Source organism: Cellulosimicrobium cellulans, from assembly GCF_007679345.1.
In the GTDB taxonomy this organism is placed as follows: Bacteria; Actinomycetota; Actinomycetes; order Actinomycetales; family Cellulomonadaceae; genus Cellulomonas; species Cellulomonas cellulans_A.
In genome coordinates this window covers 1-225,519 of the sequence record NZ_VEGH01000001.1, presented here as the reverse complement: position 1 = coordinate 225,519, position 225,519 = coordinate 1, and the positions used below count along the sequence as shown (strand labels likewise).

At 75.7% G+C, this 225,519-nt stretch carries 213 protein-coding genes, 5 tRNA genes and 3 pseudogenes (1 of these 221 only partly in view); 116 read left to right on the top strand and 105 right to left on the bottom strand.

Annotated elements, in window-relative coordinates; genetic code table 11:
* Positions 1 to 1,279, top strand: the 3' portion of a protein-coding gene (purL, locus tag FS882_RS01080; RefSeq protein ID WP_158369935.1) for a phosphoribosylformylglycinamidine synthase subunit PurL. Its footprint begins 1,133 nt before the window's first position; only the last 1,279 of its 2,412 coding nucleotides appear in the window; the start codon falls outside the window, past its left edge; the stop codon is at positions 1,277 to 1,279.
* 144 nt (positions 1,280 to 1,423) lie between these two features.
* Positions 1,424 to 2,524 carry a ribosome small subunit-dependent GTPase A gene (gene rsgA, locus FS882_RS01075; RefSeq protein ID WP_158369933.1) on the top strand — a complete coding sequence of 367 codons (1,101 nt, stop codon included), beginning with the start codon at positions 1,424 to 1,426 and terminating at the stop codon, positions 2,522 to 2,524.
* A gap of 8 nt (positions 2,525 to 2,532) precedes the next feature.
* Here rsgA and FS882_RS20760 read toward each other — a convergent pair whose 3' ends face one another.
* Complete coding sequence (locus FS882_RS20760) at positions 2,533 to 2,703, bottom strand: hypothetical protein (protein WP_187365061.1); 171 nt, start codon at positions 2,701 to 2,703, stop codon at positions 2,533 to 2,535.
* 83 nt (positions 2,704 to 2,786) lie between these two features.
* Between FS882_RS20760 and FS882_RS01070 the strand changes: the two genes are divergently transcribed.
* Positions 2,787 to 3,167: a sterol carrier family protein gene (locus FS882_RS01070; protein ID WP_158369931.1), complete on the top strand. Its 381-nt coding sequence runs from the start codon at positions 2,787 to 2,789 to the stop codon at positions 3,165 to 3,167.
* 86 nt (positions 3,168 to 3,253) lie between these two features.
* Here the strand turns inward: FS882_RS01070 and FS882_RS01065 are convergent, their stop codons facing one another.
* A complete protein-coding gene (locus FS882_RS01065; RefSeq protein ID WP_158369929.1) occupies positions 3,254 to 3,913 on the bottom strand; it encodes an IMPACT family protein in 660 nt (219 codons plus the stop codon).
* A 45-nt stretch (positions 3,914 to 3,958) separates the two neighbouring features.
* Between FS882_RS01065 and FS882_RS01060 the strand changes: the two genes are divergently transcribed.
* The 3 genes from FS882_RS01060 (at position 3,959) to purM (ending at position 7,189) form a co-directional block, all read left to right on the top strand.
* Complete coding sequence (locus tag FS882_RS01060; protein WP_262347978.1) at positions 3,959 to 4,420, top strand: histidine kinase; 462 nt, start codon at positions 3,959 to 3,961, stop codon at positions 4,418 to 4,420.
* Between the two features lie 106 nt (positions 4,421 to 4,526).
* Positions 4,527 to 6,077, top strand: a complete 1,551-nt coding sequence (purF, locus tag FS882_RS01055; protein WP_158369927.1) for an amidophosphoribosyltransferase — start codon at positions 4,527 to 4,529, stop codon at positions 6,075 to 6,077.
* Complete coding sequence (gene purM, locus FS882_RS01050) at positions 6,074 to 7,189, top strand: phosphoribosylformylglycinamidine cyclo-ligase (protein ID WP_158369925.1); 1,116 nt, start codon at positions 6,074 to 6,076, stop codon at positions 7,187 to 7,189. Before purF ends, purM begins: the two co-directional genes overlap by 4 nt.
* Positions 7,190 to 7,485: 296 nt before the next feature.
* Here the strand turns inward: purM and FS882_RS01045 are convergent, their stop codons facing one another.
* Positions 7,486 to 7,677 (bottom strand): DUF3073 domain-containing protein, encoded by a 192-nt coding sequence (locus tag FS882_RS01045; protein WP_147794565.1) that lies wholly within the window; start codon positions 7,675 to 7,677, stop codon positions 7,486 to 7,488.
* A 747-nt stretch (positions 7,678 to 8,424) separates the two neighbouring features.
* On the opposite strand from FS882_RS01045, the gene FS882_RS01040 reads away from it, so the two are divergent.
* Positions 8,425 to 8,634 (top strand): BldC family transcriptional regulator, encoded by a 210-nt coding sequence (locus FS882_RS01040; RefSeq protein ID WP_139405057.1) that lies wholly within the window; start codon positions 8,425 to 8,427, stop codon positions 8,632 to 8,634.
* Between the two features lie 249 nt (positions 8,635 to 8,883).
* On the top strand, positions 8,884 to 9,453 hold the full coding sequence (locus FS882_RS01035; RefSeq protein WP_158369923.1) for a methylated-DNA--[protein]-cysteine S-methyltransferase: 570 nt from the start codon (positions 8,884 to 8,886) through the stop codon (positions 9,451 to 9,453).
* Positions 9,454 to 9,464: 11 nt separating this feature from the next.
* Here the strand turns inward: FS882_RS01035 and FS882_RS01030 are convergent, their stop codons facing one another.
* The 3 genes from FS882_RS01030 to FS882_RS01020 form a co-directional block, all read right to left on the bottom strand.
* A complete protein-coding gene (locus FS882_RS01030; RefSeq protein ID WP_158369921.1) occupies positions 9,465 to 9,743 on the bottom strand; it encodes a DUF3618 domain-containing protein in 279 nt (92 codons plus the stop codon).
* Entirely contained in the window at positions 9,740 to 10,168 is a 429-nt protein-coding gene (locus tag FS882_RS01025; protein WP_158369919.1) for a phage holin family protein, read from the bottom strand. Before FS882_RS01025 ends, FS882_RS01030 begins: the two co-directional genes overlap by 4 nt.
* A gap of 101 nt (positions 10,169 to 10,269) precedes the next feature.
* Positions 10,270 to 10,698, bottom strand: coding sequence for a phage holin family protein (locus tag FS882_RS01020; protein ID WP_222848085.1), 429 nt, complete (start codon positions 10,696 to 10,698; stop codon positions 10,270 to 10,272).
* A gap of 147 nt (positions 10,699 to 10,845) precedes the next feature.
* Here FS882_RS01020 and FS882_RS01015 point away from each other — a divergent pair, with 147 nt between their 5' ends.
* From FS882_RS01015 to FS882_RS01000, 4 genes are all read left to right on the top strand, one after another.
* Positions 10,846 to 11,490 (top strand): response regulator transcription factor, encoded by a 645-nt coding sequence (locus FS882_RS01015; RefSeq protein WP_187365060.1) that lies wholly within the window; start codon positions 10,846 to 10,848, stop codon positions 11,488 to 11,490.
* The gene (locus tag FS882_RS01010; protein ID WP_158369917.1) at positions 11,477 to 11,992 is read left to right on the top strand and encodes a fluoride efflux transporter FluC; all 516 of its coding nucleotides are present in this window, start codon (positions 11,477 to 11,479) and stop codon (positions 11,990 to 11,992) included. Before FS882_RS01015 ends, FS882_RS01010 begins: the two co-directional genes overlap by 14 nt.
* On the top strand, positions 11,989 to 12,366 hold the full coding sequence (gene crcB / locus FS882_RS01005) for a fluoride efflux transporter CrcB (RefSeq protein ID WP_262347976.1): 378 nt from the start codon (positions 11,989 to 11,991) through the stop codon (positions 12,364 to 12,366). The genes FS882_RS01010 and crcB overlap by 4 nt, the downstream gene beginning before the upstream one ends.
* A gap of 109 nt (positions 12,367 to 12,475) precedes the next feature.
* Entirely contained in the window at positions 12,476 to 14,725 is a 2,250-nt protein-coding gene (locus FS882_RS01000; RefSeq protein WP_158369915.1) for a SpoIIE family protein phosphatase, read from the top strand.
* 102 nt (positions 14,726 to 14,827) lie between these two features.
* Here FS882_RS01000 and FS882_RS00995 read toward each other — a convergent pair whose 3' ends face one another.
* The 3 genes from FS882_RS00995 to FS882_RS00985 form a co-directional block, all read right to left on the bottom strand.
* A complete protein-coding gene (locus FS882_RS00995) occupies positions 14,828 to 15,448 on the bottom strand; it encodes an FMN reductase (RefSeq protein ID WP_158369913.1) in 621 nt (206 codons plus the stop codon).
* A 119-nt stretch (positions 15,449 to 15,567) separates the two neighbouring features.
* The gene (locus tag FS882_RS00990; protein ID WP_158369911.1) at positions 15,568 to 16,767 is read right to left on the bottom strand and encodes an LLM class flavin-dependent oxidoreductase; all 1,200 of its coding nucleotides are present in this window, start codon (positions 16,765 to 16,767) and stop codon (positions 15,568 to 15,570) included.
* A 120-nt stretch (positions 16,768 to 16,887) separates the two neighbouring features.
* Entirely contained in the window at positions 16,888 to 18,225 is a 1,338-nt protein-coding gene (locus FS882_RS00985; protein ID WP_158369909.1) for an APC family permease, read from the bottom strand.
* A gap of 158 nt (positions 18,226 to 18,383) precedes the next feature.
* On the opposite strand from FS882_RS00985, the gene FS882_RS21730 reads away from it, so the two are divergent.
* From FS882_RS21730 to FS882_RS21785, 3 genes and pseudogenes are all read left to right on the top strand, one after another.
* On the top strand, positions 18,384 to 18,965 hold the full coding sequence (locus FS882_RS21730; protein ID WP_222848084.1) for an ArsR/SmtB family transcription factor: 582 nt from the start codon (positions 18,384 to 18,386) through the stop codon (positions 18,963 to 18,965).
* Positions 18,899 to 20,122, top strand: a pseudogene (locus FS882_RS21790) (GAF domain-containing protein); the annotation flags it as partial. The gene FS882_RS21730 and the pseudogene FS882_RS21790, both read left to right, overlap by 67 nt.
* Positions 20,117 to 20,629: a methyl-accepting chemotaxis protein gene (locus FS882_RS21785; protein ID WP_262348011.1), complete on the top strand. Its 513-nt coding sequence runs from the start codon at positions 20,117 to 20,119 to the stop codon at positions 20,627 to 20,629. The pseudogene FS882_RS21790 and the gene FS882_RS21785, both read left to right, overlap by 6 nt.
* Before the next feature lie 184 nt (positions 20,630 to 20,813).
* Here the strand turns inward: FS882_RS21785 and FS882_RS00970 are convergent, their stop codons facing one another.
* A complete protein-coding gene (locus tag FS882_RS00970) occupies positions 20,814 to 21,425 on the bottom strand; it encodes a D-alanyl-D-alanine carboxypeptidase family protein (RefSeq protein ID WP_158369905.1) in 612 nt (203 codons plus the stop codon).
* Positions 21,426 to 21,597: 172 nt separating this feature from the next.
* Between FS882_RS00970 and FS882_RS20755 the strand changes: the two genes are divergently transcribed.
* Positions 21,598 to 21,762 carry a hypothetical protein gene (locus FS882_RS20755; protein WP_187365059.1) on the top strand — a complete coding sequence of 55 codons (165 nt, stop codon included), beginning with the start codon at positions 21,598 to 21,600 and terminating at the stop codon, positions 21,760 to 21,762.
* A 19-nt stretch (positions 21,763 to 21,781) separates the two neighbouring features.
* On the opposite strand, the gene FS882_RS00965 is transcribed toward FS882_RS20755, so the two are convergent.
* From FS882_RS00965 to FS882_RS00955, 4 genes and pseudogenes are all read right to left on the bottom strand, one after another.
* Entirely contained in the window at positions 21,782 to 22,300 is a 519-nt protein-coding gene (locus FS882_RS00965; RefSeq protein WP_158369903.1) for a hypothetical protein, read from the bottom strand.
* A 118-nt stretch (positions 22,301 to 22,418) separates the two neighbouring features.
* Positions 22,419 to 23,150, bottom strand: coding sequence for a PASTA domain-containing protein (locus tag FS882_RS21780; protein ID WP_410053255.1), 732 nt, complete (start codon positions 23,148 to 23,150; stop codon positions 22,419 to 22,421).
* A gap of 181 nt (positions 23,151 to 23,331) precedes the next feature.
* Positions 23,332 to 24,777 (bottom strand): annotated as a pseudogene (locus FS882_RS21775) (transglycosylase domain-containing protein); the annotation flags it as partial.
* 147 nt (positions 24,778 to 24,924) lie between these two features.
* Positions 24,925 to 25,587, bottom strand: coding sequence for a hypothetical protein (locus FS882_RS00955; RefSeq protein WP_158370407.1), 663 nt, complete (start codon positions 25,585 to 25,587; stop codon positions 24,925 to 24,927).
* 242 nt (positions 25,588 to 25,829) lie between these two features.
* Between FS882_RS00955 and FS882_RS00950 the strand changes: the two genes are divergently transcribed.
* Entirely contained in the window at positions 25,830 to 26,135 is a 306-nt protein-coding gene (locus tag FS882_RS00950; RefSeq protein WP_158369899.1) for a DUF2087 domain-containing protein, read from the top strand.
* A 12-nt stretch (positions 26,136 to 26,147) separates the two neighbouring features.
* On the opposite strand, the gene FS882_RS00945 is transcribed toward FS882_RS00950, so the two are convergent.
* Together FS882_RS00945 and FS882_RS00940 are read right to left on the bottom strand one after the other, a co-directional pair.
* Entirely contained in the window at positions 26,148 to 26,486 is a 339-nt protein-coding gene (locus tag FS882_RS00945) for an STAS domain-containing protein (protein ID WP_158369897.1), read from the bottom strand.
* 123 nt (positions 26,487 to 26,609) lie between these two features.
* Positions 26,610 to 26,924, bottom strand: a complete 315-nt coding sequence (locus FS882_RS00940; RefSeq protein ID WP_187365057.1) for a hypothetical protein — start codon at positions 26,922 to 26,924, stop codon at positions 26,610 to 26,612.
* Positions 26,925 to 27,062: 138 nt separating this feature from the next.
* Here FS882_RS00940 and FS882_RS00935 point away from each other — a divergent pair, with 138 nt between their 5' ends.
* Together FS882_RS00935 and FS882_RS00930 are read left to right on the top strand one after the other, a co-directional pair.
* Positions 27,063 to 28,103 carry a response regulator gene (locus FS882_RS00935; protein ID WP_158369893.1) on the top strand — a complete coding sequence of 347 codons (1,041 nt, stop codon included), beginning with the start codon at positions 27,063 to 27,065 and terminating at the stop codon, positions 28,101 to 28,103.
* Positions 28,100 to 29,785, top strand: coding sequence for a sensor histidine kinase (locus tag FS882_RS00930; RefSeq protein ID WP_158369891.1), 1,686 nt, complete (start codon positions 28,100 to 28,102; stop codon positions 29,783 to 29,785). Before FS882_RS00935 ends, FS882_RS00930 begins: the two co-directional genes overlap by 4 nt.
* Before the next feature lie 63 nt (positions 29,786 to 29,848).
* Here the strand turns inward: FS882_RS00930 and FS882_RS00925 are convergent.
* From FS882_RS00925 to FS882_RS00915, 3 genes are all read right to left on the bottom strand, one after another.
* Positions 29,849 to 29,921 (bottom strand) — tRNA-Phe (locus FS882_RS00925).
* 41 nt (positions 29,922 to 29,962) lie between these two features.
* A tRNA-Asp gene (locus tag FS882_RS00920) sits at positions 29,963 to 30,036 on the bottom strand.
* A gap of 38 nt (positions 30,037 to 30,074) precedes the next feature.
* Positions 30,075 to 30,147: transfer RNA gene (locus tag FS882_RS00915), tRNA-Glu, on the bottom strand.
* Between the two features lie 96 nt (positions 30,148 to 30,243).
* On the opposite strand from FS882_RS00915, the gene FS882_RS00910 reads away from it, so the two are divergent.
* From FS882_RS00910 to FS882_RS00900, 3 genes are all read left to right on the top strand, one after another.
* Positions 30,244 to 30,588 carry a metallopeptidase family protein gene (locus FS882_RS00910; RefSeq protein WP_158370405.1) on the top strand — a complete coding sequence of 115 codons (345 nt, stop codon included), beginning with the start codon at positions 30,244 to 30,246 and terminating at the stop codon, positions 30,586 to 30,588.
* 196 nt (positions 30,589 to 30,784) lie between these two features.
* Positions 30,785 to 32,695, top strand: a complete 1,911-nt coding sequence (locus tag FS882_RS00905) for a DUF4914 family protein (protein ID WP_158369889.1) — start codon at positions 30,785 to 30,787, stop codon at positions 32,693 to 32,695.
* A 32-nt stretch (positions 32,696 to 32,727) separates the two neighbouring features.
* The gene (locus tag FS882_RS00900; protein ID WP_158369887.1) at positions 32,728 to 33,669 is read left to right on the top strand and encodes an LLM class flavin-dependent oxidoreductase; all 942 of its coding nucleotides are present in this window, start codon (positions 32,728 to 32,730) and stop codon (positions 33,667 to 33,669) included.
* Between the two features lie 7 nt (positions 33,670 to 33,676).
* On the opposite strand, the gene galE is transcribed toward FS882_RS00900, so the two are convergent.
* Positions 33,677 to 34,639 (bottom strand): UDP-glucose 4-epimerase GalE, encoded by a 963-nt coding sequence (galE, locus tag FS882_RS00895; protein WP_158369885.1) that lies wholly within the window; start codon positions 34,637 to 34,639, stop codon positions 33,677 to 33,679.
* A gap of 164 nt (positions 34,640 to 34,803) precedes the next feature.
* Here galE and FS882_RS00890 point away from each other — a divergent pair, with 164 nt between their 5' ends.
* From FS882_RS00890 to FS882_RS00845, 10 genes are all read left to right on the top strand, one after another.
* Positions 34,804 to 35,385 (top strand): TasA family protein, encoded by a 582-nt coding sequence (locus FS882_RS00890; RefSeq protein WP_187365056.1) that lies wholly within the window; start codon positions 34,804 to 34,806, stop codon positions 35,383 to 35,385.
* Positions 35,382 to 35,975 (top strand): hypothetical protein, encoded by a 594-nt coding sequence (locus tag FS882_RS00885; protein ID WP_158369882.1) that lies wholly within the window; start codon positions 35,382 to 35,384, stop codon positions 35,973 to 35,975. The genes FS882_RS00890 and FS882_RS00885 overlap by 4 nt, the downstream gene beginning before the upstream one ends.
* Positions 35,960 to 37,219, top strand: coding sequence for an RCC1 domain-containing protein (locus tag FS882_RS00880; RefSeq protein WP_158369880.1), 1,260 nt, complete (start codon positions 35,960 to 35,962; stop codon positions 37,217 to 37,219). Before FS882_RS00885 ends, FS882_RS00880 begins: the two co-directional genes overlap by 16 nt.
* Positions 37,216 to 37,824, top strand: coding sequence for a signal peptidase I (locus FS882_RS00875; protein WP_187365055.1), 609 nt, complete (start codon positions 37,216 to 37,218; stop codon positions 37,822 to 37,824). The genes FS882_RS00880 and FS882_RS00875 overlap by 4 nt, the downstream gene beginning before the upstream one ends.
* Before the next feature lie 135 nt (positions 37,825 to 37,959).
* A complete protein-coding gene (locus FS882_RS00870; RefSeq protein WP_158369876.1) occupies positions 37,960 to 39,117 on the top strand; it encodes a polyprenyl synthetase family protein in 1,158 nt (385 codons plus the stop codon).
* Complete coding sequence (locus FS882_RS00865; protein ID WP_158369874.1) at positions 39,114 to 40,073, top strand: phytoene/squalene synthase family protein; 960 nt, start codon at positions 39,114 to 39,116, stop codon at positions 40,071 to 40,073. Before FS882_RS00870 ends, FS882_RS00865 begins: the two co-directional genes overlap by 4 nt.
* Entirely contained in the window at positions 40,070 to 41,854 is a 1,785-nt protein-coding gene (gene crtI / locus FS882_RS00860; protein WP_158369872.1) for a phytoene desaturase family protein, read from the top strand. Before FS882_RS00865 ends, crtI begins: the two co-directional genes overlap by 4 nt.
* Positions 41,851 to 42,207, top strand: coding sequence for a lycopene cyclase domain-containing protein (locus FS882_RS00855; protein ID WP_316043607.1), 357 nt, complete (start codon positions 41,851 to 41,853; stop codon positions 42,205 to 42,207). The genes crtI and FS882_RS00855 overlap by 4 nt, the downstream gene beginning before the upstream one ends.
* A complete protein-coding gene (locus tag FS882_RS00850) occupies positions 42,204 to 42,542 on the top strand; it encodes a lycopene cyclase domain-containing protein (protein WP_158369866.1) in 339 nt (112 codons plus the stop codon). The genes FS882_RS00855 and FS882_RS00850 overlap by 4 nt, the downstream gene beginning before the upstream one ends.
* A complete protein-coding gene (locus FS882_RS00845; RefSeq protein ID WP_158369864.1) occupies positions 42,539 to 43,411 on the top strand; it encodes a prenyltransferase in 873 nt (290 codons plus the stop codon). The genes FS882_RS00850 and FS882_RS00845 overlap by 4 nt, the downstream gene beginning before the upstream one ends.
* A 6-nt stretch (positions 43,412 to 43,417) precedes the next feature.
* On the opposite strand, the gene surE is transcribed toward FS882_RS00845, so the two are convergent.
* A complete protein-coding gene (gene surE / locus FS882_RS00840; RefSeq protein ID WP_158369862.1) occupies positions 43,418 to 44,200 on the bottom strand; it encodes a 5'/3'-nucleotidase SurE in 783 nt (260 codons plus the stop codon).
* Positions 44,201 to 44,270: 70 nt separating this feature from the next.
* Complete coding sequence (locus FS882_RS00835; protein WP_262347974.1) at positions 44,271 to 45,284, bottom strand: PfkB family carbohydrate kinase; 1,014 nt, start codon at positions 45,282 to 45,284, stop codon at positions 44,271 to 44,273.
* Between the two features lie 179 nt (positions 45,285 to 45,463).
* Between FS882_RS00835 and FS882_RS00830 the strand changes: the two genes are divergently transcribed.
* Both FS882_RS00830 and FS882_RS00825 read left to right on the top strand, forming a co-directional pair.
* Entirely contained in the window at positions 45,464 to 47,341 is a 1,878-nt protein-coding gene (locus tag FS882_RS00830) for a mechanosensitive ion channel domain-containing protein (RefSeq protein WP_262347973.1), read from the top strand.
* A 314-nt stretch (positions 47,342 to 47,655) separates the two neighbouring features.
* Entirely contained in the window at positions 47,656 to 47,940 is a 285-nt protein-coding gene (locus FS882_RS00825; RefSeq protein WP_158369858.1) for an adhesin, read from the top strand.
* Between the two features lie 171 nt (positions 47,941 to 48,111).
* On the opposite strand, the gene FS882_RS00820 is transcribed toward FS882_RS00825, so the two are convergent.
* The 3 genes from FS882_RS00820 to FS882_RS00810 all read right to left on the bottom strand — a co-directional run bounded on the left by FS882_RS00820 (position 48,112) and on the right by FS882_RS00810 (position 49,314).
* A complete protein-coding gene (locus FS882_RS00820; RefSeq protein ID WP_158369856.1) occupies positions 48,112 to 48,381 on the bottom strand; it encodes a GlsB/YeaQ/YmgE family stress response membrane protein in 270 nt (89 codons plus the stop codon).
* A 120-nt stretch (positions 48,382 to 48,501) separates the two neighbouring features.
* Positions 48,502 to 48,819, bottom strand: coding sequence for a hypothetical protein (locus tag FS882_RS21280; protein WP_222848083.1), 318 nt, complete (start codon positions 48,817 to 48,819; stop codon positions 48,502 to 48,504).
* 147 nt (positions 48,820 to 48,966) lie between these two features.
* A complete protein-coding gene (locus tag FS882_RS00810; protein WP_158369854.1) occupies positions 48,967 to 49,314 on the bottom strand; it encodes a VOC family protein in 348 nt (115 codons plus the stop codon).
* A gap of 184 nt (positions 49,315 to 49,498) precedes the next feature.
* Here FS882_RS00810 and FS882_RS00805 point away from each other — a divergent pair, with 184 nt between their 5' ends.
* A complete protein-coding gene (locus FS882_RS00805; protein ID WP_158369852.1) occupies positions 49,499 to 50,119 on the top strand; it encodes a TetR/AcrR family transcriptional regulator in 621 nt (206 codons plus the stop codon).
* Positions 50,120 to 50,150: 31 nt separating this feature from the next.
* Here FS882_RS00805 and FS882_RS00800 read toward each other — a convergent pair whose 3' ends face one another.
* The 4 genes from FS882_RS00800 to FS882_RS00785 form a co-directional block, all read right to left on the bottom strand.
* The gene (locus tag FS882_RS00800; protein WP_158369850.1) at positions 50,151 to 50,615 is read right to left on the bottom strand and encodes an SRPBCC domain-containing protein; all 465 of its coding nucleotides are present in this window, start codon (positions 50,613 to 50,615) and stop codon (positions 50,151 to 50,153) included.
* Positions 50,612 to 50,980 (bottom strand): ArsR/SmtB family transcription factor, encoded by a 369-nt coding sequence (locus tag FS882_RS00795; RefSeq protein ID WP_158369848.1) that lies wholly within the window; start codon positions 50,978 to 50,980, stop codon positions 50,612 to 50,614. The genes FS882_RS00800 and FS882_RS00795 overlap by 4 nt, the downstream gene beginning before the upstream one ends.
* A gap of 69 nt (positions 50,981 to 51,049) precedes the next feature.
* Positions 51,050 to 51,685, bottom strand: a complete 636-nt coding sequence (locus FS882_RS00790) for a hypothetical protein (protein WP_158369846.1) — start codon at positions 51,683 to 51,685, stop codon at positions 51,050 to 51,052.
* 41 nt (positions 51,686 to 51,726) lie between these two features.
* Positions 51,727 to 52,182 (bottom strand): DUF4383 domain-containing protein, encoded by a 456-nt coding sequence (locus tag FS882_RS00785; protein WP_158369844.1) that lies wholly within the window; start codon positions 52,180 to 52,182, stop codon positions 51,727 to 51,729.
* 213 nt (positions 52,183 to 52,395) lie between these two features.
* Here FS882_RS00785 and FS882_RS00780 point away from each other — a divergent pair, with 213 nt between their 5' ends.
* The 3 genes from FS882_RS00780 to FS882_RS00770 all read left to right on the top strand — a co-directional run bounded on the left by FS882_RS00780 (position 52,396) and on the right by FS882_RS00770 (position 54,071).
* Positions 52,396 to 52,995 (top strand): DUF2231 domain-containing protein, encoded by a 600-nt coding sequence (locus FS882_RS00780; RefSeq protein ID WP_158369842.1) that lies wholly within the window; start codon positions 52,396 to 52,398, stop codon positions 52,993 to 52,995.
* Positions 52,992 to 53,567 carry a hypothetical protein gene (locus tag FS882_RS00775; RefSeq protein WP_158369841.1) on the top strand — a complete coding sequence of 192 codons (576 nt, stop codon included), beginning with the start codon at positions 52,992 to 52,994 and terminating at the stop codon, positions 53,565 to 53,567. The genes FS882_RS00780 and FS882_RS00775 overlap by 4 nt, the downstream gene beginning before the upstream one ends.
* 150 nt (positions 53,568 to 53,717) lie before the next feature.
* Positions 53,718 to 54,071: a DsrE family protein gene (locus FS882_RS00770; protein WP_187365054.1), complete on the top strand. Its 354-nt coding sequence runs from the start codon at positions 53,718 to 53,720 to the stop codon at positions 54,069 to 54,071.
* A gap of 67 nt (positions 54,072 to 54,138) precedes the next feature.
* Here the strand turns inward: FS882_RS00770 and FS882_RS00765 are convergent, their stop codons facing one another.
* Positions 54,139 to 54,774 carry a hypothetical protein gene (locus FS882_RS00765; RefSeq protein ID WP_158369837.1) on the bottom strand — a complete coding sequence of 212 codons (636 nt, stop codon included), beginning with the start codon at positions 54,772 to 54,774 and terminating at the stop codon, positions 54,139 to 54,141.
* A gap of 138 nt (positions 54,775 to 54,912) precedes the next feature.
* On the opposite strand from FS882_RS00765, the gene FS882_RS00760 reads away from it, so the two are divergent.
* The gene (locus FS882_RS00760) at positions 54,913 to 55,497 is read left to right on the top strand and encodes a GNAT family N-acetyltransferase (RefSeq protein WP_262347972.1); all 585 of its coding nucleotides are present in this window, start codon (positions 54,913 to 54,915) and stop codon (positions 55,495 to 55,497) included.
* A gap of 37 nt (positions 55,498 to 55,534) precedes the next feature.
* On the opposite strand, the gene FS882_RS00755 is transcribed toward FS882_RS00760, so the two are convergent.
* From FS882_RS00755 to FS882_RS00740, 4 genes are all read right to left on the bottom strand, one after another.
* The gene (locus tag FS882_RS00755) at positions 55,535 to 56,851 is read right to left on the bottom strand and encodes a glycoside hydrolase family 3 N-terminal domain-containing protein (protein WP_158369835.1); all 1,317 of its coding nucleotides are present in this window, start codon (positions 56,849 to 56,851) and stop codon (positions 55,535 to 55,537) included.
* A gap of 26 nt (positions 56,852 to 56,877) precedes the next feature.
* Positions 56,878 to 56,950, bottom strand: a tRNA-Lys gene (locus FS882_RS00750).
* A 76-nt stretch (positions 56,951 to 57,026) separates the two neighbouring features.
* Positions 57,027 to 57,809, bottom strand: a complete 783-nt coding sequence (locus tag FS882_RS00745) for a CPBP family intramembrane glutamic endopeptidase (protein ID WP_158369833.1) — start codon at positions 57,807 to 57,809, stop codon at positions 57,027 to 57,029.
* A gap of 149 nt (positions 57,810 to 57,958) precedes the next feature.
* The gene (locus FS882_RS00740; RefSeq protein ID WP_158369831.1) at positions 57,959 to 58,618 is read right to left on the bottom strand and encodes a response regulator; all 660 of its coding nucleotides are present in this window, start codon (positions 58,616 to 58,618) and stop codon (positions 57,959 to 57,961) included.
* 168 nt (positions 58,619 to 58,786) lie between these two features.
* Between FS882_RS00740 and FS882_RS00735 the strand changes: the two genes are divergently transcribed.
* The 3 genes from FS882_RS00735 to FS882_RS00725 are packed head-to-tail and all read left to right on the top strand — an operon-like array spanning position 58,787 to position 59,942.
* Positions 58,787 to 58,984, top strand: a complete 198-nt coding sequence (locus FS882_RS00735) for a hypothetical protein (RefSeq protein WP_158369829.1) — start codon at positions 58,787 to 58,789, stop codon at positions 58,982 to 58,984.
* A 26-nt stretch (positions 58,985 to 59,010) separates the two neighbouring features.
* A complete protein-coding gene (locus FS882_RS00730) occupies positions 59,011 to 59,751 on the top strand; it encodes a hypothetical protein (protein ID WP_158369827.1) in 741 nt (246 codons plus the stop codon).
* Positions 59,748 to 59,942, top strand: coding sequence for a hypothetical protein (locus FS882_RS00725; RefSeq protein ID WP_158369825.1), 195 nt, complete (start codon positions 59,748 to 59,750; stop codon positions 59,940 to 59,942). The genes FS882_RS00730 and FS882_RS00725 overlap by 4 nt, the downstream gene beginning before the upstream one ends.
* Before the next feature lie 23 nt (positions 59,943 to 59,965).
* Here FS882_RS00725 and FS882_RS00720 read toward each other — a convergent pair whose 3' ends face one another.
* A complete protein-coding gene (locus FS882_RS00720; RefSeq protein ID WP_158369823.1) occupies positions 59,966 to 61,165 on the bottom strand; it encodes a sensor histidine kinase in 1,200 nt (399 codons plus the stop codon).
* A gap of 81 nt (positions 61,166 to 61,246) precedes the next feature.
* Here FS882_RS00720 and FS882_RS00715 point away from each other — a divergent pair, with 81 nt between their 5' ends.
* On the top strand, positions 61,247 to 61,621 hold the full coding sequence (locus tag FS882_RS00715; protein ID WP_158369821.1) for an ArsR/SmtB family transcription factor: 375 nt from the start codon (positions 61,247 to 61,249) through the stop codon (positions 61,619 to 61,621).
* Complete coding sequence (locus tag FS882_RS00710; protein WP_158369819.1) at positions 61,618 to 62,553, top strand: cation diffusion facilitator family transporter; 936 nt, start codon at positions 61,618 to 61,620, stop codon at positions 62,551 to 62,553. The genes FS882_RS00715 and FS882_RS00710 overlap by 4 nt, the downstream gene beginning before the upstream one ends.
* A 46-nt stretch (positions 62,554 to 62,599) precedes the next feature.
* On the opposite strand, the gene FS882_RS00705 is transcribed toward FS882_RS00710, so the two are convergent.
* The gene (locus FS882_RS00705; protein ID WP_158369817.1) at positions 62,600 to 62,851 is read right to left on the bottom strand and encodes a hypothetical protein; all 252 of its coding nucleotides are present in this window, start codon (positions 62,849 to 62,851) and stop codon (positions 62,600 to 62,602) included.
* A 297-nt stretch (positions 62,852 to 63,148) separates the two neighbouring features.
* On the opposite strand from FS882_RS00705, the gene FS882_RS00700 reads away from it, so the two are divergent.
* Genes FS882_RS00700 through FS882_RS00685 form a run of 4 tightly spaced genes read left to right on the top strand, consistent with a single transcriptional unit; the run spans position 63,149 to position 68,842 of the window.
* Positions 63,149 to 64,645 carry a cytochrome ubiquinol oxidase subunit I gene (locus FS882_RS00700; RefSeq protein ID WP_262347971.1) on the top strand — a complete coding sequence of 499 codons (1,497 nt, stop codon included), beginning with the start codon at positions 63,149 to 63,151 and terminating at the stop codon, positions 64,643 to 64,645.
* Complete coding sequence (locus tag FS882_RS00695) at positions 64,642 to 65,652, top strand: cytochrome d ubiquinol oxidase subunit II (RefSeq protein ID WP_158369815.1); 1,011 nt, start codon at positions 64,642 to 64,644, stop codon at positions 65,650 to 65,652. The genes FS882_RS00700 and FS882_RS00695 overlap by 4 nt, the downstream gene beginning before the upstream one ends.
* Positions 65,649 to 67,505, top strand: coding sequence for a glycoside hydrolase family 15 protein (locus FS882_RS00690; protein ID WP_158369813.1), 1,857 nt, complete (start codon positions 65,649 to 65,651; stop codon positions 67,503 to 67,505). Before FS882_RS00695 ends, FS882_RS00690 begins: the two co-directional genes overlap by 4 nt.
* A complete protein-coding gene (locus FS882_RS00685) occupies positions 67,502 to 68,842 on the top strand; it encodes an NAD(P)/FAD-dependent oxidoreductase (RefSeq protein WP_222848082.1) in 1,341 nt (446 codons plus the stop codon). The genes FS882_RS00690 and FS882_RS00685 overlap by 4 nt, the downstream gene beginning before the upstream one ends.
* An 18-nt stretch (positions 68,843 to 68,860) precedes the next feature.
* Here FS882_RS00685 and zwf read toward each other — a convergent pair whose 3' ends face one another.
* Positions 68,861 to 70,267: a glucose-6-phosphate dehydrogenase gene (gene zwf / locus FS882_RS00680; protein ID WP_158369811.1), complete on the bottom strand. Its 1,407-nt coding sequence runs from the start codon at positions 70,265 to 70,267 to the stop codon at positions 68,861 to 68,863.
* 139 nt (positions 70,268 to 70,406) lie between these two features.
* Between zwf and FS882_RS00675 the strand changes: the two genes are divergently transcribed.
* Entirely contained in the window at positions 70,407 to 70,979 is a 573-nt protein-coding gene (locus tag FS882_RS00675; RefSeq protein ID WP_158369809.1) for a hypothetical protein, read from the top strand.
* Between the two features lie 3 nt (positions 70,980 to 70,982).
* Here FS882_RS00675 and nrdG read toward each other — a convergent pair whose 3' ends face one another.
* The 4 genes from nrdG to FS882_RS00655 form a co-directional block, all read right to left on the bottom strand.
* Positions 70,983 to 71,600: an anaerobic ribonucleoside-triphosphate reductase activating protein gene (nrdG, locus tag FS882_RS00670; protein ID WP_158369807.1), complete on the bottom strand. Its 618-nt coding sequence runs from the start codon at positions 71,598 to 71,600 to the stop codon at positions 70,983 to 70,985.
* 1 nt (position 71,601) lies between these two features.
* Positions 71,602 to 73,875, bottom strand: coding sequence for an anaerobic ribonucleoside-triphosphate reductase (gene nrdD, locus FS882_RS00665; protein ID WP_262347970.1), 2,274 nt, complete (start codon positions 73,873 to 73,875; stop codon positions 71,602 to 71,604).
* Between the two features lie 177 nt (positions 73,876 to 74,052).
* Positions 74,053 to 74,547: a GNAT family N-acetyltransferase gene (locus FS882_RS00660; RefSeq protein ID WP_158369805.1), complete on the bottom strand. Its 495-nt coding sequence runs from the start codon at positions 74,545 to 74,547 to the stop codon at positions 74,053 to 74,055.
* Between the two features lie 198 nt (positions 74,548 to 74,745).
* A complete protein-coding gene (locus tag FS882_RS00655; RefSeq protein WP_158369803.1) occupies positions 74,746 to 75,357 on the bottom strand; it encodes a MarR family winged helix-turn-helix transcriptional regulator in 612 nt (203 codons plus the stop codon).
* Between the two features lie 108 nt (positions 75,358 to 75,465).
* Here FS882_RS00655 and FS882_RS00650 point away from each other — a divergent pair, with 108 nt between their 5' ends.
* Positions 75,466 to 76,098, top strand: a complete 633-nt coding sequence (locus tag FS882_RS00650; RefSeq protein WP_158369801.1) for an FMN-dependent NADH-azoreductase — start codon at positions 75,466 to 75,468, stop codon at positions 76,096 to 76,098.
* A 287-nt stretch (positions 76,099 to 76,385) separates the two neighbouring features.
* Here the strand turns inward: FS882_RS00650 and FS882_RS00645 are convergent, their stop codons facing one another.
* Positions 76,386 to 77,609 (bottom strand): saccharopine dehydrogenase family protein, encoded by a 1,224-nt coding sequence (locus tag FS882_RS00645; RefSeq protein WP_158369799.1) that lies wholly within the window; start codon positions 77,607 to 77,609, stop codon positions 76,386 to 76,388.
* 82 nt (positions 77,610 to 77,691) lie between these two features.
* Here FS882_RS00645 and FS882_RS00640 point away from each other — a divergent pair, with 82 nt between their 5' ends.
* Entirely contained in the window at positions 77,692 to 78,021 is a 330-nt protein-coding gene (locus tag FS882_RS00640) for an ArsR/SmtB family transcription factor (RefSeq protein ID WP_147794496.1), read from the top strand.
* Entirely contained in the window at positions 78,018 to 78,695 is a 678-nt protein-coding gene (locus tag FS882_RS00635; protein ID WP_158369797.1) for a cation transporter, read from the top strand. Before FS882_RS00640 ends, FS882_RS00635 begins: the two co-directional genes overlap by 4 nt.
* 55 nt (positions 78,696 to 78,750) lie before the next feature.
* Here the strand turns inward: FS882_RS00635 and FS882_RS00630 are convergent, their stop codons facing one another.
* The 8 genes and pseudogenes from FS882_RS00630 to FS882_RS00595 form a co-directional block, all read right to left on the bottom strand.
* The gene (locus tag FS882_RS00630; protein ID WP_158369795.1) at positions 78,751 to 79,335 is read right to left on the bottom strand and encodes a hypothetical protein; all 585 of its coding nucleotides are present in this window, start codon (positions 79,333 to 79,335) and stop codon (positions 78,751 to 78,753) included.
* Between the two features lie 324 nt (positions 79,336 to 79,659).
* Positions 79,660 to 80,721: an alpha/beta hydrolase gene (locus FS882_RS00625; RefSeq protein WP_158369793.1), complete on the bottom strand. Its 1,062-nt coding sequence runs from the start codon at positions 80,719 to 80,721 to the stop codon at positions 79,660 to 79,662.
* 196 nt (positions 80,722 to 80,917) lie between these two features.
* A pseudogene (locus FS882_RS21480) lies at positions 80,918 to 81,049 on the bottom strand (DivIVA domain-containing protein); the annotation flags it as partial.
* Between the two features lie 246 nt (positions 81,050 to 81,295).
* The gene (locus FS882_RS00615; protein ID WP_158369791.1) at positions 81,296 to 82,897 is read right to left on the bottom strand and encodes a flotillin family protein; all 1,602 of its coding nucleotides are present in this window, start codon (positions 82,895 to 82,897) and stop codon (positions 81,296 to 81,298) included.
* 191 nt (positions 82,898 to 83,088) lie between these two features.
* The gene (locus FS882_RS00610) at positions 83,089 to 83,484 is read right to left on the bottom strand and encodes a DUF779 domain-containing protein (RefSeq protein ID WP_158369789.1); all 396 of its coding nucleotides are present in this window, start codon (positions 83,482 to 83,484) and stop codon (positions 83,089 to 83,091) included.
* Positions 83,485 to 83,537: 53 nt separating this feature from the next.
* Positions 83,538 to 85,061, bottom strand: coding sequence for an aldehyde dehydrogenase (gene adh, locus FS882_RS00605; RefSeq protein WP_158369787.1), 1,524 nt, complete (start codon positions 85,059 to 85,061; stop codon positions 83,538 to 83,540).
* A 149-nt stretch (positions 85,062 to 85,210) separates the two neighbouring features.
* Entirely contained in the window at positions 85,211 to 86,653 is a 1,443-nt protein-coding gene (locus FS882_RS00600; protein ID WP_262347969.1) for a transcriptional regulator, read from the bottom strand.
* Positions 86,650 to 87,042, bottom strand: coding sequence for a hypothetical protein (locus tag FS882_RS00595; RefSeq protein WP_158369785.1), 393 nt, complete (start codon positions 87,040 to 87,042; stop codon positions 86,650 to 86,652). Before FS882_RS00595 ends, FS882_RS00600 begins: the two co-directional genes overlap by 4 nt.
* 541 nt (positions 87,043 to 87,583) lie before the next feature.
* Between FS882_RS00595 and FS882_RS00590 the strand changes: the two genes are divergently transcribed.
* Both FS882_RS00590 and FS882_RS00585 read left to right on the top strand, forming a co-directional pair.
* On the top strand, positions 87,584 to 88,729 hold the full coding sequence (locus FS882_RS00590; RefSeq protein ID WP_187365053.1) for a GNAT family N-acetyltransferase: 1,146 nt from the start codon (positions 87,584 to 87,586) through the stop codon (positions 88,727 to 88,729).
* Between the two features lie 55 nt (positions 88,730 to 88,784).
* Positions 88,785 to 89,213, top strand: coding sequence for a hypothetical protein (locus FS882_RS00585; RefSeq protein WP_158369780.1), 429 nt, complete (start codon positions 88,785 to 88,787; stop codon positions 89,211 to 89,213).
* 5 nt (positions 89,214 to 89,218) lie between these two features.
* Here the strand turns inward: FS882_RS00585 and FS882_RS00580 are convergent, their stop codons facing one another.
* Entirely contained in the window at positions 89,219 to 90,349 is a 1,131-nt protein-coding gene (locus tag FS882_RS00580) for a helix-turn-helix transcriptional regulator (RefSeq protein ID WP_158369778.1), read from the bottom strand.
* A gap of 139 nt (positions 90,350 to 90,488) precedes the next feature.
* Here FS882_RS00580 and FS882_RS00575 point away from each other — a divergent pair, with 139 nt between their 5' ends.
* On the top strand, positions 90,489 to 91,883 hold the full coding sequence (locus tag FS882_RS00575) for an FAD-binding oxidoreductase (RefSeq protein WP_222848081.1): 1,395 nt from the start codon (positions 90,489 to 90,491) through the stop codon (positions 91,881 to 91,883).
* A 70-nt stretch (positions 91,884 to 91,953) separates the two neighbouring features.
* On the opposite strand, the gene FS882_RS00570 is transcribed toward FS882_RS00575, so the two are convergent.
* On the bottom strand, positions 91,954 to 92,388 hold the full coding sequence (locus tag FS882_RS00570) for a DoxX family protein (protein WP_158369776.1): 435 nt from the start codon (positions 92,386 to 92,388) through the stop codon (positions 91,954 to 91,956).
* A 53-nt stretch (positions 92,389 to 92,441) separates the two neighbouring features.
* On the opposite strand from FS882_RS00570, the gene FS882_RS00565 reads away from it, so the two are divergent.
* Complete coding sequence (locus tag FS882_RS00565; protein ID WP_158369774.1) at positions 92,442 to 92,711, top strand: acylphosphatase; 270 nt, start codon at positions 92,442 to 92,444, stop codon at positions 92,709 to 92,711.
* A gap of 145 nt (positions 92,712 to 92,856) precedes the next feature.
* On the opposite strand, the gene FS882_RS00560 is transcribed toward FS882_RS00565, so the two are convergent.
* On the bottom strand, positions 92,857 to 93,888 hold the full coding sequence (locus tag FS882_RS00560; RefSeq protein WP_158369772.1) for an NAD(P)-dependent alcohol dehydrogenase: 1,032 nt from the start codon (positions 93,886 to 93,888) through the stop codon (positions 92,857 to 92,859).
* 143 nt (positions 93,889 to 94,031) lie between these two features.
* Here FS882_RS00560 and FS882_RS00555 point away from each other — a divergent pair, with 143 nt between their 5' ends.
* From FS882_RS00555 to FS882_RS00540, 4 genes are all read left to right on the top strand, one after another.
* On the top strand, positions 94,032 to 94,766 hold the full coding sequence (locus FS882_RS00555) for an alpha/beta fold hydrolase (RefSeq protein WP_158369770.1): 735 nt from the start codon (positions 94,032 to 94,034) through the stop codon (positions 94,764 to 94,766).
* A 66-nt stretch (positions 94,767 to 94,832) separates the two neighbouring features.
* Positions 94,833 to 96,263 carry an ATP-binding protein gene (locus FS882_RS00550; protein ID WP_158369768.1) on the top strand — a complete coding sequence of 477 codons (1,431 nt, stop codon included), beginning with the start codon at positions 94,833 to 94,835 and terminating at the stop codon, positions 96,261 to 96,263.
* Between the two features lie 186 nt (positions 96,264 to 96,449).
* A complete protein-coding gene (locus FS882_RS00545; RefSeq protein ID WP_222848080.1) occupies positions 96,450 to 97,163 on the top strand; it encodes a LytR/AlgR family response regulator transcription factor in 714 nt (237 codons plus the stop codon).
* 2 nt (positions 97,164 to 97,165) lie between these two features.
* Positions 97,166 to 98,509, top strand: a complete 1,344-nt coding sequence (locus tag FS882_RS00540; protein ID WP_158369764.1) for an ATP-binding protein — start codon at positions 97,166 to 97,168, stop codon at positions 98,507 to 98,509.
* Positions 98,510 to 98,530: 21 nt separating this feature from the next.
* Here FS882_RS00540 and glf read toward each other — a convergent pair whose 3' ends face one another.
* Positions 98,531 to 99,715 carry a UDP-galactopyranose mutase gene (gene glf, locus FS882_RS00535; RefSeq protein ID WP_158369761.1) on the bottom strand — a complete coding sequence of 395 codons (1,185 nt, stop codon included), beginning with the start codon at positions 99,713 to 99,715 and terminating at the stop codon, positions 98,531 to 98,533.
* A gap of 488 nt (positions 99,716 to 100,203) precedes the next feature.
* On the opposite strand from glf, the gene FS882_RS00530 reads away from it, so the two are divergent.
* The 6 genes from FS882_RS00530 (at position 100,204) to FS882_RS00505 (ending at position 110,491) form a co-directional block, all read left to right on the top strand.
* Positions 100,204 to 102,600, top strand: coding sequence for a glycoside hydrolase family 3 protein (locus FS882_RS00530; RefSeq protein WP_158369759.1), 2,397 nt, complete (start codon positions 100,204 to 100,206; stop codon positions 102,598 to 102,600).
* Between the two features lie 105 nt (positions 102,601 to 102,705).
* Positions 102,706 to 103,131 carry a hypothetical protein gene (locus FS882_RS00525; RefSeq protein WP_158369758.1) on the top strand — a complete coding sequence of 142 codons (426 nt, stop codon included), beginning with the start codon at positions 102,706 to 102,708 and terminating at the stop codon, positions 103,129 to 103,131.
* 206 nt (positions 103,132 to 103,337) lie between these two features.
* Positions 103,338 to 106,289, top strand: a complete 2,952-nt coding sequence (locus FS882_RS00520; protein ID WP_158370379.1) for a glycoside hydrolase family 3 protein — start codon at positions 103,338 to 103,340, stop codon at positions 106,287 to 106,289.
* A gap of 113 nt (positions 106,290 to 106,402) precedes the next feature.
* Complete coding sequence (locus FS882_RS00515; RefSeq protein ID WP_158369756.1) at positions 106,403 to 108,805, top strand: glycoside hydrolase family 3 C-terminal domain-containing protein; 2,403 nt, start codon at positions 106,403 to 106,405, stop codon at positions 108,803 to 108,805.
* 25 nt (positions 108,806 to 108,830) lie between these two features.
* Positions 108,831 to 109,469 (top strand): hypothetical protein, encoded by a 639-nt coding sequence (locus FS882_RS00510; RefSeq protein WP_158369754.1) that lies wholly within the window; start codon positions 108,831 to 108,833, stop codon positions 109,467 to 109,469.
* Positions 109,466 to 110,491 (top strand): glycosyltransferase family 2 protein, encoded by a 1,026-nt coding sequence (locus tag FS882_RS00505; protein WP_158369752.1) that lies wholly within the window; start codon positions 109,466 to 109,468, stop codon positions 110,489 to 110,491. The genes FS882_RS00510 and FS882_RS00505 overlap by 4 nt, the downstream gene beginning before the upstream one ends.
* Before the next feature lie 7 nt (positions 110,492 to 110,498).
* On the opposite strand, the gene FS882_RS00500 is transcribed toward FS882_RS00505, so the two are convergent.
* Both FS882_RS00500 and FS882_RS00495 read right to left on the bottom strand, forming a co-directional pair.
* Positions 110,499 to 111,239, bottom strand: a complete 741-nt coding sequence (locus FS882_RS00500) for a phosphoribosyltransferase (RefSeq protein WP_158369750.1) — start codon at positions 111,237 to 111,239, stop codon at positions 110,499 to 110,501.
* 163 nt (positions 111,240 to 111,402) lie between these two features.
* The gene (locus FS882_RS00495) at positions 111,403 to 112,179 is read right to left on the bottom strand and encodes an SDR family NAD(P)-dependent oxidoreductase (RefSeq protein ID WP_158369748.1); all 777 of its coding nucleotides are present in this window, start codon (positions 112,177 to 112,179) and stop codon (positions 111,403 to 111,405) included.
* A 156-nt stretch (positions 112,180 to 112,335) separates the two neighbouring features.
* On the opposite strand from FS882_RS00495, the gene FS882_RS00490 reads away from it, so the two are divergent.
* Positions 112,336 to 113,442, top strand: a complete 1,107-nt coding sequence (locus FS882_RS00490) for a GntR family transcriptional regulator (protein ID WP_187365052.1) — start codon at positions 112,336 to 112,338, stop codon at positions 113,440 to 113,442.
* A gap of 23 nt (positions 113,443 to 113,465) precedes the next feature.
* On the opposite strand, the gene FS882_RS00485 is transcribed toward FS882_RS00490, so the two are convergent.
* From FS882_RS00485 to FS882_RS00465, 5 genes are all read right to left on the bottom strand, one after another.
* On the bottom strand, positions 113,466 to 114,563 hold the full coding sequence (locus tag FS882_RS00485; RefSeq protein WP_158369744.1) for a glycoside hydrolase family 76 protein: 1,098 nt from the start codon (positions 114,561 to 114,563) through the stop codon (positions 113,466 to 113,468).
* Between the two features lie 94 nt (positions 114,564 to 114,657).
* Entirely contained in the window at positions 114,658 to 115,914 is a 1,257-nt protein-coding gene (locus FS882_RS00480; RefSeq protein WP_158369742.1) for an ABC transporter substrate-binding protein, read from the bottom strand.
* A 61-nt stretch (positions 115,915 to 115,975) separates the two neighbouring features.
* Positions 115,976 to 116,911 (bottom strand): carbohydrate ABC transporter permease, encoded by a 936-nt coding sequence (locus FS882_RS00475; protein ID WP_158369740.1) that lies wholly within the window; start codon positions 116,909 to 116,911, stop codon positions 115,976 to 115,978.
* On the bottom strand, positions 116,908 to 117,900 hold the full coding sequence (locus tag FS882_RS00470; protein WP_262347967.1) for a carbohydrate ABC transporter permease: 993 nt from the start codon (positions 117,898 to 117,900) through the stop codon (positions 116,908 to 116,910). The genes FS882_RS00475 and FS882_RS00470 overlap by 4 nt, the downstream gene beginning before the upstream one ends.
* Positions 117,897 to 119,219, bottom strand: a complete 1,323-nt coding sequence (locus FS882_RS00465; protein WP_262347966.1) for a glycoside hydrolase family 125 protein — start codon at positions 119,217 to 119,219, stop codon at positions 117,897 to 117,899. The genes FS882_RS00470 and FS882_RS00465 overlap by 4 nt, the downstream gene beginning before the upstream one ends.
* A 220-nt stretch (positions 119,220 to 119,439) precedes the next feature.
* On the opposite strand from FS882_RS00465, the gene FS882_RS00460 reads away from it, so the two are divergent.
* Complete coding sequence (locus FS882_RS00460) at positions 119,440 to 121,251, top strand: glycoside hydrolase family 76 protein (protein WP_158369733.1); 1,812 nt, start codon at positions 119,440 to 119,442, stop codon at positions 121,249 to 121,251.
* A gap of 141 nt (positions 121,252 to 121,392) precedes the next feature.
* Here the strand turns inward: FS882_RS00460 and FS882_RS00455 are convergent, their stop codons facing one another.
* From FS882_RS00455 to FS882_RS00440, 4 genes are all read right to left on the bottom strand, one after another.
* A complete protein-coding gene (locus FS882_RS00455) occupies positions 121,393 to 121,758 on the bottom strand; it encodes a hypothetical protein (RefSeq protein WP_158369731.1) in 366 nt (121 codons plus the stop codon).
* Positions 121,739 to 122,473, bottom strand: a complete 735-nt coding sequence (locus FS882_RS00450; protein ID WP_262347965.1) for a signal peptidase I — start codon at positions 122,471 to 122,473, stop codon at positions 121,739 to 121,741. The genes FS882_RS00455 and FS882_RS00450 overlap by 20 nt, the downstream gene beginning before the upstream one ends.
* 25 nt (positions 122,474 to 122,498) lie before the next feature.
* Positions 122,499 to 123,140, bottom strand: a complete 642-nt coding sequence (locus FS882_RS00445) for a hypothetical protein (protein WP_158369729.1) — start codon at positions 123,138 to 123,140, stop codon at positions 122,499 to 122,501.
* Positions 123,141 to 123,223: 83 nt separating this feature from the next.
* On the bottom strand, positions 123,224 to 125,128 hold the full coding sequence (locus FS882_RS00440) for a putative bifunctional diguanylate cyclase/phosphodiesterase (protein WP_158369727.1): 1,905 nt from the start codon (positions 125,126 to 125,128) through the stop codon (positions 123,224 to 123,226).
* A gap of 335 nt (positions 125,129 to 125,463) precedes the next feature.
* Between FS882_RS00440 and FS882_RS00435 the strand changes: the two genes are divergently transcribed.
* The 4 genes from FS882_RS00435 to FS882_RS00420 all read left to right on the top strand — a co-directional run bounded on the left by FS882_RS00435 (position 125,464) and on the right by FS882_RS00420 (position 129,553).
* Complete coding sequence (locus tag FS882_RS00435) at positions 125,464 to 126,144, top strand: PilZ domain-containing protein (RefSeq protein ID WP_158369725.1); 681 nt, start codon at positions 125,464 to 125,466, stop codon at positions 126,142 to 126,144.
* A 78-nt stretch (positions 126,145 to 126,222) separates the two neighbouring features.
* Positions 126,223 to 127,935, top strand: coding sequence for a DEAD/DEAH box helicase (locus tag FS882_RS00430; protein WP_158369723.1), 1,713 nt, complete (start codon positions 126,223 to 126,225; stop codon positions 127,933 to 127,935).
* A gap of 243 nt (positions 127,936 to 128,178) precedes the next feature.
* Complete coding sequence (msrB, locus tag FS882_RS00425) at positions 128,179 to 128,586, top strand: peptide-methionine (R)-S-oxide reductase MsrB (RefSeq protein WP_158369721.1); 408 nt, start codon at positions 128,179 to 128,181, stop codon at positions 128,584 to 128,586.
* Positions 128,587 to 128,617: 31 nt separating this feature from the next.
* A complete protein-coding gene (locus FS882_RS00420) occupies positions 128,618 to 129,553 on the top strand; it encodes an NERD domain-containing protein (protein WP_262347964.1) in 936 nt (311 codons plus the stop codon).
* A gap of 28 nt (positions 129,554 to 129,581) precedes the next feature.
* Here the strand turns inward: FS882_RS00420 and FS882_RS00415 are convergent, their stop codons facing one another.
* The 6 genes from FS882_RS00415 to FS882_RS00390 all read right to left on the bottom strand — a co-directional run bounded on the left by FS882_RS00415 (position 129,582) and on the right by FS882_RS00390 (position 136,516).
* Complete coding sequence (locus FS882_RS00415; protein WP_158369717.1) at positions 129,582 to 130,049, bottom strand: MarR family winged helix-turn-helix transcriptional regulator; 468 nt, start codon at positions 130,047 to 130,049, stop codon at positions 129,582 to 129,584.
* A 128-nt stretch (positions 130,050 to 130,177) separates the two neighbouring features.
* Positions 130,178 to 131,854, bottom strand: a complete 1,677-nt coding sequence (locus FS882_RS00410) for an MFS transporter (protein WP_158369715.1) — start codon at positions 131,852 to 131,854, stop codon at positions 130,178 to 130,180.
* Between the two features lie 135 nt (positions 131,855 to 131,989).
* Positions 131,990 to 132,511 (bottom strand): MarR family winged helix-turn-helix transcriptional regulator, encoded by a 522-nt coding sequence (locus tag FS882_RS00405; protein WP_158369713.1) that lies wholly within the window; start codon positions 132,509 to 132,511, stop codon positions 131,990 to 131,992.
* 176 nt (positions 132,512 to 132,687) lie between these two features.
* On the bottom strand, positions 132,688 to 134,523 hold the full coding sequence (locus tag FS882_RS00400) for a gamma-glutamyltransferase family protein (protein WP_222848096.1): 1,836 nt from the start codon (positions 134,521 to 134,523) through the stop codon (positions 132,688 to 132,690).
* A 134-nt stretch (positions 134,524 to 134,657) separates the two neighbouring features.
* Complete coding sequence (locus FS882_RS00395; RefSeq protein WP_158369709.1) at positions 134,658 to 135,521, bottom strand: ABC transporter permease; 864 nt, start codon at positions 135,519 to 135,521, stop codon at positions 134,658 to 134,660.
* Positions 135,518 to 136,516 (bottom strand): ATP-binding cassette domain-containing protein, encoded by a 999-nt coding sequence (locus FS882_RS00390; protein WP_158369707.1) that lies wholly within the window; start codon positions 136,514 to 136,516, stop codon positions 135,518 to 135,520. The genes FS882_RS00395 and FS882_RS00390 overlap by 4 nt, the downstream gene beginning before the upstream one ends.
* 169 nt (positions 136,517 to 136,685) lie before the next feature.
* Here FS882_RS00390 and FS882_RS00385 point away from each other — a divergent pair, with 169 nt between their 5' ends.
* On the top strand, positions 136,686 to 137,360 hold the full coding sequence (locus FS882_RS00385) for a PadR family transcriptional regulator (protein WP_158369705.1): 675 nt from the start codon (positions 136,686 to 136,688) through the stop codon (positions 137,358 to 137,360).
* Positions 137,361 to 137,459: 99 nt separating this feature from the next.
* Complete coding sequence (locus FS882_RS00380) at positions 137,460 to 138,299, top strand: LLM class flavin-dependent oxidoreductase (protein ID WP_158369703.1); 840 nt, start codon at positions 137,460 to 137,462, stop codon at positions 138,297 to 138,299.
* A 93-nt stretch (positions 138,300 to 138,392) separates the two neighbouring features.
* On the opposite strand, the gene FS882_RS00375 is transcribed toward FS882_RS00380, so the two are convergent.
* The 3 genes from FS882_RS00375 to FS882_RS00365 form a co-directional block, all read right to left on the bottom strand.
* Positions 138,393 to 138,971 carry a YdeI/OmpD-associated family protein gene (locus FS882_RS00375; protein WP_158369701.1) on the bottom strand — a complete coding sequence of 193 codons (579 nt, stop codon included), beginning with the start codon at positions 138,969 to 138,971 and terminating at the stop codon, positions 138,393 to 138,395.
* Between the two features lie 32 nt (positions 138,972 to 139,003).
* Complete coding sequence (locus tag FS882_RS00370) at positions 139,004 to 140,527, bottom strand: APC family permease (RefSeq protein WP_262347963.1); 1,524 nt, start codon at positions 140,525 to 140,527, stop codon at positions 139,004 to 139,006.
* A gap of 102 nt (positions 140,528 to 140,629) precedes the next feature.
* Positions 140,630 to 141,094: a tRNA (cytidine(34)-2'-O)-methyltransferase gene (locus FS882_RS00365; protein WP_158369699.1), complete on the bottom strand. Its 465-nt coding sequence runs from the start codon at positions 141,092 to 141,094 to the stop codon at positions 140,630 to 140,632.
* A gap of 125 nt (positions 141,095 to 141,219) precedes the next feature.
* On the opposite strand from FS882_RS00365, the gene mgrA reads away from it, so the two are divergent.
* Entirely contained in the window at positions 141,220 to 142,260 is a 1,041-nt protein-coding gene (mgrA, locus tag FS882_RS00360) for an L-glyceraldehyde 3-phosphate reductase (RefSeq protein WP_158369697.1), read from the top strand.
* Positions 142,257 to 143,123 carry an alpha/beta fold hydrolase gene (locus FS882_RS00355; RefSeq protein WP_158369695.1) on the top strand — a complete coding sequence of 289 codons (867 nt, stop codon included), beginning with the start codon at positions 142,257 to 142,259 and terminating at the stop codon, positions 143,121 to 143,123. The genes mgrA and FS882_RS00355 overlap by 4 nt, the downstream gene beginning before the upstream one ends.
* 214 nt (positions 143,124 to 143,337) lie before the next feature.
* On the opposite strand, the gene FS882_RS00350 is transcribed toward FS882_RS00355, so the two are convergent.
* A complete protein-coding gene (locus tag FS882_RS00350; protein ID WP_158369693.1) occupies positions 143,338 to 144,294 on the bottom strand; it encodes an AEC family transporter in 957 nt (318 codons plus the stop codon).
* Positions 144,294 to 146,474, bottom strand: coding sequence for a DNA helicase RecQ (gene recQ / locus FS882_RS00345; RefSeq protein WP_222848078.1), 2,181 nt, complete (start codon positions 146,472 to 146,474; stop codon positions 144,294 to 144,296). The genes FS882_RS00350 and recQ overlap by 1 nt, the downstream gene beginning before the upstream one ends.
* 690 nt (positions 146,475 to 147,164) lie before the next feature.
* Here recQ and mgtE point away from each other — a divergent pair.
* The 4 genes from mgtE (at position 147,165) to FS882_RS00325 (ending at position 151,477) form a co-directional block, all read left to right on the top strand.
* Positions 147,165 to 148,568, top strand: a complete 1,404-nt coding sequence (mgtE, locus tag FS882_RS00340; protein ID WP_158369691.1) for a magnesium transporter — start codon at positions 147,165 to 147,167, stop codon at positions 148,566 to 148,568.
* A gap of 42 nt (positions 148,569 to 148,610) precedes the next feature.
* Positions 148,611 to 149,429, top strand: coding sequence for an IclR family transcriptional regulator (locus FS882_RS00335; protein WP_158369689.1), 819 nt, complete (start codon positions 148,611 to 148,613; stop codon positions 149,427 to 149,429).
* A 254-nt stretch (positions 149,430 to 149,683) separates the two neighbouring features.
* Positions 149,684 to 150,322 carry a bifunctional 4-hydroxy-2-oxoglutarate aldolase/2-dehydro-3-deoxy-phosphogluconate aldolase gene (gene eda / locus FS882_RS00330; protein WP_158369686.1) on the top strand — a complete coding sequence of 213 codons (639 nt, stop codon included), beginning with the start codon at positions 149,684 to 149,686 and terminating at the stop codon, positions 150,320 to 150,322.
* A 54-nt stretch (positions 150,323 to 150,376) separates the two neighbouring features.
* On the top strand, positions 150,377 to 151,477 hold the full coding sequence (locus FS882_RS00325; RefSeq protein ID WP_158369684.1) for a sugar kinase: 1,101 nt from the start codon (positions 150,377 to 150,379) through the stop codon (positions 151,475 to 151,477).
* A 136-nt stretch (positions 151,478 to 151,613) separates the two neighbouring features.
* On the opposite strand, the gene glpK is transcribed toward FS882_RS00325, so the two are convergent.
* The 3 genes from glpK to FS882_RS00310 form a co-directional block, all read right to left on the bottom strand.
* Complete coding sequence (gene glpK, locus FS882_RS00320; protein ID WP_158369682.1) at positions 151,614 to 153,134, bottom strand: glycerol kinase GlpK; 1,521 nt, start codon at positions 153,132 to 153,134, stop codon at positions 151,614 to 151,616.
* 184 nt (positions 153,135 to 153,318) lie between these two features.
* Positions 153,319 to 154,056 (bottom strand): MIP/aquaporin family protein, encoded by a 738-nt coding sequence (locus FS882_RS00315; RefSeq protein WP_158370371.1) that lies wholly within the window; start codon positions 154,054 to 154,056, stop codon positions 153,319 to 153,321.
* 109 nt (positions 154,057 to 154,165) lie between these two features.
* On the bottom strand, positions 154,166 to 155,983 hold the full coding sequence (locus FS882_RS00310) for a glycerol-3-phosphate dehydrogenase/oxidase (RefSeq protein ID WP_158369680.1): 1,818 nt from the start codon (positions 155,981 to 155,983) through the stop codon (positions 154,166 to 154,168).
* Positions 155,984 to 156,174: 191 nt separating this feature from the next.
* Here FS882_RS00310 and FS882_RS00305 point away from each other — a divergent pair, with 191 nt between their 5' ends.
* The 3 genes from FS882_RS00305 to FS882_RS00295 all read left to right on the top strand — a co-directional run bounded on the left by FS882_RS00305 (position 156,175) and on the right by FS882_RS00295 (position 158,472).
* On the top strand, positions 156,175 to 157,164 hold the full coding sequence (locus tag FS882_RS00305) for a sugar-binding transcriptional regulator (protein WP_158369678.1): 990 nt from the start codon (positions 156,175 to 156,177) through the stop codon (positions 157,162 to 157,164).
* Positions 157,165 to 157,189: 25 nt separating this feature from the next.
* The gene (locus FS882_RS00300; protein WP_158369676.1) at positions 157,190 to 157,861 is read left to right on the top strand and encodes a TetR/AcrR family transcriptional regulator; all 672 of its coding nucleotides are present in this window, start codon (positions 157,190 to 157,192) and stop codon (positions 157,859 to 157,861) included.
* 68 nt (positions 157,862 to 157,929) lie between these two features.
* Positions 157,930 to 158,472 (top strand): amino-acid N-acetyltransferase, encoded by a 543-nt coding sequence (locus tag FS882_RS00295; RefSeq protein ID WP_158369674.1) that lies wholly within the window; start codon positions 157,930 to 157,932, stop codon positions 158,470 to 158,472.
* Here FS882_RS00295 and FS882_RS00290 read toward each other — a convergent pair.
* Positions 158,469 to 159,407 (bottom strand): A/G-specific adenine glycosylase, encoded by a 939-nt coding sequence (locus FS882_RS00290; protein WP_410053253.1) that lies wholly within the window; start codon positions 159,405 to 159,407, stop codon positions 158,469 to 158,471. The two genes, FS882_RS00295 and FS882_RS00290, sit on opposite strands and share 4 nt — an antisense overlap.
* Before the next feature lie 134 nt (positions 159,408 to 159,541).
* On the opposite strand from FS882_RS00290, the gene FS882_RS00285 reads away from it, so the two are divergent.
* Positions 159,542 to 160,132 (top strand): hypothetical protein, encoded by a 591-nt coding sequence (locus FS882_RS00285; RefSeq protein WP_158369670.1) that lies wholly within the window; start codon positions 159,542 to 159,544, stop codon positions 160,130 to 160,132.
* A 21-nt stretch (positions 160,133 to 160,153) separates the two neighbouring features.
* Here the strand turns inward: FS882_RS00285 and disA are convergent, their stop codons facing one another.
* Positions 160,154 to 161,230, bottom strand: coding sequence for a DNA integrity scanning diadenylate cyclase DisA (gene disA / locus FS882_RS00280; protein WP_158369668.1), 1,077 nt, complete (start codon positions 161,228 to 161,230; stop codon positions 160,154 to 160,156).
* Between the two features lie 118 nt (positions 161,231 to 161,348).
* On the opposite strand from disA, the gene radA reads away from it, so the two are divergent.
* From radA to FS882_RS00250, 6 genes are all read left to right on the top strand, one after another.
* A complete protein-coding gene (radA, locus tag FS882_RS00275) occupies positions 161,349 to 162,764 on the top strand; it encodes a DNA repair protein RadA (protein ID WP_262347961.1) in 1,416 nt (471 codons plus the stop codon).
* Positions 162,765 to 162,867: 103 nt separating this feature from the next.
* Complete coding sequence (locus FS882_RS00270) at positions 162,868 to 163,527, top strand: TetR/AcrR family transcriptional regulator (protein WP_187365051.1); 660 nt, start codon at positions 162,868 to 162,870, stop codon at positions 163,525 to 163,527.
* Positions 163,524 to 164,441 carry an ABC transporter ATP-binding protein gene (locus FS882_RS00265; protein ID WP_158369662.1) on the top strand — a complete coding sequence of 306 codons (918 nt, stop codon included), beginning with the start codon at positions 163,524 to 163,526 and terminating at the stop codon, positions 164,439 to 164,441. The genes FS882_RS00270 and FS882_RS00265 overlap by 4 nt, the downstream gene beginning before the upstream one ends.
* The gene (locus tag FS882_RS00260; RefSeq protein ID WP_262347960.1) at positions 164,438 to 166,087 is read left to right on the top strand and encodes an ABC transporter permease; all 1,650 of its coding nucleotides are present in this window, start codon (positions 164,438 to 164,440) and stop codon (positions 166,085 to 166,087) included. Before FS882_RS00265 ends, FS882_RS00260 begins: the two co-directional genes overlap by 4 nt.
* A 113-nt stretch (positions 166,088 to 166,200) precedes the next feature.
* Entirely contained in the window at positions 166,201 to 167,391 is a 1,191-nt protein-coding gene (locus FS882_RS00255) for a hypothetical protein (protein ID WP_158369660.1), read from the top strand.
* Between the two features lie 287 nt (positions 167,392 to 167,678).
* Positions 167,679 to 168,614: an aldo/keto reductase gene (locus FS882_RS00250; protein WP_158369658.1), complete on the top strand. Its 936-nt coding sequence runs from the start codon at positions 167,679 to 167,681 to the stop codon at positions 168,612 to 168,614.
* Between the two features lie 25 nt (positions 168,615 to 168,639).
* Here the strand turns inward: FS882_RS00250 and FS882_RS00245 are convergent, their stop codons facing one another.
* From FS882_RS00245 to FS882_RS21475, 8 genes are all read right to left on the bottom strand, one after another.
* Positions 168,640 to 170,265 carry a sensor histidine kinase gene (locus FS882_RS00245; RefSeq protein WP_262347959.1) on the bottom strand — a complete coding sequence of 542 codons (1,626 nt, stop codon included), beginning with the start codon at positions 170,263 to 170,265 and terminating at the stop codon, positions 168,640 to 168,642.
* A complete protein-coding gene (locus FS882_RS00240; RefSeq protein WP_158369656.1) occupies positions 170,262 to 170,996 on the bottom strand; it encodes a response regulator transcription factor in 735 nt (244 codons plus the stop codon). Before FS882_RS00240 ends, FS882_RS00245 begins: the two co-directional genes overlap by 4 nt.
* Before the next feature lie 89 nt (positions 170,997 to 171,085).
* The gene (locus tag FS882_RS00235) at positions 171,086 to 171,463 is read right to left on the bottom strand and encodes a VOC family protein (protein ID WP_158369654.1); all 378 of its coding nucleotides are present in this window, start codon (positions 171,461 to 171,463) and stop codon (positions 171,086 to 171,088) included.
* Positions 171,464 to 171,599: 136 nt separating this feature from the next.
* Positions 171,600 to 172,361 carry a hypothetical protein gene (locus FS882_RS00230; protein ID WP_158369652.1) on the bottom strand — a complete coding sequence of 254 codons (762 nt, stop codon included), beginning with the start codon at positions 172,359 to 172,361 and terminating at the stop codon, positions 171,600 to 171,602.
* A complete protein-coding gene (locus FS882_RS00225; protein WP_187365050.1) occupies positions 172,346 to 173,041 on the bottom strand; it encodes an ATP-binding cassette domain-containing protein in 696 nt (231 codons plus the stop codon). The genes FS882_RS00230 and FS882_RS00225 overlap by 16 nt, the downstream gene beginning before the upstream one ends.
* Before the next feature lie 23 nt (positions 173,042 to 173,064).
* A complete protein-coding gene (locus FS882_RS00220) occupies positions 173,065 to 173,826 on the bottom strand; it encodes a hypothetical protein (RefSeq protein ID WP_158369649.1) in 762 nt (253 codons plus the stop codon).
* Complete coding sequence (locus tag FS882_RS00215; RefSeq protein WP_158369647.1) at positions 173,823 to 174,794, bottom strand: radical SAM protein; 972 nt, start codon at positions 174,792 to 174,794, stop codon at positions 173,823 to 173,825. Before FS882_RS00215 ends, FS882_RS00220 begins: the two co-directional genes overlap by 4 nt.
* Before the next feature lie 56 nt (positions 174,795 to 174,850).
* Positions 174,851 to 174,973 carry a hypothetical protein gene (locus FS882_RS21475; protein ID WP_262347958.1) on the bottom strand — a complete coding sequence of 41 codons (123 nt, stop codon included), beginning with the start codon at positions 174,971 to 174,973 and terminating at the stop codon, positions 174,851 to 174,853.
* Between the two features lie 233 nt (positions 174,974 to 175,206).
* Between FS882_RS21475 and FS882_RS00210 the strand changes: the two genes are divergently transcribed.
* Positions 175,207 to 176,226, top strand: coding sequence for a phosphatase PAP2 family protein (locus FS882_RS00210; protein ID WP_158369645.1), 1,020 nt, complete (start codon positions 175,207 to 175,209; stop codon positions 176,224 to 176,226).
* 83 nt (positions 176,227 to 176,309) lie between these two features.
* A complete protein-coding gene (topA, locus tag FS882_RS00205) occupies positions 176,310 to 179,099 on the top strand; it encodes a type I DNA topoisomerase (RefSeq protein ID WP_158369643.1) in 2,790 nt (929 codons plus the stop codon).
* Between the two features lie 6 nt (positions 179,100 to 179,105).
* On the opposite strand, the gene FS882_RS00200 is transcribed toward topA, so the two are convergent.
* Together FS882_RS00200 and FS882_RS00195 are read right to left on the bottom strand one after the other, a co-directional pair.
* Positions 179,106 to 180,458, bottom strand: coding sequence for an alpha-amylase family protein (locus FS882_RS00200; RefSeq protein ID WP_158369641.1), 1,353 nt, complete (start codon positions 180,456 to 180,458; stop codon positions 179,106 to 179,108).
* A gap of 70 nt (positions 180,459 to 180,528) precedes the next feature.
* A complete protein-coding gene (locus FS882_RS00195; RefSeq protein WP_158369639.1) occupies positions 180,529 to 181,335 on the bottom strand; it encodes a response regulator in 807 nt (268 codons plus the stop codon).
* 225 nt (positions 181,336 to 181,560) lie between these two features.
* On the opposite strand from FS882_RS00195, the gene FS882_RS00190 reads away from it, so the two are divergent.
* The 6 genes from FS882_RS00190 (at position 181,561) to frdD (ending at position 187,891) form a co-directional block, all read left to right on the top strand.
* Positions 181,561 to 183,063 carry an anion permease gene (locus FS882_RS00190; protein ID WP_158369637.1) on the top strand — a complete coding sequence of 501 codons (1,503 nt, stop codon included), beginning with the start codon at positions 181,561 to 181,563 and terminating at the stop codon, positions 183,061 to 183,063.
* A gap of 62 nt (positions 183,064 to 183,125) precedes the next feature.
* Positions 183,126 to 184,544 (top strand): class II fumarate hydratase, encoded by a 1,419-nt coding sequence (locus tag FS882_RS00185; protein WP_158369635.1) that lies wholly within the window; start codon positions 183,126 to 183,128, stop codon positions 184,542 to 184,544.
* Positions 184,544 to 186,373 carry a fumarate reductase (quinol) flavoprotein subunit gene (frdA, locus tag FS882_RS00180; protein ID WP_158369633.1) on the top strand — a complete coding sequence of 610 codons (1,830 nt, stop codon included), beginning with the start codon at positions 184,544 to 184,546 and terminating at the stop codon, positions 186,371 to 186,373. The genes FS882_RS00185 and frdA overlap by 1 nt, the downstream gene beginning before the upstream one ends.
* Positions 186,370 to 187,131, top strand: a complete 762-nt coding sequence (locus FS882_RS00175; RefSeq protein WP_410053252.1) for a succinate dehydrogenase/fumarate reductase iron-sulfur subunit — start codon at positions 186,370 to 186,372, stop codon at positions 187,129 to 187,131. Before frdA ends, FS882_RS00175 begins: the two co-directional genes overlap by 4 nt.
* A complete protein-coding gene (locus FS882_RS00170) occupies positions 187,128 to 187,532 on the top strand; it encodes a hypothetical protein (protein WP_187365049.1) in 405 nt (134 codons plus the stop codon). The genes FS882_RS00175 and FS882_RS00170 overlap by 4 nt, the downstream gene beginning before the upstream one ends.
* Positions 187,532 to 187,891 (top strand): fumarate reductase subunit FrdD, encoded by a 360-nt coding sequence (gene frdD / locus FS882_RS00165; protein ID WP_158369629.1) that lies wholly within the window; start codon positions 187,532 to 187,534, stop codon positions 187,889 to 187,891. Before FS882_RS00170 ends, frdD begins: the two co-directional genes overlap by 1 nt.
* A gap of 66 nt (positions 187,892 to 187,957) precedes the next feature.
* Here frdD and FS882_RS00160 read toward each other — a convergent pair whose 3' ends face one another.
* On the bottom strand, positions 187,958 to 189,115 hold the full coding sequence (locus FS882_RS00160) for a glycerol dehydrogenase (protein ID WP_262347957.1): 1,158 nt from the start codon (positions 189,113 to 189,115) through the stop codon (positions 187,958 to 187,960).
* 144 nt (positions 189,116 to 189,259) lie between these two features.
* On the opposite strand from FS882_RS00160, the gene FS882_RS00155 reads away from it, so the two are divergent.
* The 6 genes from FS882_RS00155 to FS882_RS00130 all read left to right on the top strand — a co-directional run bounded on the left by FS882_RS00155 (position 189,260) and on the right by FS882_RS00130 (position 194,582).
* Positions 189,260 to 190,264, top strand: a complete 1,005-nt coding sequence (locus FS882_RS00155) for a Gfo/Idh/MocA family protein (RefSeq protein WP_158369627.1) — start codon at positions 189,260 to 189,262, stop codon at positions 190,262 to 190,264.
* Between the two features lie 68 nt (positions 190,265 to 190,332).
* Positions 190,333 to 191,034, top strand: a complete 702-nt coding sequence (gene tmk, locus FS882_RS00150) for a dTMP kinase (protein ID WP_262347956.1) — start codon at positions 190,333 to 190,335, stop codon at positions 191,032 to 191,034.
* On the top strand, positions 191,031 to 192,167 hold the full coding sequence (locus FS882_RS00145; protein WP_158369625.1) for a DNA polymerase III subunit delta': 1,137 nt from the start codon (positions 191,031 to 191,033) through the stop codon (positions 192,165 to 192,167). Before tmk ends, FS882_RS00145 begins: the two co-directional genes overlap by 4 nt.
* A 79-nt stretch (positions 192,168 to 192,246) precedes the next feature.
* Positions 192,247 to 193,767, top strand: coding sequence for an alpha/beta hydrolase (locus FS882_RS00140; RefSeq protein ID WP_262347955.1), 1,521 nt, complete (start codon positions 192,247 to 192,249; stop codon positions 193,765 to 193,767).
* Positions 193,768 to 193,848: 81 nt separating this feature from the next.
* Positions 193,849 to 193,921, top strand: a tRNA-Thr gene (locus FS882_RS00135).
* Positions 193,922 to 194,378: 457 nt separating this feature from the next.
* Positions 194,379 to 194,582, top strand: coding sequence for a cold-shock protein (locus FS882_RS00130; RefSeq protein WP_154729687.1), 204 nt, complete (start codon positions 194,379 to 194,381; stop codon positions 194,580 to 194,582).
* A gap of 55 nt (positions 194,583 to 194,637) precedes the next feature.
* Here the strand turns inward: FS882_RS00130 and FS882_RS00125 are convergent, their stop codons facing one another.
* The gene (locus FS882_RS00125) at positions 194,638 to 195,729 is read right to left on the bottom strand and encodes a fatty acid desaturase family protein (protein ID WP_262347954.1); all 1,092 of its coding nucleotides are present in this window, start codon (positions 195,727 to 195,729) and stop codon (positions 194,638 to 194,640) included.
* Between the two features lie 166 nt (positions 195,730 to 195,895).
* Between FS882_RS00125 and FS882_RS00120 the strand changes: the two genes are divergently transcribed.
* Positions 195,896 to 196,285 (top strand): VOC family protein, encoded by a 390-nt coding sequence (locus FS882_RS00120; protein ID WP_158369619.1) that lies wholly within the window; start codon positions 195,896 to 195,898, stop codon positions 196,283 to 196,285.
* Positions 196,286 to 196,380: 95 nt separating this feature from the next.
* Positions 196,381 to 196,680: a hypothetical protein gene (locus tag FS882_RS00115; RefSeq protein WP_158369617.1), complete on the top strand. Its 300-nt coding sequence runs from the start codon at positions 196,381 to 196,383 to the stop codon at positions 196,678 to 196,680.
* A 195-nt stretch (positions 196,681 to 196,875) separates the two neighbouring features.
* Here the strand turns inward: FS882_RS00115 and FS882_RS00110 are convergent, their stop codons facing one another.
* The 3 genes from FS882_RS00110 to FS882_RS00100 are packed head-to-tail and all read right to left on the bottom strand — an operon-like array spanning position 196,876 to position 201,619.
* Positions 196,876 to 197,868 carry an NAD-dependent epimerase/dehydratase family protein gene (locus tag FS882_RS00110; protein ID WP_158369615.1) on the bottom strand — a complete coding sequence of 331 codons (993 nt, stop codon included), beginning with the start codon at positions 197,866 to 197,868 and terminating at the stop codon, positions 196,876 to 196,878.
* The gene (locus FS882_RS00105; protein ID WP_158369613.1) at positions 197,865 to 200,600 is read right to left on the bottom strand and encodes an alpha/beta fold hydrolase; all 2,736 of its coding nucleotides are present in this window, start codon (positions 200,598 to 200,600) and stop codon (positions 197,865 to 197,867) included. The genes FS882_RS00110 and FS882_RS00105 overlap by 4 nt, the downstream gene beginning before the upstream one ends.
* The gene (locus FS882_RS00100; RefSeq protein WP_262347953.1) at positions 200,597 to 201,619 is read right to left on the bottom strand and encodes a 3-oxoacyl-ACP synthase III; all 1,023 of its coding nucleotides are present in this window, start codon (positions 201,617 to 201,619) and stop codon (positions 200,597 to 200,599) included. The genes FS882_RS00105 and FS882_RS00100 overlap by 4 nt, the downstream gene beginning before the upstream one ends.
* Before the next feature lie 274 nt (positions 201,620 to 201,893).
* On the opposite strand from FS882_RS00100, the gene FS882_RS00095 reads away from it, so the two are divergent.
* Positions 201,894 to 202,727, top strand: a complete 834-nt coding sequence (locus tag FS882_RS00095) for a sulfurtransferase (protein ID WP_158369609.1) — start codon at positions 201,894 to 201,896, stop codon at positions 202,725 to 202,727.
* A 10-nt stretch (positions 202,728 to 202,737) separates the two neighbouring features.
* Here FS882_RS00095 and FS882_RS00090 read toward each other — a convergent pair whose 3' ends face one another.
* The 4 genes from FS882_RS00090 to tkt all read right to left on the bottom strand — a co-directional run bounded on the left by FS882_RS00090 (position 202,738) and on the right by tkt (position 207,524).
* A complete protein-coding gene (locus tag FS882_RS00090) occupies positions 202,738 to 203,454 on the bottom strand; it encodes a DUF5701 family protein (RefSeq protein ID WP_262347952.1) in 717 nt (238 codons plus the stop codon).
* Between the two features lie 82 nt (positions 203,455 to 203,536).
* The gene (gene ligD, locus FS882_RS00085) at positions 203,537 to 204,649 is read right to left on the bottom strand and encodes a non-homologous end-joining DNA ligase (protein WP_158369607.1); all 1,113 of its coding nucleotides are present in this window, start codon (positions 204,647 to 204,649) and stop codon (positions 203,537 to 203,539) included.
* Positions 204,650 to 204,709: 60 nt separating this feature from the next.
* Positions 204,710 to 205,144, bottom strand: coding sequence for a class Ib ribonucleoside-diphosphate reductase assembly flavoprotein NrdI (nrdI, locus tag FS882_RS00080; protein WP_158370357.1), 435 nt, complete (start codon positions 205,142 to 205,144; stop codon positions 204,710 to 204,712).
* A 214-nt stretch (positions 205,145 to 205,358) separates the two neighbouring features.
* Positions 205,359 to 207,524: a transketolase gene (gene tkt, locus FS882_RS00075; protein WP_158369605.1), complete on the bottom strand. Its 2,166-nt coding sequence runs from the start codon at positions 207,522 to 207,524 to the stop codon at positions 205,359 to 205,361.
* 211 nt (positions 207,525 to 207,735) lie between these two features.
* Between tkt and FS882_RS00070 the strand changes: the two genes are divergently transcribed.
* On the top strand, positions 207,736 to 210,411 hold the full coding sequence (locus tag FS882_RS00070; protein WP_262347951.1) for a phosphoenolpyruvate carboxylase: 2,676 nt from the start codon (positions 207,736 to 207,738) through the stop codon (positions 210,409 to 210,411).
* A gap of 72 nt (positions 210,412 to 210,483) precedes the next feature.
* Here the strand turns inward: FS882_RS00070 and FS882_RS00065 are convergent, their stop codons facing one another.
* The 4 genes from FS882_RS00065 to FS882_RS00050 form a co-directional block, all read right to left on the bottom strand.
* A complete protein-coding gene (locus FS882_RS00065) occupies positions 210,484 to 211,692 on the bottom strand; it encodes a cobalamin-independent methionine synthase II family protein (RefSeq protein ID WP_158369603.1) in 1,209 nt (402 codons plus the stop codon).
* 125 nt (positions 211,693 to 211,817) lie between these two features.
* Positions 211,818 to 213,506: a long-chain-fatty-acid--CoA ligase gene (locus FS882_RS00060; protein WP_158369601.1), complete on the bottom strand. Its 1,689-nt coding sequence runs from the start codon at positions 213,504 to 213,506 to the stop codon at positions 211,818 to 211,820.
* 114 nt (positions 213,507 to 213,620) lie between these two features.
* Positions 213,621 to 214,307 (bottom strand): alpha/beta fold hydrolase, encoded by a 687-nt coding sequence (locus tag FS882_RS00055; RefSeq protein WP_187365048.1) that lies wholly within the window; start codon positions 214,305 to 214,307, stop codon positions 213,621 to 213,623.
* A 168-nt stretch (positions 214,308 to 214,475) separates the two neighbouring features.
* Positions 214,476 to 217,433: a helix-turn-helix transcriptional regulator gene (locus tag FS882_RS00050; protein WP_158369599.1), complete on the bottom strand. Its 2,958-nt coding sequence runs from the start codon at positions 217,431 to 217,433 to the stop codon at positions 214,476 to 214,478.
* A gap of 478 nt (positions 217,434 to 217,911) precedes the next feature.
* Between FS882_RS00050 and FS882_RS00045 the strand changes: the two genes are divergently transcribed.
* Both FS882_RS00045 and FS882_RS20750 read left to right on the top strand, forming a co-directional pair.
* On the top strand, positions 217,912 to 218,613 hold the full coding sequence (locus tag FS882_RS00045; RefSeq protein WP_158369597.1) for an HAD family hydrolase: 702 nt from the start codon (positions 217,912 to 217,914) through the stop codon (positions 218,611 to 218,613).
* Positions 218,614 to 218,790: 177 nt separating this feature from the next.
* Positions 218,791 to 219,222 carry a PspC domain-containing protein gene (locus FS882_RS20750; protein ID WP_187365047.1) on the top strand — a complete coding sequence of 144 codons (432 nt, stop codon included), beginning with the start codon at positions 218,791 to 218,793 and terminating at the stop codon, positions 219,220 to 219,222.
* 3 nt (positions 219,223 to 219,225) lie between these two features.
* Here the strand turns inward: FS882_RS20750 and FS882_RS00035 are convergent, their stop codons facing one another.
* Complete coding sequence (locus FS882_RS00035; protein WP_158369595.1) at positions 219,226 to 220,050, bottom strand: amino acid deaminase; 825 nt, start codon at positions 220,048 to 220,050, stop codon at positions 219,226 to 219,228.
* 199 nt (positions 220,051 to 220,249) lie between these two features.
* On the opposite strand from FS882_RS00035, the gene FS882_RS00030 reads away from it, so the two are divergent.
* From FS882_RS00030 to FS882_RS00005, 6 genes are all read left to right on the top strand, one after another.
* Complete coding sequence (locus FS882_RS00030) at positions 220,250 to 221,056, top strand: HAD family hydrolase (RefSeq protein ID WP_187365046.1); 807 nt, start codon at positions 220,250 to 220,252, stop codon at positions 221,054 to 221,056.
* A gap of 2 nt (positions 221,057 to 221,058) precedes the next feature.
* On the top strand, positions 221,059 to 222,033 hold the full coding sequence (phnD, locus tag FS882_RS00025; protein WP_410053251.1) for a phosphate/phosphite/phosphonate ABC transporter substrate-binding protein: 975 nt from the start codon (positions 221,059 to 221,061) through the stop codon (positions 222,031 to 222,033).
* 83 nt (positions 222,034 to 222,116) lie between these two features.
* Positions 222,117 to 222,872, top strand: a complete 756-nt coding sequence (gene phnC / locus FS882_RS00020) for a phosphonate ABC transporter ATP-binding protein (protein WP_158370351.1) — start codon at positions 222,117 to 222,119, stop codon at positions 222,870 to 222,872.
* Positions 222,869 to 223,711: a phosphonate ABC transporter, permease protein PhnE gene (gene phnE / locus FS882_RS00015; RefSeq protein ID WP_187365045.1), complete on the top strand. Its 843-nt coding sequence runs from the start codon at positions 222,869 to 222,871 to the stop codon at positions 223,709 to 223,711. Before phnC ends, phnE (FS882_RS00015) begins: the two co-directional genes overlap by 4 nt.
* A complete protein-coding gene (gene phnE, locus FS882_RS00010; RefSeq protein WP_410053250.1) occupies positions 223,708 to 224,574 on the top strand; it encodes a phosphonate ABC transporter, permease protein PhnE in 867 nt (288 codons plus the stop codon). The genes phnE (FS882_RS00015) and phnE (FS882_RS00010) overlap by 4 nt, the downstream gene beginning before the upstream one ends.
* The gene (locus tag FS882_RS00005; protein ID WP_187365044.1) at positions 224,558 to 225,415 is read left to right on the top strand and encodes a MurR/RpiR family transcriptional regulator; all 858 of its coding nucleotides are present in this window, start codon (positions 224,558 to 224,560) and stop codon (positions 225,413 to 225,415) included. The genes phnE (FS882_RS00010) and FS882_RS00005 overlap by 17 nt, the downstream gene beginning before the upstream one ends.
* Positions 225,416 to 225,519: the final 104 nt, after the last annotated feature.

The window sequence follows — 225,519 nt, the reverse complement described above, 5'->3', positions numbered from 1 at the left end:
CCGCCTGACGATCGACCACCACGGGCAGCGGATCGTGGACGTCGACCCGAAGACCGTCGCGCACGAGGGGCCCGTCTACGACCGCCCGTACTCCCGCCCGGAGTGGCAGGACGGCCTGGTCGCCGACTCGGTGAGCACCCCCGAGGGCGCGCAGCGGTACGCCCGGCCGGCGTCGCCCGAGGAGCTCCGCGCCACCGTGCTCGAGCTGCTCGCGTCGCCGAACCTCGCGTCGAAGTCCTGGGTCACCGACCAGTACGACCGGTTCGTGCAGGGCAACACCGCGCTGGCCCAGCCCGACGACGCCGGCGTGGTCCGCGTCGACGAGTCGACCGGCCTGGGCGTCGCCCTCGCCACCGACGCGAACGGCCGGTACGCCAAGCTCGACCCGTACGCCGGCGCGCAGCTCGCGCTCGCCGAGGCGTACCGGAACGTCGCCGCCTCGGGTGCGAAGCCGCTCGCCGTCACCGACTGCCTGAACTTCGGCAGCCCCGAGGACCCGGCGTCGATGTGGCAGCTCGTGCAGGCGATCGAGGGCCTGGCCGACGCCTGCGCCGTGCTCGGCGTTCCGGTCACCGGCGGCAACGTCTCCCTCTACAACGGGACCGGCGAGCCGGGGAAGATCGACTCCGCCATCCACCCGACGCCGGTCGTCGGCGTGCTCGGCGTGATCGACGACGTCGCGGAGGCCACCCCGTCGGGCTGGACCACCCCGGGGCAGTCGGTCTACCTGCTGGGCACGACGCGGCCCGAGCTCGACGGCTCCGCGTGGGCCGACGTCGCGCACGCGCACCTCGGCGGCACCCCGCCGCAGGTGGACCTCGAGGCCGAGCGCCGGCTCGCGACCGTGCTGGTCCGGGCGTCGCGGGACGACCTGGTCGACGCGGCGCACGACCTGTCCGAGGGCGGGCTGGCCCAGGCGCTGGTCGAGTCCTCGCTGCGGTACGGCGTGGGTGTGCAGGTCGACCTGGCGGCGCTGTGCGAGCGCGACGGCGTGACCCCGTTCGAGGCGCTGTTCTCGGAGTCGGCGGCCCGGGCCGTCGTCGCGGTGCCGCGGTCCGAGGCCGTGCGGTTCGAGGACCTGTGCACGGCGCAGGGCGTCCCCGCGCTCGCCATCGGTGCCACCGCGGAGACGTGCAGCCCCGGCGCGGGCGCCCCGACGCAGGACGCGCCGGAGCAGCACGTGCACGCGCCGGCCGTCGAGGTCACGGGCCTGTTCACGCTGCCGCTGGCCGAGGCCCGCGCGGCGCACGAGGCGACGCTCCCGCGCCACTTCGGCTGACGCCGGACCGCGGGTCGTCCCGGTCGCCGGCGGCAGCACCCCCCGGCGACCGGGCCGCGTCACCCCTCCCGGCGCCCCTGCCCTCCGCGGCACGGGCGGCCGGGGGAGCGGTGCGAACGGGCGCGAAAAAGTACCGTCGTCGGCATGTCCTCCTCCGGCTCCGTCTTCCCGGGCGCCGCGGGGCGCGTGGTGCGCGTCGACCGCGGGGCCGTGCTCGTGCTGCCCCCGGGCGGCGGTGCGCCGGGCGACCACGCCCCGGGCGACCACGCCCCGGCGGGTGCCGCCGAGGAGGCCGTGCGCGTGCCGCTGCCCGGCGAGGGGCTGGTGCCGCTGCTCGACGCCGACGGCGTCCCCGGGGACGCGGTGCCGCCGGCGGTGGGCGACCACGCCGTGCTGGGTGCCGGCCCGGACGGGGCCCCGCTGCTCGTCGCCCTCCGACCGCGCCGCACCGCCGTGGTGCGGGACGGCGCCGACCGCACGTCCCGCGCCCAGGTGCTCGCGGCGAACGTCGACGTCGTGCTGGTCGTCGAGCACCTGGACCCCGACCCGAGCCCCGGGCGCGTCGAGCGGCTGCTGACCCTGGCCTGGCGGTCGGGGGCGACGCCGGTCGTCGTGCTGACCAAGGCGGACCTGGTGCCGGACCCCGACGGCATGGCCGACGAGGTGCGGGCGCTCGCGATCGGCGCCGAGGTGCACGCGGTCAGCGTCGCGGCCGGCACCGGGCTGGAGCCGGTGCGGGCCCTGCTCGGGCCCGGGCGGACGCTGGTGGTCGTCGGGCCGTCGGGCGCGGGGAAGTCGACGCTCGTGAACGCGCTGGCCGGCGCCGACGTGATGGCGACCGGCGACCGCCGGGCCGACGGGCGCGGACGGCACACCACCGTGCACCGGGAGCTCGTCCCGCTCGCCGGGGGCGCGTGCCTGATCGACACCCCGGGTCTGCGCGGCGTCGGTCTGGTCGCGGACCCGGCGGCGCTGGACGCGACGTTCGCCGACGTGGCCGACCTCGCCGCCGGCTGCCGGTTCGCCGACTGCGCGCACCGCACCGAGCCGGGCTGCGCGGTGCTCGCGGCCGTCGAGGACGGCACGCTGCCCGCGCGGCGGCTCGACTCGTGGCGTCGGCTGGCGCGCGAGGCGGCGTACCAGGAGCGTCGGGCGGACGCCGCGCTCGCCGCGGCGGAGCGGAACCGGGTCCGGCGCGCGACGGCGGCGTACCACCGGTTCCAGCAGGGCCGCCCGGCCCGCTGACGCCGGGCTCAGCCGGCGCGGACCGCCAGCGCGACCACGGTGCCGGTGGCGGCGAGCCCCGCGACCGTCGCCGCGAGTGCGCCCCGCAGCGCGGCCCGCGTGGCCCGCGGGCGCGGCTCGGTCGCGGGCTGGGCCGTGCCGGCCTCGGTCGTGATGGGCTCGGCGGGGGTGCGGCTCATGGGCGTCGATCCTGCCCCGGGCCGGACGCCCGGGGCCGCGGTCGCGACGGGTGCGCGTCGCCGCGACCGGGGATGATGGGGCCATGCCTCCCCGTCGCCGCACCGACCCCGCGGTCGGCCGGGCCGCCGTCGCCGCCTGGCGCGCCGACCCGACCGACCTGACCGCCCGCCGCACCGCCGTCCGGTTCACGCTCGAGGAGCTCGCCGACGTCGCTCCCGGGCACACCGTCGAGGTCCGCGTCCCGCCGGACGGCGCCGTCCAGGCGGTCGAGGGTCCCCGGCACACCCGCGGCACCCCGCCGAACGTCGTGGAGACGGACCCGCAGACCTGGCTCGCCCTGGCCACCGGCGCGGAGTCGTGGCACGAGGCGCTGGCCGCGGGCCGGGTGCACGCCTCGGGCGAGCGCGCCGACCTGGCGGACTGGCTCCCCCTCCAGGCCACCCGCCCCCGCCCCAGCCCGTAGCCCCGCCGAGGTCGAGGGTTTCCCTACGAGGTCGAGCGGTTGCGGCGGCGCTGAGCCCGCAAAGCCTCGACCTCGCCGAGGGAGGGCTAGCGGGAGAGGATGACCGTGGGGCCGCGGGCGGCGCGGAGGGTGCCTGCGGTGGCCGCCGCCAGGGCCGCGTCGAAGGCGTCCAGGGCGGCCGGCGGGATCAGCAGGGTGAAGCGGGCCTCCGCGGCGTAGGCGACGTCGTCCAGGGAGGCCTCATGCGCGTCCGCCCAGTCGCGCAGGACGCCGTGCAGCCGGCCGGCGTCGGCGTGCGGGGCGTCGACCGTCACCCGCACCGCGGCGCTGCGCCGGACCAGGCGCGCGCGGTCCAGCGCCTCGGAGGTGGCCGTCGAGTACGCCCGCACCAGGCCGCCCGCGCCGAGCAGGACGCCGCCGAAGTACCGGGTCACGACGGCGACCAGGTCGGTGAGCTCCCGGCGCCGCAGCACCTCCAGCATCGGCACGCCGGCGGTGCCGGAGGGCTCGCCGTCGTCGGTCGACCGCTGCTGCTCGGCGAGCGGCCCGACGGAGAGGGCCACGCAGTGGTGCCGGGCGTCCCAGTACCGCTTCCGCACCGCCGCGACGACGGCGTCCGCCTCCGCGACCGAGGACACCGGCTGCACCAGGGCGAGGAACCGGGACTTCTTGATCACCAGCTCGTGCTCGACCGGCGCGGCGATCGTGGACGGGTACCGCGGCGCGGGGTCGGCGGCGGTCTGCATCGACCCGAGCCTAGGGCGTCGGCGGGGACGACCTAGGATCTGCGGGTGGCCGACACGACCGAACCCGGGCGACCCGACGACGAGCGGGGCACCGCCCCCACCGACCCCGCGCCCGCGCCGGCCGACGCGGCAGGGACGGCCCCCGCGCCCCGTCCGGCGGACGCGGCGCCCGGTGAGGCCGCCCCCGACCCCGCGGCCCCCACGGTGCCCGAGGTGCCGGACGAGGCCACGCTCGCCCGCGTCGCCGAGCCGGCCCGCGTCCGCCGCGCCCCGAAGATCGGCGCGTTCATCACCGCGGGGGTGCTGCTCGGAGCGCTGGTCGGCCTGGTCGCGGCGCTGCTCGCGGGGTCGTCGAGCGGTCTGGCGGGGTCGGACCCGCAGGCGTTCATCGGCGTGCTCGGCGGCCAGGGCGGCGCGCGTGCGGCGTCCGCGCTGATCGGCGCGATCATCGGGGCGTTCGTGGGGGCGCTGGCGGCGCTCGTGGCGGACCGGCGCAGCCGCCGCTGACCCGCCGCCGGCCCCCGCGCGCCGGCACGGCCCGGCCCTCGCCCGTCCGGGACCGAGGTCCCGGACGCCGGACGGTGGTGCGCGTGGCATGTGTCACCATGGAGTCGTGGCCCCCCGCGGAGACGGCAAGCTGAACCACGACCTCCTGCCGAACGAGAAGGGACCCCAGGACGCGTGCGGCGTGTTCGGGGTCTGGGCTCCCGGCGAGGAGGTCGCGAAGCTCACCTACTTCGGGCTGTACGCGCTGCAGCACCGCGGCCAGGAGTCGGCGGGCATCGCGACGTCGAACGGCGAGCAGCTGCTCGTCTACAAGGACATGGGCCTCGTGTCCCAGGTCTTCGACGAGACGGCGCTGAACGCCCTGCACGGCCACATCGCCGTCGGGCACGCGCGGTACTCGACGACCGGCGGCAGCACGTGGGAGAACGCGCAGCCGACGCTCGGCGCGACGGCCGGCGGCACCGTGGCCCTCGCGCACAACGGCAACCTCACGAACACGGCCGAGCTGGTCGACCTGGTCGCCGAGCGGTACGGGGCCCAGCGGCGCGGGGAGCTCGCGCGCGGCAACACGACCGACACCGCGCTGGTGACGGCGCTGTTCGCGGGGGACCAGGACCACACGCTCGAGGCCACGGCGCTGGAGGTCCTGCCGCGGCTGCGCGGCGCGTTCAGCCTGGTCTGGATGGACGAGCACACCCTGTACGCCGCCCGCGACCCGCAGGGCGTCCGCCCGCTGGTGCTCGGCCGGCTGGAGCGCGGCTGGGTGGTCGCCTCGGAGACGCCGGCGCTCGACATCGTGGGCGCGTCGTTCGTCCGGGAGATCGAGCCGGGTGAGCTCGTCGCGATCGACGCCGACGGCCTGCGGACCCAGCGGTTCACCGAGCCGCAGCAGCGCGCCGGCTGCGTGTTCGAGTACGTGTACCTGGCCCGCCCGGACACGACGATCGCCGGCCGCTCCGTGCACGCCGCGCGCGTCGAGATGGGCCGCCGCCTGGCGAAGGAGCACCCGGTCGAGGCCGACCTGGTCATCCCGGTGCCCGAGTCCGGCACGCCCGCGGCGGTCGGCTACGCGCAGGCGTCCGGCATCCCGTTCGGGCAGGGCCTCACCAAGAACGCCTACGTCGGTCGGACGTTCATCCAGCCGTCGCAGACGCTGCGCCAGCTCGGCATCCGGCTCAAGCTCAACCCGCTGCGGGAGGTCATCCGCGGCAAGCGGCTGGTCGTCGTCGACGACTCGATCGTGCGCGGCAACACCCAGCGCGCGCTGATCCGGATGCTGCGCGAGGCGGGCGCGGCCGAGGTGCACGTGCGGATCAGCAGCCCGCCGGTGAAGTGGCCGTGCTTCTACGGCATCGACTTCGCGTCCCGGGCGGAGCTGATCGCCAACGGCCTCGCGGTCGAGGAGATCGGGTCCTCCCTGGGCGCCGACTCGCTCGGCTACATCTCCATGGACGGGATGATCGCCGCCACCGAGCAGCCCGCGGCGCAGCTGTGCACCGCGTGCTTCACCGGGAAGTACCCCATCGAGCTGCCGTCGCAGGACCGGCTCGGCAAGCACCTGCTGGAGCAGAACGAGCTGCCGCTCGGCGCTCCGGAGGACGGACTCGCCACCCTGGTCCCGGGGACCGGTGGCTCGAACGCGCTGGAGCACCCGTGACCGAGGGCATCACCTACGCCGCCGCCGGCGTCGACACCGAGGCGGGCGACAAGGCCGTCGAGCTGATGAAGGACGCCGTGCGCGCGACGCACGGGCCGCAGGTGCTGGGCGGCGTCGGCGGGTTCGCCGGGCTGTTCGACGCCTCGGCCCTGGTCGGCTACCGCCGGCCGCTGCTCGCCACCTCGACCGACGGCGTCGGCACGAAGGTCGCGATCGCGCAGGCCCTGGACGTGCACGACACCATCGGGTCCGACCTGGTCGGCATGGTCGTGGACGACATCGTCGTGGTGGGCGCCAAGCCGCTGTTCATGACCGACTACATCGCGTGCGGCCGGGTCGTCCCGGAGCGCATCGCCGACGTGGTCCGGGGGATCGCGGCGGCCTGCTCGGTCGCCGGCACCGCGCTGGTCGGCGGCGAGACCGCCGAGCACCCCGGGCTGCTGGGCCCCGACGAGTACGACGTGGCCGGCGCCGCGACCGGCGTGGTCGAGGCGGACGCCCTCCTCGGCCCGGAGCGGGTCCGGGCCGGCGACGTGCTGGTGGCCCTCGGGTCGAGCGGCCTGCACTCGAACGGCTACTCGTTGGTGCGCCGGGTCGTCGCGCACGCCGGCTGGTCGCTCGACCGGCACGTGCCGGAGCTCGGGCGCACGCTCGGCGAGGAGCTGCTGGAGCCGACCCGGGTGTACGCGTCCGACTGCCTCGCGCTGGTCGAGCGCGCGGACGGCGCGGTGCACGCGTTCAGCCACGTCACCGGCGGCGGCCTCGCCGCCAACGTCGCGCGCGTGCTGCCCGCCGGCCTGGTCGCGGACGTGCCGCGCGGGTCCTGGACGCTGCCGCCGGTGTTCTCGCTGGTGCAGGCCGCGGGTGCGGTGCCCTGGACCGACCTGGAGCGGACGCTCAACCTGGGCGTCGGCATGGTCGCCATCGTCGACGCCGCAGGAGCGGACGCGGTCGAGCGGCACGCGGCGGAGCTCGGGCTGACCGCCTGGCGGCTCGGCGAGGTGCGGGACCTGACCGCGGCGGACGCCGAGGGCGGGCCGGACCTGGTCGCGGGCACCAAGGGCGTGCAGGGCGGCGCGGTGCGGCTCAGCGGGGTGTACCGCACGGCCTGAGCGCCCGGGTGGCACGGTCACCTGCCGCGCGTCGGGCGGGCCCGCCCGCGTGGCGCGGTGCACGAGCCGGGCGCGCCAGCGTCTCCGCACGCAGCGCGTGCACCCGGACGTGGCGACGTGCGCGCGCAGCGGGCGCACCACGACGCCGCGTCCGCAACCCCCCCGGGCAGCGCACGAGCCGGGCCCGCCCTGCGACCGTCGCTGACGGTGCGAGGAGGCCCGGCTCGTCGTGCGGGTGGCCGCTGGGTGTCAGCGGCGGGGCCGGTGCCGCGCGAGGCGGCTGCCGACCCGGGTATTCAGCGCTCGTCCGCCCATCGAGGGGGGTAGTCGTCACCCTCGTCGTCGGAGTCCTGTCGGCTGTCGGTGACGAGGTCGTTCCGGTGGCCGGTGAGCTCCTGCTCCAGCGCCCGGTAGTTGGTGTCGGGACTGAAGTACTTCAGCTCCCGCGCCACCTTCGTCTGCTTAGCCTTCTGACGGCCGCGCCCCATGGCATCGACCCCCTCTAACGTGGAAGCGGGGCGGCTCCGTGCTCACACGTGCGGCCCCGGGATGCTGAATAGTCTGTTCGTGACGCAACGGTACATGGTCCCCCGGCATTCCGACCACTCGCCCGGGAGGTCGTGCGCGCCCCGGGCCGCTCGGGAGGGCGCCCGCGGCCGACGCGCACCGGTGCGCACCCGCGCGCCCCGGCGGGTCCGACGTGCTCCGACGGCGCAGTCCCGCGAACGCGGCTGCGTGGGACCCAGGTCCGGGGTGAGGGAGACGCGTCGGATGTGATCTTCGCCACTGGCGAACGCAGTTGCCGGTCGGGACGATGGGTGGTGCGGGTGGTGGGCACGCTCGATCGCCGGTGCCGCGAACTGGGACGAACGTCCCGGTCGCAGCGCTTCGCGGGGAGCGCGCCGGCCGTCACCCACCCGGACGAGTGGCGCGTGCACGCTCGGGGACCGCCCGTTCGGCGCACGGCGTCGACGCGCAGTCATGTCGGGTTCGACCTAGATTGTCCCCATAGTTACCGCTTGTCCCGGAATGGGACGTTGGTACTAGTTGTCGGAAGGTCGCACGTGACACCGTGGTCACGGTGGGGGCGCAAGGGGGGTCGAGCGCGATGACGTCACCGATGCCGATGCAGCCCGGCCGCGGCCGGGCAGCGGTACCGATGACCACGTTTCTGTCTGTCATGACGGCGGGTCACCCGACCGGTCGTCGCCACGAGGGCACCCCGGAGGTCTGACGTGTCTGCCCCCCACACCGAGAACGAGATCCTGCTGACCCCGTCCGAGGTCGCGAGCCTGTTCCGGGTCGACCCGAAGACGGTCACCCGCTGGGCGAAGTCCGGCAAGCTGTCGTCGATCCGCACGCTCGGCGGTCACCGCCGCTACCGCGAGACCGAGGTCCGCGAGCTGCTCGGCGGCATCCCCGGCCAGCGCGGCGACGACGTCTGAGGCCACCGAGGCGGCCCGGCCGGGCCGCCGCCCACCCGGCGGCCCCGGCGACCGCCCGCGCCCCCGGCTGCCCGTGCGCGCCCGCTGACGGCGGCTCGGGGCGCCCGCGTCCGCCGACCGCGTGCCCGGGCCGTCCGCGTCCGCCGACGGCGGCCTGCCGACGCCCGCCCGACGCGGGCGCCGCGCGTGCGCGTCGCCGTGTCCGATCACCGCCGGTGGCCTCGACGCCGGCGGGCGCAGGATGGTGCCATGACCGACACCGCGACCGCCGCGTCCCCCCTGCTCGACCCCGCCGCGCCCCTGCTCGCGGCGGTCCTGCCGTCCCCGGCCGGTGACCTGGCCGTGCTGCTCACCGAGGACGGCGTCGTCCGCGCGGCCGGCTTCGGCCCGGTGGCGGCGATGGCGGCCCGCCTCCCGCTCGACCTCGCGGCGCGCGGCCACGAGCGCGTGGACCCCGCGGGCCTGGCGGCGCGCGGCGCCGGCCCCGCGCTCGTCGCCGACGCGGCCGCCCGCTACCTCGCCGGCGAGGTGGGTGCGCTGGACACGGTGCCGGTGGCGCAGCCGGGCGGTCCGTTCCAGCAGCGCGCGTGGGCGGCGATGCGTGCGATCGCCCCGGGCTCGACGGCGACGTACGCCGAGCTGGCGGCGGCGGCAGGGAGCCCGACGGCGGTGCGCGCCGCGGGGTCCGCGTGCGCGCGGAACCTGGTGGCGCCGTTCGTCCCCTGCCACCGGGTGCTGCGCAGCGGCGGCACGCTCGGCGGCTACTACTACGGGCTCGACGCCAAGCGGGTGCTCCTCGCGCACGAGGCGGGGGGCTGAGCCCCGCCCCGTCAGCGGCGGACGGCGAGCACCACCACGAGGGCCAGCGCCCCGACGGCCCCGGCCAGGATCCCGCGCGCCCGGTTCCGGTTGGCGGGGTCGGCGGCGGGGTCGCTGCCGACCGCGTCGCGCCAGAGCTTCTCCGCGGCCGACCGCGCGTCGGCGACCTGCCGCTTGGGGCTCAGCCGCTCCGCGAGCGCGTCCGCGGTCCCCGCGAGCTCGGCGCGGGTGAGCGCGACCTCGGTCTCGAGCGCGGTGATGGTCGGCTTCGGCGTGGGGGAGTCGCTCATCGGCTCAGGCCCTCCTTGACGGACTTCTGGACGGTCTCGGCGTCCTGCTTCAGGCCGGCGACGGCCTTCTCGGGCGTCGGCGGGGTGCCCTTCTGCAGGCTCTTCACGCCGACCAGCGCGAGGACCCCCGTGATGATCGCGAGCACGACCAGCACGATGAGCGCCGCGAGCCAGGGTGCCAGGCCCTCGCTGATCGCGAGGATCACGGTGGTGATCAGCACGGCGAAGGTGAAGAAACCGAAGAACGCGGCGCCGGCGAGCAGCCCGATCCCGATCCCCGCGGCCTTGGCCTTCTCGGCGAGCTCGGCCTTGGCCAGGTCGATCTCCGCGCGCACCAGCCGGGCGGCCTGCTCGCTGAGCCGGCTGATGAGCTGGCCGATCGACTGCTGGTCCGGGCCGGACCCGCTGCCCGATGTCGTCGTCATCCGGTGCTCCTTCGTGGACGGGAGGCGTTCCGCCCCAGTCTGGCCCGTCCGCGTGATCTGCGCAGGTGGGACGGGGGGATCCGCGCGGTGGGTGGTGCGGGTCAGTCGGTCCAGGGGTGGACGAGGTCGGCGTCGCGCGCCGGTCCGGGCGGCGGGGGCGTGGCCCGCACCCGCTCCGGCAGCCGGTGCCGGCCCCAGGCGGCCAGGCCCGCGGCCGCGCCGATGAGCACCACGCCGACGAGGACGGCCGCCAGCCACAGGTCGACGACCTCCGCCAGCCCGACCACCGCCGCCGTGACGAGCAGCGCGAGGCCGAAGACGGTCAGCAGCAGCGCGGACGCGAACGCGAGCGCGCTCGGCCGGACCTCGACCGCGCGGGCGCGCACCGAGCGGGTGACCGCGTCGATCTCCGCCTGCACCGAGCGGCGCACGCGGTCCTCGACCTGCTCGATCCGCTCCCGGGTGCGCTCGGCGAGCGGCTCCGCCAGCCGGCCGAACAGGCCCCGCCGCGGCTCCTCGGCGTCGGTCACGGTGCCCTCCTCCTCACGGCGTCGGACGGCGCGCCGCGTCGTCGCGGCGGTCCGGTCCCACCTGGTTCGCCCGGTGGGACCACCCTAGCCACCGGCACGGGTCCCCGGCGCGCGTGCGCGGCGTGCCGCCGGGCGTACCGTGCCCCCGTGGTCGGGCGCATCGTGCGGGTGGCCCTCGTCGTCGACGAGGCGCTGTCGCGCGCCGCCCTGGCCCAGGGGCTCGAGACCGACCCGCGGGTGGCGGTCCTGCACCGGCTGGCGGGCCGCCGGGAGGCCCTCGACCGGGTGGACCCGCGCACGGTCGACGTGCTCGTGGTGGAGGAGGCCCTGGCGGACGGGACCGGCGTCGAGCTCGGGCTGCGGCTCCAGGAGCGCGACCCGGACCTGGCGGTGCTGCTGCTCTCGGGGCGGGACGCGTCCGACGTGGTGCTGGCGCTGCGCGGCCGGACCCCGCGGCCGTGGAGCCACGTGTCCCGGCGGGCGTGCCCGGACCCGGGCGCGCTGGCCCGTGCCGTCGTCGCGACCGCGGACGGTCAGGCGGTCCTGGGGCCGGGAGCGGGGGCGACCCCGGTGGCCGGGCTGACCGCGGCGCAGGGCGCGGTGCTCGCGCTGGTGGCCCAGGGCCTGTCCAACCGGGCGGCCGCGCGGGCGCTCGGGCTGTCGCCCCGGTCGGTGGAGAACCACCTGGCCGTGGTCTACCGCGCGCTCGGCGCGGCGGGCCCGGACGTGAGCCCGCGGGTGCTGGCGGCGCTGGCCTACCGCACGGGCACGGCACCCGGTGCGGCAGGATGAGCGGCGGCCCGCACCCCCACCTGCCCCGGAGGCCCGCACGAGCACTCCGCCCGCACCCCTGCCCGCCCCGCGCCCGGCGCACCACCGCGCGGGGCTCGCGCTGCTCGTCGCGGCGGGCGGCGCCGTCGGCTCGCTCGGCCGCTACGGCCTGGCCCGGGCGCTGCCGCCGCAGGACGGCTGGCCGGTCGGGACGCTGACCGCCAACCTGACCGGGGCGTTCCTGCTGGGCGTCCTGCTGGAGGTCCTGGGTCGCCGCGGCGCGGAGACGCCCGGTGTGCAGCGGGGGCGGCTGGCCCTCGGCACGGGGGTGCTCGGCGGGTACACGACGTTCAGCTCGCTGGCGCTGGAGGTCGAGCGGCTGCTCGCCTCGGGGGCGGTCGGGACCGCGCTGGCCTACGCGGCGGTGTCGCTGGTGGCGGGGACGCTGTGCGCGGCGGCCGGCGTCGCGGCGGTGTCTGCCGCCGCGGGCCGCCGCTCCCGCGGGGCCGGGGGTGCGAGGTGACGGACGCGCTGCTGGTCGCGGTGATGGGCGGGCTCGGCGCCGCGACCCGGTTCTGGGTCGACGGCACGATCCGGGCGCGGGGACGGACGGTCCTGCCGGTCGCGACCATCGCGATCAACGTCACCGGATCGCTGCTGATCGGGCTGGTGGCCGGCGCGCACCTGTACCTCGGTCTGGCACCGACCTGGCAGCTGCTGCTCGCGACGGGGTTCTGCGGCGGCTACACCACCTTCTCCGCCGCGGCCGTCGAGACCGTCCGGCTGGCGCAGGCCGGCGAGCGGGGCCGGGCGCTCGTGAACCTGCTGGGCACGATGGTGCTGACGGTGGCCGCCACGGCCGCCGGGCTCGGCCTCACCGCCCTGTGGGCCGGTTGACCCACTTGCCACGGGTCGTCCCGGTTTGCGAGGGTCGCCGGGGACCGCGTCGCCGCGCGTGGGCCGCTCGGCCCTTCCGGTCGGGTCCTCCGACCGGAAGGACACGGCGTTGAGCGAGACCCTCCTGCCGCCCGGTGCGCCGATCGACCTGGACAACTGCGCCCGGGAGCCGATCCACATCCCGGGCTCGGTGCAGCCGCGCGGGGTCCTCCTGGTGGTCCAGGACGACGGCGGCGTCGTCCTGCAGGCCTCCACCAACGTCCAGACGGTGCTGGGCCGGCCGGTCGAGGCGGTGCTGGGCGCGCCGCTCGGCGACGTGCTCGGCGTCCCCGCCGCGCGCGTGGTGCTGGAGCAGCTCGCCGCCGTGCCGGACCACCGCACCCGCAACCCAGGGCTGGTGGAGGTCGCGACCGCCGACGGCACGGTGCAGCTCGACGTCGTCGTGCACCGCCCGCCGCCCGCGACCCTCGCGGACCCGGGCCCGGTGTTCGTCGTCGAGCTCGAGCCCGCCGACGGGCCGCGCCCCCTCACCTACGGCAGCACCTACGAGAGCGTCCGCGACGCGATCGCCGACCTCAACCGCGCGGGCGAGCTCACCGAGCTGTACGACATCGCCGCCCGGCACGCGCGCCGGCTGCTCGGGTTCGACCGCGTGATGATCTACCGGTTCGACGCCGAGTACAACGGCGAGGTCGTCGCGGAGGCGAAGCGGGCCGACCTGGAGCCGTTCCTCGGGCTGCACTACCCGGCGTCCGACATCCCGGCCCAGGCGCGGGCGATGTACGAGAAGAGCTGGATCCGGCTCATCTCCGACGTCGACTACACCCCGGTCCCGGTCGTCCCCGCCGCGGACCCGCTGTCCGGCCGGCCGCTCGACCTCACCTACGCGACGTTGCGCTCCGTCTCGCCGATCCACTGCGAGTACCTGCGCAACATGGGCGTCCGGGCGTCGATGTCCATCTCGCTGCTCCGGGACGGCAAGCTCTGGGGCATGGTGGCGTGCCACCACTACAGCGGCCCGCACGCGCCGTCCTACGGCGTCCGTGCCGCGGCCGAGTTCCTCGGGGTCGCACTGTCCGCCCGGCTGGTCGCGCAGGTCGAGGAGGACGCGCTCGCGGAGACCCGGCGGGCGTCCGGCGTGCTCGCCCGACTGGTCGGCGCGAGCCGCGACGAGGACGTGCGGCTGGCGCAGGCGCTCACCCGCACCGGCGACCTGCTGGCGCTCGTGCCTGCCGACGGCGTCGTGGTGAGCGTCGGGCCCGACGTGCTGACGCTCGGCGAGGTCCCGGGCGACGCGGCGTGCGCGCAGGTCGCGGCGTGGGCGTCGTCGCTCGGCGAGGTGCTGGCGACCGACCGGCTGGCCGACGAGCCGGGGGCGCCCGACGTCCCGGGCGTCGCCGGCGCGGTCGCCCTGGCGCTGCCCGACGGCGGCACCGTGGTCTGGCTGCGCGGCGAGGTGGTGCGCACCGTCGACTGGGGCGGCGACCCGCACCACAAGATGATCGCGGTCCCGGAGGGCGACGGGGTGCGGCTCGGCCCCCGCCAGTCCTTCGACCTCTGGCGGGAGCAGGTCCGCGGCCGCTCGCTGCCGTGGGACGACCGGCACGTGCAGAACGCCGTCGACCTGCGCGCCCACCTGGTGGAGGCGCTGTTCCACCGGGGCCGGGCGGAGGTGAACGCCGCGCGCGCGATCCAGCGCACGCTGCTGCCCACGTCGCTGCCGCTCGTGCCGGGCTGGTCGGTCGACGCCCGTTACGAGCCCGCCGGCACCGGGCAGGTCGGCGGCGACTGGTACGACGTGCTGCGGCTCGCGGACGGCCGGCTGGCGCTGACCATCGGCGACGTCACGGGCCACGGGCTCGCGACGGCCGCGGCGATGGGCCAGCTGCGCAACGCCACCCGCGCGTACCTGCTGGACGCGGCCCCGCCGGCGGTCGTGCTGTCCCGGGTCGCGGCCCTGGCGCGGTGGACCCTGCCGGGCCAGATGGCGACGATGGCGGTCGCCGTGCTCGACCCCGCGTCCGGCGCGGTCGAGTACGCGGGCGCCGGGCACCTGCCGCCGCTCGTGGTGCGCGCGGACGGGACCGCGGCGTGGGAGCCGGTGCTGGGTTCGCCGCTGATCGGGCTGCTGACGGGGGAGCCCGCCTCCGGGCGGACGACCCTGCACCCCGGCGACGCGCTCCTGCTGGTCACGGACGGCGTCGTCGAGCGGCGGCGGGAGTCGCTGCGCGTCGCGCTGGACCGGACGCTGGCGGCGGTCGGCCGCCCGGTGCCGGGGGAGCTGGACGCGCTCGTGGCGCGCCTGCGGGACCCGGCCTCGGACGACGACGCCACCGTGGTGCTGCTCGCCCGGGACTGACGCGCGCGACGCCGAGCGCGGGCGTTCGCGCCCAGCGCGGTCGCTCCCGCTGCCGCGCTGGGCTGGATCTGCCGCGCTCGGGCGTGGAGCGGCCCGCGGCCGTCAGCCGCCCAGCAGGTCCGCGAAGGACGGCGCGTCGGCGAACGGGTCCTGCGGGCCGCGCGGGCCGCGGGCGGCGACCGTGGTCGCGAGCTCGGCGCCGGCCCGGCGGATGCGGGCGGGCAGCGGGCTCGGCTCGTCGGCGGTGGTGCCGGCGGCCCAGTCGTCGGTCGCGGCGAACACCGACGTCGTGGAGACGTCGGCCCGCAGGTAGGTGAACAGCGGCCGCATCGAGTACTCGATGGCCAGCGAGTGCCGGGCGGTGCCGCCCGTCGCGCCGAGCAGGACGGGCATCCCGGTCAGCGAGTCCTTGTCCAGGATGTCGACGAACGACTTGAACAGACCCGAGTAGGTCGTGGTGAACAGCGGGGTCACGGCGATCAGCGCGTCCGCGCCGGTCACGGCCTCGATCACCTCGGCCAGCGCCGGGCTCGGCACGCCGGTGAGCATCGCGTTGACGATGTCGTGCGCGTGGTCGCGCAGCTCGACGACCCGGACCTCGGGGCGCTGCCCGCGGTCGGCGAGCTCGGTGGCGGTCGCCTCGGCGAGCCGGTCGGCGAGCAGGCGGGTGGAGGACGGCTGGCCGAGGCCGGCCGACAGGGCGACGATGTGGCGCTCGGTCATGGGAGGTGCTCCTCGTGCTGGGGTGGTGCGGGTGGTACCGGGGGTCGGGTGGAAGGTCTGGCCGGACCCGCCGACGGCGTGTCCGGCAGAACCTTCCACCCGAGGTGGTTGTTCCGGGCTCAGAGGCCGAACGCGGCGCCCTGGCGCCCCGCGACCGCGTCGGCGGCCGCGGCGTCGTCCTCGGCCGTCTTCCCGGTCCAGTGGTCGGCGGCGGCGACGGTCTGCTCGTGCACCTGGCCGGCGGCGCGGGCCTTCGCGACGCGCTCGGCGTGCGTCGGCGGGCCGGACGGGACGTCGGCGGGCCGGTCGGACTCCATCTCCTTGCGGAGCACCGGGACGACCTCGCCGCCCAGGATGTCGAGCTGCTCGAGGACCGTCTTGAGCGGCAGCCCCGCGTGGTCGATGAGGAACAGCTGGCGCTGGTAGTGCCCGACGTCGTGCCGCATGGCGGCGTACCGGTCGATGACCTGCTGCGGCGAGCCGACGGTCAGCGGCGTCTGCGCGGAGAAGTCCTCCAGCGACGGGCCGTGGCCGTAGACCGGCGCGTTGTCGAAGTACGGCCGGAACTCGGTCACGGCGTCCTGCGAGTTCTTCCGCATGAACACCTGGCCGCCGAGGCCGACGATCGCCTGGTCCGCGCGGCCGTGGCCGTAGTGCTCGAACCGCTGGCGGTAGAACTGCACCATCTGCTTGGTGTGGCTCATCGGCCAGAAGATGTTGTTGTGGAAGAAGCCGTCGCCGTAGTACGCGGCCTGCTCGGCGATCTCGGGGCTGCGGATCGAGCCGTGCCACACGAACGGCGGGACGCCGTCCAGCGGCCGCGGGGTCGACGTGAAGCCCTGCAGCGGGGTGCGGAACTTGCCCTCCCAGTCGACGACCTCCTCGGTCCAGAGGCGGCGCAGCAGGGCGTAGTTCTCGATCGCCAGCGGGATGCCCTGGCGGATGTCCTGGCCGAACCAGGGGTAGACCGGGCCGGTGTTGCCGCGGCCCATCATGAGGTCCATCCGGCCGTCGGAGATGACCTGGAGCATCGCGTACTCCTCGGCCAGCCGGACCGGGTCGTTGGTCGTGATCAGCGTGGTGGCCGTCGACAGCACGATGTCCTTGGTGCGGCCGGCGAGGTAGCCGAGCATCGTCGTGGGGGACGACGCGACGAACGGCGGGTTGTGGTGCTCGCCGGTCGCGAAGACGTCGAGGCCGACGTCCTCGGCGTGCTGGGCGATCGTCAGGATCGACCGGACGCGCTCGGTGTCGTCGGGCGCGCGGCCCGTGTGGGGGTCAGGTGTGATGTCGCTGACCGTGAAGACTCCGAACTGCATCTCGCGCTCCTCAAGTCGATGCGTTTGCATGTACTTGCGCCCCAACGAGGGCGTGCGCCGATCTATTCCGCGCCGCCGGGACCATCGTCCCAAGCTCGGCGGCGCGGTGCGTCCGTGGGGTCAGCGGGCCGGCCGGGCCGCCTCGTCCTGCGGCCGCCGGCTGGACCGGCGCGTCAGCAGGTGCAGCACCAGGCCGACCGCGAGCAGCACCCCGGCGAGCGCCCAGTGCCGCGCCTCCTGCTGGGTCAGCAGGACCAGGCAGGTGACCACCGCCAGCACCGGCAGGGCGGTCCACGCCCGGAAGTGCGGGTGGTCGACGCGGTCGCGCCGCAGCACGAGCACGGCGACGTTGGTGCTGAGGAAGACGAACAGCAGCAGCAGGACCACGGTCGACGCCAGGTCCACGAGCTCGCCGGTCGCGGCCAGGACCATCGCGACGGCCGTGGTCACGACGATGGCCACCCACGGGGTGCGGCGCCCCGGCAGCACGCGCCCCAGCACCGGCGGCAGCAGACCCTCCTGCGCCATGCCGTAGGTCAGCCGGCTGGCCATGATCATGGTGAGCAGCGCGCCGTTCGCGACGGCGACCAGCGCCACCGCGGAGAACACCTCGAGCGGCACCCCGCCCGCCGCGCGCACCACCTCGAGCAGCGGGCCGCTCGACGCCGCCAGGTCCTCGGGGGCGACCACGGCCGGCGCGACCAGGCCGACCAGCAGGTAGACGACGCCGGCGGCCAGCAGGGCGCCGAACAGCGCGCGCGGGTAGACCCGGCGGACGTCGGTGACCTCCTCGGCGAGGTTCGCGGACGTCTCGAAGCCGACGAACGAGTAGAACGCGATCAGCGCGCCGCCCAGGATCGCGGCGGCCCACGAGGTCTCCGCGGGCAGCTCGAGCACCCGGGCGGGGTCGCCCTCGCCGCGGCCGAGGACGACGGCGCCGAGGATCACGACGAGGACCAGGCCCGACAGCTCGACCGCGGTCATCACCACGTTGGCGCGCAGCGACTCCTTGATCCCGCGCATGTTCAGCGCCGCCACCAGGGCGAGGAACACGATCGCGGTGAGCACCGGCGGCACGTCGAGGAACACCGACAGGTAGTCGCCGCCGAACGCCAGGGCCAGGCCCGCCGCCGACGTCACCCCCGCCGCGAGCATGCAGAAGCCGACCAGGAACGACACCAGCGGGCTGCCGAACGCCCGCTGCGCGAACACCGCGGAACCACCCGCCTTCGGGTACTTGGTGACGAGCTCCGCGTAGGAGGACGCCGTCAGCAGCGCCATGCCGAGCGCGACGAGCAGCGGTAGCCAGATCGCGCCGCCCGCCTCGGCGCCGAGCTCGCCGACCAGGGCGTACACGCCCGCGCCGAGCACGTCGCCGAGGATGAACAGGAACAGCAGCGGCCCGGTCACGGCCCGGCGCAGGCCGGTGGGCTTCTCGGTGGTGGTGTCGGTGGTCACCGGGCGAGTATCGGCGCGGGCGGCCGGGCGCGCGCGGCGAGCGCCGCGCGGCACCGCGGTCGACCCGACGCGGCGGTTGTGCAACCGTACGGTTGTCGTCCTGCCCCGGCGCGTGGCACGCTACGGCGGCGTCACCCACCCACCCGTCTGGAGGACCCGTGGCCGACCCGCTCTCCCAGGTGTTCGCCGCCCTCGCCGACCCGCTCCGCCGGGACCTTGTGGCGCGGCTCGCGTCCGGGGACGCCACCGTCGGCGAGCTCGCGGCCCCGTACGACGTCACGCCCCAGGCGGTGTCCAAGCACCTGCGCGTGCTCGAGGGGGCGGGGCTCGTCAGCCGGCGGCGTGAGGCGCAGCGCCGGCCGGCGCACCTGGAGACCGAGGTGCTCGACCTCATGACGATGTGGATCGAGCGGAACCGGCGGGAGGCCGAGTTCCGCTACCGCCGGCTGGACGACGTCCTGCTGGGGGAGGCGGCGGACCGGCCCGAGGACGTGCGGCCCCGCGCCGCCGCCGCGGAGCGGGCCACGCCGCCGCAGCCCGCCGCTCCCGCACGGCCCGTCCCGCCCGCCGTCGGCGACGTCGTCGAGCACGACGCCGACGCCGCGCCGGTCCCGCGGGTGCGCACGCAGCGGACCCTGCGGTTCCGGATGGACGGCGAGCGGGTGTTCCAGCCGTGGGACCTCGGGGCGCGCGTGGTCGTCCCCGACGACGACGCAGCGGACGACTCGCCCGGCGCCTGAGTCCGAACGGCCGCGTTTGCCCGAATCACCCGGTTCGTGGCGCGCGATCCGCTCACGCGGGCCCGGTGCGCGTCGATGGGTTCCTCACCAGGGGGTACCGACCCACGAGGAGCCACGTGTTCACCCGCACCCGCCCGCAGCCGCCGACCGCGGCGACCGAGCTGTCCGAGTCCCGCGCGAACATCGACGCCGTCACCGCGGTCGTGCACGCGCTCGCCGGGGCGTCGACCTCCGAGGAGGCGGTGCGCGCGGCGCTCGACGTCGTCCGGGAGCGGTTCGACTGGGCGTACGGCTCCTACTGGCGGGTCGAGGCCAACCGCGCCCTGCACTTCGTCCAGGAGTCCGGCGACGCGGGCGAGGAGTTCCGCCGGGTGACCCGCTCGGCGTCGTTCACCGAGGGCGTCGGGCTGTCGGGCCGGGCCTGGCGGGACCGCGACCTCGTGTTCGTGGCCGACCTGGGCGAGCTCACCGACTGCGTGCGCGCCCCCGCCGCGCAGCGCGCCGGGGTCCGGTCCGGCATCTGCTTCCCGCTGCTGGAGAACGGCGTCGTCGCCGGGACCATGGACTTCTTCACCACCGAGACGCTGGCCCCGTCGCCGCAGCGGCTCGCGACGCTGCGCAGCATCGGCGTCCTGGTCAGCCAGGCCATCGAGCGCGTCGCGACCGCCGAGCGCCAGGCCGAGGCGCTGCAGGACATCGAGGCCGTGAACCGGGTGATCCACGAGGTGACCGACGCCCCGGCCGCCGAGGAGGCGTTGAGCCGCGCGCTCGCCGCCATCCGCGAGGGGTTCGGCTGGGCCTACGGGTCGTACTGGCGCCTCGACGACCAGCAGCGTGCGCTGGTCTTCGTGCAGGAGTCCGGGGACGCCGGCGCCGAGTTCCGCGAGGTCACCCGCGCGGCCTCGTTCCAGGAGGGCGTGGGCCTGGCGGGCCGCGCCTGGCGCGCGCGGGACATGGTGTTCGTGCCGGACCTCGGCGAGCTCACGGACTGCGTGCGGGCGCCCGCCGCGCAGCGCGCCGGCGTGCGGTCCGGGGTCTGCCTGCCGATCGTCGTGGCGGGCCGGGTGGTCGGCACGATGGACTTCTTCGCGACGAGCACGCTGCAGCTCTCGCAGCGCCGCGCGGACGCGCTGCGCAACACGGCGTTCCTGGTGGCGCAGGCGCTCGAGCGGCACGCGGGCGCGGCCCGGCTGCGCAGCGCCGGCGAGGAGCTCGTGACCTCGATCCAGGAGGTCGAGCGCAACGTGCTCGCCGCCACGACCGTCGCCACCGACGGCCAGCGGATCGCCGAGGACGCGAACCGGGACGTCGCCGGGCTCGGGGTGTCGAGCGCCGAGATCGGCCAGGTCGTCACGGTCATCCAGGGCATCGCCGCGCAGACGAACCTGCTCGCGCTCAACGCGACCATCGAGGCGGCGCGCGCCGGCGAGGCGGGCCGCGGCTTCGCCGTCGTCGCGCACGAGGTCAAGGAGCTCGCCAACGAGACCGCGGCGGCCACCACCCAGGTCGGCGAGAAGGTGCGGACCATCCAGCAGCAGGTCGACGGGGTGATCGCGTCGCTGGCGCAGATCGGCGGCGTCGTGGAGCGGATCAACGAGACGCAGCAGACCATCGGCGGGGTCCTGACGGAGCAGGTCGCCGTCACCCGCGCGATCCTCGACTGACCGCCCGCGGGGGGTCGGCACCGCCCTCCCGCCCCCCGCCCCGCCCTCCCGTGCGCCGAGATAGGGCCGCCGCGCCGAGATAGGGCGTCCGACGGTCCTACCTCGGTGCGGAGCCCCTATCTCGGCGAGAGTCTCGGGGGCGAGAGGAGCCGGGGCGGGGCGGAACGGGACGGGGCGGGGCGGGTCAGGCCGTGTAGGCCCAGTGCCAGGGCTCGCGCGGGGTGTCCTCGACGAAGCCGTACCGGCCGCCGTTCGCACGCATCCACGACTGGGCCGCGTCGTCCAGCTTCAGGTCGGCGGCCATGCCCCAGCCGTGGTCGCTGGTCCCGGGCACCGCGGCCAGGCCGCCCTGGGAGTACAGGCCCTTGCGGGCGGCGACGTCGACCTGCGCCTCGTACGAGCGGTACGAGTCGGTGATGCCGACGGTCACGCCGTCCCGCGCGGCGTCGGCGATCAGGCGCTCCAGGGCGTCGGCCGCGGGCGCCCACAGCCGGTGGCCGGTGCTCCCGACCTCGTGCAGCGCCTCGGCCGGGATCTTCCCGTTGCCGTAGCCGGCGAGCGCGACGGGGACCCCGTCGGCGTCCCGGGCGGTGCTCGCGGCGGTGCTCGCGGTCGTCCCGGCCGTGCCGGAGGCGGCGGTGCCCGCGGTGGTCGACGAGCCGTCAACGGCCTGGGCGAGCGCCTGGGCGAACGCGGTGCCGCTGGTGGTGGTCGTGGGCGTCGGCGCCAGCGTGCCGATCGTCGCCTGGATGGCGGCGATGCGCTGGTTGATCGACGCGATGCCGTCGAGGCTCATGCGGTGCGGTTCCTCCCCCGGGGTGCACCGTTCCCGATCGGCAGCGCCGCGCCGGATCTGAGGCCCGAGGGCGGCCCGCGGGGAGCGCGGTCCCGCGTGATCGTGCGGGAGATCGCGACACGCGGGGTGCGGAGCACCGGCCGTGTCGGTGCTCGTGCGTACCGTCGTGGGCATGAGGAGTCAGCGGCACGTGTGCATCTGGTTCGACGACGGCGACGGCGTCGAGCTCCTGTGCGCCTGCGGCACCCGCGCGGTGGCCGTGGTGGACGAGGAGACGGGCGAGCTGGTCGTGGTGGCGACGGTGGAGGAGCCGGCACAGCTGGCCGTCTCCGCCTGAGGCCCGCGCCCGGTCGGGCTCAGCCGACCGGGACGGTGCGCCGCTCGGGCGTGAACGCGTAGAGCACGCCGTCGCGCTCGCCCACCCACCACGCACCGCACATGACGGTGGCGTCCTGCTCCGCCTCCGCCGGCCACCAGTCCGCCGCCAGCGTCGAGACGGAGCGGAAGTCCGCCGGGTCGCCGTCCGCCGGGTGCGGCGCCAGCGGCCGCTCCGCGGAGACCGGGACGCAGTCGTCCGGCAGGTCGTCGATCCGCGCGCGCATCGAGACGATCCGCTCGGCACCGCCGGGCCGCTGCTTGACCCGGACGTCCGTCGCCCCGTCCGGCGCCCAGTCCGGCAGCGCGGCGTCGGCCTTCGCGTCCGCCCCGGTGGCGAACGTCGTCGCCTGCGGCTCGGGCTGCCGGCCGAGCGCGTCCGCGACCGCCCCGCCGCACGCGCTCAGCAGCAGGACGGCCGCCGCGCCGAGCGACAGGACGCCCAGCAGCCGGCGCTCGGGCGTGCGCGGCGGGGTGCTCGTGAGCGGGGTGCGGTCCATGCCCTCGACGCTACGGACGGTGCCCCCGGGTGCGCGTCGGCTCCCGGGACGGTCGCGCCCCGCCGACGGTCATCCCGCGGGGGGACGGCCCGTCCGCCCCGGGGCGGGCGGCGCGCGATCAGGGCGGCGCGGGCGGTGCCGGCGGCGCGGCCGGTGGCGCGGCGGGCGGCGCCGCCGCGGCCGGGCCCGCCGAGGGGACGACCGTGACGGTCGACCCGACGACAGCCGTCCCGGACGGGCTCTGCCGCAGCACCGTCCCCGCCGCCGCCGGGTCCGGTGCCGCCGGCCCCACGGACACCCGGAACCCCGCCCGCTGCAGCGCGGCCTGCGCGGCGCCCAGGTCCCGCCCGACGACCCACGGCACCGCGACCTGCTTGCCGAGCACCTCGTCCTGCCCGGGCGCGGCGAACCCGGGGACAGCCTGGCCCTCCAGCGTGCGGGTCATGAAGGACTTCCAGATCGGCACCGCGACCGAGGACCCGAACACGTTCCGGATGTACCGCCCGTTGATCGTGATGCGCTGCATCGGGACCATCCGGTCGGCGAAGCCGACCCACACGGCGGTCGCCCGCAGCGGGGTGTACCCGACGAACCAGGTGTGCTCGTTGTGCGACGTGGTCCCGGTCTTCCCGGCGGACGCGAACGGCGGCGGGTCGGTGGCGGCGGTGCCGCTCCAGACGTTCTGCAGCGCGTAGGTCACGGCGTTGGCGACCCGCGGCTCCAGCGCCCCCGGCGTGCACCCGCCCGGCGGCACCGGCAGCGCCTGCCCGTCGGTGTCCGTGACCGCCAGGATCGCCACCGGTGTGCAGTACGTGCCGCCGTTCGCGAAGGCGGCGAACGCGGCCGCCATCGACAGCGGCGACACCGAGTTGGAGCCGAGCACGTAGCGGGTCGAAGGGGCCGTCGCCGGACGAGCCGCCGGCCTTGTGGATCCCGAGAGCGGTCGCCGTGTCGAACACCCCGCAGATGTCGATCTGGGACGCCATGGCGATGTAGCCGGAGTTGACCGAGTTCCGGGTCGCGTCGAGCACGGTCATCACGCCGCCGGACCGCGGCCCCTCGGCGTTGGCGAACCGGTACTCCGTGCGGGGGTCCAGGCGCGTGCACGAGGTCCGGAACTCGCTGAACCGGTACGAGAACCGGGTCGCGTTCACGCGCTCGGACAGGCTGTGCCCCTCCTTGAGCCACTGGGCCAGCGTGAACGGCTTGAACGTGGAGCCCGGCGGGAAGCCGCTGCCGCCGCCGTACGCGAAGTCGGTGCTGTAGTTGACGGCGGTCTCCCGGTCGCCGTGCTCCTCGGTGTTGTTGTACCGGCGGTTCTGCGCCATCGAGGTGATCTTGCCCGTGCCCGGCTCCACCGTGACCAGCGCGGTCGCGACGCCCGACGGGTCGTCCGCCGGCACGCCGCCCTGCACGGCGTCGGCGGCGAGCGCCTGCTCCCGCGGGTCCAGCGTGGTGGTGATGGTCAGCCCGCCGCGGTACAGCCGGTCGACCCGCTCCGCCTCCGTCGCGCCGAACGCGGGGTCGTCCCGGATCACCTTGGTCACGTAGTCGCAGAAGTAGCCGGAGCCCGGCACCGTCACCTCCGCCGCCATGCAGCCGACCGGCCGGGTGTCGACGTGCAGGGTGTCGGCGAGGGGCGTCGCCAGGCCCGCGGCGAGCTCGTCGGCGCCGAGGTAGCCCTGCTCGTGCATCAGCCGGAGCACGAGGTCGCGCCGCTCCTGGGCGGTGGCCGGGTTGCGCACCGGGTCGTAGGCGGTCGGGCTCTGGGTGATCCCGGCGATCGTCGCGGCCTCCAGGTACGACACCTGGGACGCCGGCTTGCTGAAGTACCGCTGCGCAGCTGCCTCGACCCCGTAGGTGTTCACGCCGAACTGGGCGATGTTCAGGTACGCCTCGAGGATCTGGTCCTTGGTCATCTCCTTCTCGAGCGCGATCGCGAGCTTCGCCTCCCGGAGCTTGCGCGCGTAGCCCTCCGCCCCGTCGGCCTCGCGCGCCGCCTCCGCCCCGGCGGGGTCGCCCGACCGGACGGCCTGCTCGATCAGGACGTTCTTGATGTACTGCTGGGTCAGCGTCGAGGCGCCCTCGGTGCGGCCCGAGGACTGCAGGTTGCGGACCAGCGCCCGGACCATGCCCTCGGGGTCGATGCCCCCGTGCTGGTAGAACCGCTTGTCCTCGATGGCGACGACCGCCTGCCGCAGCGGCTCGGCGACGGCCGCCAGCGGGACGACCACCCGGTTCTCCGCCCAGAACGTCGCCAGCACCGTGGTGCCGTCGGCCGCGAGGACCGTCGACCGCTCGGACAGGGGCTGCCGCTCGAGCTCGGTCGGCAGGTCCTGGAACGCCTCGACCGCGAGGTCCGTCGTGCCGTCGGCGACGGCGACCGTGGGCAGCACCAGGCCGGCGGTGAGCACCCCGCCCAGGACCGCCGTGAGGACGAACGCCAGCACCAGCGCGACCGCCCTCGTGACGGTCATGCGCCGTGCGGTGCGACCCCTGCCGGGTGCCATGTGCGCCACGGTAGGGCGTGCGGACGCAGGTCGCGCCCGGGCGCCGGGGGAGTCATCCCCGCCGGGTGAGGGCCGCGGGGTGCGGGGCGGGGCGCCGGCGGGTGCCGCGCCGTCTCAGAAGTCGCCGCCCCCGAAGTCGCCGCCCCCGAAGTCGCCCCCGCCGAAGTCCCCGCCGCCCCAGCCGCCGTCCCCGCCCCAGCCGCCGCCGTCCGCGGAGACGTCGCCGCCGTCGTAGCCGCCCGCGTCGGCCTCGGAGCCGCCGTCCGCGCCCTCCGCCCCCGCGTCGGCGGCGTCGCCCGAGTCGGACAGGTCGAACAGGCTGTCGGCGATCGCGGTGCCGACGAACGCCCCGGCGACGCTGGCGAGCAGGGAGCCGGCGATCATCCCGCCCATCCCGATGCCGCCGCCCATCCCGACGCCGGCCGTTCCCCGGCCGAACGACCGCTCCAGGGTGCCGGGCTGCCGCAGCTCGGCGCGGGTGGCCATGCGGGCGAGCGAGCGCGGGTCGTCGTCGGTGGCGCGCTCGCCCGGCGGGACCTCCGCGGCGAGGCCGTCGAGCACCTGCCGGCGCTGCTCGGGCGTCAGCTGGGCGAACGCCTCGGCGTGCGCCTGCTCGATCGCGTCCGGCGGAGCGGTGCGCAGCAGGTACCGGTACCGCTCGATCGCGGCCTGGTCCGGGTCGGCCGGGCGCGCGTCGGCGGGGTACGCCGGGTACGGCTGCCGGTGCGGCTGCTGCGGGCGGGCCTCGCGGCCCAGCAGGCGGTCCAGGAAGCCCATGGTCGTCACCTCTCGTCGTCGGTACCCGGGTCGAACGCCCCGGCCCCCGGCCGGGTTCCCCCCGCTCGCGTGGGTCGCCGAGCGCCCGCGTCACTCCCGCCAGGATCACCGGCCGCCCAGCCGCCCGCCACCGCGCGCACCCGCCGGGTGCCCACCCGGTCGCCTCGTCCCCAGCCGGTCGATCGGGTGGGCCCGCGACAATCGGCTGGGGACGAGGGCTGCTCGGTGCCTACGCTGCCGGGATGGCACACGACGACGCGCCAGCGGGCGGCTGCCCCGCGGCCCCCGAGCGGTTCCTCGTACGGGGGCGGCTGGAGCACCTGCCCCGCCGGCGCGCCGACCGCGACCTCGTGCTCCGCTGGGTGGCGCAGGGCGTGCTGCCGCTCGAGGAGCCGGTCGGCGAGCGCGCGCTCACCGACCGGCTGGCGGACCTGGCCCGGGACCCGGTGGGTCTGCGGCGCGAGCTGGTCGAGGCCGGCCTGGTGACCCGCACCCGGGACGGCGCGGAGTACTGGCGGACCCGGGTGACGGAGTTCGACCCGTTCTGACCGGCCGGGCGCTCAGGCCAGGGCGGCGAAGGCGTCCGCGACGGTCTCGTGCGGCGGGAGCACCCGGATCATCGTCGTCAGCGTGAGGACGTCGAGCACCTGACCGGTCGGCCGGGCGATCGTGAGGTCCCCGCCCGCGGTGCGGGTCGCGCGCAGCCCGGCGATGAGCGCCCCGAGGCCGGACGAGTCGAGGAACGTCGTCTCCTCCAGGTCGACCACGAGCTTCGTGCGGCCCTGCTCGACCAGGTCGGCCACGACCGCGCGCAGCTCCGGGGCGTCGCCGGCGGTGAGCCGCCCCCGGGGCCGCAGGACCACCACGGGCCCCCCGATCCGCTGCACCGCGATCTCCACGTCCGCCCCTTCCCCACGCCCGCCGGCGTCCACCCGCCGGTCCGCCCCCACCCTAGGCAACCGCGCGCGCCCCCGCCGCCCGCGTCCAGGTGCTGCGACCCCCGGCGCTCGCCCCGGGGGAGGTCACGCGTCGGGGCGGACCCGCGCCTGGTGCCGCGGCAGGTCGTCCTCGCCCAGGTCGGTGCGCCACCCGCCGACCACGCGCAGCCCGGCGACGTCGAGGTGCGGCGCGATGATCTCGGCCAGCGGCGTGGGCCAGTCGGGCGCGCTGAGCCGCTCGCGCCCGAGCGGGTCGCCGGAGCCGTCCAGGACCGTCAGGGTCCAGACGAGGTCGCCGTCCCCGGACGGGTCGGGCGAGTGGACCAGGACGGTCCGGGCCCGCGCGAGCGTCGTCTCGTCGAGCGCTGCCAGGCGCGGCAGGTCCGAGTGGTGCGGCATCATCGCCTCCCCGTCCGATGAGGGCATCATGCGCGCGGCCCTCGCGTCCTGCCCGCCGCCGGACGGGTGAATCTGCGAGCATGGCCGGGGCGCGCCGCAGGGGCCGCCCGGCACCCGATCCACGCTGGGGGGAACCGCTTGACCGGCTCTGCGCTGCGGGTCGTCGTCCTGGACGACGACCCCGACGTCGCGGCGTACACGGGCACCGTGCTGGAGCGGCGGGCCGGCTGCGAGGTCGTGGTGCTGCACGACGCCTCGGACGTCGCCGGCATCCTCGCGCGGTTCGACCCGGACGTCGTGGTCACGGACATCGAGATGCCGGGCACCTCCGGCCTGGAGCTGGCGGGGCTGCTGCGCGAGCGAGCGCCGGACGTGGGCGTGGTCGTGATGACCGCCCACGTGTCGGTGGAGTACGCGGTGGGCGCCCTGCGGCAGCGCGCCGACGAGTTCCTCACCAAGCCCGTCGCCGCCGGCCAGCTGGTCGAGGTCGTGCGCCGGCTCGGCGAGCGGCGCCGTGCGGCGCTGGCGGCCCGGCCGGTGGTGCTGGCGGTGGGCGCGCACCCGGACGACGTGGAGATCGGGGCCGGCGGCATCCTCGCCGCGCACCGGGCGGCCGGCGACACCGTCGTGGTGCTGACCCTGTCCCGGGGCGCGCGCGGCGGGGACGTCGCGGACCGGCAGGGCGAGTCGCGCGCGGCGGCCGCGCTGATCGGTGCGCGGCTGGTCCTGGAGGACCTCCCGGACACCCGGATCCCGGTCGCCGGGCCGACGCTCGAGATCGTGGAGCGCGTGGTCGACGAGGTGCGGCCGGCGGTCGTCTACACGCACAGCGCGAACGACCGGCACCAGGACCACCGCGCGGTGCACGACGCGACGATGGTCGGCACCCGCGGGCTGGGGACGGTCGCCTGCTACCAGAGCCCGTCGGCGACGGTGGACTTCCGCCCCAACCGGTTCGTCGCGATCGACGACCACCTCGGCACGAAGCTCGCGATGCTGGCGTGCTTCGCGTCCCAGGTCGGGATCCGGGACTACCTGGAGCCCGACTTCGTGCGGGCGACGGCGCGGTACTGGTCGCGGTTCGGGTCGGGTCGGGCGGTGGAGCCGCTGGAGATCGTGCGGGACACCGGCGGCGTCGGCCCGGCCGCGGGGGGCGGGGCCGGCGCGTGGCCCGCGTGACCACCCCCGGGTCGCGCGGCCGGCGCGCCGCCGCCCCCCGGCCGCGCGACCGCACCGTCCTGCTCAAGCACGCCCCGACCCTCGCGGCCGTGCTGCTCGGCGCCGTCCTCGCGGCCGCCGCACCGGGCGCCGCCGTGACCGACCCGGGCGCGGTGCTCGTCGGCGCGGTGCTGCTCGTGGCCGCCACCGTGCTCGCGGTGCTCGCCGCGCTGCGCCCGCCCGCAGCCACCCGCCGGGCCGCGGACCCCTGGTCGGCCGGTGACGGCTGGGCGGTGGTCGTGCCGCTGCTCTCGATCCTGGCGGTCGGCCTGCTGCGCGCCGGCACGGGGGACGCGGGCTCGCTGTTCGGCGTGGTCCTGGTGCTGCCCGTCATCTGGGTCGGCGCGGAGCCGGGCCGCTGGTCCGTGCTCCTCGCGGCGGCGGCGTCCTGCCTCGCGCTGCTGCTGCCCGCGCTGCCGGGGGCGGGCGGGTCGCCCGACGACCTGGCCTGGTGGCGGGCCGCCTTCGCGCCCGCGGTCTACGCCCTCGCCGCGCTGACCGTGAACGAGCTCGCCCGCCGCCTGCGCGGGCACCTGGCGCGGCTGCGCGACGCCGACCGGCTCACCCGCAGCGTGCTGGACGCCGTCACGGAGCAGGCGGTGGTGGGCACCGGCCCCGACGGCGTGGTCGACGTGTGGAACCCGGGAGCGGAGCGGCTGCTCGGCCGGAGCGCCGCGCAGGCGCAGGGGACGCTGCGGGCCGACGCCCTGGTCGCGCCCGGCGAGCTGCAGGAGCGCTGGCGGCGGGCCGGGACCACGACCCCGTTCGCGGCGCTGGTCGCCGACGTCGCGCCGGGCCGCGCCGAGGCGTCGGAGTGGACGTGGCTGCGGGCGGACGGCTCGCCGGTGCCGGTGCAGGTGTCGACGACGGTCCGGCTGGACGGGGAGGGCCGGCCGGTGGGCTACCTGTTCGTGGCGACGGACGCGTCCGCCGTGCACGAGGCGGGTCGCCTACAGGACCAGTTCACCGGGATGATCTCGCACGAGCTGCGGACGCCGGTGAGCGCGGTCGTCGGCCACCTGGAGCTGCTCCGGGACGACCCTCTCACGCCCGACCAGCTGCGGTCCGTCGAGGTCGCGGAGCGGAACGCGGCCCGGCTGCTGCGTCTCGTGGACGACCTGCTGTTCACGGCGCGGGTGGACGCGGGCCGGTTCCCTCTGGCGCTCGCGGACGTCGACGTGGCGGAGGTCGCCCGCGCGGCCGTGGAGTCGGCGCGCCCGGCCGCGGACCGGGCCGGGGTCGTGCTGGCGCTCGACGTCCCGGACGCGCCGGTGGTCCTGCCGGCCGACGCCGTCCGGCTGGCGCAGGTCGGCGACAACCTGCTGTCGAACGCGGTGAAGTTCACCCCGGCGGGCGGCACGGTGACGGTGCGGGTGACGGCGACGGTCGACCATCTGCGGTTCGCCGTCGCCGACACCGGGCTCGGCATCCCGGCGGACGAGGTCGACCGGCTGTTCTCCCGGTTCTTCCGGACGACCACCGCGACCCGGAACGCCGTGCCGGGCGTCGGGCTCGGGCTGGCGATCACCCGGTCGGTGGTCGTCGCGCACGGCGGGGTGATGGAGGTCACGAGCACCGAGGGGGAGGGGACCACGTTCACGGCGGTGCTCCCGCGCCGGCGGCGCGAGCCGGCCGCGGGCTGAGGGCGTCGGGCCCGGGGAACGACGAAGCCCCGCCTCGCCTGGGGCGATGCGGGGCTCCCTCGGTGGCTCCGACCGGCGTCGATCCGGTGACCTTTCGATTTTCAGTCGAACGCTCTACCAACTGAGCTACAGAGCCTTGATACGACGACACCGGCCCAGTGGACCGGTGTGATCGAGCGACCCCGACGGGACTTGAACCCGCGACCTCCGCCGTGACAGGGCGGCGCGCTAACCAACTGCGCTACGGGGCCTCGTTGTGAGACCTATTCTTCCACATGCACGGAGCTCGTACCCCCAACGGGATTCGAACCCGTGCTACCGCCGTGAAAGGGCGGGGTCCTGGGCCGCTAGACGATGGGGGCTTGCGCCCCTGACGTCGAGGCGTCTTCAGACCGAGGAAGACTCTACGGGCAGGTCTGCTGATCCGCCAAATCGGCGAGGATGGGCCGGTGATCGACATGTCGCGCGAGGACTTCGAGGACGCCGTCCGGGACGGTCTGGACCTCATCCCGGCCGAGCTCGCCGCCCGGATGGACAACGTGGTGGTGCTGGTGGAGGACGACGCCCCGGCCGACGACCCCGAGCTGCTCGGGCTGTACGAGGGGGTGCCGCTCACCGAGCGCGGCGAGTTCTGGGCCGCCGGGTCGCTGCCGGACCGGATCACGATCTTCCGCCGGCCGACCCTGGCGATCTGCGCGGACCGCGAGGAGGTGGCCGAGGAGGTCGCCGTGACGGTCGTGCACGAGGTCGCGCACCACTTCGGCATCGACGACGAGCGGCTGCACGAGCTCGGCTGGGCCTGACCCGCGCCGCGCCGCCCCGCGCCGGTCCCGTGCCGCGCGACCGCGCCTGGGTAGGGGGCCAAGGTCCCGTCTGCGGCGACCCCTGCGCTCGTAATGTCTCGGTCAAGCGCGCCCGCACCGCCGCCCCGGTGCCGCGGCGCGCCCCGGGTGACGCCCCCGCGGCGCCCCGAGGCCTCGACGCGTAGGGAGCCCCCACATGACCGCGGACCTGACCCTCGACCTGTCCTGCGTCCACCTCGCGCGGGACGTCCGCGCCGCCCTCGACGCCAGCCCGCGCGTGATCGTGCCGCGCTCCCGGGCCGAGCTGTACGAGCTGGCGCTCGGCCCGGACGGTGGCCCGACCTTCGCGGTCGAGTACGACGTCGACGGCGCGCCCTACCGGGAGGCCGACGTCGCGCGCTGCCGCAACGGCCTGGCGGTGAACTACCCCGAGGACTACATGCGCCGCCGGGACCCGGACTGCATGCGGATCGCGGACGGTCTGCCGACGGACAAGCCCCGGTACCGGGACGTCTACGGCGAGGACTTCGACCCGGTCCGCGCGGAGACGCTCGCGTGGCTCGGGACGCAGGAGCTCGTCGTGGTGCCGTTCCGGGCCGGCGGGCCCGCCGTCGGGTACCCGTCGCTGGCGATCTGCCCGGCGAACGCCGCCTTCTTCGCCCTCACGCTCGTCGACCTGCAGGGCTGGGTCACCTTCGCCGAGCTCGGCCCGTTCGACCCGCGGTCGATCCTCTACGTGGCCCCGCCGTTCCGGCACACCCGGTTCGGCGGCCGCCAGGTCGTGGTGCACGACCGCTCCGAGCGGCTGCACGAGGTCTGGGCGTACAACCTGTACCCGGGGCCGAGCGCCAAGAAGGGCGTGTTCTCGGTGCTGCTCGACATCGGGGAGCAGGAGGGCTGGCTCACCGCGCACGCCTCCTCGGTCCGGGTGACGACCCCGTACGAGAACGAGACCGTGATCATGCACGAGGGCGCCTCGGGCGGCGGCAAGTCCGAGATGTGCCAGGAGATCCGGCGTGAGGACGACGGGCGGATCCTCGTCGGGACCAACCTGGTGCGGGACGAGCCGTACCACCTGACCCTCGGGGAGACGTCGGCGCTGGCCCCGGTCACCGACGACATGACGCTGTGCCACCCGTCGGTCCAGGTCGGGGACGGCCGGCTCACGGTGTCCGACGCCGAGGCGGGCTGGTTCGTCCGCGTGGACAACCTGACGTCGTACGGCGAGGACGCCGCCCTGGAGCGGGCGATCATCGAGCCGGAGCAGCCGCTGGTGTTCCTGTCGATCGACGGCGTCCCCGGCGCCACGGCCCTGCCCTGGGAGCACACCCTCGACTCCACCGGGCGGCGGTGCCCGAACCCGCGGGTGGTCATCCCGCGGTCGTCGGTCAGGCACGTCGTCGACGAGCCGCAGCAGGTGGACGTCCGCACCTTCGGCGTGCGGATGCCGCTGTGCACCCGGGACGCGCCCACCTACGGGATCATGGGCATGATGCACGTGGTGCCGCCCGCGCTGGCGTGGATCTGGCGGCTCATCGCCCCGCGCGGCGACAAGAACCCCTCGATCGGCGAGAGCGCCGACGTCACCTCGGCGCTCGCGCACGGCGGCATGGTCGCCGAGGGCGTCGGGTCGTACTGGCCGTTCTCGACGGGCACCAAGGTGGCCGCCGCGAACCTGCTGCTGCGCCAGCTCGTCACCCACGACCGCACCCGGTACGTGCTCACGCCCAACCAGCACATCGGGGCGTACCACGTGGGCTTCTCCGCCGAGTGGCTGACCCGCGAGTACCTGGCCCGGCGCGGCGGCGGCCGGATCCGGCGCGAGCAGCTCGCACCGGCCCGCTGCGCCCTGTTCGGCTACCGGCCGACCGAGATGAAGCTCGACGGGCAGCAGATCCGGCCGACCCTGCTCCAGCCGGAGTACCAGTCGCACGTCGGCCCCGAGGCCTACGACACCGGGGCCGCGGTGCTGCAGGGGTTCTTCGCCAGCGAGCTGCAGCAGTTCCTCACCGACGACCTCGACCCGCTGGGCCGGCAGATCGTTGAGCTGTGCCTGGCCGGTGCGCCGGTCGAGGCGTACGAGGAGCTGACGCCGCTGCACCTGTAGGGGGCGCGCGCGGCGTGGTTACGCTCGGGTCCGTGACCTCCGAGACCGCACCCACCGCCGCCCCGCGCCCCGGCCGCCCGCGCCTCGGGGTGGTGCTGCTGCCGCAGCAGCGCTGGGCGGACGCCCGGCACACCTGGCGCCGGGCCGAGCAGGAGTACCGGTTCGACCACGCCTGGACGTACGACCACCTCGCGTGGCGGTCGCTGGCCGACGAGCCGTGGTTCGCCACCGTCCCGCTGCTCGCGGCGGCCGCCGCGGTCACCGAGCGGATCCGGCTGGGCACGTGGGTGGCGTCGCCGAACTTCCGGCACCCGGTGCCGTTCGCGAAGGACGTCATGGGCCTGGACGACGTCGCCGGCGGCCGGTTCCTGCTCGGGCTCGGCGCCGGCGGCGAGGGGTTCGACGCGGGCGTCCTCGGCCCGGCGCCGACCCGGGGCGAGCGGACCCGGCGGTTCGAGGAGTTCGTCGAGCTGCTGGACCGGCTGCTCACCCACCCGGTGACCGACCACGAGGGCACGTTCTACGAGGCGCACGGCGCCCGGATGCACCCGGGCACGATCGCCCGGCCGCGCACGCCGTTCGTCGTCGCGGCGGCCGGTCCCCGGACGATGGCGCTCGCCGCCCGGTACGGGCAGGGCTGGGCGACCTACGGCCCGGTGCTCGCGCCCGACGAGCAGCCGGCCACTCCGGCCGCCGCCCAGGAGGCGTGGTGGGCCGGGGTCGCCGAGCAGGTGGACCAGCTGCGGGAGATCGCCGGGCGGCTCGCGCCCGGCGGCCGGGTCCCGGACCTGTACCTGAGCCTCGACGGCGCGCCGGTGTTCTCGCTGGAGTCCGCCGGCACCCTGGTCGAGGGCGTGGAGCGCGCGGCGGACCTGGGGTTCACGGACGTCGTCGTGCACTGGCCGCGGGCCGAGGGGATCTACGCCGGGTCCGAGGGCGTGCTCGCGGAGGGGCTCTCCCGCCTGGGGCGGTGAGGGGCGGTCAGCGCGCCTGCCGCGCCTCCCACGCGCTGGCGACCATCTCCGTCAGCGTGTGCCGCATGACCCAGTCGAGGTCCCGCGCGGCGGCCTCGCCGGACGCGACGATGCGGGCCGGGTCGCCGGGGCGCCGGGGGGCGACCTCCGGCTCGAACGCGATCCCCGTGCCCTGCGCCATCGCGGTCATGATCTCCCGCACCGAGACGCCGTCGCCGGAGCCCAGGTTGTAGACCCGCTGCAGCGCCCGGCCCTCGTCGAGCGCCCGCGCCGCGGCGACGTGCGAGGTGGCGAGGTCGGCGACGTGCACGTAGTCCCGGACGCAGGTGCCGTCGGGGGTGTCGTAGTCGTCGCCGTTGATCCGCGGGGTGCGGCCGGCGGCGAGCGCGTCGAGCACCAGCGGGAACAGGTTGTGCGGGCTGGTGTCGCTCAGCTCCGGCGTGCCCGAGCCGACGACGTTGAAGTACCGCAGCGAGGTGTGCGCCAGCTCGGTGGCCCGGGCCTGGTCGCGGAGCAGCCACTCGCCGATCAGCTTCGACTCGCCGTAGGGCGACTCGGGGGCCGTCGGGGTGTCCTCGGTGACCAGGTCGACGTCGGGGGTGCCGTACACGGCGGCGCTGGACGAGAACACGATGCGCCGCACGTCCGCGGCGGCCATCGCCTCGAGGAGCCGGGCGGTGCCGGTGACGTTCTGCTCGTAGGTGTGCAGCGGACGCTGCACGGAGACGCCGGCGTACTTGAAACCGGCCAGGTGCACGACGCCGGTGACGGCGTGCTCGCGCAGGGCGGCCGTGACCAGGTCCGCGTCCAGGATCGAGCCCTGCACGAACGGCACGTCGGCGGGGACGAACTCCCGGTGCCCCGAGGACAGGTCGTCGAGCACCACGGCCCCCATCCCCACCTGCCCGAACGCCCGCACCACGTGCGACCCGATGTACCCCGCTCCTCCGGTGACCAGCCACGTCGTCATGGGGTCAGCGTAGCGCCGTCAGCGGCCGGTCATGGTGCTTCGTGTTCGATCGCGATCGTTCGTGGTGGATCTCCGTAGGTACGCGGAACGGGATGGGGTGGTGCCGGCGGCGCCTAATTTCTGTCTCATCAGCACATTCAGCCGCTGGAGTCCGAGGAGCGACGATGGTCCAGGAAGGGTGCGGCTCCGGCCGCAGCAGGGGAATCACGGGGCGGGCGCGGATGCTGGGGGCGGCGGGCGTCGTCGCGGTCATGGCGGCGGTCGGCTCGTACGCGCTGTTCTCGGACAGCGGGACGGTCAGCACGACGTTCACCGCCGGCACGCTGGACCTGAAGTTCGACGCGGACGTCGACGGTGCCCCGGAGCCGTACGTCGTGACGTTCGACGGCGGGGACGCGCTCGCGCCCGGCGTCTCGGTCACCCGCGACCTGGTGGCGTACAACTCGGGCTCGGTGCCCGCCACGCTGGCGCTCGGCACCCCCGTCGTGGTCAACGACGACCCGGGCGACGAGCAGCTGCAGGACGTGATGTCCGTCCGGATCAGCGAGACCACCGCGGGCACGCTCTACGACGGCCCGCTGACCGCCGCGGCGTTCACCGGGCTCGAGCTCGGCTCCGGCGGGACGGCGGCGACCGGGCTGACCCTCACGTTCGTCGTCACCGTCGACGCGGGCGCCGGCGTCGGCGTCGCGGGGCAGTCCGTGCAGGTGGACCTGCCGTTCACCGCGGGCCAGGCGTCGACGTGAGCGCGGCCGGGTCGGTGGTCGTCGACCCGGCGGTGCTCGACGTGACCGGGATCTCTCCGGGTGCGGCGGTCGTGCGCGAGGTGACCGTCCGCAACGACTCCGGGGTCCCGGTGCTGCTCGCCTGGACCCAGCACGACCAGGGCGCGCTGTTCGAGGCCGCGGTGCCGCTCGACGTGGGGTACGGCTGGGACGGCGCCGCCGCCTGCGAGGGGCGTCCCGTGGTGCCCGCCGGTGAGATCCTCCGGGTGCGCGTCGAGGTGGCGCTGCCGGCGGCGGCGGGCGACGAGCTGCAGGGTGCCACCGGCGCGTCGACCCTCGCGTGGACCGCGACCGCGCTGCCGGGCGGGGAGTGCCCGTCCGGCGCCGGACCTGGTGGGCCCGGGGCCGGCGCGGGCCCCGGTGGCGGCGGTGGTGGTACCGGCGCCGGGGGCGGCTCCGGGGCGACCGCCGCCGACCCCGGCGCGGGTGCGCTCGGCGCGACCGGCGGCGAGGTGGGTGCGCTGGCGCTCGCGGCGGCCGTCCTGCTCGCCGCCGGCGTGCTGCTGGTGCGTGGCGCGCTGCGAGGGAGGTCCCGGTGCGCGGCCGCCTGAGCGGCGCCCGGTGGGTCCGCGGCGGCGGCCGGGCCGGGCACCGCCGCGCCCCGCTCCGCATGGTGGTGGCGTGCTGCGCCGTGGCCGCCCTGCTCGCGGCACCGGCGATCCGGCCGTCGACGGCGCTGCTCGCCGACCACGGCACCGCCCGTACGGTCCTCGGCGCCGTGGACGCGGAGCCTCAGCTGCTCCGCGGCGGGATCGGGGCGGGCGACGCCTGGTCGCTCGGCTGGGACTCGGACGGGCGGCTGTTCTCGTGGGGCAGCAACGACGTCGGCCAGCTCGGCTCCGGGGCCGGCACGCCCTTCGGGACCCGCCCGGCGCACGTGCCGGTGCCGGGTGGGCTGCCGGTGGTGCAGGCGTCGGCCGGCGTCGACCTGGGCATCGCGCTCACCGGTGACGGGGGCGTGTGGACGTGGGGCAACCCGGACATCTGGATCAACACGGGGGTCCCGCAGCGAGCCACGTTCTTCGACGACCTCGACGACGAGGTGGTCGGGGTGGACGCCGGCGGGTACTTCTACCTGGCCTGGACCGCCGGCGGGGCGCTGTACTCCTGGGGCGTGGTCGGGAACCGGCTAGGCCGGCCGTCCTCGACCGACCGGGATCCGCCGGCGCGGGTCACCGCCCAGGGGCTGGACGCGCGCACCGTGGTCGCGGCGTCCGCGGGGCGGTTCCACGGCGTGGCCGTGGCGCTCGACGGCGTGGTGGCGTGGGGTGACGACGTCGGCGGGACGGCCGGCGGCACCGTCGCCGGCCTGCCGGACGACGATCCCGTGGTCGGCGTGTCGGCGGGCGCCCGCAGGACGCTCCTGTGGACGGCGTCCGGGCGGCTGCTGACGACGACGGCGTGGGAGGCGGAGCCCGTCGCCGGCCTGGTCGACGTCGCGGGGGCGGTCGTGTCGTCGCCGGTCGCCGGCGAGCCCGGCCAGTGGGCGTGGGACGGCGCGGGCCGGCTGTGGGCGTGGGGGTCGAACGCGGGCGGTCAGCTCGGGATCGGCGAGCCCGGTGGCGTCTACGGCACGCCGCAGCCGGTGGAGCTGGCGCCCGGGTCGACGGCCGCGGCCGTCGCGGGGGGCGGGGCGCACGCCCTGTACGAGGCCGGCTCCGGGACGTTCGCCGCGGCCGGCAGCAACGAGCAGGGCCAGCTCGGCGACGGCACGACGACGCCGCGCACCGCGTTCCGGATCGAGGTGCCGATCGCGGGGTGGCCCCCGACGGCCGGCGGGGACGCCCCGCCGTGAGGCTGCGGCCGCTGCACGCGCGGCCGTGCACGGCGCGCCCGGACGCCGGCCGCACCCGTGCGGGGTGCCGGGGGGACACCGGGGCGGCCGTCGAGCGCCTCGCCCGTCGCGTGGTCGACGTCGCCGCCGTGGTGGGCGTCCTGTGCGCCGCGGCGGTCGTCGCGCTGCTGCTCGCCGGCTGGCGGCCCGTGGTGCTGCTGTCCGGGTCGATGGCCCCGGGCATGCCCGCCGGCACGCTGGTGGTGACCCGCCCGGTCCCGGCCACCGCGGTGCGCGTGGGCGACGTGGTCACCGTGCCGCTGGCCGGGAGCGCGACCCCGGTGACGCACCGGGTCGCCGCGCTGCGGCCGACCGCGGACGGGCGCGTCCTCGCGACGCTGCGCGGGGACGCGAACGCCGCGGACGACCCGGGCGAGTACGCGCTGCCCGACGGGACGCGCCGCGCCGTGGTGCACGTGCCGCGCGTCGGGCGGCTGCTGACCGGGGTCCCGGGGACGGTGCTGACGGTCGGCGCCGGGGCCCTGGTCCTGCTGGCGGCGCTGCCCGCCCGCCCGGGCTCCGGGCCGGCGATGCGCCCGCGAGTGGTGCGCTCGCGCGCGCGATGAGGCAGAGTGCACCGCAGGCGGGCGCGCGGTGCGGGGGCGACGGTCCTGCGGCGGTCGGCGGCGTGGCCGGCGCCCCGGTGGCGACGCGCCAGGTGCTCAGTATGCTGAGCATCTCTTCGAGCCCAGGGAGGACGCGTGCGCAGTGCCCGCACCCGAGCGGACGCGGGCGGCGGTCTCGTGGCCGACGCCCCGGCGTCGCACGCGCGCGCGCACGTGCCGTCGCGCCCGGCGCCCGACCTGGCCGCTCGCGTCGACGACGGCCTCGCCGCCGTCCGGCTGCTCCTGGTCGACGACGTGGCCGCCCGCCGGTCCCGCGCGCGGGAGCTCGCCGTCGAGCACGCCGCGCTGTGGCGCGCGGTCGGCGACCAGCTCGGTGGCGGCCGGCTGATGCGCCCGCGGCTGACGGTTGCCGCGTACCTCGGCCTGGGCGGGACCGACCTCGCCGCCGTCGCCCCCGTCGCCGCGGCGCAGGAGATGCTGCACACCGCGATGCTGGTGCACGACGACGTCCTCGACCACGACGACACCCGCCGCGGCCGGCCGAACGTCACCGGGACCGCGCGGCGCCGGCTCGCGGCCCGGGGGGTGTCCGGGGCCGCCGCGGACGACCCGGTGCTCGCCGCCGGCCTGCTCGGCGGGGACGTCGCGATCGCCGCCGCGTTCGACCTCGCCGCCTCGGCGCCCGTGCCCCCCGAGGTCGCGCTGCGCGTGGTCCGGTCCCTGGCCCGCGCGGTCGACACCACCGTCGCGGGGGAGCTGCTCGACGTCACCGGCGCCCTGCACGGCCCCACGGCGGTGGACGCGCTGCGCGTCGCCGAGCTCAAGACGGCGGTGTACTCGTGCTGCGGCCCGCTCGGCGCGGGCGCCGTGCTCGCCGGGGCGGACGACGGCGTGCTCGGCGTGCTCGACCGGTTCGGCACCGCGTTCGGCGTCGCGTTCCAGCTGCTCGACGACGAGCTCGGGGTGTTCGGCGACCCGCGGCTCACCGGGAAGTCGGTGCTGTCGGACCTGCGTGAGGGCAAGCGGACGGAGCTGCTGCGGCTCGCGTACCTGCGGGCGGACGCCGGGCACCGCGCCGTGCTGGACGCCGCCGTGGGACGCCCGGACCTGACCGAGGCGGACGCCGCCCGGGTGCGCGAGGTCATCGCCACGTCCGGTGCGCTCGACGAGGCGCGGCTGGTGCGCGCGGACGCCGTGCGGACGGCGCGGACCACCGCGGCCGAGGGGCTGCCCGAGCCGCTGGCCCGCTACCTCACCGACCTGCTCGACGCGGTCGCCGGGGCGACGGCGTGACCGCCACGCGCCCGCCCGTCCGGGTCGCGTCGGCCGCGCTCTACGACCGCACCGCCGCCCGGGCCAGCCGCGCCGTCCTGGCCGGCTACTCGACGTCGTTCGGCCTGGGCACCCGGCTGCTCGGCCCGCGCGCCCGCCGGGACATCGAGGCCGTGTACGCCCTGGTCCGGATCGCCGACGAGGTGGTCGACACCCGCGGCGGCGACGACGCGGCGGCGCTGCTCGACGAGCTCGAGGCGCAGACCGCCCGCGCGATGGCCTCGGGGTACTCGACGAACCTCGTGGTGCACGCGTTCGCCCGCACCGCGCGCCGCACCGGGATCGGCGCGGCCGAGGTCGACCCCTTCTTCGCGTCGATGCGGGCCGACCTCACCGTCCGGGTGCACGACCGCGAGTCCTACCTCCGGTACGTCTACGGCTCGGCCGAGGTGGTCGGGCTGATGTGCCTGCAGGTGTTCCTCAACGCGGACCGCGCGCCGGGCGAGCCGGTGCGCCGGCCGGACGCCGCGACCGTCGACGGTGCGCGGGCCTTGGGCGCCGCGTTCCAGAAGATCAACTTCCTGCGGGACCTCGGCGCCGACGCCGGCGAGCTCGGCCGGCTGTACTTCCCCGGCGTCGGGCCCGACGGCCCGACGAACGCGCAGCTGGCGGCGATCCTCGACGAGATCGGGGTCGACCTGGCCCGGGCGCGGGCGGCGCTGCCACGGCTGCCCCGGCGGGCGCGCGCGGCGGTGTCGGCGACGCTGGCGCTGTACGACACGCTGCTGGCCGACCTGGCCGCGACGCCTCCGGAGCGGGTGCTCGCGACGCGGGTGCGGGTGAGCACGCCGCGGAAGCTGGCGGTGCTGGCCCGGACCCTGGCCGGCGAGGCGGCGGACGCGGCGCGGTCGCGCGGGGCACGTGGGGGCTCGGGCGGACCCGCCCGGGACGGACGAGACGACGGAGGTGCGGCGTGACGGGTCGGGTGGTCGTGGTCGGCGGCGGGATCGGCGGCCTCGCGACCGCGGCCCTGCTCGCGCGGGGCGGCGCGGACGTCACGCTGCTGGAGCGGCACGACCGCGTGGGCGGCCGCACCGGCACCTGGGAGCAGGACGGGTTCCGGTTCGACACGGGGCCGTCCTGGTACTTCATGCCCGAGGTGTTCGACCACTTCTTCGCGCTGCTCGGCGAGCGGGTCGAGGACCACGTCGACCTCGTGCGGCTGGACCCGGCCTACCGGCTGTTCCCCGAGCCCGACGCGGCGGCCGGCCCGGGCGCGGCGTCCGAGCCGTTCGACGTCGTCGGCGACCCCGAGGTGAACTGGGCGACCTTCGAGGCCATGGAGCCCGGCGCGGGCGAGGCGTTCCGCCGGTACACGGCGGAGTCGACGGACGCGTACCGCACGGCGCTGGACCACTTCCTCTATACGACGTTCGAGCGGCCGGACCGCGCGATCACCGGCGACGTCGCACGCCGCTCCGGGACGCTGGCGTCGCTGCTGACCCGGTCGCTGGCCGACAAGGTCGCGGCCACCACCGACCACCCGGTGCTGCGCCAGGTGCTCGGCTACCACGCGGTGTTCCTCGGCTCGTCGCCGTACCGGGTGCCCGCGCTCTACTCGCTGATGAGCCACCTCGACCTGGTCGACGGCGTCCGGTACCCGCGGGGCGGCATGTACACGATCATCGAGGCGATCGAGCGGCTGGCCCTGGCCCAGGGGGTGACGATCCGGACGGGCGCGGACGTGGTCGCCGTCGAGGTGGACGACGCGGCGCGCTCGGTCCGGCACCCGCGGCGCACGGGCGTGGCGCGGGGGGTGCGGCTCGCGTCCGGCGAGGTCGTCCCCGCGGACGTCGTCGTGTCCGGCGCCGACCTGTTCCACACCGAGACCGCGCTGCTGGCGCCGGAGCACCGCACGCTGCCCGAGGCCTGGTGGGAGGACCGGGGTCCGGGCATCTCGGCGCTCCTCGTCATGGCCGGCGTCCGCGGCGAGCTGCCGGAGCTGGCGCACCACTCGCTGTTCTTCACCCGCGACTGGCCGGGCAACTTCGACGCGATCCTCGGCGCCGGGCGCTCGTCGCGCCCGGAGGACCTCCGCGTGCCCGACCCCGCCTCGCTGTACGTCTCGCGCACCACGGCCACCGACCCGTCGGCGGCGCCGGCGGGTCACGAGAACCTGTTCGTGCTCGTCCCCTTCCCCGCGGACGCGTCCATCGGGGCCGGGCCGGCGGGCGCCGCGGAGCTCGACTCGTACGCGGACCGGTACCTCGACCAGGTCGGGCGCTGGGCGGGCGTGCCGGACCTGCGCGCCCGGGTCGTCACCCGGAGGGTCGTCGGGCCGGCCGACTTCGCGCGCGACTTCTCCGCCTGGCGCGGCACCGCGCTCGGCATGGAGCACACGCTGCGGCAGAGTGCGATGTTCCGGCCCGGGGACCGGTCGCCGCGGGTGCCGAACCTGCTGCACGTGGGCGGCGGGACCGTGCCGGGCGTGGGCCTGCCGATGTGCCTGATCAGCGCCGAGCTCGTCGCCAAGCGGCTGCTGGGCGAGACCTCGCCGAGCCCGCTGCCGGCGCCGCTGCGCCGCGGGTACCTCGACGCGGCGCGGCGGCGCGGGGCGTGGACCGAGCACGGCGGGACGGGTGCCGACGGCCGCGGCAGCACCGCGCGTCCGTCGCGCCCGACGGCGGACGCGCCCGACGCCGCCGGTCCCGCGGGCCCCCTGCCCGACGGCGACGCCCTGCCGGCGGGGGCGCGGTGATCCGGTTCGCCTACCTCGGCGCGCTCCTGCTCGCGCTGGGCGGCCTCGCCCTGGTCGACCGCCGGTGGCGCCTGGCGTTCTGGGACGCCCCGCGCCGGGCCGCGCTGTGCGTCGGGACCGGCGTCGTCGGCTTCCTGCTCTGGGACGTCGCCGGCCTGCTGCTCGGCATCTTCGCCCGCGGCGAGAGCCCGCACATGACCGGCCTGCTGCTGGCGCCCGACCTCCCGGTCGAGGAGGCGGTGTTCCTCACGCTGCTCTGCTACAACGCGCTGCTCGCGTGGCGCGGGATCGACCGGGCGCTGGCGGCGCGGCGCACGCGCGGCGCGGGCCCGGCGGGGGAGGCGGCCCGGTGACCAACATCGTGCTCAACGTCCTCGTGCTGGCGGCGGTCGTCGCCGCGTCCTGGCGCGTGCTGCGCCGGATGCGACCCGGCCCGGTCGTCGGCGGGGCGCTGGTGCTCTGCGTGCTCACCATGGTGTTCGACACCCTGATGATCGCCGCCGACCTGTACGTCTTCGACGAGGACAAGATCCTCGGCGTCTACCTCTGGGGGGCTCCGCTGGAGGACTTCTTCTACGCCGTCGTCGCCGCGCTGGCGATGCCGGTGCTGTGGACCGTGCTCGAGCGGCGGTCCGCGGCGCGGGCCTCGACCGCCCCGGCCGCGGGTGTCCCGGAGGGCGGCGCGTGAGGCAGGTGCTCGCGGCCTCGCGGCCGTTCTCGTGGATCAACACCGCCTACCCGTTCGCCGCCGGCTACCTGCTGGCGACGGAGGGCCGGGTCGACCTGACGTTCGTGATCGGGACGCTGTTCTTCCTGATCCCGTACAACCTGCTGATGTACGGCGTGAACGACGTGTTCGACTACGCCTCCGACCTGCAGAACCCCCGCAAGGGCGGCATCGAGGGGGCGCTCGCCGACCCGGCGGTGGCGCGGGTCGTGCACCGGCGGATCCTGTGGGCGAGCGCGCTGTCGGTGCTGCCGTTCCTCGTCTACCTGCTGGCGGTCGGCTCTCTCGCGGCCGGGCTGACGCTGCTGCTGGTCGTGTTCCTGGTCGTCGCGTACTCGGCCCCGGTGCTGCGGTTCAAGGAGCGCCCGGTCCTCGACTCGGCGACGTCCGCGATGCACTTCGTCGGCCCGCTGCTCTACGCCCTGGTGCTGGTCGGTGCGGACCTGGGGTCGCGGTCGGTGTGGCCGGTGCTGGTGGCGTTCGTGCTGTGGGGGATGGCGTCGCACGCGTTCGGCGCGGTGCAGGACGTCCGGGCGGACCGCGAGGGCGGGATCGGCTCCGTCGCGACCGTGCTCGGCGCGCACGCGACGGTGGTGCTCGCGACGGTCGCCTACGTGCTGGCCGCCGCCGTGCTGCTGGTGCTGCCGTGGCCCGGGTGGCTCGCGGCGGTGCTGCCGCTGGTCTACGCGGCCAGCACCGCGCGGTTCTGGTCCGTCCGCGACGAGGACTGCGAGCGGGCGAACGCCGGGTGGCGGACGTTCCTCTGGCTGAACCTGGTCGTCGGGTTCCTGGTGACGATGCTGCTGATCGCCATCGCGCTGACGACCTGAGCCGGGTCAGCCCTCGGCCGCTCCCAGCGGGGCGTGCCGCTCGGGCAGCGCGGCGTCGGCCTCGAAGGCGGGAGCGTGCAGCAGCGTCACGGTCGCCCAGCCGCGCAGCAGCAGACCGGCGTCGGTGTCGGGCTCCTGGGACACCTGGTGCTCGGAGTACGTGAGCATCAGGTTCCCGTGCTCGACCTCGTGCACCCGCGCCTGCACCGCGCCGAACGCCGCGAGCGGGGCCCGGCGCAACCCGCGCACCTCGGCCAGCGGCCGGTCCGGCACGTTGAGGTTCACGACCCGGTCCGGCAGCTGCGGCCGGTCGAGCATCCAGCCGAGCACGTGCGTCGTGTAGGCCTCCGCCGTCGCCCAGTGCTGCGGCCGGGCGTCCGCGAGCGACACCGCCAGCCCGCGGATGCCGTGGGTGGCCGCCGACAGCGCCGCGCCCACGGTCCCGGAGTGCAGCACGGCGTGCCCGGTGTTGGCCCCCCGGTTCACCCCGGACAGCACCAGGTCCGGCTTCGGGCCGAACCCGCCGTGCGCCGCGACGAACGCGATCAGCCCCGGCGCCGCCCGCACGGCGAACGAGTCGACCCCCGCGGGCAGCCCCGGCGCGTCCCGGCGGTCGACCACCAGCCGGCCGTCCTGCTCGGCGCCGAGCAGGGACGCGCTGGCGCCGGAGGAGTCCCGCGCGGGCGCCGCGACCACCACCTCGTCCGCGCCCGCGTCGAGCGCCGCACGGACCAGCACCGCCAGCCCCTCGGACTCGATCCCGTCGTCGTTCGTCACCAGGACCCGCATCGCGGCTCCCCCTTCCTCCGGCGCGTGCCGGGGTCGTCCGTCGTCCGTCGTCGGTCGTCCGGGCCGGCCGTCAGCCGACCTCCCGCACCACGATCTGCTCGGCGAACCGCTCGATCTGCTCCCGGTGCCCGGTGCCCAGCCCGCGGCGCGTGACGTTCAGGGCGCCGGCCGCCGCACCGAGGCGCGCGGCCTCCGTGAGCCGCAGCCCACGCCCGACGCCGACGGCCATGCCCGCGGTCATCGAGTCCCCGGCGCCGCGGTGGTCGACGGTGGTCACGGACGGGGCGACCACCTCGGAGACGCCCGACGCCGTCACGAGCAGGGCGGGCTCGGCCGCCCGCGACACCATCATGGCGCCGACCTGGCCGGGCGCCTCGGCGTCGACGTCGATCGGGTCGTCGGGGAACTCGTCGCCGTGCCCCTCCGGCAGGCCCGGGTCCTCGCGCAGCAGCCGGCGCGCGCCCTCGCGCAGCGAGCCCACCGAGTCGTCCTCGGCCAGCCCGGCCTCCACGAGCTCCTCGTGCGACATCTTGAGCACGTCCACGCCGGCCTTCGCGGCCTCGACCGCCGCCCGCCCGGACAGGTCGGCGACGGTCTTGACCCCCGCCGCCCGGAGGTCGCCGATCAACCGCCCGAAGAACGACGGCGGCAGCAGCGGCGAGGGGTACGCGCCGGTGATCACGCACACGTCCGCGTCCAGCGCCTCGACGAGCACGGTGCCGTACAGGTCGTCGATCTCGTGCCGGTCCAGCCGCGCGGGCGGCATGAAGGCCAGCTCGTCGCGCTCGCCGTTCCGCCGGTCGTGCAGGTACGCCCCGTTGCCGCCGGCGTAGGACACCCGGCGAACCCGCAGGTTCTCGGTCTCCGCGAGGTGGCCCAGCACGGTGCCCGTCTCCCCGCCGAACGGCCCGCACACCACCACGTCCGCGCCCAGGGAGTACGCCATGCGCGCCACCCACAGGCCCTGGCCGCCCGAGTGCACGTGCAGCTCGGGGGACGTGTCGTCGGAGCCCGTCTCCAGCGTCACGGTGAGGATCGGGGTGGGGGCGAGCACGCACACGCGCGGGTTGCGGCTGGTCGGCACGGGGCGTCCTCCGGAGGGCGTCGGGTCGTCCCCGCCCATGCTGACGTGCGACGACGCGGTGTGCGACCCGAGCGTCCGGCACCCGGTCGTCGCACGGCGGTGTGCAGGTCGTGCGCAGGCTCGGCGGAGCACCCGGCCCCGGGTGGTGACGCGCCGGACGGGCGTGTTCGATGGCTCGCGTGATCCGTGCAGCAACGCAGGCGGCCGTGCAGGCCGCGACGACCGAGGAAGCAGTCGACACCGCCCGGGACGTGCTCGTCCCGGTGCTCTGGGTCGCGGGCGGCGTCCTCGTGGCCCTCCTGGTCGCGGTCCTGATCGGGGCCGTCGTCCGGACCGTCGCGAAGAAGTCCGTCCTCGCCGCCGACCTCGCCCGGCGGTCCAAGCGGCCGCTGCGGGCCCTGCTGATCGTCATCGCGGTGTGGGTGGCGCTCGCGATCTCCGTCCCGGACGCCGACTGGGAGACCTCCTGGATGCGGGCGATCGGGCACGTCCTGCTCATCGCGGTGATCGCCGCGGCGACCTGGCTCGTCGGCACCCTGGCGTTCGTGGTCGAGGACCTCGCCCTGTCCCGGTACCGGGTCGACGTCAAGGACAACCGGCACGCGCGCCGGGTGCGCACCCAGGTCCAGCTGCTCCGGCGGATCACCGTCGCGGTGCTGGTCATCGTCGGTGTGGCCGCGGTGCTGCTGACCTTCCCGGGCGTCTCCGCGTTCGGCGCGAGCCTGCTGGCCTCCGCGGGCCTGCTGTCGGTCGTCGCCGGCCTCGCGGCGCAGAGCTCGCTGGCCAACGTGTTCGCCGGGCTGCAGATCGCGTTCACCGACGGCATCCGGGTCGACGACGTGGTGATCGTCGAGGACCAGTGGGGCCGGATCGAGGAGATCACCCTCACCTACGTCGTCGTGCACATCTGGGACGACCGGCGGCTCATCCTGCCCTCGACCTACTTCACGCAGACCCCGTTCGAGAACTGGACCCGCCGCGCCGCCGAGCTGCTCGGCACGGTGGAGATCGACGTCGACTGGCAGGTGCCGGTGGACGAGCTGCGGGCCGAGCTCAACCGGCTGCTCGCGGACACCGACCTGTGGGACCACCGCGTCGGCATCCTCCAGGTCACCGACGCGGTCAACGGCGTCGTCCGGCTGCGCGCGCTCGCCTCGGCCGTCGACGCGCCGACCCTGTTCGACCTGCGCTGCTACCTGCGCGAGGGCCTGGTGTCGTACCTGCAGCGCAGCGCGCCCCAGGGTCTGCCGCGCACCCGCATCGAGACCACGAAGGGCGCGCCGCTGCCGGTCGTCGAGGCACCCGCGGCGCAGGCACGCCGGCCGCGCACCGGCGCGCACGCGATCGTGGAGCCGGCGCCCGAGACCGGGCAGCTGGACGCGCGGCTGTTCACCGGCAGCGTCGAGGCGATGCAGCGCGCCGGCTCGTTCGCGGGGCCGGGGGAGGACGTGATCGCCGAGCGCGAGGAGCACGCGGCGGAGGCGCGCCAGGACGCCGAGGGCACCGCCGGTCGGTCGTCGGGCGGGCGGAAGGTCGGCGTGGTGCCCGCGCCGGGGACCGCGGCGGTGCCGCTCGCGGCGGCGGGCGCGGGCGGCGCGCCGGACGAGGTGGACGCGGTCCCGGTCGCGCCGGCGGGCGAGCGCGGCGCGGGCGCCGCGGCGGCGGAGGGCGCGGCAGGCACGGGGGCCACGGGCGTGGCGGCGACCGGTGCGACCGACGTGGCGGCGACCGGGACCACGGGCGCGCCGGCGACCGGGGCCACGGGCGTGGCGGCGACCGGGGCGACCGACGTGGCGGCGACCGGTGCGACGACGGGCGTGGCGCCGGCGGAGGAGCGCCGGGAGGGTCGCGAGGCGACGCCCGGTCCGACCGAGGAGTCCGGGACGATGATCCTCCCCGCCTTCGGTGCGACCCCGACCTCGGCCACGCCGGCGGAGCAGGACACGACCGCCGAGACCCAGGTCCAGCCTGCGGTCCCCTCCGACGCGCCCGACGGCGCTGCCGCGCCTCCCACCCGCCGCTCCGTCCGCAGCACCCCCCTCGACCCCCCGCGCTGACCTCACCCCCACGTCCACCCCCCCGGCCGTTCGCCGAGACCGCACCAGGTGCGGGGTTCGTGACCCGCGAACCCCGCACCTTCCGCGCGTTCGGCGGTCCCTGCGCGGGGCGCAGGGAGCGGGTCGGGGGCGCAGGGGGGAGGAGGGTGGGGGATGCGCGCGCGGGTGTCCACCGCACTCCGCGCAGCGGACGCCGGCGGTCTTGCCCAGCGGACGCGCGGTTGCGTCAGGCCGCGGACCCGCCGACGGTGGAAGGGTCCGATGGTCGCGGCGCCCCGGTGCCGCGACCGCCACCGGCCACGAGAGGAGCACCCGTGCTCACCCTGACCGAGAACGCCAGCACCGCCGTCCGCGACCTCACCACCCGCGCGGGGCTCCCCGACTCGGGCGGTCTGCGCATCGCCGAGTCCCAGCAGCAGCTCGGCTCGTTCGAGCTCGCGCTCGTCCCGGAGGCCGTGCCGGGGGACGACGTCATCGACTCGGACGGCGCGACCGTGTTCGTCGCCCCGGAGACCTCGACGGCGCTCGCGGACCTCACGCTCGACGCCGACCCCTCGGCGACCGGCGCCCCGGGCTTCACCCTGGCGCCCCAGGGCTGACGGCCCTCCCCGGGCAGACGACGAGGGCCCGCGCAGCCGCCTGGTGCGGATGTGCGGGCCCTCGTCGTGCCGGGCGCCCCGGACGGTCTCCCACCGCCCCGGGGCCGGTGCCCGGCACGGTCCGGCGACGGTGTCCCACCGTCGCCGGACCGGGTCACGGCCGGCCGTGCGTCAGGCGCGAGCGCCCTTGCGGCCGGTCAGCGCGCCGTAGATCACCAGCACGACGAGCGAGCCGGCGATGGCGAGCAGCCACGTCTGGATCGAGAAGAAGTCCTCGAGCGGACGGTTGAACAGCACGCTGCCCAGCCAGCCGCCCAGCAGCGCCCCGACCACTCCCAGGAGCAGCGTCACGAACCAGCCACCGGCCTGACGCCCCGGCAGGATCGCCTTCGCGATAGCCCCCGCGATCAGACCCAGCAGCAGGAAAGCGAAGAATCCCATCTGGCACCTCCAACGTCTCGTTCGGACGGAGAGAACCGTGGCACGGGTGCTCGCGGTCCGCATCCGGAACGCCCGCGGGACCCCTGGTGAGGGGGCTGCGCCGCGCCCGGCGTGCGACCGTCAGGACATCTGGCTGATGACGAGCGCGCCCAGGGCGAACCCGATGACCGTCGCGGCGATCGCGACGATGAGCGCGATCTTGCCCAGGCGCTCCTTGCGCACGACCGCGACGATGCCGGTGACGATGCCGGCGAGCCCGAAGACGATCGGCAGGAACAGGATCGCGATCGCCGACAGCACGAACGTGATGATCGACAGCACCGGGGTACCGGTGCCGGCCGGCGCGGGCGCGCCGTAGCCGGCCGGCCCGGCGGGTGCCTGTGCCGGCGGGGTCGAGGCGGTGGAGCGGTGCGGGTCCTGCCCGTACGGCTGGGTCATGACGTGTCCCCTGTCTGGTTCTCGGCTTCGGTGGTGCGCAAGTCCGGCCGCCATCGGGGCGGCACGCCGAAAACTAGGGCGAACTGGACATCTCCGCCCGTCGAGGCCGCACCATCACCCGGACGGGTGGCGGTGCGGCCGTCGGCCTCAGGCGGCGGGGAGCAGCGCGAAGGCGTTGCCCTCCGGGTCGGTGAGGTTGACCCACCGGGCCGTGCCGCCGACCGCCCCGAGCCGGCGGGCGCCGAGCCGGACGAGGCGCTCGGACTCGCCCTCCAGGTCCGTGGTGACGAGGTCGAGGTGCAGGGCGTTGCGGACGGTGCCGCCGGTCGGCACGCGGTCGAAGACGAGGCGCGGCGCGCCGGTGTGGTCGAGCAGCTCGGCGTGCTCGCTGCTGGCGCCGGGGGCGACGTCCCGGCCCAGGGCGGCGCCCCAGAACCGGGCGACGGCCTGGGCGTCGTAGGCGTCGAAGGTCACGCCGTGGAAGGTGCTGGCCATGGGGGCCTCCTGAGGTGGTCGTGGTGCGGGGCTCGCGGGCCGGCGTCGACGGTGCCCGTCCCTCCTGCGGAGGTGACCGGGCGTCGGTGGCGGCGTACCCTGGAACGGAGGAGCCTCCGTTTCGTGTTCGACTCTAACCGGAGGGCCCTCCGCATCGCAAGACCACACACCGAGGAGCAGTGCCGTGACCACCCCGTCCACCCGCGCCGAGCGCCCCGCCGAGCGACCTGTCGCGCGCCCGCTGCGTGCCGACGCCGCCCGCAACCGCGCCCGGTTGCTGGAGTGCGCCGCCACCGCGCTGGCCGAGGACGGCGACGCCCCGCTGGAGTCGATCGCCCAGCAGGCGGGGGTGGGCATCGGCACGCTGTACCGGCACTTCCCGGAGCGCAGCGCGCTGGTCGAGGCGGCCTACCGCCAGGAGGTCAGCGCCCTGTGCGCCGCCGCGCCGGCGCTGCTCGACGGCGACCGCCCCGCGGTGGAGGCCCTGCGCGACTGGATGGGCCGGTTCGTCCGGTACGCCGCCACCAAGCGGGGGATGGGCGCGGCGCTGCGCACCGCGGTGGGATCGGACTCGTCGCTGTTCGCCGACACGAAGGCGGGGATCATCGCGGCGATCGACGAGCTGCTCGCGGCCGGGCGCGCGGACGGCTCGGTGCGCCCCGACGTCGACGGCGAGCAGGTCATGCTCGCGATGGGCGGCGTGTGGAACGTCCCCGACTCCGACCGGTGGGCCGAGCGCGTGCGCGGGCTGCTCGACCTGGTCGTCGACGGGCTGCGGTACGGCGCGGGCGACGCCCGCCCCTGACGTCGGCCCGGGGCGGGCGCCGCTCGCGGGCTCAGGCGCGCGCCAGGTACGCGCCGATCCGGTCGAACGCGCCCTCCCAGGCGTGCTCGGCGAAGAAGTCCCGGACCTCCGGGGTCGGGAAGCCGCTCTGCACCACGCTCATCAACGTCCCGCCGTCGACGGCCTCGAACGTGACCACCACGCGCGTGGTCATCGTCGCCCCGTCCGGGCTGCTGCCGACCGACTCCGTCACCAGCCGGTGGGGGCGGTCGATCTCCAGGAACGTCTGGGTCTCGCGGAACAGCTCGTCGCGGCTCGGGCCCCAGACCGCGGTCTGCTGCCCGCCGACCCGCAGGTCGACCTCGATCTCGACGATCCCCGGCTCGGTGTCCAGGATCGCGAACCAGATCCGCTGCTTCTCGGCGTCGGTGTAGGCGTCGAAGACCTCGTCCGGCGTGGCGGGCAGCACGCGCTGCGCCCGCAGCTCGAGGTCGGTGGCGTCGGTCTCGGTGGTCATGTGACAGGTCCTTCCGTGGGATGGGCGCCGCCGTCCTCCCGGCCGCGCTGCAGGGTGAAGAAGGCCTCGAGCCCGTCCAGCCGACGCTCCCAGAGCCGCTGGTAGAACCCGATCCAGGACATCGCGTCGTCCAGGCGCTCCGGCCCGAGGCGGCACTGCCGGGCGCGCCCGACCTTCTCGGTGACGACCAGGCCCGCGTCCTGCAGCACCCGCACGTGCTTCGTCATGCCGGTGAGGGTGATGCCGTACGGCTCGGCGAGCTGCCCGATGGTGGCGGGGCCGTCACCGAGGCGCACGAGGACGTCGCGCCGGGTCGCGTCGGACAGGGCGGTGAACACCTCGTCCAGGCGCTGTTGCTGAACCATGCGGTTCACAGTAACGCTGAACCGATCGGTGCACAATGGCCCGGCTGCGGCACGCTCCCGCCACCCGGGTCAGACGCGGGCGCGGCGGTACGACGGCAGGCGGAGGCGCGCGGCCCAGCCCGGGACCCGGAGGTCGCCGGGGACGTGCAGCACCGGGTCGAACCGCAGCCCCGGGTCGTCGCGGTCGCCCGGCCGCGCGGGGCACACCAGCCGGCCGAGGCGGTGCCAGCGGCCGCCGGGGCGCGCCGAGAGCAGGACCAGGTCCACGCCGCCGTCCCGCGGGGCGCCGGGCGACGGCACCGCGGCGACGAGCAGCGGGCGCCCGTCCGCGTCCAGGAACGGCATCAGCGTCCCGTGCGGCCCGGCGAGCGGCCGGGTGCGCGGCACCAGGACGAACCGGGTGAGCGGGCCGAGGCCCGTCCCGGACAGCAGGAGGTCGTGGGTCAGCCCGCCGACCTCCCACCGCACGGCCACGCCGAACACGTCCGGCAGCGGCGCGGGCCGCCCCGCGGCGCGGGAGACCCGTGCCACCGCCGGGACGACGAGCGGCGCCCCGAGCTCGCGCGCCCCCGGCGCGCCGGCGTCGTCGACGAGGAGGGTGCCGCGCCGGACGACGCCGCGCGGGTGCAAGGGCCGCGGGGACGGCCGTACCCGGTCGACCGCCCCGACGAGCGCGCGCAGGACCGCCCCGGTGGCGTCGGCCACCGCGGCGGTCGCCGCGGGGCGCGGGTCCCCGGTCCGGCGGCTCAGCCGCGCACCGCCGTCGTGCGGTCGCGGTCGCGGCGCGGCCACAGGGCGATCGCGAGGCCGGCGAGGGCGGACACGAGGTGCAGGCCGTTGTCGGCGCCGTTGATGTTGAGGATGTTCGCGTCGGGGTCGTTCGCCACGACCAGGCCGTAGACGAACGTGGCGCCGTAACCGACGAACAGCAGCCATCCGTAGGTGCGGGCGCGGCTCGCGGTGGACCACAGGGCGATGCCGAGCAGGCCGATCACGATGTGCACGATGTTGTGCAGCGGGTTGATCGCGAACCCGAGCAGCGTCTGCGAGTGGTCGTGCTCGGTGAAGCCGTCGAAGCCGGTCACCAGGAACCCGGCGAGGCCGACCACCAGGTAGACGACCCCGATGACGAGGGCCAGGTACTGGTGCGGCTGGCGGGCCGTGGTGCCGGCCGCACGGGCTGCGGGAGTGGAAGCGGTCATGGCGGGTCGGTCCCTCCGGTGGGCGCGAGCCCGGTCGCGGCGGTCGTGCCGCAGCGGCCGGGGTGCGCGGGCCGCGCCGACGCTGGACGCGAACTCCAGCATGCGTCGGGGCTGGTCGGCCCGCACCCGGGGCGCTCCCGCCGTGCGGTCTCGACCCGGCGGGGCGATGCTCGACCCCAGGAGCCCCGCCCCCGGCCGACGAGGAGACCCACCGTGCAGCCCGACGAGAGCCCCCTGCTGACCGCGACCCGGCGCCTGGAGCGCGCCACCGCCCTGGACGAGGCGGTGGAGCGGGTCCAGCCGGTCGTCCTGAAGGCGCTGCGCACCAGCCCGCGGCTGGCGGCGCTGCTGCACGGCCGGCCGCTCGGGCACGCCGCGCACCCGCTGCTCACCGACGCGCCGATCGGGTTCTGGGTGAGCGCCACGGTGCTCGACCTGACCCCGGGCGGCGGGGACGGCCGCCGCCGGGCCGCGGACCGGCTGCTCGGCCTCGGCATCCTGTCGGCCGTGCCCGCCGCGGCCACGGGCCTGGCGGACTGGGCCGTCTCCGACCGCCGGACGCTGCGCGTCGGGACCGTGCACGGCTTCCTCAACAACGTCGCGCTCGGGCTGTACGGGACGTCCTGGCTGCTGCGCCGCCGCGGCCGTCGCGGCCTCGGCGTCGCGGTGGCGCTGGGCGCCGGCGGCGTGCTCGGTGCGAGCGGCTACCTGGGCGGGCACATGGCGTCCCGGCTCGGCTCCCCGCCCACGTCCGCGTCGGGCCCGGCGGAGCCGGAGGGTCGCGAGGGCACGGCGGCCGACGCGACCGCGTGACGGCGCGGGACGCGACCGCGCTGCTGGTGCGCGGCCCCGGGGGCGTCGCCCGCCTCCTGGGCCTGGCGAGCGTCGTCGCCGCCGTCGTCGCGCTCGGGCCGGTGGACGCGGTGCTGCTGCTGCTCGTGCTCGCCGGCCTGGTCGTGCCGCTGACCGCCCGGGTCGACCCGCGGCTCGATGCCGCGTACGGGGTCGGGCTGCTCGCGGCCGGGTGGGCCGGGGCGCTCGACCTCTACCAGCGGATCTCGTGGCTCGACGTCGTCATGCACCTCGTCGTCACGGGGCTCGTCGCGGCGGTCGGCCACCTGGTCGTCGCGCGGCTGACGGGCGCGGTCGTCGACCCGGTGCTGCCCGCGGCGCCGCCGGTGCGCCTCGGCTCGGTCGCCGTGACCACCGCGTTGGGGCTCGGGCTCAGCGTCCTGTGGGAGGTCGGCGAGTACCTCGGGAACACCTACATCGACGCGTCGATCCACGTCGCCTACCGGGACACGATCGGCGACATGGCCCTCGGGGGTCTCGGCTCGCTGGCGGCGGGGCTGCTGCTCGTGCGGGCGGGGCGGCGCGGGGGGTAGGGGCCCGCGCACGGCGGGCGCTCCATCTGCCCGCCGCCGCCTCGGCGGGTGGTCGCCCGGATCTCACGCGTTCCCACGTGCTGGAACGCGCCGCGGGCGCACGCCGTCCTGGTGCCACAGTGCGGTCATCCGGACGAGAGAGGCGGGACCGTGCCCAAGACAGTGATCCACGTGTTCCACGCGGACGACGACTCGGTCACGACCGGGACCCGGGTGGCGCAGCGGATCCACGAGGTCGCGGCGGACCAGGGCGTGGAGCTCGAGGTGTTCTGCTTCGGACCTGCGCAGCGTCGGATCGGCCGCGGAGCCGACGCGGCCGACGCGACGTTCGACCGGCAGCTCGACGAGCTGGTGGCCGCGGGCGTCACCGTGGGGGCGTGCGTCAACGCGGCGCGGGCAGACGGCGTCGAGGCAGACCTGGACGCCCGCGGGTTCCGGCTCCAGGTCGCGCGGGACGCGCTGCTGCGGTTCACGCTCGAGGGTGCGACCGTCATCACGTTCTGACGCGGCCCCGCCCGGTCCAGCGGGGTGCGGAGGTGCGGCGCCGGACGACGGGGTCGTGGCCGACGGGTCAGCGCGCTCCCGCGCTCGCCCGCGCCGGGGTGGTCGCGGGCTCTGCCGCGTCCGCCGGGGCCTTCCGGAAGATGATCTTGAGGATCGGGAAGAACACCACGAAGGACAGCAGCGCGTTGATGATCATCGTGACCACGTCGGCGCCCGCCTCCCCGGTGCTGCCCCAGCGCTCGATCATCCACCGGTAGATCGGGTCCTTGTAGAACCCCTGCAGCCACGCGGCGGCGAACGTGATCACGACGTACGCGAACGCGTACCAGGCGGCGGCGCGCCACACGTCGGTGTCCGACTTGAACGTGACGTTGCGCTGCAGGAAGAAGTTGATGATCTGGGCGATGGCCAGCGTGATCTGCACGGCGAGGAAGTACGCCAGGCCGCCGCCCCCGGCGGGCAGCGACCCGGCCGCGTAGTCGAAGACGAAGAAGGTGCTGCCGTCGGCGTTCGTGTTCACCCCGAGCACCTGGAACGCGGTGTCGACCAGCGGGGTCAGGCCGAACGCCCACTTCAGGACCGGCATGAGCGCGAGCTGCAGCACCGTCATGCCCATGCTGATCGCCGTGAACAGCGCGAACTCGGCCACCGCGGGGCGGTCGTCGGCGAAGCGCGCCCAGGCGCGGCGGGTGCGGCTGAACATGCGGGTCCTCCTGGCTCGGCGCGCCCGGTCCGTCCCGGGGCCGGGGACAGTCGACCCGATGGGCGCGGCGCCCGGGTGCGGTCCGGCACAACCTGTCGGCGCGGGTCCACAGGCTGTCCCGGCCGCTAGCCTGCCGGTGTGACCGCCCCGTACCTGGACGCCCCGTGGCCGATCCGCACCGAGCGCCTCCTCCTGCGGCCCGCCACGCCGGAGGACGCGGGCGCGGTCTGGCGGTACCGGCGGCTGCCCGACGTCGCCCGGTGGATGACCGCGCTGCCGCTGGACGAGCAGGCGTTCGCCGTGCAGTTCGTGGAGCCCGACCGGCTGGGCCCGACGCTCGTCGTCGAGCACGACGGCGCCGTGGTCGGCGACCTCATGGTGCGGATCGAGGACGGCTGGGGCCAGGCCGAGGTCGCCGAGCAGGCGAGGGGCACCCAGGCGGAGATCGGCTGGGCGTTCGACCCTGCCGCGCAGGGCCGGGGGCTGGCCACCGAGGCGGTCCGCCGGCTGCTCGACGTCTGCTTCACCGACCTCGGGCTGCGCCGGCTGACGGCGCTGTGCTTCGCGGACAACGAGCCGTCGTGGCGGCTCATGGAGCGGGTCGGGATGCGGCGCGAGGGGGAGTACCGGGCGGACTCGCTGCACCGCGACGGGCGGTGGCTGGACTCGTACGCCTACGCGCTGCTGCGCGAGGAGCGGGAGCCGGCCGCGCCGGCGCGCTGACGCCCGCGCCGCGGCGCCGACGACCCGCCGCCCCACGTCACGGCACGGGGCCGGCGGTCGGCGCACCGGCGGCCGCGCCCGCGTCGAGCCGCGGCAGCGCCACGTCCACGCACGACATCGCGACGGGGTCGCCGCCCGCCAGCGCCGTCACGCGGGCCGCCGCCTCCGACAGCCGCGCCTCGGGCAGCAGCCCCGCGCGGACCGCCGCGACCAGGCCGTCGCGCATCCGCGCCGCCTGGTTGCCGTCGGTCGCCAGGACCGCGTCGGCCCCGGCGGACACGGCCTGCACCGCGGCGTCGGGGAAGTCCCAGCGCAGGTTGACGGCGCCCATCCCGACGGAGTCGGTCATGGCGACGCCCTCGAAGCCCGTCTCGCGGAGCAGCGCGTAGGCGCGCGGGCTGAGCGACGCCGGCAGGTCCGGGTCGAGCGCCTCGTACTGGAGGTGGTTCAGCATGACGACGGGCGCGCCGGCGTCGACCGCCGCCTGGAACGGCACCAGGTCGGTCGTCGCGAGCTCGTCCAGGCCCGCCGCCACGAGCGACGACTCGCGGTGCGAGTCGACCGCCGAGCGCCCGTGCCCCGGGAAGTGCTTGACCGCCGGCGTGACGCCCGCGTCGGCCAGCCCGCGCGCGTAGGCGAGCCCGTACGTCGCCGCCTCCTGGGGGTCGGCGCTGAAGGAACGGTCCCCGATCACGCCCGCGGCCGGGCCGTCGTCGAGGTCGAGCACCGGCGCCAGGTCGAGGTCCACCCCGACCGCCGAGAGCGCTCGGCCGGTCTCCGCCGCGCGCTCGCGGACCGCCTCGGGCGACTCCTCGCGGGCCATCCGGCGCGGCGACGGCCCCGCCCCGACGACCTGCCGCATGTGCGCGACGCGTCCGGACTCCTCGTCGGTCGACACCACCAGCGGCCGGCCCGCCGCGGCGCGCAGCCCGGTGGTCAGCGCCGAGACCTGCTCGGCGCTCCGGGCGTTGCCGCCCGCAAGGAACACGCCGCCGACGCCGAGCTGCACGACCTGCTGGGCGAGCGGGTCGTCGGCCCGGGTCACGCCCGGCAGCCCGACCACGAGCACCGCGGCCGCGCGGACCTCCAGCGGCTGCGGCGTGCACGTCGGGGTGGGGGTGGGCGACGTCGACGGCGGCGCGGTGGTGGGGGCGAGGGCGGCGCCCGCGGTCGGGGTCGGCGCCGGGGCGGCCTGGCCGTCGATCGCCGCCCACGCGAGCGGCACGGTCACGCCCACGGCGACCAGCGCGGCGAGCACGACGGCGGGCGCCCGGCGGGAGCGCGGCGCGCGCCGGGCGTGCCGCGGCGCCCGGCCGGACGGGCCGGACGGGCCGGAGGGCGTCGGGAGGCTCACCCCGGCAGGCTACGTGGCGGCGCGGGTGGGCCCCGTGGGGATCGAACCCACAACCCGCGGATTAAAAGTCCGCTGCTCTGCCAGTTGAGCTAGAGGCCCCGGGTCGTCGCGGGGTCTCGCTCGCGTGAGCCCGGACAGCACCGGGACCGACGGTACCGCCTGGGTCGCCCCGGGCTCACACCAGGGTCGGCTGCGGGGCGGGACGTGCTGCCAGCGGCTCGCGCGACCCGCGCACCACCCAGACCACCGCGACGAGCCCGACCAGACCGACGACCAGCTCCAGGCCGCCCTGGTTCGCCAGCGCCGACGCCTCGCCGCGCCCGGCCGCGAAGACCGAGAAGTCCCACAGGGCGTGCAGCACCATCGCCCACACCAGCGTGCCGGTCGCGCGCCGCAGGATGTACAACGCGGTGCCGAACAGGAACGCGGAGAACACCTGGAACAGGGTCTGCCCGAGCTCCTGGCCGTTGACCAGGTTCACCAGGTGGATGAGCCCGAACGCCAGGGACGACAGGAACCACACCCACCCCTCCCCGAGGCGGGAGCGCAGCCCGACGACCAGCAGCCCGCGGGTGGCGATCTCCTCGGTGAAGCCCACGAGCAGCAGGACCAGCGAGGCCGCGAAGAACTCGCCGTCGTAGGCGCCCCAGTCGGTGCCGGCCAGGTTCAGCACCACCAGGACGGCCAGGAGCAGCGGGACGACGAGCGGCCACCGGTGCGCAGCGCGGTGCTGCTCGTGCAGGGCGGGACGCCACCACCCGAGCGCGGTCGTCAGGACGGCGAGGGCGACTGCACCGACGACCAGCGAGACGCCGACGCCGAGGAACAGGTTGCTGCCGCTGTCGCCGAGATCGGGGTACGGGACGCCCGACAGCCGCTGGACGAGTGCGACGAGCAGCACGTAGCCCACCACGGCGGCGACGCCGATCCACACGGTGGGACGGACTCGGTACGGCATGACGACTCATCTCCCCGGGGTTCGCCCGGTGCTCGGCGCGGTCGTCGGGATCTCCGCGTCGACCTGGTCCCATGCTCCACGCCGGGCACCGGGACCCGGAGCCGACCGGGGGCCGGTGCCGGGTGCGACTTCGGTCGCAGGCGCGCGCGTCACCCCGCGGCGTCGCGGACGAGCAGCGCGACCTGCACGCGGTTGTCGACGCCGAGCTTGTCGAACAGGTGCCCGATGTGGGTCTTGACGGTGCCGACGCTCATGAACAGCTCGGACGCGATGTCCTGGTTCGACAGCCCGCGCGCCACGGCCTCGGCCACCTCGGTCTCCCGCTCCGTCAGCAGGGCCAGGCGACGGCGCGCGTCCTGCCCGGTCGCCCGGTCCGGGCCGTGCGACACCGCCGCGATCAGCTGGGCGGTGACCGACGGCGACAGCATCGGCCGGCCCTCCGCGGCGGCGTGCACGGCGGCGAGCAGGTCCGCCGGCGGGGTGTTCTTCAGCAGGAACCCCGTCGCCCCCTCGCGCAGCGCCGTGACCACCATGTCGTCGGTGTCGAAGGTCGTGAGCACCACGACCGCGACGTCCGGGTGGGCCGGCCGCAGCCGGCGCAGCGCCTCGAGCCCGTCCAGGCGGGGCATGCGGATGTCCATCAGCACCACGTCCGGGTGCGCGCTCGCGACCAGGCGCAGGGCCTCCTGGCCGTCCGCGGCCTCGCCGACGACCTCGACGGCGGCGTCGGCGCCGAGGACCATGCGCAGCCCGATGCGCACCAGGTCCTCGTCGTCGACCAGCAGGACGCGGATGCGCTCGCCCGTCATGCGGGCACCGCCGGCGCGACGTCGCTGCGGCTCCCGCGGGCGTCTCGGTGCTCCATGCGGTCAGCGTAGGGCGCGCCGGTGCGCGGGACGCGGCTACGACCTTGGTCGGAGCACCGTGGCGGCCGCGGGACGATCCGGGTCCCGGCCTGCGCCGGGCAGCCTCGGGGCATGAGCACGTCGCAGCCGCGGCACCCGGTCGTCCCCCTCGCTGCGGTCGTCGGGCTCGTCCTCGCGACGACCGTGCTGTCCGTCCTCGGCGCGGCCGCGGGCCACGCCCTCGCCGCGCCCGGCGGGCCGGCCGAGGTCGTGGAGGTCAGCCCGGCGTGCGGCCCGGACGTCGCGCACGCGCTCGACCTCGTCCGCTGACCCGACCCGACCTGAGGAGCACCACCATGCGCACCACCCGGACCCTCGGCATCACGCTCGCCACGGGCGCGCTCGTCCTCGGCGGCACCGCCGGCGCCGCCCTCGCCGACGAGGGGGGCGGCTTCACCGTCTGCCTCGACGGCGTCACGCAGACCTTCGGCCCGGGGTACTCGCTCGGGTCCTTCCTCGCCGACGGCGCCGCCGAGGGCGCGTGCCCCGAGACCTGGACCGACCGGGCGCCCGCGCTCCCCGTCCCCGTCGCCTCGACGGTCGGTCAGGTGCTCGACCCGCGGACCCCCGACCCCGGCTCGGGCACCGAGGTGCCCGGGACGGCCGTCCCGACGGCCGTCCCGGAGGAGGTGCTCCCGACCGCGGTCCCGGAGCTGTCCTCGACCACGCTCGACGTGCCGCCGACGACCGGCCGCCCGAGCACCGAGCCCGAGCCGTCGTTGGCGACGCCGGAGCCCGGCTCCTCGACCACGATCCCGGCCGAGGCGGTCGCCGCCGGGCGGAGCAGCGCCGCCGCCGAGACCCCCCAGCCGACGGTGGCCACGTCGCCGACCGCCGCCACGGTGGCGTCCTCGCCCGCGTCGTCGTCCGCCACCCCGACCGCGAGCGCGCCGCAGCGCCACGTCACCGCGTCGGCCGGGCCCCACCTGGCCGTCACGGGTGCCCCGGTCTCGGACCTCCTGCTGCTCGCTGCCGCGGCGATCGCGGCCGGGCTGGGCCTGCGTGGCGCGACGCGGGTCCGGCGGGCCGGCCGGTGACCGCCCTCGCCGGGGACGACCGCCCGGTCCTGCTCGTGCCCCGCGCCCTGTCGCCCGCCGAGGTGGAGGCGGTGTGCTCCGGGCGGCTCGCCCTGGCCCACCCCGCCGCGTCGTCGTGGATGCGCGAGCGCGCCCGGGTGCAGCTCGGCCCGGACGGCCAGCAGAGCGTGCGGGTGGTCGACGCGGTCTGAGCGCCGGGCGTCACCGGGTGGCGTCAGGCGTCGTCCGGGCCGGGCCAGGGCAGCACGGCATGCAGCCGGTAGCCCCCGGCGCCGTCCGGGCCGTGGTCCAGCCGGCCGCCGAGCAGCCGCACCCGCTCCGCCGCGCCGACCAGGCCCGTCCCGGACCCCGGGACCCCCGCGGCCCCCGTGCCCGGGTCGTTCTGCAGCAGCACGTCGAGCAGGCCGCCGGGCGCCCCGGCGACCGACAGGCGGACCGGCGCCCCCGGCGCGTGCTTGCGCGCGTTGGTCAGCCCCTCCTGGACGACCCGGTACACGTTCCGGCTGGTCGCCGGCGGGAGCGACGCCAGCGCCTCCGCGGTCCCCGCGGGGATCGCCACCTCGACGGGAGAGCCGGTCGCGCGCGCCTGCCGCACCAGGTCGGGCAGCGCGTCGAGCGTCGGCTGCGGCGGCTCCGGCGCCGTGGACGATCCCGGCTCGGCGCGCAGGACGCCGAGGACCTGGCGCAGCTCGACCAGCGCCAGGTTCGCGTTGTCCCGGACGACCGCGGCCGTGGCCTCGCGCTCGGCGGCGGGCAGGTCGCCGCGGAACGCGAGCGCGCCGGCGTGCATCGCGACCAGGGAGATGCGGTGCGCCAGCACGTCGTGCATCTCCCGGGCGATGCGGGTGCGCTCGGCGACCTGCGCCTGCTCGACGCGGGCTGCCTGCTCCCGCTCCGCGGCGTGCGCGCGATCCCGCAGCGCCCGGAGCAGCTCCCGCCGGCTGCCGAGGTACGCGCCCAGGCCCACCAGGGCGGCGTAGAGGGCGGCGGTGAGCACCGCGCGCGCCCCGACCTGCGTGGCGCCGTCGCCGAGCGCCACGTCGTCCACGACCGTCGAGCCGACCAGCAGCGCGCCGACGAGCGCGATCCCGGCCCACCGGCGCCATGTCGCGAGCGAGACGACCGCCAGCACGACCGCACCCACGGTGGAGGCGCACACCGCCGCCGCGAGCACCACGCCCGCCGCGACGGCCACGGGGAAGGCGCGCCGCCACCGCAGCGCGACGAGCGCGGCGACCCCCACGGCCCCGTCGAGGACCCACCGGGCCGCGGACGTGGGCGGGGACTGGGCGACCGACGCCGCGAGGCTGACGGCGCCGACGACGGCCACGGCGCCGAGACGGAGCACCTCGCCGCGGTCGCGCAGCGAGGTGGGACCCGGCCGGGAGGGCGTCGAGCCGGCGCGCGTGACCATGCGGTCAGGGTAGGGGCGCCCCGCCGGCCAGGTGCTCCCTGGCGCGCCCGGGCCGACTGCGCCTATCATCGCCGAGTGACGATGACATCCCCCGTTGTCGATGATGAGAACCAGACCCGCTCCGCCGACGACGCCGCCCTCACCGCGCCCGCCGCGGCGCTCTTCCGCGCCCTCGGCGAGCCCGCCCGGCTGACGATGCTCCGCCACCTGTTCACCGGCGAGCACTCCGTGCGCGACCTGACCGACCACCTCGGTCTCGCCCAGAGCACCGTCAGCGCGCACCTGGCGTGCCTCCGGGACTGCGGGCTGGTCACGGTGCGGCAGCGGGGTCGGTCCTCGATCTACGCGATCGCCGACCCGGGTCGGCTCGCGATGCTGGTGGGGGCGGCCGAGGACCTGCTGCGCGGCGGGTCGAGCCCCGACGCGTGCGCCCACCTGGCGGGGGACCGGCCGTGAGCCACGGGCACGACCACGGCCACGCGCCGGCGGGTCCCGGCGGTCCGGGCGACCACCGCCGCCGGCTCGCGATCGCGTTCGGCCTGACCGCGACCGTGCTGGTCGCCCAGGCGGTCGGGGCGGTGCTCACCGGCAGCCTGGCGCTGCTGGTGGACACCGCGCACATGCTGACCGACGCGGCCGGGCTGGCGATGGCGCTGGTCGCGGCGCACCTCTCGCTCAGGCCGGCGACGTCGCGCCGGACCTGGGGCTACCGCCGCGCCGAGGTGCTGGGCGCGCTGGCGCAGTCCGCGGTGCTGCTCGCCGTCGGCGGGTACGTGCTGGTCGAGGGCGTGCGCCGGCTGGTCGATCCCCCCGACGTGCCGTCCGCCGAGCTCGTCGTGTTCGGCGTGATCGGCCTGGTCGCGAACGTGGTGGCCATCGCCGTGCTCGCGGGCGGTCGGAACGCGAACTTCAACCTCCGCGCGGCGTTCCTGGAGGTGCTGAACGACGCGCTCGGGTCGGTCGGGGTGATCGTCGCGGCGGTCGTCATCGCCACGACGGGCTGGCAGCAGGCCGACGCGGTGGCCGGCCTGCTCATCGGCGCGCTGATCGTCCCGCGGGCGATCCGGCTCCTGCGCGAGACCGCCGCGGTGCTGCTCGAGTCCACGCCGCCGGGGCTGGACCTCGACGCCGTGCGCGACCACCTGCTCGGCGTCGAGCACGTGCGCGCGGTGCACGACCTGCACGCGTCGCTCGTCGCCACCGGGCTGCCGGTGGTGACCGCGCACATCACCGTGGACGACGAGTGCTTCTCCGACGGGCACACCGCCCGGATCCTCGACCAGCTCCAGGACTGCCTGGCCACGCACTTCCCGATCTCGGTGGAGCACTCGACGTTCCAGATCGAGCCCGCGTCCCACCGCACCCACGAGCACCTCGGCCACGCCTGACCCGCGCCGGGCCGCCGGCGCGGGGCGACGGCCGGGCGGCCGGCCGTCAGGGGGCGACGTCGTCCGGGTCGGGGCCCGGGCTCGTCGGGTTCGCGGCGCCCGGCGCGCCCGACGCCGTGCCCGGGGTGGCGCCCGGGGCGACCGGCGCGGCGCCCGACGCGGCCTCCGTGCGGTGCGCCCGGTGGGTCGGGTCGTCCTGGTTGACGTCGTCCGGGTCGGGCCCGGGGCTCGACGGGCGGGTGGGGGCCTCGGCGGGCGTGCGGACCGGCTCGTCCCGGGGGTCGGGCGTCGTGGTCATGGCGGTCTCCCTTGCGCGCGGGGGTGGGTCGCGTGCGGAGCGACGCGACCCTGCGTGCCCGCCACGCTACGCGCGTCGCGGCCGTCCGCACCCCGGGGAGGTCGCCCGCCCGGGCGGGTTCGCTGCCCCTGTATTCGGTCCGATATGTCCGGTATGGTCGCGCTGACGGGTGACCCGAGGGTCACCCCGCCGCCGTCACGCGCGCCCCGCACCGCGTCCTCACGACACGGACGGGCCGCCACACCCCCCGGACGGGCACCGCCACCCGCGGTCGCCCCCGCACGGGTGAGGAGACGCGTGGTGCTCCCGGTCGACCAGCTCGCCGCCGCCGCGGCCGCCGTCAGCGCGGTCGACCCGGTGCCGTGGGCGCGCTCGCAGATGGCGTTCACGCTGGGGTTCCACATCATCCTGGTGCCGCTCGGGGTCTCGTGGGCGGCGATGGCGCTCATCGCGAACTACCGCGGGGTCAAGCACGACGACCGCGACGCCCTGGAGCTCGCGCAGCGCTGGTCGAAGTACATGGCGGTGACGTTCGCGGTCGGCGCGGTGACCGGGACGGTGCTGAGCTTCGAGTTCGGGCTGCTCTGGCCGCGGTTCATGGCCCAGTGGGGCGACGCGTTCGGTGTGCCGTTCGCGTTCGAGGGGATCTTCTTCTTCCTCGAGGCGATCTTCGTCGCGATCTACATCTTCGGCTGGCGGCGGCTGCGCCCCTGGCCGCACTTCTGGACCGGGGTGCCGATCGTGCTGGCGGGCGTGCTGGGCTCGGTGTCGGTGGTGGCGGCGAACGCCTGGATGAACGCCCCCACGGGGTACACGCTCGGCTCCGACGGCCAGATCGTCGCGGTCGACCCGGTGCGCGTCATCTTCAACGACTCGATGCCCTGGCAGGCCGCGCACATGGTGGTCGCGGCGTACCTGGTCGGCGGGTGCCTGGTGGCGTCGGTGTACGCGTTCGCCATGCTGCGCGGGCGCCGGGACCGGTACCACCGGCTCGGGTTCACGATCGCGTTCACGGTCGCGGCGATCGCGGCGCCGATCCAGATGGGGGTCGGCGACGGGCTGGCGCGCTGGGTCTACGAGAACCAACCCGTGAAGTTCGCCGCGATCGAGCTGGTGCCCCAGACGTCCTCGGACGTGCCGGAGACGCTGCTGGGCCGGCTGGGTCCCGACGGCCAGGTGGAGGGCGGGCTGCCGATCCCCGGGATGGCGTCCTGGCTGTCCGACCCGAGCACGGGGCGGGACACCGTCGTGCAGGGCCTCGACTCGGTGCCGGCGGACGAGCGGCCGACCACCCGCGAGGTCAACACCGTCCACCTGGCCTGGGACGTCATGGTCGGCATCGGCACGCTGCTCCTGCTGCTCGCCGGCTGGTACGGGCTGGTCTGGCTCCTCCGGCGCCGGGCGCCGACGGGACGGCTGTTCCTCGCGGCGGTCTCGGCCTCCGGGGTGCTCGCCGTGCTGGCGATGGAGGCCGGCTGGATCGTGACCGAGGTCGGCCGGCAGCCGTGGATCGTCTACGAGGTGATGCGGGTCGAGGACGCCGCCACCGGCAACGAGGGCGTGTGGGCGACCTTCCTCGGCGTCGTCCTGCTGTACCTGGTGCTGGGCACCACGACGGTGCTGGTGCTGCGCGCGATGAGCCGGCGGTTCCGGAGGCAGGCGGCGTTCCGGGACGACGACACCCCCTACGGACCGTCGCCGGACGGGGTGGGGCGGGTGCCGGACGACGCCCGCGCCCCGGAGCCGGCCGCGGGCGGCGCGGCGCCGGACCACGACGCGCGGGGGCCGCGATGAGCACCGCCGTCGCCGTCGTGCTGCTGCTCGCGCTCGCGGCCTACGCCGCGTTCGGCGGGGCCGACTTCGGCGCGGGGTTCTGGGACCTGACCGCCGGGGGCGCCGAGCGGGGAGCCGCACCGCGGGCCGTCGTCGAGCGGTCGATCGGCCCGGTGTGGGAGGCCAACCACGTGTGGCTGATCTTCGTCCTGGTGGTGACCTGGACGGCGTTCCCCGAGGCGTACGCGGCGATCTGGCTCACCATGTTCGTCCCCCTGACGATCGCGGCGGTGGGCATCGTGCTGCGCGGCGCGAGCTTCGCGTTCCGCAAGGCCGTGGTCGGCACCGGCGTCCGGCGGGTGTTCGGCGGCGCGTTCGCGCTGTCGTCGGTGCTGGTGCCGTTCTGCCTGGGCGCCGTCGCGGGCGGCATCGCGGCGGGGGAGGTGCCGGCGGGCGGCCGCGCGGGGGACCCCGTCACCAGCTGGCTGAACCCGGTGTCGATCGCGGTGGGCGTCCTCGCGGTGGCGCTCGCGGCCTACCTCGCGGCGGTGTACCTCGTGCGGGACGCCCGGCACGGCGACGACCCGGCGATGGTCGGCTACTTCCGGCGCCGGGCGGTGGTGGCCGCGGTGGTGGCCGGCGTCGTCGCGGCGGTGGGGCTGGTCGTGGTGGACCGGGACGCGCACCCCGTCTTCGAGGAGCTGGTGACCACCGCGCTGCCCCTGGTCCTGGCCGGGACGCTGTGCGCGGTGGGCGCCCTGCTGCTCCTGCTGCGCGACGCGACCCGCGGGGCCCGGGTGCTCGCCGTGCTCGCCGTCACCGGCGTCATCGCCGCGTGGGGGGTGGCGCAGTGGCCCGACCTGCTGCCGGGCGCCCTCAGCGTCGCCGACGCCGCCGCCCCCGACGGGACGCTCACCGCGCTGGTCGCCGCCGTCGGCCTCGGGCTGCTGCTCGTCGCCCCGTCCTTCGTCCTGCTGTACGTCCTGGCGCAGCGCCGGCTGCTCCCCGAGGAAGGAGTCGAACCATGAGCGTGTCCCCGTTCCCGCCGATCGCCGACTACGCGTTCCTGTCGAACTGCCACACCGGTGCGCTGATCGCCCCCGACGGCTCGGTCGACTGGCTGTGCCTGCCGTCGTTCGACTCGCCGGCCGTGTTCGGCAACCTGCTGGACCGCGGGGCGGGGTCGTTCCGGTTCGGGCCGTACGGCATCAACGTGCCGACGGCGCGCGCCTACGTGCCGGGCACCAACGTCATGACGACGACCTGGCACACCCCGGGCGGCTGGCTGCTCGTGCACGACGCGCTGACCATGGGGCCGAGCACCGGCCACGACGCCATCACCCCGCACACCCGGCCGCCGGCCGACGACGACGCCGAGCACCTCCTGGTCCGGACGGTGAAGTGCCTGAGCGGCAGCATCGAGGTCGAGCTGGTCTGCGAGCCCGCGTTCGACTACGGGCGCACGCCGGCGACCTGGACCGTGGTGGGCGACGACGGCCACGCGGCCGACGCGACCGGCGCGGGGCAGACGTTCCGGCTGGCGACCGACATGCGGATCGGCATCGAGGGCGGGTCGGCCCGCGCCCGGCACGTGCTCGCGGAGGGGGAGACCGCGTACTGCGTCGTGTCCTGGGCGGAGGGGCTGGCGGTACCCGTCGACGACGCCGACGCCGAGGGCCGCGTGCGGGCCACGATCGACTTCTGGCGGAACTGGCTCGCCCGGGCCCGGGTGCCCGACCACCACCTGCGCGCCGCCATCGAGCGGTCCGCGCTGACCATCAAGGGCCTGACGTACATGCCGACCGGGGCCACGGTCGCCGCGCTCACCACGTCGCTCCCCGAGACGCCCGGCGGCGAGCGGAACTGGGACTACCGGTACACCTGGATCCGGGACACCACGTTCACGCTGCAGGCGCTGCACTACCTCAACCTGGACTGGGAGGCCGACGAGTTCATGCAGTTCGTCGCCGACCTGGAGCCGGCCGAGGACGGCGGGCTGCAGATCATGTACGGCGTCGACGGGCGGCGGGACCTCACGGAGTCCACCCGGGACGAGCTCACCGGCTACGAGCACGCCCGCCCGGTCCGGATCGGCAACGCGGCGTTCGACCAGCGGCAGAACGACGTCTACGGCGCCGTGCTCGACTCGATCCTGCTGCACACGGTCCGCAGCCGGCACGTCCCCCGGCGCCTGTGGCCGCTGGTCGAGTCGCAGGCCGCGGCGGCGATCGCCACCTGGAAGGAGCCCGACCAGGGCATCTGGGAGGCGCGCGGGAAGCCGCAGCACTACGTGTCGTCCAAGCTCATGGGCTGGGTGGCGCTGGACCGCGCCGCGCAGCTCGCGGGGATCCGGGACGACCGGGAGCACGCGGAGCAGTGGCGGGCGACCGCCGACGAGATCCGGGCCGACATCCTGGAGCACGGGCTCCGCGACGACGGCGCCCTGCGGCAGCACTACGACACGGACGCGCTCGACGCCTCGACGCTGCTGGCGCCGCTGTTCGGCTTCCTGCCGCCGGAGGACCCGCGGATCCGGGCCACGGTCGAGGCGGTCGGCAACGAGCTGACCGAGAACGGGTACGTGCTGCGGTACCGCACCGACGAGACCGACGACGGGATGTCCGGCAAGGAGGGCACGTTCCTCATCTGCTCGTTCTGGCTGGTGTCGGCGCTCGCGGCGATCGGCGAGTCCGAGCGGGCCAACGACCTCATGGAGCGGCTGCTGCGCATCGCCTCCCCGCTCGGCCTGTACGCCGAGGAGTACGAGGTCGAGCGGTCCCGGCACCTCGGCAACGTGCCGCAGGCGTTCTCCCACCTGGCGCTCATGCAGGCCGCGGGGCGGATCATCCTCACCGACTTCCGCAAGGAGATGTCCCTGTGACCGCCGACGGCGCGGTGGGCCTGCCGCAGGACCCGGTCGTCGTCCTCGGCGGCGGCCTCGCGGGCGTCGCGTGCGCCCACGCGCTCGGCGACGCGGGGGAGCCGGTCGTGCTGGTCGACCGGAACGACTACCACCAGTTCCAGCCCCTGCTCTACCAGGTGGCGACGTCCCAGCTGCCCGCCGAGGACGTGGCCCGCCCGCACCGGGTCATCTTCCACAAGCACCCCACCGTGCGCGTGCTGACCGCCGAGGCGGTCGCGGTGGACGCCGCCGCGCACCGGGTCACGCTGGGCGACGGGACGGAGGTCGCGGGCTCGCAGCTGGTGCTCGCCGCGGGGGCGCAGCCCGAGTTCTTCGGGGTGCCCGGCGCGGCGGAGCACGCGTTCCCGCTGTACTCGGTGGTGGACGCGGAGCGGCTGCGGCGGCACCTGCACGGCCTCGTGCGGGAGCACGCGCACGCGCCCGGGACGCAGGACGCGCCGGAGCCGCCCCCGGGCGCGCTGGACGTCGTCGTGGTGGGCGGCGGCCCGACCGGGGTCGAGACGGCGGGCGCCGTGGCCGAGCTGACGGCCGCGCTGACCCGCACCGGGCGCCTGGCCGCACCGGCGCGCGTCGTCCTGGTCGACCGCGGAACCGCCCTGCTGGCGCCGTTCACCGACGCGGCGCACCACTACGCGCACGGGCACCTGACGGGCGTCGGCGTCGAGGTCCGGCTGGGCACCGGGGTCGCGGCCGTGCACCCCGACCGGGTCGAGCTCGACGACGGCACGGCGATCCCCACCCGGACCGTCGTCTGGGGCGGCGGGGAGTCGGCGGCGCCGATCGTGCTCGGCGCCGGCGTGCCGACCGGCCGCGGCGGCCGCGTGGACGTGGCGGCGGACCTGAGCGTGCCCGGGCTGCCCGGCGTCTACGCGGTCGGCGACGCCGCCAACATCCCGGGCCCGGACGGCCGCACCCTGCCCCAGCTCGGCTCCGTCGCGCAGCAGTCCGGCCGGGCCGCGGGAGCGAACGTGCTCCGCGAGCGGCGCGGGGCGCCGACCGAGCCGTTCCGGTACAGGGACAAGGGCATCATGGCGATGATCGGCCGCAACGCCGCGGTCGCCGAGGTCGGGCACCGGCACCACACGGTCGAGGGCCCGGTCGCGTTCGCCGCGTGGCTCGGGGTGCACGCGATGCTGCTCAGCGGCGCGCACTCCAAGACCGACGCGTTCCTGTCCTGGGCGTGGGACTACTTCGACCGGGACCACTCGGCGCTGGTGGAGATGACGGACGCCCCGCACCGGATTGCGTGGGAGGACACGGCGGCGGACGTGCCGCACATCGACCCGGGGGCGTGAGCCCGCGAGCGGCGAGCCTCAGACCCACGGCCCCCGCCAGCCGCCCGACCGCTCGGTGAGCGCGTCGGCGGCGGCGGGCCCCCACGTCCCCGGGGCGTAGGCGTGCACCGGCGGCGGGTCGTCCAGCAGCGGCTGCATGATCCGCCACGTCTCCTCGACGGCGTCCTGCCGGGCGAACCGCGTGCTGACCCCGGCGAGCGCGCCCTGCAGCAGCACCTCGTACGGCGTCGGGCCCTCCCCGCCCTCGTCGGCGAACTGCATGTCGAGCTCGATCGGCGCAGCCAGCCGGGCGACGTCCGCGCGGTGCGCGTCCACGACGATCCGGATCCCCGTCGAGGGGTCGAGGCGGACGATCAGCTGGTTCGGCTCCACCACGCCGCCGCGCGGTCCGAACCCGAGCCGCGGCGGCCGCTGGAACACCAGCCGCAGCTCGGTCTGCGTCGCGCGCAGCCGCTTCCCGGTCCGGAGGTAGAACGGCACCCCGGCCCAGCGCCAGTTCTCGATCTCGAGACGCAGCGCCGCGTAGGTCTCCGTGGTCGACCCCGGGGCGACGCCCGCGACGTCCCGGTACCCCTCGTACTGGCCGCGGACGTAGTGCCGCGGGTCGGCCTCGACCACCGCCCGGAACAGCGCGGCCTCGGAGTCCTTCAGCGTCGCCGGGTCGCCGCGCGACGGCGGCTCCATCGCGGAGGCCGCCACCACCTGCATGAGGTGGTTGACCACGACGTCCCGCAGCGCGCCCACCGGGTCGTAGAAGTGGCCGCGGTCGTCGACGCCGAAGTCCTCGGCCATCGTGATCTGCACGCACTCGAGGTAGCTGCGGCTCCACAGCGGCTCCAGGATCGCGTTGGCGAACCGCAGGTGCAGGATCTCCTCCAGCCCCATCTTCCCGAGGTAGTGGTCGATCCGGAACAGCTGCGACTCGTCCAGGTGCTCGTGCAGCTGGTCGGCGAGCTCCCGCGCGGACGCGAGGTCGTGCCCGAACGGCTTCTCGACGACGACCCGCGCGTGCTCGGTCAGGTCCGCCCCGGCGAGGCCGTCCACGACCCGGCCGAACAGCGAGGGCGGGATCTCCAGGTAGAACACCGGCGTCGCGGCGCCGTCGACGGCCTTCGCGACCCGCTCGTAGGTCTGCGGGTCGGTGAAGTCGCCGCTGACGTAGGACAGCCGGCCGGCGAACCGGGCGAACACCTCGTCGTCGATGTGCTGCCCCGTCGCCTCGATCGAGGTCCGCGCGCGCTCGACCAGCCGGTCGAGCGGCCAGTCGTCGACCGCGACCCCGACGACCGGCAGGTCCAGCAGGCCGCGGCTCTCCAGCCGGTACAGCGACCGGAAGGTCATCACGCGCGCCAGGTCGCCGGTGATGCCGAACACGACCAGGACGTCGGCGGGTCGCGGCTCCGTGGCCGCGCGGGATCCAGTCATCGCTGCCTCCTCGGCTGGCGGGCCGGGCGGCGCCCGTCGCGTCGCCGGGGTCCGGTCCGAGCCAACTCCCGGCGCGCGGCCGCGTCCTCATCCGCAGCGGACGATGCGGGCGCGGGCGGCCCGGGCGAGGCTGGTCGGCGTGAGGCACGCCCGGGACTCCCACGGCGCGGCACCGGTCGCGCGCTCCTCGCGCGTGCTCGCCGCCGCCGGGCTGCTGGTCCTGCTCGCGGCCTGCTCGGGCGGGTCCGGGGGCGACGGCGGGGACGGCGGCTCGTCCGCGAGCCCGACCACGAGCCCGTCGGCGGCGACGTCGGAGCCCGCGCCGTCCGGGTCCGCCGTGGCGCTGACCGCGGGGTCGTCGGTCGTCGGACTGCCCGAGGGCGTGGCCGCGCCCCCGGCGGGCGCGGTCGCCGGGGCGTCGCGCACCACCGACCCGTCGCTGATCTACGTCATCACCTTCGGGTCGAGCACCTGCCCGATGGTCGCGGACCCCGACGCGGTCGCCACCGGCGCGACGGACGCGGACGAGGTCGAGATCACGTTCCCCGAGCCCACCGGCGGGGCGTGCACAGCGGACTACGTGCCGGCGACGACCGTGGTGGCGCTGCCGGAGGAGCCCGCGGGCGATCTGCGCGTGCTGCTCGGCCCGGCCGGCGACGTGACCCTGCCCGCGGGGTCGGTCGCGGTCGAGTGGGTGATCGACCAGGGCTGAGGGTCAGACCAGCGCGCGCCGGTCCGGGGGCGCCCCCACGTCCGTCGCCCTGACCAGGCCGCCGCGCGGCACCGCCCGGCCCGCGGCCAGCGAGGCCGGGACGTCCAGCACCCGCTGGTTCCGGCTGCCGCGGAACGCCAGCGTGAGGTCGCGCTGCGCGAGCTCGAACCGGCCGTCGACCAGCACGTCGAGCTCGCCGAGCAGCTCCGCCTTGTCGGCCTGCCCCGCGTCCGCCTCTGCCAGCAGCTCCTCGAACGTGTAGCCCGACCAGCACCACACGTCCTTGGCCCGCCCGTGCTCGGCGCGCAGCCGGCGCACCACCCGCAGGCACGCGCCCGTGTTGAGGAACGGCTCGCCGCCGAGGAGGGACAACCCCTGCACGGCCTCGTGGGCGAGGTCGGCGGCGATTCGGTCCGCGAGCGCGTCGTCGAATTGCGTGCCGTACCGGAACGACCAGGCCGCCTCGTTGAAGCAGCCGGCGCAGGCGAACGGGCAGCCGCTCACGTACAGCGAGCAGCGCACGCCCTCGCCGTCGACCATGACGAACGGCTTGTAGTCGGCGACGCGGTCCTGGCTGAGGGCCGCGGCGCGCCACTGGCCGACGGCGGGCGTGCGGGCCACGTCAGGCGCCCTCGGCGGCCCCGGCGCCTCCGGTGGCCGCCGCGAGCGACGTCGGGCCGGCGAGGTGCTTGACCCGGGACGAGATCTCGACGTGCCGGCCGTGCACCATCGGCCGCTGCTGGGGGTTGCCCAGGTAGCCGCAGGTCCGCTTCACCACGTCGCAGGTGCGGGGGTCGCTGTTGCCGCAGCCCGGGCACGCGAAGCCGCGCTCGGTCGGGGTGAAGTCGCCGGAGAACCCGCACTCCAGGCAGCGGTCGATCGGGGTGTTCGTGCCGAGGTAGCCGACCCGGTCGTACGCGTAGTCCCACACGGCCTCGAGCGCCTTCGGGTTCTGCTGCAGCACGGGGTACTCGCAGTAGTGGATGAACCCGCCCGAGGCGTACTGCGGGTACTCGGCCTCGAAGTCGAGCTTCTCGAACGGCGTCGGCGCCTTGCGGACGTCGTAGTGGAACGAGTTCGTGTAGTAGTCCTTGTCGGTGATGTCCGGGACCCGGCCGAACTTCTTGGTGTCCAGCCGGCAGAACCGGTCGGTGAGCGACTCGGACGGAGTGGAGTACACCGAGAACTGGTACCCGTGCCGGGCGGTCCACTCCTTCGCGCGGGCGGCGAGGGTGCGCAGCACGCGGAGCGTGAACTCCTTGGCCTCCGGGTTCCCCTCCCAGTCGCCGCCGTAGAACGCGGCCGCGGCCTCGTACAGCCCGATGTACCCGAGCGAGACGGTGGCGCGCCCGTTCCGGAACAGCGCGTCCACGTCGTCGTCCGGCGCCAGCCGCTGCCCGAACGCGCCGTGCACGTACAGGATCGGGGCGTTGGCCGGCACGGCCTCCTTGCACCGCTCGACGCGGTAGAGCATCGCGTCGTGCACGGTCTCCAGCCGCTCGTCGAGCAGGGCCCAGAACGCGTCCGGGTCGCCCCGGGTCTCGAGCGCGATCCGCGGCACGTTGAGGGTGACGACCCCGAGGTTCATCCTGCCCTCGACGACGTCGGTCCCGTCGGCGTCCTCCCAGCCCTGCAGGAACGACCGGCAGCCCATCGGCACCTTGAACGAGCCGGTGATCTCGACGATCTTGTCGTAGCTGAGGATGTCCGGGTACATGCGCTTGGTCGCGCACTCGACGGCCAGCTGCTTGATGTCGTAGTTGGGGTCGTCCGCGGTGAGGTTGACCCCGCGGCGCAGCGTGAAGATGAGCTTCGGGAAGATCGCGGTGCGGCGCTCCTTGCCCAGCCCGAGGATGCGGATCTGCAGGATGGCGCGCTGGATCTCCCGCTCGAACCAGCCCGTGCCGAGGCCGAACCCGACCGACGTGAACGGCGTCTGCCCGTTCGACGTGAACAGCGTGTTGATCTCGTACTCGAGGCTCTGCATCGCGTCGTAGACGTCCTTGCGGGTCTTCTCCTCCGCGTACGCGCGGCGCCGCTCGGGCTCGGTGACCCACTGCTCGGCGTCGGCGAGGTGCTTGGCGAAGTTCCGCTCGGCGTACGGCGCCAGCAGCTCGTCGATCCGGTTGACCGAGCAGCCGCCGTACTGGCTCGACGACACGTTGGCGATGATCTGGGAGATCTGCGCGGTGGCCGTCTGGATGGACCGCGGCGGGTCGACCTGCGCGTTCCCGATCCGGAAGCCCTCGGACAGCATCGTCCGGAAGTCGATGAGGCAGCAGTTCGTCATCGGGGCGTAGGGGTGGTAGTCGAGGTCGTGGTAGTGGAGGTCGCCCTTGGCGTGCGCGTTCGCGACGTGCGGCGGGAGCATCCGCAGGCCGATGGCCTTGCCCACCGCGCCGGCCGTGAGGTCGCGCTGGGTGTTGAAGACGTCGGCGTCCTTGTTCGCGTTCTCGTGGACGACGGACGAGTCCTTGCCGACCAGCTGGCCGATCGAGTGGTTCACGTCGAGCGCCTTCGACCGCGCCAGGTCCCGCTGCACCCGGTAGTCGATGTAGGCCTCGGCGACCTCGTACTCGCGGGCCTCCAGGAGCATGTGCTCGACGACGTTCTGGATCTCGTAGATCCGCACCTCGCCGGTGAACCGGGCGGCGAGCTCGGCGTCGATCCGCTCGACCAGCTCGGCGATCGTGAGGTCGTGCAGCGGGCCCAGCAGGCCGTGCACGTGCGCGAACGCCCGGCCCAGCGCGCTGTGCACCCGGATGGGGTCGAAGGGCAGCACGCGGCCGTCCCGCTTCCGGACGACGAGCCCGGCGGCGGCGGAGGGGGAGTGCGGGCCCTGCGCACCCTGCGCGGCCTCCGCGAGCTCCGAGACGTGCGGTCCCACCAGCGTCATGCGTATCCACTCCCGATCTGCTCCCGGCACTAGATGTAGTGCCTGGCACAGCCTCGCAACCCCATATGTGGGGGGCAATGGGACGAACGTCCCTGGGGTGCGCCGTCCTGCGGGGTAGGGCGGGGGTGTTCACCCGATCGGAGCACCGGGCCGGCGGGTGCCGGACCGGCGGTCCTGTCAGGCCAGGCGCTTCTCGTAGCACCGGGACTGCAGCGGCAGCGCGGTGTCGTACGGCGGGTAGGTCGGGATCCGGGTCCAGCCCAGCGCGGCGTACAGCGCCTCGGCCTCCGGCTGGCGGTCGCCCGTCTGCAGGATCACGCGCTCGGCGCCCGCGGCGCGCGCGACCCGCTCGACCTCGGACATGACCGCGCGCCCGACCCCGCGGCCGCGCTGGCCGGCGGCCACCACGACGCGCTTGACCTCCCACTCGCCGCCGTGGTCGCGCAGGGCGGCGTGGCCGATCGGGGTGCCGTCGTGGTCGACGGCGAGCACGACGTGCCGGACGGCGGCCGGGTCGACGGTGAGGGCGGCGTGCGCCGCGGCGCTCATCGGGCCGGCCGACGCGTAGCGCGCGCCCATCTCGGCGTCCATCGCGTCGCGCAGCGCAGCGGCGCGCGGATCGGCCCAGTCGACGGACTCGAGCGTGTAGGACGCGTCGGACGTGGTGGTCATGCGGCTGGTCCCTCCCCGGTGCGCGCGACCCCGCCCGGGGTGCGCGCGGCGCAACGTAGCACGCGGGTGCGACGGGCTCCGCGGGCGGCCGGGCGGTCGGGTGGCCGCCCGGCCGGGCGGCGGGGTCACGCGGTGGCGGTCAGGCGGTGGCGGGTCAGGCGGTGGCGGGTCAGGCGGTGGCGGGTCAGGCGGTGGCGGTCAGGCGTCCCGGCCGTCGCCGGCCCCGAGGGTGCCCGCCGCTGCCGCGGGTGCGTCGGTGTCGTCGTCGGCCTCCGCCGCGGCGCCCGCGGCCGAGACGGTGGTGTCGGCGGCGGTGCAGGCCGGCAGCAGGTCCGCGACCTCGGGCGCCGCCCGCCGGACGACGGTGAGCGCCGCGTCGCCGAGCGCCGCCATGCGGTCCGGGCCGAGCGCGTCGACCACCAGCCGGCGCACCTCCCGGACGTGACCCGGCGCCGCGCGCCGGAGCTGGTCCTCGCCGCCCTCGGTGAGCCGCGCGCTGGTGCGCTTGCCGGCCGCCACGCACGAGCCGCGGGTGACCCAGCCCGCCTGCTCGAGACGCCCGACCGCGTGCGACAGCCGGGACGGTGAGCTCTGCGTGAGGCGCGCGAGGTCGCTCATCGGGATCTCGCCCTGCGGCCGCTCGGACAGCGCGACCAGCACGTTGTACTCGTAGAGGTTCATCCCGGAGTCCCGCTTGAGCTGCGCATCGAGCGCCGCGGGCAGCGTGGTCAGGAGCGCGACGACGGCCTTCCAGCCCTCGACCTGGGCGTCGGAGAGCCACGGGGTGGCGTCCTCGACCCGCTGGCTCATGCCACGATGGTACCGGACTTGAACATTCAACACCGGACCACCTAGGGTGCGTGTTGAACATTCAACACCGCGTCGCGTACCGGCGGCGCCGTCCCCCCGGGAGTCCCCATGACCGTGCTGCGCATCGACGCCTCCATCCAGGGCGCGAACTCGGCGAGCACCGCGCTCGCCGACCTCGTCACCGCCGAGCTCGCGGCCGCGCGCCCCGACGAGACCGTCGTCCGCCGGCACCTCGGCGAGCAGCCGCTGCCCGCCGACGCGTGGGCAACGGCCGTCGGCGCGGGCTGGACGCCCGCCGAGCAGCGCACGCCCGAGCAGGCCGCCGCCGTGGCGCTCGCGGTCGAGGTGGCCGACGAGCTCCGCGCTGCCGACGCCGCCGTGCTCGCGCTGCCGCTCTACAACTGGGGCGTGTCCCAGCACGTGAAGACCTGGATCGACCTCGCGATCGCGGGCGGCACCCCGGGCGACGCGTACCTCGCGGGCAAGCCGGTCGTGCTCATCGTGACCCGCGGCGGCGGCTACGGGCCGGGCACCCCGAAGCACGGCTGGGACCACAGCATCGACTACCTGCGCCGGATCGTCGGCGAGGTGTGGGGCGCGGACCTCACCGTGATCGAGCGCGAGCTGACCCTCGTCGGCGTGAACCCGGCGATGGACGCGCTGGCCGAGCCGGCGGCGCTCATGCGCAAGGAGGCCGAGGCGGCGGCCGCCGCGGCCGGTCGGGCCCTCGCGGCGCGCTGACCTCCGCGCGCTCCCGACCGCGCGGCGAGCGCTCCCGGCGGAGGGCCGCCGCCGCGGCGATGCCGTCCGTCCCCGGCACCTCGACGCCGAGCAGCGACGTCGGCGGCCGAGGCGCGCGCGGCCGCGGGGCGAGGGGGGGCGGTGGCGTCCATGCGGACCGGCCTGGCGCGCGCGGGCGCCGCGGTCCCCGGCCGACCGGCACCGTCCCGGCATGACGGATGTCCTCGGCGTGCAGGCGCGCGCGACCGGACGGGGGCACCGTCGCGCGGCTCGGCCGCGCCCGCTGCTCAGACGGAGACCGCGTCCAGCCGGAAGCCGCGGGCGCGCAGCCGGGCGACCAGGGCGTCGCCGAGCGCCGTCGCCGGGGTCAGCGAGCCCGCGCGGTCGGGGAGCGCCGCCCCGTCGAGCGCCAGCGCCAGCGCGGCCTCGCCCAGCATCACCGCGGTCGCGGCGTACCCCGGGTCGCCGGACGCCTGCACCCGCGCCGCGTACCGGCGCCCGGACGCGGAGGTCGCGAGGAACCGGTGCCGGAACCAGCCCGCCTCCCGGGTCGCGGCGTCCGGACCGTCGCCGGCGGCGGGCAGCGCGCGCTCGACCAGCGCGCGGGTCGGCGGCAGCGCGAGCGCGGCCGCGCCCAGCGCGGTCGCCCCGGTGAGCGCGGCGGCGCGCAGCAGCCCGGCGGGGCCGCGGCCGGCGTCGAGGTGCTCGGCGTACCGCAGCCCGCGGCCGTAGGCCCAGCCGGTCAGGGCGTTCGACCGCCGGACCACGTGCGCGTCGAGCGGCGCCATCACCGACGGCGCCGCCCACCGCCCGGCCACCCGGTGGGGCGGGGTCATCAGGCGCGGCTGGGGCGTGCCCGGCTCCGCGGCGCGGTCGGGGGACAGCGCGTGCGCGTCGGCGTGCAGCCGCCGCGCGGCCGGGTCCGTGCGCACCGCCCCGGCCTCGCCGAGCAGCGAGGCCACCGTCCCGCCGGACACCCCGCCGCGCGCCGCGACGAGGGCCTGCACGTCACCGAGCCCACCGTCGTCGCCCACGTCCGACGCCGCCCGGTGCAGCAGGTGCACGCCCAGGTCGGACGGGATCGAGTCGTACCCGCACGCGTGCACCAGCCGGGCGCCGGTGGCGCGCGCCAACACGTCGGTGGCGTCGACGGCGGCCCGGACGAACGCCAGCTCACCGCTCAGGTCGGCGTAGTGCGTGCCCGCGGCGGCGCACGCCTCGACCACCGGCAGGCCGTGGCGGCCGTAGGGGCCGACGGTGGAGGCGAGGGCGGTGGCCGACCCGGCCACCCGGCGCAGAGCGGGCGCGTCCGTGACGTCGACGACGACCAGGGGCCAGTCCGCGGCGCGCGCGGGCAGCCGGCGCCGCACCGCGGCCAGCCGCTCCGGGTCCCGGCCCGCCAGCGCGATCCGGGCGGAGGTCGGGGCGGCGTGGGCGAGGTGCTCGGCAGTCAGCGCGCCGACGAAGCTCGTCGCGCCCAGCAGGACCAGGTCGTGCTCGCGGTCGGCCATGCGCGGCACCGTAGGCCCGTCCCCGTGACGGGCGCACGGCGGGCCGTTCCCGCGATACACGTTTCGCTGTACTCTCACGATCATGGAGACGGTGACGCTCACGCACACGGCCGCCCTCGCGCGGCTGGGCCACGCGCTGTCCGACGAGACCCGAGCGCGGATCCTGCTCGCGCTGCGCGAGGCGCCCGCGTACCCGTCCGACCTCGCCGACGCGCTCGGCGTGTCCCGCCAGGTCATGTCGAACCAGCTCGCCTGCCTGCGTGGCTGCGGGCTCGTCGAGGCGATCCCGGACGGTCGGCGGGTCTGGTACCGGCTCGCCGACGGCCACCTGGCGCCGGCGCTCGGCGACCTGCTCGCGCTCGTCGTCGCCGTCGACCCCGGCTGCTGCGGCCCCGACTGCGCGTGCGCGTGACCGCCGCCGCCCCGTCCCTCGGCCCCGCCCGCCGCGCGGTGCTGCAGCGGCGCATCCGCCTGGTCGTCGCCGCGACGATCGCCTACAACGCCGTGGAGGCCGTGGTCGCGCTGGCGGCCGGCGGGGCCGCGTCGTCGGCGGCGCTGGTGGCATTCGGGCTGGACTCGGTGGTCGAGGTGCTGTCCGCCGCCGCCGTCGCCTGGCAGTTCGCCGCGCGCGACCCGGAGACCCGCGAACGGGCGGCGATGCGGGCGATCGCGGTGTCGTTCTTCGGGCTCGCCGCGTTCGTCGCGGTCGACGCCGCCCGCGCGCTCCTGGGGGCGGGGGAGCCGGAGCACTCGACGGTCGGGGTCGTGCTGGCGGCCGTGAGCCTGGCCGTCATGCCGGGGCTGTCCTGGTTCGAGCGGCGCACCGGCCGGGAGCTCGGGTCGGCGTCAGCGGTGGCCGACTCCCGGCAGACGCTGATCTGCTCGTACCTGTCGGCGGTGCTGCTCGTCGGGCTGCTGCTCAACGGCGCGCTCGGCTGGTGGTGGGCGGACCCGGTGGCGGCGCTGGTGATCGCGGGCTTCGCGGTGCGCGAGGGCGTCGAGGCCTGGCGCGGCGACGCGTGCGGCACGCCGCTGGCGGAGCTGGTCGGTGGGGACGCCCGGACCGAGGACGACGACTGCTGCTGACACCCGGGACGTCGGTGTGCAGCCGCGCGGCCCTGGTCGGGTTCGCTGCCGACGCTCAGCCGCCGCCGTACGTCCGGTGACGCCACGCGGCGTACTCGCGCTGCCGTCGCGTCCTCAGGCGCCCGCCGAGCCGCGCGCCGGCCACCGCCCCGCCCGCCGCGCCGACCGCGAGCCCCACCCCGACCAGCACCGGGTACGACGGCACGGGATCGCCACGCCGGACGCTCACGCCGAGGTCCGCGCCCCGGGCGGCCGGCCGCGGGTCGAGGGACGCCACGACCTCGACGCCGCCGCGCCCGGCGTGCACCTCCGTCCCGCCCTCGAGGCTCGGCTCGACCTCCCTCACCTCCCACCCGTCGCCGGCCAGCGAGGCGGTGAGCCCCACGGGGTCGGGCGCCGCGTCCGTCTGCGCGTGGCTGAACACCTGACCCCGGTAGAACGCCGGCGGCCACGCACCGGAGACCACCGGCGGATCGATCACCGTGAACCCCTCGGGGACGACCTCGGCGGCCGCCGAGCGCAGCTCGTCGTCGCTCGGCTGCACGAGCCCGTAGTGCGCGGCGGCCGCGGCGGCGCCGCCCAGCCCGGCGGCGGGCAGCGCGAGCGCCACGGCGACAGCGGTCCGGAGTGCGACGCTCACCCGGGCGACGCTAGCCCGCCGCCCGTCGACGCGGGCGACATCCGCGCACGTCACCCGATCGGAGGGCGGGTCACGGCGTGCGGGCGCCGGGGCGCCGGTCGCGCCTCTGGGCACGTCGCGCCACCGGCGCACTCGCATGCGCCACCTCGCGTGCCGGATGCGGGGCCTGCTGGACGCGGCCCCCGGCGTCCTGACGCGCGGGCTCGCGCGGCCGCGCGCGGACCCGCCGAGGCCGCAGCTGTTGCGGGGTTCGCGGTCCCGGAACCCCGCGACGTCTGCGATCTCGGGGACCGAGGGCTGCGCGCGGGTGCGGCGGAGGGGGCGTCAGCCGGCGGCGACCCCGTCGAGGAGGGCGAGGCTCGCGGCGACGATCTCGGCCTGCGCCTGCGCGCGGGGGACGGCCGGGGTGCCGTCGCCCGGCTGCGGGCCGTAGTCGGCGAAGAACGCGTGCACCGCGCCGTCGACCTCGGTGAACGTCGTGGCGGCCGGCAGGTTCGCACGCGACGCGTCGACGTCGGCCGGCGTGGTCAGGCCGTCCTCGGAGCCGGACACCGACGCGACGACCAGGTCCGCGTCCGCCATGTCGCCCAGCGGGTACGACGCGTGCAGCAGCAGGCCGTCGACCTCGTCGTCGTGCGCGGCCGCGAAGGACGAGGCCGCCACACCGCCGAGCGAGTGCCCGCCGACCGCCCACCGCTCCACACCGTCGAACGCGGCCATCGCCGACGCCGACTGGCCCGGCGAGGTGAGCGCGATGCCCAGGGGCTCCTTCAGGGCGACGACCAGGTATCCGGCCTCGGCGAGCGGGCGCAGGACGGCGGCGGTCGCCCGGACGTCGACCCGGGCGCCGGGGGAGTAGACCAGGCCGGTCGTCGGCTCGGCCCCGCGCGGGACGAACGCGTACCAGCCGGCCGACTCCCGGACCTCGACGGCGTCGTCGCCGCGCAGGGCGTCGAGCGCGGTGTCGGTCGCGGGGAACGGCCGCAGCCACGCGGTCCCGGCGGCGAGCACGGCGAGCAGCGCGAGGCCGACCCCGGCGCCGGTGGCGCGCAGCACGCGCCGGCCGCGGGGGCGCGCCGGGCCCGGGCCCGCGGCGTGCTCGGCGTGGGGCGACGCGGCGGTCGCGCTCGTGACGTCCGGCCGTCGGGTGCCGGCCGACGGGCCCGCGTGAGACGCCGTCGCGCGCCGCCGGGCGCGGTGCCACGCCAGCGCCGTCGCGACGAGCAGGACCACCCCGGCGATCGCACTCACCGCGAGCAGCGCGCCGAGCGTCCAGTGCTGGTGCGGGACGGCACCGCCGGCGGTCGCGAGCACCCACGCGGGGGCGGCGAGCAGGGCGAGCCCCACGAGCGCACGGAGGGTGAGCCAGGTGGTCCGTCGGGTCATGACCCCCACTCTAGGCGGTCCTCAGCATGCTGAGCATTCGGCGTGACCGCCGTCGAGTGGAAGGTTCTGCCGGACACGCCCGGGGCGTGTCCGGCAGAACCTTCCACTGAACCCCGGGTCGCGGCCCACGGCGGCGAACCGCCCGCCCCCGGGAGAGCCGGGGACGGGCGGTCGGCGCGGGCGGTCAGCCGCGGGCGCGGAGCGCGACGACCACCTCGTCGAGCAGGTCGTCGATCGCGTCCTGGTCGTAGCCCTCGCGGAACTTCGTCGCCTGGAAGCGCTGGTTCAGCACGTCCTCGGGCGCGAGCGACCCGTCGGTCCCGTCCAGCGCAGCCGCGGCGCGCTCGGCGAACTCCTCGACCTCACCCTGGTCGTAGCCCTCCCGGAACGTCGTGACCGGGGTCGCGGCGAGCCGGGCGCGCAGCTGCGCACCGGTGAGGCCGGACCCGCGGCTCGGGGCCCCAGCCGGCTCGCCGCTGGTCGGCTTCCCGGCCGCGGTCCCCGACGTCGCCGAGAGCATCGGCGCGTCGGGCCCGCGGAGCAGCCTCGTCAGCCAGGACATCCGCGCGCCCGGTCAGTCCGCGGTGCCGTCGGCGCCGGCCGCGGGCCGGTCGGCCGGGGCGTGCACCGGGGCGACGGCCGCGTGGCTCTGCGCCGGCACGGCGTGCCCCGCCGCCGGGGCCGAGCCGCCGCCCAGCCCGCGGACCAGGTCGAGCAGGTCGATCCCCGTCTGCGCCTTGAGCATCGTCGCGAGCTCCTGCACACCCGTCGAGACCTGGCCGGGCAGCCGCGAGGCGCCGTCCTTGTCGATGATCGTGATGTCGTCGATCGTCCCGAGCGCGTCGGCGTACGGCTGGGCGAGCTTCGGCAGCGCGTCGAGCACCATCTGCAGCCGCGCCGACTCCGGGAACGCCTGGTACGCGTCGGACTCCGCCTTGATCGCGGCGGCGCGGGCCTCGCCCTGGGCGCGCTCCGCGGCGGCCTCGGCCTCACCGCGCGCCTGGATGCCGTCGGCCTCGGCGCGGGCGATGGCCAGGGCGCCCTCCGCGCGCCGCTGCTGCTCGATCAGCGCGGCCTCGGCGCGGGCACGGGCGGCGGACGCCTCGGCGTCGGCCTGCGCGGTCGTGCGCTGGGCCTCCGCCTCGGCCTTCCGGATCGCCGAGGTCTTGAACGCCTCGGCCTCCTGCTCGGCGGCGTACTTCCGGGCGTCGGCCTCCTGGGCCGCCTCGTACTTGCGCGCCTCGGCCGGCTTGCGGACCTCGGTCTGCAGCTCCTGCTCGCGCAGGGCGGCGCGGCGCAGCGCCACCTGCTCCTGCTGGATCAGGACCTCCTGCTGCGCCTCGGCCTGCGCACGCTCCTGGGCGGCGGCGGCGTCGGCCTGGGCGGTCGCGGTCTCCTGCGCGATGGTCGCGTTGCGGAGCGCGAGCGCCTTGTTCGACTCGGCGATCTGCACGGCGGCCTCGTTCGACCGCTCGGTGCTCTCCTGCCGCGCCTGGGCCTCGGCGATCTCGGCGTCGCGGGCGACGGCGGCGGCGCGCGGGCGACCGAGGTTGCGGATGTACTCGCCGGTGTCCTCGACGGTCTGGATCTCGAAGTTCTCCAGGATCAGGCCGCGCTCGGCCAGCATCGGCACCGCGATGTCCTTGACCTCCTTCGAGAACTCCTGGCGCTCGTAGAGGATCGACTCGACGGTCAGCGTGCCGGCGATCGTGCGGAGCACGCCGACGAGGACCTCGGAGGTCTGCTGCTCGATGACCTGCTCCTGGCTGCGGCCCGCGAACCGCTGCGCGGCCGCGCGCACCATCCGCTCGGTGCCGCCGACCTTGACGACCGCGATCGACCGCAGCGTCACGCCGACGCCGGACTTGGTGGTGGCGTCCTCGGCGGCGACCGGGAAGCTCTGCGACGCCAGCGACAGGCGGACGACCTGCTCGAAGATCGGCTTCACGAACGTGCCGCCGCCGATCACGACCCGCTGGCCGGACAGGTCGGTGGTCTCGTCGCCCGTCTCGGGGTTGATCACCGGCTTGCCGCTCTTGCGGCCGGTGATGATCAGCGCCTCGTCGGGCGTGGCGATCTTGAACCGGACCTTGGCGTAGATCGCGCCGACGATCGCGACCGCGATCACGACGACGACCGCCAGCACGACGATCAGGGCAGTTCCTGCGAGCTCCATGGGACTCCTCGGGCACGGCCGCGAGGGCCGGTCGGTCGGGTGGGCTGCCCCGACCCTAAGGGGACGCACAGCCCGCGGTCAGCCGTTTCGCTGACGCATCACCCCGTCGTCGCCGAGGTCGACGGTTCCGCGCCGGAGAGCGGCGTGTCGCCGCGGCGTGTCGTGCGGAACCGTCGACCTCGCGCCCGCGGCTACGCCGGCCCGACCCGGAGCGCCGTCTCCGCGTCGTCGGCCGCCCACTCCTCGTCCGTCAGGAGGCGGCTGCGGATCAGGAAGCGGACGCCCTCCGGGGCCTCCAGGCTGAACCCCGCGCCACGGCCGGGCACCACGTCGATCGTCAGGTGGGTGTGCCGCCAGTACGCGAACTGGCTGCGGCTCATCCACACCGGCACGACGAAGTCGTCGTCGACCTCGAGGTCGCCCAGGTGGACGTCGGCGTCGCCTGTGAGGAACTCGCCCGCCGGGTAGCACATCGGCGACGACCCGTCGCAGCAGCCCCCGGACTGGTGGAACATCAGCTCCCCGTGCTGGTCCCGGAGCCGGCGCAGCATGTCGGCGGCGGCCGGGGTGTGGTCGACCCTGCTCATCGTGCCTCCCTGCCCGCGGGGCCCCGGGCGTGCGGGGCCCCGCGGGGTGCCGGTCAGAAGAACCCGAGCTTCTGGCCCGAGTAGGACACCAGCAGGTTCTTGGTCTGCTGGTAGTGGTCGAGCATCATCTTGTGGTTCTCGCGGCCGACGCCCGAGCCCTTGTAGCCGCCGAACGCCGCCGCCGCCGGGTACGCGTGGTAGCAGTTCGTCCACACCCGCCCGGCCTCGATGTCGCGGCCCGCGCGGTAGGCGATCGCCGACTCGCGGGACCACACGCCGGCTCCCAGGCCGTACAGGGTGTCGTTGGCCGTGTGGATCGCGTCCGAGTAGTCGGAGAACGACGTCACCGCGACGACCGGGCCGAAGATCTCCTCCTGGAAGATCCGCATGGAGTTCTTGCCCTCGAAGATCGTCGGCGTCACGTAGTACCCGCCGGCGAGGTCGCCGTCGAGCTCGGCCCGCGTCCCGCCGGTGAGCACCTTGGCGCCCTCCGCCTTGCCGATGTCGATGTAGGACAGGATCTTCTCGAGCTGGTCGTTGGACGCCTGCGCGCCGATCATCGTCTCGGTGTCGAGCGGGTTGCCCTGCTTGACCGCCTCGGTGCGGGCGATGGCGTCGGCGAGGAAGCCGTCGTAGATCGACTCCTGGATCAGCGCGCGCGACGGGCAGGTGCACACCTCGCCCTGGTTGAGGGCGAACATCGTGAACCCCTCGAGCGCCTTGTCGTAGTAGTCGTCCTTCTCGCGGGCGACGTCCTCGAAGAAGATGTTCGGGCTCTTGCCGCCGAGCTCCAGGGTCACCGGGATGATGTTCTGGCTGGCGTACTGCATGATCAGCCGCCCGGTGGTGGTCTCGCCGGTGAACGCGATCTTCCGGATCCGCGGGCTGGACGCGAGCGGCTTGCCCGCCTCGACCCCGAACCCGTTGACCACGTTGACGACGCCCGGGGGCAGCAGGTCCGCGATCAGCTCCATCAGCAGCAGGATGGACGCCGGCGTCTGCTCGGCCGGCTTCATCACCACGGCGTTCCCCGCGGCGAGCGCCGGGGCGAGCTTCCAGGTGGCCATGAGCAGCGGGAAGTTCCACGGGATGATCTGCCCGACGACGCCCAGCGGCTCGTGGAAGTGGTACGCGATGGTGTCGGCGTCGATCTCGGAGATCGAGCCCTCCTGCGCGCGGACCGCCCCGGCGAAGTACCGGAAGTGGTCCACGGCCAGCGGCAGGTCGGCGGCCAGCGTCTCGCGGACCGGCTTGCCGTTCTCCCAGGTCTCGGCGACGGCCAGCATCTCGAGGTTGTCCTCGATGCGGTCGGCGATCTTGTTGAGGATGACGGCCCGCTCCGTCGCGGACGTCCGCCCCCAGGACCGCGCGGCGCCGTGCGCGGCGTCCAGCGCCCGGTCGATGTCGGCGGCGTCGCCGCGGGCGACCTCGGTGAACGTGCGGCCCGTCACCGGCGACGGGTTCTCGAAGTAGCGGCCGGACGCGGGGGCGACGAACTCGCCGCCGATCCAGTGGTCGTAGCGCTCGCGGTAGGTGGCGGGGCTGCCGGGCTGCCCCGGCGCTGCGTAGACGGTCATGTGCGCCCTCCGTGCAGGCTGACCGGCCGTCCGGGGGTGCCGGTGGCGGCCGGGCGCGCCGCCTCGTTGCGGCGCGTGCCCCGGACGCTAGGTCGGCGACGGTTGCAGGTGCGTTGCACCGCAGGTGGTGCCGGTGCCCGGGCGGCCGATCACCGCCAGGGATGCGCCGCCGGCCCCGTGCCCAGCCGGCGCACGAGCAGGTCCAGGCGCCCGGCCGCGCGGGCGTGCGCCGCGGAGCCGGGCGGCGTCACGGCGACGAGGCGCTCCCACGCCTGCCAGTCCTCGGCGCCCTCCTCGCGGTCGAGCCAGCGCTCCAGGACGACCGGGTCGGTGGCGTGCAGCGCGGCGGCCCGGACGTCCGACGCCAGGGCGTCCCGCACCTGCTCGACGCCCGGCGCGCGCGACCGCGGCAGCACCGGCCCGGAGTACCGGTCCATGGCCGCCCGCGCGTCGCCCGCGGCCAGCGCCTGCCGGACGCTCGCGACGTCGGTGCCGAGCGGGCCGGCGAGCCGGTACGGCCGCGACCGGTCGACCAGCGGCCCGGCAGCGCGACGGAGCCGGGACACCTCGGCACGCACGGCGACGTCCGACATCGCGTCGGGGTGCAGCAGCACGGCGAGCTCGTCGGCGTGCAGGCCGCGGGGGTGCTCGGCGAGCAGGAGCAGCAGCTCGGCGTGCCGCAGCGACAGGGTGCGCGCGGGGGCGCCGGGGCTGTGCAGCACGCCGGAGCCGGGGCGGAGCACCTCGAGCCGGGCGGCGGCGGGCGCTGCGGGACCCCCGACCGGCCACCCCGCGACCACCGGTGGTCCCGGCCACCCGGTCCCGCCCGCCGGTCCCGGCCCGCGCGCGAGGACCCGGGCCCGCAGGTCCGCCTCCACGGCCGCGGCGGTGGCCCGCACCAGCGAGAGCATCAGCGCCGACGCCGCCGCGTCCCGGCCGGTGACGTCGAGCGCGCCGAGCGCCTGGCCGGTCGGGTCCCGCAGTACCGCCGCGGTGCAGCTCCACGGCTGCACCGCTCGGGTGAAGTGCTCGGCGCCGAGCACCTGGACGTCGCGCCCGGTGGCGAGCGCCGTGCCGGGGGCGTTCGTCCCCGCGTGCGCCTCGGCCCACGCCGCGCCCTCGACGAACCCGACTCCCTCGACGGCCCGCCGCACGCGCGCGTCGCCGGCGACCCAGAGCAGCCGGCCGTCCGCGTCGGTCAGCGCGACGAGGAACCCCTCGGTGACCGCGGCGTCGAGGAGCAGCCCGCGCACCACCGGCAGCGCGTGCTGCAGCGGGTGCTCCGACCGGTAGGACCGCAGGTCGGCGTCGGTGAGCGCCACGGGAGGCGCCGGGCGCTCGGGGTCGACGCCGCTGCGCAGGCTGCGCCGCCACGAGTCGGCGACCACGGCCCGGACCCCGTTGACGGTCCCGGTACTGAGGAACCGCTCGTGCGCGGCGTGCAGGGCGCGGCCCCCCGCGAGGGACCGCGCGCCGGGGCGGAGCAGGTCAGGTTCCTCGCCCGGCACGGCCCACCCCCTCGACGTCGTCGTCGCGGGGCCAGTGTGGCCCGCGCGGCGCCGCGGCGCCAGGGTGCGGGCGGCGATAGTCATCCGCCGGAAGACTGCTGGGCGATCGCGACCGCGATGCACCACACGCCGAACAGGCCGACGCCGGTCAGGACGGTGTGGGCGTGCACCCAGCCGAACGCCTCCGGCCATCGTCGGCGGTAGTCCTTGGCCTGACTCGCGGCCGTCGTCTCGTACGTGACGGCGGCCGCGAGCGGCGCGAGCACCGCGCGGCGTCGGCGGTCGTCCGTCGATGCGACGCGCAGGAGGGGGCCGCCGTCGCGGTCCAGCAGTACTGCGTATCGGTGCACGTAGGACGGGTTGGTCCAGTGCGCGCAGTCCACCACCGCGACGGCGGCGACCTGGTGCGCGGCGACCCACCCGCGCCGGCCCCACCACGTCCGCCACGCGATGCCACTCGGATCGACCGTCAATCCAGAGAGCCGGGCGCGGGGCGCTCGGGATCTGCGGGGCCTGGCTGGCCCGGGTGGGCGTTCGCCGATCAGCATCGCCGCAGCCACGGTCCGGACGAGGGCCCAGGACCACCGTGGGCGCACAGGAGGTGGCGCGGCGTGCACGTCGTCATCATCGCGGTCTCGGCGGCGTCGGGGGATCCGCTCTCCGGGTGAGACGCGGCCGCGCGAGCCGACCGAGGTGACGGTGCCGGGCGAGCTCGCCCGCGATGCGCCGCTCGGAGGGGTGGCCGGGAGTGCCGGGGCGCTGCGCCGACCGGGTGTCCGCCGTTCGGGGGAACGCGGTGCTCTCCTCGACCGGGGGTGCGCGCGGACGGCGACCGGCCCCGCGGCGCTGAGCAGGGTCATCACGTCCGCCGCTCGCGACGGTGCGGCCGGGGGGTCGATGCCGTCCGCGCGGTCAGCGACGGGTTCACCCGGGAAACCCCACAAAACAGGACAAAACCCTCCCTACGCTCGCGCTCGGACGCGCCGGGACCGGGCGTGCCAGGGGGAGGACACCGTGCGGACCAGGCTGCTCGCGCTCGACGACGTGACCGACGCGGAGACGGAGGCCTGGCACCGGCTGGCCGACCACGCCGCCGAGCCGAACGTCTACCTCGACCCCCGGTTCCTGCTGCCCGCGCGCGACCGCGGGCGGGCGGCTGCGGACCTCCGGGTGCTCGTCGTCGACGACGGCCCCGAGTGGCTGGCGGCGCTCGCGGTGACGACGAAGCCGCTCGCCCCGCGGCTGCCGCTGCGCGCGGCGACGACGGGTGGGTCGTTCATGACGGGGCACGCCGACCGGCACCACCCCCTGCTCCGCGAGGGACGGGAGGTCGAGGCGCTCCGCGCGCTGCTGCGCGGGGCGCGGTCGACGGGGCTCCCGGGGCTGCTCCAGCTGCAGCACCTGCCGCTCGGCGGGGCCGTCGAGCGGGCGCTGGCCGAGGTGGTCGCGACCGGCGGCGCGGCGGTGCTGGAGCGCCGGCGGCAGGTCGCGGCGTTCGCGCCCCGGACGGCGGTCGCGGTGCCGGAGGTGCCCGAGGGCCCCGGGCCGCTCGTCGACCCGCCGCTCGCCTGGGACCACATGGCGACCGACGAGCGCCGGAACATGCGCCGAGGCGTCCGCGGGCTCGCCCGCGAGACCGGTGGACCGGTGGAGCTGCACGACGTGACCGACGACCCGCGTGCGGACGACGACTTCATCGCGCTGCAGGTCGCCGGCTGGAAGGGGGACGCCGGGCGCGGGGGCGCCGCGCTCGCCCTCGACCCGGTCGCCGAGCGCTGGTTCCGCGCTGTTGTCGGCGGGTTCCGGCGGGACAAGGACCTCCGGGTCGTCAGGCTGGCGGCGGGCGGCACGACCCTGTGGACGGGGTACGCGCTGCGGTCGGGTTCGGCCTGGTTCGGCTTCCTCGACGCGTACGCCGAGGCGCACCGGCGGTACAGCCCGGGGTCGATCGGGCGGGTGGCGAACATGACGTACCTGCTCGCCACCACCGACGCCCCGTTCTTCGACCCGGCGTTCGACGCCCGGTACGCGACCGGGGCCCGCATCTTCCCGTCGACCCGCCCCCACGTCGACCTGCTGGTGGCCACCGGCGGACCCGTGGCCGGCGCGGTGCTCCGCGCGGTGCCGGCCGCACGCCGCCTGGGCCTGGTCCCGGGCTGACCCCGGTGGCCGGGGGCGCGCCGCCGCGGGGGAGCCCGCGTGGGACGCTGGGGCCGTGAGACTCCGCCGCACCGTCGTGGCCGCCGAGGTCCCGTCCGGCTTCCACGCCGCCGAGGCCCGCGCGCTCCAGGTCGCCCTGACGCAGGTGCTGACCGGCGTCGAGCGCGCCGCCGGCCGTCCCGTGCCCGTCGACGTCGTCCTGGAGGCGGGACGGGACGGCGCGGTCGTCGTCGTGTGCCGGAACCGGGTCGTCGGCTTCGTGCCGGCCGCGCACGCCGCCGGGCTGCGCGCCCAGGTCGACCGGGCCGGCCGCCGCACGCACGTCGAGGCGCCGGGCACGGTGGCACGGCACGGCGGGCTCTGGCACGTGTGGGTCGGCCCCGAGCCCGAGGGTGGGCTGCCGCCGGTGCCCGACGGGCTGGACACGCTCCCCGAGCCGCCGCCGACGATCCTCGGCGTCCCGCTGCGTCGCGACGGGGCCTGACGGCCTCACGCCCCGGCGAAGAACCCGCCCGGCGCGATCCGGTCGCTGAGCCGCGGCGCGTAGTGGTCGAAGAACACCCGCGCCACGAGCTCCCGACGGCTCCCGACGCCGGCCTTCTCGAACACCGCCTTGAGGTGGTCCTGCACCGTCCACGGCGACAGGTGCAGGGACCGCCCGATCTCCTGGGTGCTCTCGCCCTGCAGCACCGCCGCGACGACCTCCTGCTCCCGGTCGGTCAGCCCGAACGCGGCCACGACCAGCGGCACGATCTCCGGCGGTCGCGCCTCCTCGATCGTGACCACGACCTGGGGCGGTGCGCCTGCCGGCCCGGTGAGCGGCGCCGCGTGCACGACCAGCCACTCGCCGGCCGGGGTGCGCACCCGCAGCCGCGGCACGGTGCCGAGCCGCCCGCTGCCCAGGGCGCGCGCGGCGGCGGTGATCGCGGCGACGGGGTTTGGCAGCGCGCCCCACGCGGACCCGCCGAGCTCCGCGATCCGCGCCTCCGCCGCGGGGCTGAGCCGGCTGACCGAGTCGTCCGCCTCGACGACCAGGACCGCCGGGCCGGCGCCCGGCCCGGCGCCCGGCTCGGCGTCGGGCTGCGACGCGACCGCCGTGACCAGCCCGGCCCGCACCCCGAGCGCGATCGTCCGGGACACCCGGCCCAGGAAGTCGGCCTCCGCCGGGCTGAACCCGCCGGTGGTTCCGCTGCGGTACAGCGCGACCGCCGCCCACGGCGTCCCGTCGACCAGCGCCGCGGCCCGCATCTCGTGGTCGAGCGCCCAGTGCGGCACGAACACGTCGCGGTGCCGGCTGCTCCGCTCCGGGTCACCCCCGGTGTCGTCCGCGAGGATCCCGACGGGGCGCTCCCGGCGGGCCAGCGCCGAGAACAGGTTGACCTCGTCGGTCACGTACTCGTGCCGCAGGAACTCGGCGTCCATCTCGTCGCCGAGGTTCCGCTTCACCGACCCGGTGAGCAGGCCCGTGTCCGGGTCGACGGGGCCGATGCACGCGGCGTCGTAGGGGACGGCGGCTGCGAGCAGCTCGACCGCCCCCGCCACGAACGCGTGCCACTCCAGCCCCGACCGGGCCAGGGAGTCCAGCCCGCGCCGCACGGGCTCCGTCCGGAGCGTCGTCATGCTCCCGATGGTGCTCCTGTCCGGTTCGCCCGGAAAGACCCATTTTCTGCCGCGCGGGCCGAGCGTGGGAGGAGCGCGAGGCGACCACCCAGGTTCCTGGGATACCGCGGGTCGGTCCGGTGCCGCGACGCTCGACGGCATGGTCATGGAGATCGCGGCCCGCGAGCCGCTCGGCACCACCCTGCTCGACGAGCTCCGCGCCGCCGTCGCCGGCGCCGTGCTCGGCCCCGGCGACCCCGAGTGGGACGCCGGACGCCTGCCGTGGAACCGGCTGGTCGACCAGCAGCCCCTCGCCCTCGTCGTCGCGGCGGGCGCCGCGGACGTGGCCGCGACGGTGCGCTGGGCCGCCCGCAACGGAGTCACCGTCAGCGCCCAGCCCAACGGGCACGGCGCGAGCGCCGCGCTCGACGGCACGGTCGTGGTGCGGACCGCCGCCCTCGACGACATCTGGGTGGACGCGGACGCCCGCGTCGCCCGGGTGGGCGCGGGGGTGAAGTGGGGCGACCTGCAGACCGCGCTGGACGGCACCGGCCTGACCGGGCTGATCGGCTCGAACCCCGACGTCACGGTCGTGGGCTACAGCCTGTGCGGCGGGCTGTCCTGGTTCAGCAGGGCCTTCGGCCCCGGTGCCGCGTCGATCCGGGCGGCCGAGGTCGTCGACGCCGCCGGCGAGCTGCGCTGGGTGCGGCCGGACGACGCGGTGGACGCGGACCTGCTCTGGGCGCTGCGCGGGGGCGGCGGGGAGTTCGCACTCGTCACCGCGCTCGAGCTCGACCTGCACCCCGCGCCGCGGATCTACGGCGGCCTGCTGGGCTACCCGGCCGAGGCCGCGGGAGCCGTGCTCCGGGCGTTCCTGGACGTCACCCGGTCCGCGCCGGAGGAGCTGACCGCGTGGTTCACGCTGATGCACCTGCCGGACGCACCGTTCGTCCCGGCGGAGATGCGCGGGCTGTCGCTCGCCGTCGTCACCGCCACCTACCTGGGCGACGCCGAGTCCGGCGAGCAGCTGCTCGCCCCGCTGCGCGCCGCGGGGCCGGTGCTGCGGGACACCTTCCGGAGCGTCGCGCCCGGCGAGGTGGGACTGCTCGCCGAGGAGCCGGTCGACCCGGTCCCCGCCGTGCTCGCGGGGACCCGGCTGCACGGTTTCGACGACGACGCGGTGGACGAGCTGCTCCGCGTCGCCGGTGCCGGCAGCGGCACCCCGCTGCTGCAGGTGCAGCTCCGGCACGTCGGCGGCGCGCTCGCCCGGGAGCGGGTGCCCGCCGCCGCCGGCACCGCCGACGAGCCCTACCTGCTCACCGGTCTGACGATCGTGCCCAGCCCGGACCTCGCGCCGCTGGTGTCGGCCGCGCTGGACCAGCTGTTCACCACCTTCGCGCCGTGGAGCACCGGCACGGCGCCGCTCACGTTCCTCGACCGCGACGAGTCGATTTGGCGGGCCTACCCGGCCGCGACGATCGACCGGCTGCGGGCGGTCAAGGCCGCCGTCGACCCCGAGGGGGTCTTCCGGGGCAACCGCCCGGTCGACGCCTGACGAGCACGGCGCGCGGGCCGGTCCCCGGCAGGGGGGTGGACCGGACCGCGCGCCAGGGTGCCCGCGCGGCTCACCGCCCCGCCGACCACGCCCACCGGATCAGCGGCCACTGCAGCGGCAGCCGCGCGAGCGTCACGCCGGCGCGGACCGCCCGCGCCGGCGACCGGTGCCGCGCCAGCCCGCCGACGCCGTCGACCGCCATCTGCACGTTCGCCGGGAACACGCCGACGAGCAGCGCGGCGCTCGCCGCGCCCGCCAACCGGCGGGTCGCCGGGACGATCAGGCCGGCCGCGCACGCGAGCTCCGCCACGCCGGACGCGAGTACGAGGTCGCGCGGCCGGGGGAGGGCGCGGGGCACGGCGGGCTCGAACACCCGGGGGCGCGCGAGGTGGATCGTGCCCGAGACGACGAACGCCGCCGCGACGACCCGCGCGCCGCGGCCGAGCGGGCGGGCGGCCGCGGCGGCGGCGGACCGGGGCGCGGCGGTCGGGGATCGGCGGGTCACCCGGACATCCTCGCCGGGTGCACGCCCGCCGGCACCCGGGCCACACTGGGACGATGACCGCACGTCGGGTGGTGGTGCACGGGCAGGTGCAGGGCGTCGGCTACCGGGCGTCGATGGCCGCGGAGGCTCGGAGGCTCGGCGTCGTCGGCTGGGTGCGCAACCGCGCCGACGGCACTGTGGAGGCGCTCGCCGAGGGCCCGGAGCAGGCGGTGGCGGCGCTCGCCGCGTGGGCGTGGCGCGGCCCGCGGTTCGCCGACGTCGAGCGCGTCGAGGAGCACGACGCCGCCCCGGAGGGCGGCTCGGACTTCACGATCGCGGGCTGACCCCCGCGCCGGCGCACGCCCGCCCACGCCCGCCCGCGCCCGCCCGCGCCGCCCGCCGAGATCGGCGGTCCCGCCCGAGATCGGTGCTCCTGAGCGCCGATCTCGGCGAGAGGCACCGATCTCGGCGGCGACGGGCGCGCCGCGGTCAGGCGCCCGGGACGATGACCGCGCGCCCGCGGATCCGGCCGGCGTGCAGGCGCTCGTACGCCTCGGTGGCCCGGTCCAGGCCGAACTCCTCGACGTGGATCGTGAGGGCGCCGCGTCGCGCGAGCTCCACGACCTCCATGAGCTCGGTCCGCGAGCCCCAGTTGATCGCGCGACCGTTGACGTCGAGCGGCACGGTCGTCTGGCCGATCCGCACGGCGCCCGGGGCGACGCCCACGACCACGACGTCGCCGCCGACGCGCACCATGCCGCCCGCCAGGTCGGCGGTCGGCTGGATGCCGACGAAGTCGAAGACCACGTCCGCGCCCAGGCCCCGGGTGAGGCCCTTGACGGACTCGATCGCGTCCGAGTTCGACAGGAACGCGTGGTCGGCGCCGACCTCGCGGGCGAACGCCAGCTTGTCCTCGGCGACGTCGAGCACGACGACGGTGCTCTGGGTCAGCGCCTTGAGGATCTGGATGGCGACGTGGCCCAGGCCGCCCGAGCCGATCACGACGGCGGTGGTGCCGGGCGTCAGGCGCGGGAGCGCGGACTTCACGGCGCGGTACGGGGTGAGGCCGGCGTCGGTGAGCGAGACGTTGCGCACCGGGTCCAGGTCGCCCAGCGGCACGAGGTGCCGGGCGTCGTCGACGATCATGTACTCGGCCATGCCGCCGTCGCTGAAGATGCCGGGGGCGCGCATGCCCTGCTCGCAGTTCTGCTCCTCGCCGGAGGCGCAGGCGTAGCACCGGCCGCAGCCCCACGGGCCGTAGACCAGGACGCTCTCGCCGACCTCGACGCCGTGCACGCCCGCGCCCACCTGCTCCACGACGCCCGCGACCTCGTGGCCGAGCGTCAGCGGCAGCGGCTTGAAGGAGTAGTCCTCCGCGGAGGCGCTCATGATGAACTCGTCCGAGTGGCAGGCGCCCGCGGCGGTGACGCGGAGCAGCACCTCCGACGGGCCGGGCGCGGGGGTGGGGACCTCGACCAGCTCGGGGCGGGCGCCGATCTCGCGGTACTGCAGGGCCTTCATGACAGCGACTTCTTCCTCCGGGGAGACCCCGGTGCCTGGTAGATGCATCCACCATACGCTTGAACCGTCAACTACCAAGCGGTCGGGATCGTGGTCGTCATCGCACCGTCGCGTGTGTCGGCGGTCACGTCTACCGTCGGAGCATGAACGTCGTCCTGATCCCGGGTTTCTGGCTCGACGCGTCCTCCTGGGCGCCGGTCTCCGCGGCCCTGGAGGCCGCCGGGCACACCCCGCACCCCGTCACGCCGCTGGGCGCCGGCGGCGCGGCGGACGAGGTCGCGGGCATCACGATCGCCGACCAGGCTGCCGCGGTCGTCGCGATGATCGACGGCATGGACGGCCCGTTCGTGGTCGTCGGCCACAGCGGCGGCGGCGCGGTGGCGCACGCGGTCGCCGACGCCCGGCCCGACCGGGTCGAGCAGGTGATCTACGTCGACAGCGGCCCGCTCGGCGAGGGCGGCGTCGTCAACGACGAGCTGCCGGTGGTCGACGGCGTGGTGCCGCTGCCGGACTGGGGCGTGTTCGAGGAGGAGGAGCTGGAGGGCCTGACGGACGAGATCCGGGCCGACTTCCGCGCCCGCGCGCTCGCCGTCCCGCCCCTCGTGGCCAACGGGGCGCAGCGGCTGCACGACGAGCGCCGGTACGACGTGCCCGTCACGCTCATCACCTCGACCATGCCGGAGGCGGTGCTGCGCGACCTCATGGCGAAGGACCACCCGTACGTGCGCGAGCTCGCGCGCATCCGGGACGTGACGATCGTCGAGCTGCCGACCGGGCACTGGCCGCAGCTCAGCCGCCCGGACGACCTGGCGGCGGCCGTCGTCGCCGCGGTCGAGGGCGAGGCCGACGCCGAGGAGGCCATGGCCGTCCCGACGTGAGTTTGCTATGGTCGACTTTAGTAAAGTCAACCATAGTAAAGTCGGTTGATTGTCAGGAGGCAGGCGGTGCGCTTCGTCGGTCGGGCTCGTGAGCTGCGCGAGCTCGAGCGGCAGCTCGCTGTCGTCCGGTCGGGCACCCGCGCCGACGCCGGCGTGGCCGTCCTCGTCCGCGGGCGTCGGCGCGTCGGCAAGTCCCGGCTCGTGGCGGAGCTCGTGGAGCGCTCGGGGCTGCCGTCGGTGACGTTCCAGGCGGCTCGCGGGGCGCCCGCGGCCCAGGAGCTCGCGCTGCTCGCCGAGGCGGTCGCCGACTCCGACCTCCCGGGCGCCGACGTCGCTCGCGGCTCCACGCCGACGACGCTCACCGCCGCGCTCACGCTGCTCGCGGCCGCCCTGCCCGACGACGCGCCCGCCGTCGTGGTGCTCGACGAGCTCCCGTGGCTCCTCGAGCAGGTCGACGGCGGCGCCGGGGAGCTGCAGCGCGTCTGGGACGCGCGCCTGTCCCGCAAGCCCGTCCTGCTGCTCCTGGTGGGGTCCGACCTGGCGATGATGGAGCGGCTCACCGCACCCGACCAGCCGTTCTCCGCGCGCGGCACGGAGCTGGTCGTCGACCCGCTCAGCCCCGCGGAGATCGCCGCGATGACGGGCCTCGGCGGCGGAGCCGCGTTCGACGCCTACCTGATCACGGGTGGTCTGCCGCTCGTCGCCCAGGAGTGGGAGCCCGGGGAGCAGGCCGCGGCCTTCCTGCACGCGTCGCTGGCCTCGTCCACCAGTGCGCTGGTGGTGTCCGGGACCCGCGTGCTGGACGCCGAGTTCGGCGAGGTCTCCCTGGCGCGGCAGGTCCTCACGGCGATCGGCGGGCGCGGCGAGCGCACCTTCAGCGGCATCCAGGGCGCCGCCCGGGGAGGGCCGATGAACGCCACCTCCCTCACCGCCACCCTGCGCGCGCTCGTCGACAAGCGCGTGGTGGCCGTCGACGAGCCGCTGTCGTCCGCGGCCGCGCCGAAGAACCGCCGGTACCGGATCGCCGACCCGGCTCTCCGGTTCTGGCTCGCGTTCGTCGAGCCCGCGCTCGGCGAGGTGGACCGCGCCCGGCCCGACCTGGCGCTGTCCCGGATCGACCGGGGCTTCGCGGCCTGGCGAGGCCGTGCGGTGGAGCCGGTGGTGCGGGCCGCGCTGCACCGGCTGCTCCCCGACGCGGGCTTCCCCGACGTGTCGGCGGTCGGCGGCTGGTGGCCGAGGAGCAGCGTGCCCGAGATCGACCTCGTGGGCGCGGCGGGCGCGCCCGGGCCGGTCCGGCTCGTCGGGACCGTGAAGTGGCGGGCCGGTACCCCGCTCCGCGGGTCCGAGGTGGGCGCCCTCGCCGCCGACGCCGTCGCGGTGCCCGGGGTGACGGCCGCGACGCCGCTCGTCGGCGTGTGCCCCGCGGGCGCCGAGCAGGGGACGCCCCTGGCAGCCTGCTGGACCGCCGACGACCTGCTCGGCGCCTGGCCGGCCTGACGCGCCGCCCGTCTCACCCTCCTGCCAGCGTGGATGACACGTCAGGCGCGCGTCACCTACCATCGGCCGCGACCCGCCGGAGCCGCGGGCCGCGACAGGGGACCGCGGCACGCCACGCCGCTCCGGGCGGGCGGACGGCCCGCGCCGACCCGCGGGCGAGGCAGGCGGACCCCGGAGAACGGCACCGTGATCAGGATCGGCATCGTCGAGGACGACGCGGCGAGCGCCGCGCTGCTCCTCGACCACCTCCGTCGGTACGAGAAGGACCACGGCGAGCAGTTCGAGGTCACCCGGTTCGCCGACGGGGCCCAGGTCGTCGCCGGCTACCGTCCGGTGTTCGACATCCTGCTGCTCGACGTCGAGATGCCCGAGCTCGACGGGTTCAGCGCCGCCGAGAAGATCCGCCAGGTCGACCGGGACGTCGTGATCGTGTTCATCACGAACATGACGCAGTACGCGATCAAGGGCTACGAGGTCGACGCGCTGAGCTACGTCCTCAAGCCGGTGCCGTACTTCGCGTTCTCCCAGGAGATCAAGCGCTCGATCGCGCGGCTGCGCCGCCGGTCGGCCGACTACCTGCTGCTGACCGTCGACGGCGGCCTGGTGCGGGTCGCGACCGACGACATCGTGTTCCTGGAGTCGGCCAAGCACCGCACGACCGTGCACACGGTCGACGGCCGGTACTCGGTGGTCGGCCCGCTGAAGTCGCTGGAGGCGGAGCTCGAGGGCAAGAGCTTCTTCCGGAGCAACAGCGGCTACCTGGTGAACCTGCGGCACGTGCTCGGGGTGCAGGGCAGCAGCGCGCTGATGGTCGGCGGGCACGACCTGCTGATCAGCCGGCCGCGCAAGAAGGCGTTCCTCGCGGCGCTCACCGACTACCTCGGGGCGCGGCACGCGTGATCATGGAGACGCTGCCGGACATCCCGCGGGTCCTCACGGGCATCGCGGAGTGGGCGGCGTGCCTGCTGTACGTCCTGCTGCGCCGCCAGCGCCTGCCGGTCCGCCGGCTGGTGCTGGTCGCCGCGGTCGCGCTCGGCGTGCTGGTCGGGGTGCAGGAGCTCGCGGACCAGCTGCCGCTGACGCTGTGGTCGCTCGGCATGGCCGCGGCGGTGGCCGCGATGTACGCGTTCATCGTGACCGCCGCGCGGGTGTCGGCGCGGGACGCGGGGTACTTCGCCGCGCGGGCGCTGGTGCTCGCGGAGCTGGTCGCGGCGGCCCACTGGCAGATGCACTGCTTCTTCTTCCTGCCCGACGACCGGCCCGGCGTCGCGTGGCAGGTGGCGTTCGGCGTGGTCATGTACGCGGCCTCGTTCGTGCTGGTGTACCTGATCGAGACCCGGCACTTCCGGCCGGCGCAGCCGCTGGAGGTGACGTCCGGCGAGCTCGCCTCGGCGGTGGCGATCGCGCTGGTGACGTTCTTCATGAGCAACATCAGCTTCCTCAATGCGAACACGCCGTTCAGCGGCCGGCTGGGGCTGGAGATCTTCTACATCCGCACGCTGGTGGACCTGTGCGGGTTCGTCGCGCTGTACGCGCAGCAGGGCCAGCGGCTCCAGCTCCGGGCCCGCGCGGACGTCAAGGCCGTCGACGAGATGCTCCGCCGGCAGCACGAGCAGTACCTGCAGTCGAAGCGCAGCATCGAGGTCGTCGACCGGAAGTACCACGATCTCAAGCACCAGATCGCGGTCCTCCGCGCGGAGAGCGACGAGGGGAAGCGGGCGTCCTACCTGGACGACCTGGAGGCCAGCGTGTCCGGATACGCCGCCCAGGCGCGCACCGGCAACGGGGTGCTCGACGTCATCCTCACGTCCAAGAGCCTGGAGTGCGCCGAGAAGGGCGTCGACCTCACGTACGTCGCGGACGGCGCGACCATCGACTTCATGTCGGCGATGGACGTCTCGGCCGTGTTCGGCAACGCCCTGGACAACGCGATCGACGCGGTGATGGCGGTGCCCGAGCCGGAGAAGCGGCTGATCAAGGTCGCGCTGTACGCGACCGGTGGGTTCGTCCTGGCGACGTTCGAGAACTACTTCGACGGCACGCTGAAGACCGAGGACGGCGCGATCGTGACCCGGCGCGCGGACCGCGACCGGCACGGCTACGGGCTGAAGTCGATCCGGCACACGGCGGAGAAGTACGGCGGCTCGATGACCGTGAGCGCGGAGGACAGCTGGTTCGCGCTGCGGATCCTGCTGCCGGTCCCGGCGGCCAGCCGCACCGACGGCCCCGGCGCGCTCGCGCGCTGAGGTGCCGGCGGGCCGCCGGGCTCAGCCCAGCGCCACCCGCGCCGCCAGCGCCGGCGCCGACCGCTCCAGCACGGCCCCGCTGGTCCACAGCGACAGGGCCGAGGCGATCGCCATGTGCATGTCCAGGTACAGGTACGACCCGAGCCGCCCGCCGAAGTGCACGTCGGGCTCGTCCTCGGCGAGCGCGCGGTAGGCGCGCAGCCGCTCCCGGTCCTGCGGGGTCGCGACGGGGTAGTAGGGCTCGTCGCCGGGCAGGGCGAACCGGGACCGCTCGCGCATGATCACGGTGCGGTCCTGCGCGTGCCGGTCCTCGCGCTCAGGGTGGTAGTGCCGGAACTCGTGCACCCGGGTGTGCGGGACGTCGAGGTCGGCGTAGTTCATGACGCTGGTGCCCTGGAAGTCGCGGACCGGCAGCACCTCGGTCTCCAGGTCGAGCGTGCGCCACCCCAGGGGCCCGGCGTGCTCGTCGAAGTACCGGTCGACCGGCCCGGTGTAGACCACGGGCACCTGGCCGCGCGCCGACGCGCGGCTCAACGGCTGCGACGCGTCGAAGAAGTCGGTGCCCAGCCGCACGTCGATCCGCGGGTGCGCGGCCATCGCCTCGAACCAGGGGCCGTAGCCGTGGGCGGGCAGCCCCTCGTGGGTGTCGGCGAAGTACCGGTTCTCGTAGGTGTACCGGACGGGGAGCCGGGCGATGACCGACGCGGGCAGCTCGCGGGGGTCGGTCTGCCACTGCTTCGCGGTGTAGTCCCGGATGAACGCCTCGTACAGCGGCCGCCCGATGAGGGAGATCGCCTTGTCCTCGAGGTTCGTCGGGACGCCGCCCGCCAGGCCCTCGGCCGCCTGCTCGGCGACCAGCGCCCGCGCCGCCTCCGGCCCCATCGCGGTGCCGAAGAACTGGTTGAGCGTGCCGAGGTTGATCGGCAGCGGGTACACGGTGCCGGCGTGCGTGGAGTAGACCCGGTGCCGGTAGCCCGTGAACGCGGTGAACCGGCGGACGTAGTCCCAGACGCGCTCGTTCGACGTGTGGAAGATGTGCGACCCGTACCGGTGCACCTCGATGCCCGTGTCCGCGTCGACGCTGCTCCAGGCGTTGCCGCCGAGGTGGTCCCGCCGGTCGATGACGGTCACCGACAGGCCGGCCTCGGCCGCGCGCTCGGCGACCGTCAGGCCGAACAGCCCGGCGCCGACGACGAGCAGGTCCATGCGGGTTCCTCGGGTGACGGGGCCGCGGTGCGGCCGGGTGGCGGGGCGAGCGCCCCGAGTGTAGGGCGCGCGCGACGGGCCCGTGGCGACGGCCGACGACCCGTGCAGGTTGTGCACCGGAATCGACAGATCGTGCACGTGACCGGGTCGCGTCGACCCCGTCCGGACCGGTCCGCACCCGGCCGACGCCCCGGTCACAGCCCCCGTCGCCACCCCGGATGCACCCCGTCCCGAGACCGCTCCGTGATCCCCCTGTGACCTGGCTGACCGTTTGTGCTCCCGAACCGACAGTCTTTCGACGCCCCGGTCCCGGGCCTGCGTCGCGCTGGTCGACTGGGGCCCGCGACCGCAGGACGAGGACGTCGAGTCACGGGTCGCGATCGGTTCTCCCCGCGCGCTGTGTCGCGCACGGGGACGCCGGCACCGCCCGACGAGGGCGCGGCGCCGGCGGCGCGCGAGCAGAGCCGCGAGATGACAAGGGAAGGTCGATGAAGACAACCATCACGGTGCGACGGCGCAACGGCGGGTACGTCAAGGGTGCGGCGGCGGTGGCGGGTCTCGCCCTGTTCGCCCTCACGGCGTGCTCCCCCTCCTCGTCGGACGAGGACACCCAGGCGGGCGACTCCTTCACCACCCGGGAGGTGACCGACGGCAAGACCGAGTTCGTCGTCGTCACGAACCCGGGCGACGGACCCGTGCTGTCCTACGGCAAGGACAGCGGCGTCGAGCTCCTCACCGAGGAGATCGACGGCAAGGAGTACGCGTTCAAGGACATGAACGGCAACGGCGAGCTCGACGTGTGGGAGGACTGGCGCGAGGCGTCGGAGGACCGCGCGGCGGACCTGGCGCAGCACCTGTCCAAGGAGCAGATCGCCGGCCTCATGCTGTTCAGCTCGCACGAGCGCTCGCCCGCGGACGGCCTGACGGACGCGCAGAAGGAGTACATGGCGGAGTCGCGGCTCCGCAACGTGCTCAACGCGGGCCCGAACGACGTCGAGGCGAACGTGACCTGGTCGAACCAGCTCCAGGAGTACGCCGAGGAGCTGGCGACCGAGGACGAGCCCTACGTCCCCGTGAACTTCTCCTCCGACCCGCGCTCGACGGCGGAGTCCGGCGGCAACTACAACGCGTCCGGCGACATCTCGCGCTGGCCGTCCCACCTGGGCCTGGCCGCGACGTTCGACACCGAGACGATGACGACCTTCGCCCAGGCGGTCTCCGCCGAGTACCGCGCGCTGGGCATCGGCACCGCGCTCAGCCCGCAGATCGACCTGGCGACCGACCCGCGCTGGCTGCGCGTCGACGGCACGTTCGGCGAGAACGTCGAGCTGGCGTCCGCCATGGCGACGGCCTACGTCGACGGCTTCCAGACGACGCCGGGCGAGGACGGCTGGGGTGACGAGTCCGTCAACGCGATGATCAAGCACTGGGCCGGCGACGGCCCGGGCGAGGGTGGCCGCGAGTCGCACACCGAGGCCGGGAAGTACGGCGTCTACCCGGGCGACAACTTCGACGCGCACGCCGAGGTGTTCCTGGGCGCGATGGACGCGGCCGCGGTGATGACCGCGTACTCGATCGCCCTGGACGGCGAGGGCCAGCCGCTCGGCGGCGGCGACCGCATGGGCAGCGCGTACGACTCGTACCGCACCGGCCTGCTGCGGGAGAACTTCACCGGCGTGGTCGTCACCGACTGGGCGGTGACCGCGGGCGGCACGACCGACCCCGACGCGATGATCGGCACCTCCTGGGGCGCCGACGACATGACCGTCGAGGACCGGCACTACGCGATCCTGAAGAACGGCGTCGACATGTTCGGCGGCAACAACGCGGTCGAGCCCGTGCTCGCGGCGTACGACATGTGGCAGGCGGACTTCGAGGCCGGCGAGAACGACGTCGACGCCCAGACCCGCTTCGAGGAGTCCGGCACCCGGATCCTGACCATGCTCTTCCAGCCGGGCCTGTACGAGAGCGCCTACCTGGACCTCGACGAGTCGACGGACGTCGTCGCGAGCCAGGACAAGATGGACGCCGGCTACCAGGCGCAGCTCGACTCGGTCGTGATGCTGAAGAACGACGCCGACACCATCGCCGCCGCCGAGGCGGGCGACTGGGCCGACAAGACCGTGTACATCCCGCGCAACTACGACACCGGCCAGGCCGGCCTGTTCGGCCCGGGCGAGTACTCCGAGGGCCCCGGCCTGACGGTCGAGATCGCGGAGGACTACTTCGCGAAGGTCGTCACGGACGAGGCCGTCGAGGACGCGGACGGCAAGGTCACCAGCTACACCGCCCCCGACCTGTCCGACGTGGACCTCGTGCTGGTCGGCATGGACAGCCCGAGCTCGGGCGCCGTGTTCGCCAACTCCGGCCACGACGAGACCACCGGTGAGTGGTACCCGCTCTCCCTGCAGTACCGCCCGTACACCGCGGACGGCGAGAACGTCCGGAAGGTCTCGATCTCCGGCGACCTCCTGGCCGACGGCACGCAGGAGAACCGGTCCTACTTCGGCAACACCTCGCGCACGTCGAACGAGTCGGACCTCGACGCGTTCGAGCGCGCCGTGGCCGCCGTCGAGGCGTCCGGCAAGGACATCCCGGTCATCACCGTCCTCAAGGCCAAGAACCCGACCGTCCCGGCCGAGTTCGAGGCGAAGTCCGACGCGATCCTCGTCGGCTTCGGGGTCAGCGACCAGGCGCTCATCGAGACCGCGATCGGCCTCAACGAGCCCCAGGGGCGCCTGCCGATCGGCTTCCCGGCCTCCATGGACGCGGTCGAGAAGCAGCTGGAGGACGTCCAGGAGGACACCGAGCCGTACGTCGACGCGGCCGGCAACTCCTACGCGTTCGGCTTCGGCCTGAACTACGCGGGCCCGATCGAGGGCTGACGCACCACCCGCCGGTGCGGGCGGCCGGCAGCACGCCGGCCGCCCGCACCGGCGGACCCGGCCGCGGGGTGGGCCCGCGGCCAGCACCCACCAAGGAGCACAGAAGTGAAGCGCAACAAGGCCCTGACCTCCGCCCTCGGCGTCGTGGTCGCCCTCACCGGCGTCTTCGGCCTCACCGCCTGCGGCAGCGACGACGGCGGCGGCAGCAGCAGCAACGACTCGTCCGCCGGCGAGCAGGCGGCGTCCGAGTCGGACATCGCCGAGGACCTGGAGAACGCCCGCACCGCCGTCGCCGACGCGCTGGCCGAGGACGACTCCTGGGCCCAGATCATGCTCGCGAGCGACGTCTCGGCGCCGACCGTCAAGTACGGCCTGCTCGTGGTGCCCTACACCGCCTCCGAGGCGGCGTCCCGCATCCAGGGGACCGTCAACATCGAGGACGGCAAGTACACGATCGACGGCGACTCCGCCGAGACCGGCCAGACCTGGCAGATCGACCAGGACGGGACCATCACCGAGGTCACGGAGTAGCCCGTACACCCGCCCGTCGCCCGGTCCCGAGGGGGCCGGGCACGGGCCGGGTCCGCGGCCCGTGACAGTCCGTGCCGCGAAACCGACTGATCGTGCTGCCGCGCCGGACGGCCCCGATCGGCGCACCTAGCCTGATCGCCGGTCAGCACTCGAGGAGGAATGTTGTGAACGCCAGGGCGAAGAACGCCGATCGCGCGAAGAGGCCGATGTCGAACAAGAAGTACCTGTGGATCTGGGTGCCGGTGCTCTCGCTGGTCACCGTGATCGCGGTGGTCGCGAACATCGCGCTCGTCGTCGCCGGCGGCTGGGTCGCCTCCCAGTTCGGCTCGGGCACGTACGAGTTCACGAACGCCGAGGAGTCGGCCGACTGGGACACCGAGTACTACAGCGCGGACTTCGACAGCATCGACGACGTCGACGCCGCGGCGAAGGAGCTCGTCGAGGAGATCTCCGGCGCCGGCATCGTCCTGGCGAAGAACGAGGGCGCCGCGCTGCCCCTGGCGGCCGGGTCCAGCGTGACCATGCTCGGCCGCGCGGCCGCGGACCCCGTGTTCGGCGGCTCCGGCTCCGGCTCGGTGGACACCAACTCGGCCGTGAACGCGCGGCAGGGCCTGGAGAACGCCGGCTTCACCGTGAACGACGCCGTGTACGGCGCGATCGAGGCGTACGCCGCCGAGAACCCGCGCGGCTTCATCGAGATGGACCGCCCGGACATCTCGACCTACTTCATCGGCGAGATGCCGGTCGACGGCTACGAGGCGCAGTCCTCGTCCTTCGCCGACTACTCCGACGCCGCGGTCGTCTACATCGGCCGCCCCGGCGGCGAGGGCGGCGACCTGACCCGCGACATGTCCGACTGGGACGACAACGCGGAGCCCGGCCAGCACCAGCTCGAGCTGAACAAGGACGAGAAGGACCTGGTCGAGCTCGCCAAGGCGAACTTCGACACCGTCGTGATCGTCGTGAACTCCTCGACCACCATCGAGATGGGCGACCTGCAGGCGGACACCGGGGTCGACGCGATCCTGCTCGCCGGCTCCCCGGGCGCCACCGGCCTGAACGCCGTCGGCAGCATCCTGTCGGGCGACGTCAACCCGTCCGGGCGCACCTCGGACCTGTGGGCCGCGGACTTCACCGCCGACCCGACCTTCGTCAACTTCGGCGGGTTCCTCTACGACAACCTGTCGGTGTCCTACCCGGTGTCGGCGGTCGAGACCGCGACGTCGAACGCGACCGTGACCGACGAGGCGCCGTTCGTGAACTACGCCGAGGGCATCTACTTCGGGTACCGGTACTACGAGACCGCCGCGGCCGAGGGCTTCCTCGACTACGACGAGGCCGTCGTGTACCCGTTCGGCTACGGCCTGTCGTACACCGACTTCGCCTGGTCCGTCACGGACACGCAGGCCGGTGAGGTGGACGGCACCATCGCCGTGACCGTCGACGTGACCAACACCGGGACCGTCGCGGGCAAGGACGTCGTCGAGCTGTACTACACCGCCCCGTACACCCCGGGCGGCATCGAGAAGTCCGAGGTCGTCCTCGGCGACTTCGCCAAGACCGGCGTCATCGAGCCGGGTGCGAGCGAGTCCGTGACCCTGGAGCTCCCGGTCGAGGACATGGCGTCCTACGACTACGCGGACGCCGGCGCCTACGTGCTGGAGGCCGGGGACTACGCGATCTCGGTCCGCACCGACTCGCACACCGTCGCCGCCGGCACCGAGCCGATCACCTACACCGTCGACTCCGACGTCGTGTACTCCGGCGAGAACCACCGCTCGACCGACCTGGCCGAGGTCACCAACCAGTTCGACGACGTCTCGGCGCAGTTCAGCACCGAGCCGGAGGACGGCACGATCGTGGCGATGTCCCGCGCGGACTTCGCCGGCACCTTCCCGACCGCGCCGACCGGTGACCAGCTGGTCGCGAGCGACGCCGTCGCCGAGGGCTTCGCGGCCTGGGACGTCGACGCCGAGGCGGACGCCTTCGACGGCGAGATGCCGACGACCGGCGCCAGCACCGAGCTGTCGCTGATCGACCTGCGCGGCCTGCCCAAGGACGACCCGCAGTGGGACGAGCTGCTCGACTCGCTGAGCGTCGGCGACATGACCGACATGCTGCTCAACGGCGCGTACCAGACCGCCGCCATCGGCTCGATCGGCAAGCCGCAGACCACCGAGCCCGACGGCCCGGCCGGCTTCTCGTCCTTCATCAACTCGTCGATCAACGGCGTGGCCTACCCGTCCGAGTTCCTCATCGCGCAGACGTGGGACGTGGACCTGGGCCGCGCGATGGGCGAGATGCTCGGCAACGAGGCGATGTTCAAGGACATCAACGGCTGGTACGCCCCGGCGGCCAACCTGCACCGCTCGCCGTTCGCGGGCCGGAACTTCGAGTACTACTCGGAGGACCCGTTCCTGTCCGGCCGGATGATGACCTCGGTCGCCAACGGCGCGGCGGAGAAGGGCGTCTACACCACGCTCAAGCACTTCGCGCTGAACGACCAGGAGACCAACCGGGTCAACAACGGCATCGCCACCTGGGCGACCGAGCAGACGATCCGCGAGATCTACCTCAAGCCGTTCGAGATGGCCGTCAAGAACATCTCGATGGAGGTCCCGTACCTCGCCGACGACGAGGGCACGATCGAGACGACCACGGTCGGCTCCACCGCGATCATGAGCTCGTTCAACCGGATCGGCGCCACCTGGGCCGGCGGCTCCGAGGCGCTCATGACGAACGTGCTGCGCGGGGAGTGGGGCTTCGAGGGCTTCGCCATCTCGGACTTCAACCTCTACCCGTACATGAACCCGAACCAGAGCATCAGCGCCGGCACCGACCTGACGCTCACCTTCCAGCCGTCGAAGTCGTTCGGGGACACCTCCTCGGCCAAGGCGGTGTCGGACATCCGCGAGGCGACCCACAACATCCTGTTCACGGTCGCGAACTCCAACGCGATGAACGGGCTGGCACCGGGGGCCACGGTCTCCTACACCCCGCCCACCTGGGTCTACATCCAGATCGGCGCGTCGATCCTGGTCGGCCTGCTCGTCGTGGCCGGTGCGCTCCTGGTGACCCGGCGCGTCCTCCGGCACCGGAAGACCGCCGAGCCGGCGGCGCCGCAGGGCGACGCCGAGCCGGTCTCCGCGGGGCACTGACCCGCTGAGACGCCCTGCCGGGCCGGCAGTGCCCACCACTGCCGGCCCGGCGACCGGGGCCGCGACCCCGGACCCCCGAACCACCGCCACGCCGCACCACCGCCGAGGACGTCATGATCGAGAACCTGACCCTGCTGGAGAAGGCCGCCCTGCTGACCGGCAAGACGGTCTGGGAGACGTACGACCTGCCGCGGCACTCGGTGCGGTCGCTCTGGCTGGCGGACGGCCCGCACGGGGTGCGCAAGCAGACCGGCGCGGCGGACCACCTCGGGATCGCGGAGTCGCAGCCGGCGACCTGCTTCCCGACGGCCGCGGCGGTGGCGAACACCTGGGACCCCGAGCTGGCCGAGGAGGTCGGCCGGGCGCTGGGCGCCGAGGCCGCGGCGCAGGACGTGGACGTGCTGCTGGGTCCGGGGTTGAACATCAAGCGCTCGCCGCTGGGCGGGCGGAACTTCGAGTACTTCTCCGAGGACCCGCTGCTGGCGGGGCGGATGGCCGCCGGGTACGTGCGGGGCATCCAGTCCGCGGGGGTGGCGGCGTGCCCGAAGCACTACGCGGCGAACTCCCAGGAGCTGCGCCGGATGGCGTCGGACTCGGTGGTCGACGAGCGGACGCTGCGGGAGATCTACCTGACCGCGTTCGGGATCGTCGTCGAGACCGCGCGGCCGCGGACGATCATGTCGTCGTACAACCTGGTGAACGGCACGTACGCCCACGAGGACCCGTTCCTGCTGCAGACGGTGCTGCGCGGCGAGTGGGGCTTCGACGGCGCGGTGATCTCCGACTGGGGCGGGTCGAACGACATCGTCGCCGCGGCGGCCGCGGGCGGGACGCTCGAGATGCCGGCCGCGGGCCTCGACTCCGCCCGCCAGCTCGTCGCGGCCGTGCGGTCCGGCGCGCTCGCCGAGGCCGACCTCGACGCGCGCGCCGCCGAGGTGCTGCGCCTCGTGGCCGAGGCCCGCGAGCCCGGCACGGCCCCGGCCGTCGACGACGCCGCGCACCACGCGCTGGCCCGCCGGGTCGCGGCCCGCTCCGCGGTGCTGCTCAAGAACGAGGACGCGATCCTGCCGCTGGCCGCCGGGACCCGGGTCGCGGTGATCGGCGACTTCGCCCGCACCCCGCGCTACCAGGGCGCCGGCTCCTCCGCCGTGAACCCGACCCGCCTGGACTCGGTCCTGGACGTGATCGGCGACTCCGGGCTGGAGATGACCGCGTTCGCCGCTGGCTTCCGGCGCAACGGCACCCCCGACGCCGCGCTGCGCGCCGAGGCCGTCGAGGCGGCCCGCGGCGCCGACGTCGCCCTGCTGTTCCTCGGCCTGGACGAGATCGCCGAGTCCGAGGGCCTGGACCGGTCGACCCTCACGCTGCACGCGGCGCAGACCGAGCTGCTCGAGGCCGTGCACGCCGCGAACCCGCGCACCGTCGTGGTGCTGGCCGCCGGTGGCGTCGTCGAGATGCCGTGGCTCGGCTCCGCGCAGGCGCTGGTCCACGGCTACCTGTCCGGCCAGGCCGGTGCGGGCGGGCTGCTCGACGTGCTGACCGGCGCCGCGAACCCGGCGGGGCGGCTCGCCGAGACCGTGCCGGTGCGGCTGTCCGACACCCCGACGGCGGACACGTTCCCGGGGCAGCAGCGGACCGCCGAGTACCGCGAGGGGCTGTTCGTCGGGTACCGGTACTACACGACCGCCGGGGTGCCGGTGACGTTCCCGTTCGGCTTCGGGCTGTCGTACACCTCGTTCGCGTACTCCGGTCTGACCGCGACGGCCGACGCCGCCACGGTGACCGTGACGAACACGGGCGCCGTCGCCGGCTCGGACGTGGTGCAGGTGTACGTGCGGCGCGAGTCGTCGGGCGTGCACCGGCCGGACCGCACGCTCGCCGGGTTCGCCCGTGTCGAGCTCGCCCCGGGGGAGTCGACCACCGTCACCGTCCCCCTGGGTGACGCGGCGTTCCGGCACTTCGACGTCGGCACCGGCGCCTGGCAGGTCGAGCGCGGCACCTGGACCGTGCTGGCCGGCGCGAACGTCGCCGACCTGTCCGAGAAGGCCACCGTCGAGGTGGCCGGGACCGTGCCGCCGGTGGCGGAGGACCCGGTCCCGGTCCGGTACCGCACCGGGGAGGTGCGGCACGTGCCCGACGCCGACTTCGCGGCGCTGCTCGGCCGGCCGGTCCCGCCGGCGTCCTGGTCCGGGCCGCTGGGCGTGAACGACGCCCTCGGCCGGATGCAGACCGCGCGCAGCCCGCTGGCCCGGCTCGCCTACCGGGTGCTCGCGCTGCTGCGCGACCGCGCCGACCGCAAGGGCAAGCCGGACCTGAACATCCTGTTCCTGCTCAACATGCCGTTCCGGGCCATCGGGAAGATGACCAACGGCATGGTCAGCGCCGAGATGGTCGACGGCATCGTCCGCATCGTCAACGGCCACTTCTTCTCCGGCGCCGGCGCCACCATCCGCGGGTTCGTCCGCAACCGCCGCGCCAACCGCGCCACCGCCCGCCAGCTGCGCGGCGACGCCTGACCTCCCGGAAGAGAGACCCGCTCGCATGTTCACCCGTCTCAAGGACGCCTGGGGCCGGTTCGCCACCAAGCGTCCCGGCGTCGCCCAGTTCGTCGTCTTCTTCGTGCTGAGCAACGGCATCACCGTGCTGCAGCTCGCGCTCATGCCGCTCATCAAGTGGCTGTTCGGGATGACGGCGCTGGTCGACACGTCGTTCCAGGTGTGGCCGATCGGGTCCAACCCGGACGGTTCGCAGTACTTCGTCTTCGACTACGCCGCCGGGGCCCTGCCGGCCGGCGGGGGCGGGCTGGCATACTTCCTCGCCGTGCAGATCACCCTGCTGATCGCGCAGGTGATCAACTTCTTCGCCCAGCGCAACATCACCTTCAAGTCGAACTCCTCGGTCGCGAAGGCGGCCGGCTGGTACGCCATCGCGTACGTCGTGATCACCCTGATCGCCGCTGCCCTGCAGGGCCTGTACAAGGCGCCGATCTACGACCTGTTCATCGACACGTGGGGGATGGGCGGCACCGGTGAGACGCTGGCCGACGTCGTCACGATGATCATCAACGCGGCGATCTCGTTCTGGGTGTTCTTCCCGATCTTCAAGGTCATCTTCAAGCAGGTCCCCGAGGACGCGGCCCCGGCCGCCGCCGCGGACGCCACGGAGGTGCGCTCGGCGTGAACCCGGTGAGCCCGGTCCTGTCCGTCGTCGTCCCCGCGTACAACGCGGAGGCCTACCTCGCGCGCGCCCTGGACTCCCTCGTGGGGTTCGACGGCGTCGAGGTGCTGGTCGTGGACGACGGCTCGACGGACGGGACCGCGGCCCTGGCGCGGCGGTACGAGACCACGCACCCGGGCATCGTGCGGCTCATCTCGAAGCCGAACGGCGGGCACGGGTCGGCCATCAACGCGGGGCTGGCCGAGGCGCGCGGCGAGTACCTCAAGGTCGTTGACGCGGACGACTGGCTGGACCGGTCCGCGCTCGGGTCCGTGCTCGCGACGCTGGGCGGGTTCCTCGACTCGGGGCGGCCGGTCGACCTGCTGGTGACGAACTTCGTCTACGAGAAGGTCGGCAAGCGCACCAAGACCGTCGTGCGGTACCAGGGTGCGCTGCCGGCGGGGCGGGTGCTGCACTGGGGGCAGACCCGGCGGTTCGCCAAGCGGCAGTACCTGATGATGCACGCGCTGACCTACCGCACGCAGGTGCTGCGCGCGGCCGGCCTGGTGCTGCCCGAGCACACCTTCTACGTGGACAACCTGTACGCCCTGGTGCCGCTGGCGCACGTGTCGAGCCTGTACTACCTGGACGTCGACCTGTACCGGTACTTCATCGGACGGTCGGACCAGTCGGTGCAGGAGGCCGTGATGATCCGGCGCATCGACCAGCAGCTGCGGGTGAACCGGCTCATGCTCGAGCACCTGTCGCGGGTGCGGGTCGCCGACCGGCGGCTGCGCGCGTACCGGCTGCACTACGTCGAGATCATCTGCGCCGTCTCGTCGATCCTGCTCATCCGGGCGGGCACGCGGGGGCACCTGGCGGAGAAGGACCGGCTGTGGTCCGAGCTCCGGGCGCAGGACCCGTGGCTGTACCGCAAGGTCCGCTGGTCGGTGCTCGGGCAGATCTCCAACCTGCCCGGCCCCGCAGGGCGCCGGGTCTCGGTGCTGGCGTACCGGGTGGCGCAGCGCGCGATCGGGTTCAGCTGACCCGCACCTAGGCCGGCCGCGCCGCGCGGGCCGCCCGCAGCAGGCCCGCCACCTCGTCGTCGTGCGGCGGTGCGAAGTCCGCGTACTCCAGCCCCACCGCCTGGAACCGCGCCGGCGACCGGAGGCACACCAGCTCGTCCGCCTCGGCGGCCAGCACGGCGGCCGTGTCGGGCGGGCACACCGGCAGCGCCACGACGACCCGCCCCGCGCCGCCCCGGCGCAGCGCGGCCACGGCCGCGCGGACCGTCGACCCGGTCGCCGCCCCGTCGTCGACCACGACCACCGCCCGCCCCGCCACGGGCAGCGCGGGCAGGTCGCGCCGGAAGGCCGCCTCGCGCCGCCGCAGCTCGACGAGCTCCGCCGCGCGCACCGCGTCGAGGACCGTGGCCGGCACCCGGGCCGCGCGCAGCACCGGCTCGTGCCGCACCTCCACCACCTCGCCGCCCAGCCCGGCGAGCGCGCCCATCGCGAGCTCCGGCTGCCGCGGCAGGCCGAGCTTGCGCACCACCAGCACGTCGAGCGGCGCGCCGAGCGCCTCGGCGACCGGGACGGCCACGGGCACGCCGCCGCGGGGGAGCGCGAGCACGACGACGCCCGGCCGGGCGGGCGTGGGCGTGGGCGGGCCGGGCGGCGACGCGGGCGGGCCGGGGGCAGGGTCGGCGGGAGCGGCGGCCCTCGCGGAGGCCGCGAGCCGCCCCGCGAGCGCGGCGCCCGCCTGCGCCCGGTCCGCGAACGGCTCCCGACCCATGGTGCCCCCGACGCTACGCGCCCCGGCGCCCGACCGGTGCGCGTCCGGCCCCGCGCCCGGGCGCCTCCCCATCCTCGTGAGGTCGGCACACCCTGATGAGGTCGTCACACACGAGTGACGACCTCATCAGCGTGTGCCGACCTCACGCGCTCGCGCAGGGCCGTCAGCGCTGCATGACCGAGCCGCACGTCAGGTCGAGGATCGCGCCGGTGACGGCGCCCGCGCGGTCCGACGCCGCGAACGCCGCCGCGTCCGCCACCTGCTGCAGCGTCGGCATGCGGTCGAGCGCGGTGCCCTCGGTCATGAACCGCTCGGCCTCCCGCGCCGCGGGGGTGCGTTCGCCCCACGTCTCCGGCAGCGCGTCCGGCCGCAGGCACACCACCCGGACCCCGTGCCGGCCGACCTCGCCCGCCAGTGAGCGGGTCAGCTCCTCGACCGCCGCGCACGCCACCCCGAACCCGCCGGTCGCGTGGAACCGCCGGTCCCGGCCCGCCAGCGCCGCCGCCGAGGTGGACAGCGTGAGGATGGCCCCCGACCCCGCCTTCGTCATGTGCCGCGCGGCCGCGGTGGCGGTGCAGAACTGCGAGCGGAGGCCGGTCATCGCGGGCAGCAGGAAGTCGTCGACCGGCATCTCGCGCAGCGGCGTCCCCTGGAGGTCGCCCCGCAGGCTGGTCGCGTTGAGGCTGACGTCGAGCCGGCCGTGCTCGGCGACCACGGCGCCGACGTGCGCGTCGACGGCCCCGGGGTCGGCAGCGTCCACGACGGCGACCTCCACGTGCCCGCCCGCTCGGCGGACGTCGTCGGCGACCGCGTCCAGCGGATCGCGCCGGCGGCCGACGAGCACCACGTGCGCGCCCTCCCGCGCGAATGTCCGGGCGGCCGCGCCGCCGACCGCGCCGGCCGCCCCGTAGACGACCGCGATCCTGTCCTCGAGCAGCATGCCCACCCCCGGTCCGTCGGGCGGGGCCGCTCCGTCGCGTCCCCGCTGCGCGCCAGTCTCCCGCGCCCGCACCCCACCGCGCGGCGCGTTGGGGCACGCGCGGCGGCACGCGCCGATAGATTGAATATGATCGAACGACATCGACGGAGGTCACGCGTGGTGCTCTACCGGCAGGTCTACGACGCCTTGCGCGACCGCATCGCGGACGGCACGTACGCCGTCGGCGACAGGCTCCCCTCCGAGGCCGAGCTGTCCCAGGAGTACTCGGTCAGCGCGATCACGGTGAAGCGGGCCCTGGACCTGCTGCGGGCGGACGGCCTGATCGTGCGGCGCCCGCGGCTCGGGACGTTCGTGACCAGCGCCCAGCCGCAGACCCCGCGGGCGCCCGGCTCGGCGCCCGCCCGGCCGTTGATCGGCTGCGTGGTCACGAACTTCGACGACACGTTCGGCAGCCGCGTGCTCGAGGGCCTGCTGGCCGGCGCCGGGACCGACGACCACCTCGTGCTCATGCGGTCGTCGGGCGACGTCGACGTGGAGGACGCGAGCATCCGGTCGCTGCTCGACGCGGGCGTCTCGGGCCTCGTGCTGCAGCCGTCGTCGTCCGAGTACATCCCGCCCGCGGCGCTCGAGCTGGTGACCCGCCGGTTCCCCCTGGTGATCCTCGACCGCGTCTACGACGGCATCCCGGTGTCGTCGGTGCGGTCGGACAACCTCGCGGGGGCGATCGCGGCGACGGCGCACCTGTTCGAGCTCGGGCACACGAGCGTCGGGTTCGTCAGCGCCGCCAGCCACGTCTCCACGAGCGAGGAGCGCCGGAACGGCTGGGTGCACGCGCACGCGGCGTTCCACCGGACGCTCGACGACACCGCGGAGCTGCGGGCCATCGGCTCGACCGTCCCCGGCAGCACGGTGACCAAGGAGGAGGACGTCGAGCGGCTCGTCGACTTCGTCCGTGCCCACCCGCACGTCACCGGCTACCTCGCGGCGGAGTACAACATCGCGCTGCTGCTCCGGGAGGCGTGCCGCCGGCTCGGCCTGCGGGTGCCGGAGGACGTGTCGGTGGTGTGCTTCGACCACCCGGACGCGGCGTTCGACGACGGGCTGTTCCGGTTCACGCACGTCCGGCAGCAGCAGGCCGCGCTGGGCGAGCGGGCGATCGAGGGGGTGCGCCGGCAGCGGGCCGACCGCAGCGCCGTGGAGAAGGTGCTGCTCCCGACGGAGCTGGTCGCCGGGTCGTCGACCGCGCCCCCGCCCGCGGGCTGAGCCGTCGGGCGGGGGCGCGGCGCTCACCCCTCGGCCGCGGCGACCCGCTCCCGCGCCGGGTACCCCGCCTCGATCCGGCCGCGCTGCTCCACGGCCATGATCGCGCTGAGCAGGGTCGAGTACGGGATCGGCCCGCTGGTCGACCGGCTCCAGTCGTTGCCCGGGCGCAGCCTGCCGTCGTGCAGCCCGTGCGTCACGAGGGCGTCGGTGCCGGCGCGGACGAACGCCTCGAGCGCCGACCGGTCGTCCCCCGGGGGCAGCACGGCCAGCAGGGTGCCGAGGTACCGGTAGAACACGCCCTTGAACAGCCCCTCGTCCCCGCCGTCGCCCTCGTCCCGGAACACGGTGCCGTCGCTGAGCTCGGTGATCGCCGTGCGCGCGGTCCGCACGGCCCGCGCCAGCGCCGACGGGTCGCCGGTCGTGCGCCACTGCTCGACCAGGGCGCCGATGTAGAGCCCCTGGTTGTAGGTGAAGCGCCACTGGACGTCGACGCGCCCGTCGCCCTCCCGGTTGACGCCGTCCTCGACGAACCCGTCGGGCCCGACCAGCGTCCGCTCCAGCCAGCCGAGCGCGGCCTGCGCGTAGGACCGGAACGCGCGCGACCCGGGATCGTCGACCGCGCGGTCCAGGCGCAGGGACAGGATCACGAGCGGGCCGTTCGCCGGGGTGTTCTTGTACGCGAGCTGCTGCTTGCGCCACGCGAGGCTCGCGCCATGCTCGTCGTTCCAGCCGTGCTCGACGACGTGGTCCCAGATCGCGACGGCGTCGGCGAGCGGGCGCGGGTCGCCGTCGGCCTCGTGCAGCCGCAGCAGCGCGAGCGCGAACCACAGCATGTCGTCGAAGTAGTCGTTGAACAGCGAGCCGCCGTTGCGCTCGACGATGTTGTCGACGGTCTCCCGCGCGCGGTCGAGCCACCGCGGGTCGCCGGTGCGCTCCCAGGCGTCCACCCGTACGTCGACGACGTGGGCGAGCCACCAGTAGTTGAAGGTCGCCGGCTGGCCGGTGCCGGCGGGGTGGCTGTTGTGCAGGTGCTGCGGCCAGGGTGCGCCGAAGAAGTGGTCCAGGCTGTCCTGGGCCAGGTCGGCGACCCGACCCCAGTCGCGGTCGTCGGTGGTGGTCATCGGTGGTTCCCGTTCTCCGAGTGGTGCGGTGCGGTGCCCGGCCCGCGCCGCCGAGGAGGCGGTGCGGGCCGGGTGCGGGGTGCGGGCGGCCGGCTCAGCGCGCGGCGGCGAGCAGCGCGTCGCCCTGCTCCTGGGCCTGACGGAGCGCCTGCTCGGCGGACAGCTCGCCGGCCATGAACTGCTCGAGGGCGGGCACCAGCGCCTTGCCCTCGACGTCCGAGAAGCCCTCGACGCTCGGCCGGACCTGGGCGTAGTCCATGGTCTCGATGAACGCGGCGTACCGCGGGTCCTCGGTGAAGAACGGGTCGTTCGCCGCCTCGACGTTCGCCGGGATCCAGCCCGAGACCTCGCCGAACGCGACGCCGTTCTCCGGCTGCGTGGTCCACCAGCGCATGAACTCCCAGGCGCCCTCGGGGTTTCTCGCGCCCTCCGGGATGACCAGGCCGAACCCGCCCATGTACGCGCCCGGACCGGCCGGCCCGCTGGGCGGCTGGACGACCGAGTAGTCGAGCCCGTCCACCTGGTCCAGCGTCGCCAGGGCCCACGGCCCGTCGAGCTTCATCGCGACGGTGCTCTCGGCGAACGGGTCGGTGCCGTCGCCGAACCCGAGCTCGTACACGCCCTCGTCCATCAGGTCCTGCCAGAGGGCGAGCACCTCCAGCCCCTCGGGGCTGTTGAATGCCGTCGCGGTCTCGTCGTCGTTCAGCAGCGAGCCGCCGGCCTGGGTGAGGAACATGTTGAACAGGCCGGGGTCGCTCAGGTCGAAGCCCGCGCGCTCCAGGGTGCCGCCGTCCCGCCGGGTCAGCGCCACCGCTGCCGCCTTGAGCTCGTCCCAGGTGGTCGGCGCGGTGACGCCGGCCTCGTCGAGCGCCGTCTGGTTGACCAGCAGCGACCGGTTGTCGACCAGCAGCGGCAGGCCGTACAGGGCGCCGTCGACCTCCATCTCGCCGAGGGCGGGGGCGTAGAACGCGTCCAGGTCGACGTCGTCCGCGGCGACCATGTCGTCGATCGGCGCCAGGGCGCCCTTCGGGGCGTACAGCGACGTCTGGTACCGGTCCCAGAGCACGACGTCCGGCACGGCGCCGCCGGCGAGGGCGGTCAGCAGCTTCTCCTCGACGAGGCCCTGGGACACGTACTCGACCTCGTAGTCGTCCTGCGAGGCGTTGAACGCGTCGGCCTGCTCCTCGAGCTGGGCGACCTGGTCTCCGGACCAGGAGCCCCAGAACACGACGGGCTCGGGGCCGTCACCGGAGCCGGTCCCGCCGCCGTCACCACCGCCGCTGCTGCAGGCGGTGACGGTGAGCAGGGACGCGAGCGCCAGGGCGACGCCGGTGGTGGTAGATCTCCTCATCGAGCTCTCCTCAGGGATGGGTCGGGGCGTGCGGGGGTCAGGGGAAGGGCAGGGTGGGGGGTCACTTGCTGCCGACGTGGGCGACGCCCTCGATGATCCAGCGCTGCGCGACCAGGAAGACCACGAGCACGGGCAGGCTGGCGACGACCGTCCCGGCCATCAGCGGCCCGAACGCGGTCTCGTAGTCGTTGACGAACGACGACAGCCCGACCTGGACGGTCATCATCGACGGGTCGTTCAGCACGATCAGCGGCCACAGGAAGTTGTTCCAGCCGGCCTGGAACGACAGGATCCCGAGCACCGCCAGGCCGGCGCGGGCCAGCGGGAAGTACACCTGCACGAAGATGCGGAACTCGCTCGCGCCGTCGATGCGCGCGGCCTCGCCGAGCTCGTCCGGCAGCGTCTCGAAGAACTGCTTCATGAAGAACACCGCGAACGCCCCGGCCGCGCCGGGCACGATCACCGCCGCGTAGGTGTTGAGCAGGCCGAGCCCGCCCTGGCCGAGCAGGTCGTTGCCGCCTGCGAGCGGGAAGTGCCGCAGGATCAGGAACGTCGGGATCATCGTGACGATGCCCGGGATCATCAGCGACGACAGGAACAGCGCGAACACCCCGGCGCGGCCCCGGAACCGGAGCTTGGCCAGCGCGTAGCCGCCGAGCCCGCCGAAGAACACGTTCGTCACCGCACCCCCGACGCCGAGGACCAGGGAGTTGACGAAGTACCGGCCGAACGGCACGTCCTGGAACACCCGGGCGAAGTTGTCCAGCGTCGGGTTGTCGGGGATCAGCGACAGCGCGCCGGACAGGATCTCGGTGGCCGGCTTGAACGCGGTGGCGAGGGTCCAGACCAGGGGCGCGACCATGACGACCGCGAGGACCGTGACGGCGACGTACCAGACCGCGGCCCCGAGGCGCCGGCGGCGGGAGCGCGGCCGCGGGCGGGCGGTCGGCGGGTTCGGCGCGGCCGCGGGCGCCGGGCGCTCGGCGACGGCGGTCATCGGGCGGCCACCGTGCTCGGCACCGCGGCGGGCACGCGCCGTCTGCGGACGCGGCCGCTGTCGCCCGGCCGGTTCAGCCGCGCGTTGACCAGCGAGAACACCAGGATGATGAGGAACAGCACGAACGACAGCGCCGAGGCGTAGCCCATCTCGAGGGAGCCGAAGCCCTTGTTGTAGATGTAGTAGACCATCGTCACCGTCGAGTTCCCGGGCCCGCCCTTCGTGAGGACGTAGGCCTGGTCGAACACCTGGAACGCGCCGATGATCAGCAGCGTCGAGACGAGGAACGTGGTCCGGGTGAGCGACGGCAGGGTCACGTACCGGAACTGCTGCCACAGGTTCGCCCCGTCGAGGCGGGCCGCCTCGTAGAGGTCGCCGGGCACGCCCTGCAGGCCGCCCAGGAAGATGATCATGTTCGTGCCGAACCCGGCCCACACGCTCATCAGCACGATCGCGGTCATCGCCCACTGGGAGTCGTAGAGCCAGCGCGGGCCGTCGATGCCGAACCAGCCGAGCGCGACGTTGAGCAGGCCCTTCTGGGGGTTGAGCAGCCAGTACCAGATGGTCGCGGTGGCGACCGTGGACGAGACCACCGGGATGTAGAACAGGGTGCGGAACAGCCGGACGGCCCGGTACGAGCGGTTCAGCAGCAGCGCGGTCCCCAGGGCGACGACGAGCCCGAGCGGCACGTACATCAGCGTGTACCGGGCGGTGTTCCGCAGCGCCGTCCAGAAGAACGCGTCGTCCCAGATGCGCGCGTAGTTCTCCCAGCCGACCCAGGCGGTGTCGCCGATGATCGCGTAGTCGGTGAGGCTGATGACCGCGGCCATGCCCATCGGCAGCAGCATGAACACCACGAACAGCGCGAGCGGCACCGCGAGGAACCACCAGCCGGCGCGACGCATCTGGCGCGCGGTGGCGCTGACCGGCCGCTGCGCGGGTGCTGGCCGCGGTGCCCGCGCGGGCGCGGTGGCCACCGCCCCGGTCACGACGCGCTCCCGGCCACGGTGCGCGGGGCGGGCGTGGGGCGAGCGGCGGTGCGCAGCCCGGCGACCTCCAGCACGAGCTCGCAGAACATCGCGTCGGCCCAGGAGAACCACTCCCGGGTGAACCGGGTCGGGTCGTCCTTGTGGAACGACTCGTGCGTCGACCCGGTGCCGGCGTCGGTGGCCAGCAGGGTGTCCAGCAGCCGCGCGCGCTCGGCGTCGTCGGTGCTGGTGAGGCCCTCGAGCGCGAGCGCGATCGGCCAGATGTGGTCCGGCGGGGTGTGCGGGCTGCCGAGCCCGCGCGCCGCGGTCCCCACGAGGTACGTGGGGTTGTCCGGGCCGAGCACGAACTCCCGGGTGGCCAGGTACAGCGGGTCCTCCGGGGAGCACCACCCGAGGTAGGGCAGCGACAGCAGGCTGGGCACGTTCGCGTCGTCCATCAGCAGCGCGCCGCCCAGCCCGTCGACCTCGTACGCGTAGATCGCACCGTGTCCCGCGACCTCGACGACGCCGTGCTCGGCGATGCCGCGCTCCAGCTCGCTGCGCAGGGCGCGGGCCTCGGCGGCGAGGTCGGGGTCGCCGAGGACGTCGTCGGCCGCGTCGGCGACGTCCGCCAGCACGACGGACGCGAACGCGTTCCCCGGAACGAGGTACCCGTACCGGCAGGCGTCGTCGCTCGGGCGGAACCCGGACCAGGACATCCCGGTGACCGCGGTCGGCGTCCCGCGCCCGTCGCGGACCAGGGTGTCCGACGGCGGGCAGTCGTCCCGCTCGAACCGGTACGGCGAGCGGGCCTCGTGGTCCTGCTCGGTGCGCCACAGCGCGATCGTCGCCCGGGCGGCGGCGCGGTACCGCTCGTCGAGGTGGTCGGTGCGGCCGGTCACCCGCCGGATGTCCGCAGCGAGGTGCAGCGGCGCGCAGAGCGAGTCGATCTCGTACTTGCGCTCCCACACCCACGGCGACTGCTCCGTGCGGTCGCCCGCGTGCCCGGCGCCGGTCGGGCCGGCGTTGAACGCGTTCGCGTACGGGTCCCGGACCACCTGGTCGAGCTGCCGCCGGTTCACCGCGACCAGCAGGTCGGACACCTCGGCGTGGTCGTCCGCGACGTGCAGGTAGGGCGCGAGCTGGGCGCTCGAGTCCCGCAGCCACATCGCCGGGATGTCCCCGGTGACCACGAACGCCGTGCCGTCGGGCTGGGGCTGCACCGTGCGGCGCAGCGTGTCGCCGTAGGCGGCCTCGAACCGCTGCGCCGTGGTCGCGTCGGTGCGCTCCCGGACGGCGGTGCCGACCTCGCGGACGAGGTCCTCGATCCATCGAGCCACGTGCTCCTCCGTTGTCGTCATCGACCCGCCGCGCCGTCGCGGCGAGAGTGAGCATGTTGAATATATGTGATGAACCAAGTGCGGCGCAACGGTGCCCCTGCGAGATGAAGCCCGTGTGGCAGGCATTGGTGCCCACGCCGACTCCTGAGTTCAGGGGTTGACTCCGCGCCGGCGAGTCGCCACGGTGGATTCAATATACGTAGCGCTCGAGGAGGAGCACATGCGTCAGAAGACCCGCCGTCGACCCGTCCTGCAGGTCGCGGCCGCGCTCGCGGTCGCCGCCCCGCTCGCACTCGCACCAGCCGCCCCTGCCGTCGCCCTGACCGCCGATCAGGCCACCGAGGCGTTCGACGCCTTCGTGGACGTCTACTGGGACCCCGGCGCCGAGTACTTCTTCACCTACAGCGACCACCAGGTGCACCCCGAGCACGCGCACGGCCCGCAGGGCGGGCTCTACACCGACTACTGGTGGGAGGCGCAGCTCTGGGAGATGGTCATGGATCGCTACGAGCGCACCGGCGACCCGGAGGCGCGGGCGATGATCGACGACGTCTACGACGGGTTCCGGGCGGCCTACCGCGACCCGCTCGCCAACGACTGGAACGACGACATCGGCTGGTGGGCGCTGGGCAGCACCCGCGCGTACGAGCTGACCGGCGACGAGCGCTACCTGGCGGCCGCGGAGGACCTGTTCGCGTTCGTCTCCGCGCACGAGGACGACACGTACGGCGGCGGCATCTGGTGGAAGAACGTGGACGTCGGCGACGGCACGCGGAACCAGAAGAACGTCGCGACCAACGCGCCCGCAGTGGTGACGGCCATGCGGCTGCACGCCGCCACCGGCGACCCCGCCTACCGGGACACGGCGGTCCGGCTGTACGGCTGGCTCGACGCCGGGTTCCACCTCGGCGGGCAGTTGCGCGACCACGTCGAGGGCGACGGCACCTACGTCGACTGGGACTGGACCTACAACCAGGGGACGTTCGCCGCCGCCGCGCTCGAGATGTACCTCGACACCGGTGACGCCGTGTACCTCGACGACGCGACGGGTGCCGTGGACTGGGCGATCGCGCACCTGACCTCCTCCGGCACGTTCCTCCGGGAGGGCGTCGACGACGCGGGAGGCTTCAAGGCGGTGCTGACGCGCGCCGTGCGGGCGCTGGTCGACGAGGCGGGGCAGGCGCAGTACGAGGCGGTGCTCACCGCGAACGCATCCCAGGCGGCGCGGCAGGTCAACGCGCAGGGGATCGGCGGGTACGACTGGACGGCGCCCGCGCCGGACCTCGGCACGACAGCGATCCAGAGCCTGGCGGCGGCGGCGACGGTCGCCGTCCTCCAGCACGCGGAGCCGGACGGCAGCACCGGTGTCGTCGAGGGCACCGGCGAGTACCAGGCCGAGAACGCCGAGCGGTCGGGGATGGGTTCCGAGAGCAGCTCCGACGGGTACACCGGCCGTGGCTATCTCGCGGGCTGGGTGGACGACGGCAGCGCGGTCACCTTCCACGTGCACGTCGCCGACGCCCGGAACTACGCGCTCGCGCTCCGCTACGCCGCGGCGGCTGGTGCGGCCACGCGGTCGCTCGTCGTGAACGGGGCGGCGACGTCCGTCGCGTTCCCCGGGACGAGCTCGTGGGCCGACTGGCGCGAGGTGACGGTCGACGTGCCACTCGCAGCCGGTCACAACACCGTGGTGCTCGCGGTCGACGCCTCCGCAGGGGACGGCAACTACCTGAACCTCGATCGGCTCGTCGTGCCGCTGGGCGCCGGACTCGACCCGGCGCCCGTGCCCGACCCGGCGCCCGTGCCCGACCGGGAGCCCGGTCCGGAGCCGGGCGCGGGCGGGGCAGCCGGCGTCGAGGCGTCGGGCGGCGGGCCGGAGGGGGTCGTGGCGTCCGGATCCCGGAGCGCGCCGACCGTGGCCCTCGCGGGCACGGGGGTCTCGGTCGCGAGCGCGGTCCTGATCGCGGCTGCGCTGGCCGGCGCGGGGATGGCGCTGCTGCGCGGGAGCGCGCGGGCCTGCGGCGGCGACTGACGTCCCGACCGCCGCGCATCGGCTGAGCGCGAGCGGGGTGGCGCCGAGTCTCCGGATCGCGCCTCCGTCGCACCTGAACAGTGCAGGCGCAGAGCGGAGACTCGGCGGCGAGGGCCGCGGTCGCGCGCACTCGGGCGCGCGTCAGGGGAGCGGGGTCGGCTCGTCCAGCGTGGCGGTCGGGGCGTCCGTCGGGGTCGGCGTCGCGCCGTCCGTCGGGGTGATCGTGATCGTGATGGTCACCGTCGCGGTCGAGCCGAACTGCGCCGACGCGAACCCTGCCGCCGGGCCGAGGAGCGCGGCGCCGACCAGGAGCGTCGCCAGCACCAGCCGGCCCCAGCGGCCGAGCAGCGGCGCCTCGCCCGCGTCCGGCGCCGCGGCCGCCCCGCTGGCCGCGCCCGCCCCGCCTGCCGCGCCCGCCCCATCCGTCGCGCCGCCGGCGCCCGCCGCGCCACCGGTCGCCTCCCGCGCCCCCGCCGCGGGGCGCCGGTCAGCCGAGCAGGAGCGCATCGTCGTGCCGGTCGCGTGCGGAGGGCCGGCGTTCGCCGGCGGCCCGGCGTGCCCGCCGGTCGTCGAGCAGGGACAGCACCTCGAGCGCCGCCAGCGCCGCGAGCGGCGGCACGAGCATGACGGCGCGCCCCTGGGCGGACCCGGCCCAGTCGAGGACCCAGCCCCACCGCGGGTACACGTCGAGGATGATGCCGCGCACCTGGCTCAGCGGGGTGGCGTTCGGGTCGGGCCGCGTGTTGGCGTCGCCCTTGGTGTAGATGTACGGCCGGGTCAGCGCCTCGCCCGTCTCGGGGTCGTAGGCCTGGACCATGCGGCCGGTCGCCTGGTCCTGCTGGAGGACGGGCAGGTTCCGCAGCGCGACGATCCGGTGGGTCACGAGCTGGTCGCCGCCGGCGGGCCAGAACGTGGCGACCTGGCCGACGCGCAGCTGCGACGGGTCGTCGATCCGCCGCATGACGACGGCGTCACCGGCGTCGAACGAGCCCTGCTCGGGGCCCGACATGGAGCCGGAGGTGACGATCAGCAGCCGCTGCCCGTTGGCCTGGAACCACAGCGGGACCGCGAGCGAGGTGGCGTAGGCGAGCCCGCACACGACGATGACCGTCCACAGCGCCGTGCGCAGCGCGCGGCGGCCGCGGGACTGCGCGGTGGCGTGCCGCGGTCGCTCCGGGTGGGGTGCCCGGCGCTCGACCGTGGGGGCCGGCCTCGTGGTCATCTGCGTCTCAGCGCCTCCGGCGGGCTCAGCGGTGCGGGTCGGTGGGGTCCTGCTCGGCCGCGAACGTCAGCTGCAGGTCGGCGCTGGCGTTCTGGTACTCGTTGCCGATGGTGTCCGGGACCGACACCCGGACGCACAGGTCCTCGGTGGCGGCGGAGAACAGCGACCGGCCGACCGGGACGATCTCCGTGGCGGTGCCCGCGAGCCCGGCGCCGGACGACCCGATCGGGGCGGCCCCGTCGACGCCCGCGGCGGTGCACTGCGCGGCCGGGAGGGCGTACACGTCGAGGGACAGGGTCCCGGCGAGGCCGGACGCGTCGCTGGTGGCGGCGTACTGCACGCCGTAGACGAGGGCCAACGAGCCGGCGTTGGTCACGGTGACCGGGCTGTAGATCTCGTCGCCGGGGGCCAGGTTCCCGGGCGGCAGCGTGAAGGCGGCGTCCTCGCCGGCCTCGACGTCGACCGAGCCCGTGATGATCCCGGAGCGGCCGGTGTCGTCGTTGTCCGTGAAGATCGCGGACGTGACGAGCGAGGTCATGCCGAGGGCGGCCATGCCGAGGATCCCGGCGGTCGCGACCAGGCGGCGGCGCCGTGCCGGGTCCCGCCGCGGCGGCGGGGGCGTGATCATCTCGCGGAGCAGCTCGTCCATCCGGGTGGTCATCCTCACGGGTGATCGGAACGGGTGTTACCAGGGCCTATCGGACGAATGGTCGCGCACCTTGAGGCGTTCTGCCCGATTCGCGAGTGAAGTCATGTGACGGCGTGTCGCGAGGCGGGGTCACGCGGCAGGTCCTCGGGCCGCAGCCGGTCGGGCGCGACGGCGGGGGAGTACAGGTAGCCCTGCGCCTGGTCGACGGTGAGCCGGCGGAGCGACTCGGCGGTGGTGGCGTCCTCGACGCCCTCCGCGACCACCTGGAGACCGAACGAGTGCGCCAAGTCGACCATCGCCTTGACGATGACCTCGGAGCCCCCGCGCCCGGTGGCGGCGAGGTCCGAGACGAACAGCCGGTCGATCTTGAGGCCGTGCACCGGCAGGTCGCGGAGCTGGGAGATCGAGGTGTTGCCGATCCCGAAGTCGTCGATCGACACGCGCACGCCGGCGTCGCCGAGGCGGTGCAGCACCGGCACCACCCGCGACGGGTCGCTGACCAGCGCGGTCTCGGTGATCTCGACCTCCAGCAGCTCCGCCGGGACGTCGTGCCGGGCCAGCAGGTCCTCGATGACCTCGACGACGGCGTGCGAGGTGACGTCGTGCGCGGACAGGTTCACCGCGACCGGGACGGGGTCGCCCTGGGTCCGCCAGGCGGCGAGCTGCGCCACCGACACCCGCAGGGCGTAGCGGGTGAGGTCGTGGATGAGCCCGGACTGCTCGGCGAGCGGCACGAACAGGTCGGGCGGCAGCATCCCGCGGGTGGGGTGCCGCCAGCGCATGAGCGCCTCGAGGCCGACGGTGCGGCCGGTGCGCAGGTCGATCTTCGGCTGGTAGTGCAGCTCGAGCTCGTCGTCGACGCCGAGCGCGCGGTGCAGGTCGCCGAGCAGCACGAGCCGCGCGGGGGAGGAGTCGTCCTCCTCCGGGGAGTACACGGAGACGCCGAGCCGGTGGGTCTTGGCCGTGTACATGGCGACGTCGGCCATCCGCATCAGCGAGGACGCGTCGTCGGCGTGGTCGGGCAGGCAGGCGACGCCGATCGAGGTGTCCACGTGCAGGGCGAGGTCGCCGAGCATGAACGGCGGCACGAACAGCTGCCGCACCCGGCGCGCGGCGGCGTCGGCGTCGGCCACCGAGCGCACGTCCGTCAGCACGATGGCGAACTCGTCGCCGCCGAGCCGCGCGACCATGTCGTGCTCGCGCAGGGCGCCGCGCAAGCGCTGGGCGACCTGCTCCAGCAGCTCGTCGCCGCGGTCGTGGCCGAGGGAGTCGTTGATGTCCTTGAACCGGTCGACGTCCAGCAGCGCGAGGCCGACGGTCGTCCCGGCCGCCTCGGAGTCGGCGATGGACCGCTCGAGCTTGTCGGCGAGCATCCGGCGGTTCGGCAGGCCGGTGAGCGAGTCGAGCAGCGCGAGGCGGGCGTTCTCCAGCGCGGACGACTGCAGGCGGCGGGACGCGTTCCACACGGTGCGGAACAGCAGCAGCCAGAGCAGGACGAGGCCGCCGACGACCACGAGCGTCACGGTGCGGGTCGCGCTGGCGACGGCGTCGGTGGTCCCCTGGTAGTCGAGCATGACCTCGGCCGCGCCGACGACGACGCCGTCGTGCCGCACCGGGACGTAGACGTCGAGCAGCGTCGACTCCGACCCGCCGAACTCCTCGCCGCGCACCTCGGTGACGACGCGGGCGTCGGGCTCGCGCTGGCGGACCGCGGCGTCGAGCCGCTCGCCGTCGGGGAAGCCGGTGGCGTCCGCCTGCGAGTCGTAGAGCAGGGTCGAGTCGACGGTCCACAGCCGCAGCCGGCGCAGCTCGCGGAACCCGGCGACCTGCTCCGAGACGGCGGCCGCCTGCTCGGGGGCGAGCACGCCGATCGTGAACGCCTCCTCGGGCACCGAGGCGGAGGCGTAGGACTCGATGCTGCGGGCGAGCGCGATGCCGTCGCGCTGCGCCTGGTCGCGCATGACGTTGCCGGTGACCCAGACGAGCGCCACGCCGAGCGCGAGCATGGCGACGACGCTGACGACGGCGAAGTACCGGGTCAGGGGCCAGCGCCGGGTCGGGGTAGCCAGCTCAGCCTCGTCTGCTCGTAAGGGCGCGTCCGGCGCGGGTCCGCACCGGTCTCGGGGCCGAGGGTAGGTGCCGCTGCCGGAAATGGCGAGAAGATCCGCGTTGTGGCGTTTCGCCGGTTTTGCCCACGGGCGGCGGGTCGGCGCGCCGCCAACGGGTGAGAAGCTGTCGCGACACGGACCGCCACCCGTTCGGAGCACGTGCGCGCGCCCGGCTCGGGGTAACGTCGCCCCGCCCACGCCCTGACCACACCCCTCCGGACGGACCTGCCTGCATGCACGAGCTCGCGCTCTGCTCGGTCGAGCACGACGGCCACGCCGTCCTCAGCGGCTACGTCCGCACGTTCGAGGACGGCGTGCTCTGGGCGGGGTTCGAGGGCATCGTGCGCGGGGTCTCCGAGGGCGACGTCTACCTGCTCCGCGTGCTCGACGACGCGCGCGGCGAGTGCGTCTACCAGGGCGAGGTCGCCCGGATCACCGCGGACACCGTGGCGTTCGTCGGGGTCGAGCTGCTCTCGACGCTGCAGAAGCGCGCGGTCGCCCGGGTGGCGGTGCACGTGGAGGTGCAGGGGTTCGCGCGGCTCGCCGCAGAGCCGGAGGAGCACGGGCACGGCCCTGCGGCGGGCGGCGCGGCGGAGGTCGCCGGGGACGACGCCGAGGCTGCCGGCGAGGGCGACGAGATCCCGTTCGTGTTCACCGTCCTCGACGTCTCCGCGCACGGGATGCGTATGATGAGTCAGACCGAGCTGCCTGTCGGCAGCGAGGTGAGGTTCGTCTTCCCCGAGCTGTCCGCCGCGTTCTGGCTGCAGGCGGTCGTCGTCCGTGCCCAGCCCTCGCGCTCCGGGACGCACTACGGCTGCCGGTTCGTGGAGACCTCCACCCGGGAGACGGACGAGCTGTTCTCCTACGTCCTGCGCACGCAGGGCGCCCAGCGCCGCCAGCAGAAGCTCGCCTGACCGAGCCGCCGGCGCCGGTCGCCGCCCCGCGCGCAGCGGCCGCGGACCCCCCGACCACCGCCGGAAAGGCGCCCCTTCATGCCTCGCTTCACCGACCTCGGCGTGCCCGCCGCTCTCGCGCAGTCCCTCGCGCAGCGCGGGATCACCGAGCCGTTCCCCATCCAGACGGCCACGCTGCCGGACACCCTCGCCGGGCGCGACGTGCTCGGCCGCGGCCGCACCGGCTCCGGCAAGACCATCGCGTTCGCGCTGCCGGTCGTCGCCCGGCTCGCCGACTCGAAGGCCCAGCGTGCCAAGGCCCGTCCCCGCGCGCTGATCCTCGCCCCGACCCGCGAGCTCGCGACCCAGATCCACGCGACCGTCGAGCCCCTGGCGACCACCGCCGGCCTGTCGTCGACCACCGTGTTCGGCGGGGTCGCGCAGAGCCGTCAGGTGAGCGCGCTGAACGGCGGCATCGACGTGCTCGTCGCCTGCCCCGGCCGGCTCGAGGACCTCATCAAGCAGGGCCTGTGCTCCCTGGACGCGGTCGAGATCACCGTGCTGGACGAGGCGGACCACATGGCCGACCTCGGCTTCCTGCCCGTCGTGAAGCGCCTGCTCGACCGGACCCCGCGCGGCGGCCAGCGGCTGCTGTTCTCCGCCACGCTGGACAACGGCGTGGACACGCTCGTGAAGCGGTACCTCGACCGCCCGACGACGCACTCGGTCGACCCCGAGGTCGCGCCGGTGTCGACCATGACGCACCACGTGCTGGCGGTCGCCGACGCGGACGCCAAGAAGGAGGTCGTCCGCGAGCTCGCCTCCGGCACCGGCCGCCGGGTGCTGTTCACCCGCACCAAGCACCAGGCCAAGAAGCTGGCCAAGCAGCTCACGCAGGACGGCGTGCCCGCGGTCGACCTGCAGGGCAACCTCGGCCAGGGCGCGCGCGAGCGGAACCTCGCGGCCTTCACGTCCGGCGAGGTGAAGGTGCTCGTGGCGACCGACATCGCGGCGCGCGGCATCCACGTCGACGACGTCGAGCTGGTCGTGCACGTCGACCCGCCCGCCGAGCACAAGGCGTACCTGCACCGCTCCGGCCGCACGGCGAGGGCGGGCTCCGGCGGCGACGTCGTCACGGTGATGCTCCCGGAGCAGGCCGGCGACGTCCGGGACCTGACCCGCAAGGCCAAGATCACCGCGACCCCGCAGCGCGTCGCGCCGGGCTCGCCGGTCGTCGCGGCGCTGGTCGGCGAGGTCGCGGCCCACGTGGCCCCGGCCCCGGCCGCGGCGCCCGCGCAGCCGTCCCGGTCGCGGGGCGGTTCGGGCGGCCGGGGGACGTCGGGCGCCGCGGCGTCCGGCGGTGCCGGCGCGTCGGGCGGCCGCGGTCGTCGCGGCGGCGGCGCGGGTTCGCGTCCGGCCACCGCGGGCTCGCGTCCGGCCGAGGGCGGCCAGCGCGCCGCCCGGGGCGCGACCGCGACGTCCGGCCGTGGCGCGGGCGCTCCCGCCGGAGCGGGCCGCCCGGCGCGCCAGGGCGGCGGCTCGTCCGCGCCCGCCGCCGGCGGCCGGGGCCGGTCCGACCGCGGGCGCAGCGTGCCCGTGCTCGGCGGCTCGATGGTCGCGTGGACCTCGGGCGGCGACGCGCCGTCCACCGGCTCGTACGGCGGCCGGTCGGGCGCCCCGGCGGGCGCGCGCCCGGGCGGCGCGGGCCGGTCCCGCGGCGCGGGCCAGGGCGCCGGTGCCGGCGCCGAGGGCCAGGGCGGCCGGCGTCGCCGCGGCGGCCGCAGCCGCTCGGGCGGCGGCGCGCAGCAGTAGCCGACCCCCGGCCTGCTGCGTCCGGCCGAGCCCACGCCCGTGGGCGTCGACCGGGCCGGGAACCGTAGGCCGCGCACCGGAACGCCCAGCCCCCCGCACCGCCCGCGACCGGCCTCCGGTCGCGGGCGGTCGCGCGTCCTGGCGCGGCCCGCGGAACACCGCGGGCCGCGCCCGTGTTCTGCTGCCGGTGGACCAGCCCCGGCCGCAGCGGGCGGGGCGTCCTCCGGGCGAGAGGAGACCGCGATGGCGGACAAGACCTACGAGGTCACCAAGGACGAGTCGCAGTGGCGGGTCGAGCTGGACCCCGCCGAGTTCCAGGTGCTGCGCCTGGCCGGGACGGAGCGCCCGTGGACCGGTGAGCTGCTCGACGAGCACCGCGAGGGCGTGTACCGCTGTCGCGCGTGCGGCAACGAGCTGTTCCGGTCGGAGACCAAGTTCGACTCCCACTGCGGGTGGCCGAGCTTCTTCTCCCCGCTGGCGGGCGACAAGGTCGAGCTGATCGAGGACCGCAGCCTGGGGATGGTCCGCACCGAGGTGCGCTGCGCGAAGTGCGGGTCGCACCTGGGGCACGTCTTCGACGACGCGCCGCAGACCCCGACGGGTGACCGGTACTGCATGAACTCCGTGAGCCTGACCTTCGACCCGAAGTAGGCTGCCCCCCGTGTGGGGGAGGGGAGCGCCGATGCTTCAGGGAAAGCGGTCCGATGCCGATATCCCGGACGTGGAGCAGGCCCTGATCGTCCGCCGGTGGCGCCGTTACGGCGCCGACCGGTTGTACGTCACGGCCGAGACCGGCGCGCCCCTCGGCAGCGTCGACCTCGCCACCGGCCAGGTGGCCGTCGAGGCCGACGCCGCCGCCCTGGAGGGCGACGGGCTGGAGCAGGCCGTGCGCGGCGCCGCGCAGGCCTACCTGCGGGCGGACGTCCCCGAGCTCGTCGTCCCCGCGGCCGAGGTCGTCCCCGACGCGCCGCAGCCCGAGCCCGAGCCGCGTCCCCGGGGCCGGCGCGCCCGCCGGGACGCGGCACCCGAGCAGCCGCCCGCCCCGGAGGACGCCGGCGCCCCGGCCCCCCGCGGCCGGCACCGGGCGGACGACCTGGTGAGCCCGCGCGCGGACGCCGAGCCGCGCGGCCTGCGGGAGTCGCTGTGCGACCGGCTGGACCGCCTGGTGCTCGACGGGTGGCACGTCCTGCACGACGTGCCCGTCGGTCGGCAGGGCTCGGTCGTCGCGCACCTGCTGATCGGTCCACCGGGGGCGTTCGCCGTCGCCGAGCGGCCCGCCGCCGCGTCGGGACCTGAGCGGCTGGTGCTCGACTCGCGGCACCTGTCCGCGGACGGCCGGGGCGTGGCGGACCTGCGCGACGTGCGGCTCACCGCCGCCCGGGCCGGGTCCCTGCTGCGCGCGGCCGTCGGCTCGCCGGTCGCGGTGCGCGGCGTCCTCGTGGTGCACGGGACGGTCGAGGTGCTGGCACCGTCACCCTACGACGCGCTGGTGCTCCCCGACGGGGACGTGCCGGACGTGTTCGCGTCGATGCCGGCGCGCTGGTCGCCCGGGCGGGTCGACGCGGTCGCGGCGATCGCCCGGCGGCGCAGCACCTGGGCGCTGAGCCGCGCGGTCTGACGGCCCGCGGCCCGCGGCGCCCCGGTGGTCAGGACCCGGGGGTCAGCCGCGGCGGCAGCGACCCCAGCGACGCGTTGAGCCGGTGCAGCTGGTCGGCCAGCACGCCGCGGTCGTCGTCCGTCCAGGTGCCCAGCGCCGCTGACAGGTAGGCCCGGCGCGCCTGGCGCGCGGCGTCCACCCGGCGCGCGCCCTCCGCGGTGACCCGGATGAGCTGACCCCGCGAGTCGTCCGGGTCGGGGCGGCGCTCGATCAGCCCGAGCTGCTCCAGGCGGCCGAGCTGGCGCGACATCGTGCCGCGGCCGACGCCGATGTGCTCGGCGAGCTCGCTGGCCCGCACGTCGGGTTCGCGCTCGATGCGCACGAGCAGCGGGTAGGCCGACGGCTCCAGGTCCGGGTGCACCTCGCGGGCGAGGCGCTCCGCCGAGGCGCGCGCACGGCGCAGCAGCAGCCCGAGCTCGGACTCGATGCGCGCGACGGGGTCGGTCGGGGTGTCCACCGCCCCATTGTGGACGACGCGAGGCGCCCGGCCGTCGGTGACGGCCGGGCGCCTCGCGTCGTGTCGCGGGCGGAACCGCGTCGGACCGGGCGGCCCGCCGGTGGGAGAGCCGGCGGGCCCGCCGGCCGTCAGGCCCGGTGCGCCGGGGCGGCCTGCTCCGCGTCGGCCTGCTGGCCGACCGCCTGCTGCGCGCCCGGGGTGCCCGCCTCGGCCACGACGGCCTCGGCGGTCTGCTCCTGGTCGAGCAGCTGCTCCACGCCGGAGCGGCTGCCCAGCGGCACCTCCTTGAGGAACAGCACCGCGACGAGCGCGACCACGCCGAGCGGGACCGCGATGAGGAACAGGTCCGCGATGCCGTGGCCGTAGGACGACTCGATGATCGTCTTGAACGGCTCCGACAGGGCCGAGACGTCCGGCACCGAGGAGGTGCCGCCGCCGAGGGCGGCCGGGTCGACGCCGGCGGACACCATGCCGTCGGTGACGTAGCTGGTGATCCGGTTGCCGAGCACGGCGCCGAGGGCCGAGACGCCGATCGCCCCGCCGAGCGTCCGGAAGAACGCCACGGTCGCGGTGCCGGAGCCCGTCTCGGAGACGTCCAGGGTGTTCTGCACCGCGAGGACCAGGTTCTGCATCAGCATGCCGACGCCGGCGCCCATGATGAACATGAACAGGCCGACCAGGACGAAGCTGGTGTCGTACCGGATGGTGCCCATGAGGGCCAGGCCGCCGGTCAGCAGGACCGCGCCGGCGATCATGAAGCCCTTGTAGCGGCCGTACTTGGTGATGAGCCGCCCGGAGATCGTCGACGAGATGAACAGGCCGAGGATCATCGGGATGGTCAGCAGGCCGGACTGCGTCGGGGTCTTGCCGCGCGCGACCTGCATGTACTGGCTGAGGAACACCGAGGTGCCGAACATCGCGACGCCGACCGCGACGGACGCGATCACGGAGAACACCAGGGTGCGGTTCTTGAACAGGTGCATCGGGATGATCGGGTCCGCGACCTTGTTCTCGACGAGCACGGCGATCGCCAGGACCACGAGGGCGCCGAGCACCATCACGGCGGTCTGCCAGGAGATCCAGTCGAACTTGTCGCCGGCGAAGGTGACCCACAGCAGCAGCGACGCGATGCCCACGGAGATGAGCGCGGCGCCCCAGTAGTCGATGTTCACGACCTTGCGGGCCAGCTGCGGCAGGTGCAGCGTGCGCTGCAGCACGATGATCGCGGCGACCGCGAACGGCAGGCCGACGAAGAAGTTCCAGTGCCAGGACAGGCTGTCGGTGATGACGCCGCCGAGGAGCGGGCCGCCGACCATGCCGATGCCCATGATGCCGCCCATGAGGCCCATGTACCGGCCGCGCTCGCGGGGGCTCAGGATGTCGGCCAGCAGGACGGTCGCCAGCGCGGTCAGGCCGCCGGCGCCGATGCCCTGGATCGCGCGCATGCCGATGAGGAAGCCGACGCTCTGCGAGAAGCCGGCCGCCGCGGAGGACAGCACGGAGATGATCAGCGCGATCTGGATGAGGAGCTTGCGGTTCACCAGGTCGGCGAGCTTGCCCCAGATCGGCGTGGTGATCGTGGTGGTCAGCAGGGTCGCGGTGACGACCCAGGTGTAGGACGACTGCGACCCGTTCAGGTCGCTGACGATCTTGGGCAGGGAGCTCGACACGACGCTCGTGGCCAGGATGGACACGAACATGCCGAGCAGGATGCCGGAGAGGGCCTCCATCACCTGCCGGTGGCTCATCGCGGGCGCGGGCCCGCTGTCGACGGTCGGGCTCTCGGCCCGGGTGGTGCTGCTCATGGGTGTGGTCTCTGCTTTCGCCCTGGGATGCGGTGCCCGGCGCCGTCGGCGGACGTGGTGGTGTGGTGCGGCGCGGCCGGTCCGGTCGCGTGCTGCGGGGGCCGGTGCGCGCGGCTGCGCACCGACCCGGGTGGGTCAGGTGGCCGTGGCGGCGAGCACCGGCGCGCGGGGGGCGTCGGTCGGGGTGCACGCCGGGGCGGCCGTGGCGCGCGCGCCGAACTCGGCCATCGTGTCCGCGATCCGCTCGAGGACCGCGGACGCCTCGGCCAGCTCCGCGGGCGTCCAGGCGCTGAACGCCTCGGCGGCCCGGGCGTCCATCGCGACCTTGGTGTCGGCCGTGAACGCCCGGCCGCGCTCGGTGAGCCGGACCGTGCGGACGCGGCGGTCGGTGCCCGGCGCGTCCGGCGTGCTGCGCTCGGCGTAACCGGAGTCGACCAGCTGGCTGGCCTGCCGGCTCGCCACCGAGATGTCGACGTGCAGGTGCTGCGCGACGTCGCCGATGCCCAGCTCGCCGGCCTTGTCCAGCAGCCAGAGCAGGCTGAGGGCGGCGCGCGGGAAGTCGAGGTCGCGCGCGAGCTCGGTGCCGACCTCGCGCTGCACGCGCTGGAGACGCGCGATGGCGTCGATGAGCACGCGGTAGGCGGGGGTGCTGGGCACGGCGGGGACCTCTTTCATTGGTTGCAGCAGGCAAACTATCACAACGGTTGCGCTGGGCAACTTGTTCCCGGCGTGCTGTGAGGGTGATCACCGCGCCGGGGTCGACTGGAAGGTCTGGCCCGACACGCCCGGTACGTGTCCGGCCAGACCTTCGACTCGAGGGGGTGGGGCCGGGGTCAGCGGCCCGCGGCGTAGCCCTGCATGCCGCGCGGGTTGGCGCCCGCGTGCAGCAGTCCGTCCGGCCGCACGCCCGCGGCGCTGACCCGGCCGAGGCTCCACGGCCCCGCGTCCCGCACGACGTGCCCGCGCCGGCCCAGCTCGGCCAGCACGTCCGCCCCGAGCCGCGACTCGGCCTCGACGCCCCGCCGGGTGCTGGTGCGCGGGTGGAACGACGACGGCACGTGCGTGGAGTGCCACCCCGGCGCGTCGATCGCGGCCTGCAGGTCGAGCCCGCCGACCAGGTGGTGCAGCAGGAACGGGATCGTCCACTGGTCCTGCTGGTCGCCGCCGGGCGTGCCGAACGCGAACCCGCCGCCGTCGCGGAGCACCAGGCCCGGGCTCAGCGTCGTCCGCGGGCGGCGACCCGGTGCGAGCGACGACGGCAGGCCGGGCTCGAGCCAGAACATCTGCGCGCGGGTCGGCAGGCCGAACCCGAGGCCGGGGACGACGGGCGAGCTCTGCAGCCAGCCGCCCGACGGGGTGGCCGACACCATGTTCCCCCAGCGGTCGACGACGTCGACGTGGCAGGTGTCGCCCCGGGTCTCCCCGGACGGGCGGACGTCGAGCGCGGGCCCGTCGACGACGGCCGCGCCCGTCGGCTCCGGCCCGCGCGTCGGTTCGCCCGTGCCCAGTGCCGGCCCGGCCGCGGCGTCCTCGTACCGCCCTGGCCACACCGGCATCCCGTCCGCCCCGGACGCCGGCTCCCCGAACAGCCGTGCCAGCCGCGGCACGCGGCCGTCCGGCGCCCCCGGCCGCACCCCGTCCGACGCGGTCGGCCCCACCAGCCGCGCGCGGTCCGCCGCGTACGACCGGGACAGCAGCGCGTCGAGGGGCACGTCGCCGTCGGCCGGGTCGCCGTACCAGGCCTCGCGGTCCGCGAACGCCAGGTCGGTCACCTCGAGCGCGGTGTGCACGAGCTCGGCGGAGCCGAGGTCCGCGTCCGCGACGCCGAGCTCCTCCAGCATCCGCAGCTGCTGCAGCAGCACGGGCCCCTGGCCCCACGCCGCGGTCTTGTGCACCTGCACGCCGGCGAAGTCGACGGCGACGGTCGGCTCCTCGGTGGCCCGCCAGGCCGCGAGGTCGTCGCCCGTGAGCAGGCCCGCGTGCGCCGAGCCGGACGAGTCGAGGACGGGCTCGCGCACGAACGCGGCCATCGCCTCCGCGACGAAGCCCTCGTAGAACGCCCGGCGCGCCGCCTCGATCTGCGCCAGCCGGTCGGCCCCGGCGGCGTGCGCCTCGGCCAGCACCCGCTCGTAGGTGTCGGCCAGCGCCGGGTTCCGGAACCGGGCGCCGGCCGCCGGGATGTCGTCGCCGGGCAGGTACACCTCGGCGGACGTCGGCCAGTGCTCGGCGAACAGCCGCTCGACGGTCCGGATCGTCCGCACGGCGGCGGGCACGAGCGGGTAGCCGTCGCGGGCGTAGCCGATCGCGGGGGACAGCACGTCGGCGAGCGGCAGGGTGCCGTACCGCGCGAGCAGGTCGAGCCACGCGCCGAACGCGCCGGGCACGACCGCCGCGAGGTGCCCGGTGCCCGGGACGACGTCGAGCCCCTGGTCGGTGTACGCCTCGATCGTCGCCGCCGCCGGCGCGGTGCCCTGGCCGCAGACGACGAACGTGTGCCCGTCCGCGGCCCGGTGCCCGATGATCGGGGCGTCCCCGCCCGGGCCGTTCAGGTGCGGCTCGACCACCTGCAGCGTGAACCCGGCCGCCGCGGCCGCGTCGAACGCGTTCCCGCCCCGCTCGAGGACGGCCTGCCCGACGGCGCTGGCGAGCCAGTGCGTCGAGGCGACCATGCCGTGCGTGCCGACGAGCTCGGGGCGGGTGGTGAACACGGGCGGCTCCAGGTGGTGCGGGCGGGCGGGGCATCGTCACGGTACGTCGACCCCCCGCCGACGCGCCGCCGGGCCCCGTCCGCCCGCACCGGCTCTCAGCGGGCGTACCGCCGCATGGTGAGCGGCCCGAACACGGCGACGAGCGCGAGGGCCCACACCAGCGTGACGACCACGTGGTCCCCGACGGGCGTGCCGTTCATCAGCCCGCGCACCCCGGTCACCAGGTCCGAGATCGGGTTCACCTCGACGAACGCCTGCAGCCAGCCCGGCATCGTCGACGGGTCGACGAAGATGTTCGACCCGAACGTGAGCGGCGTGATGACCATCATCGACACGCCCATGACCGCGTTCGGCGTCCGCAGCACCAGGGCGAGGAACGTCCAGATCCAGCCGAACGCGAACGCGAACAGCAGCAGCAGCGCGACCCCCGCCAGCACGCCGAGCGCGCCGCCCTCCGGGCGGAACCCGATCAGCAGGCCCAGCGCCACGATCACGACCGAGGCGATCGTGAACCGGACCGCGTCGCCGAGCAGCATCCCGACGAGGGCCGACGGCCGCCAGATCGGCAGCGACCGGAACCGGTCGAACACGCCCTTCTGGATGTCGGTGTTGAGCGTGACGCCCGTGTACATCGTGATCATGATGACGCCCTGGACCAGGATCCCGGGCAGCAGGAACTGGATGTAGTCGTCCACGCTGCCCGCGATCGCGCCGCCGAACAGGTACGTGAAGAGCAGCGTGATCATCACCGGGAACACGGTGACGTCGAACAGCTGCTCGGGGACGTGCTTGATCTTGAGCAGCGCGCGCCAGCCGAACGTCAGCGAGGTCGTGAGGCCGGACGGCCGGGTGGGCCGGGTCCCGGAGGCGAGCACGCCCCTCACGGCCGCGGTGGCCACCTCGTCGGTGGTCGTGGTGGTGGTCCCGGCCGTCGCGGTCCGGGTGTCGTCGACGCTCATGCCGCCCCCCTCGCGGCGGCGTCGCGTTCGGCGGCCGCCTCGTCGTCGGTGCCCGCGGACTCGGCCGGGTGGCCGGTCAGGGCGAGGAACACCTCGTCCAGCGACGGCTGGCCGAGCGAGAACTGCGCCACCGGCACGTCGGTGGCCTCGAGGGCCGCGATGCCGCGCATGGCCGGCGCCGAGGAGTCGACGCTCGCGGTCAGCGCGGCGGGGTCGGCGTCCTCCGTGACGGCCGTGCCGAGGGCCCGCTCCAGCACCGCCCGCGCGCGGGGCCGGTCGTCGGGGTTGAGCAGCCGGACGTGGAGCGCGCTCGCGCCCACGGAGGCCTTGAGCTGGCCCGGCGTGCCCTCGGCGATCACCTTCCCGGCGTCGATCACCGAGATCCGGTCCGCGAGCTGGTCCGCCTCGTCCAGGTACTGGGTCGTCAGCAGCACGGTCGTGCCGGACGCGACCATCGCCCGGACGATGTCCCACACCTGGTTCCGGCTGCGCGGGTCCAGCCCGGTCGTCGGCTCGTCCAGGAAGATCAGCTCGGGGGTCACCACGATGCTGGCGGCGATGTCGATCCGCCGCCGCATCCCGCCGGAGAACTTCTTCACCTGCCGGTCGGCCGCCTCGGACAGCCCGAAGGCGTCGAGCAGCTCGTCGGCCCGGGCTCGGGCGGCGGTGCGGGAGAAGCCGTACAGGCGGGACACCAGCACGAGGTTCTCCCGGCCGGTCAGGTCCTCGTCGACCGACGCGAACTGCCCGGTGAGCGCGACGCGGCTGCGCACCTCGTCGGCGTCGCGCACCACGTCGCGCCCGAGCACGCGGGCGCTGCCGGCGTCGGGGCGCAGCAGGGTGGCGAGCATCCGGATGGTGGTGGTCTTCCCGGCGCCGTTCGGGCCGAGGAACCCGTGCACGCCGCCGGCGGCGACCTGCAGGTCGATGCCGTCGACGGCGCGGGTGTCCTTGAACAGCTTGACCAGGCCCGCGGTCTCGATCGCGGTCGTCATGAGGCGGTGCCTTCCGTCGGGGACCCGCCGGCGCGGCGGCGCGCGGGTCGGGGCGGGGTGCGGTGCGGCGGTGCGGCTGCTCGGCCGGCGGCGGCACGAGGACGAGGACCCGACGACGGGTGCCTTCTATTCCTAGTAGGAACAACGCGACCAGCGTAGGTTGGCAGGCGTGGTGGAGGCAACGGTTTCCCCGGACGGATCCGGCGACGCGGGGGACGCGGGCACGACGCCCGCGCCGACCCCGACCGGCTACGCGCTGCTCGGTCTGCTGATGTTCGCCGGCCGGACCGACACGACCGTCACCGCGTACGAGCTCAAGCAGCGCGCCGACCGGACCCTGCGCTACTACTGGGTCGCCCCGGCAATGAGCCAGGTGTACTCCGAGGTGGCGCGGCTGGAGGCGGCCGGACTCGTGCGTGCGGTGCCCGACCCCGCGGGACCGCCGGGGCGCCGCACCACCCGGTACGCGATCACGGACGCGGGGGACCGGACGCTGCGGTCGTGGCTCGCGGAGACGCCGGCGGACTTCCCCGTGCTCAAGCACCCGGTCGCGCTCAGGCTGCTCATGGGGCACCTGGTCGACCCGGCGGCCGTGCGCGACATGCTCGACGACTACGTCGCGGCGCTCGCGGAGCGGCGCCGGGACCTGTCGGGGGTCCGGGACATGCTCGCGGACCGCGCGGAGGTGCGGTACCCGGCGATGGTCGCCGACTGGGGCCTGGCGTACTACGACGCCGAGGAGCGCATCGTGACCGAGCTGCGGGAGCGGGTCGTGCGGGACCTCGCCGCGGGCGCGGACGCCGGCCCGGGGGACGACGCCGGGCCGGGCACCGGCCCCGCCTGACGAAGCGGCGGCGCCGGGGCCGGCGGGCGGCCGTGTCGGAGGTCGTCGGTACCGTGGCGGACGCAGCACCACGGTCGAGCACGGCGGCGGGGGGAAGCGATGAAGTTCGGCATCGTCGGGACGTTCGGCACGGTCGACCAGCTGGTCGGGCTGGCGGCCGAGGCGGAGGACGCCGGCTGGGACGGGTACTTCACCTGGGACGGGGTCGACATCGGTGTCGACGGCGACGTGTGGGACCCGTGGGCGCTGCTCGCGGCCGCCGCCGTCCGCACGGAGCGGATCACGCTGGGCGCGCTGGTGTTCGCGCTGCCGCGGCGCCGGCCGTGGGTCGTCGCCCGGCAGGCGCTGACCGTCGACCACCTCTCGGGCGGCCGGCTGGTCATCCCCGCCGGCCTGGGCGTGCCGGTCGACCGCGCGTTCGCGGGCGTCGAGGGCGAGCTCACGAGCACACGCGAGCGCGCCGAGCTGCTCGACGACCACCTCGCGATCCTCGACCTCGCGTTCGGCGGGGAGACGTTCTCCTACCGGGGCGCGCACCACCGCGTCACCGACATGCGGTTCCTGCCGCGGCCGGTGCAGCGCCCGCGCGTGCCGATCTGGGTGGTCGGCGCCTACCCCAGCGAGCGGTCCATGGGGCGGGCGGTGCGGTACGACGGCCTGGTCCCGCAGCTGCGCGGCGACCGCGCGATGGACGAGCTCGGCCCTGCGGAGGTCGCGGAGATCGCCGCGTGGGTGCGCGAGCACCGTGCCCCCGACGCCGGCCCCTACGAGATCGTCCTCCAGGGCGTCCTGCCCGAGGACCCGGCCGAGGCGCGGGACCGGGTCGCGGCGCTCGCCGAGGCGGGCGCGACGTGGTTCGTCGAGTCGCGCTGGGAGGGGCCCGGCTCGACGTACGAGGCGCTCGCGGAGCGCGTGCGCCAGGGCGTCCCGCGGGGCTGACCCGGCGGCGGGCGGCGGCGCGACCTCGGGGTCCGTCGACGCCGGACCGCGCGGACGCACCCCACCGCGGCCCCGCGCGAGCCCGACGACGCGTCACCGCCGCGCCGGCACGCCCTCCGCGGCCCGCGCCGCCGTCTCGGCCACCCGTGCCGCCCGCGTCTCGGGGCGGCGGGCGTCGACCAACCACCGCAGCACGACCTTCCGGGCGCTCGGCGCGAAGGCGTCCCAGTGCGCCCGCGCCCCCGGCAGCGCGTCGAGCGCCGCCGCGAGGTCCGGCGGCACCACCAGGTCCTCGACGTCGTCGAGCAGCGTCCACGACCCGTCCGCGCGCGCGGCGGCGACCACGGCGGCGCCGGCCGGCCCCATCCGCCCCGCGGCCTCCAGCCGCGCCACCCGCTCCTTGCTCAGCCGGGACCAGCCGCTCCCGCGCCGCCGGGGCGCGAACCACTGCCGGGTGCTGTCCGGGTCCGGCGCCCAGGCCTGGCCGTCGATCCAGCCGACCGCCAGCGCCTCGGCGACCATCTCCTCGTAGCCGAACGTCGGCCGCCCGGAGCCGGGCTTCCACCGCACCAGCCACACGCCGTCCGAGGTGGCGTGGTGCTCCGCGAGCCAGGCGCGCCAGTCCTCGACGGACTCGGCGTGGAACCGTGGCCGGTCGGCGAGCGACGCCATCGTCCCGGACCCTGCGTCCGCGCGCGCCGGGGTCAGTGCCCGCCGGCGGGGGCGGGCAGGTCGTCCGCGGGGTCCGGCGCCTCGCCCTTGCCGACCCGCGAGTGCCGGTACGAGTACACGGCGTAGATCGCGAGGCCGACCGCGAGCCAGACCGCGAACCGGACCCAGGTGAGCACCGTCAGGTTGGTCATCAGCCACAGGCAGGCGACGCCGGCCAGGATCGGCAGCACCGGCGACCACGGCACCCGGAACCCGCGCTTCAGGTCGGGGCGCGTGCGACGCAGGATCGGGATGCCGAAGCTCACCAGCACGAACGCCGACAGTGTGCCGATGTTGATCATCTCCTCGAGGCGCTCGACCTCGGACAGGCCGGCGATGAGGGCGACGATGATGCCGACGCCGACCTGCAGCCGGACCGGGGTCTTGTACGTGTGCGAGGTGCGGGAGATGCCGCGGGGGAGCAGGCCGTCGCGGCTCATCGCGAACACGATCCGGGTGAGGCCGAGCAGCAGCACCATGATCACGGACGTCAACCCGATGAGGATGCCGATCGAGATCACCTTGCCCGCCCAGTCGGCCCCGACCAGGACGAACGCGGTCGTCAGCGACGGCGAGTCGGATGCGGCGAGCTCGGTGTACGACACCATGCCGGTGACGACCACGGTGACCAGGATGTAGAGCACCGTGACGATCGCCAGGCCGCCGAGGACGCCGCGGGGCACCGCCCGCTGCGGGTTCTTGGTCTCCTCGGCGGTGGTCGCCACGACGTCGAAGCCGATGAACGCGAAGAACACCAGCGCCGCGCCGGACAGGATGCCCATGACGCCGTACTGCGACGGGTCGAAGCCGGACAGGAAGCCGAACAGCGGCTGCTCCAGGCCGGACGCCGACTCCGCGGGCTGCGACGGCGGGATGAACGGCGAGTAGTTCTCGGCGCGCACGTAGAAGAACCCGGCGACGATGACGAACAGCGTGATCGCGACCTTGATGATCGTGAAGATGCTGTTCACGCGGGTGCTGAGCTTGGTGCCGACGGCCAGCAGCGCGGTGAACACCGCGACGACCAGCACGGGACCCCAGTCGAGGTCGACGGGCCCGAGCTCGAGCGTCGTCGGCACGTCGATGCCGAACAGGCCGAACGCGTCCGACAGGTACACGCCCCAGAACTTCGCGATCACGGCGGCGGCCAGCAGCATCTCGAGGATGAGGTCCCAGCCGATGATCCAGGCGACGAGCTCGCCCGCCGTGGCGTACGAGAACGTGTACGCCGACCCGGCGACGGGCAGCGTCGACGCGAACTCGGCGTAGCACATGATCGCCAGCGCGCAGACGACCGAGGCGATGAGGAACGAGATGATCACGCCGGGGCCGGCGTAGTTCGCGGCGGCGGTCGCGCCGACCGAGAAGATGCCCGCGCCGACGGCGACGGCGACGCCCAGGACGGCGAGGTCCCAGGCGGTGAGCGAGCGCTTGAGGGACCGGTCCGGGTCCTCGACCGACGCCAGCGAGTCCTCCACGGACTTCCGGCGCAGCACGCTGCGGTTGCTGATGGCCACGGGGACTCCCTCGGACGACGGCACGACGACGCGCGAGCATGCCGAAGCCTGTGCCTCCTCGCACGGCGGGGTCCGGTGGGTGAGACCGGATCAGTCGACCCGTCAGATCCCGCCCGGGAAGCCTAGTTGCCGCCACGCCTCGTAGACAGCCGTGGATGCGGCGTTCGTGAGGTTGAGGGACCGGCGGCCGGGCTGCATCGGGATGCGCAGCAGGTCGGTGACCGCCGGGTGCTCCAGGGCCTCGGGCGGCAGGCCGGTCGGCTCCGGGCCGAACATCAGCACGTCCCCGTCCCGGTACTCGACGTCGGTGTACCGGCGCTCGGTGTGCGTGGTGAACGCGAACACGCGCGCGGGGGCGAGCGCCGCCAGGCAGGCGTCCAGGTCGGGGTGCACGACGACGTGCGCGAGGTCGTGGTAGTCGAGGCCGGCGCGCTTCAGGCGCGGCTCGTCCATGACGAAGCCGAGCGGCTCGACCAGGTGCAGCGTCGCCCCGGTGGCGGCGGCCAGCCGGATGGCGTTGCCGGTGTTGCCGGGGATGCGGGGCTCGAAGAACACGACGTGCAGCACGCCGGTGATCCTCTCACCGGTCGGGCGGGGGTCCGGCGCCCGGGTCCCCGACCTGCGTGGACGTCGGCGACGGGGGCTAGCGTGGGGGTGGTGGGGCGAGCGCCCCGCACCCCGAGAGGACGACGATGCCGACGATCCCTGTCTACCGTGCCGCCGACGACCGGTACGACGCGATGACCTACCGCCGCACCGGGCGCAGCGGGCTCGACCTGCCCGCCCTGTCGCTGGGCCTGTGGCACAACTTCGGCGACGTGAACCCGCTGGAGACGCAGCGCGCGGTCCTCCGCCGGGCGTTCGACCTCGGGATCACGCACTTCGACCTGGCCAACAACTACGGTCCGCCGTACGGCTCCGCGGAGGAGAACTTCGGCCGGCACCTCGTGCAGGACCTCGGCCCGTACCGCGACGAGCTCGTCATCTCGTCCAAGGCCGGCTACGACATGTGGCCCGGCCCGTACGGCGACGGCGGCTCGCGCAAGTACCTGCTGTCCTCGCTCGACCAGTCGCTGCGCCGGCTCGGCCTGGACTACGTCGACGTCTTCTACTCGCACCGGCCGGACCCGTCGGTCCCGCTCGAGGAGACGATGAGCGCGCTGCACACCGCCGTGACCAGCGGCAAGGCGCTGTACGCGGGCATCTCGAACTACTCCCCGTCGGCCACCCGCGAGGCCGCGCGGATCCTCGCCGACCTCGGCACCCCGCTGCTCATCCACCAGCCGTCGTACTCGATGTTCAACCGGCACGTCGAGCAGGTCGCCGAGGGGGAGACCGAGTCGCTGCTCGACGCCGTCGGCGACCTCGGCATCGGGATGATCGTGTTCTCGCCGCTCGCGCAGGGGCTGCTCACCGGCCGGTACCTGTCGGGGGACGTGCCGGCGGACTCGCGCGCCGCGACCAGCCGGTTCCTGTCGGCCGAGCAGATCGGCGACACCTACCTGGAGCGGGCGCGGGCGCTGAACGCGATCGCCGAGGCGCGGGGGCAGTCGCTCGCGCAGCTCGCGCTGTCCTGGGTGCTGCGCGACCAGCGGGTCACGTCGGCGCTGATCGGGGCGTCGTCGGTGGCGCAGCTCGAGGACAACGTCGCCGCGCTCCGGGCCGAGCCGCTGACCGCCGAGGAGATCGCCGCCATCGAGCCGCACGCCGTCGACGGGACAGCGCGGCGGTGAGCGCACGACCGGTGCCGGTCGTGCTGCTGCACGGGCTGACCGACGCGTCGACGTGCTGGCCGACCGTCCTGCCGCGGTACGCGGGCGACGGCCGGGCGGTCGTCGCGCTGGACGCCCGCGGCCACGGCGGCACGCCCCTGCCGGACGAGCCGTTCACCGTCGCGGCGCTCGCGGCGCTCGCGGCCGACGCCGCCGAGGCCCTGCGGGCGCTCGACCTCGGGCCCGCGCTCGTCGTCGGGCACTCGATGGGCGGGGTCACCGCGGAGGAGCTGGCGCTGACCGCCCCCGAGCTCGTGGCGGGCCTGGTGCTCGAGGACCCGGCGTGGCGGACCGCGGAGGCCGAGGGCGTGGACGCGCCCGGAGCGGACGGGTCGGTGGTCGGCGTCGCCGATGCCGCGGGCGACGCCGCGGACAGGATCGCCGGGCCCGGTGGCGCACGCGCCGCGGGCGGCGTCCCGGACTGGCTCGCCCCGGCGATCGCCGCCGTGCAGGGGCGCACCGTCGAGCAGATCGCCGCTCAGGGCCGGATCGACAACCCGCGGTGGTCCGAGGAGGAGGTCCTCGGCTGGGCGGAGGCGAAGGCGCGCGTCGACCCGCGGCTCGCCGAGGTGCCGCACGACTGGCTCGGCCGGGACTGGGTCGAGGCGCTCGCGGGCGTGCGGGTGCCGGTCACGCTGCTGACCGCCGGGCCGGGGCTCGGCGTCGTCACCGAGCGCCAGGCGGCGCGGGCGGCGGAGCTGCTCGGCGACCGGTTGACCCACGTCGCGTTCCCGGAGGCGGGGCACAACATCCGCCGTGAGGCGCCGGACGGGTACCTGGCGGCCGTCGACGACGCGGTCGCGCGCGCCGACGCCGCCCGCTGACCCGCGCGGGGGTCGGGGCGCCGCGCCGCGCCGCGCGCGCCGGTGCTCCTGCCCGCCCTGCCCCGCGTCCTCGGGCTCGCGTCGAGAGAGGACCTCGCCGCCGAGGTAGGACCGTCCCCGGCCCTATCTCGGCGCGCCGGCCCCATCTCGGCGCGCAGGCCCTCTCTCGGAGCAGCGCTCGCGTGCCGCGCCGTGCCCGCGGTGCGTCGCGCCGTCAGCCCAGGACCGCGGCGATCACCAGGAGCGACGGCACCGCCAGGATCGTCGTCACCAGGCCGGCGTCCCGGGCGAGCGCCGTGCCCTGCCGGTACTGGATCGCGTACACCAGCACGTTCTGCGCCGTCGGGAGGGCCGACACCACCGCGACCGCCAGCAGCGCGTCGCCGCGCAGACCCAGCAGCGTCCCCAGCCCGATCGCGAGCGCCGGGTGCACGACGGTCCGCAGCACCGCGACCAGCGCGACGTCGCCACGGGGCGCCTGCTCGCCGCCGACCCGCGGGACCGCGAGCGACATCCCGAACGTCAGCAGCGCGAGCGGCGGTGCGGCCGCGCCCAGCAGCTCGAGCGGCTGGAAGACCGCCGCCGGCAGCGAGAACGGCAGCGCGGCCAGCGCGATGCCGGTGAGCGTGCCGATGATCACCGGGTTCCGCAGCGTGCGGCGGAGCACGGAGCGCAGCGTCCCCAGGGCCCCGGCGGGCGTGGTCCCGGCGACCACCCCGTCCCGGGCCCGGCGCCGGGCGTCGAGCACCACCATCGCGATCGGCCCGAGCACCAGCTGCTGGTACAGCGTCGGCGGGACGACCGACACGACGCTGCCGAGCAGGTAGGCGGTCAGCGGGATGCCGATGTTCCCGGCGTTGACGTAGGACGAGGCCAGCACGCCGACGACCACGTCCCCGGCCGACCGCCGTCGGATCAGCCCGAGCACCGCCGCCGCGACCAGCACGACGACGGTGGTGGTCGCGAAGGTGACCAGCGCCGACCGGGACAGCAGCAGCCCGAGGTCGGCGCGGCCGATGGTCTCGATCAGCAGCGCGGGGGTCGCGACGGTGAACGCGGTGGCGGCGAGCACCCGCTGGGCGTTCTCGCCGAGCACACCGGTGCGGCCCACGAACCAGCCCGCTGCGACGACGACGGCGATCGTGCCCAGCGCGGAGAGGACGGCCAGCATCAGGCGTCGGCGCCTCCGGCGGGCCCGCCCGTGGCCTGGTCGTCCTCGTCCGCGAACAGCCCGACGGACGCCGCGTCGCGCGCGACCTCCTCCGCCGTCGGGGGCTCGCGGCCCTCCAGCGTCGCGATGACGCCGGGCCCGTACCGCTCGAGCTTCGCCGCCCCGACGCCGCCGATGCGGGACAGCGCGTCCAGGTCGGCGGGCCGGGCGGTGGCGATCTCCCGCAGCGTCGCGTCGTGGAACACCACGTACGCGGGGACGCCCTGCTCCTTGGCGGCGGCGGCCCGCCACGCGCGCAGCCGCTGGAACACGGCCGCCGCGTCGTCGCCGAGCTCGGCCGCCGCCTGCGCCGCCGCGGCCTGCCGCGCGCCCGAGCCGGAGCCCGACCCGGAGCCGGAGCGCGACCGCGTGCGGGTCGTCCGCGTCTCCTCCCGGAGCGGCACGGGCCGGTCGCCGCGCAGCACCTCGGCGCTGGCCGGCGTCAGCCGCAGCGTCCCGTAGCCGTCGCCGTCGACCGCGAGCAGACCCTGGGCGAGCAGCTGGCGCACGACGCCGCGCCACTGGGCGTCGGACAGGTCGGCCCCGAGGCCGAACGTCGACAGCTCGGTGTGACCCAGCTGCTCGATCCGGGAGGTGCGCTTGCCGAGCAGGATGTCGACGAGGTGGCCGGCGCCGTAGTGCTGGTTGCGCTCGCGCTCCAGCCGGACGACGGTCGACAGCAGCTTCTGGGCGGGGACGGTGCCGTCCCAGGTGGTCGGCGGGGATAGGCAGGTGTCGCAGTTGCCGCACGGCTCGGCGTCCTGGCCGAAGTAGGCGAGCAGCTGCACGCGCCGGCAGGTGACCGTCTCGCACAGCGCGAGCATCGCGTCCAGGTGCGCGGAGAGCCGGCGCCGGTGCTGGGCGTCGCCCTCCGACGTGTCGATCATCCGCCGCTGCTGCACCACGTCCTGCAGGCCGTAGGCGAGCCAGGCGGTCGACGGCAGCCCGTCGCGGCCGGCGCGACCGGTCTCCTGGTAGTAGCCCTCGACGGACTTGGGCAGGTCGAGGTGCGCGACGAACCGCACGTCGGGCTTGTCGATGCCCATGCCGAACGCGATGGTCGCGACCATGACCAGGCCGTCCTCGCGGAGGAACCGGGACTGGTTCCGGGCGCGCACCTGGCGGTCGAGGCCCGCGTGGTACGGCAGCGCGGGCACGCCCTGGGCCGACAGGAACTCGGCGGTCTGCTCGACCGAGTTCCGGGACAGGCAGTAGACGATGCCGGAGTCGCCGTCGTGCTCGGACCGGATCAGGTCGAGCAGCTGCTGGCGCGGGCTGGCCTTCGGCACGATGCGGTACTGGATGTTCGGCCGGTCGAACGACGCGACGAACTGCCGGGCGTCGGTGAGCTCGAGCCGCTCGGCGATCTCGGTGCGGGTCGCGGCGGTGGCGGTCGCGGTGAGCGCGAGGCGCGGGACGCCGGGCCAGCGCTCGTGCAGCACGGACAGGCCGAGGTAGTCGGGGCGGAAGTCGTGGCCCCACTGGGACACGCAGTGCGCCTCGTCGATCGCGAACAGGCTGATCGCGGCGCGGTCGAGCAGCGCCATCGTCTCGGGCACCCGCAGCCGCTCGGGCGCCAGGTAGAGCAGGTCGAGCTCCCCGTCGAGCAGGGCCCGCTCGACCTCGCGGCGCTGGCCGTGGTCCTGCGTGGAGTTGAGGAACCCGGCGCGCACGCCGAGCGCGGACAGCGCGTCGACCTGGTCCTGCATCAGCGCGATCAGCGGGGAGACGACGACCCCGGTGCCCGCCCGGACGAGCGCCGGCACCTGGTAGCAGAGCGACTTGCCGCCGCCGGTCGGCATCAGGACGAGGGCGTCGCCTCCGCCGACCACGGTGTCGATGATGTCCGCCTGCTCGCCGCGGAACGCGTCGTAGCCCCAGACCTGCTGCAGCACCTCGAGCGGGGCGCGGCCGGTGGTGGCGTCGTGCGCCGGACGCTCCACCGGGCGGGCCGCGGCGGGGTCGCCGTGCGCGGCGGCGGACCGGTCGTCGGGGCGCGGCGCCGCGCCCCCGGAGCGAGCCGGGGTCCCGGCGGGTGCGGACCCGCGCGCCGCGTACCCGGGGTCGTACGGGGGCTCCTCGGCCGGGTCGTACGGCGGCTCGTCCGGCAGCGGCCACTCGTCGTCCCATGCCTGCGTCACGCCGTCCACCCTATCGGCGAGGACCCGCCCACCACCGCCGTCGTCCACAGGCCCGAGGCTGCGCGGGGGCTCCGGGGGACGTCGGTCACGCGGGGTTGGCACGGCCGGGACCGGGGTCTAGGGTGCCTGCGGGGCCGACCGGCCCGACCCGCACGACGGCGAGGAGGTGGACGCGATGGACGACACCGCGAGTAGTCGGCATCCGTCGACGCCCGTCGTGCTGCGCGCGCAGGCCTGAGCCGCCCCGAGGGGCCGGCCGGACCCGCACGCGGAGGCCCGGCGCGGCGTCGGCGGAGCACCGGCGCTGCCGACCGCAGCGCCCGCCGCCGCCCCGGTGCGGCGCCCCGCGCCGCCGACGGCGGCGCACCGAACCCGTCACCGCCCCGCGCCGTGACGTCCCCGCCCGCCCGACGTCCGACCGCTCGGCACGCGCCCCGGCGCACCGCCCGCGGCCACCGCGTCGGCGAGCACCCGTGCCGACCGCGCCCGCCGCGGCCGCGACCGACCGTGCCGTGCCGCCCTCTGCGGGCGCCCCGTCGAGGGGCTCCCGCAGTCGCCGGTGCCGCACCCCGGCCCCGCGACCGCCCGGTCCCGCCCGGTCCGTGCGCCGCCCGGCGTGCGTGCCGAGCGCGCGGCCCTGCCCGGGGGCCACGGGGGACGCCCGCCGCGGCCGCCCGCAAGGAGCGCCACATGACCCGCCACACCCCCGTCCTGCCCCGCCGTCCCGCCGACCGGCAGGCGCCGCTCGACCTGCACGACGTCGTCGCCGTCGGCACCCGCCGCGCCGTCGAGGTGTGGCTGGAGCAGACGTCCGACCCCCGGGTGCGGGCGGACCAGCTCGCCGACCTGTCCGACGCGCAGGTCCGCGCGCTGGTCGGGCTGCTCGACCCGGCGACCGCCGACGACCTGCTCGGCACTCTCGACCCGCACGCCGCCGCCGAGGTGCTGCACGTGGTCCCGGCGCCCGTCGCCGCGGGCCTGGTCGACAGCCTCGACCCGGACGAGGCGGCCGAGCTGCTCCGCGCCCTGCCCGACGGCGAGCGCGCGGCGGTGCTCGGCGCGATGCGCGTCGCGCGCTCGGCGGTCGTGCGCGGCCTGCTGGCCTGGCCCGACGACTCGGCCGCCGCCCGGATGAACCCGGAGGTGGCGACCGTCCGGCCGACCATGACCGTCCGCGAGGCGGTCGACGCGCTGCGCGCGCAGCCCGAGGCCACCGCGGACAGCGCCGAGGTCTGGGTCACCAGCGGCCCCGCCGCCGAGAGCGGTGCTGCGCTGCTCGGCGTCGTGTCGTTCCGCGACCTGGTGCTGGCGGCCCCCGAGCTGCTGATCGCCGACCTCATGCGCGAGGACGTCGTCACCGTCGAGCCCACCGCCGACCAGGAGCGCGCCGCCCGGCTGCTCCAGGACCACCACCTCGCCGTGCTGCCGGTCGTGGCCGACGGCCAGCTGCTCGGCGTCCTCACCGGCGACGACGTCGCGGACATCGTCGAGGAGGAGGCGACCGAGGACGCCGTGCGCCAGGGCGGCGCGGCGCCGATGGACGTGCCCTACCTGCGGGCGTCGCCGGTGCTGCTGTGGCGCAAGCGGATCGTCTGGCTGCTCGTGCTGTTCGTGACCGCGACGATCACCAGCAGCGTCCTGCGGCTCTACGAGGACGAGCTGGAGACGGTCATCGCGCTGACGCTGTTCGTGCCGCTGCTCATCGGCGCGGGCGGGAACGCCGGCACGCAGATCACCGCGACCGTCATCCGGGCGATGGCGACCGGCAGCGTCCGGCTGCGCGACGCCGGGCGGGTCGTCCGCAAGGAGGTCACGGCCGGGTTCCTCGCGGCGGTGACGATCGCCGTCGTCGGCTGGGTGCGGGCGTGGACGCTCGGCGTCGGGGGCGAGGTCGCGCTGACCGTCGCGGTCGCCGCCGGGGCGATCATCCTGTGGGCGTCGGTCATCGCGTCCCTGCTGCCCCTGCTGCTGCGCAAGGTCGGGCTGGACCCCGCCGTCGGGTCGGGGCCGCTCATCACGACCCTCGTCGACGGCACCGGGCTGGTCATCTACTTCACGGTCGCGCGGTGGTTCATCTCGGCGCTCGGGGGGTGACCCGGGGCGGTCCGGGGCGCGGGCGCCCGTAGGGTGGGCGCCGTGGCGGAGGAGACGGGCGGCGCGGTCGCCGGCGCGGGCGGTGCGGCCGACCCGGCCCCGGCGCCCTCGCCGGTCGAGAGCGTCGACCGGGCGCTGCGGACGCTCGAGGCGGTCGCCGGCGCCGGCCCGGCGGGTGCGAGCCTCGCCGACCTGTCGGCCGCGCTGGGCGTGCACAAGACGACGGTGCACCGCTCGCTCGCCGCGCTTCGGCACCGGGACTACGTCGCCCAGGACCCGGCGTCCGGGCGGTACGGCCTCGGCCCGGCGGCCGTCGGGCTGGCCGACCGGTACTTCGCCGAGGACGACCTGCCCGCGCGGCTGCACGGCGCGCTCGTGGCGCTGTGCGCCGCCACCGACGAGCTCGTGCACCTCGGCGTGCTCAGCGGCGCGCAGGTCGTGTACCTGGACAAGGTCGAGCCGGAGCGCCCGGTGCGGGTCTGGTCCGCGGTCGGCCGACGGAACTGGGCGGCGACGACCGCGCTCGGCCGGGCGATGCTCGCGTTCGGCGACACCCCCGCGGCGGCGCTCGACGGGTACGTGGGCGCCGTCCAGCCGGCCGGCCGCGTGGACGCCGCGCACGTGGCGGACGAGCTCGCCGCCGCGCGCCGCCGCGGCTACGCCGTCGAGGTCGAGGAGAACGAGCCCGGCATCGCCTGCCTCGGCGTGCCGCTGCTGCGCGGGTCGCGCCCCGTCGCCGCGCTCAGCGTGACGGCCCCGGCCGACCGGCTGACCGCGGAGCGCCGGGACGAGGTGCACGCCCGCGTGCGTGCCGTCGTGCCGCCGCTCCTCCCGCCGGGCCTGGCCCTGCCGCCGGCCTGACGGCCCCGCCGACCGCACCCGCCGGTCGCGAGATCGGTGCTTCGCGCCGAGACCGGTCCTCCTGAGCACCGATCTCGACGCGGACCACCGATCTCGCCGCGGATCACCCCCGGCGCGGATCACCCCCGGCGCGGATCACCCCGGGCGCGGCGTCCGGCCGCGCGAGGAGCCGTTGCCCCTGCGGCTCGGCGTGTGCCACGATCGGTGCGCACAGCGCAGCGAGCGTTGCGCACAGCGGAACGAAGGAGTTCGACATGGCGGACGTGCTCGACCGGCTCGCGGCGCACCGGCTGGTGCCGGTCGTCGTCCTCGACGAGGCCCGCGACGCCGGCCCGCTCGCGGACGCGCTCGTCGGCGGCGGTCTGCCCGTCGCCGAGGTCACCTTCCGCACGGCCGCCGCTGCCGACGCGATCCGGGCGATCGCGGACCGGGGCGGCGACGTCCTCGTCGGCGCGGGCACGGTGGTCACCCCCGCCCAGGTCGACGCCGCGGTCGCCGCCGGCGCGGAGTACCTGGTGTCCCCGGGCACGTCCCGCGCCGTCGTCGAGCGCGCGCGCGAGCACGGCGTCCCGGTGCTGCCCGGCGCGGTCACCGCGACCGAGGTCCAGGCCGCGCTGGAGCTGGGCCTGGACACCGTGAAGTTCTTCCCCGCCGGCACCTCGGGCGGCAGCGCCGCGATCGCCGCGCTGGCCGCCCCGTTCGGCGGGGTGCGGTTCGTGCCGACCGGGGGAGTCGGCCCCGGCAACCTCGACCAGTACCTCGCGCTGCCGTGCGTCGCCGCGGTCGGCGGCTCGTGGATGGTCCCGCGCGACCGGGTGCACGACGGCGACCTCGCGGGGGTGCGGACGCTCGTCGCCGACGCCGTCGCGCTGGCGACCCGCCTGCGCCCCTGACGCGCGCACCGCGCGCACCCGACACCCACCACGAACGCCGCGAAGGAGCGTCCCGTGCCCCTGACCACCCGCCCCGCCGCCGAGGTCCGCTACGACGCCGTCTCCCTCGGTGAGGTGATGCTCCGCCTCGACCCGGGGGAGGGCCGCATCCGCACCGCCCGCCAGTTCCGCGCGTGGGAGGGCGGGGGCGAGTACAACGTCGCCCGCGGGCTGCGCCGCGCGTTCGGCCTGCGCACGGCGATCGTGACCGCGCTCGCGGACAACGAGGTGGGCCGGCTGGTGGAGGACCTGATCCTGCAGGGCGGCGTCGACACGTCGTTCCTGCGGTGGCTGCCGTACGACGGCATCGGCCGGGAGGTCCGCAACGGCCTGAACTTCACCGAGCGCGGCTTCGGCGTCCGGGGCGCCGTGGGCGTCAGCGACCGCGGGCACACCGCGGCGTCGCAGCTCGCGCCCGCCGACGTCGACTGGGACCACCTGTTCGGCGAGCTCGGCGCCCGCTGGCTGCACACCGGCGGCATCTACGCCGCCCTGTCCGAGACCGCGGCCGAGACCGTGGTCGCCGCCGTCACCGCCGCGAAGCGGCACGGCACCGTCGTCTCCTACGACCTCAACTACCGGCCCAGCCTGTGGCGGTCGACCGGCGGCACGGCCCGGGCGCAGGAGGTGAACCGGGAGATCGCGCGGTACGTCGACGTGATGATCGGCAACGAGGAGGACTTCACCGCGGCGCTCGGCTTCGAGGTGGAGGGGGTCGACGAGCACCTGTCCGCGATCGAGGTCGACTCGTTCGCCGCGATGATCGACCGGGTGGCGGCGGAGTTCCCGCACTTCCAGGTCATCGCCACCACGCTGCGCACCGTCCGCAGCGCGACCGTCAACGACTGGGGGGCCATCGCGTGGTCCCGCGAGGAGGGCCTGGTCCGCGCCACGCACCGGCCCGGCCTGGAGATCCTGGACCGGGTCGGTGGTGGGGACTCGTTCGCCTCGGGCCTGGTCTACGGCCTGCTCGGCGGACGGTCGCTCGCCACCGCCGTCGAGTACGGCGCGGCGCACGGGGCGCTCGCCATGACCACCCCGGGCGACACGACGATGGCGTCCGAGGCCGAGGTGCTCAAGCTCGCCGGCGGCGGCTCGGCCCGGGTCGACCGCTGACGGTCGCCGCACGACGACGGCCCCGTCCCTCCTCGTGACGAGGGGGACGGGGCCGTCGGTCCTGCCGGGGTGCCCGCGGGGTCGCCGCGCGGCGGGCCCCGGGGGTGGCCCACGGCCGGCCCCGGGGCGTCACGCGTCAGCGCACGTCGTCGTCGACCCAGTCGAACGTCTTCGTGACGGCCTTCTTCCACAGCCGGTACTGCCGGTCGCGCTCGGCGGACTCCAGGTTCGGGGTCCACCGGGCGCCCTCGGCCCAGTTGTCGATGACGTCCTGCTCGCCCTCCCAGTAGCCGACGGCGATGCCCGCGGCGTACGCCGCGCCGAGCGCGGTGGTCTCCGCGACCTGCGGCCGGACGACCGGCACGTCGAGGATGTCCGCCTGGAACTGCATGAGCAGGTTGTTGGCGGTCATGCCGCCGTCGACCTTGAGCTCGGTCAGCGCCACGCCGGAGTCCGCGTTCATCGCGTCCAGCACCTCGCGGGTCTGGAAGGCGGTGGCCTCCAGCGCCGCGCGGGCGATGTGGTTGCGGTTGACGTACCGGGTCAGGCCGACCAGCGCCCCGCGGGCGTCGGACCGCCAGTACGGGGCGAACAGGCCGGAGAACGCGGGGACGAAGTACGCGCCGCCGTTGTCCTCGACCTTGGAGGCCAGGTACTCGATGTCCGGGGCGTCCGCGAACATGCCCAGGTTGTCGCGCAGCCACTGCACGAGGGAGCCGGTGACGGCGATCGAGCCCTCGAGCGCGTACACCTGCGGCTTGTCGCCGATCTTGTACGCCACGGTGGTGAGCAGGCCGTTCTTCGACGGGACTGGCTCGGTGCCCGTGTTCAGCAGCATGAAGTTGCCGGTGCCGTACGTGTTCTTGGCCGTGCCGACCTCGAAGCACGCCTGGCCGAACGTCGCGGCCTGCTGGTCGCCGAGGATGCCGGCGATCGGCACGCCCGGGACGAGGCCGCCCTGGCGGCCGTGCCCGTAGACCTCGGAGGAGGAGCGGATCTCCGGGAGCATCGACAGCGGGATGCCCATCTCGGCCGCGATCTCCTCGTTCCAGGTGAGCGAGTCGACGTTCATGAGCATGGTGCGCGAGGCGTTGGTGACGTCGGTGACGTGGATGCCGCCGTCGACGCCGCCGGTCATGTTCCACAGCACCCAGGAGTCGGTGTTGCCGAACGCGAGCTCGCCGCGCTCCGCCTTCTCGCGGGCGCCCTCGACGTTGTCGAGGATCCACCGGATCTTCGGGCCGGAGAAGTACGTCGCCAGCGGGAGGCCGACGCGGTCCTTGTAGCGCTCGGCACCGCCGCCGAGGGCCGCGAGGTCGTCGCAGATCTTCTGGGTGCGGGTGTCCTGCCAGACGATCGCGTTGTAGACCGGCTGGCCGGTGGTGCGGTCCCACACCACGGCGGTCTCGCGCTGGTTGGTGATGCCGATCGCGGCGACGTCCGAGTAGGTCTTGTTGGCGCGGGACAGCGCCAGGCCGACGACCTCGCGGGTGTTCGTCCAGATCTCGTTGGGGTCGTGCTCGACCCAGCCGGCGCGCGGGAAGATCTGCTGGTGCTCGGTCTGGCCGACGGAGACGATCTGGCCGCTGTGGTTGAAGAGGATCGCCCGGGTGGAGGTGGTGCCCTGGTCGATCGCCATGACGAGCTGCTCGGACATGAGACTTCCTTCGCGTCGGTCTGCCCCGCCCGGGGGCGGGTGGCGGCACCGCGGGGGCGGCGCTGCCGGGAACGGTGCGGCCGGCGGGCCGCGACGTGCGTGCGACGGGGTGCGTCGCGGGGGTGCTGCCGGGGCGCCCGCCCCCGCAGGGGTGAGGGCGGGCGCCCCGGTCAGGGCGCGGGGGTCAGGCCACCCAGCCGATGGTCATGGCCAGCAGGCCGCCGAGGATGCCGCCGACGGCCGGGCCGAGCACCGGCACCCAGGCGTACGACCAGTCGGACGAGCCCTTGCCGCGGATCGGCAGCAGGGCGTGCGCGATGCGCGGGCCGAGGTCACGGGCCGGGTTGATGGCGTACCCCGTGGGGCCACCGAGGCTGGCGCCGATCGCGACCACGACCAGGGCGACGCCGAGCGGGCCGATCTGGGCGGGCGTGTTGCCGCTGATGACCACCCAGAACACCAGGACGAACGTGCCGACGACCTCGGTGAGGAAGTTCCAGCCGTAGGAGCGGAGCTCCGGTCCGGTGGAGAACACCGCGAGCTTGATCGCGGGGTCCGCGTCCTGGTCGAAGTGCTTCTTGTAGGTCAGGTACGCGAGCGTCGAGCCGACCGCGGCGCCGGCGAACTGCGCCGCGATGTACAGGAACCCGTTGACGGCGTTCACCTCGATGCCGGGGGCGAACTCGTCCTTGCCCGCGGCCCAGATGCCCAGCGTCACGGCCGGGTTCAGGTGCGCGCCGGACTGGAACGCCACGTACACGCCGGTGAACACGGCGAGGCCCCACCCGAAGTTGATCAGCAGCCAGCCGCCGCCGAACCCCTTCGTCTTCGGCAGGATCACGTTGGCGACCACGCCTGCACCGAGGAGGAGCAGCACGGTGGTGCCGAGGAACTCGGAGAGGATGGCATCTCCGATCGAGATGGACTCCACAGTCGACCTCTTTCTGACGGACGTCGTTGTCTCGCAGGGTCCCGCCCGGTCGAGGACCGACCGGGCGGGGCGCGGCCGGGGGACCGCTAGGTGGTACTGATCATGTCCCTGCCGGACCGGCGGTGGCAGGGGTGCTCGGCGACGAACCCGGCTTGGTGCCGGGCCGGACCGGGTCCGCGTCGAGCGGCAGCAGCGGCGCGAGGTCCTCCGCGACGTCGCGCGCGGCCTGGGCGGCGGCGTCGTCGGGCTGCTCGGCGGCGGCGAACTCGGCCTGCGCGCGCTGGCGGTAGGCGTCGACCTCGCGGGCGCGGGTGGCGTCGTCCCAGCCCAGCCGCGGCGCGACGAGGGCGGCGATCTCGTCGAGCGCGGCGAGGCCCTTGTCCGCGACCTCGTAGTTGAGGCGGGTGCGGTGCATCAGCACGTCGTCCAGGTGCAGGGCGCCCTCGTGCGTGACGGCGTAGGCGATCTCCGCGCCGATGTACGCGGGGGCCTCGGCGAGCGGCTGGCCGAGCGACGGCTCCTCGTCGACGATCTCGAGCAGCTCGCCCAGCAGGGAGCCGTACCGGTGCAGCAGGTGGTCCATCCGCCCGCGGTCCCAGCCGTAGCGGCTGCCGATGTCGCGGGCCTGGCGCTGCAGCACCTCGAGGCCCTCGGCGCCGACCAGCGGGACCTTGTGCGTGATCGACGGCAGCGTGGTGGCGCGCGAGCCGATCGCGAAGTCCACGGCGTCCTTCGCCATGACGCGGTACGTGGTGAGCTTGCCGCCGGCGATGACCGTCAGGCCGGGGGTCGGGGAGGCGACGGTGTGCTCGCGGGACACCTTGGCCGACGACGTCCCCTCCTTGGTGCCGGGCTGCAGCAGCGGCCGCAGGCCCGCCCAGGTGCCGATGACGTCGTCGCGCGTGATCGGCCGCGACAGCACCGCGTTGGCGTGCTCGATGACGTAGTCGATGTCGGCGCTGGTGGCGACCGGGTGGGTGAGGTCCTGCTCCCAGGGGGTGTCCGTGGTGCCGATCACCCAGTAGCGGGACCAGGGGATGATGAACAGGACCGACTTCTCGGTCTGCAGGATCAGGCCCGTGTTGCCCGCGATCCGGTCGCGCGGCACGACGATGTGGATGCCCTTGGACGCGAGAACCCGCAGGCCGCCCTCGGTGCCGGCGAGCGACTCGGTCTGCTCGGTCCAGACGCCGGTGGCGTTGATGACGTGCCGGGCGCGGACCGTGAAGCGCTCGCCGGTCTCCAGGTCGGCCAGCTCGGCGCCGGTGACCGCGCCGCCGGACGTGGTGGTCAGGCCGATGACCTGGGTGCGGGAGGCCGCGTGCGCGCCGTAGGAGACCGCCGTGCGGATCAGGGTCGAGACCAGCCGGGCGTCGTCGACGCTGGCGTCCCAGTACTGCACGGCGCCGACGGCGGCGTCGTGGCGCAGGTCGGGGAACTTGCGCTCCATGCCCTTGCGGGACAGGTGCTGGTGCAGCGGCATGGCGCGCTTGCGGCCGTTGACGCTGGCGAGCGTGTCGTACAGGGCCACGCCGGCGCCGACGTAGGCGCGCTCCCAGACCCGGTTCTCCAGCGGGTAGAGGAACGGCACGGGCTTGACCAGGTGCGGCGCGAGGTCGCTGATCAGCAGGTCGCGCTCGGTGAGGGCCTCGCGCACCAGGTGGAAGTCGAGCATCTGCAGGTAGCGCAGACCGCCGTGCACGAGCTTGCTGGACCGGCTGGAGGTGCCCGAGGCCCAGTCCTGCGCGTCGATGACGGCGGTGGACAGGCCGCGCGTCACCGCGTCGAGGGCGATGCCCGCGCCGGTCACGCCGCCGCCGATGACGAGGACGTCGAGCTCCGGCCCGCCCTCCGTGGTCGCTCGCAGGGCCGCCAGCGCGTCGTCACGCAGGCGAGGGGTCAGTGCTGCGGTCCTCATGTCAGCTCCATCGCGGTCGTGCTCTCCCGGCCGTCGGTGCCCTGGTCGCGGGTGCTCGTGGCCCCGCAGACTGGGACCTCGGTCCTGTCTGTTCGCTATCGTCGTCACGTCGCGAACAGACGCGCAACCGCAGTGCACGAATGTGCAGGGACCGAGGTCCCGGATCCCGCCGGACGAGGAGGTCGCGGACGATGACCGACCGCGAGCAGGACGTGCTGCGCGCCGCGTCCATGTACTACCTGCAGGACGTCAAGATGGACGTCATCGCGCGGCACCTGCACACGTCCCGGTCGACCGTCTCCCGGCTGCTCAAGCGGGCCCGGGAGACGGGGCTCGTCGAGATCACGCTCCGGCCGTCCAGCACGCGCGCGCCCAGCCTGGGCCGCTCGATCTCCGCGGCGTTCGGCATCGACACCTACGTGGTGCCCGTCCCGGACTCCGGGGAGCCCGCCGACACGCTCGACCAGGTGGCCCGGGCGACCGCACGCCTGCTCGCCTCGTGGTTCGACTCCGACATGATCCTCGGCGTCGCCTGGGGCACGACGCTGGCCGCCGTCTCGCGCCGGCTGCAGCCCAAGGCCACGCACGGCAGCGTCGTCGTGCAGCTGAACGGCGCGGCGAACACCCGCACGTCGGGCATCGAGTACGCCAGCGACCTGATCGCCTCGTTCGGCAGCGCGTTCGGCGCGACCGTGCACCACTTCCCGGTCCCGGCGTTCTTCGACTACCCCGAGACGAAGCAGGCCATGTGGCGGGAGCGGTCGGTGCGCCGGGTGCTCGACGAGCAGGCACGGGCGGACATCGCGCTGTTCTCCGTCGGCTCGGTCACCGGCTCGGTCCCGAGCCACGTCTACTCCGCCGGGTACCTGGACGACGACGACGTCGAGCTGCTGCACGAGCAGTCGGTCGTCGGCGACGTGTGCACCGTGTTCCTGCGCGCCGACGGGTCCTGGCAGGACGTGCCGCTGAACGCGCGGGCGACCGGGCCGTCGCCCGAGCAGCTCCGGCGGATCCCGCGGCGGCTGTGCGCGGTCGCCGGGGACAACAAGGCGGTGCCGCTGCTCGCCGCGCTGCGGGCCGGCACCATGACGGACCTCGTCGTGGACGAGCGGACGGCGGCTCGGCTGCTGGAGCTCGCGCGCAGCGGCGCCGGGGTGCGCGGCCGCGAAACGTCCCGGTGATGCGCGGCTGCTAGCGTCCGCGCGCATGACGGCCCCCACGCCCGACGCCGGGCGCCCCGCGGCGCGGCCCGGGCGCCCCCGAGCCGCGGACGGCCGGGACACCCGCGGGGACGTGCTCGCCGCGGCGGCGGCGCTGTTCAGCAGCGTCGGGTACACGGCGACCTCGACGTACGCCATCGCCGAGCGCGCGGGCGTCAGGCAGGCGTCGATCTACCACCACTTCCGCGGCAAGGACGTGCTGCTGCGGACCCTGCTGCTGGACACCGTCCGCCCGTCGCTCGACCTGGCCGACGAGCTGCTGGACGCGCCCGGCGACCCGGCCGCGCGGCTGTGGGCCCTGTGCGACGCCGACGCCCGCTGGCTGGCGGACGGACCGGTGAACATCGGCGGGCTCATGCAGCTGCCGGAGGTCGAGGGCGAGGCGTTCGCGGAGTTCCGCGCGGAACGCGCGCGGCTGCGCGGCCGGTACGACGCGCTGGTCGCGGCGGTGCTGGGGCGGCCGGAGTCCGCGCGGCCCGCCGAGGCGACGCTGGTGTTCGGGCTGGTCGAGACGGTCATCACGGCCCGGCGCTCCGGCGGGGACGCCGCCGCGCAGCAGGTCGCGCCGCTGGTCGCCGACGCCGCGCTGCGCGTGCTCGGCCTGGACGGCGCGGCGCTGGGCCGGGCGCGCACGGCGGCCGCGGAGCTGGTGGCGTGACGGTGCCGCGCGCGCTCGCGGCGTGGACCGGCGGGCGTCGCCGCTGGTGCGCGTCGTAGGTTGAGGGCGTGACCGACCCCGCCGCACCGTCGTCCCCCGTCGCGCCCGCCCTCGCCTACCGGGTCCGACCCGCGCTCCCGGCGGACGTCCGCGGCATCCGCGACCTGGTGCAGCCGTACGCCGACGAGCGGATCCTGCTCGCCAAGGAGCTGGTCGGCTACTACGAGGCGATCCAGGAGTTCCAGGTCGCCGAGGCCGAGGACGGCACCCTCATCGGCTGCGGGGCGCTGCACGTGATGTGGCAGGACCTCGCGGAGATCCGCACGCTCGCCGTCGCGCGGCAGTGGCGTGGGCGGGGCGTCGGGCACGCGCTGCTCGAGGGGCTGACCGCGCGGGCCCAGGACCTCGGCCTGAGCCGGCTGTTCTGCCTGACGTTCGAGGTCGACTTCTTCGCGGCGCACGGCTGGGGCACGATCGCCGGGCCCGCGGTGCCGCCCGAGGTGTACGCCGAGCTGCTGCGGTCGCACGACGACGGGGTGGCCGAGTTCCTCGACCTGGCGCGCGTCAAGCCGAACACCCTGGGCAACACCCGGATGCTCGTCGAGCTCTAGGCCCCCGCCGGGAGGCGGTAGCGCGGGCGCTCCGGGTCCTCGCCCGGGACGCGCTCGACCAGCCCGTCGACCAGCAGCCCCGCCAGGCACCGCTCCCGCTGGGCGTCGTCCGGCCACACCGCCGCGACCGCCTCGGCCGGCGCGGGCTCCAGCGCCTCGCGGAGCAGCGCCATGATCCGCCCGCGCACCTGCCGGTCCGTCCCCGCCCACGCCTGCGTCCGGCGCCGGTGCGCGTGCAGGTCGCCGGGTGCGCCGGCCAGCCGCCACGCGCACCGGTCCGCCACCGGGCACGCCGCGCACCGCGGCGACCGGGCCGTGCACACCAGCGCGCCGAGCTCCATCGACGCGGCCGCCCACCGCGCGGCGCCGGCGTCGTCCGCCGGCACGAACGCCTGGGCGAGCCGGCGCTCGCCGACCGTCAGCGCGGGGGCCGGCAGCGCGGCGCCCTCCGCCACCCGCGCCAGCACCCGGCGCACGTTGGTGTCGAGCACGACCGAGCGCAGCCCGAACGCGAACGCCCGCACCGCGGCGGCCGTGTACTCCCCGACGCCGGGCAGCGCGAGCAGCGCGTCGGCGTCCGACGGCACCACGCCGCCGTGCCGCTCGACGACGGCCCGCGCGCACTCCTGCAGCCGCAGCGCCCGCCGCGGGTAGCCCAGCCGGTCCCAGGCGCGCAGCACGTCGGCGGGGCCGGCCGCGGCCAGGTCGGCGGGCTCGGGCCACCGCGCGAGCCAGGCGCGCCAGGCGGGCTCGACCCGGACGACCGGGGTCTGCTGGAGCATCACCTCGCTGACCAGCACGCCCCAGGGCGTCCGGTCGGGGTGCCGCCACGGCAGGTCCCGGGCGTGCGCGTCGAACCACGCGAGGACGTCGGCCCGCACGCCCTCGGCGAGCGCGGGGTCCACGGCCGCCGCGCTCGCGGTCGCCGGGTCCACGCCCGGAGCGTCGACGGAGGAGGGAGGCACGCCGCACATCCTCACCCCTCCACCCGCGTGTCCGCGAGGCGGTCACCCGGGGTGGGGCGGCGCCGGGTTAGCGTGGGCGGCAGTTCGAGCGGAGGGACCGGGACATGGGCGTGCTGCGGCCGGAGGGCTCGCTGCCCGCGCGCGTGTACTGGGTCCGGCGCGCCGTCGTCGTGCTGGTCCTCGTGCTGGTCGTGGTGCTCGCGTTCCTCGGCGTGCGGGCGCTGCTCGGCGGGGGCGACGACGACGCGGCCACGCCGACCGGGGGCTCGACGGAGCAGGCGCCGACGTCCGAGGAGACGACCGAGGGAACCCCCGCCTGCGAGCCCGGAGCCGTGGGGCTCGAGCTGGCGGCGGACGCGACCACCTACGCCGCCGGCGTGCTGCCGACCTTCACCATCCGGATCACCAACACCGGCGACGTGGACTGCCTGCTCGACGCGGGCGACGCCCAGCGCCAGGTGCTCATCACCTCGGGCAGCGACCGGATCTGGGCGAGCACCGACTGCGCGACGGGCGAGACCCTGCAGCTGCTGCTCGCGCCCGGCCAGGTCGACGAGCGCCAGGTCCAGTGGGACCGCACCCGGTCGGTCGAGGGCTGCGCCCCGGACCAGCCCGCCGCGCAGCCGGGGACCTACCAGGCCGTGCTCGCGCTCGGCGGGGTCAGCACCGAGCCGGTGGTGTTCGGCCTGGAGTGACCCGCGGGGCCACGCCCCGGGTCAGACGTAGCGCTCGAGGATGCTCGACTCCGCGAGCCGCGACAGCCCCTCGCGCACCGCGCGGGCGCGCTGCTCGCCGACGCCGTCCACCGCCATGAGGTCGTCGATGTTCGCCGCCAGGAGCTTCTGCAGCCCGCTGAAGTGGCCGACCAGCCGGTCGACGATCGCGGCGGGCAGGCGCGGGACCTTGGACAGCAGCCGGTAGCCGCGGGGGCCGGTGGCGGCGTCCAGCATCTCGACGCCCGACGGCAGGCCCAGCTCTCGGGCGATGAGCGCGAGGTCCAGCAGCTCGGTGGAGTCGAGCGCGGCGAGCGAGGCGGCGATGGCCTCCCCGTCGCGGCGGGACGAGTCGAGGTAGTCGCGGATGACCAGCTCGCTGTCCGAGCCGATGCCGCCCGTGAGCTCGTCGAGCTGGAGGGAGAGCAGGCGGCCGTCGGTGCCGAGCTCGACGACGTAGCCGGCGATCTCCACGGAGATGCGGCGCACCATCTCCTGACGCTGCACGACGACGCACACGTCGCGGACGGTGACGAGGTCCTCGATCTCGAGCGCCGACAGCGTGCCGCTGACCTCGTCGAGCCGGGCCTTGTACCGCTCCAGCGTCGCGAGCGCCTGGTTGGCGCGGGACATGATCGCGTCGGCGTTCTCCAGCACGTGCCGCTGCTCGCCGACGTACAGGGCGATGATCCGCATGGAGGCGGACACCGAGATCACCGGCAGCCCGGTCTGCTTCGCGACCCGCTCGGCCGTGCGGTGCCGGGTGCCCGACTCGGACGTCGAGATGGTCGGGTCCGGGAGCAGCTGCACGGCGGCGCGCAGGATCCGGCGGGAGCCGGGGTCCATGACGATCGCGCCGTCCATCTTGGCGAGCTCCCGCAGCCGGGTGGCGGAGAACTCGACGTCGAGCTCGAAGCCGCCGGAGCAGATGCTCTCGACCGTGGCGTCGTGCCCGAGCACGATGAGCGCGCCGGTGCGGCCGCGCAGGATGCGCTCCAGGCCGTCGCGCAGCTCGGTGCCGGGCGCGACCGCGGCGAGCGTGTGCCGCAGCAGGTCGTCGGGCGGCGTGGTGGTGGGCACGGCGCGATCCTACGGGCCGCCGGCGACGCGCCGCGTGCGGTGCGCGCCCCGCGGACGTCGCGATTCGGTCACGGTGCGGTGCCGGGGCCTGTCGGTGGCGGCCGTTAGCGTGACGGCCGTGTCGACCACCACCTCCTCCCGGACCGCCCGGCCCGCGTTCCGCTGCACCGAGTGCGGCTGGACGACGTCCAAGTGGGTGGGCCGGTGCGGCGAGTGCCAGACCTGGGGCTCGGTGTCCGAGGACACCGGCCCGGGCGGGGCGGCGCCGCGCACCGCGGTCATGGTGCCCCTGCGCGGGGCGGCCCGGCCGATCGCGGAGATCGACGTCGAGGCGGCGCGCGCCCTGCCGACCGGCGTGGGCGAGCTCGACCGCGTCCTCGGCGGCGGGCTGGTGCCCGGCGCGGTGGTGCTGCTCGCGGGCGAGCCCGGCGTCGGCAAGTCGACGCTGCTGCTCGACGTCGCCAGCCGCGCCGCGACCGGCGGGCGGACGGTCCTCTACGTGACGGGGGAGGAGTCGGCCGGCCAGGTGCGGCTGCGCGCCGAGCGGATCGGGGCGCTCGCGGACACCCTGCTGCTCACGGCCGAGACCGACCTCGGCACGATCCTCGGCCACCTCGCGCAGACCGAGCCCGACCTGCTCGTGCTCGACTCGGTGCAGACGGTGGCGTCGTCGGCCGTGGAGGGCTCGCCGGGCGGCGTGGCCCAGGTGCGCGAGGTCGCTGCCGCGCTCATCTCGGCCGCCAAGGAGCGCGCGCTGCCCGTGCTCCTCGTCGGGCACGTCACCAAGGACGGGTCGGTCGCGGGACCGCGCACGCTGGAGCACCTGGTGGACGTGGTGTGCCAGTTCGAGGGCGACCGGCACTCGCGCCTGCGGCTGCTGCGGGCGACCAAGAACCGGTTCGGCCCGACCGACGAGGTCGGCTGCTTCGACCTGACCGAGACCGGCATCGTCGGCCTGGCCGACCCGTCGGGGCTGTTCGTGTCGCACGAGCGGCACCACGTGCCCGGCACCTGCGTCACGGTGACCCTGGAGGGCCGCCGCCCGCTCGCGACCGAGGTGCAGGCGCTGGTCGCGCCGTCGATGCTCAGCAACCCGCGCCGCACCACCAGCGGCGTCGACGGCAGCCGGCTCGCGATGGTGCTCGCGGTGCTGCAGCGGCGGGCGGGCCTGAAGGTCGGCGACCAGGACGTGTACGTGTCGACCGTCGGCGGCGCCCGCGTCGTCGAGCCCGCCGCGGACCTCGCCCTCGCGCTGGCGACCGTCAGCAGCCGGGAGAACGTCGCGCTCCCGCCGCGGCTCGTCGCGATCGGGGAGGTCGGGCTGGCCGGGGAGATCCGCCCGGTGACCGGCACCGCGCGCCGGCTGGCGGAGGCGGCGCGGCTCGGGTTCACGCACGCGGTGGTGCCCGCGGGGTCGCTCGAGAAGGGCCAGGCCCCCGAGGGGATGCGGGTGGCGCAGGCCGCCGACCTCGGCGAGGCGGTGCGGCTCACGCGCGCCGACACCGCGCGGGTGCAGGCGCGCGCCGAGGGCTGACACCGCCGGCCCGCCGCCGCCCGCCGCCGGCCCGCCGCGGCCCCCGGGGCGGCCGTCGTGACCCCCTTGCGGGCGGACTGAACGCGCGTTTAGTCTGCTGAACATGCGTTCAGCCACGGCCGACGACGACCTCACCGCCCGCGCCCGGATCCGCGACGCCGCCCTGCTGCGGTTCGCCCGCGACGGGTTCGGCGCCGGGCTGCGCGCGGTCGCCGCCGACGCCGGGGTCAGCCCCGCGCTGGTCATCCACCACTTCGGGTCCAAGGACGGGCTGCGGGCCGCCTGCGACACCTACGTGCTGGACCGCATCCGGTCGCAGAAGGAGGCGTCGCTGACCACCGAGACCCCGCGGGAGTCGATGGCGCACCTGTCCGACCTCACCCGGTACGGCCCGGTGTTCGGCTACGTGGTCCGCAGCCTGGCCGCCGGCGGGGAGCTCGCGTCCCGGTTCGTCGACGACATGGTCGCGGCGACGGAGGACTACCTGGCGCTCGGCGTCGCGGCGGGCACGGTGAGCCCGTCGGTCGACCCGGCCGGGCGGGCCCGGTACCTGGTCGCGCAGAGCGTCGGGCTGCTGCAGCTGGCGCTCATCGACGCCGAGGCGGGCCGCGCGCCCTCGCCGACCCTCGACCCCGTCGCGGCGTTCACCGCGCTGTCCCGCTGGGCGGTCGTCCCGGCGATGGAGATGCTGACCGAGCCGCTGCTCACCGACCACGGGCTGCTGGCGGCGGCGATCGACGAGCTCGCCCGGGAGGAACCATGACCACCACCACCGACGCCGTCGCCGTCCGCGGCCTGGTGAAGACGTTCGGCCGCCGCCGGGCGCTCGACGGCCTCGACCTGTCCGTCCGCACCGGCGAGGTGCACGGCTTCCTCGGCCCGAACGGCGCGGGCAAGTCGACGACGATCCGGGTGCTGCTCGGCATGCTCCGCGCCGACGCGGGCGAGGCCCGGGTGCTCGGGGCCGACCCGTGGCGGGACGCGGTGGCTCTGCACCACCACCTCGCCTACGTGCCGGGGGAGGTCGACCTGTGGCCGAACCTGACCGGCGGCGAGGCGATCGACCTGCTCGGCCGGCTGCGCGGCGGGCTCGACGCGCGGCGGCGCGCGGACCTCGTCGAGCGGTTCGAGCTGGACCCGACGGTGCGGGTCCGGGCGTACTCGAAGGGGAACCGGCAGAAGGTCGCGCTGGTCGCCGCGCTCGCGGCCGACGTCCCGCTGCTCGTGCTGGACGAGCCGACCAGCGGGCTGGACCCCCTGATGGAGGCCGAGTTCCAGCACTGCATCCGCGAGGCCGCGGGGGCCGGGCGCACGGTGCTGCTGTCGAGCCACATCCTCGCGGAGGTCGAGGCGCTCTGCGAGCGGGTCACGATCATCCGCGCGGGTCGTGCGGTGCGGTCCGGGACCCTCGACGAGCTCCGCGGGCTGACCCGGACCGCCGTCGTCGTCTCCCTGCGGGACCCGGACGCCGCGCTCGCCGCGCTGCGCGACGCGCCGGGGGTCCACGAGCCGGCGGTCGCCGACGGGCACGTGCGCCTCGACGTCGACGCCGAGGCGCTGGACGACCTGCTGGCGCTGCTCCCCCGGTTCGGCGTCCGGGGCGTGACCGCGCACCCGCCGACGCTCGAGGACCTGTTCCTGCGCGAGTACGGCGAGGCCGTCGGGAGCCCCCGGTGACCGCCGTCGCCGCGCCGGCCGGCCGCCCCACGGCACCCGTGGCGCGGCGCGCGACCGACCGCTGGGCCGGGACCGGCGCGCTGGTGCGGGTCGCCCTGCGGGTCGAGCGGGTGCGGCTCCCGGTGTGGCTCGTCGCCGTCGCCGGGCTCACCGCCGTGTCGGCCGCCTCGGAGGCCGACCTGTTCCCGACGCCGGAGTCCCGGGCGGCCCGCGCCGAGCTCATGCGGTCGCCGGCGGCGGTCGCGCTGGGCGGGCCGGGATACGGGCTGGACGACTACACGATCGGCGCGATGGTGGCGAACGAGCTCGGCGCCTGGGTCGCCCTGGCGCTCGCGGTGCTGTCGGTGCAGCTGGTCGTCCGGCACCTGCGCGGGGCGGAGGAGTCGGGCCTCCTGGAGGTGGTCCGCTCGACGCCCGTCGGCCGGGACGCCCCGGTGCTCGCGGCGGTCGTCGTCGTGACCCTCGCGGACGTGGCGATCGGGCTGGCGCTCGCGGCGGCGCTGGCCGGCACGGGGCTGCCCGCAGCCGGGGCGCTCGCGTTCGGGCTCGGCTGCGCCCTGGTCGGGCTGACGTCCGGCGCGACGGCGGCCGTCGCCGCCCAGCTGGTGCGGCACGCCCGCACGGCGTCGATGCTCGGGCTCGCGGCGATCGGGGTCGGGTTCGTGCTGCGCGCGGCCGGCGACGTCCGCGCCCCGGAGAGCGGCAGCGTCCTGAGCTGGCTGTCGCCGTTCGGCTGGTCGCAGGCCACCCGGGCGTGGGTCGACGAGCGGTGGTGGCCGCTCGCGCTGCCCGTGCTCGCGTCCGCCGCCGCGTTCGGTCTCGCCGCGCTGCTGGCGGAGCGCCGCGACCTCGGCGACGGCCTGCTGCCCGAGCGCACCGGGCGCGCGCACGCCTCGCCGCGCCTGACGGGGATCGCGGCCGTGACCCTGCGCCGGCTGGGCGGGGCGCTCGCCGGGTGGGCGGCGGGGGTCGTGGCGATCTGCGCCCTGGTCGGCGTGCTGGCCCGGGAGGTCGTGCAGTTCATCGAGGACGAGCCCGCGCTCGCGGCGTTCTTCCCGGAGGGCCCCGGCGGTGCGGGGGAGGCGGCGCTGTCCCGGTACCTGCTGGTGGCGGTCGCGCTGGCCGCCGCGGCGGGCGTGCAGGGCGTGGGCGCGGTCCGCGCGGAGGAGGCGGCCGGGCGCGCGGCGCACGTGCTCGCGGGCCCGGTCGGCCGGGTGCGGTGGCTGGGCGCCCAGCTCCTGGTCGTCCTCGGCGCCGCGGCGGGGATGGTGCTGCTCGGCGGGCTGGTGATGGGGCTCACGGCGGCGAGCACGCTGGACGACCCGTCGCTGGTCGGCCGGCTCGTCGGCGCGGCGTTGGCGCAGGTGCCGGCGCTGTGGGCCGTCACCGGCGCGGCGGTCCTGGCGCTCGGGGTCGCCCCGCGCGCCTTCGGGCTCGCCTGGGCCTACCTCGGCTACGTGGCCCTGACCGCGATGCTCGCCGGGGTCCTGCCCGACGGCAGCGACGTCGCGTCCCCGCTCCGGTACACGCCGGCGATGCCCGCGGACCCGGTGGACTGGCCGGCGCTGGGCGTCCTCGCGGCGCTCGCGGCCGCGCTGGTGGCCGGCGGCGTGCTGGCCTTCCGGCGGCGCGACCTGCTCGCCTGACCGCGCCGGTCCACCGGGACCCGGTGCCCGGCCGCTAGGCTGCCGCGGGACCTCCGGGCCGGTCCGCGGCATCGCGACCCGGCCCGACCGGAAGGCTTGCAGGGAGTGCGTGCATGAGTGACACCGACGGGCGCTTCGCGCGCCGGGACCCCGGCACGCCGGCGACGGGCGTCGGCCGGTTCGGCGGCGACCGGCCGGCGTGGCCGAGCCTGAGCGGCGGTGACGGCGACGCGGGCGGGACGGGTGCCGGCGGTGCGGGCCCGGCGGCCGCCGGTGGTCCCGCGGTCCCCACCGCGGGCTGGACCCCCGCCGGCGCGCCCGCGGGTCCCGCGGCCCCGGTCCCCGCTCCCGCGGCACCCGGCGCCCCCGTCCCGGCCGCCTCGGACCCCGTCGAGCCGCCCAGCCGGCGAAGCCGCCGGTTCGCCGCCGCCGACGGGACGGCCCCGGCCGCCCCCGTCGACCCCGCCGAGCGCACGGCCGCCCTCGCCCGGGCGGACGCCGCGCTGCAGGCCGGCGAGGAGCAGGCGCGGACCGCCGCCCTCGCCCGGGCAGCCGCCGCCATGGAGGCCGCGGGCGGCGCCGCGGCCACGGACCCGGGTGACGCGCGGGTGGACGACGCCGCCGACGCCGGACCCGCGCGCGGCCGGAGGCGCTGGGTGCTGGTCGGCGCGGTGGTCGCCGCCGTGCTGGTCCTCGCCGGCGGGGGCACGGCCTGGTTCCTCACCCGGGACTCCGGCGGCGGCGCCGCGGCCCCGCCGGACGTGGTGCTGCCGTCGCCGACCAGCTCGGTCGAGCCCGTCGCCCGGCCGGCCACCACCGCGTTCGCGGGCGCGCTGCCGACGACCCTGCTGCAGTACGCCCTCGCGTCGTCCGCCGACGACGAGGCCCTGCTCGCGCAGAACGCCGTCGAGGCGTACGCCGAGACCTACACGGACGGCGCCGACGGCACCGTCTCGGTGCAGGCCGGCCAGTGGGAGACCCCCGAGCAGGCCGCCGCGGTGCTCGCTGCCGTCACCGGTGCGCCCGCGACGGCGGAGCCCGCGGCGGACTCCGGGACCGAGGGCGCCGCCGACGCCGCGACCGACGACGCGGAGGGCGACGACTCCGCGGACGCGGCCGCCGGCGGCCCGATGGTGCTGCTCCAGGACGAGGTCCTCGTCGACGGCGCCCCGGTGGGGACCGTCACCGTGGTCGACCAGGGCGACGGCACCGGCGTCGCGATGTGGAGCAACGGCACCACGGTGTTCGTCCTGCGCGGCCCGGCGTCCGACATCCGCAACCTGTACGCCGCGTACCCGCTCTGACCCGCCGCGGCGGCCCCGCGTGCCGGTGAGGTGGCCGCCGCGCGGGTCCGCCCGCGCCGAGGGGGTACCCGACGCGTCGAGCGAGTAGTCGGCGACTGCTCGCTCGACGCGTCGCCTGCTCGTTCGGTGCCCGGGGCGGCGCTGCGCGGGCGCGCCCGGGCCGCGTGGGGTAGACCGGTGCGCGGCGGCCCGACGGCGCGACCGCCCGCACCCCGCGCCCGCCGCCCCCTGCGGCGCGCGCCCAGCGGCGCCGTGCCCCGGCCGGCGCCGACCGACCGAGGAGGACCATGGCACGCATCGGCACCACCGACCTGAACGTCCTGCCGCTGAACCTGGGCGGCAACGTGTTCGGCTGGACCGCGGACGAGCAGGCCTCGTTCGCCGTCCTGGACGCGTTCGTCGAGGGTGGGGGCAGCTTCGTCGACACCGCGGACGTCTACTCCGAGTGGGGACCCGGCCACGAGGGCGGCGAGTCCGAGGCGACGATCGGGCGGTGGATGGCCGCGCGGGGCAACCGCGCGGACGTCGTGGTCGCGACGAAGGTCGGCAAGCTCAGCACGCGCCGCGGCACCTCCCGCGCCGTGGTCGGGGCGGCGATCGACGACTCGCTGAAGCGGCTCGGCACGGACTACGTCGACCTCTACTACGCCCACGAGGACGACCGCGAGACCCCCCTCGAGGAGACGGTCGCGGCGCTCGGGGAGGTCGTGGCCGACGGCAAGGCCCGGTACGTCGCGGCCTCGAACTTCACGCCCGAGCGGCTGGCCGAGGCGCTGCGGATCGCGGACGAGCTCGGCGTCGCCCGGTTCGTCGCGCTCCAGCCGCACTACAACCTGGTGCACCGCGGGGAGTACGAGGGCCCGCTCCAGGAGCTCGCCGTGCGCGAGGACCTCGGCGTGCTGCCGTACTCCTCGCTGGCCAGCGGCTTCCTCACGGGCAAGTACCGCGACGGCTCGCCGGCCGTGGACAGCCCGCGCGCGGGGTCGGCCGGGCGGTACCTGGACGACCGCGGCCGCCGGGTGCTCGCCGCGCTGGACGCGGTCGCCGCCGCGCACGGCACCAGCGTGACCGCCGTCGCCCTGGCGTGGCTGCGCGTGCAGCCCGGCGTCGTCGCGCCGATCGCCAGCGCCCGCTCCGTCGAGCAGCTGCCCGACCTGCTGGCGGGTGCCCGCCTGGACCTGGCGGACGACGAGGTCACCGCCCTGTCGGACGCCGCCGCCTGACCCGGGGGGCCCGGCGGCGGGCGGGTCAGCCCGCCGCCGGCGCCCCCGCGGCCCCGACCGCCGGCGCGTCCGGCGCCCCGGCGCCCGGCAGCCGGACCGTGAACGTCGTCGACCCGGGCGTCCCGTCGACCTCGATCGTGCCGCCGTGGGCCGTGACCACCGCGTGCACGATCGCCAGCCCGAGCCCCGTCGACCCCGAGCCCCGGTTCCGCGACGCGTCCCCGCGGGCGAACCGCTCGAACAGCCGGGAGCGCAGCGGCTCGGCGATGCCGGGGCCGTCGTCGCGGACCCGCAGGACGACCCGGTCGCCCTCCCGCGCGACGGCGACCACCACGGTCGTGCCGGCCGGCGTGTGCACCCGGGCGTTCGACAGCAGGTTGACCAGGACCTGCCGGAGCCGGTGCTCGTCACCGACCACCGGCGCTGCGGCCGGCCCGTCGTCGTCCGCCTCGTCACCGGCGCCCTCCAGGGCGCGCAGGTCGAGCCGCCAGGCGTGGTCCGGTCCCGCCACGTGGGCGTCGGCCACGGCGTCGACGGCGAGCGCGGCGACGTCCACCTCCTCCAGGTCGAGGTCGCGCCCCGCGTCGAGCCGGGCGAGCAGCAGCATGTCCTCCACCAGCGACGTCATGCGGCGCGCCTCGGACTCCACGCGGCCCATCGCGCGGACGACGTCGTCGGGCAGGTCCCCGGGCAGCCGCTGCACGAGCTCCGCGTAGCCGCGGATCGACGCCAGGGGCGTGCGGAGCTCGTGGGAGGCGTCCGCGACGAACCGGCGCACCTGCGTCTCCGACTCGTGCCGGGCGGTGAGCGCCGACTCGACGTGGCCGAGCATCCGGTTGAGCGCGGAGCCCACCTGCCCCACCTCGGTGGCCGGGTCGGTGTCCTCGTCCGGGACGCGCTCGGGGATGTCGACCTCGCCACGGGCGAGCGGCATCTCGGACACCCGGGTGGCCGTCGCGGCCACCCGTTCCAGCGGCCGCAGCTCGCGGCGCACCAGCACGGTGGCGAGTGCCGCGGCGACGAGCAGGCCCAGCACGGCGACGACGACCTCGACCACGAGGTACTCGTCGACGGTCGCGGTCACGCCGGCCAGCGGAATCGCGGTCACGGAGGTGCTGCCGTCGCCCGACTCCACCGCGATGACGCGGTACGCGCCGAGGTCGGGCAGGTCGACGGTGCTCGGGTCGCCGGCGGGCGTCACGGCGAGCAGCGCGTCGAGCTGGGTGTCGGTCAGGCCCTGCACGTCGCCCGACTCGTCCAGGTAACCCGCCACGAGGGTGCCGTCGGCGGTCTCGAACACGCTCACGGTGCCGACGTCCTGCCCGGGCAGGCCGAACGCGGGCGGGATGCTGCCGCCGGGCTGCTCGCCGTCGCCGGTGCCGTCCTGCGCGCCGTCGCCGGCCCCCGACGTCGGCGCCCCCGAGGGCGCCGGGCCCGGCGCCGCGCCGCGGTCGAGCCGGTCGGGTGCCGCCGCGGCCCGCTGGCTCGCCTCCCGCAGCCGGTCGTCGATCTGCGTCAGCAGCGAGCTGCGCAGCGCGAGCGACGACACCAGTCCCATCACTGTCGCGACGGTCGCGAGCAGCGCCACCACGACCACCACCAGCCGCCGGCGCAGCGTCCACCGGGCACGCGGCGGGCGGCGGGCGGTCACGCGGCGGGCTTCAGCACGTACCCGACGCCGCGGAGGGTGTGCAGCATCGGCTCCCGCCCCTTGTCGATCTTGCGGCGCAGGTAGGACACGTAGAGCTCGACGATGTTGGCCTGGCCGCCGAAGTCGTACTGCCAGACGCGGTCGAGGATCTGCGCCTTCGACAGCACGCGCCGGGGGTTGCGCATGAAGTAGCGCAGCAGCTCGAACTCGGTCGCGGTCAGCCGGATGTCCTCGCCGCCGCGGCTCACCTCGTGCGAGTCCTCGTCCATCCGCAGGTCGCCGACCACGAGCACCGCCTCCTCGCGCTCCGACACCGCGCCGGCGCGGCGGAGCAGGGCGCGGAGGCGGGCGACGACCTCCTCCAGGCTGAACGGCTTGGTGACGTAGTCGTCGCCGCCCGCCGTCAGGCCGGCGATCCGGTCCTCGACGGCGTCCTTGGCGGTGAGGAACAGCACCGGCACGTGCGGGTGGGTGGCGCGGATGCGGCGCAGCACCTCGAGCCCGGACAGGTCGGGGAGCATGACGTCGAGCAGGATCACGTCCGGCTCGAGGGTCCGGGCCTGCTTGATGGCGGCCTGGCCCGTGAGGGCGTGCTCGACCTGCCAGCCCTCGTACCGCAGCGCGGTGGAGAGCAGCTCGGCCAGGGTGGCCTCGTCGTCGACGACGAGGGCCCGCACCGGCTGGCCGTCCGGGCGGGTGAGGGCGTCGCGCTGGAGCGTGGAGGTGGTCATGGCCCGAGCATGGCCGTGCGACCTGGGGCGCCCCTGACGCGGTCCTGTGGGTTTCCTGTGCGTCGCGCAGGTGCGGGCAGGTCCGCCGCTCAGTCCCGCTCGATCACCGAGAGCACGTTCCCGGACGGGTCGGTGAACCACGCGATCAGCGGGCCGCCTCCGCGGAACACCCCGTCCTCGTCGGTCTGGGTCGGCGTGCCCTCGTACCGCTCGAACGCCACGCCCCGGCCGCGCAGCTCGGCCACGGCGGCGGGCACGTCCTCGACCGGGAAGTTCAGCACGGTGAACGAGGCGGGGACGTGCGCATCGCCCTTGGGGTAGAGCAGCACGTCGCGGCCGGCGAGGTGCAGGAACAGCATCCCGTCCCGCTCCTCGGCGTCCAGGCCGAGCACGTCGGCGTAGAACGCCCGGGCGGCGGGCACGTCCGCCACCGAGTAGCCGCTGAAGGACTCGCGGAGATCGAGCATGACGGGCTCCCTCGTCGTCGTCGGTGCCGACCGTGCCCCCAGCGTGCACCCCGGACGGTGCCCGCGGGAAGACCCGGCGAGCCGCGAGGGCTGCCCCACGCGTCATCAGCCGGGGCGTGGGGAACCTCAGAACTGACTACGCCAGGTCGACCCGCTGCCGTCGCAGCGCCCACCACGCCAGTGCGGCCGCGGCCACCACGGCGACATTCAGCCCGGCGGTCACCGGGAGCATCGTCTGGGCGGTCGCGGTCAGGTCCGGCGGCCTGACGATCAGCGGCAGGATCGTCGCGTACTGGCTGATCCCCGAGAAGTCGGTGTCGATGCCCAGCCCCCACACGTAGTCGGGGTGCGCGAGCCGGACGAGCGCCAGCTGGGCCATCCCGACCGCGATCACCACCAGCGTCGCGACGCCGATGCCCGTGATCAGCGCCCGTGTCCGGGACCGCACGACCTTCGTGGCCAGGGCCAGCAGCGCGACCACGGCCAGGAACGCGACGAACGACACCAGGCGCGTGCCGGCGGCGTACAGGACCTGGCCGACGGTGACCCCGGAGCCGTGCACGCCCGCGGCCAGTGCCCAGGACCCGATCTCCACGGCGCCGAGCACGCTCAGCCAGATCAGCAGCGCCCGGCTGCGCAGAAGGACCGCCTGCCGCGCACCGCCCGGCGTGGACAGCAGCAGGTAGTCGTCGGCCGCGTGCAGGACCCGGAACACCTCGTACGCGGCATGGGCCGCCGCGAAGCACCACAGCACGAGCGTCAGGAGGGAGCCGACGATCAGGACGGTCTCCTGCGAGTGCCAGACCACCATCACGATGCCGCTGGTCAGGAGCGTCACGGCGAGCCCGGTGTACACGCCCCGGTACCTGCGCAGCTGGATCATCAGGTCGTCGCCCATCGCGCCGCCACCTCCTGCTTGTAGAGATCCTCGAGCCCCGAGCCCCCGGGCAGATCCGCCACGCGGTCGTGCCTGACCACCTGGCCGTCGAGGAGCATCGCGACCTCGTCGAAGAGGGACCCGACCTCCTGGATGATGTGGGTGCTGATCAGGGTGAGCGAGTCGGGCGGTCGAAGACGGCGCACGAGGTCGACGAGCAGGCCGCGCGTGTAGGGGTCCACCGCGGCGAGGGGCTCGTCCAGCACGTACAGAGGCACCCGCCGCGAGAACGTGAGCGCGACGTGGGCCTGCTCGGACATCCCCTTGGAGAGGTCGCCGACCCGACGGGAACGGTCGAGCCCGAGCGTCTCGAACAGCTCGTCCGCGATCGAGGTGCTGAAGTCGGGGTACCGGGAGCGGAACAGCGCCTCGCACTGCGCCACGGTCAGGAACGGGTACAGGTAGGGCTTGTCCGGCATGAACGAGACGCCGCCCGGAGGGAGGTCGATCCGGCCCCGGTACCGCTGCAGCAGCCCGACCAGGCAGCGCATCAGCGTGGTCTTGCCCGCGCCGTTGGGGCCGAACAGACCGAGCACCTGCCCGGTGGTCGGGACGTCCAGGTCCACCCCGCGCAGGACCGGGCGCCGGCCGAGCCTGACGGTCAGGTCGCGGACGGTGAGGTGGCGCGGGACCTCGTGCATCGTGTCTCTCCCTGGTGGTGCGGTCATGGCAGCAGGTGGGCGAGCATGACGGCCGTCGAGACGACGGCGAGCGCCCAGCTGGCGAGGTGCAGCACGCGGACGACGGTCGCGTTGTCCTTCATGCGCTTCCGCTCGTTGATCCCGAGGGCTGCCAGGAGCGTCTTGTGCCCGTCGGAGCGGAGGAGCGGGAGCGAGTTCGCCAGGAGTCCCGGTGTGTAGACGACGGCGGCGAACGCCAGCGACGGGGCGCCACCACGGAGGCACATGCCCAGGACGACCAGGTTGACGACCCCGTTGACCAGCAGCCCGGACGTGTGCACCGCCACCTTGTCGTTGCGGTGGAGCAGGTGGACAGCGTTCATGCGGACGTACACCGCTGGGAACACGGCGAAGTTGAGCTTGACGCCGATCTTGTCCGGGCGATGCCCGTTGACCCTCAGGGCGACGAGGTGACCGCCCTCGTGCAGGACCGTCTGGACGACGATGTAGATCGCGAGCACGCACCAGTCCCGGAGATGGATCCCCCGGGCGGTCACGGTCGCAGCAGCCGGACCTGCGAGCGCGACGCTCCCGCACACACCGAGGAGGAGGGTCGTCACGTGCAGGCGGAGCAGCGGGGTCGGGAGGCGCGGGGTCGCGACGGCCCACGTCAGGTTGTGCGGCAACGCCTCGCTCGCGACCTCGAACACGTGGCCCGAGGAGCGACGGCGGACGACCGTGCGTGCGCCGAGCCGATACATCTCCAGCTCGTCGTCGGAGTAGCGGTAGCCGGCGCGCGCCGTCACAGCACCGTGCCCTCGTCGGACGGGCGGGTCGAGGACCCGCTCAGCTCGCGGTAGAGGTCCGGGATCAGCTCGGCCACGCCGCCGAGCGACGCCTCGTCCCGGAAGAGCCGACGACACAGGTCGCAGGCGTCGACGAGCGCGACGCCCGGCTCGGGCACCGCGATGCCTCGCTCGCGACAGGCGCGCAGCAGCGGCTCGAACCCGAACCGTCGGATGACCGCGAGCAGGCGGTTGTGCCTGATCTTGCGCTGGGCCTCGGCGATGTCGACCTCGTCGACGTCACCGAGACGGAGAGCCGAACCGAACACCGCCGGAGAGCAGCAGGGGTAGACCTGCCCGTCGAAGTGGAAGACAGGTTCGAAGCCGGGGCACCGCAGCTCGTCGCCGACCTCGTAGTCCCGGATGATCTCGTCCGGGTGGAGCGACTGGGCGGCCCCGACCGGGAGGACCGGGAACTTCGTCACGCGGGTCCGGAGCACCGACTCGCCCAGCTCCGCGAGCAGGGCGTCCGCCGTGTGAGTCCTGGTCACGGCGAGGTTGAGCATGCACGGCAGCTCGACGTGCTTGTTGGCGTCCAAGATGTTCCGGATGCGGCGTACCGGGACGAACGCGGCGTGGAAGTCGTCGTAGCTGACGGTCATCGACGACAGGCCCGCTGAACGGAGCCGTTCCAGCTGCGAGCGGGCGCTCGCGGGCGTCTGTCCCCAGAACCCGTTCGTGACGAGCGTCGAGCGTTTGCCCGCGCCGCTCACTGCTCTGATGATCTCGAACACGAGATCCGGTCGCAGCAGGGCCTCGCCACCGCTCAGGCCGACCTCGTCGACATCCTTGCTGTCGAGGGCCTCCGCGACCAGGGCGCGGATGCGGTCGTCGGACAGGCGGTCCTCGGAGCGGGGTGAGCAGGAGAAGCAGCAGTGGGCGCAGCGCGCGTTGCACCGGGAGTCGATCGTGATGGCGATGGACGGCATGGCGCATTCCCGAGACGGGCTGGCCAGAGCCGTTCAGCCCCGGCCAGCCGCGCGCCTCAGGCTCCGGCGATCCACTTCCCGTTGCCGCTGTTGATGAAGTACCAGAGGTCGTCCTGATCGGCCAGGTCGACGGCGGTGTCGGTGGACTCCAGCGCCGCGAGCGCTGCGTTGCTGCTCATGTTCGGTCATGCCTCTCGCTGTGTGACATGGAGCCATGGGCGGCTTAACTCCGAGTCAGACCGTAGGTGACTCGCGGGATGATGGCTGGGACGAAGGTCGGTTGTCCGCGAACCGTCGTCCTCGGACTCCGGGCGTGCTGGGCGGGTCGAGCCGCCGCCGAACCGGTGGAGGATTCGTGTGCGCGACCCGTGGGGCCCCGGGCGCGGCGACCGGCTCGCCTACCGTGGTGCCCATGCCCCGCCCGACCTCCGCCCCGGCGACTCCGTGGCGCGCCCCCGAGGCCGCCGACGGGGACCCCCGCCGCGTGGCGCCGCCGGCCCGCTGGCGCACCCCGGCGTCCACCGTCCGCCGGGTGGTGGCGGCGCTGGTCGTCGCGCTGGTGGCGGCCGCGGGCGTCGGCGTGACCTGGCGGGTGTTCGTCGGCACCGCGCAGGGCCAGGCGGTCGACCAGGCGTCGCTCGACGGCGCGCACATCGGCCAGAACCGGCTGTGGGAGGTCGCCGAACCGGTGCTGGACGTCGTGTCGGTCGGGTTCATCGCGGCGGCGGTCGTCGCGTGCGCGGTGATCGCGTTCGCCCGGCGGCGCTGGGGCCTGGCGCTGGTGGCGGCGGGCGTGCTGGCCGGGGCGAACGTCACCACCCGGGTGCTCAAGTACTGGGTGCTCGACCGGCCGGACCTGGGCTACGGGCCGGACTTCAACACGCTGCCCAGCGGGCACACGACGGCGGCGGCCTCGGTCGTGGCCGCGGTGCTGCTCGTGGTCCCGCCCCGCACGCGGCCCTGGGTGGCGGTGCTGGGCGGTGCCTACGCGGGTGCCACGGGCGTGAGCACGCTGATCGGCCAGTGGCACCGCCCGTCGGACGTGGTCGCGGGCCTGCTCGTGGTGCTGGCGTGGGGCGCGCTGGCCTGCGCGGTGCTGGCGCTCGGCGTCGACACCGCGGGGGACCGCCGACCGCCGACGGCGGCGCTGCGCACGGTCGGCCGCGGCGCCGGCGCCGGGCGGGCTCCCGGGACCGTCGTGGCCGTCTGGTTGCTCGCCGCGGTGACGGCGCTGGCCGGGGCCGCGGCGGCGGTCGCGCTGCGCCGCACCTGGCTGTCCGACGACCCGGTCGGCAGCACGGCGGCGCTCCTGACGTCGTACGGTGGCGGGGCGCTGGGCATCGTCGCGGTCGCCGCCGCGTCGTCCGGCGCGCTGCTGGTGCTGCGCCGGTCCGCCACCTCGGGGGCGGACCGGGTGGGACCGACGTCGTAGAGTTCCCCCGCACCGGCGGTGACATGCTGTCGCCGCCCAGCACGCCCGGCACCCGGGTCCGCAGTTCGAGGAAGCAGGAGCGCATGTCCGCAGGTCGCAAGCTGGTCATCGTGGAGTCGCCGGCCAAGGCGCGCACGATCGCCGGGTACCTCGGCGACGGCTTCGACGTCGAGGCCAGCGTCGGTCACATCCGTGACCTCCCGCAGCCCAGCGAGCTGCCCGCGGAGATGAAGAAGGGACCGTTCGGCAAGTTCGCGGTCGACGTCGACAACGGCTTCGCGCCCTACTACGTCGTCGACTCGGACAAGAAGAAGAAGGTCACCGAGCTCAAGCGGCTGCTCAAGGACGCCGACGAGCTGTACCTCGCCACCGACGAGGACCGCGAGGGCGAGGCCATCGCGTGGCACCTGCTGCAGGAGCTCAAGCCCAAGGTCCCCGTCAAGCGCATGGTGTTCCACGAGATCACCCGCGAGGCCATCACCCGCGCGCTGGAGAACACCCGCGAGCTCGACGACCGCCTGGTCGACGCCCAGGAGACCCGGCGCATCCTCGACCGGCTGTACGGCTACGAGGTGAGCCCGGTGCTGTGGCGCAAGGTCCGCCAGGGCCTGTCCGCGGGCCGCGTGCAGTCCGTGGCGACCCGCCTGGTGGTGGAGCGCGAGCGCGAGCGCATGGCGTTCCGCGCCGCGGACTACTGGGACCTGACCGCGACGTTCGCGGTGGCGGACGCCGGGGAGCCGTCGTTCGGCGCCCGGCTCGTGCAGCTCGGCGAGCGGCGGGTCGCCGCGGGCCGCGACTTCGGCGACGACGGCGTGCTCAAGGGCTCCGGCGCGTCCCGCCCGGTGCACCTGGACGAGGGCGCCGCGCACGCCTGGGTGTCCGCGCTGGACGGCGCGGGGTACACGGTGCGGTCGCTGGAGACCAAGCCGTACACCCGCCGCCCGGCCGCGCCGTTCACGACCTCGACGCTGCAGCAGGAGGCGAGCCGCAAGCTGCGGATGTCCTCCCGGCAGACGATGCGCACCGCGCAGACGCTGTACGAGAACGGCTACATCACCTACATGCGGACCGACTCGCCCACGCTGAGCGCGCAGGCGGTCGACGCGGCGCGCCGCCAGGCGGCCGAGCTCTACGGCGCCGACCACCTGCCGGACTCCCCGCGCGTGTACGCGTCCAAGAGCAAGGGCGCGCAGGAGGCGCACGAGGCGATCCGGCCCGCCGGCGACGACTTCCGGACCCCGGCGCAGGTCGCGCGCGAGCTGTCCGGCGACCAGTTCCGGCTCTACGAGCTGATCTGGAAGCGGACCGTCGCGTCGCAGATGGCCGACGCGCGCGGCTCGACCGCCTCGGTCCGGATCGCCGCGACCGTCCCGGCCCCGGCGCTGCCCGCGGGCAGCACCGCGGCCGACGGCCCGGCGGCCGGCACGGCGACCGACGCGCTGTTCGCCGCGTCCGGCACCGTCATCACGTTCCGCGGCTTCCTCGCCGCGTACGAGGAGGGGCGGGACGTCGACCGGTACGCCTCCGACGCCGAGGGCAAGGCCGCGGAGAGCGCCAAGGAGACCCGGCTGCCGCAGATGGCCGAGGGCGACCCGGTCACGGAGTCCGACCTCACCGCCGACGGCCACCGCACGTCCCCGCCGCCGCGGTACACCGAGGCGAGCCTGGTCAAGGCGCTGGAGGAGCGCGGCATCGGCCGCCCGTCCACCTACGCCGCCACGATCTCGGTGATCCAGGACCGCGGCTACGTGACCAGCCGCGGCCAGGCGCTGGTGCCGAGCTGGCTCGCGTTCGCCGTGACCCGGCTGCTGGAGGAGAACTTCGACCGGCTGGTCGACTACGACTTCACCGCCTCGATGGAGGAGGACCTCGACGCGATCGCCGCGGGGCAGAAGGACCGCGTCGACTGGCTGACCCGGTTCTACTTCGGCTCCGAGGCCGTCGACGGGCCGGACGGCGACGGACTGCGCGAGCTCGTCGCCAACCTCGGGGAGATCGACGCCCGCGAGGTGAACTCGATCGAGATCGGCGACGGCATCACGCTGCGCGTCGGCCGGTACGGCCCGTACATCGAGGAATCCGGCGGCGAGCCCGGCCCGGACGGCAACCCGCGCCGCGCGTCGGTGCCGGACGACCTGGCGCCGGACGAGCTCACGGCCGAGAAGGCCCGCGAGCTGCTGGAGACCCAGCCCGAGGGCGACCTCGTGCTCGGCACCGACCCGACGACGGGCACGACGATCGTCGCGAAGAACGGCCGGTACGGCCCGTACGTCACGGAGCTGCTGCCGGAGCCCGAGCTCGACCCGGGCCTGTCGGCGGCGGCGAGGAAGCGCGTCCTGGCGGCGGCGCCCAAGCCGCGCACCGGCTCGCTGCTCAAGTCGCAGTCGCTGCAGACGATCACGCTCGAGGACGCGCTGCAGCTGCTCAGCCTGCCGCGCGTCGTGGGCACGGACCCGGAGACGGGCGCCGAGATCACCGCGCAGAACGGCCGCTACGGCCCGTACCTCAAGAAGGGCACGGACTCGCGCACGCTGCCGTCGGAGGAGGCGATCTTCACCACCACGCTGGAGGAGGCGCTGGCCATCTACGCGCAGCCCAAGCGGGGCCGCGGGGCGACCGCGACGCCGCCGCTGCGCGAGCTCGGCGACGACCCGACGTCGGGCAGGCCGATCGTGGTGAAGGACGGCCGGTTCGGCGCGTACGTGACCGACGGCGAGACCAACCGGACCCTGCCGCGGGACGTCACGCCCGAGTCGATCACCCCCGAGCAGGCGGTGGAGCTGCTGGCGGAGAAGCGCGCGTCGGCGCCGAAGAAGAAGCCCGCGGCCCGCAAGGCCGCCGCGCCCCGGAAGAAGGCCGCGGCCAAGAAGTAGCGGTCCTCAGACCTCCAGCACCACCCAGCCGGGCCCCGGGACGTCCACGGACGAACCGGGGCCCGGTCGGGTGCCCGGCACGACGGCCGGGTCGGCGTGCGCCGCCACGGCCGCGCCCGCGGGCGCCGTCAGCCGCCACGGCGTCTCGTCCAGGTTGAGCGCGACGAGCAGCGCGGCGCCGGACCCGTCGGACGCGCGCGCCTCGTACGCCAGCCGGGTGTTCGTCACCTCGACCACCCGGGTCCGGGCGGTGTGCAGCCACGGGTGCCGCCGGCGCAGCCCGAGCAGCGCGGCGTGCCGGTCGTGCGTGGCCCACCCGTCCGGCGCGACGTCGGGCCCGGCGAGGTCGTCCGGTGCCGGCGGGTACGGCGGCCGCACCTCGTCGTCGCCGCCCGCCCGGTCCTCCTTGACGCCGCGGTACGCCTGCTCGTCGCCGTAGTAGATCGCCGGGGTGCCGCCGACCGTCGCCAGCACCACGAGGGCGTGACCCGCGAGCGCGGCGTCGCCGACCCGGCTGGTGATCCGGGTGACGTCGTGGTTCCCCACGAACGTGTACGGGACGAAGTGGTCGAGGAAGCCGTCGTGCCGGCCGAGCGTCCACACCAGCTCGTGCAGGTTCCGCTCGGCGATCGAGGACCAGACGGCCTTCCACAGCTCGTACTGGGTGACCGCGTCGACCCCCGACGCCGCGACGAACGCCGGGTAGTCGCCGTGGATCACCTCGCCCACGAGGTACGCGTCCGGGTGCGCGGCGCGGACCCGGGTGGTCACCTCCGCCCAGAACGCCGTCGGCACCGCGTAGGCCGCGTCGAGCCGCCAGCCGTCCGCGCCCGCGTCCAGCCAGCGGGTCATCACGCCGGCGACCAGGTCGACGACGCGCGGCGAGTCGTGGTTCAGGGTGACCAGCGAGCGGTGGCCCTCGAAGCAGTCCCAGTCCGGCCCGTCGTCGGTCCAGCGGATGCGGAACAGCTCCGCCTCGGGGGAGCCGGGGCCGCCCGCCAGCGCAGCGCGGAACAGCGGGTGCTGGTCGCCGACGTGGTTGAACACCCCGTCCAGCAGCACCCGGACCCCGCGGTCGTGCGCGGCGGCGAGCAGCCGGTCCAGGTCGGCGCGGTCGCCGAGCCGCGGGTCGACCCGGTCGTGGTCGACGGTGTCGTAGCCGTGCGTGCTCGACGCGAACACCGGGCCGAGCGCGAGGCCGTTGAGGCCGAGGTCGACCAGGTAGTCCAGCCAGCGCTCGACGTGCCCGAGCCGGTGCGCGACCGGGGCCCCGGGCCCGGGGGCGGTGCGCTCGGCGCCGGTGAAGCCCAGCGGGTACACGTGCCACCAGATCGCGTGCTGCACCCACGGCGGGGCCATCGGCGTCCTCCCTCGTCAGCGGTGTCCCTGCGACCCTCGCAGGTCGGGGGCGCCCTGTCACGCGGGGGCGTCAGGTGCCGACGTACCGCACCGGCGGCCGACCCGCGCTCCCGTAGCGCGGCGCCCGCCGGCACACGCCCCGGTCCGCCAGGTGCTCCAGGTACCGGCGCGCGGTGACCCGGGACAGCCCGGTCGCGGCGGCCGCCTCGTCGGCCGTGACGCCGTCCCGCGCGGCGCCGACCGCCGCGCGCACGAGGTCGAGGGACTCGCTGGCCAGCCCCTTCGGCAGCGGGTCGCGGCAGGGCGGGCGGAGCGACGCGACCAGGGCGTCCACCTCGCCCTGGTCGGCGAGCGCGCGGTGGCCGGCGGCGGCCGCGCGGTAGGCGGCGTACGCGTCGAGCCGCTCCCGGAGCGCCGCGTACCGCAGGGGGGTCACCAGGTAGTGCACGGCGCCGAACCGCACGGCCGCGCGCACCGCCGCCCGGTCCCGCACGGCCGTCGCGACCAGCACGTCCGGGGCCCCGTGCACGTGGTGCAGGGCGCGGCACACGTCGAGGCCCGGGCGGCCGGGCAGCGCGAGGTCGAGGAGCACCAGGTCGACCCCGCCGCGCACGGCCCGGGCGAGCGCGGCGTCGCCGTCCGCGGCCAGCCCCACGGTCCGGAAGCCGGGCACCCGGTCGACCAGCACGCGGTGCTGCTGGGCGGTGGCCGGGCGCGCGTGCGCGACGAGCACCCGCAGTGCGCCGGGCGCCGCGGCACCGGGCGCGGCCACCCGCGCGGCCGCCGGTGCGGCCCCGGGCGGGCGCGGCTCGGGCGACGCCGTCCTCGCCCCGCCCCCGCCGCGGCGCGGGGCGGAGGGGCGGTCGGCGGCCGGCATGCGCCCAGTCTCGGGGCCGCGCGCCACCCACCCACCCGCGCTGAGTGGTCCGGGGCACCCGGGTGAGGGGCGCGGCACGGCGCGCGGCGCCCCGCCGAACACAACGACCGCAACGCCCGGATCGCGGCGGTCTGTCGCCGCCGGCGGCCGCGTCGGCGCCCATGCTCGGGTCACGGCCCCGGCCCGCCGCACCGGGGCGACCGTCTCGCCACCGGAGGCCCGCGCATGGCCCAGGACACCGCCGTCCCCGAGCCGGACGCGCTCCCGGGCGGCGCCGCGGGCGGCGGTCCGCCGTCCCCCGCCGCCGCGCCGGCCGGCCGCCTGCGCCCGGTCCCCGTGGCGCGGCTCGCGATCCCGGTCGCCGTCGGCGCGGTGCTGTGGTGGGTGCCGCCGCCGTCCGGGGTGGACGCGCCGGCGTGGCACATGTTCGCGATCTTCGTCGCGACGATCGTCGGCGTCATCGCCCGCCCGCTGCCGATGGGCGCCGTCACGGTCGTCGGCATGGTGGCCACGATCGTCACCGGCGTCCTGGAGCCGGGCGAGGCGCTGTCCGGCTTCTCGAACACGACGATCTGGCTGATCGTCGTCGCGTTCTTCATCTCGCGCGGCGTGATCAAGACCGGGCTGGGCGCCCGGCTCGCGCTGTTCTTCGTCTCCCGCCTGGGACGCAGCCCGCTGGGCCTGGCGTACGGCCTCGCCGCGACCGACCTGCTGCTCGCCCCTGCCACGCCGTCGAACACCGCGCGGGCCGGCGGCATCATCCAGCCGATCGTCCGGTCGATCTCCGCGTCCTACGGCAGCGAGCCCGGGCCGACCTCCCGGCGGATCGGGTCCTACCTGACGAGCACCGCGTTCCACGTCAACGCGGTGACCTCGGCGATGTTCCTCACCGCCATGGCGGGCAACCCGCTCGCCGCGCAGCTCGCGGGCGACCAGGGCGTCGACATCTCCTGGGGCACCTGGGCGCTCGCGGCGCTCGTGCCGGGCCTCGTCGCGCTGGTCGTGGTGCCGGTCGTGGTCCGCGCGGTCGACCCGCCCGAGGTCCGCCGCACCCCCGAGGCGGCCGACCGGGCCCGCGCCGCGCTGCGCGACCTCGGCCCGCCGTCCTCCGGGGAGAAGGTGGTGACCGGCACGATCGTCGGCCTGCTGCTGCTGTGGACGCTCGGCGACGCGCTGCTCGACGTGTCCGCCACCACGACCGCGCTGATCGGCCTGGTCGCCCTGCTGCTCACCGGCGTGCTGACGTGGGACGACGTGAAGGCGGAGACGCAGGCCTGGGACACGCTGGTCTGGTTCGCCGTGCTGGTCATGATGGCGACCCAGCTGAACGCGCTCGGCCTCATCCCCTGGCTCAGCGGCGAGATGTCCGCGCTGGTCGGGGACATGGGCTGGCAGCAGGCGTTCGTGCTGCTCACCCTCGTGTACTTCGCCAGCCACTACCTGTTCGCGTCCAACACGGCCCACGTCTCCGCGATGTACGCCGCCTTCCTCGCCACCGCGATCATGGCCGGCGCGCCGCCGGTGCTCGCCGCTCTCGTGCTCGGCTTCATCTCCAGCCTGTTCGCGTCGCTGACCCACTACTCGTGCGGCCCGGCCCCGGTGCTGTTCGGCTCCGGGTACGTGCCGGTCGTCCGCTGGTGGCGCACGGGCGGCCTGGTGGCGGTCGTGAACATCGCGATCTGGATGGGCGTCGGCGGGCTCTGGATGCGGCTGATCGGCCTGTGGTGACGCCCCGCGCCCCGGCGCCCTCCGACGCACGGCCCCACCCGCCCCGGACCCAGGAGACCGCGATGAGCACGACCCCGACCGAGATCCCCGCCGGCTTCCGGCTCGAGCACGACACGATGGGCGACGTCCTCGTACCCGCCGGCGCGTGCTACCGGGCGCAGACCCAGCGGGCGGTGCAGAACTTCGCCATCTCCGGGACCCGTCTGCACCCCCGGCACGTCGCGGCCCTCGCCGAGATCAAGCGGGCCGCGGCGCTCGCGAACGCCGAGCTCGGCGTGCTGCCCGAGGACGTCGCGGCCGCCGTCGCCGGCGCGGCGGAGGAGGTGGCGGCCGGCCGGTGGGCCGACCAGTTCCCCGTCGACGTGTTCCAGACCGGCTCCGGGACCTCGTCGAACATGAACGTGAACGAGGTGCTCGCCACCCTGGCCACCCAGCGGCTCGGCCGGCCGGTGCACCCCAACGACCACGTGAACGCCTCGCAGTCGTCGAACGACGTGTTCCCCGCCTCGATCCACGTCGCAGCGGCCCAGGGCGTGCTGACGGACCTGCTCCCGGCGCTCGACCACCTGGCCGTGACGCTCGAGGCGCGCGCGGCCGAGCACGCCGACGTGGTGAAGGCCGGGCGCACGCACCTGATGGACGCCACGCCCGTGACGCTCGGCCAGGAGCTCGGCGGGTACGCCGCCCAGGTCCGGCTCGGGATCGAGCGGGTGGAGGCGGCGCTGCCCCGGCTGGCCGAGCTGCCGCTGGGCGGGACCGCGGTGGGCACCGGCATCAACACCCCGCCGGGCTTCCCCCTACGGGTGATCGCGCTGGTCGCGGACCACACCGCCCTGCCGCTCACCGAGGCCCGGAACCACTTCGAGGCCCAGGGTGCGCAGGACGCCCTGGTCGAGACCTCCGGCGCGCTGCGCACGGTCGCGGTGTCGCTGGTGAAGATCTGCAACGACCTGCGGTGGATGGGCTCGGGCCCGCGCACCGGGCTGGCCGAGATCGCGCTGCCGGACCTGCAGCCGGGGTCGTCGATCATGCCCGGCAAGGTGAACCCGGTGATCCCGGAGGCGGTGCTCATGGTGGCCGCGCAGGTCATCGGGAACGACGCCGCGGTGGCGTTCGCCGGGACCACCGGCTCGTTCGAGCTCAACGTCATGCTGCCGGTGATGGCGCGCAACCTGCTGGAGTCCGTCGCCCTGCTCGCCAACGCCGCGACGCACCTGGCGGACAAGTGCGTGGCCGGCCTGGTCGCCGACCGGGACCGCTGCCGGCAGCTCGCGGAGTCCTCGCCGTCCGTCGTCACCCCGCTCAACCGGCTGATCGGCTACGAGGCGGCCGCGGCGGTGGTCAAGCACGCGGTGGCGCACGACCTCACCATCCGCGAGGCGGTGCTCGGCCTCGGCCACGTCGCCGAGGGCCGGGTCACGGTCGAGCAGCTCGACGCCGCGCTCGACGTGCTCGCGATGACGGCGCCGGCGGAGCGCTGATGCAGACGGTCCGCACGGACGTCGCGGTCGTCGGCGGCGGGGGAGCGGGGCTGCGCGCGGCGATCGCGGTCGCCGAGGCGCACCCCGAGCTCGACGTCACCGTGCTGTCGAAGGTGTACCCCATGCGCTCCCACACGGTGGCCGCCGAGGGCGGGGCCGCGGGCGTGGTCGGCGCGGACGACTCCCTGGAGCAGCACTTCGCGGACACGGTGTCCGGCGGGGACTGGCTCTGCGACCAGGACGTCGTGCAGTACTTCGTCGAGCACGCCGCGCACGAGATGTACCGCCTGGAGCGGTGGGGCTGCCCGTGGAGCCGGACCGACGACGGCGCGGTGGCGGTGCGGCGGTTCGGCGGGATGAGCCGGCCGCGCACCTGGTTCGCCGCGGACAAGACCGGGTTCCACGTGCTGCACACGCTGTTCCAGACGTCGCTGCAGCACCCGTCGATCGCGCGGATGGACGAGTGCCTGGCCCTCGAGCTCGTGGTCCGGGACGGCCGGGTCGCGGGCGTGCTGGCCTACGACCAGCGCGAGGGGTACCCGGTGCTCGTCGAGGCGGCCGCGGTCGTCCTGGCCACCGGCGGCGCCGGGCGGCTGTACGCGCAGAACACCAACGGCGCGATCGTCACCGGTGACGGCATGGCGATGGCCTACCGGGCCGGCGCCCCGCTGCGGGACCTGGAGTTCGTGCAGTACCACCCGACCGGCCTGCCCGGCTCCGGCATCCTCATCACCGAGGGCTGCCGGGGCGAGGGCGGCGTCCTGCTCAACGCCGAGGGCCGCCGGTACCTCCAGGACTATGGCCTCGGCCCGGAGACGCCGGTCGGCGAGCCGAGGAACAAGCACATGGAGCTCGGCCCGCGGGACCGGCTGTCCCAGGCCTTCTGGCACGAGCAGCAGGCGGGGCGCACCGTCGCGACCCCGCGGGGCGACGCCGTGCACCTCGACCTGCGGCACCTGGGCCGGGCGTACCTGCGCGAGCGGCTGCCGCTGATCTGCGAGCTCACCGAGCAGTACCTCGGCGCCGACCCGGCCACCGCGCCGATCCCGGTCTGCCCGAGCGTGCACTACTCGATGGGCGGCATCGAGACGGACGTGACCACCGCGACGCCGCTGCCGGGGCTGTTCGCGGTGGGGGAGTGCGCGTCCTCCGGGCTGCACGGCGCCAACCGGCTCGGCTCCAACTCTCTCGCGGAGCTGGTCGTCCTGGGCCGGGTGGCCGGGGAACGGGCCGCCGGGTTCGCGCTCGCGGAACCCGCCCCGGCCGACCCCCGGGTGCGCCGGGACGCCGCCGACGCCGCGGCCCGGCACCTGTCGCTCATGGGCCGGGGCTCCGAGCCGCAGGTCGCGATCCGCGCGGAGCTCGGCCGGGCGATGGACGACGGCGTCGGCATCTTCCGCACCCGCGCGGGCATGCGGCGCACCGTCGCCGCCGTGCGCGACCTGAAGCAGCGGTACGCGGACGTCCGGGTGGCCGACACCTGCCCGGTCTACAACACCGACTGGGCCGCCGCGGTGGAGCTCGGCGCCATGCTCGACGTCGCCGAGGGGCTGGTCGCCTCGGCGCTCGCCCGCGAGGAGTCCCGCGGGTCGCACCAGCGGCTCGACGGGTTCGGCGAGCGCGACGACGAGCGGTTCCTCGCGCACACCCGCGCGTGGTGGACCCCCGACGGGCCGCGGCTGGAGCACACGCCGGTGACGATCACGACCTCGCCACCGGCCGCCCGGGCCTACGGGGCGGCCGGCGCGGGGACGGGCGGCACTGCGGAGGGCGGCGCGGGCGCGCCCGGCGGGACGCGCGCGACGGGGACCGAGGAGGCGGGCCGGTGAGCGGCGAGGTGCTCGGCACGATCACGGTGCGCGTGCAGCGCTACCGCCCCGACGTCGACGCCGCGCCCCACCTGGTCGACTACGCGGTGCCGTGGGGCCAGGACACCTCGGTGCTGGACGCGCTGACGTGGATCAAGGACCACCTCGACCCGACGCTCGCGTTCCGCTGGTCCTGCCGGATGGCGATCTGCGGGTCCTGCGGGTTCATGCTGAACGGCGCGCCCCGCCTGGGCTGCGAGCACTTCGTGCGCGACTACGCCCCGGGTCCGCTGGTCGTGGAGCCGCTGGCGAACCTCGCGGTCGAGCGGGACCTCGTCGTCGACCTCGAGCCGTTCATGGCGTCGCTGGAGCGGGTGCGCCCGTGGCTCGTGCCGGACCCGGACGACCCGCCGGGCGAGACCGGGAACCGGCAGACCCCCGAGCAGCTGCTGGCCTACCACGACTTCGCGATGTGCATCGACTGCCTGCTCTGCTACGCCGCCTGCCCGCAGGTCGCGCTCGCACCGGACTTCCTGGGGCCGGCCGCGATCACCGCGGCGGTCCGGTACGACAAGGACTCCCGGGACCACGGGAACGACGACCGGCTGCCGGCGCTGGACCGCGAGGACGGGCTGTGGGCCTGCACGTTCGTCGGCGCGTGCTCGACGGCCTGCCCCAAGGGCGTCGACCCCGCGGCGGCGATCCAGCAGGCGAAGGCGGCGACGGCGGCGGCGTGGGCGGCGGAGTTCCTGCTGCCGCGGCGCGGGGGCCGGTCGTGACCGCGGGGGAGCCGGCCCGTCGACCGCACCGCCCGCCCGTCCGCCGGACCTGGTTCCTCGCCACCCGCGAGCACCGGGCGTACGCGCTGCGCGAGGTGTCCAGCGTCGTCGTCGGGCTGTTCGTGCTCAACCTCGGGATCGGCCTGGTGTCCGCCCACCGCGGCGCCGACGCCTTCACCCGGTGGGTCGGGCTGCAGCGCTCGCCGGCCGTCGTCGTCCTGACCGTCGTCGCCCTCGCGATGGCCGTGGTGCACGCGACGACCTGGTTCCGGGCCACCCCGGCGATCATCCGGGTGCGTCGCGGTCGCTGGCACCTGCACCGGCGCTGGGTGGTGCTGGCGCACTACCTGCTGCTCGCCGCGTTCGGCGTCGTCGTCGTGCTCTGGCTCGGGAGGCCGTGATGCGTCGCTGGGAGGGGCGGACCCACGAACCGCTGTTCTGGGCCCTGTTCGGCGGCGGCGGGATGCTCGCCGTGTTCACCATGCCGGTGCTGGTGGTCGTCTTCGGCCTGCTGGTGCCGTTCGGGGTGCTCGGGGAACCGGCCGCCGTGCACGCGCGCGTCGCCGGCTTCGTGACGCACCCCGTCGGGGCGCTCGCGGTGTGCGTCGCGCTCGGCCTGGTGCTGTGGCACTGCTGCCACCGGACCTGGCACGCGCTGCGCGACCTGGGCCTGCACCCGCCTGAGGTGGTGCGGGCGGCGATCTACGGCGTGGCGCTGCTGACCCCGGCGGTCACCTACGCGCTGTGCCTGGCGGCGTGAGCCGGAGAGCGGCCGCCTGACGGGCGCGGCCGGCCCCGGGGTCGCCCCCGGGCCGGCCGCGGGCCCTCAGTGCGCCCGGTGCGGCACCGGCTCCGGCAGCCCCGCGTCCGCCCGGACCCGGCGGGAGAAGCCCTCGATCGACCGCAGCGCGTCCACCAGCTCCGGCACCCGGACGGTGAACGGCATGGCGTGGATCGTCTCGCCCTCCGCGGTCGCCGCCTCGGCCACCCGGGTCAGGTCGTCGACGTCGCCCGGCGTGAGCCCCACCTCGGTGAGCGTGTTCGGCAGGCCGACCCGGGTGGTGAACTCGACGAAGTCCCGGATCTCGTCCACCGGTGCGCCCTCGAGCACCAGCTGGGTCACCGAGCCGATGTTCACCTTCTGCCCGTGGGTCAGGCCGTGCGTCTGCGGCGCGGCGGTGAGGCCGTTGTGGATCGCGTGCGCGGCCGCGAGGCCGCCGGACTCGAACCCGAGACCCGAGAGCAGCGTGTTGGCCTCGACCACCTTCTCCACCGACGGCGTGACCAGGTGGTCGCGCACCGCGTCGATCGCCGGGAGCGCGTGCTCCCAGAGGATGTCCCAGGACAGCCGGGCCAGCGCCGTGCCGGTGGCGGTCGGCAGCCCGCCGGCCATCGTCGTCCCGTCGCCGCGGGCCACGGCGCGGGCCTCGATCCAGGTGGCGAGCGCGTCGCCGACCCCCGCGACGAGGAACTTCACCGGCGCGTTCGCCACCAGCCGGGTGTCCACGAGCACCAGGTCGGGGTTGTGCGGGAAGAACCGGTACTCCTCGAAACCGCCCTCGTCGTCGTAGATCACGGACAGCGCCGAGCACGGGGCGTCGGTCGAGGCGACCGTCGGCACCGAGACCCACCGCGCGCCCGCGAGGTGCCCGGCGGCCTTGACCGCGTCGATCACCGAGCCGCCGCCGACGCCCACCACGACGTCCGCGCCGAGCTCCGTGACGCGGGCGGCGATCGACTCCACCGCCGCGGCCGTGGCGTACACCCCGAACCCGTCGCGGGTCAGCGGGAGCCCGGCCGCGTCGAACGACCGGGTGACGGCGTCGCCGACGAACGACCACACCGTGTCGTCGGCGACCACCAGCGGGGTGCGGCCGATCGGGGCGACCAGCTCGCCGAGGCGCTCGATCGCGCCGGGGCCCTGGGCGTAGCGGGACGGGCTGATGAGGGTGCGGACGGGCGGGTGATCCTGGATCGCGGACACGGCTCCTCCTGGCGGGGTTCGCGTCGGCGCCGGGACGTCGGTCACGGTCCTCGTCGGCCGCCGACCCCTCCACCGTACGGACCGGCCCCACCGGCCCGCCAGGGCACGTGGTCGCTGGTCCGGGGCGCGCAGTAGGGTCGCGGCATGGCACTCACCGAGGACCCGCGCACCGCACCGTCGATCCGCTGGGGCATCCTCGGCGCGGGGGGCATCGCCGCCGCCTTCGCCGACGCCGTCCGGAGCAGCACCCGCGCCCCGCTCGTCGCCGTCGGCTCCCGGGACCGCACCCGGTCCGAGCGGTTCGCCACCGCCCACGGCATCCCCACGACGCACGTCGGCTACCGCGACCTGGTCGAGGACCCGCAGGTCGACGCGGTGTACGTCGCCACCCCGCACTCCGAGCACCGGGAGCACGCGCTGCTCGCGATCGCCGCCGGCAAGCACGTGCTGGTGGAGAAGGCGTTCACGCGCAACGCCGCGGAGGCGGAGGAGGTGTTCGCGGCCGCGCGCGCCGCCGGGGTGTTCGTCATGGAGGCGATGTGGACGCGGTTCCTGCCGCACGTCGCCGCCGTGCACCAGGTGATCGACTCGGGCGAGATCGGCGAGATCGTCGCCGTGCACGCCGACCACGGCCAGTACTTCCCGTTCGACCCGTCCCACCGGCTGTACGACCCGGCGCTCGCGGGCGGGGCGCTGCTCGACCTCGGCGTGTACCCGGTGGCGTTCGCGCAGGACTTCCTCGGCGTGCCGACCCAGGTGCGGGCGGTCGGGGCGCTCACCGAGACGGGCGTCGACGGCCAGCTCGCGATCGTGCTCAGCTACGGCGACCGGACGCAGGCGGCGCTCACCACGACGCTCTGGGCGAAGACGCCCACCACCGCGGCGATCAGCGGCACCGAAGGCACGATCACGATCGACGGCTCGTTCTACGCGCCCACGTCGTTCCGGGTGACCCGGCGCGACGGCCGGACCTGGACGTTCGACCAGCCGGTCGAGCGCGGGCTGCAGTACGAGGCCGCCGAGGTCGCGCGCCGGGTCGCCGAGGGCGCGACGGAGAGCCCGCGGATGACCTGGGCGGACACGCTCGGCGTGCTGCGGACGATGGACGAGGTCCGGGCGCAGGTCGGGGTCGTCTACCCGGGCGAGTGACCCGGCCCGCCCGTGCCCCCGGCGCCCGGTGCGCCGGGGTGTCGGCGGGGGTGGATACCCTGGCGCGCGTGACGCAGCCCCACCCGCCGGCGCCCCGGCCCCTCCCGACCGTGCCCGGCGGGCTGTTCGTCTCGTTCGAGGGCGGGGACGGCGCGGGGAAGTCCACCCAGTCGCGCCTGCTCGGCGAGTGGCTGGTCGCGCTCGGCCTGACCGTCGTGCTGACCCGCGAGCCCGGCGGCACCGACCTGGGCCGGGTGCTGCGCCGCGAGGTGCTGCACGGCGAGCACGTCGACGCGCGCACCGAGGCGCTGCTGTACGCCGCCGACCGGGCGCACCACGTCGCCTCGCTGGTGCGCCCGGCGCTCGCGGCGGGCTCGGTCGTCGTGACCGACCGGTACCTCGACTCGTCCGTGGCGTACCAGGGCACCGGCCGCGACCTCGGCGCGCAGGAGGTCGAGGACCTGTCCCTGTGGGCCACCGGCGGGCTGCTGCCCGCGCTCACCGTGCTGCTCGACCTCGACCCCGCGGCGGGCCTCGGCCGGCTGCGCGCGCGCCCGGACCAGCCGGACCGCCTGGAGAGCGCGGGCGACGACTTCCACCGCCGCACGCGGGAGGCCTTCCTGGCCCGTGCGGCCGCGGACCCGGGGCGCTGGCTCGTGCTGGACGCCGCCCGGCCGGTGGCGGAGATCGCGGCCGACGTGCGCGCGCGGGTGGCGGCGCTGCTGGGTGTCGAGCCCGGTGCGGTGCCGGACGCGGGCGGCGCGCGATGAGCACCGTCTGGGACGACGTCGTCGGGCAGGAGCCGGCCGTCGCCGTGCTGCGCGAGGCGGTCGCCGACCCGTCGAGGATGACCCACGCCTGGCTGATCACCGGGCCGCCCGGCTCCGGCCGGTCCAACGCCGCGCGCGCGTTCGCCGCGGCGCTCCAGGACCCCTCCGGGGACCCGCGGAGCCCGGGCTGCGCGACCGTCCTGGCCGGGACCCACCCCGACGTCACCTTCGTGTCGACCGAGGGCGTGGTCATCCGCGTCGACACCGTCCGGCCGCTCGTCGAGCTCGCCCAGCGGGCCCCGTCCCAGGGCCGGTGGCGGGTCATCGTGGTCGAGGACGCGGACCGGCTCAACGAGACCTCCGGCAACGTGCTGCTCAAGGCCATCGAGGAGCCGCCGCCGCGCACCGTGTGGCTGCTCTGCGCGCCCAGCCCGCAGGACGTGCTCGTCACCCTGCGGTCCCGGAGCCGCTCGGTCGCGCTCCGGGTGCCGCCGGTCGAGGCCGTGGCCGACCTGCTCGTGCGCCGGGACGGGATCGACCCCGGCGTCGCCCTCGTCGCCGCGCGCGCGGCGCAGTCGCACGTCGGCGTCGCCCGCCGGCTGGCCCGGGACCCCGAGGCCCGCGCGCGCCGGTCCGCGGTGCTGCGGATCGCGCCCCGGCTGCGCGGCGTCGGCGACGCGGTGCTCGCCGCGGCGGAGCTGGTCGAGACCGCGCAGGCCGACGCGAGGGCGGCGACGGAGGAGCGGGACGCCGCCGAGCGGCAGGCGCTGCTGCACGCGCTCGGCGCCGAGGGGCTCACGGTGGTCCCGCCGGCGCTCCGCGGGCAGGTCAAGCAGCTCGAGGACGAGCAGAAGCGCCGCGCCACCCGCGCGCAGCGCGACGTGCTCGACCGCGCGATGGTCGACCTGCTCTCGTTCTACCGGGACGTCCTCGTGCTCCAGCTCGGGGCGGGCGTGGACCTGGTGAACGCCGAGCACGAGGAGGCCGCCCGCTCGGTCGCCGAGTCCTCGACCCCCGAGCAGACCGTGCGCCGGATGGGCGCGGTGGGGGAGGCGCGCACCCGGCTGGAGGGGAACGTCGCGCCCCTGCTGGCGGTCGAGGCGATGCTCATCGCCTTGCGCCCGCAGGCCTGAGGCCGCGCCGCACCGGGTGCCGCGGGCGGGCCGTTACCGTTGTCGGGTGACTCCCGCGCCGAGAGCCCTCAGCCGACCTGTGCCCGCGACCCGCCGCCGCGGGCCCGCCCGCGCCGCCGCCCTGGTCGCCGTCGCCGTGCTCGCCCTGGCGGGCTGCACCGCGCCGCGCGAGCAGACCGAGGTGACCACCGCCCCGACCGCCGCCGACGTCCGGGGCCTCGACGCGATCTACGCCCAGGAGCTCGACTGGCAGGCGTGCGGCGACCTGGAGTGCGCGACCCTCGTGGTCCCGCTCGACTACGCCGACCCGGACGGCGAGACCATCGAGATCGCGGTCAGCCGGCACCGGGCCGCGGGCGACCGGCTCGGCTCGCTCCTGGTGAACCCGGGCGGCCCGGGCTCCTCCGGCATCGACGCGCTGTCCTCCATCGCGATCCCGCGGTTCGGCGACGAGGTGGTGGACCGCTACGACCTCGTCGGCTTCGACCCCCGGGGCGTCGCCGCCTCCACCCCGGTGACCTGCGTCGACGGCCCGGAGATGGACGAGATCGTCTCCACCGACTTCGACTTCACCACCGACGAGGGCATCCAGGCGGCCGAGGACGCGTACGGCGCGTTCGGCGCGGCCTGCCTGCAGAACACCGGCCCGCTCCTCGGTCACGTGGACACGGTGTCCGCCGCCAAGGACATGGACGTCCTGCGGGCCGTCCTCGGCGACGACACCCTGACGTACGTCGGCTACTCCTACGGCACCCAGCTCGGCGCGACCTACGCCGCGCTGTTCCCGCAGCAGGTGGGGCGCCTGGTGCTCGACGGGGCGCTCGACCCCACCCTGACCTCCCAGGAGCTGTCCGAGGGCCAGGCGGAGGGCTTCGAGAACGCCCTGCGCGCCTACGTGGCGGACTGCCAGGCGGGCGCCGACTGCCCGCTGACCGGCTCGGTCGACGACGGGCTCGCGCAGGTGCGGTCGGTGCTCGACCGGGCACGCAAGTCCCCGCTGCCGACCGGCACCCCGCGGCCGCTCACCGGCACGCTCGCGTTCAGCGGCATCGCGCTGCCCCTGTACGACGAGGGGTCCTGGAGCTACCTGACGATGGGCCTCGACGCCGCGCTGTCCGGCGACGGCTCGATCCTGCTCCAGCTGGCGGACCTGTACTACGACCGCAACGCCGACGGCACCTACTCGTCCAACTCCACGGCCGCGTTCTGGGCGATCGGCTGCGCCGACGACCGCGGCACCACCGACGTCGCCGAGATGCGCGCCCAGGCGGCCGCCATCGAGGAGGTCGCGCCGACCGTCGGGTACTTCTTCGGCTACGGCGGCGTGATCTGCGACCAGTGGCCGGTGCCCGAGGCCGGCGGCCTGGACGACTACTCCGCCGCCGGTGCGGCGCCGATCGTCGTCGTCGGCACCACCAACGACCCGGCCACCCCGTACGCCTGGGCGGAGAGCCTCGCCGAGACCCTCGACTCCGGCCACCTGCTGACCTACGAGGGCGAGGGCCACACCGCCTACGGCCGGTCCAACGCCTGCATCGCGGACGCCGTCGACGCCTACCTGGTGGACGGCACGGTGCCCGCCGACGGGACCCGCTGCTGAGCCCTCGCGGCGCTCGCTTTGGAGGACCCGCCGTCCGCCAGGTACAGTGTCCGTGCTCGTCCGCCGGATCGGTGGGCGCGCGCCGCCTTAGCTCAGTCGGCAGAGCGTCTCACTCGTAATGAGAAGGTCAAGAGTTCGATTCTCTTAGGCGGCTCACGCTGGAGGCCCGGGATTCCTCGTGGATCCCGGGTCTCTTGCAGCAGTCCGGACGGCTCCCTCGGGGGTCGTCGCCCCCACCCTCCGCCGACGTCGTGCGGAGTGAGAGCAGTCGTCAGATCATCACCCTCAGTACCCGCACCACCACCAGCCCCGCCGACACCGCGCCCGTCCAGTGGCGCCAGGCGGACGAGAACCTCTGGGCCGCCACCGCCGGCGGCGAGTACGCCGGGCTCATCGCCCGCGACGTCGACGGCCACCACGTGAGCGACCACCTGTCGCGTCCCGTGGCCGTGACCCCGACCTGGGACCAGGCCGTCGCCGCGCTCGCCGCGGCCCGTCGCCGTCCCGCCGCGCCCGCCTGCCGCGTGCGCACCCACCACCGTCCGCGCCCGTCGTGGCGCGGCACCAGGATCCGCGTCCGCGGTTCCGGTCCTCGAACGAGAGAAGACATCATGACCACCGGCACCGTGAAGTGGTTCAACGCCGAGAAGGGCTTCGGCTTCATCGCCCCCACCGAGGGCGGCCCGGACGTGTTCGCGCACTACAGCGCGATCGCCTCCTCCGGCTACCGCTCCCTCGAGGAGAACCAGCAGGTCGAGTTCGACGTCACCGAGGGCCCGAAGGGCCCGCAGGCGGCGAACATCCGCCCGCTCTGAGCTGACGCGCGAACGCCGGCCGCCCCCCTCGGGGGACGGCCGGCGTTCTGCTGTCTCAGACCTGGCGGAAGCGCTGCACCATCGGGCAGTCGAACGGGTTGCGGGCGGCGAGGCCCACGTCGTTCAGGTACCGCACCACGATGGCGTACGAGCGCAGCAGCGTGGTCTCCGTGTACGGCACGCCGTTGCGCAGGCAGTGCTCCCGCACCAGGAGGCGGGCCCGGGCCAGGTGCGGGCGCGGCATGCTCGGGAACAGGTGGTGCTCCACCTGGTAGTTGAGCCCGCCCATCAGGGTGCTCATCGCGTGCCCGCCGGTGATGTTCCGGGACGTCAGCACCTGCTTGGACAGGAAGTCCAGCCGGCTGCCCTCCGGGATCATCGCCATGCCCTTGTGGTTCGGGGCGAACGACGCGCCCATGTACACCCCGAAGACCGCGAGCTGCACGCCGAGGAAGGCGAACCCGATCGCCGGGCCCAGGAACCACAGCACCGCGGCGGTGTAGACGCTGAGCCGCACGACGAGCATGGTCAGCTCCAGCGTGCGGGCACGGGACCGCTCCTGCGCCAGCAGGCTGCGGAACGCCGTCACGTGCAGGTTCAGGCCCTCCAGCGTCAGCAGCGGGAAGAACGCCCAGCCCTGCACGCGGGTGAGCGCGGCCATCACCCGGCTCTGCTTCGCGGCGTCGGAGTGCAGGAACACGATCGTGTCCGGCGCGATGTCCGGGTCCTTGCCGACGTGGTTCGGGTTGGCGTGGTGCCGCGAGTGCTTGGTCATCCACCACGAGTGGCTGATGCCGACCACGCCGTTCGCCAGGAGCCGTCCCAGCCGGTCGTTCGCCGGCCCCGACGCCAGCACCTGCCGGTGCGACGCCTCGTGCGCGACGAACGCGAACTGCGTCAGCACGATCCCGAGGCCGCCCGCGATCAGCAGCTGGAACCACGACCGGCCCAGCAGCACCGAGCCCGCGACGAGCGCCGCCAGGGCGATGCCCAGGCCGATCAGCAGCAGGACGTAGAAGCCCGGCGTGCGGTTCAGCAGACCCGCGTCGCGGATCTGGCGGGACAGCTCCTGGTAGGAGCCGGTCGTCGCGGTCTGGTTCGGCCGGGCGGGGGCCGCCGGTGCGGCGGCGGGTGCGGCGGGTGTCACGAAGCGCGCTCCGAAGGTGGGGGGTGGTCGACTTCCCAGCCGCGGGCGTGAGCGCGGACGCTCGTCGTTCGGATGCGTCCACGCTACGTGACCCGGCGCGGGAGCACCCGGGGGCTGTCCCCCCGATCGCGTGGGGATGTCGGGGAGGCGCGGTGGACGAGGGGGCATGGAGCCGCGGATCAGCGTGGTGACGCTCGGCGTCACCGACCTCGACCGGGCGTGCGCGTTCGACGAGGCGGTGGAGTGGCCCGCGCCACGCCGGCCCGACCGGGAGGTGGCGTTCTTCCAGGCCGCCGGGCTGGTGCTCGCGCTGTGGACCGGCGTCGAGGGGCGCGGGGCGCCGGGGCTCGAGCTCGCGTACGACGTGCGGGCGCCGGAGGAGGTCGCCCCGGTGCTCGACGCCGCCGCGGCGGCGGGCGGGTCCGTCGTGCGGCCGGCGGCCCTCGCGGAGTGGGGCGGGACCTCCGGGGCGTTCGCCGACCCCGAGGGGTACGTGTGGGAGGTCGCGCACAACCCGGAGTGGCCGATCGGGGAGGACGGGTCGGTCACGATGTGAGGCGCCCGGGCGGGCGCGGGTGTCGGGCGTCCGGTGCGTCGGCCCGGCGGGAGGCGTGGTCCGGCGTCGCGGTGTCCGCCGGTACGCTCGCGGCCGTGCCGTCGTACCGCGTGACCCTGGGCGTCGGGCTGCTGCACCCCGGCGTCGACCCCGCCGCCCTGCTGCCCGCCGCGGCGGACGCCGCCCGTGCGCTGACGAAGGTCGAGGCGCAGGACGTCGCGGTCGTCGCGGGGGAGGCGCGGCTGGTCGTGCGGTACCTCGCAGGGGACGACGACGGCGCCGCGCGCATCGGGCGGCGCGTGACGCACCGGGCGCGGGAGCTGGCGGAGGTGCGGCGGGTCGACGTCGCGCGACGCTCCGGGCCCCGCTGGATCCCGGTCGACCCGCTGCGCTGACCCACGGACCCCGCGCCGCCGTCTCCCCACCCCCGGACGACGCCGACCCTGCAGCAGGCGCGGGGTTCGAGCGTCCGGAACCCCGCAGCTCCTGCGGGCTCGGCGGGTCGCGGGGCCGTGGGGTCGGGGGGTCGCGGGGGCGCGGGGTCGCGGGGTCGCGCGGCGCGGGGCCGCGGGAGGTCGGCGGGTGGCGGGTCAGCCCCGCGCGCCGCCGTAGTGCGCCGCCAGCCGCGCGAACCCCTCGTCCAGGCTCACCGCCGGCGTCCACCGCAGGTCGGCCCGGGTCGCGCGCTGGTCGAACCAGTGCGCCGTCGACAGCTGCTCGGCGAGGAACCGCGTCATCGGCGGCTCGTCCGTGCCGGGGCGCAGCCGCCACGCGGCCTCCACGACGCCGCCCGCGGCCCGCGCGAGGCCCGCGGGGACCCGCCAGGTCGGCGGCCGGACGCCGCCCGCGCGGCAGATGCCGGCGAGCAGGTCGGCGACGGTCCGGGGCTCGCCGTTGGTGAGGACGTAGGCGTTCCCGTGGACCTCGGGCGCGCCCGCCCGGTCGAGCGCCGCGACGATGCCGTCGGCCGCGTTGTCGACGTAGGTGGTGTCGATGAGCGCGGCGCCCTGGTCGAGCAGCGGCAGCCGGCCGCGGGCCGCACGGTCGAGGACCCGCTCGACGAGCTGGGTGTCGCCCGGGCCCCAGACGAGGTGCGGGCGCACGGCCACGACGGCCATCCCGCCCTCGCCGCCGCGGTCGCGGTCGAGCGCCAGCAGCTCGGCCGCCGCCTTCGTGCGCGCGTAGTCGCCGCGGGCGTGGGCGGGGTCCGCGGGTTCGGCGCCGACGCCGACGAGCGACGAGCCGCCGTGCGCGACCGACGGCGACGACACCTGGACGAACTGCCGGACCCCGGCGCGCTCGGCGGCGTCGAGCAGGGTGGTGGTGCCGCCGATGTTGACCGCGTCGAACTCCTCGCGCGGCCCGGCGAGCGAGACCCGCGCCGCGAGGTGCACGACCGCGTCGACGCCGTCGAGCGCCGCGGCGACGGCGGCGGGGTCGGTCACGGAGCCCGCGACGTCCTGGACGCCGGGCACCCCGGACGGGCGGCGCTGCAGCGTGCAGACGTCGTCCCCGCGCCCCGCGAGCACGCGGGCCACCGCGCCGCCGAGCAGGCCGGACGCGCCGGTCACCAGGACGGTCACGGCGCACCCACCGGGCCGCCGGACAGCACCCGCGAGGCCCACGCCGCGAGCCGGGTGCGGTCGATCTTGGAGTTGTGCCGGACGTCGGTCGGCATCCGCGGCGCGACGAGGACGGCCGCGAGCGAGACCGGGGCCGCCGCCCGGACGGCCGCCGCCAGCCCGGCCGGCGCCAGGCCCGCCCGCCGGGGCGCCTCGTCGGCCGGCGGCTCGACGACGGCGACGGCCTGCTGCACGCCCGCGGGCCCGACGCCGACGACGGCGGCGCGGCGGACGCCGGCCACCCGCTCGACGTGCTGCTCCGGCCCCACCGGCGCCAGCGGCCCGTCGGCGGTCACGAGGACGTGGGCGAGCCGGCCCTCGATCCACAGCCGGCCCCGGGCGTCGAGGTGGCCGACGTCGCCGGTGCGGTGCCAGCGCCCGGCGGGGACGTCCCGCTCCGCGGCGCGGTCGGTGAGCCACAGCCGGTCGTAGCGCTGCTTGAGGTACGGGGCGGTGATCAGGACCTCGCCCAGCACGCCGGGGCTGTCCGACGGCGTGCCGGTCGCGGCCCCGTCGGCGTCGAGCGCGCTGACGAGCACCCGGCCCGGGGCGATGGGCCGGCCGACGCAGACCCCGGCGTCCGGGGCCGCGGCGGCGTCGCGGATGCCGTCGAGCGTGATGTCGGTGACGAGGAGGCACTCGGTCATGCCGTACGGGGTGTGCGCCTCGGCGGCCGGCATCAGCTCCGCCGCGGAGCCCAGCAGGTCGGCGCTGATCGGCGCCCCGGTCGACAGGAACGTCCGGACGCGGGCGAGCGCCGCGCGGTCGTCGGCGTCCAGCTCGTCGGCGGTGGCGACCACGTTGAGGATCGCCGCGGGGGACAGGAACACGATCGACCCGTCGGCCGCGCGCACCGCGTCCGCGACGGCGCGGGCGGTGAGCGTCCGGGGCGCCGACACGTCCATGTCCGGGGTGACGGACCGGGTGCCCAGGGCGGGACCGAGGAGGGCGAACGGCGCGAAGCCGGTCACCAGCCCGGTGTCCGGGCCGACGTCGAAGTGCGCCGCGAGGGCGTCGCGGAGCGCCGACAGCTGGGCGTGCGCGTAGACGACGCCCTTGGCCGGACCCGTCGACCCGGAGGTGAACAGGATCGCCGCCTCGTCGCCGGGGCCGGGCTCGGGCGGCAGGACCTCGTCCCGGCCCAGGTCGGCGACGTCGACGAGCAGGTGCGCGACGTCGAGCGCGCGCCGGGCCGCCGGGCCGAGCGGCTCGGCCGCGATCCGCACGCCGGGCCAACCGAGCGCGCGGGCGGCGACCAGGCCCTTGGTCTGGCCGATCAGCCAGTCCGGCTGGGCACCGCGCTGCGCGCGGGTCAGCCCTCGCGGACCGAGCCCCGCGTCGGCGACGACGACGACCGCGCCGATCCGCAGGCAGGCGTACACCAGCGCGGTGAGCGTGGGGCCCGGCTGGACGAGCAGCGACACCCGGTCGCCGCGCTGGACGCCGACGCGGCGCAGGCCGGCGGCGATCCGCCGGACCTGGCGCGCCAGCAGCCGCCAGGAGACGGTGCGCGGCCCGCCGTCGGCGGCCATGTCGAGCACCGCCGGGCCGGGGTCGTCGGCGCGGGCGTCGAGGCGGTCCCACAGCGGGGTCCACGGGGTCGTCGGCCGGGCGTCGTCCCCGGGCTGCGCGCCGGGGGCGGCGCGCAGGCCCGCCGCGGGGCCGCCGGGTGCGGCGGGGCCGCCGGGCGCGGCGGGGCCGCTGCCGCCGCCCGCGGGCACCTCGTCCGCCAGCCAGCCGAGCAGCGGGGTCGCCCAGTCGACGTCCTCCGCCACCAGGTGGCCGGCGCCCTCGTGCCGGTGCACCCGCGCCTGCGGCAGCCGGTCGACGAGGTCGTCCAGGTACCGGTCGCGGAACACCGGGTCGCGCGGGCCCCACTGCAGCAGGGCGGGCACCGTCAGGGCGGCGACCCCGGCGGCGATCCGGCGCAGCTCGGGGGCGCTGGGGTGGTCCCGGTGGCCGGGGATGTCGGCCACGAAGCCCTCGATCCCGCCGCGGTCCTCGGCGTGCCGGTACGGGGCGCGGTAGGCGTCCGCGACCTCCCGGGGCAGGCGCGGGTGCGCGAGCGCGAGCGTGGTCTCGAGGAACGCCGGCGTGGTCGCGGTCGCCAGGCGCAGCACCCGCCCGGCGGTGGCGGCGCGCAGCGGCGCCGGGATCGGCTCGCCGTCCGGGTGCGCGATGGCGGTGTTGAGCAGCGCGACCCCGGCGAGCAGCTCGGGGTGGTCGACCGCCCAGCCCATCGCGACGACGCCGCCCCAGTCGTGCCCCAGGACGACGACCGGGCCGGTCAGGCCGAGCGCCGTCGTGAACGCGTCGAGGTCCCGGACTCGCTCGGGCAGCGTGCGGTGCCGGCCGGTGCGGGCGGAGAAGCCCATGTCGAGCTGGTCGACGGCCACGACGCGCCACGCCGGGCCGCCCGCGGCCGCGGCGTCGAGCGTCGCGGGGAGCAGCGACCGCCACAGGTAGGACCACGTGGGGTTGCCGTGCACCGCCAGGACCGTGCCGACCGGGGTGATCCCGCGCGCGGCCAGCTCGGGGCCGGTGTCGAGGTGGTGCCAGGCGGGCTCGCCGACCCCTAGCCCGGTGTCGGGGGCGCCCTCGGGGAGCGGCAGCAGCCGGCTGAACCGCGGGTCCAGGCCGGGCAGCCCGGCGGGCGGGGCGGAGGCGGGACGGACGCGGAGCGCCGCGGTCACCAGGCGAGCTCCATCATCGCGGTGTTGATGCCCGAGCCGACGCCCATGAGCAGGACCCGGTCGCCCGACCGCAGGGAGTGCTGCTCCTCGACCAGCGTGATCGGGATCGACGCGGGGCCGACGTTGCCGAGGTGAGGGAAGGTCGTCGGGACGCGCTTCCGGTTGAGGCCGACCGCCTTGACGATGGCGTCGGTGTGCACCCGGGACACCTGGTGCGTGACGTACCGGTCCATCGACGACCAGTCCCAGTCGCGCTGCGCCTCGTGCCACGCGTCGACCACAAGCTCCAGCCCACCCTCGAGCAGCGCCCGGGCGTCGGTCAGCATCGCGTCGGCGCTGCCCACGCACAGGTCGTGGAAGCGGGTGGCCGCGCGGGTCACCCCGCCGAGGACCCGGTGTCCACCGGGGTTCTCGTCCGTCCGGCCGAGGACGGCCGCCGCCGAGCCCGAGCCGAGCGTCAGCGTCGCGAACTCCTCCATGAACTCCTCGCGGCCGACCTCCGGGCGGAGCAGGCGCTCGACGGTGGTCCGCTGGATGTCGTCGGCGTCCTCGCCGTTCACCACGACCGCGTACCGCACCTGGCCGGACTCGATCATCGTCGCCGCCAGGCTCATGCCGTTGATGAACCCGAGGCAGGCGTTCGCCACGTCGAAGTTCACCGCGTGGCTGCCGAGCCCGAGCCCGTGGTGCAGCCGCACCGCGACCGACGGCTCCAGGTGCTTGCGGGTCACCGACGTGTTGATCAGCAGCCCGACGTCGCCGGGGTTCACGCCCGCCTCGCGCAGGGCCTCGGTGCCCGCCGCGATCGTCGCGGTGTCGGCGTCCTCGCCCGGCCCCCAGTTGCGGCGCTCCTCGACCCCCGCGACGCGCTCGAGGACGGTCCGCGGCAGCCGCAGCCGCCGCAGGGCCGACCCCAACCGCTCCGAGATCTCGGCGGACGTGGTGATGCGACTGGGCAGCCGGCTCGCGACGGAGAGCAGCGAGACGTTGCCGAACCGGGTGGTGGCGTTACCGGACACACGGGCTCCAGACGTGCAGGGGACGAGCCGCGGCTCGTCGGGTACCGAGGGAGCCAGCATGCGGCAACCGGGCCCGACGCGCGCCACGGGGGCGCTGGTGCGACTCAGCGGGCGGTCCACCGGACGCTCGGGGCGGGGCACCACGGGGGGAACGAGCGCGGAGCCGCGCGGGTTCCGGGCGTCGCGGGTGGCGTGCACCACGTCGGGCGGGCGGGGGCCCTCCGGCGGCCGCCGTCCCTGGTGGGGCGGCCCGGCGGCGCCTAGGTTGAGGTCCATGACCGACGTGCTGGTGACCGCCGCCGACCTCGCCCGGGAGCTCGACGGCCCCACGCCCCCGCGGCTGCTCGACGTGCGCTGGGCGCTCGGCGGCCCGCCCGGGGTCGACGCCTACCGCGCGGGCCACCTGCCGGGTGCCGTGTTCGTCGACCTGGACACCGAGCTCGCCGCGCCGCCGAGCGCCGCGGAGGGCCGGCACCCGCTGCCCGACGTCGCCGACCTGCAGGCGGCGGCCCGGCGCTGGGGGCTGCGCGCCGGCGAGCCGGTCGTGGTCTACGACGACTCCGGGGCCACGTCGGCGGCGCGCGCCTGGTGGCTGCTGCGGTGGGCCGGCGTCGCGGACGTGCGGATCCTCGACGGCGGGCTGCCGGCGTGGGTCGCGGGCGGCGGGGCGCTCGAGACGGCCGAGCCGGCACCGGAGCCCGGCGACGTGACGCTCACGGGCGGGCAGCTGCCCGTGCTCGACGCCGACGGCGCCGGCCGGTGGGCCGACGAGGGCGTGCTGCTCGACGCCCGCGCCGCCGAGCGGTACCGCGGCGAGGTCGAGCCGGTCGACCCCCGTGCGGGCCACATCCCCGGCGCGGTCAGTGCGCCCACCGCCGACAACCTCGACGCCGACGGCCGGTTCCGCCCCGTCGACGACCTCACGGCGCGGTTCGCCGCCCTCGGGGTGCCCGAGGGCGGCGAGGTCGCGGTGTACTGCGGCTCCGGCGTCACGGCCGCGCACCAGGCGGCCGCGCTGGTCCTCGCCGGGCGGACACCGGTGCTGTACCCGGGGTCGTGGTCCCAGTGGTCCAGCGACCCGGACCGCCCGGTCGCCGTGGGGGAGTGACGCCCGGGCGTCAGCCCGCCGTGCGGCCGCCCGCCGAGGCCGCGCCGAGCCAAGTGTGCGGGTTCCGGTCCCAGCACCAGCCGAGCTTGGGCCGACGCTCGCTGATCCACACCGCCGGCACCCGCTGGTTCTGCGCCCGCGAGCCCATCAGCGAGAAGCACCGGTTCGGCCGCAGCATGTCCGGGCGCACCGCGACCAGCGCGATCCCCTCGGCGACCGTCAGCGGGGTCCTGCCGCGCCCGCGCACGGTCGCCAGGGCGTCCTCCGGGCGCACGTCGCAGAACTCGGTCCCGGTGTCGACGTCGAGCAGCAGGTAGGGGCGGGCGGGGACGTCCAGGTCCGGCAGCGGCCGGTAGCCGGCCATCTCCTCGTCGCCGATCACGCTCACGCCGGCCCTGGACCCGCGGCGCAGCGCCGGGACGGCGGCGTTCGCGTTCGCCGTCCCGCCGTCGAGCACCAGCACGAACGGCACGTGGTCGTCCGGGGCGACGGACGACGGGGCCGACGCGGCGCCGGCGGCGAGGGCGGCGCGCAGCGGGGCGACCGCGGCGACCAGGTCGGCCGGGGACAGGCCGTGCACCGCGGCGAGCCCGAGGTCCAGCTGGGCGCGGACCTGCCGGTCCAGCTCGGCGGCCGCGGGGGCGGCGGTGTCGAACGGCTCGGGCGCGCGGTCGGCGGCGGCGACGGTCGGCCAGGCGGGGTCGGGGGCGATGACGGGGACGGGCACGGGCGCTCCTCGGGGTCGTCGGTCCGGGAGGGGGTGAACGCCCGGGCCGCCCGGCGGGTTCCCGCGGGGCGCGCGGCCCCGCTCAGTCCTCCGAGCCCTCGGCCCTGGGCCGGTCCCGGTCCTTGCTCGGCTGCACGCGCTTCGGCTCGCCCGGCATCTTCGGGTACTCCGGCGGGTACGGCAGGTCCCCGAGGTCGTGGTCCCGCTCGTCCTTGGCGGCGAGCTCCAGCAGCCCGTCGAGCGCCCCCGGCGCGACGGCGTCCGTGCCGGGCGCGGGCGAGGTGCGCGCGACCAGCGGCGCGAACAGGTCGCCGACCTCGGCGAACCGGGCGGGCATCGACGTCACGTCGAAGTCGTCGGGGTGCACGTCGGCGACCTCCTCCCAGCGCAGCGGGGCGGAGACGGTGGCGCGGCGGTTGGGGCGGACGGAGTACGCGGAGGCGATCGTGCGGTCGCGGGCCATCTGGTTGTAGTCGACGAAGATCGCCTCGCCGCGCTCCTCCTTCCACCACTTGGTCGTGACCTGGCCGGGCAGCCGGCGCTCGAGCTCGCGGCCCAGCGCGATCGTCGCGCGGCGGCACTGCGTGAACGTCCAGCGCGGTTCGATCGGCACGAAGATGTGGATGCCGCGGCCGCCGGAGGTCTTGGGGAAGCCGGTCAGCCCGTGCTCGGCGAGGATCTCCCGGACGTGCGGCGCGACCCGGGCGGCGTCGTCGAACGTCGTGCCCGGCTGCGGGTCGAGGTCGATGCGGAGCTGGTCCGGCGCCTCGACGTCGGCGCGGGTCACCGGCCACGGGTGGAAGGTCAGCGTGCCGAGGTTCGCGGCCCACGCCACGACGGCGAGCTCCGTCGGGGTGACCTCGTCGGCGGTGCGCCCGGACGGGAACGTGATCGTCGTCGACTCGACGTAGTCCGGCGCGCCCTGGGGGACCCGCTTCTGGAAGAACGCGTCGCCCTTGTTGTCCACCCGGGTCGACAGCTTCGCGCCCTCGAAACACCCGCGCGGCCAGCGCTCCAGCGTCGTCGGCCGGTCGCGCAGGGCGCCGAGGATGCCGTCGCCGACGCTCACGAAGTACCGGACGACGTCGAGCTTGGTCAGGCCGCGGTCGGGGAAGTAGACCTTGTCGGGGTTGGAGACCCGCACGGTGCGGCCGCGCACCTCGATCTCCTCGGCGGGCACCTTCGACGGGCTCATGAGGGTCACGCTAGGGCCGACGGGGCCCGCGCGCACCCACCCGGCCCGGGCGGGGAGGGGTCAGGCGGCGGGGGTCGCGCCGCCGGCGGCGAGCGCGGCGTCCAGGTCCGCGAGGACGCGGCGGCACTCCTCGACGTCCCACGGGGTGCCGGCGATCTCGAACTCGAACAGCACCGGCCGGCCCGAGCGGGCCGCGATGTCCCGCGCGGCGTGCTGGTAGTACCGGCCGAAGTTCCGGTTCCCGCTGCCCATGACGCCGACCATGCGGCGGCGGTTGACGGGCGAGCGCAGGAACCGGCGCACCGCCTCGGGGATGGTGTCGTTGGCCTCGTTGCCGGTCTTGTACGACGGCGTGAGCAGCACCCAGGCCCCGTCGGCCTCCGACAGGCGGACCTCGCGCCGGGACAGGTCGAGCACCGGCCGGTCGAGCCGCAGCGCGAACGACCGCACGAGTCCGGAGCTCGACGAGTAGTAGTACACCGGGGTCTGCCGCACGCTCACGCCTCCGACCCTCCCCGCCCGGCGCCTGCGGCGCCGGGGACCAACGTCCCGCCTCCCATCGTCGGCCCCACGGTCGCCGAGTCTCCACTTCGCGTCTGCGAGCGGCGGCCGGCTCAGAGTCCGGAGATGGAGACTCGGCGAGGTGCTGGGGACGCAGGACGGCCGGGCGCCCCCGGAGGGGCGCCCGGCCGTCCGGGGCGTCAGCGGGTCAGAGCTGGTCGCCCGTGCCGCTCTCCGTCGGGGCGCTGGCGTCCGTCGCCGGGGTGCTGCCGCCGCGGGCCGCCGCGATCGACTCGTGCGCCGCCGCGACCACGGCGTCCGCCGTGATGCCGAACTCCTCGTAGAGCGTCTCGTACGCGGCCGAGGCGCCGTAGTGCTCGAGCGACACGGCGCGGCCGGCGTCGCCGAGGATCTTCCACCAGGACAGCGCGATGCCGGCCTCGACGGAGACGCGGGCCTTCACCGAGGACGGGAGGACCGACTCGCGGTAGGCCTCGTCCTGCTCGGCGAACCACTCCAGCGACGGCGCGGAGACCACGCGGGTCGGGACGCCGGCGGCCTCGAGGGTCTCGCGGGCCGCGACGGCCAGCTGCACCTCGGAGCCGGTGCCGATGAGGATGACCTCCGGCGTGCCGGTGGACGCCTCGAGCAGCACGTACGCGCCGCGGGCCACGCCCTCGGCGGACGCGAAGCCCTCCTCGCCGCGCGGGAACGTCGGGACGTTCTGCCGGGTGAGGATGAGCGCGGCGGGGCCGTCGGTGCGCTCGAGGATCGCCTTCCACGCCTGCGCCGTCTCGTTGGCGTCGGCGGGGCGGACGACCGCGAGGCCCGGGATGGCCCGGACGGCGGTGAGGTGCTCGACCGGCTGATGGGTCGGGCCGTCCTCGCCGAGGCCGATCGAGTCGTGCGTCCACACGTAGATCGCCGGCACGCCCATGAGCGAGGCCAGGCGGACGGCGCCGCGCATGTAGTCGGAGAACGTGAAGAACGTCCCGCCGTACGGCCGGGTCAGGCCGTGCAGGGCGATGCCCGACAGGATCGCGCCCATGCCGTGCTCGCGGATGCCGAAGTGCAGCGTGCGGCCGTACTCGTCGCCCGCGAACTCGTGGGTGGACCGCTCGGCCGGGATGAAGGACGGTTCGCCCTTCATGGTGGTGTTGTTCGAGCCGGCGAGGTCGGCGGAGCCGCCCCACAGCTCGGGCAGCACCGGCGCGAGGGCGGACAGCACCTCGCCGGAGGCGGCGCGGGTGGCGACGGCCTTGCCGGCGGGGAACGTCGGCAGCGCGTCGGCCCAGCCGGCGGGCAGCTTGCCGGCGCGCAGGCGCTCGAGCAGCTCGGCGCGCTCCGGGTTGGCCTCGCGCCAGGCGTCGAAGCCCTTGCTCCACTCGGCCTTGGCGGCGGCGCCGCGCTCGAGGGCCTTGCGGGTGTGCGCGATGACCTCGGGGTCGACGTCGAAGGACTTCTCGGGGTCGAAGCCGAGCACCTCCTTGAGGCCGCGGACCTCGTCGGTGCCCAGCTTGGAGCCGTGCGAGCCGTGGGTGTTCTGCTTGGTCGGCGACGGCCAGGCGATGATCGTGCGCAGGCCGATGAACGACGGGCGGTCGGTGACGGCCTTGGCGGCCTCGATCGCGGCGTGCAGCGCGTCCACGTTCTCCGTGTACTCGCCGCCCTCGGTCCAGTCGACGAACTGGACGTGCCAGCCGTAGGCCTCGTAGCGCTTGAGGACGTCCTCGGTGAACGCGATCTCGGTGTCGCCCTCGATCGAGATGTGGTTGTCGTCCCAGATCGCGATGAGGTTGCCGAGCTTCTGCGTGCCGGCGATGGACGAGGCCTCGGAGGACACGCCCTCCTGCAGGTCGCCGTCCGAGCAGATCGTGTACACGAAGTGGTCGAACGGGCTGGTGCCCGGCGCCGCCTCGGGGTCGAGCAGGCCGCGCTCGCGGCGGGCCGCCATCGCGAAGCCGACGGCCGAGGAGATGCCCTGGCCGAGCGGGCCGGTGGTGATCTCGACGCCCTTGGTGTGCTTGTACTCGGGGTGGCCCGGGGTCTTGGAGCCCCAGGTGCGCAGCGCCTCGATGTCCTCGAGCTCCAGGCCGAAGCCGGCCAGGTAGAGCTGGATGTACTGCGTCAGCGAGGAGTGGCCCGCCGACAGGATGAACCGGTCGCGGCCCAGCCAGTGCGGGTCCGCCGGGTCGTGCCGCAGCACGTTCTGGTAGAGCAGGTACGCGGCCGGGGCCAGGCTGATCGCCGTGCCGGGGTGGCCGTTGCCGACCTTCTCGACCGCGTCGGCGGCCAGGACACGCACCGTGTCGACGGCCTTGACGTCGAGCTCGGTCCAACCGACCTGCTGGGCCACAGGAGCCTTCGCGTTCACCGCACCTCATTTCCGCCCGGACCTCGGCGGCCCGGATCATCGGGGGTTGCTGCTCGCCCGGTCGCGGGGGACCGGCCGCGGGCACTGCCTCCGAGCCTAGACTCCCGCGCGGTGGCGCGGGACATCGGGCCCACGGCCGCGGCGTCCGGGTGAGATAGCCGACAGGCGGACACGCGTCTCGTGCGTCGGACGGTTGACCTACGCTTGACCGGTGACCGACCCCCAGCCCTCGCTCGAGGCCCGCCGCGGCCTCGCGCGCCACGAGGTCCCCGACCCGTTGCGCAACGACGTCCGGATGCTCGGCGAGTTCCTCGGCCGCGTGATCCGCGAGTCCGGCGGCGACGACCTGTTCGACGACGTGGAGCGCGTCCGCGCGCTGACCATCCGCGCGCACGACGAGCAGGACCTGTCCGCGCTCACGGAGGCGGAGGAGCTCGTCGGCTCCTTCTCCATCGAGCGCGCCCAGCAGGTCGCCCGCGCCTTCACCTGCTACTTCCACCTGGCGAACCTCGCCGAGGAGCACCACCGCGTCCGGGTGCTGCGCGCCCGCGAGGCGGAGCTGCCGGCCGGCGAGCTCATGCAGGACGACTCCCTGCCCGCGGCGATCGACGCGCTGGCGAACGAGGTCGGCCGCGACGAGGCCGTGCGCCGGCTGCAGGAGCTCGAGTTCCGCCCGGTGCTCACCGCGCACCCGACGGAGGCCCGCCGCCGCTCGGTGTCCCGGGCGATCCGGCGCATCTCCGACCTGCTGGCCGAGCGCGACGCGCTCGCCGCCGGCGGCACCTCCCGCGCGGAGAACGACCGCCGGATCCTCGAGGAGATCGACACGCTGTGGCGCACGTCGCCGCTGCGGGCGCAGAAGCCCACGGTGCTGGACGAGGTCCGCACCGTGATGAACATCTTCGACACCACGCTGTTCGACACGTTCCCGACCGTGTACCGCCGCCTGGACGACTGGCTGTCCGGCGAGGGTGCGGGGCGGCAGCAGCCGGCGGTCCGCCCGTTCGTGCGCCTCGGTTCGTGGATCGGCGGCGACCGCGACGGCAACCCGAACGTCACCGCCGAGGTGACCCGGGCGGCCGCCGCGCTCGCGAGCGAGCACGTGCTGACTGCGCTGGAGGAGTCGGCGCGGAAGGTCTCCGCGAAGCTCACGCTCGACGACACCGGCACCCCGGCCAGCGCGGAGCTCACCGCGCTGTGGCACCGGCAGCGGGACCTGTCCGAGGACGCCGCGACCAAGGCCGCCGCCGAGGTGAGGCACCAGCCGCACCGCCGCGCGCTGCGCATGGTCGCGGAGCGGCTCGCCGCCACCCGCCGCCGGGACGCGGACCTGTCCTACGCCGGCCCGGAGGAGGTGCTGGCCGACCTCGACGTCGTGCAGCGCTCCCTGGAGGCCGCGGGCGCGACCCGTGTCGCGTTCGGCGACCTGCAGAAGCTCATCTGGCAGGTGCAGACCTTCGGGTTCCACCTCGCCGAGCTCGAGGTGCGCCAGCACTCGCAGGTGCACGCCGCCGCGCTCGCGGACATCGCGGCCAAGGGCCTCGACGGCGACCTGGAGCCGCGCACCGTCGAGGTGCTCGACACCTACCGCGCGATCGGTGCCGTGCAGCGCCGGTACGGCGTCGCCGCCGCCCGCCGGTACATCGTGTCGTTCACCCAGGCGCCGGAGCACCTGGCCGCGGTCTACCAGCTCGCCGAGCTGGTGTTCCCGGACCCGGCGACCCGGCCGGTGATCGACGCGATCCCGCTGTTCGAGACCTTCGCGGACCTCGAGGCCAGCGTCGAGATCCTGGAGTCGATGCTCACGCTGCCCGCCGTGCAGGCGCGGCTCGCGGAGAACGGCCGCCGCGTCGAGGTCATGCTGGGCTACTCGGACTCGTCCAAGGACGTCGGTCCGGTGGCCGCGACCCTGGCGCTCGACGTCGCGCAGAGCCGGATCGCCGCCTGGGCCGCGAAGCACGACATCAGCCTCACGCTGTTCCACGGCCGCGGCGGCGCCCTCGGGCGCGGCGGCGGCCCGGCCAACCGCGCCGTGCTGGCCCAGCCCCCGGGCTCGGTCGACGGCCGGTTCAAGCTCACCGAGCAGGGCGAGGTCATCTTCGCGCGCTACGGGAACCCGACGATCGGCGCCCGGCACATCGAGCAGGTGGCCGCGGCGACGCTGCTGGCCGGCGCCCCGTCGACCGAGCAGCGGAACGCGGCCGCCACCGAGCGGTTCGCCGACCTGGCGTCCGCGCTGGACGCGTCGTCCCGCACCCGGTTCTACGAGCTGGTGCGCGCCGAGGGCTTCCCGCAGTGGTTCGCGCAGGTGACCCCGCTGGAGGAGATCGGCCTGCTGCCGATCGGCTCCCGCCCGGCGCGCCGCGGCCTGTCCGTCGAGTCGCTGGACGACCTGCGGGCGATCCCGTGGGTGTTCTCCTGGTCGCAGGCCCGGACCAACCTGGCCGGCTGGTTCGGCCTCGGCACCGCGCTGGACTCCGTGGGCGACCTCGCCGAGCTGCAGGCCGCGTACGCCGAGTGGCCGCTGTTCAGCACGATGATCGACAACGTCGAGATGTCGCTGGCCAAGACGGACGAGCGCCTGGCCGAGCGGTACCTCGCGCTGGGCGACCGGGACGACCTGGCGCAGCTCGTGCTGCAGGAGATGGCGCTGACCCGGCACTGGGTGCTCGCGATCACCGGCTCCGACCGCATCCTGTCCCGCCGCCGGATCCTCGGCCGGGCCGTCCAGCTGCGCAGCCCCTACGTGGACGCGCTGTCGCTGCTGCAGATCCGGGCGCTGCGCGCGCTGCGCACCGGCGAGTCGGAGGACCTGGTCGAGGAGAACAAGCGGCTGCTGCTGCTGAGCGTCAACGGCGTGGCCGCCGGCCTGCAGAACACCGGCTGACCGGACCGGCCCCGGACGCACGACGGCCCGGTACCCCGCGAGGGGTGCCGGGCCGTCGGCGTTCCGGGGGCGTCAGGCCCAGAGGCGCTTCGTGGCGATCTGCGCACCCTCGACCAGGGTCTCGAGCTTGGCCCACGCGATCTGGTGGTGGATCCGCCCGCCGAGGCCGCAGTCGGTGGCCGCGACGACGTTCTCCCGGCCGACGAGGCGCGCGAACCGCTCGATCCGGTCGGCGACCAGCTCGGGGTGCTCGACGACGTTCGTCGCGTGCGACACCACGCCCGGGAGGATGAGCTTGCCCTCGGGGAGCTGCACGTCCTCCCAGACCCGCCACTCGTGCTCGTGCCGGACGTTGGCGGCCTCGAACGAGTAGGCCCCCGCGTTGACCTTGAGCATCGACCGGACGATGTCCTTCATCGGCAGGTCGGTGGTGTGCGGGCCGTGCCAGGAGCCCCAGCACAGGTGGTAGCGGATCCGGTCCTCGGGCAGCCCGCGCAGCGCGTGGTTGAGCGCCTCGACCCGGAGCTCGGTGAACCGCACGTAGTCCTCGACGGTCGGCTCGGGGGTGATCTGGTCCCAGTTCTCGGCCATCGACGGGTCGTCGATCTGCAGCACCAGCCCGGCGTCGATGATCGCGACGAACTCCTCGCGCAGCGCGTCGGCCAGCGCCCAGACGTACTCCTCGTCCGTCGCGTAGTAGTCGTTGTCCATCCGGGCGGCGGACGCCGGGGCGATCGAGGTGATGAAGCCCTCCTGCGCGCCGGTGGCGTCGAGCGCCGCGCGCAGGTTGGCGACGTCCGCGGCCACCGCGTCCTGGCCGGTGTAGGTCACCGGGGCCACGGCGGTCGGGAACGGCTTGGGGTCGCCGCCGTGGAACACGCCGCTCGTCGGGTCGGCGTAGGCCTCCTCGAACCGTGCCCGGTCGCGGCGCCGGCCGAAGCCGGTCACCCGGACGTCCCCGGGGCCGGACTGCACGTCCTTGAAGATCCAGCTGGCGCCGTCGCGCAGCTCCAGGCCGCCGAGCCGCTGGAACGAGTACGACCACCAGGCGCCGTAGTCGATCGCGCTGGTCATCGCCTTGCCGAACTCGCCGTCGCCGGGCACGTCCAGGCCGAGGTCGACCTGACGGCGCACCAGGTCCGTGACGGCGTCCCGGAGCAGGGCGGCGTGGTCCCCGGCGTCCTGGCCGGCCTCGCGGGCGGCGTTGGCGGCGATCAGCTCCGGCGTGCGCGGGAGGCTGCCGGCCTGGCTCGTGAGGATGTGGTCGGTGCTGCGGATCATCGGGTCTCCCGGCTCGGGGCGGACGTGCGGGCCCATCGTCGCACCGCGCCCGGACCCGGGTGGTGCCCGTCCAGGGGTCGGGCCCCGCCGTGCGTGGGTGCCGGGGTCGGTCAGGCCGCCGCCGGTCACAGCCGGGGCAGCACCTGCTCGCGCACCTGCTTGCGCAGCACCTTGCCGAGCATCGACCGCGGGGTGTCCTCGATCGCGACCACGCGCTGCGGCACCTTGTACGCCGCGAGGTGCTCCCGGCAGTACGCGCGCAGCGCCGCCTCGTCCAGGGTGGCGCCGGGCTCGAGCTCGACAGCGGCCACCACCTGCTCCCCGCCGCGCTCCAGCGGCTTGCCGATGACGGCGGCGTCGGCCACCGACGGGTGGCCGCGCAGCACGGCCTCGACCTCGGACGGGGACACGTTGAACCCGCCGGTGATGATGAGCTCCTTGGCGCGGTCCACGATCGTGGTGAACCCGTCGGCGTCGACGGTGACGACGTCGCCGGTGCGCAGCCAGCCGCCGGGCAGCAGCGTCGCGGCCGTCTCGTCGGGGTTGTTCCAGTACCCGGCGAACACCTGCGGGCCGTGCAGCAGCAGCTCGCCCGGCTCGCCCTGCGGGACGTCCGACGTCGGGTCCTCGGGGTCGACGACCCGCATCCGGGTGGACGGGAACGGGATGCCGATGGTGCCCGTGCGCCGGGTGGGGTGGAACGGGTTGCCGAGCGCCACCGGGGACGACTCCGTCATGCCGTAGCCCTCCACGAGCAGGCCACCGGACATCGACTCCCACAGCTCGACCGTGGCGTCGGGCAGGTTCATCGCCCCGGAGATGCAGAACCGGCACGACGCGAGGGAGACGCCGCGCTCCTTGGCGGCCATCGCGGTGCGCTCGTAGATGGGCGGCACCGCGCAGTAGACGGTGGCGGGCGACTTCTTCATCGCGTCGAGGACGAGCGTCGTGTCGAACTTCGGGAACAGCACGAGCAGCGCCTGCTTGCGCACGCCGTAGGTGAGGTACAGCGTCATGCCGAACGCGTGGAACATCGGCAGGATCGCGTAGAACACCTCCTTGCGGTACTCGGCCCCGTGCATCCACGCCTCGCCCTGCAGGGCGTTCGCGTACAGGTTCAGGTGGGTGAGCATCGCGCCCTTGGGGCGCCCGGTCGTGCCGGACGTGTACTGGATCGCCGCCAGGTCGGTCACGGCGGGGCGCGGGTGCGCGGGGTCGAGCGGGCCGTGGGACAGCAGGTCCTCCCACGGGATCGTCCCCGGGGCCGGCGCGGTGAGCGACCGGCGGGTGGCGCGCAGGCTCGGCACCGGCAGGGACAGCGCCGCGCGCTTCACCGCGGGGAACGCGCGCAGCAGGTTGACCGACACGACGTGGTCGACGCCGACGTCGGCCGGGAACTGGCGGACCTGCTCGACGGCCTTGTCCCAGGCGATCACGACGCGGGCCTGGTGGTCCTCGAACTGGTGCCGCAGCTCGCGGGAGGTGTACAGCGGGTTGTGCTCGACGACGACCGCGCCCAGGCGGAGCACCGCGTAGAACGCGACGACGTGCTGCGGGCAGTTCGGCAGCAGCAGCGCGACCCGGTCGCGGGGCTTCACGCCCAGCCGGCGCAGCCCCTCGGCGGCGCGCTGGACCTGCGCACCGAGCTCGGCGTACGAGGTGCGGCGGCCGAAGAACTCCAGCGCCGGCGCGCCGCCCGCCTCGGCGACGGAGCGGTCGAGCATCGCCACCAGGGACTCGGTGGGGAGCTCGATGTCGGCGGGGACGCCGGGCTGGTACTGCGCGATCCAGGGGCGGTCGTCGGTCGAGGTCATGCCGCCATCGTGGCAGCACCGGCGCCGAGCCTGCAGCGCACGCGGGGTTCGCACCCTGGAACCGCGCACCTGCTGCGGAGTCAGCGGCGGAGGCGGTGGGCGCGCCGCGGTGCGTCAGCCCAGGCGCGGGGCGCCGAACGGCACCCGCTGCGCGAGGTCCCGCAGGACGTGCAGCAGGATCCGGTTGAACGCCACCGGCGCGTGGCTGTTCACGTCGTGGCCGGCGTTCGGCACCACCCACTGCCGGGCGCCCGGGTGCGCGCCGAGGTAGCGGCGGGCGCCGAACCGCAGCGGGTCGCGGGAGCCGTTCACCAGCCAGACCGGCAGCGCGAGCCGGCGGAGGTCCTGCACCGGGGTGTAGCCGTGCAGCGCGCTCAGCATGTCCGTGACCACGTGCCAGGTGCCGCCGCCCAGGCCGAGCGCCTGCACCACCCGGCGCGACGCGCGGCGGTAGGTGCTCAGCGGCTTGCCCTTGAGGTCGGTGGAGCAGCCCGCGAGCACGACGCCGGCCAGCCGGTCCTCGTGCCGCGCGGCGTACGCGAGCGACATGTACCCGCCGAGCGACAGGCCGACGAGCAGCGGCGGCTCGGCGCAGGCGCGCACGGCGGCGTCGATCGCGGCGAGGCCGCCCTCGAACGTCAGGCGCTCGTGGGCGCGGGTGCCGTGGCCGGGCAGGTCGATCGCGATCGTCGGGTGCCCGCCCTCGGTGAGGGCGCGGACCTGGTCGTCCCAGATCTTCGACGAGGTGCGGGTGCCGTGCACGAGCACGATGGGGTGCGGCTGCTGCTGGGGGAGGGACATGCGCCGTTCCGGGGGAGGGAGCGCGGCCGTCCGTGGCCGGGCGAGGGGGCCGCGGCGGTGGTCCGGGCCGCGGGATCTCCCTCCACGGTAACCGGCCAACCTGGGACGCGCCTGAGACCGCCGCGGTTCACCCGGGTGAGCCGCCGCGCCGCCGGGCGCACCAGCAGGTCAGACCCCGAGCAGCCCCCGGCGGTGCGCGATGGCCACCGCCTCGGCCCGTCCGCCGGCGCCCAGCTTGTCCAGCACGCGGGACATGTGCACCGACACCGTCTTGCCGCTGATGTAGAGCCGCTCGCCGATCTGCCGGTTGCTCAGACCCTCGGCGGCGAGCGCCAGTACCTCGGACTCCCGGCCCGTGAGCACGTCCGTGCCGCCGGCCACCACGCCCGGGACGTCGAGCCGCCCGCGGCGCGCGAGGTCGGTGACGGCGGTGACCAGGGGGGCGGCGCCGACGGCCCGTGCCTCGGCGAGGGCCGCCGCCGCCACCTCGCCCGCGGCGGCCCGGTCGCCCGCGCCGAGCAGCGCCTCGGCGTGCCGCCAGCGGGTGCGCGCGAGCTCGTACCGGTAGCCGTAGTCGAACTCCGCGACGGCCACCGCCCACGCGTCCGGGTCGGCGACGCCGAGCAGGCGGGCGTGCTCGGCGTGCGCGCGGGCCAGCCAGGCGCGTCCCTCCGGCCCGAGCTGCCCGCCCCGCGGGCGGCCGCGGTCGGCGGTGACCACGGCACGGTTGAGCAGCCGCGCGCCCAGGTCGAGCCGCGGGGCGGGGTCCCGGCCCGCGAGCCGGTCGGCGGCTGCCTGGTCGGCGAGGGCGGCGATCCCCAGGGCGGACAGCCAGATGCCGCCGAGGAAGTAGTCGGACCACACGCGGCTGATCTCGTCGATCAGCTCGTGCGCGAGGGCGACCGCCTCGTCCAGCCGCCCGGCCCAGGTGAGGGCGTCGACGGCGCAGCCGCCCGCGATGAGCGTGATCATCGTGTCGTCGTGCTGGCCGTGCAGCAGGGAGAGCCCGCGCTCGGCCGCGTCCGCGTCGCCGCGCGCGACGGCCGCGTACATCTGCACCCCGTCGACCGCGGAGGCGGCGCGCGGCGGGCCGGGGTCGGCGCTCGGCGCGGGCGGGGTGAGGTCGCCCCGGGTGTACCGGACGATCTCCGCGAACAGCCGCAGCTCGACGCCGTAGGCGCTCCAGGTCAGCCCGGACCGGGCCGCGAGCTCCAGGCCGACGGCGGTGGTCGCGGCGGCCTCGTCGAGCCGGCCCGCGTAGTACCGGTTGGCCGCGAGGTTGTACGTGCAGCGCAGCTCCGTCGTGGTGTCGCCGGCGTCCCGCGCGCGGTGCAGGGCCACGGTCAGCAGGTCGGCGGCGCGGTCCCGGTCGTCCACCACGAGCACGGCGAGCGAGATGAGCGCGTCGGCCTCGGCGTCCACCGCACCCGCGGCGCGGGCCTCGTCCACGGCCGCGGCCGCGGACACCTCGGCCTGGTCGTCCAGGTCGGAGTTGAGCGCGGCCCGGGCGTGCGTGGCGAGCGCCCAGGCGCGCGCCGCGTCCGGGGTGCCGCCCAGGTCCGCCAGCGCCTCGAGCGCGCGGTCGGTCTCGCGCAGCGCCTCGTCCACCCGCTCGGCGCCGAGCAGGTGCCGGGCCAGGGTGGTGCGCAGCGCGGCGACCCGGCGGGCCTCGGCGCCGTCCGCCGCACCCCGGGGCTCGACCGCCGCGACGGCCTCCCGCGCCATCGCGACGGCCCGGTCGCTGAGCCCGGCCCGACCGCCGGCCGCGGCCGCGGCGAGCAGCACGTCCACCCGCTCCTCGCCGAGGTCCTCGGCGGCGGTGGGGACGCCGGGCCAGAGCCGGAGCACCGTCTCCAGGTGGCGCAGCTCCTCCGCCGGCGCGAGCACCCGGCCGGCCTCGCGGGCGGCGTCCCGGGAGGCGAGCAGCGCCAGCCGGTTGTCGTGCGACAGCAGCGCGTGGTGCGCGCGCTCCGCGGGCGTGGCGAGCGACGGGTCGGCCGCGGCGGCCAGCAGGTAGTCCCGGTGCAGCGCGACCTGCTCGCCCGGGAGCAGGTCGGCGTACACGGCCTCGGCCAGCAGCGCGTGCCGGAAGGCGATCCGGCGGTCCTCGCCCACCAGCACGTGGTGCGCGACGGCGTCCCGCAGCGCCGCATCGAACGCCGCCTGCCGCGCCGGGTCGTCCGTGGTGCCCGCCACGACCGCGCGCAGCAGCGGCTCGGCGACCCGGCGCCCGGCGGCCGAGGCGGCGCGCACGAGCCGCTGGACCTCGGGGTCGAGCACCTCCAGCCGGGCGCGGAGTACGTCCGCGAGCGTGCCGGGCAGCTCGGCGCCGGCGCCGCGGGCCTCCGTCAGCTCCTCGGCGAAGTACGCGTTGCCCTCGGAGCGGCGCTGGATCCGCCGCAGCGCGGACTCGGGCAGCGGCTGCCCCGCCAGCCCGGTGGTGAAGGCGCGCAGCTCGTCCGGCGTGAACGGCGGCAGGTCGATGCGCTCGACGCGCGGGTGCCGGCCGAGCTCGGCCAGCACGGGGCGCAGCGGGTGCCGGCGGTGCAGGTCGTCCGCGCGGTAGGACCCCACCAGCAGCACCGGCTCCGCGCGGAGCCGGGCGACCAGGAACCGGAGGAGGTCACGGCTGGACGAGTCGGCCCAGTGCAGGTCCTCCAGCACCAGGACCAGCGGGCGCTCCGGGGTCCCGGCGGCGGCGAGCGCGGCCGCCACGCCGTCGAACAGCTGCAGCCGCTCGGCCTGCTCGTCGGCCCCGGTGCGGGCCGGGTCCGCCGAACCCGCCGCGCCCGACGGCAGCAGCCGGCGCAGCGCGGGCCGCGCGGCCACCACCTCGGCGACGCCCGGGCAGTCCGCGTCGACGATCTGGTGCAGCGCGTCGGCGAAGGGCAGGTAGGGCAGGCCGATCTCGCCCAGGTCGATGCAGTGGCTGATCACCACGGTGGCCCCGCGCTCGGTGGCGAGCCGGGCCGTGTGCGTCAGCAGCCGGGTCTTGCCGACCCCGGCGTCCGCCCCCAGCAGCACCAGGCCGGGCTCGCCGGTCGCGGCGCGCTCGACGGCCGCGAGCAGCGCCGCGACCTCCTCGTCGCGGGCGACGAAGGGCGCGCGTCCCACCGACCGGCTCATGGGGTCGATGGTCGCAGCCTCCACCGACACGCGTCCCCTCCTTCTGCCGTCGGCGGATCAGCGGCGTCCGCGCCGCCAGCGCCAGCCCAGGTCGGACCCGCGCACGGCCGCGCGGACGACCTCCTGGCGGTAGGCCACCTCGGCGTCGAGCGCCGGGCCCCAGATGGTGTCCATGTCGGTCTCCCCTGTGGTGCGTGCCCCGCCGGTCCGGCGGTGGCGTGCCGGGCCCCTCCCGGCAGGAACCACACTGGTGCTGAGGCCGGGGGCGCCGGATCGGTCGACCGACCAGTCCGGGGGCACGGCTCGCCGGTGCGACCCGGCTGAGGCGGCCCTGAGGCGGCTCCGTGCGGACTGAGGTGCCCCTGAGGAGCACCTGAGGTGACCGGCCGGGCAGCCGGGGCCCGTGCCGGCGACCGCCGGCGACCGTGCCGGTCGTGCGGTTCGTGCCGGTCGTGCCGGTCGTGCGAGGCTCGGGTGCATGACCGCGACCACCGGCCCCCGCCCCGCCCCCGCGCGCGACGTGCTCGGCGAGGTGTACGACGCCGTCCTGTTCGACATGGACGGCACGCTGATCTCGTCGACCCGCTCGGTCGAGCGGTGCTGGCTCCGGTTCGCCGCGGAGTTCGGCGCGCCGACCGCGGACCTCGCGCCGTTCCGGTTCCACGGCGTCCCCGGTCGGGACATCGTCGACCTGCTGCTGCCCGACCGGGACCCGGAGGTGCGCGCCGCGGCCCTCGCCCGGGTGGTCGACCTCGAGGTGTCCGACACCGAGGGCATCGAGGTGCTGCCGGGGGCGGCCGACGCGCTGCGGCTCGGCGCGGCAGGGCGCGCGGCCGTCGTCACCTCCTGCGGGGCCCGCCTGGCCGCCGCCCGGGTCGCCGCGGTGGACCTCCCGGTGCCGCCGGTCGTGGTCACCGCCGACGACGTCGAGCGGGGCAAGCCCGACCCCGAGCCGTACCGCGCGGGTGCCGCCCGGCTGGGCGTGGACGTCCGGCGCTGCCTGGTGGTCGAGGACGCCGAGTCCGGCGTGCTGTCGGGGCGCGCGGCGGGTGCGGCCGTCCTCGCCCTCCGGACGACCGAGCCCGAGGGTCCGGGCGGCGGTGCCGACCTGGTCGTGGCGGACCTGTCCGCCGTGCGGTTCGAGGTCACCGGGGCGGGCGTGCGGGTGCGGCCGGCCTGAGCCCCGCGGGCTCCGGGCGCCCGGGGTGCGCCCGGACCGGTTCCCGCCGCCGGTCAGGGTGCGGTTCAGGGTCCGGCCAGGGTCGGTCCCGGATGTGCGCCGCGAGCGGGACCGGCACCGTAGGGGGTGTCGCGGAGCACCGCGGCGCACAGCGGCACCCGACGGGAGAGAACGACGATGACCGGCATCTACGAGTCCCTGTGGCGGAGCGGCCTGGTCCGGCCGCTGGACGGCCGGGTCCTGGGCGGCGTCTGCGCCGGCCTCGCGCGGCGGTTCGGCATCGACGCGTGGCCGATGCGCTGGCTGCTCCTGATCGTGATGATCGTCCTGCCGGGCAGCCCGCTGCTGATCTACCCGCTGCTGTGGATCTTCATGCCGGGTGAGGACTGGGTGGCCCGGGTGCACGGGCCGTCCGCGTACGCGCAGGCGTTCCCGGGCGCGCGGCCCGGCTACCCGGCGCCGCAGCAGCCGCCGTACGCGCAGCAGCCCCCCTACGCCCAGTCGTCCCCGTACGCGCAGTCGTCCGCCGGCGCGGCCGAGCAGCCGCCGGCCCCGCAGCCGCCCACGGCCCCGCAGCCGCCGCAGGACCCCGCGGGCGGCCCGCGCTGACCCTCAGCCCACCAGCACGTTGTACCGCGGGGCCGGGAGGAGGGACCCGGTCTCGCGGAGCCACCGCGGGGACGCCTCGACGGGGAACGCGGTGACCGGGCGCACGCCGCCCGGCCCGACCCACCCGTAGACCAGCGCCCCGCCCCCGACGCCCTGCGCACGGACCACCACCGTGCGCAGGGCGTCGGCCGTGCCGGGGACGGCGTCGTCCCGGACCAGCAGCGCCCCCGCGGGGTCCGCCAGCACCGGGAGCACGGCGTCGGTCACCCGCTCCAGCAGCGTCCGGCCGTCCGGACGGTGCCAGGGGAGCAGGTGCCGCGGGTCGAGCCCCAGCGCGGCGGCCAGCGCGCCGCCGGTCCACCGGTCGCGCTTGCGCCCGAACGACGTCGTGGCCGTCGACAGCAGGTATCCGTACACGTGGGCCAGGCCGGCGTCGGTGCCGGGGAACTCGACCGGGAGCCCGGCGCGGCGCTGCAGCCAGCCGAGCACCTGCTCCGGCACCACCGGGGCGCCGGTCAGCTCGTCCACGACCGTCGACCGGCCCCACCGGCCGAACGTCCCGCGCTCGCGGTCGTCGTCGACCTGCGTGGCGAGCCACCCGACGACCCCGTCGGGGCGCAGGACGCGGTCGGGGTCGAACGCCGCGGCGCGGGCGGCGTCGTCGAGGGCACGCAGCGCGGCGGCGTCCGGGGGGTCGGACGGGGCGACGCCGTCGGACGCGGCGACGCGCTCGGGTGCGGCGACGCGGTCGGTGCGCGGGGCGGGCGCGGCAGGCGTGCGGGGGAGGTCGTCGGGCACGGCGGGCGTGCGGGGGAGGTCGTCGGGCACGGCGGCACGCTAGCCGCGCGTCCCGGCGCCGAGGGGCCGCCCGGACCACCCCGGTGCGCCCGGGGGCGAGTGTTCGCCCGCCGTTCACCGGTGTTCACCCACCCGTGGTCATCTCGTCCAGAACGGACCCCTAGCGTGGACGGTGCGTCCAGACGGGCGTGATCCACCGGGCGACCCGCCCCCGCACGTCAGGCGATCCGTGAGCCGTACCGACACCCTCCTCCTGCTCGACTTCGACGGCACCGTCGCCGTCGGGCACGGGCCGGTGCACGCCTACGCCCGCGCCGCGGCGGCGAGCCTGGCTCCCGACGCCCGTCGCGCGTTCCTCACCGAGGCGACCGCCGCGGTCGAGCAGCTGGGCGACCCGGACCCGGCCGGTCGGCGGGCGGGTCGGGCCGGCGCCCGCGGCGGGTCCGGCGACGGCCTGCTGCCGCTCGACGGCTACGACCTGGTGCGCGTCCTCGCGGAGCAGCACGGCGTCGGCCCGCTCGCGCTGTCGGCCGCCTACCTCGCGAGCCGGCACGCCCTCGGCACCGACGACGCCCCGGTGGCGGCTCCGCCGGGCCTGACCGCCGTGCTCGCGGAGGTCCGCACCGAGGCCACCGTCGTGCTCGCCACCAACGCCCCGGCCATCCGGCTCCGGGAGACGCTCGCGGCGCTCGGACTGGCCGGCCTCCTCGACGGCGTGCTGACCGAGGTCGGCAAGCCGGCGGGCATGGCGGCCGTGCTCGACCGGCTCGGCGTCGCCCCGGCCGGCCCGGTCCGCGCGCTCAGCATCGGCGACGTCTGGGCGAACGACCTGGCGCCCGTCGCCGCCCGCGGTCACGCGACCGCGCTCATCTCCCGGCGCCCGCCGCCGGAGGCCCGCCCCACGTGGACCGTCCCCGACCTGCCGGCGCTGTACCCGGCGCTCCGGGACTGGGTCCGCGCGAGCGGGCGCACCGCACCGTCCGAGTCCCAGCCCCAGCCCGCCCGGGTCCCCGCCCGGGTCACGACCGAAGGATGACCATGTCGAAGCACGTCCTGCCCGGCGCCGCCCTGCTGGCCGTCGCCGCGCTCGCCCTGTCGGCCTGCTCCGGCGACGCCGAGGCCTCGCCGTCCGCCGCCGAGACGGCCGCCGACCCCACGTCGCTCACCCTCGCGCTCGTCCCGTCGCAGGACCAGGACGGTCTCGTCGACACCGCGAAGCCGCTCACCGACCACCTCACCGAGGAGCTCGGCATCGAGGTGACCGGTGTGGTGTCGAAGGACTACCAGGCCGCCGTCGAGGCGATGGGCGCCGACCAGGCGCAGATCGGCTTCCTGCCCTCGCTCCAGCTGTGGCAGGCGTCGGACATGTACGACGCCAGCGTCGTCCTGCAGACCGAGCGCAACGGCAACATCTCGTACCCGGCCCAGTTCATGACCAACAACCCGGACAAGTACTGCGAGGACGAGCCCGTCGAGCGCGACGGCATGCTCTTCTGCAACGGCGCCGACGCCCTGCAGGGCCCCGCAGGCCTGGACTCGATCACCAAGGTCGAGGGCGCCAAGGTCGCCCTCCTCGGCCCGGCCTCGCCGGCCGGCTACATCTACCCCGTCCTCGCGCTGCAGGAGGCCGGCCTCGACACCGACGCCGACATCGAGCAGCTCCCGGTGACGGCGAACGACGCCTCGGTGCTGGCCGTCTACAACGGCGACGCCGAGGTCGGCTTCTCGTTCTGGGACGCCCGCACCATCGTCGCGAGCGACACCCCGGACGTCGGCCAGAAGGTCGTCGTCTTCGCCCTGACCGAGGAGATCCCGAACGACGGCGTCGCGCTCGCGGCCTCCCTGTCGCCCGAGCTCCAGGACCGCATCACCACGGCGCTCGAGGACTTCTCGAACACCGAGGAGGGCTCGCAGGTGCTCACCGACATCTACTCGATCTCCAAGCTCGCCCCGGCCGACCCGGCGTCGCTCGACGTCGTCGCCCGCGCGGCGGAGAAGCTCGGCCTGCAGTGAGCGTCGGCCTCCGGGCCGCCTCGGGCGGCGCGGCCGCGGCGGACTCCGCCGCGGCCGCGCTGCCCGCGCCGTGGCCCGTCCGGATGCGCGACGTCGTCGTGCGGTACCCGAACGGCGTGACCGCCCTCGACGGCGTCTCGCTCGACCTCGAGCCGGGCGAGATGGTGGCCGTCGTCGGCCTGTCCGGCTCCGGCAAGTCGTCGATGATCCGCACGCTCAACGGCCTGGTGCCGGTCACCTCCGGCACCGTCGAGGTCGGCGGCCACGACGTGACCGCGGCCCACGGCCGCGCGCTGCGCGCGCTGCGCGGCGAGGTCGGGATGATCTTCCAGAGCTTCAACCTGGCCGGCCGCGCCACCGTGCTGCAGAACGTCCTCGTCGGCCGGGTCGCGCACGCGCCGACCTGGCGCACGCTGCTCGGCGCGCACACCGCGCAGGACAGGGCCGTGGCGTACGAGGCGCTGGACCGGGTCGGCATGCTCGACCGGGCCTGGCACCGCGCCGCCCACCTGTCCGGCGGGCAGCAGCAGCGCGTCGCGATCGCCCGGGCGCTGGCCCAGCAGCCGCGCGCCGTGCTGGCCGACGAGCCCGTCGCCAGCCTCGACCCGCCCACCGCGCACGGCGTCATGTCGGACCTGCGCCGGGTCAACCGCGAGCTCGGCATCACCGTCGTCGTGAACCTGCACCTGCTCGACCTCGCCCGGGAGTACGGGACGCGGCTGATCGGGCTGCGGGCCGGTCAGGTCGTCTACGACGGCCCCGCGGCCGACGCCAGCGACCGGGTGTTCGAGGACATCTACGGCCGGTCGATCCGCCCCGACGACGTGCTGGGCTCGTGAGCGCCGCCGACGTCGCCGCGCCCGTCCGCCCGGGGCGCGCCGGGCGCCCCGCACCGGTGCCCCCGCGGCGCCCCGCGGGGCGGTGGAAGGCCGCCGCCGGCTGGGCCGGCGTGGTCGCGGTCACCGCGCTCACGCTCGCCCCCGGGATCGGCGTCGAGGTCGACCTCGGCGCGCTCGCCCGGAACTGGCGGAACGGCGCCGACAAGATCGTCGCGCTGCTCCAGCCGGACTGGTCGTTCTTCCCGCGCACCGTCGAGCCGCTGCTCGAGACGCTGCAGATGGCGGTGATCGCCACGGCCGTCGCCGGCGTCGTCGCCCTGCCGCTCAGCCTGTGGGCCGCGCGCACCACCAACCCGCACCCGGTCCTGCGCGGCGCCGTCCGCGGCGTGCTGAACGTCGTGCGGGCCGTGCCCGACCTGCTCTACGCGTCCGTGCTCGTCGCGATGGTCGGCGTCGGCGCGCTGCCCGGCATCCTCGCGCTCGTGCTGTTCGACGTCGGCATCGTCGTCAAGCTCGTCTCCGAGCAGCTGGAGGCCGCCGACACCGGCGCGCTCGAGGCGGCCCGCGCGGCGGGCGGCACCCAGCTCCAGGTGAACCGCTCCGTCGCGGTGCCGGACATGATGCCCGGCTTCTGGAACCAGCTGCTCTACGTCCTGGAGCTCAACGTCCGCGCGTCGTCGGTGCTCGGCCTGGTCGGCGCGGGCGGCATGGGCCTGCTCATCGACGCCGTGCGGTCGTTCTACCGGTACGACCAGCTCTCGCTCATCATCCTGGAGATCCTCGTCGTGGTGCTCGTCCTCGAGGCCGTCAGCAGCGCCGCCCGCCGGAGGCTGACGTGACCGCCCCCGCCGCGCCCGCCACCACCCGCCCCGGCCGGGGCGCCCCGCTGGTCGGCGCCGTCGTCCCGCCGCCGCGCCCGTCCCGGCTCGCGCTCCGCGCGCTGTCCGCGGCCGTCGTCGTGGTCGTCGTCGCCGCTTTCTGGTCGGTCGACATCTCCTGGGGTCGGCTCGCCGACCTGCCGTCGGAGGTCGTCCGCTACCTGTGGCTGATGTTCAGCGCCCCCGACTGGTCCGCGTTTCCCGAGGCGCTGCGGCAGACCTGGCGATCCGTCGCGATGGCCTGGCTCGGCACCGTGCTCGGCATCCTCGTCGCCACGCCGCTCAGCCTGCTCGCCGCGCGCGGCCACGGGCCCGCGCCGGTGCGCGGCGCGCTGCGCCTGGTGTTCGCCGTGATCCGGGCCGTGCCCGAGATCATCATCGCCATCGTGATCCTCTCCGTCACCGGCCTGACCCCGCTGACCGGCGCCCTGGCGCTCGCGGTCAACGGCGTCGGCACCCTCGGCAAGTGGGGCTACGAGGCGATCGAGGGCATCGGCCGCGGCCCCGTCGAGGCCGTGCGCGCCGCCGGCGGCTCCGGCGCCCACGTGCTCCGCTGGGGCGTCTGGCCCGAGGTGCTGCCCGCGTTCGGGTCGTTCTGGCTCTACCGGTTCGAGATCAACGTCCGCTCGTCCGCCGTGCTCGGCCTCATCGGCGTCGGCGGCATCGGTGACATGCTCACCTCCTACACGCAGTACCGGCAGTGGTCGACGGTCGGCGTGCTGCTCATCGTGGTCGTCGTCGTCACCGTGGCGGTCGACGCCGCGTCCGGGGCCCTGCGCCGCCGGATCATGGAGGGAGCCCGTTCCCGTGCCGTCCAGCCCTGACGTCGTCGCGCACCCCACCGTGCGGATCGCCACCGCGCTGCCCACCGTGCTCGCCAGCGAGCGCCGTGTGCTCGAGGAGGTGCTGCACCAGCCCGAGCGGGTCGTGGAGAGCACCGCCCAGGAGGTCGCCGACCGGGTCGGCGTCGGACGGTCGACCGTCGTGCGTGCCTGCCAGGCCATCGGCTACAAGGGCTACCCGCAGCTGCGGGTGGCGCTCGCGGCCGAGCTCGCCCACCGGGACGACGAGGTCGACTACGGGTCGAGCGCGCTCGGCCGGCTCCGCGCGGACATCGCGGCGCTCGCGGCGGCCCTGCCGCAGGTGACGGCCGTCCTCGACGAGGACACCGTCGAGCGGGCGGTCGGCGTGCTCACCGCGTCCCGGCGGCTGCTCGTGCTCGCCAACGGCCTGTCCGCGCCGCTGGCCACCGACATGGCCATGCGGCTGACCGCCGTCGGCCGGCCCGCCGACTTCGTCGCCGACTCCATCGGGCAGCAGATCGCCGCCCGCGGGCTCGTGCCCGGGGACGGCTGCGTGGTCCTCAGCGGTTCCGGCGCCAGCGAGGCGACGCTCAAGGTGGCGAGGGCGGCGCGGCAGGGGGGCGCCGCCGTCGTCGCCGTGACGTCGTTCCGCGGGTCGCCGCTCGGGGAGCTCGCCGACGTGGAGCTCGTCGTGGCACCTGCCGCCACGACCTTCCAGCACGAGCTGGAGCGCACCTCCCGGATCGCCCTGGCGGTGCTCGTGGAGTCGCTCGTGGGGGTCGTGGCGGCGCGGTCGGGGTCGGTCGCGCAGGCGACGCACGACCAGGTCCTCGACATCCTCAGCGACAACCTCGCGGACTGAGGCCGGGGCCCCGGCACGCCGCCCCGGGGACGCTCCTATGGTTCGTCAAGCCGGTAGGCAGCTGTGTTCGAGCTGTCGGAACAGGTCGCGGGCGATGTAGCGCT

Bases quoted from the DNA above. Each gene is read 5' to 3' on its own strand.
- phnD (WP_410053251.1), top strand. From the start codon at position 221,059: ATGTCGAAGCACGTCCTGCCCGGCGCCGCCCTGCTGGCCGTCGCCGCG.
- FS882_RS00795 (WP_158369848.1), bottom strand. From the start codon at position 50,980: ATGGTTCAGCAACAGCGCCTGGACGAGGTGTTCACCGCCCTGTCCGAC.
- FS882_RS00265 (WP_158369662.1), top strand. From the start codon at position 163,524: ATGACCACCACCACCGACGCCGTCGCCGTCCGCGGCCTGGTGAAGACG.
- FS882_RS00300 (WP_158369676.1), top strand. From the start codon at position 157,190: ATGACGGCCCCCACGCCCGACGCCGGGCGCCCCGCGGCGCGGCCCGGG.
- FS882_RS00145 (WP_158369625.1), top strand. From the start codon at position 191,031: ATGAGCACCGTCTGGGACGACGTCGTCGGGCAGGAGCCGGCCGTCGCC.
- FS882_RS00785 (WP_158369844.1), bottom strand. From the start codon at position 52,182: ATGACCGCTTCCACTCCCGCAGCCCGTGCGGCCGGCACCACGGCCCGC.
- FS882_RS00510 (WP_158369754.1), top strand. From the start codon at position 108,831: ATGTTCACCCGTCTCAAGGACGCCTGGGGCCGGTTCGCCACCAAGCGT.
- FS882_RS00530 (WP_158369759.1), top strand. From the start codon at position 100,204: ATGAAGACAACCATCACGGTGCGACGGCGCAACGGCGGGTACGTCAAG.
- FS882_RS00580 (WP_158369778.1), bottom strand. From the start codon at position 90,349: ATGACGACGCTCCGGACGGAGCCCGTGCGGCGCGGGCTGGACTCCCTG.
- FS882_RS00200 (WP_158369641.1), bottom strand. From the start codon at position 180,458: ATGGCCCCGCCGTGGGTGCAGCACGCGATCTGGTGGCACGTGTACCCG.
- FS882_RS00995 (WP_158369913.1), bottom strand. From the start codon at position 15,448: ATGACCGAGCGCCACATCGTCGCCCTGTCGGCCGGCCTCGGCCAGCCG.
- eda (WP_158369686.1), top strand. From the start codon at position 149,684: ATGGCGGACGTGCTCGACCGGCTCGCGGCGCACCGGCTGGTGCCGGTC.
- FS882_RS00375 (WP_158369701.1), bottom strand. From the start codon at position 138,971: ATGGCGTCGCTCGCCGACCGGCCACGGTTCCACGCCGAGTCCGTCGAG.
- FS882_RS01070 (WP_158369931.1), top strand. From the start codon at position 2,787: ATGCCTCCCCGTCGCCGCACCGACCCCGCGGTCGGCCGGGCCGCCGTC.
- nrdD (WP_262347970.1), bottom strand. From the start codon at position 73,875: ATGACGCTGGTGGGACCGCACGTCTCGGAGCTCGCGGAGGCCGCGCAG.
- FS882_RS00240 (WP_158369656.1), bottom strand. From the start codon at position 170,996: ATGACCACCTCCACGCTCCAGCGCGACGCCCTCACCCGCCCGGACGGC.
- FS882_RS00640 (WP_147794496.1), top strand. From the start codon at position 77,692: ATGGAGACGGTGACGCTCACGCACACGGCCGCCCTCGCGCGGCTGGGC.
- FS882_RS20750 (WP_187365047.1), top strand. From the start codon at position 218,791: ATGACCGGCATCTACGAGTCCCTGTGGCGGAGCGGCCTGGTCCGGCCG.
- FS882_RS00420 (WP_262347964.1), top strand. From the start codon at position 128,618: ATGCTTCAGGGAAAGCGGTCCGATGCCGATATCCCGGACGTGGAGCAG.
- FS882_RS00660 (WP_158369805.1), bottom strand. From the start codon at position 74,547: ATGACCACCACGTCCGACGCGTCCTACACGCTCGAGTCCGTCGACTGG.
- topA (WP_158369643.1), top strand. From the start codon at position 176,310: ATGTCCGCAGGTCGCAAGCTGGTCATCGTGGAGTCGCCGGCCAAGGCG.
- FS882_RS00970 (WP_158369905.1), bottom strand. From the start codon at position 21,425: ATGAGCCTCGACGGCATCGCGTCGATCAACCAGCGCATCGCCGCCATC.
- FS882_RS00225 (WP_187365050.1), bottom strand. From the start codon at position 173,041: ATGCACGAGGTCCCGCGCCACCTCACCGTCCGCGACCTGACCGTCAGG.
- FS882_RS00500 (WP_158369750.1), bottom strand. From the start codon at position 111,239: ATGGGTCGGGAGCCGTTCGCGGACCGGGCGCAGGCGGGCGCCGCGCTC.
- surE (WP_158369862.1), bottom strand. From the start codon at position 44,200: ATGCGGGTCCTGGTGACGAACGACGACGGGATCGAGTCCGAGGGGCTG.
- FS882_RS00810 (WP_158369854.1), bottom strand. From the start codon at position 49,314: ATGGCCAGCACCTTCCACGGCGTGACCTTCGACGCCTACGACGCCCAG.
- FS882_RS00215 (WP_158369647.1), bottom strand. From the start codon at position 174,794: ATGCCGTCCATCGCCATCACGATCGACTCCCGGTGCAACGCGCGCTGC.
- FS882_RS20760 (WP_187365061.1), bottom strand. From the start codon at position 2,703: ATGAGCCGCACCCCCGCCGAGCCCATCACGACCGAGGCCGGCACGGCC.
- FS882_RS00130 (WP_154729687.1), top strand. From the start codon at position 194,379: ATGACCACCGGCACCGTGAAGTGGTTCAACGCCGAGAAGGGCTTCGGC.
- FS882_RS00400 (WP_222848096.1), bottom strand. From the start codon at position 134,523: ATGGTCGCCTCGACGCACTGGCTCGCCAGCGCCGTCGGGCAGGCCGTC.
- FS882_RS00955 (WP_158370407.1), bottom strand. From the start codon at position 25,587: ATGGGCTTCCTGGACCGCCTGCTGGGCCGCGAGGCCCGCCCGCAGCAG.
- mgrA (WP_158369697.1), top strand. From the start codon at position 141,220: ATGCCGACGATCCCTGTCTACCGTGCCGCCGACGACCGGTACGACGCG.
- FS882_RS01045 (WP_147794565.1), bottom strand. From the start codon at position 7,677: ATGGGGCGCGGCCGTCAGAAGGCTAAGCAGACGAAGGTGGCGCGGGAG.
- FS882_RS01025 (WP_158369919.1), bottom strand. From the start codon at position 10,168: ATGACGACGACATCGGGCAGCGGGTCCGGCCCGGACCAGCAGTCGATC.
- FS882_RS00230 (WP_158369652.1), bottom strand. From the start codon at position 172,361: ATGGGCGACGACCTGATGATCCAGCTGCGCAGGTACCGGGGCGTGTAC.
- FS882_RS00485 (WP_158369744.1), bottom strand. From the start codon at position 114,563: ATGACCACCACCGACGACCGCGACTGGGGTCGGGTCGCCGACCTGGCC.
- FS882_RS00695 (WP_158369815.1), top strand. From the start codon at position 64,642: ATGAGCACCGCCGTCGCCGTCGTGCTGCTGCTCGCGCTCGCGGCCTAC.
- FS882_RS00310 (WP_158369680.1), bottom strand. From the start codon at position 155,983: ATGAGGACCGCAGCACTGACCCCTCGCCTGCGTGACGACGCGCTGGCG.
- FS882_RS00480 (WP_158369742.1), bottom strand. From the start codon at position 115,914: ATGAGGAGATCTACCACCACCGGCGTCGCCCTGGCGCTCGCGTCCCTG.
- FS882_RS00715 (WP_158369821.1), top strand. From the start codon at position 61,247: ATGACATCCCCCGTTGTCGATGATGAGAACCAGACCCGCTCCGCCGAC.
- FS882_RS00515 (WP_158369756.1), top strand. From the start codon at position 106,403: ATGATCGAGAACCTGACCCTGCTGGAGAAGGCCGCCCTGCTGACCGGC.
- adh (WP_158369787.1), bottom strand. From the start codon at position 85,061: ATGACCGTCTACGCAGCGCCGGGGCAGCCCGGCAGCCCCGCCACCTAC.
- FS882_RS00430 (WP_158369723.1), top strand. From the start codon at position 126,223: ATGCCTCGCTTCACCGACCTCGGCGTGCCCGCCGCTCTCGCGCAGTCC.
- FS882_RS00820 (WP_158369856.1), bottom strand. From the start codon at position 48,381: ATGGGATTCTTCGCTTTCCTGCTGCTGGGTCTGATCGCGGGGGCTATC.
- FS882_RS00730 (WP_158369827.1), top strand. From the start codon at position 59,011: ATGCGCACCACCCGGACCCTCGGCATCACGCTCGCCACGGGCGCGCTC.
- zwf (WP_158369811.1), bottom strand. From the start codon at position 70,267: ATGACTGGATCCCGCGCGGCCACGGAGCCGCGACCCGCCGACGTCCTG.
- FS882_RS00905 (WP_158369889.1), top strand. From the start codon at position 30,785: ATGACCGCGGACCTGACCCTCGACCTGTCCTGCGTCCACCTCGCGCGG.
- FS882_RS00890 (WP_187365056.1), top strand. From the start codon at position 34,804: ATGGTCCAGGAAGGGTGCGGCTCCGGCCGCAGCAGGGGAATCACGGGG.
- FS882_RS00055 (WP_187365048.1), bottom strand. From the start codon at position 214,307: ATGTCCCTCCCCCAGCAGCAGCCGCACCCCATCGTGCTCGTGCACGGC.
- FS882_RS21280 (WP_222848083.1), bottom strand. From the start codon at position 48,819: ATGACCCAGCCGTACGGGCAGGACCCGCACCGCTCCACCGCCTCGACC.
- FS882_RS00565 (WP_158369774.1), top strand. From the start codon at position 92,442: ATGACCGCACGTCGGGTGGTGGTGCACGGGCAGGTGCAGGGCGTCGGC.
- FS882_RS00190 (WP_158369637.1), top strand. From the start codon at position 181,561: ATGGCCCAGGACACCGCCGTCCCCGAGCCGGACGCGCTCCCGGGCGGC.
- FS882_RS00270 (WP_187365051.1), top strand. From the start codon at position 162,868: ATGCGTTCAGCCACGGCCGACGACGACCTCACCGCCCGCGCCCGGATC.
- FS882_RS00990 (WP_158369911.1), bottom strand. From the start codon at position 16,767: ATGCAGTTCGGAGTCTTCACGGTCAGCGACATCACACCTGACCCCCAC.
- FS882_RS00350 (WP_158369693.1), bottom strand. From the start codon at position 144,294: ATGCTGGCCGTCCTCTCCGCGCTGGGCACGATCGCCGTCGTCGTCGCA.
- FS882_RS00705 (WP_158369817.1), bottom strand. From the start codon at position 62,851: ATGACCACGACGCCCGACCCCCGGGACGAGCCGGTCCGCACGCCCGCC.
- FS882_RS00690 (WP_158369813.1), top strand. From the start codon at position 65,649: ATGAGCGTGTCCCCGTTCCCGCCGATCGCCGACTACGCGTTCCTGTCG.
- FS882_RS00390 (WP_158369707.1), bottom strand. From the start codon at position 136,516: ATGACGACCGCGATCGAGACCGCGGGCCTGGTCAAGCTGTTCAAGGAC.
- FS882_RS00185 (WP_158369635.1), top strand. From the start codon at position 183,126: ATGAGCACGACCCCGACCGAGATCCCCGCCGGCTTCCGGCTCGAGCAC.
- FS882_RS00460 (WP_158369733.1), top strand. From the start codon at position 119,440: ATGCGTCAGAAGACCCGCCGTCGACCCGTCCTGCAGGTCGCGGCCGCG.
- FS882_RS00645 (WP_158369799.1), bottom strand. From the start codon at position 77,609: ATGGCCGACCGCGAGCACGACCTGGTCCTGCTGGGCGCGACGAGCTTC.
- FS882_RS00950 (WP_158369899.1), top strand. From the start codon at position 25,830: ATGGCACACGACGACGCGCCAGCGGGCGGCTGCCCCGCGGCCCCCGAG.
- FS882_RS00610 (WP_158369789.1), bottom strand. From the start codon at position 83,484: ATGAGCAGGGTCGACCACACCCCGGCCGCCGCCGACATGCTGCGCCGG.
- msrB (WP_158369721.1), top strand. From the start codon at position 128,179: ATGGCGGACAAGACCTACGAGGTCACCAAGGACGAGTCGCAGTGGCGG.
- FS882_RS00065 (WP_158369603.1), bottom strand. From the start codon at position 211,692: ATGATCCGCAGCACCGACCACATCCTCACGAGCCAGGCCGGCAGCCTC.
- FS882_RS00410 (WP_158369715.1), bottom strand. From the start codon at position 131,854: ATGAGCAGCACCACCCGGGCCGAGAGCCCGACCGTCGACAGCGGGCCC.
- FS882_RS00155 (WP_158369627.1), top strand. From the start codon at position 189,260: ATGGCACTCACCGAGGACCCGCGCACCGCACCGTCGATCCGCTGGGGC.
- FS882_RS00395 (WP_158369709.1), bottom strand. From the start codon at position 135,521: ATGAGCGTCGACGACACCCGGACCGCGACGGCCGGGACCACCACCACG.
- FS882_RS00720 (WP_158369823.1), bottom strand. From the start codon at position 61,165: ATGGTCACGCGCGCCGGCTCGACGCCCTCCCGGCCGGGTCCCACCTCG.
- FS882_RS00650 (WP_158369801.1), top strand. From the start codon at position 75,466: ATGACCGTGCTGCGCATCGACGCCTCCATCCAGGGCGCGAACTCGGCG.
- FS882_RS00555 (WP_158369770.1), top strand. From the start codon at position 94,032: ATGAACGTCGTCCTGATCCCGGGTTTCTGGCTCGACGCGTCCTCCTGG.
- phnC (WP_158370351.1), top strand. From the start codon at position 222,117: ATGCGCGACGTCGTCGTGCGGTACCCGAACGGCGTGACCGCCCTCGAC.
- FS882_RS00615 (WP_158369791.1), bottom strand. From the start codon at position 82,897: ATGGAGCTCGCAGGAACTGCCCTGATCGTCGTGCTGGCGGTCGTCGTC.
- FS882_RS00655 (WP_158369803.1), bottom strand. From the start codon at position 75,357: ATGAGCCAGCGGGTCGAGGACGCCACCCCGTGGCTCTCCGACGCCCAG.
- FS882_RS00740 (WP_158369831.1), bottom strand. From the start codon at position 58,618: ATGACGGGCGAGCGCATCCGCGTCCTGCTGGTCGACGACGAGGACCTG.
- FS882_RS00940 (WP_187365057.1), bottom strand. From the start codon at position 26,924: ATGCCGCACCACTCGGACCTGCCGCGCCTGGCAGCGCTCGACGAGACG.
- FS882_RS00380 (WP_158369703.1), top strand. From the start codon at position 137,460: ATGAAGTTCGGCATCGTCGGGACGTTCGGCACGGTCGACCAGCTGGTC.
- FS882_RS01065 (WP_158369929.1), bottom strand. From the start codon at position 3,913: ATGCAGACCGCCGCCGACCCCGCGCCGCGGTACCCGTCCACGATCGCC.
- FS882_RS00625 (WP_158369793.1), bottom strand. From the start codon at position 80,721: ATGACCCGACGGACCACCTGGCTCACCCTCCGTGCGCTCGTGGGGCTC.
- glpK (WP_158369682.1), bottom strand. From the start codon at position 153,134: ATGTCCGAGCAGCTCGTCATGGCGATCGACCAGGGCACCACCTCCACC.
- FS882_RS00600 (WP_262347969.1), bottom strand. From the start codon at position 86,653: ATGACTATCGCCGCCCGCACCCTGGCGCCGCGGCGCCGCGCGGGCCAC.
- FS882_RS00060 (WP_158369601.1), bottom strand. From the start codon at position 213,506: ATGACCTCGACCGACGACCGCCCCTGGATCGCGCAGTACCAGCCCGGC.
- FS882_RS00120 (WP_158369619.1), top strand. From the start codon at position 195,896: ATGGAGCCGCGGATCAGCGTGGTGACGCTCGGCGTCACCGACCTCGAC.
- FS882_RS00235 (WP_158369654.1), bottom strand. From the start codon at position 171,463: ATGCTCGATCTCCGCGAGTCCTTCAGCGGCTACTCGGTGGCGGACGTG.
- FS882_RS00250 (WP_158369658.1), top strand. From the start codon at position 167,679: ATGGCACGCATCGGCACCACCGACCTGAACGTCCTGCCGCTGAACCTG.
- FS882_RS20755 (WP_187365059.1), top strand. From the start codon at position 21,598: ATGAGGAGTCAGCGGCACGTGTGCATCTGGTTCGACGACGGCGACGGC.
- FS882_RS00495 (WP_158369748.1), bottom strand. From the start codon at position 112,179: ATGCTGCTCGAGGACAGGATCGCGGTCGTCTACGGGGCGGCCGGCGCG.
- FS882_RS00095 (WP_158369609.1), top strand. From the start codon at position 201,894: ATGACCGACGTGCTGGTGACCGCCGCCGACCTCGCCCGGGAGCTCGAC.
- FS882_RS00560 (WP_158369772.1), bottom strand. From the start codon at position 93,888: ATGAAGGCCCTGCAGTACCGCGAGATCGGCGCCCGCCCCGAGCTGGTC.
- glf (WP_158369761.1), bottom strand. From the start codon at position 99,715: ATGGACCTGCTCGTCGTCGGCGCCGGGCTGTTCGGCCTGACGGTCGCC.
- FS882_RS00540 (WP_158369764.1), top strand. From the start codon at position 97,166: ATGGAGACGCTGCCGGACATCCCGCGGGTCCTCACGGGCATCGCGGAG.
- FS882_RS01035 (WP_158369923.1), top strand. From the start codon at position 8,884: ATGACCGACACCGCGACCGCCGCGTCCCCCCTGCTCGACCCCGCCGCG.
- FS882_RS00455 (WP_158369731.1), bottom strand. From the start codon at position 121,758: ATGCGCTCCTGCTCGGCTGACCGGCGCCCCGCGGCGGGGGCGCGGGAG.
- FS882_RS00195 (WP_158369639.1), bottom strand. From the start codon at position 181,335: ATGCCGGCCGCCGACCGCCCCTCCGCCCCGCGCCGCGGCGGGGGCGGG.
- galE (WP_158369885.1), bottom strand. From the start codon at position 34,639: ATGACGACGTGGCTGGTCACCGGAGGAGCGGGGTACATCGGGTCGCAC.
- FS882_RS00965 (WP_158369903.1), bottom strand. From the start codon at position 22,300: ATGGACCGCACCCCGCTCACGAGCACCCCGCCGCGCACGCCCGAGCGC.
- rsgA (WP_158369933.1), top strand. From the start codon at position 1,424: ATGTCCTCCTCCGGCTCCGTCTTCCCGGGCGCCGCGGGGCGCGTGGTG.
- FS882_RS00435 (WP_158369725.1), top strand. From the start codon at position 125,464: ATGCACGAGCTCGCGCTCTGCTCGGTCGAGCACGACGGCCACGCCGTC.
- FS882_RS00735 (WP_158369829.1), top strand. From the start codon at position 58,787: ATGAGCACGTCGCAGCCGCGGCACCCGGTCGTCCCCCTCGCTGCGGTC.
- FS882_RS00045 (WP_158369597.1), top strand. From the start codon at position 217,912: ATGACCGCGACCACCGGCCCCCGCCCCGCCCCCGCGCGCGACGTGCTC.
- FS882_RS21780 (WP_410053255.1), bottom strand. From the start codon at position 23,150: ATGGCGGCCGCGTTCGCCGCCTTCGCGAACGGCGGCACGTACTGCACA.
- FS882_RS00745 (WP_158369833.1), bottom strand. From the start codon at position 57,809: ATGCCGTACCGAGTCCGTCCCACCGTGTGGATCGGCGTCGCCGCCGTG.
- FS882_RS00285 (WP_158369670.1), top strand. From the start codon at position 159,542: ATGGGCGTGCTGCGGCCGGAGGGCTCGCTGCCCGCGCGCGTGTACTGG.
- FS882_RS00910 (WP_158370405.1), top strand. From the start codon at position 30,244: ATGTCGCGCGAGGACTTCGAGGACGCCGTCCGGGACGGTCTGGACCTC.
- FS882_RS00440 (WP_158369727.1), bottom strand. From the start codon at position 125,128: ATGCTCGCGCTCGGCGTGGCGCTCGTCTGGGTCACCGGCAACGTCATG.
- FS882_RS00450 (WP_262347965.1), bottom strand. From the start codon at position 122,473: ATGACCACGAGGCCGGCCCCCACGGTCGAGCGCCGGGCACCCCACCCG.
- FS882_RS00475 (WP_158369740.1), bottom strand. From the start codon at position 116,911: ATGACCGCCGTCGCCGAGCGCCCGGCGCCCGCGGCCGCGCCGAACCCG.
- FS882_RS00520 (WP_158370379.1), top strand. From the start codon at position 103,338: ATGTCGAACAAGAAGTACCTGTGGATCTGGGTGCCGGTGCTCTCGCTG.
- FS882_RS00255 (WP_158369660.1), top strand. From the start codon at position 166,201: ATGAGTGACACCGACGGGCGCTTCGCGCGCCGGGACCCCGGCACGCCG.
- mgtE (WP_158369691.1), top strand. From the start codon at position 147,165: ATGACCCGCCACACCCCCGTCCTGCCCCGCCGTCCCGCCGACCGGCAG.
- FS882_RS01030 (WP_158369921.1), bottom strand. From the start codon at position 9,743: ATGAGCGACTCCCCCACGCCGAAGCCGACCATCACCGCGCTCGAGACC.
- FS882_RS00210 (WP_158369645.1), top strand. From the start codon at position 175,207: ATGCCCCGCCCGACCTCCGCCCCGGCGACTCCGTGGCGCGCCCCCGAG.
- FS882_RS00305 (WP_158369678.1), top strand. From the start codon at position 156,175: ATGACCGACCGCGAGCAGGACGTGCTGCGCGCCGCGTCCATGTACTAC.
- FS882_RS00050 (WP_158369599.1), bottom strand. From the start codon at position 217,433: ATGAGCCGGTCGGTGGGACGCGCGCCCTTCGTCGCCCGCGACGAGGAG.
- FS882_RS00800 (WP_158369850.1), bottom strand. From the start codon at position 50,615: ATGACCACCGAGACCGACGCCACCGACCTCGAGCTGCGGGCGCAGCGC.
- frdA (WP_158369633.1), top strand. From the start codon at position 184,544: ATGCAGACGGTCCGCACGGACGTCGCGGTCGTCGGCGGCGGGGGAGCG.
- FS882_RS21475 (WP_262347958.1), bottom strand. From the start codon at position 174,973: ATGAGCAGCAACGCAGCGCTCGCGGCGCTGGAGTCCACCGACACCGCC.
- FS882_RS00575 (WP_222848081.1), top strand. From the start codon at position 90,489: ATGGTCATGGAGATCGCGGCCCGCGAGCCGCTCGGCACCACCCTGCTC.
- FS882_RS00765 (WP_158369837.1), bottom strand. From the start codon at position 54,774: ATGTTCAGCCGCACCCGCCGCGCCTGGGCGCGCTTCGCCGACGACCGC.
- ligD (WP_158369607.1), bottom strand. From the start codon at position 204,649: ATGAGCCCGTCGAAGGTGCCCGCCGAGGAGATCGAGGTGCGCGGCCGC.
- frdD (WP_158369629.1), top strand. From the start codon at position 187,532: ATGCGTCGCTGGGAGGGGCGGACCCACGAACCGCTGTTCTGGGCCCTG.